Origin of the sequence: Pantoea sp. Taur, assembly GCF_009830025.1 — a bacterium.
GTDB lineage: Bacteria > Pseudomonadota > Gammaproteobacteria > Enterobacterales > Enterobacteriaceae > Pantoea > Pantoea communis.
The window spans coordinates 1-198237 of the sequence record NZ_SZZZ01000009.1; the positions used below are offsets into that span (position 1 = coordinate 1).

The window sequence follows — 198237 nt, forward strand, 5'->3', positions numbered from 1 at the left end:
CAGAGATGGTCAGACTACCGGGACGACGGGAGCGCTCGTTCCCAAGGGTGGTGAAAGAGAGACCCTATAAATATCCGACAGCCAGAAGAAAAAATGCCAGTCAGGCTTAACTGACTGGCATTAGGCCAATTGGCCCGTTTTTTTATGGAAGCATTTCTCAATAACGGCGCGATTGATCGCGCATCTGAACCGCGTTTACATGGTGCGATTCATCGTGCCGCGACAGCAGATGTAAAAAAGGAAGCTCATTAGCTTCCTTTTTTTGGGCCTTAGTAGACGTCACGCAGATAGCGCTTATCTTTCTTCAACTGGTCAATGTAAGCCGCGGCACGTTCGCTAGAGAGTCCACCAAACTGGCGCACCACTTCATACAGCGCTGCATCCACATCTTTCGCCATGCGCGAAGCATCGCCACAAACATAGAAGTACGCGCCATCCTGCAGCCAGGCATACAGCTCAGCGCCTTTTTCCAGCATACGATTCTGCACGTAGATCTTCTCTTCCTGATCGCGTGAGAATGCCAGGTCGAGATGTGTTAACAGACCGCTTTGCTGCCAGCCATTAAGCTCATCTTCATAAATATAGTCGTGTTCCTGATGCTGATCGCCGAAGAACAGCCAGTTCTTACCTTCAGCGCCGGTTGACTGGCGTTCCTGCAGGAAGGCACGGAACGGGGCAATACCGGTGCCAGGTCCAACCATAATCAGCGGAGCATTGCCGTTAGCCGGCACGCGGAACGCTTTGTTTGGCGAAATAAAGATCGCTGGCTTCTCACCACGGCGCACGCGCTCAGCCAGGTAGGTTGAACATACGCCTTTACGCTCACGGCCACCGCTGTGATAGCGCACGGAAGCAATCGTCAGGTGCACCTGATTCGGATGCGTTTTGGAGCTGGAAGAGATGGAGTACGCACGGTGCTGCAACGGACGCAGCATCGCCACCAGTTCTGGAACAGACAGCGTGCGCTTCAACTCAAGTTGCAGCAGGTCCAGCGTGTCTTTGCCCCACAGCCAGTTAGCCAGCGTGTCTTTATCGTCGTGCTGTAATACGTGCAGCAGTTCCTGGTTGGCAGTGTGCTGACCCACCCACTCAATCAGCTTGCGCGATGGCTCAGAGATTTCGAACTGATAGGTCAGCAGGTCGCCGAGGTTACGGTCAAAGCCAGGTACTGGCGTTTCGTAATCCGCTTTCAATTCGCTCAACAGCAGGCTAACCAGCTCAGCATCGTTCACTGGGATGACACCCAACGCATCACCGGCTTCATATTTCAGGCCGCTGTCAGTGAGATCGAATTCAAAGTGGCGAATATCTTTCGCCGATGATTCGCCTGAGAGACGCTTGTTGGTCGCCAATGCAGCAGCATAAGGATTTTGCTTGTTGCTACCAGGAATGACTGGCGCTTCAGGTGCGCTCTCTAATACCGTGCCACTGCTACCCGCACTGGCGGCAAATTGTGGCATCGCATCGCCAATCCATGCACTCGACGGCTCTTCAAAATCGATATCGCAGTCGATGCGGTCAAAGACACGTTTTGCACCCAGCTGTTCCAGACGCATATCGAAGAATTTACCGGCCTGACAGAAGCCATCGTAGCCGGTATCACCGATCGCCAGGATAGCAAAATGCATCTGCTCCAGGCGTGGTGCGGTGCTGGCAGAAAGTGCCTGCCAGAACAGCTGTGCGTTGTCCGGCATTTCGCCTTCACCGTAGGTGGAGGTGACAATCAGAACATGGCGCATGGTGGCGAACACGTCCAGGTCCACTTCGCCCAATGCCTGAACCACCGGCACCAGACCTTTGGCACGCGCGGCTTTTGCGGCAGTTTGCGCCAGCGCTTCAGCATTGCCGGTCTGTGAACCGAACAGAATGTGCAACTGCGTGTTTGTGGCGCCACCGGCCGCAGGTGCCGTCTGCTTATCTTCTAATACCAACAGACGCGAGTGGAGACCGGCGAGAAAACCCGCCAGCCAGTATTTCTGTTCGCCGTTAAACGGCGCATCTTCAGGAATGTAAGGAATCTTCATGGATATCTGTACTCAAACCCGTCTCGTGATGTTCAGTCAATATACACACATTCATTGGTGCTGCTATCAGGAAAGTTTCCCGACAGCAGCGGCGATTTCTGGCAGCGCGGCGCGTGCAAACAGCTCTTCGAAATCAGGCAGATGGCCAAGCACCTCACGGTTGCGGGCATCCTGATAAATGATCCAGCCATAGGTCGCCAGGCTGTCCATGGAGCGAATGTTGCGTTGCGTTAATGCTGCTTTGTAATCGGACATACGTTTTGCTGCAATCAGACTCGCCAGTTCGTCATCGCTGTAGCTCTCAATGGCTGAGCGTGCATGGCGTTGCAGTTTGCTGACCAGCGCAAAATCTTCGGTCATCAGCAGGTTACGAACCGCTTTCTCAACCGCAGCATCTTCAACAGGCGTGCCTTTCGGCAGTTTGCCCAGCGCCAGCTGCTGCGCGAAGCTCAGCACGGTGTAGTTGTTGAGCAACACGAACATTTCCGCTGTATCCGTCGCACCGTAAGCCGGTACGGCGCCATCCGCAATGGTTTTACCCGTGCGCCAGGCCGCTTTGAATTTGGCAACCTGATGTGCGGCCAGTGAGGTTGACAGCTCTTCCAGCAGATCCTTACGTGATTTCGCTTTCAGGATCTCGCCACCATCTTGATACAGCAGCAGTGAACGCGGCATCACGTAGACAAAGTGGTGGCACTCGGTTTCCCAATTCTCCAGCAGCCAGGCTGCGCGCGGCGAGTTGGTGGCTTCCAGATGCCAGTTCAGCATGGTCAGCACGGCTTGCTTGTGCACCTGAGCCAGCTCATCTTCGTCAGCGATAGAACCGAACAGCACGGAGTCTCCTGCTGCATGTCCTGCCAGAGCACCGTACGGGTCGTACTGGTAAGCAAAGCCACCGCTCATGCCGTTGCCGAAACCTTTACCAAAGGTGCCGAGGTTCAGAATTGCACCATTGGTCATGTATTCGCAGCAGAAATCGCCGACGCCTTCGACGACTGCGGTTGCACCGGAGTTACGAACCGCGAAACGATCGCCCGCCTGGCCTTGTACGAACAAACGACCACCGGTCGCACCAAACAGCGCGAAGTTACCGATCAGCACGTTGCCGTCGCTGTCTTGAGCGCCGCCGCCCGGTGACATCACCACCAGCTCGCCACCGCACTGACCTTTACCTACGCCATCGTTACAGGTGCCGTAGTGCTTCATCTGCATACCATCGTTGCAGAAGGCACCGAATGACTGACCGGCAGAACCGCTGGTGTGGATATTCACCGTGCGCGGTGCCAGATAATGACGGCCGCGATCGTCTTTGAACACCGCTGGCAGTGCAGCACGTTGTTCAGCAGACAGTTCGTGGTTGAGCATGCGCTCGATGTCGATGGCCAACTGGCCGCCCACGCTCTTGTTACGGTTGTTCAGGGTAATGCCTGCGCCGAGCGCGATATCGCGGCTCGCCTGGTCGATCAGCTGTGTTTTCAGCTCTTCAACCCAGCCATCATCCAGCTCAAAATCTTTTTCCAGATAGACCGGCTTCGCGATTTTCTGCTCTGGCACCACGGTCAACATCGCACGCAGATCCAGCTTGCCGACTTCCAGTGGATGATCCATCAAGTGCAGCAGGTCAGAACGGCCACGCGCTTCGCGCAGTGAGCGCAAGCCGAGGCGTGCGAGGAACTCACGCACTTCTTGCGCTACGTTAACGAAGTACTGTGCCAGTTGACGCGGATCGCCATCAAAGGCTTCGGCGTTGGTGGTTAAACCGGCCGGGCATTTAACGTTACAGTTTTTCGCCATTACGCATTTCAGCATCATCAGCGCAGTGGTGCCGAACTCGAAGCTGTCGCCACCGAGCAGGGCTGACTTGATCACGTCGCTACCGGTTTGCTGCGCGCCAGAGCAACGCAGCTGCACTTTGTCACGCAGGCCATTCGCGCACAGCGCCTGATGCACTTCCGCGATACCGATTTCGGCAACGCGTCCGGTGTATTTCAGGCTGGTGACCGAGGCCGCACCAGTACCACCGGTATTACCTGCCACGTTAATGACGTCTGCGCCAGCTTTTGCCACGCCCACCGCGATGGTACCGATGCCTTCTGAAGACACCAGTTTCACGATAACGCGCACGCGCGCTGCCTTACAGTCGTGGATCAGCTGCGCCAAATCCTCGATGGAGTAGGTATCGTGGTGCGGTGGGGGTGAAACCAACTCAACACCCGGCGTACCGCCACGCGCGGCGGCGATCTCCACGGTGACTTTCGGTGCAGGCAGCTGTCCGCCTTCACCCGGCTTCGCGCCCTGACCGATTTTGATCTCCAGCTCTTCCAGCATCGGATCGGCCAGATAAGCCGCCCACACGCCGAATCGGCCTGACGCCAACTGCTTAATGCGTGACGCGCGGATGGTGCCGTGACGGGAATAGTGCTCGCCACCTTCACCACAGTTACTCATGCCGCCGACCATATTAGTGCCGTGCGCTACCGCTTCATGTGCAGGTGCCACCAACGCACCGTGGCTCATCGCACCTGAGGCGAAAGTACGGGTAATTTCGTGTGCCGGTTGAATCTCTTCCAGCGGCAGCGAAGGCAGTGCGGTAAAGATCAGTGACAGATAATCTGCCGCTTTACCGTAAGCGGTGATGTGCAAAACACCGCCGGCCACGCTGCTGCTTTCGATGTCGTCGCTAAAGCGGGTTTTCAGTGCACGTGCCAGCGCTTCCAGACGTTCATCTTCTGGCTTCAGGCCCGCGATGGAATCAATCAGGCGCAGCTCGAACTGGTTCAGGCTGCCTTCCACCGCTTCACACTTCAATCCACGGGTGGCAAAACCGTTGTTGACCAGTGAGTAACGGCCGAGTTTACGACCAAACTCCGCTTCGCTGTCAACGTGGGTCAAATCACACGGCAGCGCGAGGATGTCACGCAGCGCAGCAGGGCGACGTTTACGCTCGGCGTGCATCAGGCTGGAGAATTGACGGTAATCCGGCGTGATCGCCAGTGAGTCAATGACCTCGTTCGGGATGCGTTCGAAGCTACTGTCTTTGAATGCGTCAGCTTTAATGCTGAAGGCATTGTCCAGTTTGGCCAGCGTCATCAGACGGATGAAATTGTCCTCTTCGCGTGCTTTGTCCGCGAAGCGAATCGGCTGTTCCGTCATATCAATAAAGGTACGCACGGCGATGGTGCCGTAAGAGTGACCTGCCCCTTCCGCACGCTCTTTGAACAAGCCGAGCAGTGGCACTTCTGCCTCGCCCTGGATTTTCAGCGCACTCTGATGCCAGTCAACCGCCATCTGAGCGATAGCCGGGAAGCCCGCGCCACCCACAGGGGTTTTGATATTCGGGAAGTACTTCTTCAGAACCGGATCGTCGGTATTCAGGAAGTTAGGTTCAAAGAATTCACCACAGCTGTAGCTCTCAACGGTACAGAGACCCACTTTACCCATGGTCTTCATCAAGGCTTTTTCGGCGGCTTTGGCATAGCGTTTGAAGGCTTTGTTACCTTCTTCGCCTTCGCCATATTTCTCTTCCGCGCGCATCTGTACGCCCAGCGGGTAAACCGCTGACGCACCAAAGCCTAAAGTGGCTGCAATGTGGTGAGAGGAGATACTCTGGCCGCTTTCTACCACCAGAGAAACATCCAGACGCAGACCTTCCTGCACCAAACGCTGGTTGATGGCAGAGACCATCAGCAGCATAGGAATCGCCGCGTGAGTTGAAGAGATGTGGCGGTCGGTGATTACCGCAATGCCGCCCTGCTGGCGTGCGAAATCCACCACCTGCTGTGCAAGATTATCAATGGCGTTTTCCAGCGCTTTGGCGTTGGCGGCACGGCTGACGATATCTTTGCCGATGACCGGCTCATACAGCATCTCGAAACGCGCATAAGGTGCGACGGTTTGCTCGCGCAGACGCAGCATATCGAGGTGTGTCAGGATCGGCGTTGGCACGATAACCTGCTGACCTTTGCTGCGGCCAAGGTGCGGTTTTGCACCCAGTGCCACGCGCAGCGTCATGCCGTCCGCTTCGCGGATAGAATCCAGCGGCGGGTTGGTGACCTGAGCAAAGCGTTGTGAGAAGTAGTGCGCCATGCCGCCTTCGTGGTCGGACAGGCCATTGATGGCGTTGCCGTAACCCATCGCCGAGATCTTCTCAGCGCCGGTTTGCAGCATCGGGTCCATCATGAATTTGAAGCTTTCCTGGTTGTAGTAGTACGCCACAAAACGCTGATAGGTTTTGAGGTCGCCACGATAGCGAAGCGGTGAGCCCAGCTGCTCTGCCTGAATCTCCGGCAGATCGTGCAGGTCCACGCGAGCCGCGCTCAGCAGTGAAAGGTAATCTTTCTCTGCCGCCAGTTTTTCCAGCGCTTCCACCGTGGTGTAAGAGCGTTTTTCTTTGTGATCGTAATAGAGCATGCCGCCCGCTTCGATACGGCCACGGCGCAACACGCTTTCCGGTGGGAAAGCGATCTGGCCGGCTTCTGACATCGCACCGATGTATTCAGCGGTTTCAACCGAACGCAATGGACGCAGGCCGAGGCGGTCAAGGCGCGCCCCGATCACTTCGCCGTTACCAAAGATCAGTGCAGCCGGGCCATCGTTCTTCTCTTCATACAGAGAGAAGTACTCCAGCATGGCGCGCACTTCATTTGACAGTGAGGTGTCGTTTTCCCACGCTGGTGGCATCATTGAGACGACGGCGTTGATCAGGTCGAGGTTATCTTCCATCAAACGGCTATGAATGCTTTGGTCCAGACGCGAGCTGTCGGACTGGCCTTTCGGACGCACGATTTTCTTACCGCGCGCCAGCATCAGCGCCGCTTCAGCGATACGGTTCTTACGGTCGGTGTTCAATTCACCATTGTGCGCCATCAGACGGAACGGCTGTGCCATGGTGGTGTGCGGATCGGTGTTGGTTGAGAAGCGGGTATGGAAGAACAGCCCGCGCACCTGATGATCGGCATCGGTCAAATCTTTGAAGTACGGAATCACTTCATTAGAGTTCAGGCGTGCTTTAAATACCTGAGTGCGTGAAGAGAGCGACAGCGGATAGAGACCGCCGAATTCGCTTTCAGTAAAGGCACGCGCTTCGATGTCCAGCAGCGCACGATAGATGTGGCGCTCGAACTCGAGTTGTTCGGTGACTTCCTGCGGAGCCGCAAAGATCCATTGCACAATCGGCAGCTGGAATTGCAGCGCGGCTGGACGCGTCACGCTGCCGTCCAGCGGCATATCACGCTTCATCAGCACAGGGAAGTTATGGGCAGCAAGGGTTTCTTCCACCAGACGCTCAGCGTTCGCGCGCAGCTCGGCATCTTTTGGCACGAAGAAGTTACCGACGCCAAAGCGACCGGCTTCCAGCGGTTGGCCGGTGACTTTACGGAAGAAGTTCAGAGAAAGGTCGACGTTGACACCTGCGCCATCGCCCACGCCCTCAGCAGACATGCCGCCACGGTGCGGTACCGTGCACAGTGCGCTATGCGCCATCTGCAGGATCTCATGGGTCTGCTCGCCGTCCTTACGGGTAATAAACCCAACACCACAGCTATCACTACCGGCTGAGGGATCATACAAACCATAGGGATGAGGTTTTTGAGTGGACATTGAGGGTCTCCTTAAACTGCTTTTGACATTACCTGCATTATTTCAAGCACAGAGCACCGCTGCGTGCTGTATCAAATTCGTTTTCGCCGCTTAAACGCGGACGTCGCAATACCGAGCAAAGGCTCTCAAGAGAGTATGGTCTCGTCCTTGATGAGCTGCTCTTACTTCCGGTCTCTTACGGGAGATAACTTGCATCCAGAGGGAGTTTCTTGCTGCATAGATATGCCGAGACACAGTCCCGACTGGAAAGCATCCAGCGGAATTCCAACTTATCGGGAAAGCGAACTCAGGTCAAATAGCCAGCTTTGTTGCGGTTAATCGGCTGTTTTGCCAATTAACACTATGATTATGAACAATTTATTACGTAAATAACTGTCAATCTGACGATTCTGATTCCCCTATGAAGTGTGAGCCGTCTCACTGTGAGGTACGCCTCAGATATCTAATCAATGCTGAATAACTGCATTCCATCAGCATAAAATTCTGTTGGGGCGGTTTCACACACAGCATGTATCTGTTTTTCTTATGGCGTCATATTTGAATCAAAATAGGGCTGTCATTAGTAAAATTAATCAAGCTGATTGTGAGTAAAATGGCGCTAAAGTTGAATGAATATGCAATAACAAGGCGCAACCATCAGATGAAATGGCTGCCGGGAGGCGGAATAGCACGGGATGTGACAAAAGGGTCGCAAAAGCGCGGCCCTCCAGATTATTCAGTTGGCAGATTTAGTCAAGCGATTTGAGCATAACGACGCGAACATCGGCGAAAAGGCGCTGCGATGCACCATAATGAGGCAAAGTCAGCAGGCAATGACACGCTGAGTCGGCGCAGTGCCGCGATAATTACGCTATCATGAGCCAGATTTCGTTCAGGGAGCTCGTGATGAAACAGATTCGTCTTTTAGCGCAGTACTACGTTGATTTGATGGTCAAGCTGGGGCTGGTGCGTTTCTCGCTACTGTTAGCTTCAGCACTGGTGGTGCTGGCGATGGTGGTGCAGATGGCGGTCACCATGGTACTGCGTGGCCATGTTGAGAGTATCGATGTGGTGCGATCGGTGTTCTTTGGTCTCTTAATCACGCCCTGGGCCGTCTATTTTCTCTCGGTGGTGGTGGATCAGCTGGAAGAGTCTCGCCAGCGCCTGACAAAGCTGGTCGATAAGCTGGAAGAGATGCGCACACGCGATCTTGAACTTAATCAGCAAATGAAAGAGACCATCGCTCAGCTGAATCAGGAAATTAACGATCGTATCAAAGCGGAGCAGGCCCGCGAGCAGGTGATGGATAAACTGCGCGAAGAGATGGCGCGTCGTGAACAGGCGCAAATCGAGCTGGAACAGCAATCCTCTTTCTTACGCTCCTTCCTCGATGCCTCGCCGGATTTGGTATTCTATCGCAACATCGACAAGCAGTTCTCGGGCTGTAACCGTGCGATGGAGTTGCTAACCGGCATGAGCGAGAAGCAACTGATTGGCCTGACGCCGCGCGACATTTACGATGAAGATGCCGCCTCCAAGGTGCTGGAGACGGATGAAAAGGTATTCCGCCATAACGTCTCCCTGACGTACGAACAGTGGCTGCAATATCCTGATGGGCGCAAAGCCTGCTTCGAAATCCGCAAAGTGCCGTATTACGATCGCGTCGGTAAACGCAGCGGCCTGATGGGCTTTGGTCGCGATATTACTGAGCGTAAGCGTTATCAGGACGCGCTGGAGAATGCCAGCCGTGAGAAGACCACTTTTATTTCAACCATCAGCCATGAACTGCGCACGCCGCTGAATGGCATTGTCGGCCTGAGCCGCATTCTGCTGGACACCGATCTCAATCAGGAACAACTGAAGTACCTGAAAACCATCCATGTCTCGGCCATCACGCTTGGCAACATCTTTAATGACGTGATTGAAGTGGACAAAATTGAGCGCCGCAAAGTGCAACTGGATAATCAGCCGCTCGACTTCACCGGCTTCCTTGCCGATCTGGAAAACCTCTCCGGGTTACTGGCGCAGCCGAAAGGGCTGAAGTTCGTGATGGCACCGGAGCTGCCGCTGCCGCACATCATCTCTGCTGACGGCACGCGCCTGCGTCAAATTTTATGGAACCTGATCGGTAACGCGGTGAAATTCACCCAGCAGGGTGAGATTGTGGTGCGGGTCGCCTATCACCAGGACGAAACGCTGCGCTTTGAAGTGCAGGATTCTGGCATGGGAATTCCGCAGGAAGAGCAGGACAAGATCTTCGCCATGTATTACCAGGTTAAAGATCAGCACGGCGGAAAACCCGCCACCGGTACCGGTATTGGTTTGGCGGTTTCTCGTCGTCTGGCACAGGCGATGGGCGGCGATATTAGCGTGAGTAGTGCGCCGGGGCAGGGCTCATGCTTTGTGGTCGAGATAAATGCACCTCGTGTGGCCGATGAGGTGGAAGACGAAGATCTCGACGACAGCATGCCACTGCCGGCGCTGCACGTATTACTGGTTGAAGATATTGAACTGAACGTCATTGTGGCGCGCTCGGTACTGGAGAAACTGGGATGCAGTGTGGAAGTGGCGATGACCGGCACTGAAGCGCTGGCGATGTTTGATCCGCAGGAATTTGATCTGGTGTTGCTGGATATTCAACTGCCGGATATGACCGGACTGGATGTGTCACGCGCTATTCACCAACGCCATGCTGGCATGGCGCTGCCGCCGCTGGTGGCACTGACCGCCAACGTGTTGAAAGACAAGAAAGAGTATCTCGATGCCGGTATGGATGATGTGCTGAGTAAACCGCTGGCGGTGCCGGCCTTAACAGCGATGATTAAAAAGTTCTGGGATTACCAGGGCGAACCGGAAGAAGAGATTCAGACGTCCTCAGACGTACACTCGCGCATGCTGCTCGATGTGGAGATGCTGGAACAGTATATCGAATTGGTCGGCCCAGGATTGATTACACAAAGCCTGACGATGTTTGAACAGATGATGCCGGGCTATCTCGACGTGCTGGATTCCAACATGATGGCGCGCGATCAAAAAGGGATTGCGGAAGAAGGGCATAAAATTAAGGGTGCTGCGGGCTCAGTAGGACTGTTGCATCTGCAGAAACTGGCGAAACAGATACAGTCACCGGAACTGCCAGCATGGTGGGACAACGTGCAGGAGTGGATCGACGAATTAAAACATGAGTGGCTGCATGACGTTAACGTGTTACGCGAGTGGGTAGCTGAAAGGGAAAAATCTTCGGACGCCAGAAAAAAATGACCCCAGTCGAAACTGGGGTGCGCGAATACTGCGCCAACACCAGGGAAATGGGTACTGCTGCTATCGTTAGAAGTCGAATAGATCAGCAACAGTATGGTATTGGTTAACGCTTCGAAATCACCTTAACAAATTCGCCAACGCTTGTGACAAGATTCATTAAATTGTGTGAAGTTGAGCAGCGATTAAATACAGAAAACATTAATTTGCTGACACAGTCAAGCAAGGAATTAATTTCTTTGCCGTATTGCACTATTTTTGACCAATTGTTCTGCTTTTTGCCTGAATTTCCTTCAGCCTGAAGCAGGAAAAGCCTGACAGCTGCACTGAAATTCCTAATCAGTCGAAAAATCAGAGTTGATTGAACTTAACATGCTGATATTAGGTAACAAATAAGGTGATTCTGGTGGGTTATCCAAAACGTTTTGGAAACCCTCTGCTGAAAGTTCCAGTTTAAGGTTTTACGGTGCAATGTAAACCAAACGGAAGGCTAAATCCTTTACCATTGTCAGGGCTAATCATGATGATGTTGACGCGATTTCAGCCACGTTTATTGAAACGGCTGCGCTCATCAGTGCGCTTATTCAAACGCTTTGAAAGTTTATTGTTAAGTATTGTGAAAGTTTAAACGTGATCTTTATCACTTTGTATGAAGTATCCGATTGTAAGGGTTTTGCTGGGTTTTTCACCATGGAACCGATTCCCTCATAATGGAAGTGCTTGATGTGATTGGCTCTAATAGAGGAACGATGATGACGCAGGTAATAACTTCATCTCTAACTTTCACGGGATAAGCGGTAAAGTTTTGCCCAGGATTACAGGTAATCAAAATTGTGACCGGGGTGATTGATTAATGCAGGGAACAGGTAAGAGAAAATTGCATGAGTAAGAGTAAAGGGAAAATGGGGCAACGCCTTAAAGTGCTGATTGCTAAAGTGCTGCTGGCGTGGTTGGGAATTTGGCTGGCAGGCATCGTGATCTTTGCCTTTTTACCTGTGCCGTTTTCTGCGGTGATGGTGGAGCGTCAACTGGGCGCCTGGTTCAGTGGTCGGTTCGACTATGTGGCGCACTCCGATTGGGTCAGCATGGATGAGATTTCTCCGTGGATGGCGCTGGCCGTGATCGCTTCTGAAGATCAAATATTTCCGGAACATTGGGGTTTTGATATTGATTCGATTCAAAAGGTGCTGGATAGCGATGGCTCAAAGCAGATACGCGGTGCTTCTACGCTGTCGCAGCAGACCGCAAAAAACCTGTTTTTATGGGATGGCCGCAGCTGGGTGCGAAAAGGGCTGGAAGCCGGTTTAACCGTGGGGATCGAAACCGTGTGGACCAAACGCCGCATTCTGACGGTATATTTGAATATTGCGGAGTTTGGCAATGGCGTGTTTGGTGTGGAAGAGGCTTCACAGCGCTACTTCCACAAACCAGCCAGTCGTCTGACGATTTCTGAAGCGGCGCTGCTGGCGGCGGTACTACCAAACCCGATTCGCTTCCGCGCTGATGCACCTTCCGGGTATATACGAATGCGCCAGCAGTGGATAATGCGCCAGATGCGTCAGTTAGGTGGGGAAGGTTTCCTCGTTCGCTACAAATTGCATTAACAGCAATTAGTCTTCGTCAAACCCGGCTTCAAACAGCTCAATCACCGCAGCCAGCGCCTCGACTTCCTGCGGGCCGCTGGCTTCAATCTCGATATGGCCGCCTTTCGCGGAGTCGAGCATCAACAGCGCAATCACGCTGCTGGCTTCGGCTTCCGTACCGGCTTCATTGCGCAGGAGTACCTCTGCGTCAAAACTCTGCACCAACTCGAACAGTTTCATTGCCGGGCGCGCATGCATGCCCAGCTTATTGCGAATCTCAACGACTTGCTTCACGGTCATGATTTACGTTTTTCCAGAGTGCGATGACGAGACTGCACATTTTTGCCGCGTGAACGGAAGTAATCTGCCAGCTGTTCGGCGATGTAAACCGAACGGTGTTTACCCCCGGTACAGCCAATCGCGACCGTTAGATAGCTGCGGTTGTTGGTTTCCAGCATCGGCAACCACAGCTCCAGATAGCTGCGCGTCTGGTAAATGAAGTTATGTACTTCAGTGTGGCGGTCGAGGAAAGCCGCAACAGGACGATCAAGCCCGGTCATCGGACGCAGCTTGGGATCCCAGTGCGGGTTTGGCAGGAAACGCACATCGAAGACGTAATCGGCATCAATGGGAATGCCGTGTTTGAAGCCGAAGGACTCAAACACCATGGTCAGCTCACGCTCACGTTTGCCTGACAGGCGCGTACGCAGCATTTCAGCCAACTCATGGACCGACATTTCGGAAGTATCAATGATCAGGTCTGCCCGCGAACGCAAAGGCTCAAGCAGGTCACTCTCTTCATCAATCGCGCTTTCCAGTGACAGGTTTTTACTGGAGAGCGGATGGATGCGGCGAGTATCGCTGTAACGCCGTATCAGCGTGTTGCGATCGGCGTCCAGGAACAGTAACTGTGGTGAAAACGAATCCGGCAGATTGTTGAGCGCCGTTTCAAACACCTCCGGCGATTCAGGCATGTTGCGCACATCAATGCTGACGGCCGCCGAAATATTGCGCTCTGTTAGGGTGTTCGCTAATTCCGGTAGCAGCACCACGGGTAGATTATCGACACAGTAAAATCCCATGTCTTCCAGGGCACGCAGTGCGACCGATTTTCCTGAGCCTGACCGACCGCTAACGATCATCAGCACCATCACATTTCTCCCGTTTTAAACCGACGAATAGGCCGGTAAATGTGTCTGTCGCTTAAGAGTGTTCTTCCTGAGCTTCTGTGATAATGGCATAGAGTTCTTCATCACTCTGTGCCGCACGCAAACGGCGGCAGACGGTTTTGTCTGCCAGACGTTTAGCGACCAGCGACAGCGTATGCAAATGGGTTTTGCACTGGTCTGCAGGCACCAGCAGAGCAAACAGCAGATCAACCGGCTGATTGTCCACGGCGTCAAAGGCGATCGGTTGGTCGAGGCTGATAAATACGCCAACGGCGCGCAGCGTATCCTCCTCCAGCTTGCCATGCGGAATGGCGATACCGTTGCCAATGCCAGTACTGCCCATACGTTCGCGAGTCAGAATGGCTTCAAATAGTGTCTGGTGCGGCAGATTGAGCTGCTTCGCTGCCAGCTCGCTGATAATTTCCAGCGCGCGTTTTTTACTCTGGCAGTGTACGCCGCTACGGGTACAGTCCAGTGAGAGGACCGAGCTCAATTCCAGTGTCAGATCGTTGTTCATCATCGTTTCACTTGCGAGTTCACATAGCCGCAAGGTTAACGCCATTCATAGCACAATGGCGAGTCTCCCGTTGGCGCTTGCGCAGATGACAAAACGGGGCGGTTAACCCGCCCCATTTGCGCTCTGAGTGCTGAATCGGTCAGCACTCTGCAAGCATGAAGGTTAGTGTTTTTTCAGTTTGTCTTTGTGTTTGGTCAGCTGACGGGAAAGCTTGTCGATTAACCCGTCGATGGCCGCGTACATGTCTTCCGCTTCCCCTGTGGCGTGCAGCTCTCCGCCGTTGACGTGCAGTGTTGCTTCCGCAATCTGCGTCACCTTCTCCACTTTCAGAACAATATAAACCTGATTGATACGATCAAAGTAGTGTTCCAGTTTGGCAAATTTGCTATTTACAAATTCGCGCAGCGGTTCAGTGATTTCAACATTCAGTCCGGTCAGGTTTAGCTGCATAGGTCTTCCTTCTTCGTTCGGTCAAACCAACTGCTTACGCTGGTTTGATGGCGGTATAGATAAAGACTCGCGATATTTAGCAACCGTACGTCGCGCCACCATGATGCCCTGATCGGATAACATGGAGGTGAGTTTGCTGTCGCTCAAGGGTTTTGCGGGGTTCTCCGCGGAGATCAATTTCTTCACCAGGGCACGGATCGCCGTGGAAGAGGCTTCGCCACCGCCTTCGGTATTCACATGGCTGGAGAAAAAATATTTTAATTCAAAGATGCCACGCGGGCTGTGCAGGTACTTTTGCGTGGTCACACGGGAAATGGTGGATTCATGCATGTCCACGGCCTGGGCGATATCTGCCAGCACCATCGGCCGCATGTATTCCTCGCCCTGTTCAAAGAACGCCTGCTGCTGCTCGACAATACAACGCGTCACTTTGAGCAGTGTGTCGTTGCGGCTTTCGAGGCTTTTAATCAGCCATTTGGCTTCCTGCAAATTACTGCGAATGAATTGGCTGTCGCTGTCGTTACGTGCGGAACCGCCCATCGCGGCGTAATGTTGATTGATCTTCAGGCGCGGCAAGCTGTCTGAATTCAATTCAACGGTCCAGCGCTTACTGGTTTTACGCACCAGTACATCAGGAATCACATACTCGGGTTCGCTGGTGTTGATCGATTGGCCGGGACGGGGATCGAGTGACTGAATCAGCAGCATCGCGTCTTTCAGCACTTCTTCCTTGAGGCGTGTTACACGCATCAGGCTGCGAAAATCGTGGTTGGCCAGCAGATCCAGATGTTCACTGACGATCAACCGCGCTTCTGCCAGCATTGGCGCATCGGCAGCGTATTGTGAAAGTTGCACCAGCAAGCAGTCACGTAGATCACGTGCACCGACACCGACAGGATCAAAGCGCTGAACACGCTTCAGCACCGCTTCAACCTCTTCCAGCGTCAGCTCTTCATCACCAATGCTGTCGCAGATGTCCTGGACGGAAACGGTGAGATAGCCCGTGTCATCAATGGCGTCGACAATTGAAGTGGCAATCGCGCGGTCGGTATCCGTAAACGGCGTGAGCTCCACTTGCCACATCAGGTAGTCCTGCAGTGACTGGGTGGTTTCGCCTTGATAAACCGGCAGCTCATCATCCTGGTAATCGGTACCCGTGCCAGAAGGCGTTCCCGCGGTGTAGATTTCATCCCAGGTGGCGTCGAGTGGAAGCTCCTCGGGCATCTCTTTCTGTTCGAGGGCTTCACGTGTGTCTAACGAGTCGCTCTCCTGATGCTCACGTGAATCGACTTCTTCATGCAGATCGGTTTGCTCAAGCAGCGGATTGCTTTCCAGCGCCAGTTGCAGTTCCTGCTGGAGTTCAAGCGTAGAGAGTTGCAGCAGACGAATGGCCTGCTGCAACTGTGGGGTCATCGCCAGCTGTTGGCTGAGCCTGAGTTGCAAACCTTGCTTCATAATTCTGCTTGAATTTCCTAAGCAAATGTCGTGAATAACGACACCTTATCAGAGTCTGAACTCTTCGCCCAAATAAACCCGTTTAACCTGCTCATCTGCAAGAATTTCATCCGGCGTGCCATGCGCGATCAGATGTCCCTGGCTCACGATGTAAGCACGTTCGCACACCGCAAGCGTTTCACGCACGTTGTGATCGGTGATCAACACGCCAAGACCGCTATCGCGTAGGTGTTCGATGATTTTTTTGATATCGATGACTGAGATCGGGTCAACACCAGCAAAAGGTTCATCCAGCAGGATAAATTTGGGGTTGGCTGCCAGAGCGCGAGCGATTTCAACACGGCGGCGTTCACCACCGGAAAGCGCCTGCCCCATGCTGTCACGCAGATGCTCAATGTGGAACTCTTCCATCAACTCATTGGCACGATCCTGACGCTGCTCTTCCGTTAAATCATCGCGGATTTGCAACACCGCCATCAGATTGTCGAACACGCTTAGACGGCGGAAGATTGACGCTTCCTGCGGCAGATAGCCAATACCACGGCGCGCTCGCGCATGTAGCGGCAAAATACTGATATCTTCGTCATCGATCACGATGCGGCCTGCATCACGCGGCACAATCCCGACAACCATATAGAATGTGGTGGTCTTGCCGGCACCGTTTGGGCCCAGCAGGCCGACAATCTCGCCAGATTTTACCTGCAGGCTGACATCTTCCACCACGCGGCGGCCTTTATAGGCTTTCGCCAGGTTTTCAGCGACTAATGTGGCCATAGCGATCAGTTACTCTTTTTAGGGCTCGTGGACGAGCCGTTTTTGTCCTGCAGCTGCGACGGCACCAGTACGGTGGTGACGCGTTTGCTTTCGCCCTGGCTAAATGCCTGCATTTTCTGCTCTTTCACCAGGTAAGTGATGCGATCGCCTTTGATGTTGCTGTCCAGCTGCTGAATGAAGGCATTGCCCGTCAGTTCAACGAAATCGTTCGCCAGCTCATAATGCAGTTTTGAGGCGTGGCCCTGCACGGGTTTGCCGTTATCCTGCATCTGGTAGAAAGTGGCGGGAGCGCCGTAGGCATCCACGATAGTTTTTTTACTGTCGCCACCTGGACGTGTTACCACCACTTTGTCAGCGGTGATTTTGATTGAACCCTGGGTCACAATGACATTGCCGGTAAAGGTCGCCACGTTGCCTTGCAGATCCAGCGCCTGATTCACCGAATCAATATTAACGGGTTTGTCAGAGTCTCCCGTCAGGGCCAGCGCGGGCAGGCTGGTCGCCAGTAAGGCGCTCACCAACAACAACTTAAGGCTGTTTTTGTTCATTTTGGATTTCATAGGAAGTTTTGACCTTTTCAAGCAGCTGGGCATTTTTGGTTCGTAAATTGCCGCGCATCTTCATGCCAGTGGAATTAAAACTGCGGCCAAATAGGGTGACTTGATCGTCAGATGTCACATCCTGGGTGACCAGATTAACCTGAGCCGTATCGGTAATAATGCGCTCAAGTTGAGAATCCTGGGTCAGGGTATTCACTTCGACGTGACCATATAGATACAGCATACGATCTTTGGTCAGCTTTGCCTTATCGGCACGTATTGTCCAGGTGGGCACTTTATTTTCATCATACGTGGTTGCAACCGGATTATCGAACCAGCTCACCTCATCTGCCGCAAAGTAAGTCACTTTATCCGAGATCAGTTTGTACGCCAGCGCGCCCGTGGGGTTGTACACCACAGAATGGGACTTCTCGCTGGTATAGGTTGGCTCCTGGCTATTGGTTGCCACCGTCGCTTCGCTATCGTCCTGGTTGGTGAGATTCCAGCCGATCAGCACCAGGGCGATCAAGGCCAAAATCAGCGTTATCCAACGCCTGCTCTTACTCATACTGATTGCCCTTTGGCATCCTCAAATTTGTTCTGCGCCATCAACATCAGATCGCAGAGTTCACGTACCGCACCACGGCCACCGGCAATACGGGTGACGTAGTGTGCACGAGGTAATAACACGGGGTGGGCATCGGCGACGGCCACACTCAAACCGGCCTCCGCCATTACAGGCCAGTCGATCAAATCATCGCCGATGTAAGCCACTTGCTCAGCAGATAATGACAGTTTATCCAGGAGTTCACGCCACGCCAAAAGCTTATCTGATTGTCCCTGATAAAGATGCGTAATGCCGAGCGTCTGGCAACGATCTTCCAGCAGCTTCGCTTTGCGGCCAGTAATAATAGCTACTTCGATATTAGAGGTCAGCAGGCAGCGAATACCATAGCCATCACGGACGTTAAAGGCTTTCAATTCTTCGCCGTTGTTGCCCATGTAAATCACGCCGTCAGACATCACACCGTCGACATCGCAAATCAGCAGGCGAATCCGCGCCGCCCGAGCCATTACATCGGCACTCACCGGGCCATAGCAGGTATCGATCATCGTGGTTTCAACACTCATTATTTGTTCCTGTTCAAACTACGCCAGCGCGCAGCATGTCATGCATATGTACCACACCGAGCAGACGATCGTCATCGGCGACCAACACCGCAGTGATGTTTTTGTTTTGCATCAGATTCAGTGCGTCAACAGCCAGCATATTCGGGCGCACGCGAATCCCGCCGCGCGTCATCACATCCTGAATGCTGGCTGACTGGAAATCGATGCCCATATCGAAGATGCGGCGTAAGTCGCCATCAGTGAAAATGCCTTCGATTTTCATCAGGTCGTCAACAATCACCGTCAGGCCGAGGTTTTTGCGCGTGATTTCCAGCAATGCATCCCGCAGCGACGCATCGCGGCTGACGTGTGGGATCTCGTCACCACTGTGCATAATATCGCTCACGTGTAGCAGCAGTTTGCGGCCCAGTGCGCCACCGGGATGCGAGAGCGCAAAGTCTTCCTGAGTAAAGCCGCGTGCTTCCAGCAGGGCAACTGCCAGTGCATCGCCCATCACCAGCGTGGCGGTAGTACTGGAGGTCGGTGCCAGACCAAGCGGGCACGCTTCCTGTGGAACCTTCACGCATAAATGCACGTCAGCGGCACGCCCCATGGCACTCTCCGGACGGCTGGTGAGGCAAATCAACGGCACTTTCTGTCGCTTGAGGACCGGGATGAGCGCCAGAATTTCGTTCGATTCGCCACTATTAGAGATAGCGATCACCACGTCGTTTGCTGTCACCATGCCGAGGTCACCATGGCTCGCTTCGCCAGGATGAACAAAGAACGAGGACGTGCCGGTACTGGCAAAAGTCGCTGCCATTTTTGCACCAATATGACCGGATTTGCCCATGCCCATCACCACCACTTTTCCACGGCAGGCAATGATCATTTCGCAGGCGCGGCTAAAGTCGGCATTAATATACTGATCGAGCTGCTCCAGCCCTTCGCGTTCGATGCGCAGTACCGCTTTACCTGCCTGTTGGTAATCAAAAACCGGTTGCTGATGTGACATGGTCAGTCCGTCCTTAATAACTTGTGATGAGCGCAGGGCTGAGCCACAGCCACAGAACCCACGCAATAAATCCCGATAACAAAAGAGAGCCCGCTACGCGGCCAATCCGGCGTTTGCGTAACAGGCAAAGTAGGGCGAACAGCACGCTGACACCTAGCATCACCCAGTAATCTCGTGCGAAAGCGTGTGCATCAACGCTGCCGGGGTGCACCAGCGCAGGCAGGCCCAGCACAATGGCCAGATTAAAGATATTAGCGCCAATCAGGTTACCGATAGCGATATCGTCTTCACCTTTCAATGCACCCGCCAATACGGTAGCCAGTTCAGGCAGGCTGGTGCCGACGGCAATCAACGTCAGACCCATGACCAGCTCGCTGACACCAAAATAGTCGGCAAACACGGTGGCATTATCGATCACCATCCGCGTTGACATCGGCAGAATAATCAGCGCCACCGCCAGCCACAGAAAGGCCACGGTATTGCCAGCTTCATCGCGCGGCAGTTCAGCCAATTGTTCGCGCGTTAACGTGTCGTTGTTATCCCGCTCTGCGCGGCGGGCGATGCGAATGGCGATCAGCAGATAACCTAAAGCAATCAGCAGCAGCGCGATTCCATCAAGTCGACTAAGGTGATTATCAAACAACATGATGCCACTCAGCAGTGAGACCAGCAGCATCAGGGGGAGTTCGCGCCGAATCAGATTGGAGTGCACTGTCAATGGATGCAAAAGTGCGGCACCGCCGAGGATCAGCAGAATATTGGTAATGTTTGAGCCCAGCGCCGTCCCTACAGCTAAATCCATTTGCCCATGCTGCGCTGCAGAAAAAGAAACGATCAGTTCGGGTAACGATGTGCCAATGCTTACCACTGTCATGCCGATGATCAGCGGAGGAATGCCGAAGGATCGACACAGGATCGCGGCACTGAAAACCAGACGGTCAGCACCGTAAGCCAGTAAAATCAATCCAATAAACAGCAGGGCAGTGGCTACGAACATGAAAAATCCTTGATGGATAGGTGTGTCGGCAAACCTTGTCCGACAGGTAAATACATTGCGCGCGCGGAAACAGGCGCTGATTTTGACTGTCTGAGAGGCAAAAGTAAATTTTAAGGCCGTTTTCGCCACACCTGACGGGTAAGTTTCTGTAAAACTATCGTGCATTGTGGTCTACCAGGCTACCATCCACGACTTTGATTACGCCCGATCCGCATAAAGAGGTAACGATGATCCAGCAAAAAACGAATCTGGTTGAGGTTCGTGGCGTCAGCTTCACTCGCGGAGACCGCGTCATCTTTGATGACATTTCGCTTACCGTGCCAGCGGGTAAAGTGACCGCTATTATGGGGCCATCCGGGATTGGAAAAACCACGCTGCTGCGCCTGATTGGTGGTCAGTTGCAACCGGATAAAGGGGAAATTTGGTTCCGTGACCAGAATATCCCAGCGCTTTCCCGCACTAAATTGTATGAAGTGCGAAAAAAAATGAGCATGTTGTTCCAGTCGGGTGCACTTTTTACCGATCTTAACGTCTTTGATAACGTTGCCTGGCCGTTGCGTGAGCACACACAATTACCGCCGGAATTGCTGCACAGCACGGTGATGATGAAGCTGGAAGCAGTCGGCCTGCGCGGTGCAGCCAAACTGATGCCGGCCGAGCTTTCTGGTGGCATGGCGCGCCGTGCCGCACTGGCGCGCGCGATTGCACTGGAGCCGGACCTGATCATGTTCGATGAGCCCTTTGTCGGCCAGGATCCGATTACCATGGGCGTGCTGGTGAAATTGATCGATGAATTGAACCACTCGTTAGGTGTGACCTGCATTGTGGTTTCACACGATGTGCCAGAGGTCTTGAGCATTGCTGACCATGCCTATATTGTTGCCGGTCAAAAGATTATTGCCCAGGGCAGTGCGCCGGAGTTGCGGGAAAATCCCGATCCGCGCGTGCGCCAGTTTATTGAGGGTCATGCGGACGGTCCAGTGCCATTCCGCTTCGCTGCCGGGGATTACCTCAGCGATCTGACTCGTGCAGGGAGAACGTAAACTGATGTTGCTAAAGGCGCTGGCGTCACTTGGACGTCAGGGAATTAATACTTGCGCGGCGTTTGGCCGTGCAGGCCTGATGCTGTTTCATGCGCTGGTGGGTAAACCCGCTTTCCGCCGCCACGCGCCACTGCTGGTAAAACAGCTGTACAGCGTGGGTGTGCTTTCGCTGCTGATCATTGTGGTCTCGGGTTTATTCATTGGTATGGTGCTGGGCCTGCAGGGTTATCTGGTGCTGACGACCTACAGCGCTGAAACCAGTCTTGGCATGCTGGTGGCCTTATCGCTGCTGCGCGAACTGGGTCCCGTGGTCACGGCATTGCTGTTTGCAGGACGCGCGGGTTCAGCCCTGACGGCAGAAATTGGTTTGATGAAAGCCACCGAACAGCTCTCCAGCATGGAAATGATGGCCGTTGATCCGCTGCGTCGCGTGGTTTCGCCGCGCTTCTGGGCAGGGTTTATCAGCATGCCGCTGCTAGCCTTGATCTTTACGGCAGTCGGTATTGCCGGTGGGGCGTTGGTGGGCGTGGGCTGGAAAGGCATCGATCCGGGCTTCTTCTGGTCAGCGATGCAAAATGCCGTGGATTTCCGCACCGATGTCATCAACTGCATCATTAAAAGCGCAGTCTTTGCCGTGACGGTAACCTGGATTGCGCTGTTCAATGGCTATGATGCCATCCCGACCTCGGAAGGGATTAGTCGGGCAACAACGCGTACCGTAGTGCATGCTTCACTGGCGGTACTCGGTTTGGACTTTGTGCTGACAGCACTGATGTTTGGGAATTGATGCAATGCAAAGCAAGAAAAACGAAATCTGGGTTGGCGTCTTCATGCTGGCAGCACTGTTGGCACTGTTATTCCTCAGCCTGCGCGTGGCCGATCTCAAGTCACTTGGCACCGAACCGACATGGAAGCTGTATGCCACTTTCGATAATATTGGCGGCCTAAAAGTCAGCTCACCGGTGAAAATTGGTGGTGTGGTGATTGGTCGAGTAACGGATATTTCGCTGGATGATAAAACGCTGTCACCGCGTGTCACCATGGACATCAGCGATCAGTATGCTGACAAAATCCCGGACACCAGCTCGCTGGCCATTCGCACGCAAGGTCTGCTGGGTGAACAGTTCCTCGCACTGAATCTAGGCTTTGACGATCCAGAACTGGGTTCGGCAATGCTGAAAGATGGCGGCACGTTGCGTGACACCAAATCCGCGATGGTGCTGGAAGATTTGATCGGCCAGTTCCTCTACAAGAGCGGCGATAACAAAAACGATAATCAAAAGCAGGGCACCGAGAGTGCGCCTGCTCCGGCAGCACCTGCTACAACGGAATAGAGAGGTAAAACACGATGTTTAAACGTTTCCTGATGATTGCCATGCTGGCGATTGTGCCGCTGGCGGCCAATGCAGCGGATCAGAGCGATCCTTATAAACTGATGAATGAAGCGGCGGCGAAGACCTTTACCCGCTTGAAAAACGAGCAACCTAAAATCAAGCAGGATCCTAACTATCTGCGTGAGGTGGTGCGTCAGGAGTTGCTGCCGTATGTACAGATCAAGTACGCGGGTGCGCTGGTGCTGGGCCGCTATTATCGTGAGGCTACTCCGGCACAGCGTGACGCATACTTTGCGGCATTTGGCGATTATCTGGCTCAGGCTTATGGCCAGGCGCTGGCGCTGTACCACGGCCAAACCTACCAGATTCAGCAACCGCAGCCGATTGGCGATGCTAACATCGTGGCGATTCGCGTGACTATTTTGGATCCGAACGGCCGTCCGCCTGTGCGCCTTGATTTCCAATGGCGCAAGAACAGCCAGACCGGCAACTGGCAGGCCTATGATATGGTGGCTGAAGGCATCAGCATGATCACGACCAAACAAAATGAGTGGAGTGATTTGCTGCGTACTAAGGGCATTGATGGTCTGACCGCGCAGTTGAAAACCTACGCAGCACAGCCTATCACTCTGGATAAACAGTAAGCATGAGCGAACCTTTACGCTGGCAGCGCAATGCCAGCACGCTATCTTTAAGCGGCATGTTGGATCGCGATACCCTGCTGTCATTGTGGCATGAACGTGAAACCGCCATGGTGGATATCGCGACCATTGATGTCGCGGCGCTGGAGCGTGTGGATTCAGCGGGACTGGCTTTGTTAGTCCACCTGCGCGAGATCGCGCGGGCACAAGGTAGCACGCCACTTTTCACCGGTATCAACGACAAACTCCAGTCATTAATTGCGCTGTATAACCTGCAGCAGATTATTGTTTCTGCGGAAAAAATCGCCTGATAACGTTGTCATTGCCAAAAGCCCCTGATTTATTCAGGGGCTTTTGCGTATTTAAGAGTCAGGCGCTTTCCTCTAAGATATCCGCCTTATTATTATTAAGTGAAGCAAAGAGCGATGGAAAATAGTGAAGTTCAGGCCGTGCTGATGCAGGCGCTGCCATTAGATGAAGTACATGTTCTCAGCAACGACGGCAGTCATTTTCAGGTGATCGCGGTGGGTGAGATGTTCGGTGAACTGAGTCGTGTGAAAAAACAGCAGGCTGTTTATGCGCCGCTGATGGAATACATTGCGGATAACCGTATTCATGCGGTTTCCATCAAAACTTATACCCCAACCGAGTGGGCGCGCGACCGTAAACTCAACGGTTTCTAAGCGCCTCACAGGTTGTTTTGTTGATAGATAATTGAGAGCCGTTAATGGACAAATTTCGTGTGCAAGGCCCCACCCGTTTAAGTGGTGAAGTGACCATTTCCGGGGCGAAGAATGCTGCGCTGCCAATTCTGTTTGCTGCGCTGCTGGCAGAAGAGCCGGTAGAGATTCAGAACGTGCCGAAGCTGCGTGATATCGATACCACCATGAAGCTGCTAAATTTGCTGGGTGCGCGCGTTGAGCGTAATGGTTCGGTTCACGTTGATGCTCGCGAAGTTAATGTCTTCAGCGCACCGTATGATCTGGTGAAAACCATGCGTGCCTCGATTTGGGCACTGGGTCCGCTGGTGGCCCGTTTTGGTCAGGGTCAGGTTTCATTGCCAGGCGGCTGTGCTATTGGTGCACGTCCGGTTGATCTGCACATCACTGGCCTTGAGCAACTGGGTGCGGAAATTAAACTGGAAGAAGGTTACGTCAAAGCTTCCGTTAATGGCCGCCTGAAAGGCGCGCATATCGTCATGGACAAAGTCAGCGTTGGCGCGACCGTGACCATCATGAGTGCGGCAACGCTTGCCACTGGCACGACCATTATTGAAAACGCCGCGCGCGAGCCGGAAATTGTCGATACGGCAAACTTCCTCAACACGCTGGGCGCAAAAATCAGCGGTGCAGGCACAGATAAAATTACCATCGAAGGCGTAGAACGTCTGGGTGGCGGTGTGTATCGCGTTCTGCCGGATCGTATCGAAACCGGTACCTTCCTTGTCGCTGCTGCGATTTCCCGCGGTAAAGTGGTGTGCCATAAAGCCCAGCCCGATACGCTGGATGCTGTACTCGCAAAACTACGTGATGCGGGTGCCGAGATTGAAACCGGTGAAGACTGGATCAGCCTCGATATGCACGGTAAGCGCCCTAAGGCGGTTAACGTCCGTACTGCACCACACCCAGGTTTTCCAACCGACATGCAGGCACAGTTCACCTTGCTGAACATGGTGGCGGAAGGTACTGGCGTGATCACCGAAACCATCTTCGAAAACCGTTTCATGCACATCCCTGAGCTGATTCGTATGGGCGGTCACGCGGAAATCGAAAGCAACACTGCGATTTGCCACGGTGTTGAGGCGCTGTCAGGTGCACAAGTGATGGCAACCGACCTGCGCGCTTCTGCGAGCCTGGTACTGGCCGGTTGCATCGCGGAAGGCACCACCATTGTGGACCGTATTTATCATATCGACCGTGGCTATGAGCACATCGAAGATAAACTGAAGGCCATGGGTGCCAATATCGAGCGCGTCAGCGGCGAATAACACCGATCTCGCACGCGAAGAAAACCAGTCACGGCAGCGTGGCTGGTTTTTTTATGTCAAAGATCTCAGCTCTCCTGACGATCCCTGGGGGATCGAATACGTTTTTTGCGATCCAGCAAGCGCGATGTAATGGGATCATAATAGCGAGTTGGCCAGATCTCGGCGGGATGAACACCGATCGCGTCAGCGATCAACCACTCTCCTTTGGGCCAGGGGCGGGAAAGTGCGTTGGAGAGTGTGGACGAGTTCAGTCCCGAATTGCGTGACAATTCAGCCATTGATGTGCCTTTTTTACGCAGTGCTGCAATCACATCTGCGGGATGCCAATCCTGTTTCCTTGCTTTCATAACGTCCTGCTCCTTGTCCATGTTATTGCGTTGTCTCTGCCGCAACGGGCGTATCCAATACAGAGATATTAGGAAAAAACAAAAACCTTATAGCAAATAATTTCCATAAGCTTCCAGTAATTGTTTTGGCCTCGCATTAAACTGAGCTCTCTTTCGCAAAAGCGATGCAAGGAATGTAATGGGCAGTCAGGTGAAGCGCTGGGAAGTAAAGCAGGGGGAGAATACGGGTGAGGCAGGAAAGAAAACGGGGCTATGCCGCCCCGTAATAGCAATCAGAAATCACGCTGCACTGACATGTGGGCCAATGCTTCGAGTGCACTACGCCACGGCGTTTCTGGCAGGGCCTGCAGAGCAGCAATGGCTTTATCCGCCTCTTCTTCAGCGCGTTTGCGCGTCCATTCCAGCGAGCCAGTTTGTTGCATGGCATCCAGTACCGGTTCCAGCAGATGGCGACCGTTGCCTTCTTCGATTGCTTTGCGGATCATCTGAGCTTGCTCTGGTGTACCGTTGTGCATGGCATGGAGCAGCGGCAGTGTCGGCTTGCCTTCGCTCAGGTCATCACCGGTATTTTTACCCAGGGTTTCGCCATCCGCACTGTAATCCAGCAAATCGTCAATTAACTGGAAAGCGGTACCCAGATAGCGACCATAATCCTGCAGCGCTTTTTCCTGCGCCGGCGTGGCTTCAGCCAGAATCGCGGAGGCTTGAGAAGCCGCTTCAAACAGGCGCGCGGTCTTGCTGTAGATGACGCGCATGTAGCTCTCTTCCGTGATATCGGGATCGTTGCAGTTCATCAGCTGCAGCACTTCACCTTCCGCAATCACGTTCACTGCTTCAGACATCAGCGCGAGGATCTTTAAGGATCCCATGCTGGTCATCATCTGAAACGCGCGGGTGTAGATGAAGTCCCCCACCAGCACACTGGCAGCATTACCGAACGCGGCATTGGCAGTGGCTTTGCCACGGCGCATATCGGATTCATCCACCACATCATCGTGCAGCAGAGTCGCCGTGTGGATAAATTCGATCAGCGCCGCATTGGTGACATGTAGCGATCCCTGGTAGTTCAGCGCACGTGCCGAGAGCACCGCGATCATGGGCCGGATACGTTTGCCTCCGCCGCTGATGATGTAGTAACCCAACTGATTAATCAGTGAGACATCTGAATTCAGCTGGTCGAGGATGGTCTGGTTGACGGCCGCCATGTCCTGCGCGGTTAATTCATTAATCTGTTCTAAGTTCATTCGTCTGTTCAGCTTTGACTCGTATTTTGCATGGTAAGCGCTTTTACCCAGCGTGAGTTCAGGTAATCTGTTACTGATTGTACTTGAAAAATCGGGCTGAGAAACGTTTGCATTCGTCCTGCGCTTTTTTTCTGCAAGAGAGTGCAAAGTGCACTTGTCTTCTGCTAGAGATTTGCGTAGAATTCGCGCCCTATTGTGAATATTTATCGCGCCGCCTGATGAATAGAAAGGCATGCGCAGAAGCGGAGTTTTATATGTACGCGGTTTTCCAAAGTGGTGGTAAACAACACCGAGTAAGCGAAGGTCAGACCGTTCGCTTGGAAAAGCTGGACATCGCAACCGGCGAAACCATTGAGTTCGACCAGGTTCTGATGATTGCAAATGGCGAAGACGTGCAAATCGGCGCGCCACTGGTATCAGGCGGTGTGATCAAGGCAGAAGTTGTTGCTCACGGTCGTGGCGAGAAAGTTAAGATTGTTAAGTTTCGTCGTCGTAAACACTACCGTAAGCAAGCTGGTCACCGTCAGTGGTTCACTGATGTGAAAATCACTGTGATCGGCGCGTAAGAGGAGATCTGACAAATGGCACATAAAAAGGCTGGTGGCTCGACTCGTAACGGTCGCGACTCCAATGCAAAACGTCTGGGTGTTAAGCGTTTCGGTGGTGAATCTGTTCTGGCAGGTAGCATCATCGTTCGTCAGCGTGGCACCAAGTTCCACGCAGGTACCAATGTAGGTTGTGGTCGTGACCACACCCTGTTTGCTACCGCAGACGGTAAAGTACAATTCGAAGTTAAAGGTCCTAACAACCGTAAGTACATCAGCATCGTTGCTGAGTAAGGTTGTTGTGACGCAGACGGTTAACGTCTGAACACACGAATTGAAGGCCCCGCAGCTTTGCGGGGCTTTTTACATTCTGCCGCAGGTTGCGGGATTCCCTCTGACCAAAACGCGCAGTTTGCTGTACAATTTATGTACTCCTGGCTTTGCCAGTCTTGTATTATCCGCCGCCGGTCAGCGCAGAAGACCCTGGCGGACCCGTTTGCTGTGCTTTAGTCGCCGCGAACGATAGCGTGACGGAGAAATAAAATGAAGTTTGTAGATGAAGCGACGATCCTTGCGGTCGCAGGCGATGGCGGTAATGGTTGCGTCAGCTTCCGCCGCGAAAAATACATTCCACGCGGTGGCCCGGACGGCGGCGACGGCGGTGACGGCGGTGATGTATACCTGCTGGCGGATGAAAACCTGAATACCCTGATCGACTATCGCTTCGAGAAATCTTTCCGCGCCGAACGTGGTCAAAATGGCCAGAGCCGTGATTGCACCGGTAAACGCGGCAAAGACATCATTATCAAGGTGCCTGTCGGTACCCGCGTGATTGACCAGGGTACTGGCGAAACGCTGGGTGACATGACGCGCCACGAGCAGAAGCTGATGGTCGCGAAAGGCGGCTGGCACGGCTTGGGTAATACGCGTTTTAAATCCTCGGTTAACCGTTCCCCACGTCAGAAGACCATGGGTACGCCGGGCGAGAAGCGTGACCTGCAGCTGGAGCTGATGCTGTTGGCTGATGTCGGTATGCTTGGTCTGCCTAATGCCGGTAAATCGACCTTTATTCGCTCCGTGTCTGCGGCTAAACCAAAAGTGGCGGATTATCCGTTTACCACTCTGGTGCCAAGCCTTGGCGTGGTGCGCATGGACAACGAAAAGAGCTTCGTCGTCGCCGATATCCCGGGCCTGATTGAAGGCGCAGCGGATGGTGCCGGTCTGGGGATTCGCTTCCTGAAGCACCTTGAGCGTTGCCGTGTACTGTTGCACCTGATCGACCTTGCGCCGATCGATGAATCCGATCCGGTCGAAAACGCTCGCATCATCCTGGGTGAGCTGGAAAAATACAGCGAGAAGCTGTTCCAGAAGCCACGCTGGCTGGTGTTTAACAAATGTGACCTGCTGGACCGTGAAGAAGCAGAAAGCCGCGCTAAAGCGGTTGTGGAAGCTTTGGGCTGGGAAGACAAATACTACCTGATTTCTGCGGCCAGCCATGATGGCGTGAAAGATCTCTGCTGGGACGTGATGACCTTCATCATCGAGAACCCGAAAGAAGCGGAAGAAGAAGCGAAAGAGCCGGAGAAAGTGGCCTTCATGTGGGATGATTATCACCGCGAAGCCATGGAAACCGCTCAGGAAGTGGAAGAAGACGACGATTGGGATGACGACTGGGACGAAGAAGACGACGAAGGCGTCGAAATCATTTACCAGCGTTAATCGCAAAACAGAAAGCGGCCAATTGGCCGCTTTTTTTATGGCTGCTGAGTGCCATTTTCACCTCCCGATGAAAAGGCATCGTGTTCAGCAATCCGGCGCGATGATTCTTCCCCCTGGAATAAGGAGGTGAGGGCCGTCGCGGAAAATTACCCCAGCACCGCCACCGTCAATCGCGATGTGCAGCACAGTTGATCGCGTCCATTGCGAATCTCAATTTCCCAGCTCTGGTTGCGTGCGCCAAGGTGCAAAGGACGGCAGATGCCGCGCACTTCACCGCTGCTCACCGCGCGATGGTGGCTGGCACTGACCTCAATCCCCACCACACTTTTTCCCTCTTCCACACTCAGATAACCGGCAATCGATCCCATCGATTCCGCCAGCACCACTGACGCACCGCCGTGCAGCAGGCCAAACGGCTGCTGCGTGCGGGTATCCACTGGCATAGTTGCCTCAAGGTAATCGTCGCCAATCACCGTGAACACGATGCCGACGTGCGACACCAGTGAGTTATCCCCCAGGGTATTTAAGGTTGCCAGATCAACCGATCGTTTCCAGATTGCCATATCAGGATCCCAGCGTTGCGCCACCGTCGACCACAATATCCTGCAGCACCACGTGGCTGGCAAGATCCGAGGCCAGGAACAGGACGTTGTTCACGATCTCTTGCGGTTTCGCGATCTTACGCAGTGGGATCCCCAACTTGTACTGATCCGGGAAGCCGTTGATCATCTCCTGCTCTGCTTCCGGCGTATGCCACAGGCTACGTTGCATATCGGTATCGGTTGAACCCGGTGAAACGATGTTGCAGCGCACGCCAAACGGTGCCATTTCCAGACCGACGGTGAGGCACAGGCTACGTAGTGCGGCTTTGGAAGCGCCATAAGCGGACATGCCGAGACGTGGCGCGTGAGCCGCGTTAGAAGCGATGGTAACAATCGCCCCCGCGCGCTGCTGGCGGAATACCGGCAGCGTTTGCTGGAACATATTGAAGGCGCCACCGGCGTTCACCGCCAGACACGCCTGCCAGTCTTCAAACGAGAGTGCTTCAGTGCTGCCTACGCGCAGGATCCCGGCGCCGTTGACCAGCACATCCAGACGAGGCTGCTCAGCCAGCAGACGCTGGCACACGGCTTTCACCTCCGCCGCATTCGCTACATCCAGAACCTGAGTGGCAAACGGGTAGTCGGGCTGCTCAAAACGCAGATCGAAGCCGATCACCTGTGCGCCGGCCTGATGGAATGCCAGCGCCGTGTGGTAACCAATGCCTTTACCCGCGCCGGTTACCCAGACGATTTTTCCGTTAAAGTCGAAAGAGGCACTCATTTGGCAGGCGTCCGTGACAGCAGTGCCCACCAGCCATCAATGCTCGGATTTTTTGCCAGGCTAACGAAATCGATGTCGTTGTGCACCTGGCGCCAGCGCGCCGCCAGCGCCATCACGCGCACGGAATCCAGGCCGTAGTCGATCAGGTTTTCATCATCTTCTGGCACATCGTCATCTTCCAGCAGCGGCAGAATCAGCGCACGCAGATCGTCTTTGCTCAGCGGCAGCGGCATCAGATCGGCGGTCATCACCACTTTGCCGCTGCGGCCAGCGGTGTAGGTCAGTGCCATCATGTGCTCTTCACGGCTGAAGTCGGCCAGCGCATCCGCCACCATAAACGGCTGGATGTTACGCATAAAGGCGTCAGTGGCGGTGGTCAGGCAGCCGATGTGGGCGTAAACGCCGGTAATGATCAGCTGATCGCGGCCCATCTCCTGCAGGATCGATTCCAGCGGCGAGCGGACAAAGGCGCTGTAACGCCATTTGGTTAACACCTGATCGTCCTGATCTGGCGCCAGTGCATCCACGATCTTCTGTTGATCCGGATGCTTATTCAGGCCCGGTCCCCACATGTCGTTAAGCAGTGCGCGATCGGCATCGCTCTGCTCGTTGGGCTGCGCGGTGTAGAACACCGGAATACCTTGCGCTTTGCAATAGGCGCGCAGGCGGGCAATGTTCTCCACAACCTGATCGATCAGCGGACTGTTCTCGCCCCAGAAATTCAGGAAATAAGCCTGCATATCATGGATCAGCAGGGCAGCACGCTGTGGCTCAACGGTCCATTTCACCTTGTTGGTCGGCAGTTCAGTGGCGGCAGGCAGCGCGTAAGAATTCAGTTTTGGAATAGCCATTACAATCTCCGGAATAGGTTCAGGCTTGCGCTTGTTGGTCAGCAAGCTGTTGGCGTAAACGTTTTTTATCCACCTTGCCAACCGGGGTCAGTGGCAGGGCATCTACGCAGGTAATACGATCGGGTAATTTAAACTCGGCGACACCGAGATCGCGCAGATGACGGCGCAGCGCCACCGCTTTGATCGGCTGGCTGGCAACAATAAAGGCGCAGCTTTTTTCACCCATCAGTTCATCAGTCATCGACACCAGCGCGGCATGAATCACATCCGGATGGCGCTGCAGCAAATTCTCGATCTCTTCTGCGGCGATCTTCTCGCCGCCACGGTTGATCTGATCCTTCTCGCGGCCCTGCACGGTGATGTAACCCTGCGGGTTGATCTCAATCAGATCGCCGGAGCAGTAAAAGCCGTTAGCATCAAAGCTGGCGGCATTGTGTTCCGGGCTTTTGTAGTAGCCACGGAAGGTGTACGGACCGCGTGTCATCAGGCGACCCACCGTGCCGTGCGGCAGCGCATTACCGTGTTCATCCGCCACCCAGACTTCGTCATCTTCAGAAATCGGTCGGCCCTGAGTGGTCAGCACGATTTTCTCGTCATCGCCAAAGCGGGTGTAGTTCACCAGGCCTTCGGCCATGCCAAACACCTGCTGTAATTGGCAGCCAATTTCGCTCTGGATGCGTGCCGCCAGGGTTTCGCCGAGCTTCGCGCCGCCGACCTGAATGCGCTGCAGCGTAGCCAGCTGCTTGTTGCTACCCCATTCCTGAATCGCCTGCAGCCACAGGCTCACTGCGGGTGGCACCAGACCGGTATCGGTGACCTGGTGCTTCTCAATCAGCGGGAAGCAGAGCGTGGCGCTTGGGTCAGCGGCAAGAATCACCTGGCCCCCGGCATAAAACACACCAAGTGAACCCGGTGAGCTCATGGCGAAGTTATGCGGTGCGGGCAGGGCGATCAGATAACGCGTGTCAGCCGTGACTTCACAGATCTCATCGCTGGCGCGAATACTGTAGTAGTAGTCGTTGTGCGTGCGCGGAATCAGCTTCGGCGTACCGGTGCTGCCACCGGAGAGCTGGAAAAACGCCACTTCATCGGCAGCAGTTGGCGTTGGCTGGTAATCGCCTGCCGCTTCCGCCATCAAAGCTTCAAGGGTGTTTTCTTTATCACCGTCATTGCGCAGGATAATCTGCTGCAGTGACGGTTGAGCGGCACAAAGCGCACCAATAAAGGTGTCATCGCCAAACAGCGCGTGACTGCGATCGGCAATTAGCAGTTTAGGCTCAATCTGCGCGGCATAGGCGGTCAGCTCGGTGCGCTGATGGCTATACAGCGCGAAGACGGATGCTACGCCCAGTTTAAACAGCGCAAAGACCGTGACGTAAAACTCCGCCACGTTGCCTAGCTGCACTAACGCAGTATCACCCTGTTGCAGGCCACGGCGCTGCAGGGCTGCCGCGAGGTTATCGGTTAGCTGATTCAGCTCGCGATAGCTGATTTGACGATCGCCGTCGATGACCGCGATTGCATCATTCTCTTGATGACGCGCCAGGATATCGGTCATTGGCACATCGAGCCAATAGCCTTTTTCGCGATAGCGCGCAGCCAAATCTTCAGGCCAGCGGGTATAGGGAATGCTCATGCTCTTTCCTTTATTGCAGTCCAAAAGCGCGCAACATGGTATCCAGCTTCACGCCGGTTTCGCGCCATTCTGATTCAGGTTGGGAATCGGCAACGATGCCTGCGCCCGCAAACAGTCGCACGCGTGCACCGTGCACGGTGCCACAACGAATTGTCACCACCCATTCACCGTTTCCTTCACTGTCACACCATCCCACAATGCCGCCAAACAGCTGACGATCAAAAGGCTCTAATTGCTGAATCAGCTGCTGAGCACGCTGGTGTGGGAAGCCGCTTAATGCGGGGGTCGGATGAAGCAGGCAGGCCAGCGACAAAGCGTTCTCACGATCATCCTGCACCTCACCATCGATTTGCGTCGCGAGGTGCCATAAGGTCGCGGTGGTGATCAATGACGGTACCGTCGGCACCGACAGCAGGCGACTGCGCGGTTGCAGCGTATCGCGCATCGCATCTGTGACCAGCTGGTGTTCATGACGATCTTTGCTGGAGTCCATCAGCGTATTGCCCGCTGCCTGATCCTGTTGGCTATCGTGGTGATCACGACGTGCTGAGCCCGCCAGCGGGCACGAGCTAAAATCGCGGCCCTGCTTACGCAGCATTAGCTCCGGGCTGGCCCCCACCAGTGCACCGCCTTGTGGCAGCGGCAGATGGAAGTGATAGCTATTCGGATTCTGCGCAATGACGCGTTGCATCAGCGCCGCGGTATCCACTGGCTGTTCGGTGACAATATCCATCAGGCGCGACAGCACCACTTTATCGAGGTCACCACGTTGCGTTGCTGTCACCGCATCGGCCACCATTTGGGTAAAGACATCGTGATCCGGCACCGCCACGCGACGACGTACCTGCGGCAGCTCACTGGCAGCCGCAGGCAGCGCATTCTGTAGGTCGGCACGATGAAAAGTTTGATACGTTTCAGGAATAAACAGGGCCGCAGGCTGACTCACGTCAAACGGAATCGCACCCACCAGGATCGGATTCTCAATGCCTTGTTGTTTTGCCGCCGCAAAATGTTGATGCAGCTGAAGTTGAAAATCACCCTGCAATGATGCAGCGTCTGCCACAGAGGTGGTTATCGTGGTATAGCAGCCTTGAGTCGCGAGGCTTCGCCACGGCGAGGTAAAGAGGAACCCACGGCATAACGCAGAAAAATCCTCTAATAAGGCATTTTCAAACATGGATGATTCCACCATAATTTTCACCTATAAATGATAAGATTATTAAGAATGATTATCATTTTTATTATGGGCCTGTAACCTACGTCGATTGGACAAAAGAGTCAATCCATTCGCGGGATTTCCCGCATGATTAGGCGTAATCGGAAGGTGACGTCGAGCCGTGCAATAAGCTAAAAGGTGGACCAAAACTTATGAATAAATGCGGTTTATTGGGCCTGACAGCCCTGTTGTTTATTTTCCAGACTTTCACAGGGCTGGCACAGGCTGAACAGGGATGGCCGCGCACGGTGCAAGGAGCAAAGGGTTCAATTACCTTAAACAAAGCTCCGCAGCGTATTGTTTCAACCAGCGTCACCTTAACCGGATCGTTGCTGGCAATTGATGCACCGGTGGTGGCCTCCGGTGCGACCGCTCCGAACAGCCGTCTGGCCGACGATCAGGGTTTTTTCCGTCAATGGGGTGAGGTGGCAAAACAGCGCCATGTAAAACGTCTCTATATTGGCGAGCCGAGTGCCGAAGCGGTGGCCGCAGAAGCACCAGACCTGATTCTGGTGAGCGCCACAGGTAATGATTCTGCGATTAAACTCGCCAGCCAGCTTTCCGCCATCGCACCGACGCTGGTGGTGAATTACGACGACAAGAGCTGGCAGGATGTGGTGACGCTGCTAGGCCAGGCAACCGGTCACGAAGCGCAGGCTGCACAGCGGGTGAAGGCTTTTGACGATCGTGAAGCAGCGTTGAAAAAAGCCATCACCTTACCGCCGCAGCCCGTGTCTGCCATGGTGTGGAACGGCGATGGGCGTGCCGTCAACGTGTGGACCACGGAGTCAGCGCAGGGCAAACTGCTGGAGCAACTTGGCTTTACCCTCGCCGTTCCACCCGCCAGCGTGCAGCAAGGCCACAGCATGGGCCAGCGTAAAGACATCATTCAGCTGTCGGGTGAGAATGTGGGAAGCGGTTTGACGGGCAAAACCTTCCTGCTGTTTGCGGCTGATGACAAAACCACGCAGTCGGTGATCGGCAATCCGTTTCTCGCGCAAAACGCGGCGGTTAAGGATAAGCAGGTATTCCCGCTTGGCGTCGATTCGTTCCGTCTGGATTACTACAGCGCCAGCAATCTGCTGGCGCGTCTGGAGAAACTGTTCGTTAAATCATGATGCCTGCTCCGCCAGCTCAGGGGCTGGCGGCGCATAACGACGTAAACGGCCCATTACACACCACATCACAACCCCCAACAGCGCTGCCGCAAAACCAAACGCGGCGGCAGCCTGTGGCGGCAATAACCACGATCCCATGGCCCCAATCATCGCCGCACCGATCGCATCTCCGGTGACATTTTGCGCGGTCCACAAGCCGTTAATGCGGCCCAGCAGATGGTCTGGCGTCAGCAGTTGAATCATCGCGTACTGCACCAGACTGTTGATGGCACTGAAATAACCAAACGCCACCAGACACAGCAGCGCCAGCGGCAGATTGGGCATCAGACTGAATAATCCCAGCGCGATAAATCCGGCCACCGCACTGCCCAGCACCAGCTGTCCCGGTCGGGCTGCATGTTTCAGTTTACCGCTGGTGAACGCGCCGATGGCGGCACCCAGCGGCACGGCAGCGTAAAGCATGCCTAGCTGGTTAGCACTCACTGACCAATGTGGTGCGAGAGCGGGGTAGAGCACGCGAATTGCGCTGGCCAGAGTGACCAGAGCACCTATCAGCGCCACCATGCCGACAATCGGGCTGGCAAACAGGAACTGCACCCCGGCGGCCAGCGACTTCAGCGGATGTTCACGCGGCTGAGGTGGCGGCGGGAGTTGCGGTAATTTCAGCAGCGTCAGTACGGTAATCAGTGTGCCAAACGCGGTTAAGCCGTAGTTCCACACCACGCCGCCGTGCGCAATCACCAGTCCGGCAATGGCGGGCGAGAGGATCGAGCCAAAACGCACCGTCAGCATGGTGATGGCGCCGGCCTGCATAATGTTTTCGCGCCCCACCAGCGCCGGTGTGGCCGCCAGCAGCGCGGTGACACCAATCGCGCCAAAGAAGCCATCCCAGAATCCCAGCAGATACACCGCAATCAGTGAAGGCTGCGGCAGCGCAGCGTTGATAGCCAGCGCGATAAAGCCCAAGCCGCAGGTGGATCGGGCAAGCAAAATCAGTTTCTTACGCTCGTAGCGATCGGCTAACACGCCGCCGGTCAGCAGACCAATAAACATACCGGATGCGGCGAGGGTGACGGCCAATCCCACCAAAAGCGGGGAGTGCGTCATCTGCTGAATCTGCACCGGCACCGCCACGGCGAGCATGCCTAATGCGACAATCGAGATGAATCGGGCAATAAATACTGCGCGAAATGCCGCATGGGTTTTCAGCAGGGAGAGATCGATAAAGTGGGAAGATTTGTTCATTTGTTCGCCTTTTTGCACCAATTTTCCTCATCGTCCGCGAGGCGAGTCATGGTAACATAGGCAAACGCGAGTAATAACGATAACCATTATCAAATTGCGTTGCGCATGCGACGACGTTGAACAGTGAAGGTTTAGAACGATGCGCCAGATCCGTGCATTAGCAGGCTCAGGGATTCTGCTCTTGCTCCTCATCGCGCTCAGCTTGATGCTGGGGGCAAAATCGATACCCATTTCCGATGTTTATCATTCTCTTACCTCAAGCTGTAACAACGCTGAGTGCGTGATTGTGCGTGATGCACGCCTGCCGCGCACCCTGGCCGGATTGCTGGCGGGTGTCGCCCTTGGGTTAGCAGGCGCACTGATGCAAAGCCTGACGCGCAATCCGCTGGCCGATCCGGGCATTCTCGGTGTCAATGCGGGCGCCGGATTTGCGGTGGTGATCGGCATTGCGCTGTTTGGCGCGGATTCTCCCCTCGACTGGCTCGGCTTCGCGTTTGCCGGTGCACTGCTGGCGTCATTACTGGTGGCGATGACGGGCGCGATTGGCGGCGGGCGAGTCAATCCGGTACGCCTGACGTTAGCGGGCGTGGCGCTGGGCGCGGTGCTGGATGGCCTGACGTCTGGTCTGTCACTGCTCAATCCCGATATTTATGATCATCTGCGTTTCTGGCACAGCGGCTCGCTGGATATTCGCAATTTCACTGTATTGCGTACGCTCTTCCCGGCCGTGCTAATCGGCAGCGGAGTGGCACTCTATTTGTCGCAGGCGTTGAACAGTTTAAGCATGGGCGGCGATATGGCGACCGCGCTGGGCACGCGGGTGGCGCGCACGCAACTGCTTGGTTTAGTGGCGATTGCGTTGTTGTGTGGTGCGGCGACGGCGGCAGTGGGGCCAATTGCTTTTATCGGACTGATGACGCCGCATTTTGCACGCTGGATGGTCGGCAACGATCACCGCTGGATGCTGCCCGCCACGGCGATCATTACCCCGATTCTGTTGCTGGCAGCGGATATTCTGGGACGACTGCTGGTGGCGGGCGAACTGCGCGTCTCCATCGTCACGGCGATGTTGGGGGCTCCGGTACTGATTGTGCTGGTGCGCCGTAAACTCGGGCGAGGTGCGTTATGACGCGTCGGGTTGCATTACATACCACGTGGTTGTTGCTCGGATGCGCACTGCTGGCGTATCTGGCGATGACGCGAGGCGCATTGCCGATTGGTGCTGAGCAGTTTTGGCAGGTGCTGGCGGGACACAGTGCCAGCAACGTCAAGCTGATCGTTTTAGAGTGGCGACTGCCGCGTGTGCTAATGGCGCTGCTGATTGGTGCGGCACTGGGCGTCAGCGGCGCGATTTTCCAGTCACTGCTGCGCAACCCGCTCGGCAGCCCGGATATTCTCGGTTTCAACACCGGTGCCTACAGCGGCGTGCTGGTTGCACTGGTGCTGTTCAATCAGGGCATCGCCGCCATGACCGGTGCAGCGTTGGTTGGCGGTATCGGTACGGCGGCATTGGTGTATCTGTTTGCCTGGCGCAACGGGGTAGAAACCTTCCGCCTGATTATTGTTGGTATCAGCGTGCGCGCGTTGCTGATGGCACTGAATGCCTGGCTGATTATCAGTGCTTCGCTGGAATCCGCGCTCAGTGCCGGATTGTGGAGTGCCGGTTCACTTAACGGCATCACCTGGGCGAAAACGCCGCCGGTGATTGGCGTGTTGCTGCTGTCGCTGCTGCTGATGGCGTTGCTAACACGACGGATGCGTTTGCTGGAGATGGGCGATGATACCGCCAGTGCGCTCGGCGTGCCGGTGGAGCGCAGTCGGCTGCTGCTGATGCTGATTGGCGTAGTGTTGACGGCGGCGTCCACTGCGCTGGTGGGTCCGATCTCCTTTGTTGCGCTGCTGGCACCACAAATCGCGCGTCGACTCGGCGGCGGCGAGAAAGGCGCGCTGCTGCTGGCGGCGCTGTGTGGCGCACTGTTGCTGATTGCGGCTGATTTTGCTGCGCAGCATTTGTTCTTGCCTTATCAATTACCGGTTGGCGTGATTACCGTCAGCCTCGGTGGACTTTATCTGATTGCGTTACTGGTGCGGGAGGCGCGACGCCAATGATCGATATCCCTTCACGGCTGTATGGCGAAGGCCTGACGCTCGGCTACGACAAGAAAGTGGTGGCAGAAAACCTGTCGGTGGCGATCCCGGAAGGTGAGCTGACAGTGATTATCGGCCCCAACGCCTGCGGTAAATCCACTTTGCTGCGCACCCTGAGCCGCCTTAATACTCCGCTGAAAGGCGAGGTGTATCTGGATGGTGAGGCGATAGCGCGTTATCCGACCAAAGAGGTGGCGCGTCGACTTGGGCTGCTGCCGCAGAGTTCCAACGCACCGGCGGGCATCAGCGTTACCGAACTGGTGGCACGTGGGCGTTACCCGCATCAAGCGCTGTTTGGCCGCTGGCGCAGTGAAGATGAAGAGGCGGTGCAAAGCGCGATGCGGGCAACCGGCGTGGCGGATTTGGCGCAGCAGCCAGTGGATACCTTGTCCGGCGGGCAGCGTCAGCGCGTATGGATTGCCATGGTGCTGGCGCAGCAAACCCCGCTGCTGTTGCTGGATGAGCCGACTACCTGGCTGGATATCACCCATCAGATTGAACTGCTGGAACTGATGCAGGAGTTGAATCAGCAGCATGGCCGCACGCTGGTGGTGGTGTTGCACGATCTTAATCACGCCTGCCGTTATGCCACCCATTTGATCGCCATGCGTCACGGCAAGATTTTGGCCGAAGGCAAGCCCGCAGAGATCGTAACACCCGCGTTGATTGAACAGGTGTACGGTTTACGCTGCGTGATTGTGGAAGATCCGGTGGCGCACACGCCAATGATCGTGCCGCTGGGGAGAGGGAAGTAAGCGGTCTGGCTGCACAAAGCATCTTATCGCGAGAATCTAAATGCTGTGATCGGCACACCACAGTGGAGCATCGTGTCGGGAGGTCTTAACGCAGTGCCCTGCACAGGGCAGGCAGATTGATCGCAGTGAGGCTTCATCCCAGCCCCTGTACAAGGCAGATCAGTTATCGCCGGGAGGCCCTTCGACCTCCCGGAAATCGACCAACTTTAGCCTAATATCCGCTGCAAAAGCGGTCCAATCTGCTCAAACATCTGCGGAGAAATAATCTCCACGTGTGCACAATCCATCGGCCAAACCTCTAACTCACCGACATACGGTGCCCAGGCGCGACGCGCATCCTGATCGGGCTGCTGCGTCTGCTCCGCGAGGAACAGTGTGGCGCGACCGTTGAAACGCGCACTGCGCGCGGTGGCCAGCAGACGCACCGAGCTGGCGTAGTTGGCTTCGATGGTATCGAACATCGCACGCATCTCTTCGCCCGCCTGATGGCGCTGGGCGGCGATAAACTGTTCGCGCTCGCGATTCACCTCTTCCAGCACCGCCGGATCCAGCACATTCTCGCCACGCTTTTCATCCCAGTTCTGCGTTTCCGGCGGCCAGGTATCGAGCAGGCCGAGGAAGGCCACCTCTTCACCTGCCGCTTCCAGTCGTGCCGCAATACCTTGCGCCAGCGTGCCGCCCAGCGAATAACCGAGGAAGAAGTACGGCCCGTGCGGCTGCACTTCACGTAAGGTTTGCAGATGCGCATCACACACCTCGTCGAGATGCGCGCTTTGGTTCAGCGGGCTCTGGGGATTCGGCGACTGAATCCCCACCAGCGACCAGCGCTGATCGAGATAGCGCTGCAGAATACTGAACTGCCAGGCAAAACCCGACGCCGGATGGAAGCAGAACAGTGTCGGACCGTTGCCCTGACGCAGCGGCAGAACGGCTTCAAAACCTGCCTGCTGATGCGATTGAGTATCGCTCAGCAGCCGGGCGAGTTTTTCCACCGTTGAAGCCACCATAATCTGCCCCACCGAAACCGGCTGTTGCAGTTCGCGGCGCAGTTGGGCAGCTAAGCGCATCGCCAGCAACGAGTGGCCACCGAGGGCGAAGAAATCATCCTGGGCGCTGATGGTGTCACGCGCCAGCAACTGGCAGAAAGCCTGCGCCAATTGGGTTTCCAGACCGGGATGCGGTTCACGGCCCACGCTGTCAGCTGCATTTTTTGGCAGCGGTAAAGCTTTGCGATCCAATTTACCGTTGCTGCTCAGCGGGAAGGCATCGAGCTGTACAATTGCCACCGGCACCATATGTGCAGGCAGCCGTTGCGCCAGTGCATCACGCAGCGCGTCGCCATCGACAACGTGCTCTGCGACGACGTAACCCACCAGCTGACGCGCGTCACCGCCTTGTGCAGCGGCACCGCCGAGTACCACCGCGTGCGTGACTGCCTGCTCGATACCGGGCTGTGCGCTCATCACATGATCGATTTCGTTAAGTTCTATACGCTGGCCACGGATCTTCAGCTGATCGTCGCTGCGTCCGAGGTATTCCACCGCGCCGTTATCCAGCCAGCGCGCCACGTCCCCGGTCAGATACATGCGCTCGCCAGCGGCAAAAGGATCGGCGATAAAGCGGCTGGCGGTCAGATCCGGGCGGCCAAGATAGCCGTGTGCCAGCTGTACGCCGGTTAAGTAAAGATCGCCCGCCACACCAGGCGGCACCGGCTGCATACGCGCATCAAGAATGCGAAGTCCGGTATTCCACACCGGGAAACCAATCGGCACGCTGGCCCCTTCAACGGCTGCCAAAGCTTCGCCAAACGCCGGATACCAGCTGACATCCACTGCCGCTTCGGTCGGGCCGTACAGGTTGTGCAGTGGTACCTGCGTCAGTTTTTCCCATTCACGCGACAGATCGGTCGGCAGCGCTTCACCGCTACAGAAGACGTTACGTAAGCTGCCACAGCAGGCAATCGCTGGCGCACTGTCCAGCGCCGCGACAAAGGCGGCCAGCATCGAAGGGACGAAGTGCGTGGTAGTCACTTTGTAACGCGCAAACAACTGCTGAAGAGCTTCAGGATCGCGGTGCGCTTCCGGCGGTGCCATCACTAGTTGCGCGCCTACCAGCAGCGGCCAGAAGAATTCCCATACGGATACATCGAAACTGCTTGGGGTTTTCTGCAATACCACGTCGTCAGCTTGCAGCGGATAGCGATCCTGCATCCACAATAGGCGGTTGACGATCGCCTCATGACCGACCAATACGCCTTTCGGACGCCCGGTAGATCCTGAGGTGTAGATGATGTAAGCGCCATCCTGTGGTGTCGGCTCGCTGGCGGGTGGTGACGCGTCTGGCGCGGTATAGAGCGCATCAAAGTGCAGCTGCTTAACAGAATCGATAGCGCTAAAGCGGGCGCTCAATTCCACTGAGGTGATCAGCGTTTTGGGGGCGGCATCTTCCAGCATTAGCTGCAAACGTTCGTCGGGGTAGCCGGTATCGAGCGGCAGATAGGCCGCGCCGAGCGACACAATCGCCTGCAGTGCCAGTGAGAGCTGCACTGAACGCGGCAATGCCACTGCGACGATATCGCCGCGCTGGACGCCCGCTGCACTAAGATCCGCTGCCAGAGCATACAACTGCTGCTGCATCTCACGGTAGCTTAACTGGTGCGTCGCATCAGCCAGCGCCGGGGCATCAGGCGTACGCGCGGCCTGTTGCGCCAACAGTGAGGCCAGCGTTTCTGCCGGAACAGGGTGCGCGGTCTGGTTGATACCGGCAATTTGTACGTGCTCTTCTGCGGTTAGCAGATCCAGTTCACCCAACGCACGCTTCGGTTGCTCCGCCAGCTGATCCAGCAGCAAAGCAAAACGGCTGGCGTGGCGAATCAGCGTCGATTCGCTATAGCGCTCCGCATTCGCCAGCAACTCCAGCGTCAGTTCACCCTGTTCGCTGATGTAGATAGCGATTTCCAGATCGCGCACCGGGCCTGATGCCAGCTGATGGGTTATGCCTTCAACGCCAGCAAAATCGAGTTGATAGTCAAACATCTTCAGGTTGATCACCGGACCGTACAGCGGGTCACCATCGCCAAGGCGACCGAGATCGCGCTGCACCTGTTCCGCGTCATAACGCTGGTGGCGGCGCATTTTCTTCACTTCACCTGCCAGCTGGGCAGCCAGTGCGCTTAGCGGCTGGGTGGGATCGTAATGCACGGCCATCGGCAGCACGTTGATCACCGGACCGGTGGCACACAGCGCGGCGGATCCGATGCGGCGCATAAAGATGAATCCAGCGGCGAAATCATTTTGTCCGCTGAGTCGCGCCAGCCACAGCGCCACCAGCGCAAAGGCCAGGTCAGCAGCGCTGGATTGTGGATGCTGATTCACCAGGGTCTGGAAGGTGCTGCGATCGAGCGTCACGCTGTGGCGCAGCAGATCGGTGGTCGCGCTTTGTCCAGCCAGCGGCAGCGGTGATAGCGAAGCCGGTGAGGGCAGCGCTGCGCCTTTTTCGCGCCAGAAATCACCATCGCGCGTGAATGAAGAGGATTCCTGATAACGCTGGTACTCTTCGACGACTTCGCTAAACGGGATGAACGGGGTTGGCTCGGCCTCTTGCTGCTGCACGGCGGCAGTGTAAAGGTTAGCAATACGGCGAGTGATGGCGGTAAAGCTGAAACCATCCACCACTAAGTGGTGATAACGCTGATACCAGAACCAGTGCTGATCGCCAATGCGATACAGCGTGTGATGCCATAAAGGTGCACCGCTCAGTACGCGTAGATCACCGTTCATGTCTTCACGCATTAACGCGCGGGCTTTGGTGGCCGCATCGGGTTCAGCGCGCAAATCCACGATTTTTGGCGCACTGAACGTCTGCGGTTGCAGCCACTGCAGTGCTTCGCCCTCGACTTCGGCAAACGCCATATTCAGCGTATCGGCTTCCTGCATGCCAGCCACGATGGCCTGCGCGAGCAGGTCTGTGTCGATGGCGCCGGACAATTCGACAAAGTGCGCTACTGCATATGCATTGTGGTGCTGGGTCAGCTGGTCGGCAATCCAGATGCCGGGCTGGGCTGCCACTAAGGGCAAGGTGTGTTGGTCGGTCATGGTTTTGTTCATCAGAGATTCAGACATCTGTGCTCCGGTTTGCGTCCTGCGTGATGAAGTTAAGTCGGATTGCGCCACAGGGCTTGCAGACCGTCGAGCAGACCACCGCGCCAGCATAGCGCGTCATGGCCGCCCTCCACCGGCAGGTAATTCACCTGATAGCCGGCAGCGGTAAGTTTTTGTTCTAATTGTTGATTGGCTTGCAGAATCAGGCCTTCACGTTTACCCGCCTCCAGCCAGAAACGCAGCGGCTGTTTCGGAGCCAGTCCGCTATCCAGCGCCTGCAAAAGCCAGCCGTATGGGTTGCCACGTTCGGGCCACCAGAATGATCCAGAGAGGCTCAGCGCATTGCCAAACGTCTCCGGGAAATGTAGCGCGGCAAACACCGATGCCAGCCCGCCGAAACTTTGTCCAGCCACCAGCGTGCTATCTGCCTGTTGGCGATAGGGTGCCCATTGCGCCACCTGCGGCAGTAACTCCTGCTGCACGGCTTGCCAGAACTGCGGATTACAGGGCAGTTCACGACTACGGTGTTCACGATCGATGATGTCAATTAACAGATAAACGGCAGGTGGGAGTTTCCCTGCGTCAGTAAGTTGCTGCAATGGCCCGGCAATCGGCATTTGATTCGCCCAGAACTGCCCATCCAGCAGAATGGCCAGTGGACGTTGCGCGTTATCGGATTCGCCGGTGGCATAAATCCACACTTTGCGACTGTTACTTAGTAACGCGCTATCCCACTGATATTGTTGCAAAGAAACAGCCGATGCGCTGCCATCATCCACGGCTTGCCAGATTTGCTGGTCAGGGGCCTGCGGGAGATGCAGCGGCGAAACGCCCATGCCACGCCCACCGGCCCAGCCGCGCAGTGTATTCAGGGGATCGGCCTTCGCCGTGGGGAATTTGTCACGCCACCAGTTTCGCAAGGCATACATGTCCGCTTCACCGCTAAAGTCGGTTGCCTGCTCATCGGGCATCAGGCAGTAGCTGCCACGCCAGTTTGATTGCAGCGCAGTTTGCCAGTACCACACATCGGTACCCGTTACGCGCACCAATGACTGAGGTGGACGTTTCTGGTGGTGATCGGTCACGCCAGTGATGTTGATCCATACACGCTGAGTCGCTGACGTTTTTTCGCTGCCTTGGGGATCGCGCCAGAAGAAGGTCACCAGGCAGGTGCCATCCTGCTGAGGGTCAATTCGCGGAATACCCTGAGTTTGTTGCTCCTGCCACCAGGCTTCGCTACCGGTTACATCATTTCGCCAGGTCATAGGGGCTGCCAGTCACTGTGTAGGGAAAGATTTACATAAGATTAATAATTAATACTATTGATAACTATTTGCATTTGCAATAGGGTGTTTCCGCTCAAAAGAGCACGCTCGTTCCGCCTGACTCTTTCCTTCCTGGAAGGTTACGCAACGGATGGCACTGCCAGGTCTGGAACTGGGCGCGATAAGGACAGGGATATTCTCACCGGCTCGCCAGTTAAGAATCCAACGGCATTTTACTGGCCATCCAGGAATGAAAAACAATGACGCGTTACTCACGATTATCATTAGCTATTTTGATTGAACTGGGGCTGAGCGCCTCACTGCTCTCAGGCAGCGCCTGGGCAGCAGACACTTCCAGCAAGACGACCAGCAGCCAATCCACTACCGACGCCGAATCGATGAACGGCGGCACGTTGATGGTGACCGCCCAGCAGCAAAACCTGCAGGCACCCGGCGTTTCCACCATCACTGCAGATGAAATTAAAAAGCATCCGCCTGCACGTGATGTCTCTGAAATTATTCGCACCATGCCGGGCGTTAACCTGACCGGTAACTCCACCAGTGGCCAGCGCGGTAACAATCGCCAGATCGATATTCGCGGCATGGGCCCGGAAAACACCCTGATTATGGTGGATGGTATGCCAATCACCAGCCGCAACTCCGTACGTCTGGGCTGGCGTGGTGAGCGTGATACGCGCGGTGATACCAACTGGGTGCCGCCAGAAATGATCGAACGCATTGATGTGATTCGTGGCCCGGCCGCGGTGCGTTACGGTAACGGCGCAGCAGGCGGTGTGGTTAACATTATCACCAGGAAATATACCGATCAGCAGTGGCACGGTTCGTGGAATACCTACTTCAATGCGCCGGAACACAAATCGGAAGGCGCGACCAAACGCACTAACTTCAGCCTCGAAGGGCCGCTGGGTGATGACTTCAACTTCCGCTTGTACGGTGGCTTAGCGAAAACCCAGGCCGATGCTTATGACATCAACGAAGGCCATGCGGCAGCGCGTACCGGTACGTATGCGGGCAGTTATCCTTCTGGTCGTGAAGGCTCGGTCAATAAAGATATCAATGCGTTACTGAGCTGGGCATTTGCTCCGATGCAAACCCTGGAGTTGCAAGCGGGTTACAGCCGTCAAGGCAACCTTTACGCAGGCGATACGCAGAACACCAACACCAGTGCGCTGGTGAAAAGCCTCTATGGCGATGAAACTAACCGCCTGTATCGCCAGAATATCTCGTTGAAATGGACCGGTGCCTGGGATAACGGTGTCAGCACCAATACCTATGCGCGCTATGAGAAAACCCGTAATACTCGTATCAATGAAGGTCTGGCGGGCGGTACAGAAGGTATCTTCTCTAACGATGGTTTCAACACCATTCAGTTAGACGATATTTTACTGCACAGCGAAGTTAGCATTCCGTTTGAGTGGCTGATTAATCAGACGGCAACGCTGGGCGCCGAATGGAACCAGCAGAGCATGAAGGATCCCTCTTCAACCACTCAGGCTGCTAACTATGGCTCTGTACCTGGCGTGTCGAATACCGGTCGTAGCCCGTATTCACAGGCAGAAATCTTCTCGCTGTTCGCTGAAGACAATATGGAGCTGACCGACAGCACCATGCTGACGCCAAGCCTGCGTTTCGATCATCACTCGATTGTGGGCAACAACTGGAGCCCGTCGCTGAACCTGTCGCAAGGTTTGGGTGATGACTTCACACTGAAGATGGGGGCGGGCCTGGCTTATAAAGCGCCAAGCCTGTACCAGACTAACCCGAACTACCTGCTGTACAGCAACGGTCAGGGCTGTGCTGCCAGCACCGGTGCCTGTTATCTGCAAGGTAACCCAGACCTGAAAGCCGAAAACAGTTTCAACAAAGAGATTGGACTGGAGTGGAAACACGAAGGCTATCAGGCGGGTCTGACCTGGTTCCGTAACGATTACCGCAACAAGATTGAAGCGGGTTACGCAGCCGTCGGTAAAGCCTCAAACGGCACCACGGATATCTACAAATGGGAAAACGTACCGAAAGCGGTGGTGGAAGGGCTGGAAGGTACGGTGAATGTGCCGTTCTCGGATAGCGTGAGCTGGAACAACAACTTCACCTACATGCTGCAGAGTAAGAACAAGGAAACCGGCGATCGTCTGTCGATCATCCCGGAATACACTCTGAACTCGACGCTGAGCTGGCAGGCAACGCAGGATCTGTCATTGCAGACCACCTTGACCTGGTACGGCACGCAGACACCGAAAAAGTATGACTATAAAGGTCAACCGGTGACGGGTAGCGCGGCCGATAAAGTGAGTCCTTACTCCATCATTGGCCTGAGCGGGACTTACGATGTGAATAAGTACGCCAGCGTGACCCTGGGTATCGACAACCTGTTTGATAAGCGTCACTTCCGCGAAGGTAATGCGCAAACCACCGGTAACGCCACAACAGGTGCCTACCTGTACGGTGCGGGTGCCAATACTTATAACGAATCAGGCCGTACTTACTACATGAGCCTCAACACTCACTTCTAAAGCAGTTGATGCGGTAAATAGCAGCGGGCAATCAGCCCGCTGCTATCTTTACGGTTGACCAGCTCCAGCCTGCCACGGTGCATCTGTACAATGCGCAGCACAATGTTCAGACCTAATCCGCTGCCACCGTAGCGCTGATCGCGACGGCGGAAGGCTTGCGTCAGTTCTTCTGCCGCATCGGCCTCAATGCCCGGCCCCTGATCCCACACCTCGATAATCACCTGCTGCTTGTCCTGCTGCATTTTCACCTTCACATCACTGCCTTCTGGGCTGTAGCGTGAGGCGTTTTCCAGCAGATTACGCAGCATCAGGCGCAGCAACACGGCTTCACCCTGTTGCGGAATATCTTTGCCGTGCGGCCAGTGCAGTGTTTGCTGTCGCTGTGCATAAAGTTCGGCCATTTCCGGCTGCAGCGGCTGCATGATGTCTTTTTGCCACAGCAACTGCTGATAGTGACCGCCTGCCAGCGCCTGGCCGGCTCGCGACAGCATCAGTAGTTGCTCCACGGTGTGCATCAACTGGTCGATACGTTCAATCAGCATCTCACTCTGCGGCACGTTCTGCTGGTGCAGCAGTTCAAGGTGCAGACGTAAACCGGCCAAAGGGGTACGCAATTCATGCGCGGCATCGGCGGTGAAGAGGCGTTCCTGTTGTAGCGTGTGGTCGAGCCGCGAAAATAGCTGATTAATGGAGGTGGTCACGGCAACGATTTCATCCATTTCTGAATAAACCGGCAGCGGGGTGAGATTATCGGCGGAGCGATGGGCGAGGCTATCCTGCAGGGATCGTAATGGACGAATGATCCAGTTAATCGCCCAGAATGACAGCAGCAGCGTCAGAGCGATCATCACCAGTGAAGGCAACAGCAGGGAAGCGATGGCTTCACGGATCTCATTCTCGACGCGGTCGTTACGCGCCTGAGCAGACAGCGTTTCGTTGACCAGGAAACTGATCTGTTCGCGACTCTCATGCCATAACCAGATGGCGCTCATCACCTGGCAGGTGAGGAGAATCAGCGCCAGCATAATCAGTAACCGCTGACGCATGCTATTCATTCGCGCACTTCCAGGCGGTAGCCCACGCCACGCACGGTTTTGATACGATCTTTTCCGAGCTTACGGCGCAGATTGTGGATATGAACTTCTAAGGTGTTAGATCCGGGATCGTCATTCCAGCTATAGAGATCCTGCTGCAGCGTTTCGCGATGGACGTTCTGACCGACACGCATTAACAGGCGCGTCAGCAGTGCGAACTCTTTTGGGGTAATTTCCAGTGGACGCTCTTCCAGCAAAACCTGCTGCGAACTAAGATTGAGGGTGAGATCACCTTGTTGCAGCAAATTATCGCTATGGCCCTGAAAACGACGAATCAGTGCACGCACGCGTGCCTGCAGTTCAACCAGCGCGAAAGGTTTGACCAGATAATCGTCGGCACCGGCATCCAGGCCATCCACGCGATCCTCCAGTGCATCACGTGCCGTCAGGATCAACACCGGTACGTTGATGCCATCGCGCCGCCACTGGCGCAGCAGCGTGGCACCATCGCGATCTGGTAAACCTAGATCCAGAACGATCAGGCTGTACTGCCCACTGCGTAAGAAAGCATTACTCTCTGCAGCAGTACTCGCGCAGTCAACAGCATATCCTTGTGCGCTAAGGGCCTGAGCAAGGCCCGATTGCAACAGCGCGTCATCTTCAACGATCAGCAATTTCATTAGTTGTTTTTGTTGATATCCGAGTAGAGGCGGCTTTCAAAGCGTACCAGAGGAATGCGCCGCGTTTTCTGATCTTCAGGCGGCACCGCATAACCAGAAAGATACTGCACAAAGGCGACACGTGCACCGCTGGAAGTGGTAATAAATCCAGCCAAATTATAAACGCCCTGCAGCGAACCGGTTTTTGCTGACACTTTGCCATCCAGTCCGGCTTCATGCAGGCCACCACGATATTGCAACGTGCCGTCATAACCCGCCAACGGCAGCATCGAAATATAATTCAGCGTTGAGTCGTTTTTCGCAATGTATTGCAGTACCTGCATCATGGTATCTGGCGCAATTAAATCGTGACGCGACAGGCCTGAACCATCGACCTGAATGCTGTTGCCGAGATCGACGCCCGCTTTTTCACGCAGTATGCGGCGTACCGCATCAGAACCGGCGCGGAACGTACCGGGTACGTTGAAATAGTGATGGCCGATGGTGCGGAACACCGTATCCGCAATCATGTTGTCCGATTTCTTCAGCATGGTGTGCAGCAGATTGTGCAGCGGCGCGGATTGCGTCGACGCGAGCACGGTTCCCGGTGAGGTAACCTGCGTCTGACGCACTAAATGGCCGCTGTAATCGATATCCGCGGCACGCAGTTCGGCCTTGAGGATTTCGCCCGCCCAGACGGCACCATCTTGCACCGCAAACGCCAGCGGCAAGGGTTCGGCGCGTTGGCGCATGCAGCCGGTCAGCGTGTAGCGGTTCAGTTCACCTGGCACCACATCCAGTTCGCAATATTGCCCATCACCACTGTTGCGGCCAATGGTACGCACCTGACTGAACATATGTGCCGGATAATAGGACGCAATGCGCACAAAGGCGTTTTCGCCCGGCGTGGTGGCGCTATAGAGCGAGACTGAGAAGCAGTTTTTGTCGACAATGGCCGCCCCAGGTGGGGCGCTGAAGCACTGCGTCAGGTCATTCCACGGCCAGCCGGGTGCCATATCGTGGCTGGCGAACACGGACGTGTCGATCACCAGATTGCCTTTGATATGCGTAATGCCCTGCTTTTTCAGGGCCGCCACCATGTTGCGCAGATCCTGACGGCTCAGTGTCGGATCGCCACCAAAGCGCGCCACTAAGTCGCCATTGAGCCTGCCATCGCTGACTGAACCCTTGGTTTCCATCGTGGTTTGAAAACGGAAGTCCGGACCGAGTTCCAGCAGGGCCGCCAGCGCGGTAATCACCTTCATGGTACTGGCCGGCAATGCCATCTGTTTGCCGTGATAGTCGATTATCGGGGTTGATGCGCCCACTTTTTGTACCATCAGCGCCAGGTTTGCGCCGTCTGGCAAATACTGCATGTATTCTTCAACGGGGGCTGCTTGTGCCTGCAGCATAAACGCACAGGTTAATCCGGTAACAAGTCGTGAAAATCGCATAATCTCGCGGTAACTGACGGGTGAAGGCGTCAATACTACGTCCCGAGGCGGTGCAAAGTAAACGATGACCCACAGGGAACTCTGGGGTAAAATACGTATCAAAATGCAAAACCGAACCTGACCCGGAAAGCTTTCCGGGTCAGGCTTCTTTTGCTTGTGAAAAGAGGTAACGCGCCGCAGAAGCTGTTTTCTGCTGTCACCGGTCAGGATGACGCCGTTAACCAGGATAGATGACGAGGAGCCAAAATGAATCAGATTCCGATGACGTTGAAAGGCGCTGAGAGCCTGCGTGAAGAGCTGAACGAACTGAAAACCGTGAAGCGTCCGCGCATCATCGCCTCTATTGCCGAAGCCCGTGAGCATGGCGATCTAAAAGAAAATGCCGAATACCACGCTGCCCGTGAAGAACAGGGTTTTTGCGAAGGCCGTATTCAGGAGATTGAAGCCAAACTCTCCAACGCTCAGGTGATTGATATCACGACGATGCCCAAAACCGGCCGCGTGATTTTTGGTGCTACCGTGACCATTTTGAATGTGGATACGGACGAAGAATTCACTTACCGCATCGTGGGTGATGATGAAGCTGACTTCAAACAAAACCTGATTTCAGTGAACTCGCCGATGGCGCGTGGTTTGATTGGAAAAGAAGCAGACGACGTTGCGATTGTGAAGACACCGGGCGGCGATGTGGAATATGAAGTGTTAAAGGTGGAATACCTTTAAGATATTGCTACGCTTTGAAATGTGTAGCCGCATATTGTAAAGAAAGGAAAAAGGCCGCATAGCGGCCTTTTATCCCATGCAGGAGCATGGCACTTTCTCTGCCCGTCATGGCAGCCTTTACGGCTTAATTAACGTGGCAGAGTAATTTTGCGCTCTTTTGCAGGGCGATACAGCACCAGCGTGTTGCCGATGACCTGTACGTTACAAGCTTTTGTTTCACGTACGATAGCGTCAACGATCAGCTGCTTGGTTTCACGATCTTCAGAGGCAATTTTCACCTTGATCAATTCGTGATGCTCGAGCGCCAGTTCGATTTCGGCGAGCACGCCTTCGGTCAAGCCATTACCGCCCAGCATAACAACGGGCTTCAGTGGATGGGCAAGGCCTTTCAGGTGCTGTTTTTGTTTGGTACTCAGATTCATCGTATTTTTTACTTACTCAGGGATTGAAAACGGTTCATTCTACCGCCATCTCGGGTATATCGCCAAATCAACGCGACTCATTGCGTACTGATTTATCGCTACGATGAAGATTTAATTGGAAAAATTATGACGGGTAAAAAGCGTTCGGCCAGTTCCAGTCGCTGGCTACAGGAACACTTTAGCGATAAATATGTGTTGCAGGCACAGAAAAAGGGGTTGCGTTCGCGCGCCTGGTTTAAACTGGACGAAATTCAGCAGGGTGACAAGCTTTTCAAACCCGGCATGACAGTGGTAGATCTGGGTGCTGCGCCCGGCGGTTGGTCGCAATATGCGGTACAACAGATTGGATCGAACGGTCGTATTATTGCCTGTGACTTGCTTCCCATGGACCCGATCGTCGGTGTCGATTTTTTACAGGGCGACTTTCGTGAAGAGGCAGTGCTGAACGCATTGCTGGAGCGAGTAGGTGACCAAAAGGTGCAAGTTGTTATGTCTGACATGGCGCCGAACATGAGTGGTACACCTGCGGTTGATATTCCACGATCGATGTATTTGGTAGAGTTGGCGCTGGAAATGTGTCGGGATATCCTGGCGCCTGGCGGCAGTTTTGTAGTGAAAGTGTTTCAGGGAGATGGCTTCGAGGAATACCTGCGGGAAATTCGCTCCCTATTTACGAAAGTGAAAATTCGTAAGCCAGACGCTTCTCGTTTACGTTCGCGTGAAGTGTACATTGTGGCGACAGGGCGCAAACTATAGCTCTCGGTACCGGAATCAAAGCAAGGCGAACTGCGTTTACTCTGATGTGTAATTCTGAGTTTCAGTGAAAAGCAGTAAAATCATCAGCGCCGCGATTCCAGGTCTGAAGGATATATAGTACCCTACGCTGTCTGTTAACACCGTTGTAATATGAGGTTAATCCCTTGAGTGACATGGCGAAAAACCTGATTCTCTGGTTAGTCATCGCGGTCGTGCTGATGTCTGTCTTCCAGAGCTTTGGGCCCAGCGAGTCGAATGGCCGTAGGGTTGATTATTCAACCTTCCTGTCGGAAGTGAACCAGGATCAGGTCCGCGAGGCACGTATTAACGGGCGTGAGATTAACGTTGTCAAAAAAGACAGTAATAAATATACGACTTACATTCCTGTCAACGATCCAAAGTTGCTTGATAACCTCTTGACCAAAAACGTCAAAGTGATTGGCGAACCACCAGAAGAGCCAAGCCTGCTGGCTTCCATCTTCATCTCCTGGTTCCCAATGCTGCTGTTGATTGGCGTTTGGATCTTCTTTATGCGGCAGATGCAGGGCGGCGGTGGCAAAGGCGCGATGTCCTTTGGCAAGAGTAAAGCCCGCATGCTGACCGAAGACCAGATCAAGACCACGTTTGCTGATGTCGCAGGTTGCGATGAAGCGAAAGAAGAAGTGGGTGAACTGGTTGAATATCTGCGCGAGCCAAGTCGCTTCCAGAAACTGGGTGGTAAGATCCCGAAAGGCGTCCTGATGGTCGGCCCTCCGGGTACCGGTAAAACCTTGCTGGCTAAAGCGATTGCTGGCGAAGCAAAAGTGCCGTTCTTCACTATCTCCGGTTCTGACTTTGTTGAAATGTTCGTGGGTGTCGGTGCATCTCGTGTGCGTGACATGTTCGAGCAGGCGAAGAAAGCCGCGCCGTGCATCATCTTTATCGATGAAATCGATGCTGTAGGCCGTCAACGTGGCGCCGGTTTAGGCGGTGGTCATGATGAACGTGAGCAGACGCTGAACCAGATGCTGGTTGAGATGGATGGCTTCGAAGGTAATGAAGGCATCATCGTTATCGCCGCAACTAACCGTCCAGACGTACTTGACCCCGCGCTGCTGCGCCCAGGTCGTTTTGACCGCCAGGTTGTGGTCGGTCTGCCAGATGTCCGCGGTCGTGAACAGATTCTGAAAGTGCATATGCGTCGTGTGCCGCTGGCCACTGACATCGATGCAGCGATCATCGCACGTGGTACGCCGGGCTTCTCGGGTGCTGACCTCGCTAACCTTGTCAACGAAGCGGCACTGTTTGCTGCACGTGGCAACAAGCGTGTGGTCTCGATGGTTGAGTTCGAGAAAGCGAAAGACAAAATCATGATGGGTGCAGAACGTCGCTCCATGGTGATGACGGAAGCGCAGAAAGAATCCACCGCTTACCACGAAGCGGGCCATGCGATTATTGGTCGTCTGGTACCGGAACACGATCCGGTGCATAAAGTGACAATTATCCCGCGTGGACGTGCGCTGGGTGTGACCTTCTTCTTGCCAGAAGGTGACGCGATTAGCGCCAGCCGCCAGAAACTTGAAAGCCAGATCTCAACGCTGTACGGCGGTCGTCTGGCGGAAGAGATCATCTACGGCGCAGAACACGTTTCTACCGGTGCATCTAACGACATTAAAGTCGCCACTAACCTGGCGCGCAACATGGTGACGCAGTGGGGCTTCAACGAGAAGTTAGGTCCGTTGCTGTATGCTGAAGAAGAAGGCGAAGTGTTCCTCGGCCGCTCTGTGGCTAAGGCGAAACACATGTCAGATGAAACAGCACGCATCATCGACCAGGAAGTTAAACACCTGATCGACAGCAACTACCAGCGTGCTCGTGTTCTGCTGGGTGAGAACATGGACATCCTTCACGCGATGAAAGACGCGCTGATGAAGTATGAAACCATTGATGCGCCACAGATTGATGACTTGATGGCTCGCCGTGAAGTTCGCCCACCAGCAGGTTGGGATGATTCAGGCAGCAGCAGTTCATCGGACAACAATGGGACGCCAAAGGCGCCACGTCCGGTTGATGAACCGCGTACGCCAAATCCTGGCAACACCATGTCAGAACAGCTCGACAAATAAGAGGCCATAAACCTCAGCAAAAACCCCGGCCGGTCCGGGGTTTTTTACATTCAGTGATACCGTGATTCCCAAGGAGATTCCCGCCATGAAGTTGTTCGCCCGTGATTCCCATCTCGATCTGTCGTTTCCCCATGTGATGGGTATTTTGAATGTCACGCCGGACTCCTTCTCTGATGGCGGAACACACAACACATTGGTGGATGCGCTGACCCATACCAATGAGATGGTGAATGCGGGCGCAACCATCATCGATGTCGGCGGGGAATCTACGCGGCCAGGTGCCGATGAAGTCAGCGTAGATGAAGAGTTAGCGCGCGTGATTCCGGTGGTGGAAGCCATCGCCCAGCGTTTTGAAGTGTGGATTTCTGTTGATACTTCAAAGCCAGAGGTGATCCGTGAATCGGCGCGAGTGGGTGCTCACATCATTAATGATATTCGTTCACTGTCAGAACCGGGTGCATTGGCAGCGGCAGCGGAGACCGGTCTGCCGGTATGCCTGATGCACATGCAGGGCGAACCGCGCACTATGCAGCAAGCACCTGAATATCAGAATATCGTGGGTGAAGTGGACGCTTACTTCCAGGCACAGATTGCACGTTGCGAAGCGGCAGGCATTAAAAAAGAGAATCTGTTGCTCGACCCTGGCTTCGGTTTCGGTAAGAATCTCAACCACAATTATCAACTGCTGGCTGAACTCAGCCATTTCCACCATTTTGGCTTACCGCTATTGGTCGGAATGTCGCGCAAATCGATGATTGGCCAGCTGTTAAATGTCGGTCCGACGCAGCGTCTGACCGGCAGCCTGAGCTGTGCGGTGATTGCCGCTATGCAGGGCGCACAAATTATTCGCGTGCATGATGTGAAAGAGACTGTCGAAGCGATGCGTATTGTTGAAGCGACACGGAGAGCAAAAGGATAAAGCATGAGTAATCGTAAATATTTCGGTACAGATGGTATTCGTGGCAAGGTCGGTGAAGCACCGATTACCCCTGATTTTGTCCTAAAGCTGGGTTTTGCTGCGGGTAAGGTTCTGGCGCGCTCTGGATCACGTAAGGTATTAATTGGTAAAGATACGCGTATTTCTGGCTACATGCTGGAATCGGCACTGGAAGCGGGCCTGGCTGCTGCTGGTTTGTCGGCGGCCTTTACCGGGCCTATGCCAACCCCCGCGATTGCCTATCTGACACGTACCTTCCGTGCAGAAGCCGGTATCGTGATCTCTGCATCGCATAACCCCTTCGACGATAACGGCATCAAATTTTTCTCTGCGGAAGGCACTAAATTGCCGGATGAAGTGGAAGAGGCCATCGAGCTTGAGTTAGAGAAGCCACTGACCTGCGTTGAGTCCGCTGAGTTGGGGCGCGCCAGCCGTATCGTTGATGCTGCTGGTCGTTATATCGAGTTCTGTAAAGGCACATTCCCGAGCGAGTTAAGTCTTAACGGTCTGAAAATCGTAGTGGATTGCGCCAACGGTGCGACCTATCACATTGCGCCTAATGTGCTGCGTGAATTAGGTGCCAAAGTGATTGCGATTGGCGTGCAGCCCGATGGCATGAACATCAACAAAGAGTGCGGCGCAACCGATCTCCGCATGCTGCAGCAGCGCGTGCTGGAAGAGAAGGCCGATTTGGGCCTTGCTTACGATGGCGATGGCGACCGCATCATGATGGTGGATCATCTGGGCATGAAGGTCGATGGTGACCAGATTCTCTACATCATCGCACGTGAAGCCTTGCGTCAGGGGCAACTGCGCGGCGGCGTGGTGGGTACGTTGATGAGTAATATGGGGCTGGAACTGGCGTTGAAACAGCTGGGTATTCCTTTCACACGTGCCAAAGTGGGTGACCGCTACGTGCTGGAAAAAATGCAGGAGAAGGGCTGGCGCATGGGGGCTGAAAACTCCGGGCATGTCATTCTGTTGGATAAAATCAGCACTGGCGATGGCATTGTGGCAAGTTTGCAAGTACTCACTGCTATCGTGCGTAATCACATGAGTCTGCATGATTTGTGCAGTGGCATGAAAATGCTGCCGCAGATTCTGGTGAATGTGCGCTTCAGCGGCAGTCATGATCCTCTTGAATCCGAGAGCGTTAAGGCTGTCAGCGCTGAAGTGGAGAAAACGCTAGCAGGGCGCGGTCGTGTGCTGCTGCGTAAATCGGGCACTGAGCCGCTGATTCGCGTGATGGTCGAGGGTGAAGATGAAGCGTTAGTCACCGAGCTGGCGCATAAAATTGCTGATGCGGTGAAAGCGGTCTAAGCGTGTTAACAGGCGGCGAGATTTCGACTTTCCGCCTGTTAAATCACCATCCTGGCGCTTTTTTCCGCAATCAATAAGGTTCGTGAAAATTGCGCTTGCAGAGGTATGTCCCATTGGTTAGTATTCACACCCGCTTCTGATGGGTGATGACGATACTCCCCGTCAATATTGGTGAAGCTTTAACTGTGCGGATAACGCGCAAGGAAACAGGTTGATTATGTACGAAGCTCTGTTAGTTGTTTTCCTTATTGTTGCGATTGGCCTCGTGGGTCTGATCATGCTTCAGCAAGGCAAAGGCGCTGATATGGGAGCCTCATTCGGTGCAGGCGCCTCTGGTACACTGTTCGGTTCAAACGGGTCTGGTAATTTCATGACACGTATGACGGCAGTACTGGCGACCCTGTTCTTCATCATCAGCTTGATTCTGGGCAATCTGAACACGAACAAGTCTTCTAAAGGAAGCGAGTGGGAAAACCTCACTGCGCCAGCTCAGTCTGAACAGCAGACTCAGCCAGCTAAACCGGCAACCCCGGGCAATGATATCCCGCAGTAACATCGTCAATGCTTTAGCGGCAACATAACGTCGCAGTCAGTGCAGTACCGAGGTGGTGAAATTGGTAGACACGCTACCTTGAGGTGGTAGTGCTCGAAAGGGCTTACGGGTTCAAGTCCCGTCCTCGGTACCAAATCTCAGTAAAACTTGCTTTTTAAGCAAGGTCGGCGTATTATTCGCCACGTTTTCGGACGCGGGGTGGAGCAGCCTGGTAGCTCGTCGGGCTCATAACCCGAAGGTCGTCGGTTCAAATCCGGCCCCCGCAACCACTTTCCCTTAGAGTTCTTTTTCAAATATACTGTATGCATCGACGGACGCATCCTCAGTGTTTTTTTGAAAAAAATTCTTTTGGATTGTGTGCCGATGCCGCTCTGCGGCGTACAGGGTCCAGTGATAAAAAGCCCCGAATTTTCGGGGTTTTTTGTTATCAGGAATCGCAATACTGGGCTATAGGCCCTTTTTTTATGTCTTGGGGGTGGGCTTGTCCACATTAGAGCAAAAATTGACTGATTTGATCACCGCTCCAGTAGAAGCGCTTGGCTACGAATTGGTCGGTATCGAATTCGTTCGCGGTCGCACATCGACTTTGCGCATCTATATTGATAGTGAGAATGGTATCAATGTTGATGATTGTGCCGATGTTAGCCACCAGGTCAGCGCGGTAATGGATGTGGAAGATCCCATTACGGTGGCTTACAACCTTGAAGTCTCCTCGCCAGGTCTCGAGCGTCCTCTTTTCACTGCTGAACACTATGCACGTTTCGCCGGTGATGAGGTGAGCCTGACACTGCGTATGGCCGTACAGAACCGCCGTAAATGGCAGGGGATCATCAAATCCGTGGAAGGTGAGATGATCACGGTAACCGTTGAGGGTAACGATGAGGTGTTCGCGCTGAGTAATATTCAGAAAGCGAACCTGGTCCCCCACTTTTAAAAGTCCGGATTGAGGCTAACCAGGATGAACAAAGAGATCTTAGCTGTAGTAGAAGCCGTTTCTAACGAAAAAGCCCTGCCACGTGAGAAAATCTTCGAAGCGCTTGAGAGCGCTTTGGCCACTGCGACTAAAAAGAAGTATGAGCAAGAGATCGAAGTGCGCGTCAGCATTGACCGTCGCAGCGGTGATTTCGATACTTTCCGTCGCTGGCAGATTGTGGAAGAAGTAACACAGCCGACTCGTGAAATTACGCTGGATGCGGCCCGCTTTGAAGACGAAGCGTTCAATCTGGGCGAATACGTTGAAGATCAGATCGAATCTGTCACCTTCGACCGTATCACCACCCAAACCGCTAAACAGGTTATCGTGCAGAAAGTCCGTGAGGCTGAGCGCGCGATGGTGGTTGATCAGTTCCGTCAACACGAAGGTGAAATCATCACCGGCGTGGTGAAGAAAGTAAACCGCGACAGCATCTCACTCGATCTGGGCAGCAATGCTGAAGCCGTGATCGGACGCGAAGATATGCTGCCACGTGAAAACTTCCGCCCAGGCGACCGTATTCGCGGCGTGTTATATGCCGTTCGCCCGGAAGCGCGTGGTGCACAGCTGTTTGTCACCCGTTCTAAGCCAGAAATGCTGATCGAACTGTTCCGCATTGAGGTGCCAGAAATCGGTGAAGAAGTTATCGAGATCAAAGCGGCAGCGCGCGATCCAGGTTCACGCGCCAAAATCGCGGTGAAAACCAACGATAAACGTATTGATCCGGTAGGTGCTTGTGTGGGTATGCGCGGTGCGCGCGTCCAGGCTGTATCAAGCGAGCTGGGTGGCGAGCGTATTGATATCGTGCTGTGGGACGATAACCCGGCACAATTCGTCATTAACGCCATGGCGCCAGCCGATGTGGCGTCAATTGTGGTGGATGAAGACAATCACACCATGGATATCGCTGTTGAAGCCGGCAATCTGGCTCAGGCGATCGGCCGTAACGGCCAAAACGTGCGTCTGGCTTCCCAACTGAGTGGTTGGGAACTGAACGTGATGACCGTCGATGATCTGCAGGCTAAGCATCAGGCTGAAGCCCACGCAGCGATCGATATGTTCACCAAACATCTCGACATCGACGAAGAGTTCGCCACCGTACTGGTGGAAGAGGGCTTCTCTTCGCTGGAAGAATTGGCTTATGTGCCAATCAACGAGTTGCTGGAAATCGACGGCCTCGACGAAGAGACCATTGAAGCCCTGCGTGAACGAGCAAAAAATGCGTTGACCACCCTGGCATTAGCGAAAGAAGAGAGCCTTGGTAATCAGGAGCCCGCTGAGGATCTTCTGAATCTTGAGGGCCTGGATCGTGCGCTGGCGTATCGCCTGGCGTCCAAAGGCGTTTGCACGCTGGAAGATCTCGCTGAGCAAGGTGTTGACGATCTGACAGATATTGAAGGGCTGGATGATGAGAAGGCCGGTGCGCTGATTATGGCTGCACGTAATATCTGCTGGTTCGGCGATGACGCGTAATAACAGGAAGGAACAGCATGACAGATGTAACCGTAAAATCGCTGGCCGCCGAAATTCAGACTCCGGTCGATCGCCTGGTACAGCAATTTGCTGACGCAGGGATCCGTAAGTCTGAGAACGATGCAGTGTCCCAGCAAGAGAAAGAAACCTTACTGTCCCACTTGAATCGTGAGCACGGTCAGACCGGTTCAAGTAAACTGACATTACAGCGCAAAACGCGCAGCACCTTGAATATTCCCGTCACCGGGGGTAAAAGTAAGTCGGTGCAAATCGAAGTCCGCAAAAAACGCACATACGTGAAAGGTGATGCTGAGTCTGAGCAAGCTCAGGCAGAAGCTGAAGCCGAGGCGCAGCGTGAAGCGGAAGAGCAGGCGCGTCGCGAGGCGGAAGAACAAGCCCGTCGCGAAGCTGAACAAAAAGCGCAACGTGAAGCCGAAGATAAAGCCAAGCGCGAAGCCGCTGAAAAGGCCAAGCGTGAAGCAGCGGAAAATGAGAAAGTGACTAATCAACCTACCGATGAAGTAACCAAGGCTGCGCAGTCTGATAAGGCGCGTCGTGAAGCCGAAGCGGCTGATCTGAAACGCAAAGCGGAAGAAGAAGCACGCCGTAAGCTGGAAGAAGATGCTCGCCGTGTGGCAGAAGAAGCCCGCCGCCTGGCTGAAGAGAAATCAGCTGAATGGGAAAAACCAGAGGAAGAAGACAAAGGCGACTACCATGTCACCACTTCCACTCATGCCCGTCAGGCTGAAGACGAAAACGACCGCGAAGTTGAAGGCGGACGTGGACGTGCGCGTACCACCAAAGCAGCGCGCCCAGCCAAAAAAGGCAACAAGCATTCTGAAGCGAAAACTGATCGCGAAGAAGCGCGTGCGCAGTTCCGTGGTGGAAAAGGTGGTAAAAACCGTAAGCCAAGCGCATTGCAGCAGGGCTTCAACAAACCCGTTCAGGCTGTTAACCGTGATGTGATCATCGGCGAAACCATTACTGTTGCCGAACTGGCAAACAAAATGGCGGTGAAAGGCTCACTGGTTATCAAAGCGATGATGAAAATGGGCGCAATGGCGACCATTAACCAAGTCATCGACCAGGAAACAGCCCAGTTGGTTGCGGAAGAAATGGGTCACAAAGTGATCCTGCGCCGCGAGAACGAACTGGAAGAAGCGGTGATGGACGATCGTGATACCGATGCAGCGCAGGAGTCACGCGCTCCGGTGGTCACTATCATGGGTCACGTTGACCATGGTAAAACCTCGCTGCTGGACTATATCCGCTCAACCAAAGTCGCCTCAGGCGAGGCTGGCGGTATTACACAGCATATCGGTGCTTACCACGTTGAAACTGACAACGGTATGGTAACCTTCCTGGATACCCCGGGCCACGCCGCGTTTACCGCGATGCGTGCACGTGGTGCGCAGGCAACGGATATCGTTATTCTGGTGGTTGCTGCCGATGACGGCGTGATGCCACAGACTATCGAAGCCATCCAGCACGCCAAAGCGGCCAAAGTGCCGGTTGTGGTTGCGGTGAACAAGATTGATAAGCCAGAAGCAGACCCGGATCGCGTGAAGAATGAACTGACCCAGTACGGAATCATTCCGGAAGAGTGGGGCGGTGAAAACATGTTCGTTAACGTCTCTGCGAAAGCGGGTACCGGTATTGATGACCTGCTGAATGCGATTCTGCTGCAGGCTGAAGTGCTGGAACTGACCGCCATTCGTGAAGGTATGGCGAGCGGCGTGGTTATCGAATCCTTCCTCGACAAAGGTCGTGGCCCGGTTGCGACCGTGCTGGTGCGTGAAGGTACGCTGAACAAAGGCGATATCGTACTGTGCGGCTTCGAATACGGCCGTGTCCGTGCGATGCGTGACGAACTGGGTCGTGAAGTGCTGGAAGCGGGTCCATCCATTCCAGTGGAAATCCTCGGTCTGTCTGGTGTGCCAGCAGCGGGTGATGAAGCGACTGTTGTGCGTGATGAGAAGAAAGCACGTGAAGTTGCACTGTATCGTCAGGGCAAATTCCGCGAAGTGAAACTGGCGCGTCAGCAGAAGTCGAAGTTGGAGAACATGTTCGCCAACATGACCGAAGGCGAAGTGTCCGAGCTGAACATCGTGCTGAAGTCCGACGTACAGGGTTCGGTGGAAGCGATCTCCGACTCGCTGCTGAAACTCTCCACCGACGAAGTGAAGGTGAAGATTATCGGTTCGGGCGTGGGTGGTATCACCGAAACCGACGCGACCCTGGCAGCGGCTTCCAACGCCATCATCCTCGGCTTTAACGTCCGTGCTGACGCTTCTGCGCGTCGCGTGATTGACGCTGAAAACGTGGACCTGCGCTACTACTCCGTTATCTATAATCTGATTGACGAAGTAAAAGCAGCCATGAGCGGCATGCTGGCACCGGAATTCAAACAGCAGATCATTGGTCTGGCCGAAGTGCGTGACGTGTTCAAGTCACCGAAATTTGGCGCCATTGCTGGCTGTATGGTCACCGAAGGCAACATCAAACGTCACAACCCGATTCGCGTACTGCGCGACAACGTGGTGATTTACGAAGGCGAGCTGGAATCTCTGCGTCGCTTTAAAGACGATGTCAACGAAGTGCGTAACGGCATGGAGTGTGGTATCGGCGTGAAGAACTACAACGACGTTCGCGTTGGTGACATGATCGAAGTCTTTGAAGTGATTGAAATTAAACGCACCATCGATTGATCATCACTTGATGTGTTGCAATTTGGGAGGCCTCTGGCCTCCCGAATTATTTGGGAGAAAGAAAAAATGGCAAAAGAATTTGGCCGCCCACAGCGCGTATCTCAGGAACTGCAGAAAGAAATCGCAATTATCCTGCAACGTGAAATTAAAGACCCGCGCCTCGGCATGATGGTAACGGTATCCGGCGTAGAAGTGTCACGCGACCTGGCGTATGCCAAAGTCTTCGTGACCTTTTTGAATGATCAGGATGAAGATGCGGTAAAAAATGGCCTGAAAGCGCTGAAAGAAGCCTCAGGTTATATCCGTATTCTGGTGGGGAAAGCGATGCGTCTGCGTATCGTACCTGAACTGACCTTCTTCTATGACAACTCGCTGATCGAAGGGATGCGCATGTCTAACCTGGTCAGCAACGTGATCAAAAGTGACGTTGAGCGTCGTGGCGAAAGCCCGGCGGAAGATGACAAGGAGGACTAATGAGTCGTCCTCGTCGTCGCGGTCGCGACGTCCACGGTGTTTTTTTGCTGGATAAGCATCAGGGCGCATCCTCGAACGATGTGCTGCAGAAAGTGAAGCGTCTGTTCCATGCTAACAAAGCGGGTCACACGGGTGCGCTTGATCCCCTGGCAACAGGCATGCTGCCGATCTGCCTCGGTGAAGCGACGAAGTTCTCGCAGTTCCTGCTCGATTCCGATAAACGCTATCGCGTTATTGCCCGCCTCGGCGAGCGTACGGATACCTCAGACGCTGATGGCAATATCGTCGAAACGCGCCCGGTGACCTTCAATCAAGCCCAGCTTGATGCGGCGCTGGAGAGCTTCCGTGGTGACACCTTACAAGTACCCACCATGTTCTCTGCGTTGAAGTACCAGGGCCGCAAGCTGTATGAATACGCGCGTGAAGGCATTACCGTACCGCGTGAAGCACGTCCGATCACCGTATTTGAACTGCAGTTTATTCGCTGGGAAGGGGATGAGCTGGAGCTGGAAATTCACGTTTCCAAGGGCACTTATATTCGCACCATCATCGATGACCTCGGCGAGAAGCTCGGCTGCGGCGCACATGTGATTATGTTGCGTCGTTTGCAGGTGGCAAAGTATCCGATTGATCGCATGATCACCTTTGAGCAGTTGCAGGCGATGGCGGCTGAAGCCAACGCAGCAGAAACGCCAGACTACCGTGCACTGGATGCACTGCTGCTGCCAATGGATAGCCCTGCGGAGGAGTACCCCATCGTCAATTTGCTGCCCTCTGTCGCCGCTTATTTCAAGCAGGGGATGCCGGTGCAGGTGGCGAATGCGCCTGAACAGGGATTGGTGCGTGTTACCGAAGGTGAAGAACATAAATTTATCGGCATGGCAGAAATCGCTGAGGATGGGCGCGTGGCGCCGCGTCGTCTGGTGGTCGAGTATCCCGCCTAATCAACACATTCACGTTTGAGCTAACGGCGCATTTGCGTTGCAATCAGGCGAAGAGTAGAATAGCGCGGCTTTTAAAGCGGGCTGCTGAATTAGAGATCGGCACCCAACCATTCATTTATTATTTCGGAGTTTATTATGTCTCTAAGCGTAGAAGCTAAAGCAGAGATCGTTGCTAAATTCGGTCGTGGTGCTAACGACAGCGGTTCAACTGAAGTTCAGGTTGCTCTGCTGACTGCTCAGATTAACCACCTGCAGGGTCACTTCTCTGAGCACAAAAAAGACCACCACAGCCGTCGCGGTCTGCTGCGCATGGTATCTCAGCGTCGTAAGCTGCTGGACTACCTGAAGCGTAAAGACGTTGCACGTTACACCAGCCTGATCGAAACCCTGGGTCTGCGTCGCTAAGTCTGAAGAATCTGATCAACGATGTAGCACATGCACTATGCAGAAAAGCGCATCTGACGATCAGATTTGTGCGAGTTTCGCGAAAAGGGGGCCTTTATGGCCCCTTTTTTCGAGCAATCCGCAGCATTCCGTACCAAACTCATGTATTGTTGCTGAGAGTGATCTTTGCTTGCAGCGTTTCGCGCGGCTAATGAGAGGCTTTACCGCATGAGCGGTTGAAGATTGTCATTAGTCGCGAGGATGCAACTAAAGATCGGTAAACCCCGGCGAGCCAAAGAGCGCTCTGCCCCTCGAATTTAAGGACTTAAATTTTGCTGAACCCGATCGTACGCAAATTCCAATATGGTCAGCATACCGTCACGCTGGAAACCGGCATGATGGCGCGCCAGGCCACTGCAGCAGTTATGGCGAGCATGGACGACACCGCGGTATTCGTGACTGTTGTTGGCCAGAAAAAAACCAAACCAGGTCAGGATTTCTTCCCGCTGACGGTTAACTATCAGGAGCGTACTTACGCTGCTGGTCGTATCCCGGGTAGCTTCTTCCGTCGTGAAGGCCGTCCAAGCGAAGGCGAAACCCTGATTTCTCGTCTGATTGACCGTCCAGTGCGTCCACTGTTCCCGGAAGGTTTCATCAACGAAGTGCAGGTTATTGCGACCGTTGTGTCTGTTAACCCACAGGTTAACCCGGACATTGTTGCGATGATCGGCGCATCTGCCGCGCTGGCGCTGTCAGGCCTGCCATTCAACGGCCCAATCGGTGCAGCACGTGTGGGTTATATCAATGACCAGTACGTTCTGAACCCAACCGCTGATGAAATCAAAACTTCACGTCTGGACCTGGTGGTTGCAGGTACGCAGAACGCGGTTCTGATGGTTGAATCTGAAGCAGAAGTACTGACCGAAGACCAGATGCTGGGCGCGGTGGTGTTCGGCCACGATCAGCAGCAGGTTGTTATCGAAAACATCAACGCACTGGTTGCTGAAGCAGGCAAACCACGTTGGGACTGGCAGCCAGAGCCAGCGAACGATGCACTGATTGCACGTGTTGCTGCACTGGCAGAAGCCGGTATTGCTGATGCTTACCGCATCACTGATAAGCAAGAGCGTTACACTCAGGTTGGCGCAGTTAAAGACGCGACTATCGCTGCCCTTCAGGCTGAAGACGAAACGCTGGATGCTGGCGAAATCGCTGACATCGTTCACGATCTCGAGAAGAGCGTCGTGCGTAGCCGTATCATCCGTGGTGAGCCACGTATCGATGGCCGCGAAAAAGATATGATCCGTGGTCTGGATGTACGTACTGGCGTGCTGCCACGTACTCACGGTTCTTCTCTGTTCACCCGTGGTGAAACGCAGGCACTGGTTACCGCAACACTGGGTACCGCCCGTGATGCGCAGAACCTGGATGAGCTGATGGGCGAGCGTACTGATAGCTTCCTGTTCCACTATAACTTCCCTCCATACTCAGTGGGCGAAACCGGCATGGTTGGCTCACCGAAGCGTCGTGAAATTGGTCACGGTCGTCTGGCGAAGCGTGGCGTGCTGGCAGTGATGCCGAAGCAGGAAGAGTTCCCGTACACCGTCCGTGTGGTGTCAGAAATCACCGAATCTAACGGTTCTTCTTCAATGGCTTCTGTGTGTGGTGCTTCTCTGGCACTGATGGACGCAGGCGTACCGATCAAAGCAGCCGTAGCCGGTATCGCGATGGGTCTGGTCAAAGAAGACGAGAACTTCGTGGTTCTGTCTGACATCCTGGGCGATGAAGATCACCTCGGCGATATGGACTTCAAAGTAGCTGGCAGCCGCGACGGTATCACTGCGTTGCAGATGGATATCAAAATTGAAGGTATCACCCGTGAGATCATGCAGGTTGCACTGAATCAGGCTAAGGGCGCGCGTCTGCACATCCTGAGCGTGATGGAGCAGGCCATCAGCACCCCACGTCAGGAAATTTCTGAGTTCGCACCACGTATCTATACCATCAAGATCAGCTCAGACAAGATCAAAGATGTTATCGGTAAAGGCGGTTCTGTTATCCGTGCGCTGACCGAAGAAACCGGCACCACCATCGAAATTGAAGATGATGGCACTGTGAAGATTGCAGCAACCGACGGCAACAAAGCGAAAGAAGCGATTCGTCGTATTGAAGAGATCACCGCTGAAATCGAAGTGGGTCGTATCTACTCTGGTAAAGTGACGCGTATCGTTGATTTCGGTGCCTTCGTGGCAATCGGCGGCGGTAAAGAGGGTCTGGTCCATATCTCTCAGATCGCTGATAAGCGTGTTGAGAAAGTGACCGACTATCTGCAGATGGGTCAGGAAGTTCCAGTGAAAGTAATGGAAGTGGACCGTCAGGGCCGCGTACGCCTGAGCATCAAAGAAGCGACAGAGCAGAAACCAGCGGAAGAAACCCCTGCTGCAACGAATGCATCTGACGCCGAGTAAGCGTTTACTGATTGGCCTCTCCCTGCTTTTCGGGGAGAGGTATTTGGATCATCGCGAGGGCGGGAATCCTTGTGCACAGCAGGCGGATGACAGGATGGTTATCCCAATGTTTGTATTCGGGAGTGGGAAATGAAGCCTTTTTTGCGCTGGTGTTTTGTTGCGACAGCTATCACGCTGGCAGGATGCAGCAACTCCAATTGGCGTAAGAACGAAGTTCTGGCAGTACCTTTGCAGCCCACACTGCAGCAAGAGGTGATCCTGGCGCGAATGGAACAAATTCTTGCCAGTCGTGCTCTGACCGATGATGAACGCGCACAGCTATTATATGAGCGCGGAGTGTTGTATGATAGTTTGGGTCTGAGGGCATTAGCGCGGAACGATTTCTCGCAAGCGCTGTCTATAAGACCGGATATGCCTGAGGTGTTTAACTACCTCGGTATATACTTAACGCAGGCAGGCAATTTTGATGCTGCCTATGAAGCGTTTGATTCTGTACTTGAGCTTGATCCAACTTACAACTATGCGCATTTAAACCGTGGTATCGCCCTCTATTACGGCGGTCGATACAAGTTAGCGCAAGATGATCTGCTGGCGTTTTATCAAGACGATCCTAACGATCCTTTCCGCAGCCTTTGGCTCTATCTCGTTGAAAGCGATATGGATGCCGACAAGGCCAAAGTCACGCTGAGACAGCGACATGACAAAGCGGTCCGGGACCAATGGGGATGGAATATTGTCGAGTTCTACCTTGGCGACATCAGTGAAAAAACGCTGATGGAACGTCTCAAGGCGGACGCAACGGATAACACCTCGCTCGCTGAACATCTCAGTGAAACCAACTTCTATTTAGGTAAGTACTACCTAAGTCTGGGGGAGAAGGACGACGCGAAAGCGTTGTTCAAACTGGCGGTCGCTAACAATGTTAACAACTTTGTTGAGCACCGATACGCATTGTTGGAACTGGCGCAACTCGGCCAGACACAAGACGATTTATCAGAATCTGACCAGCAATAGCTGACGAACTTTTATTGCCTGAATACTTGTAAAGTCATCATCTTCGAGGTGAGGGCTTTTCTGTTCGTCAAAACTTCTAATTTGAGCCGGTTCACACTTTTTGATGAAAATGACTGAAAATTTTCACGACGAGTTATGTAGACTGGCCGCCGCAATCTAAGAGGCACGTGTACTACATGACTGATATTCAAACCACTTTTTCTGACCTTGGCCTGAACTCTGACATCCTCGAATCACTGAACGGTATGGGCTACGAAAAGCCATCTCCAATCCAGGCTGAGTGTATTCCTCACCTGCTGGCGGGCCGTGATGTGCTGGGTATGGCGCAGACCGGGAGTGGTAAAACAGCGGCATTCTCCCTGCCGTTACTGAACAACATTGATCCATCTGTCCGCGCACCACAGATCCTGGTGCTGGCTCCAACCCGTGAACTGGCTGTTCAGGTTGCTGAAGCCATGACGGAATTCTCTAAACACATGCGTGGCGTGAACGTGGTTGCCCTGTACGGCGGCCAGCGCTATGACGTTCAGCTGCGCGCACTGCGCCAGGGACCACAGGTTGTCGTAGGTACGCCTGGTCGTCTGCTGGATCACCTGAAACGCGGCACGTTAGATCTGTCTAACCTGCGCGGCCTGGTGCTGGACGAAGCTGATGAAATGCTGCGTATGGGCTTCATCGAAGACGTTGAAACCATCATGGCGCAGATCCCAGACGGTCATCAGACCGCGCTGTTCTCAGCGACCATGCCAGAAGCGATTCGTCGTATCACCAAACGCTTCATGAAAGATCCACAGGAAGTGCGCATTCAGTCAAGCCTGACCACGCGTCCTGACATTTCTCAGTCTTACTGGACCGCTTATGGCCGTAAAACTGACGCGCTGGTGCGTTTCCTGGAAGCGGAAGACTTTGATGCTGCCATCATCTTCGTGCGTACCAAAAACGCTACGCTGGAAGTGGCTGAAGCGCTGGAGCGCAGCGGCTATAACAGCGCAGCACTGAACGGTGACATGAACCAGGCTCTGCGTGAGCAGACACTGGAGCGCCTGAAAGATGGTCGTCTGGATATCCTGATCGCGACCGACGTTGCAGCACGTGGTCTGGACGTTGAGCGTATCAGCCTGGTTGTTAACTATGACATCCCAATGGATGCTGAGTCTTACGTTCACCGTATCGGTCGTACCGGTCGTGCGGGTCGTGCTGGCCGTGCGCTGCTGTTCGTTGAGAACCGCGAGCGTCGTCTGCTGCGTAACATCGAACGCACCATGAAGTTGACTATTCCAGAAGTTGAACTGCCAAATGCAGAACTGCTGAGCGAGCGCCGTCTGGCTAAATTCGCCGCCAAAGTACAGCTGCAGCTGGAAAGCAGCGATCTGGATATGTACCGTGCACTGCTGAGCAAAATGCAGCCGGGCGAAGATCTGGATCTCGAAACACTGGCCGCAGCACTGCTGAAAATGGCACAGGGCGAACGTCCACTGATTCTGCCACCAGAAGCACCACGCCCACCACGTCGTGAGTTCCGCGACCGCGATGATCGTCGTGATTCACGTGACTCACGTGGTCCACGCGAAAGCCGCGGTGACCGTGATGGCGCTCCACGTCGCGAACGTCGTGACGTTGGCGAAATGCAGCTGTACCGCATTGAAGTGGGCCGTGATGATGGTGTTGAAGTTCGCCATATCGTGGGCGCGATCGCTAACGAAGGCGACATCAGCAGCCGTTACATCGGTAACATCAAGCTGTTTGGTACGCACTCAACCATCGAGCTGCCTAAAGGTATGCCGGGCGAAGTTCTGCAGCACTTCACTCGCACGCGCATCCTGAACAAGCCGATGAACATGCAGTTGATGGGTGATGCTCCTGCGTTCGAGCGTAGCGAACGTCGTCCAGGCGGTCGTGATGGTGAGCGTCGTGGTAATGGCGCTCCGCGTGGCGAAGGTGCACCACGTCGCTTCTCTGAACGTCGTGAAGGTGGCCGTGAAGGCGGACGCTTCAACCGTGAAGGCGGTCGTGGCCCACGTCCAGAAGGTGCTTCTGCACCACGTCGTCGTGACGCGTAAGCGATAAAACGCTAAATAGTAAAAAGGGACGCCGCTGCGTCCCTTTTTTTATGTTCGTAAATTAAACGTTACACGCCGCCGGCAATTAACACCCGCTCTCCACTGACGTAGGCTGACTCTTCTGATGCCAGAAACAGGGCAACCTGCGCCACATCTTCCGGCAGACCAAACCGTCCCAACGGCGTAGCAGCGATCAGCTTCGCTTTGACATCCGGATTCATCTTCTTCGCTGCCAGTAAACCTTCGGTCAGGATGATTCCTGGTGCCAGCGCATTGACGCGAATATTACGTGGCCCCAATTCACGAGCCAGGCCCTGCGTTAAGGTATCAATTGCCCCTTTGGTTGCTGCCCATAACACCGATCCCGGTGTGCTGCGTTGGCTGTTAAGGGCGCTCAAGTTAATGATGGTGCCCCCGCGAGCCGGGAAATGTTTCGCCGCCTGCTGGCAGACCAGTAACGTGCCCAATACATTTACATTGAGCTGCTGCTGCATTTCACTGAGGCTGAGTTCGGCGAAATCGCCATGATGGAAAATACCGGCATTGTTGACCACGATATCCGGCGCGCCAAACTGCTCGATGCTGCGCGCGAATAAACGCTGCACATCGGCCTCGCGAGAGATATCTGCTTGTACCGCAATGGCATCGCTGCCCAGCTCGCAGATATCCGCAACCACATCTGCCGCACCCGCTTCATCCTGGCGGTAATTAACAATGACGCGAGCGCCGGCCGCTGCGAAAGTCATAGCAATGGCGGCGCCAATGCCTTTCGAGGCGCCCGTCACCAGCGCGATTTTGCCTTCAAGTGCTTTCATTGTGTCTCTCCACCTGAGAATTCGGGGAAGGGTAAGCATGCGCTGTCCATACAATTTTGCGGTAGCGCAATCCTGCAAGCTTTTTGCACAATCCTGCAAATGTGTTGTGCAGGGACTAGGCGTCACGCGAGCGAAAGGCGAGAATGCGGAGACAGTGATCACTCATCACGGAGTGCGCAACGCATGATTCATCAGGAACAGTGGCAGCAGTTGGTGGCGATGATCGCTCGCCATACCCCGGAAGATGGCCGCCACTTCAGCCCCATCGATTTTCTCTCTTTTGGCCGAAGCTCCAAACCCACGAGCCTGTCGCACATTGCCACCTGGGCCAGTTTTGCACTGGTGGCGCAAGGGCAAAAAGCATTGCGCATGGGTGAAGACGTGATGCATTACGGACCGGGCGATCTGCTGCTAGTGACGCTGGATATGCCGGTGCAATCCTGCGTGGTGCAGGCCACGGAGGAGAAACCGAATCTGGGCGTCGGGATCACCATCAATGAAACGCGCCTGATGCACTACCTCGAACATTTCCCGCTGCAGCAGATTGGCGCAACGGTAACCAATGAACGTGGGATTACGGTACACAAAGTGGCGCCGCCCCTGGTCGATGCCGTGATCCGCCTGATTGAGCTGTTGGATCAGCCCCAGGATATTCCGGCGCTGGCACCGTTAATTGAGCAAGAGATTTTCTATCGACTCCTTACCGGGCCGGAAGGACCCCGCATCCTCAACATGGCGTTGACGGAGCGGCCGGGCAACAAAGTGGCGCGCGCGGCACGCTGGCTACGTGAAAACTTTCATCAGCCGCTCAAGATGGATCAGCTGGCCAGTAGCGTGGGCATGAGTATTTCGTCGCTGCACCATCATTTCAAATCGGTCACGGCCATGACACCAATGCAGTATCAAAAGCAGCTGCGCCTTAATGAAGCGCGGCGTTTGATGTTGATTGATAAGTTAGATGCGGGAACCGCAGGGTATCGCGTGGGGTATCAGAGCGCTTCGCAGTTTAGCCGTGAATACAGCCGTTTTTACGGGCAATCGCCGGCTCGTGATGTGCGTATGGTGGCTGTGGGGCCAGAAGGATTGACCCCACAGCAGTAAACGTTACAGCGAGCGTGCCGCTTCCATCGCCAGTGCGAAGGAACGCAGACGGGCTTGCGGGTCGAAAATCTGGCCATTAACCATGATTTCATCGGCCTGCGTTTCGCGCATCAGCGCAGCCAGCCCCTGACGCACTTTATCGCTGTCACCGACAATCGACATGCTCAACGCCTGCTGTACACCGTACTGCTCTGATGGTGACCAGAGGTTATCCATGTTTTCGACAGGAGCTGGCAGCGGGCCCGGTTTGCCCCGGCGCAGATTAATAAACTGCTGCTGCATCGAGGTAAACAGGAAGCGCGCATCGCGCTCGCTATCCGCCGCGACCACGTTGACGCACACCATGGCATAAGGTTTCGCCAGACGCGCAGAAGGCTTGAATTTCTCACGATAGAGATGCAAAGCCTGGAACAACAGGTCCGGTGCAAAGTGGGAAGCAAAGGCGAACGGCAAGCCGAGCTGTGCGGCCAGTTGTGCGCTGTAGAGGCTGGAACCCAATAACCAGACTGGAATTTTTAAGCCTAAACCCGGTACCGGTTGTACCGGAGGATGCTCACCCTCTTCGGCATCAAACCAACGAATCAGTTCTGCTACATCTTCCGGGAAGCTGTCCGCCTGGGCGCTGGAGAGGTGGCGGCGCAGCGCGAGCATGGTGCGCTGGTCGGAGCCTGGCGCACGGCCCAGCCCTAAATCAATACGGCCAGGGTATAAGGATTCGAGCGTACCAAACTGTTCAGCGATCACCAGTGGTGCGTGGTTGGGCAGCATAATACCGCCAGATCCGAGGCGCAGAGTTTCGGTATTCGCGGCCAGATAGCCAATCAACACCGAGGTTGCCGCACTGGCGATACCGGTCATGTTGTGGTGCTCAGCGAGCCAGTAACGATGGAAACCAAGGGCTTCAGATTGACGCGCCAGCGCCAGCGAATTGTGGAAAGCTTCGCGCGCAGCAGAACCTTGCGGGATAGGTGCAAGATCCAGCACGGACAGGCGAACGTTTTTTTTCTCAGACATGGGCACTCCAGATAATGATGGCGCAGGTGTTATCAGACCTGCGCCAGTCAGTATTACGCATCATTACCCATATTAAAACTGCTATTAACAGCAGGAATATAGCCGGAACGTGCCTTTACCGTCCGCCTTCAAGCGCCATACCCGCCAAACGACGCCAGTAACCGTTGCATTCACTGCCGCGCGCCATCATCAGCGGCGCTTCACCGGCCTCGTTCGCACGGAAGCGAGCAACCTCTGTTAGCGTGGTTTCATCCTGCGGCGAGAGGCGTACGATGTCGATCCAGTTATGCATGCCGGCCAAATCGTTACCAAGGTTATAGCAGTAGCCGCTCATGGTCTGGATGCCATTCAACACAAACACCTGTTGGCCCTCCTGCGACAGCACGCGGCGGCCAGTGGGATAGTGAATACAGCAAGTCTGACAGTCATCTTTGGCGCGATTTTCGGAACGGGCGGTAAAGCAGCGTGCCGACAGCGCCAGCGGCAGATGGCCATAGCCCAATACCTCCACTTCAAACTTGTCGCGCAGGCCAGCGGCATCGCACTGCTGCAACAGTTGAATCAGCCAGTCGCGCGACATCTCGACCGGTAAACACCAGCGCGTCATACCCTCTTTGAGCAGCAGCTGTAGCGTTTGCGCGTTGTAGACATTAAGCGTCGGCCCGGCGACAAACGGCAGCTTACGTTCGGCTGCCATGTTAACGGTGCCGATGTCGTTGGCTTCCAGCAAAAACTCACCGTTCTCCACATAGCGCCGCAGCTCTTTGACTTCCGAAGGCGACTGCAACAGCGCCAGCGTGCTGAGCACGACCTGTTTGCCATGTTGTGCCAGTTGGCGTGCTAATTCCATCCATTGCTGGAATGAGGTTGCACGACGTTTACTGCATACCGCTTCGCCGAGGTAGATGATGTCAGCAGAGCTGACGGCAGCCTGCTGATAAAAGTGTTCCAGCGTTTCCGTTGGCCAGTACCACAGCACCGGCCCGATGGCATATTTCATAGCATCTCCTCACTGCCAGCTGCGGTGATAGGCACCGAGCGTGGTCTGGCTACCTTCAGAAAGTTCGCCCAACGCGCGCATCCAGGGTTCCTGCACCGCGAATTCCTCGGGCGAGGCCATACAGCGATCAATCGCCTGGCGCCACACTTTTGCCACCTGTGCCACATAAGCCGGACTGCGCTGGCGACCCTCAATTTTCACCGAGGCGATATTGGCGCGCAGCAGTTCAGGTAACAGCGATAAGGTGTTCAGGCTGGTGGGCTCTTCCAGCACGTGATAGCGCTGATCATCCACTTCATAGCGCCCCTTGCACAGCGTGGGGTAGCCGGCGCTTTCATCAGCGCCGTAACGATCGATCAGCACTTCATTGAGGCGCGATTCCATCCCTTGCGGCGTTTGCTGCCAGCGCACGAATTTTGCCGGTGAGCAGGCTCCTGCACTGTTCGGTGATTCACCCGTTAGCCAGGAGGAGAGATAACAGCGACCTTCGGCCATAATGCACAGGCTGCCAAAGGCAAACACTTCGAGTGGGACCGGCGTTTCACGTGCCAGCTGTTTAACCTGATGCATCGACAGCACGCGCGGCAACACCACGCGGCTGAGATTGAAATGGCGATGGTAAAAGTGGATGGCCTGCAGATTGGTGGCCGAAGCCTGCACCGAAAGGTGGCGTTCTACCTGCGGATAGCGCTGCGCGGCATATTCCAGCGTGGCGATATCGGCGAGAATCAAGGCATCAGCACCGTTTTGTGCCGCCACATCAATCGCGGTTTGCCAGCGATTGATGCCGTCAGGATGGGCAAAGGTGTTGATGGCCACGTGCAGCTTGCGGCGATGCTGGTGCAGGAAGCGCGCCGCTTCTGCCAGCTTCTTGTCAGTAAAATTAAGGCCAGCAAAGTGGCGGGCATTGGTGTCGTCTTTCAGACCGACATACACTGCATCGGCGCCATGCTCCACCGCCGATTTCAGCGCAGGTAAATTCCCCGCTGGACACAGCAGTTCCATACATTTCCTCCCCCGAATTCCGAAGCGTTAAAGTGTAGGGAAGGCGACAGGCGTGAATGTTGATTTAAGGCAGTGAAAGCGTCAGTCAGCATGCAGAGTGAAGATTATTTAATCAATTGTTCCGCAATTTCCTTGATCTCAGTGGAGGCGAGGGCGCCTGGATGTGGCAATATAGGTAAAATTTTCTGAAGGGATTGTTGATGATGTTTTCGCGCTTACGCGGCCTGATGGTGAAAAAAGGCCCAGAATTCCTTGCCTTACCTATTTCATTCACCCCATTCCCTGTAAAAAAAGTGGTTTTGCAACAACTCTTAAACTGGCAATTTCGTCATGCTTTGTCTGAAGGTGAGTTAGACTTTCTGGAAGGGCGCTTTCTTGGGATTGAGATTGCAGATGTGAATCTGCGCTGGATCACCACCTTGCAGAATGGACGCCTGACCGTTTCACGCGACGCCGAGGCAGATGTCTGGTTCCGCGGTGAAGCCAACGACTTGTTGCTGGTGGCAGCACGCAAAGCAGACCCCGATATGTTGTTCTTCCAACGCCGTCTGGTGATTGAGGGCGACACGGAGCTGGGTTTGGAGGTGAAGAATTTGATGGATGCCATTGAACTGGAGGCCATGCCCACGCCTTTGCGCACGGGGTTGCAGCAGCTGGCTGCCTTTGTTGAGGCAGGAATGAAACAGGACGCGGAGGCCGCTGAGGCGCGCGCGGGGATCTCATGTTGATTCGTACTGAAATTGGTGTGGATGCGGCGGGCATCGACAGCTTATTGAAGCGTAGTTTTGCGACCTCCGCCGAGGCTGAACTGGTGCAGCAGCTGCGTGAAGATGGTTTATTAACGCTAGGTGTAGTGGCCACGGATGATGAAGGGCAGGTATTAGGTTATGCCGCCTTTAGCCCGGTGACCTTACAAGGTGAAGACCGCAATTGGGTGGCGCTGGCGCCTCTGGCGGTGGATGAATCCGTGCGCGAGCAGGGCATTGCCAAACAGCTGGTGTATGAAGGGCTCGATTCCCTGAACGAGTTCAGCTACAGCGCGGTGGTGGTCTTGGGCGATCCCGAATTCTACAACCCGTTGGGCTTCGAACCGGCGGCACGTCACGGCTTGCACTGTCGCTGGCTGGGCAGTGAAGCGGCATTTCAGGTCTATAAATTAGCGGATGATGCATTTACGGGCGCAGAAGGATTAATCGCTTTCTCCGAACCTTTTAATCGTTTCGATTAAACCACGCATTCAGGCATGAAGGCTGCTGCGATACCAGCAGCAGCTTTTGCGTGCGACTGAGCTGCTTCACCTGATATTCCAGGCGCGAAGCGGCTGCGCGATCGCCGGCATCACAGTTAAACACCAGCGTCAGCGGACCCTTGCCACGCAATGCGCGCGCACCTTTCCCGGATTGATGCTGCTGCAGGCGGCGATGAACATCTGTGGTAATGCCTGTATAAAGCATCCCGGCGGCGGTTTGCAGCATATAGAGCTGCCAGCCCTGTTGCATATGACTTTTCCTGTTCAATGGCTGTTGGGCAGTGTAGCGCGCTTAGGCTAGCCTCGCTATCTGCCACATGGAGTTGCATTGTGTCTGACCATTCTCATCTTATTCGTTTTCTTAAAAAACAGCGTGCCCTGTCATTGTGCGCCAGTCATGGCGACGATCTGTGGTGTGCCAACTGCTTTTACGTGCTGGATGAAACACGAATGGCGTTTTGGTTGATGACCGAACCCGATACGCGACACGGCACCCTTATGCAAGCTAATCCGCGCGTGGCGGGGACGGTTAACGGCCAGCCGAAAACCGTGTTGCTAATCAAAGGCGTGCAGTACAGTGGCCGTATTCAGCAGCTTACTGGAGAGCGTGAAGCGCAGGCGCGGCATGCCTACCAGAAACGTTATCCGATTGCCCGCAAGGTTCAGGCACCCTTGTGGGAGATTATGTTGGATGAGCTGAAGATGACTGACAACGCGCTGGGCTTCGGCAAAAAAATCCTTTGGCAGCGCGATAAAACCGGCGAAAGTTAATTTTCCGCGCCCGATCAAACTTACGCTAACTTTGCGTAGCAGATTCCAATAACCTGAATAACACTATGGATTAACCGCCTCACTTCCCGGTGCGGCATTCGTTATTCTGTAGAATACGGAATCTGCTATGACCCAACTTGCATCTTCTGCACCAGCGGCGCGCTTCGCATGGTGGAAACCCTTGCTGTTCCTCGCCGTCGTCGTCATTGGCCTGTGGTACGTCAAATGGCAGCCCTATTACGGCAAAGCCTTCACAGCGGCTGAAACCCATTCAATCGGCATATCCATTTTGGCGAATGCCGCGGATTCACCGTGGCGCGCGGCGCTGGATTACGCGATGGTTTACTTCCTCGCCGTCTGGAAAGCCGCAGTGCTGGGTGTGATTTTGGGATCGCTGGTACAGGTGCTGATCCCACGCAACTGGCTGCTGCGCCTGATGGGCAACTCGCGGTTTGGATCGACGCTGATCGGCACCGGTTTAGGCTTGCCGGGGATGATGTGCACCTGTTGTGCCGCGCCGGTGGCGGCGGGTTTGCGTCAGTCGCAGGTATCCAGCGGGGCGGCGATGGCCTTTTGGCTGGCCAATCCGCTATTAAATCCCGCCACGCTAATCTTTATGGGATTTGTGCTGGGTTGGCACTTCGCGGCGATTCGGCTGGTGGCGGGCGTGATCATGGTGCCAGGCATTGCATCGCTGGTGCAGCGTAGCGTGCCAGAACAAACCATTGCCGCGCCCATGGTGATGGCTGCCGACAGCGAGCAGCCGTTTCTGACTCGCTGGCTGCGCGTGATGTGGCGACTGTTCTGGAACACCATCCCGCTGTATATCGTTGCCGTGCTGTTATTGGGTGCTGCGCGAGTCTGGCTGTTCCCGCATGCCGATGGCGCAGTGGGCAACACGCTGTTTTGGGTGATGCTGATGGCGATAGCGGGCTGTTTGTTTGTCATTCCCACCGCTGCAGAAATTCCCATTGTACAGACCATGATGCTGGCGGGCATGGGGATCGCGCCTGCGCTGGCGCTGCTGGTAACCTTACCCGCCGTGAGTGTGCCATCGCTACTGATGCTGCACCGTGCCTTCCCGGCGCGCGCGCTGTGGATCGCGCTGATTGGCGTGGCGCTGAGCGGTATGATCCTCGGTACGATCGCCCTGTGGCTGACGTAAATACCAGATCTTCTGATTGCGGCTGCCGCGCCATAGCAGCCGCGCATCTTTCTCCGCTTCCACAAACCGCCCGTCGATCAGCACATCAATTTCATCCACCACTTCACGCTGTGCCGCGCTCAGTTCCGCCATCTCATAGCCGGTCCACAGCCAGATATCTTTGTCCGGGCATTCACGCCGCACGCGTTTCACCAGACGACGGATGTGCGGCACATTGTGCGGATGCAGGGGATCACCACCGCTGAGCGACAACCCCTGGCGCGGAATGCGCTGATCCTTGAGATCGGCAATCAGCTGCTCCTCCATCTCCAACGTGAACGGTACGCCGGAATCGAGCCGCCAGGTACTTTGGTTGTAGCAGCCGCGACACTGATGCTCGCACCCGGCAACAAACAGCGTGCAGCGCGTGCCCGGCCCGTTGACGATATCGACGGCGTAATAGCGATGAATACGCATCATCCTAACTGTCCGGTATCCAGATGTTTAACGCGACGCTGTACTTCTTCCTGCTTGCCGGCATTAAAGGGGCGCGCATCGGGGCTGCCCAGATAACCACAGACGCGGCGCGTGACGGAGACGCGAGCCGGATCGTGGTTACCACAGCTCGGGCAGGTAAAGCCTTTGCTGGTGCAACTGAATTCACCCGTAAAGCCGCATTCGTAGCACTCATCGATGGGCGTATTGGTGCCGTAATAGGGCACGCGGTGATAGCTGTAATCCCACACATCCTCCAGCGCCTTGAGGTTGTGTTGAATATTGGGGTATTCGCCGTAACAGATGAAGCCGCCATTGGCGATGGCCGGGTAGGGCGCTTCAAAGTCGATCTTGTCGTAGGGATTCACTTTCTTTTCGACGTCGAGATGGAAGCTGTTGGTGTAGTAGCCTTTGTCGGTGACGCCCGGCACCACACCAAATTCGGCGGCATCGAGACGACAGAAGCGATCGCAGAGATTCTCGCTTGGCGTGCTGTACAGGCTAAAACCGTAGCCGGTCTCGTCTTTCCACGCATCCACAGCAGCACGCAGTCGCTTCACAATCGCCACGCCTTTTTCCCGCAGGTGCTGCGCATCATACGGATGGACTTCATTGCCGCTCAGCGCGTTCAGCGTTTCATGCAGGCCGATGTAGCCGAGCGAGATCGAAGCACGGCCGTTGCGGAAAATCGCGCCGACTTCGTCATCAGCGTTCAAACGTACGCCACACGCGCCCTCCATGTAGAGAATCGGCGCTACGCGTGCTTTGGTTTTCTCCAGCCGGGCGATGCGCGTCATCAATGCCCGTTTAGCCAGTTCAAGCCGTTCATCCAGCAGCAGCCAGAAATGAGCTTCATTGCCTTTGGCTTCCAGTGCAATGCGCGGCAGGTTCAGGCTTATCACCCCAATATTGTTTCGCCCTTCGTGAATCTGCTTACCGTTTTCCTCATACACGCCGAGGAAGCTGCGGCAGCCCATCGGGGTTTTGAACGAACCGGTGACTTCTACCACCTTGTCGTAATTGAGAATGTCGGGATACATGCGCTTGCTGGCACACTCCAGCGCCAGCTGCTTGATGTCGTAGTTAAAATCACCGGGACGACGATTCACCCCTTCGCGGATGGCAAATACCAGTTTCGGGAACACCGCAGTTTTATGGTTTTTCCCCAACCCTGCGATGCGATTACGCAGAATCGACTGCTGAATCAGGCGCGCGGCCCAATCGGTGCCAAGACCAAAGCCAAAGGTGACAAACGGCGTCTGCCCGTTGGCGGTGTGCAGCGTGTTGACCTCATATTCCAGAGACTGGAATGCGTCATAGCACTCTTTCTCCGTGCGCACGCGCGCATAGGCTTCCGCATCCGGGATCTGCCATTCCACTGCCACCGCACGATGCTTTTCAAGGCTGAGAGTCACAAACGGCGCCAGCACTTCATCAATGCGGTTGATGGTGGTACCACCGTAAATATGGCTGGCGACCTGCGCAATGATCTGCGCCGTCACCGCCGTCGCGGTGGCAATGGATTTCGGCGGCTCGATTTCGGCATTGCCCATCTTAAAGCCGTTGTTCAACATGCCCTGAAGATCGATCAACATGCAGTTAAACATCGGGAAAAATGGCGAATAGTCGAGATCGTGATAGTGGATCTCACCGCGCTCATGCGCCAGTACCACATCACGCGGCAGCAGCTGCTGTTGGGCATAATGTTTGGCAACGATGCCTGCCAGCAAATCGCGCTGGGTGGGGATCACTTTGCTGTCTTTGTTGGCGTTTTCGTTGAGCAACGCGGCATTGGTCTGTTCAACCAGGCCACGAATCGCGTGATGCAGTTTGCCACGCTGTTCACGGGCTAAATCACGGTCATGGCGATATTCGATATAGGCGCGCGCCAGCTGCGGCCAGCGCCCGGCCATCAGCGTCTCTTCCACCGCACACTGGATGTCACGGATATCGACCTCAATGCGATCGGACAGTCGCTGGCTCACTTGTTCAGCGACCTGAGTACACCAGCTCGCATCCTCTATTTGTGCAGCTCGCGCCGCCGCCTGCACCGCCAGCGCGATACGCCGCGCTTCAAACGGCACTCTGCAGCCGTCACGCTTAATTACCACCGTCGCCATTTCTTCTCCGTGAAACTATATATGGGTATTTGTGGAGAGTGTAATCGCTATATGTGGTGTTTTGGCTGAAATTAATCGCGCTGTTTTTGACCTGCCGCAAAGAAGGCATAACGAAGTTTGAAAGCCGCACAATGGTTAAGCGGACTAAACTTCAAAAGTTTTAAGCCGCCCAAACTTCGACCTCGTGCAACTTGATTTGCGATGCGAAGCAGGTTTAATGGTTTTTTTGCCTATTTTTGGCCCGTCATTATTCACAAGGATGCCTTACATGCCTCTGCAACGAACGCTGCTCGCCTGTTGTTTATCCCTGACTTTTTCCGCTGTTGCCGCCCCCGCCTCTGATCTGCCTTTAATGCCCTGGCCGCAAAAAGTGGTGCAGCCTGCCAGCGGCGGCGCATTGACGCTGACACCGCAATTCACGCTGCATATTACGGGCGATCATCTGGAGGGGGCTGAAGCGCGCTGGCGTGCGCGCATTTCACGTCAAACCGGTTGGCCGCTGCTGCCCGCCAGTGCGCCGAGCGATCAGGCCACCATTCAGGTACAAATTGCCCAGGCAGTGGATCCCTTGCCACAACCGGACAGCGATGAGAGCTATCATCTTGAGGTCAACAGCGGCGGCGTGACGCTAAAAGCCAACACGCGTTTCGGTGCGATGCGCGGCATGGAGACACTGCTGCAGTTGATTGAGAATAATGAGACGGGAACGCAGGTCCCCTACGTCATCATTGACGATAAACCACGCTTCCCGTGGCGCGGGGTGCTGATCGATTCGGCACGCCACTTCCTGCCGATTGAAACGGTGAAGCGGCAGATCGACGGTATCGCCGCAGCGCGAATGAACGTATTCCACTGGCATCTGACCGATGATCAGGGCTGGAGATTTGCCTCCAGCCACTATCCGCAGTTGCAGGAGAAGGCCAGCGACGGCCTTTACTACACGCAGCAACAGATGCGTGATGTGGTGCGTTATGCCACCCAGCGCGGCGTGCGCGTGGTGCCGGAAATTGATGTGCCGGGGCACGCATCGGCGATTGCAGTGGCGATGCCAGAGCTGCTCAGTGCGCCGGGCCCGTACCAGATGGAACGCGGCTGGGGCGTGTTTAAACCGCTGCTCGATCCCAGCAACGAAGCGGTCTTCACCTTCATCGATACGCTAATGGGCGAGGTTACGGCGATCTTCCCCGATCCTTATATCCATATCGGCGGCGATGAAGTGGATCCGACCCAATGGAACGACTCGCCGAAGATTCAGCAGTTTATGCGCGACCATGGCCTGAAGGACACGCACGCATTACAGGCGTGGTTCAATCAGCGAGTGGAGAAGATCCTGGAAGCGCATCAGCGCCGGATGATTGGCTGGGATGAGGTTTACCATCCGGACCTGCCGAACAGCATTTTGATCCAGTCCTGGCAGGGGCAGGATGCGTTAGGTGAGGTGGCGAAGCACGATTTCCGTGGCATTCTCTCAACCGGTTTCTATCTCGATCAACCGCAAACCGCAGCCTACCACTACCGCAACGAGCCCTGGCCGCAGGGACTCCAGGGTCAGGATCAGATTCAAGCCGACGAGCAGGCGCAGAGCTGGCAGTTCACCATGCCGCGTTTGAAGGGCAGCCCGGTCAAAGGCAGTTTCACTCTGGTGGAAGCTAAAAACGGCTGGCGTGGCTTTATTGATTTCAGCGGCAAAGGGCGGCGTATGGTGAGTGATATTCGCTGGCTGTCGCCCACGCAGCTGACCTTTAGCGTGGATACCTGGATGGGGCCGTTTCAGCCAATGGTCACTCTGACGCAGGACAAACTGACCGGTTATATGCTGGTGGGCAATGTGCGCTATCCCGCTGAGGGCAGCAAGCTGGCACAGGTGCCGACTGGTATTCAGCCTTCAGTGCCAACGCCTGAGCAAATGCAAAACAACCTGATTGGCGGTGAAGCAGCGCTGTGGGCGGAAAACGTCAACAGCCGGGTAATTGATACGCGTTTATGGCCGCGTGCCTTTGTGGTGGCTGAGCGTCTGTGGTCGGCGAAGGATGTCACCGACAGCGACAACATGTACCAACGCTTAAACGCGGTGGATCGCTGGGGCACGGTGTCGGTGGGATTACAGCAGCATCAGCAGGCGGAGGTGCAGATGATGCGACTGGCCAACACCAGCGATATCACGCCGCTGCGCGTGCTGGCAGAGGTGCTGGAACCGGCGCAGTATTACACGCGTCAGCACCTGAAATTCCAGGCAGGGCACTATGACTATTTCGAGCCGCTCAATCGTCTGGCGGATGTACTGCCTGCCGAAAGCGAACCGGTGCGGTTACTGGATAAACAAGTCGATGCACTGATCGCCAACCGTGAGGATCGCATGGCGGCCAACGTTATTCGTCAGCAGTTACAGCGCTGGCAGAACAACAGTGACGCGGTGATGCCGCTGATTCTGAGCAGCTATCAGCTCAAGCCGCTGCAGCAGCAGGTTCAGCAGGTGGCGCAACTGAGCCGCATGGGCATCGATTTGGTCAATGCGATGCAGCGTAATCAGGCGTACGGTGCCAGCGAAGTGGCCGAGATGCATGCCAAACTGGATGCCGCTGCCGAGGTGCAGGATGAAACCGTGCTGGCGCTGGTCAGGCCGCTAGAGAAGCTGCTGAGGTCGTCTAAATAAACGGATGCGCGATCAATCACGCCGCTACGAGGGGATGGCACACCATGGAATTACGTCGCTACGGGGGTGAAGAGCACGCCATGCATTGATGTCGCTAAGGTGATGTTCTAGCACACTCATCGCGCCGCTACAGTTGAGCACAAATTTGTAGCGGCGCAATTTATTGCGCATTGCTTTACTTAACGACGTACGGCAATGGCCTCAATCTCGATCTTCACATCTTTCGGCAGACGCGCGACTTCCACACAAGAACGTGCCGGGAAGCTGGCGTTGTGCTCGGTAAAGAAGGCTTCGTAAGTAGCGTTAACGGTGGCGAAGTCGTTCAAATCTTTCACGAACACGGTGGTTTTCACAATGTCGCCCACTTTCAGGCCAGCGGCTTCCACGATCGCCTTCACGTTCTCCAGTGACTGACGCGCCTGCGCAGACACATCATCTGCCACGGCACCGATCGCCGGATCAACAGGAATCTGGCCTGAAGTGATGATCATGCTGCCGAGATCCACGCCCTGCACATAAGGGCCAATTGCTGCGGGTGCTTTTTCTGTGCTGATTTCGCGAGACATTGTTTCTCCTTAAAAGTGCGCAGCCGACCTTTGTCAGCCGCGTATTGGTTCGCCCCATTATAGGGACGATAAGCACGATTACCAGTGACCGAGCACCACGTGGCGCGCGAACTCTTTCTCGCAATATTTGCACTTCAGGTGCACATCATCGTCACGCTGTTTCACCGCGAAGCTGCTGAATACTGGCTCACTGCGGCTAATGCAGTTGCTGTTCGGGCAGGTCAGCACACGCTCGACACGATCCGGTAAGGTTGGGGCGATTTTCGCCACCACTTCGTATTCATCAATGCGGTTAACCGTGGCGTGAGGCGCATACACCGCCAGCTGGTTAATCTGATCATCGGTCAGGAAGGTATTCTCGATCTTAATCAAATCCTTGCGCCCCATCTCACCTGAAGGCAGATTCAGTCCAATGGTGATGCGCTGGTCGGTCTCGGTCAGGCGAAACAGCGACAGTAATTTAAAACCGACCTGCGCAGGAATATGGTCGATTACCGTGCCACGCTTGATGGCTTCAACCTGCAATTTATTATCGTGAGTCATCGATTTCTCCTTACAGGGCCAGTTCGCTATTCAGTACCAGTGCCAGCAAAGCCTGGCGGGCGAAGATGCCGTTGCCCGCCTGCTGGAAATACCAGGCGTGCGGCGTGCTATCTACGTCAGTGGTGATCTCATCAATACGCGGCAACGGATGCAGCACTTTCATGTTGTCGCGTGCGCCGGCTAAATCGGCCGCGCGCAGGATGAACTGTGCTTTGACGTTGGCGTACTCAGACGGATCGAGACGCTCTTTCTGCACACGGGTCATATACAGGATGTCGAGTTCCGGCATCACTTCTTCGATGGTGTCGTGGCGCGTCCAGACTATGTTCTGCTCATCCAGCATATCGGTGATGTAGGCCGGCATCGCCAGCGCATCCGGCGCAATAAAGTAGAAACGGTTGCCGGTGAATTTCGCCAGCGCCTGGGTCAGCGAGTGCACGGTACGGCCATATTTTAGGTCACCGACCATCGCCACATTCAGGTTGTCGAGGCGACTCTGAGTTTCACGAATGGTGAACAGATCCAGCAGGGTTTGCGTCGGGTGCTGGTTGGCACCGTCACCGGCATTGAGAATTGGAATGCCGCTGGAGAATTCAGTCGCCAGGCGCGCGGCGCCTTCCTGCGGATGACGCATCACAATCGCATCGACATAAGTGCTGATCACCGAAATGGTGTCGGCCAGCGTTTCGCCTTTCTTACCCAGCGAGGTATTGCTGCCGTCGGCGAAGCCCACCACTGAAGCACCCAAACGATGCATAGCGGTTTCAAACGACAGGCGGGTGCGCGTCGAGGCTTCAAAGAAGCAGCTGGCGATCACGTTGTGCTTCAGCAGTTCCGGCTGGGGATGAGCCTTGAGCTGGGCAGCGGTGTGTAACACCAGCTCCAGTTCTTCGCGGTTGAGATCGTTAATGGAAATAATGTGCTTGCGATATAGCGGGTTGGCCATAGCGTTCTCCTCTGCGCTGCCGGATTGCGGACAAAAAAAAGCCCCTGCTTAAGGGGCTTTTTTTTACGATCAATGGTTGACGGAAAGAAACAGCGGCATCGCCTGTGGTCAGGCGGGGTAGAGCGGCAAATTGTGCGCTGCGCTGTTGCATGTTTCCTCCGGCAAATTGTGGCGCATTATACGCATTCACTGATTTGCATCAAGCAGAAATCGCCGCAAGGTAAACGTTTGCTTTATGGGTTACCCAGCGTAGCGACCATCACCGCTTTGATGGTATGCATGCGGTTTTCGGCCTGATCGAAAACAATGCTGTGCGCCGATTCAAACACCTCGTTACTCACTTCCATGCCGTCTTTCAGACCATACTGTTCAGCCATCTGACGGCCCAGCGTGGTTTGATCATCATGGAAGGCGGGCAGGCAGTGCAGGAATTTCACCTGTGGATTGCCGGTCAGCGCCAGCATCACGCTGTTTACCTGATACGGACGCAGCAGGGCGATACGCTCTTCCCATACCGATTTCGCTTCACCCATCGACACCCACACATCAGTGTAGATGAAATCCGCACCTTGTACGCCCTCGGCAATCTCTTCGGTCAGGGTGATTTTGCCACCGGTTTTCTGTGCTGCAACGCGACACTGTTCAACCAACTGCTCTTCCGGCCAGCAACCCTTCGGTGCCACCAGGCGCAGGTCCAGCCCTACCAGAGCTGCCGCTTCCAGCATGCTGTTGCCCATGTTGTTACGTGCGTCACCCACATATACCAACGTCATATCGCTCAATGGTTTACCTGGCAGATGTTCTTGCATGGTGAGCAAATCTGCCAGCAACTGCGTCGGGTGGAATTCCGTGGTCAATCCGTTCCACACCGGCACACCGGCAAATTCCGCCAGCGTTTCCACCAATTCCTGGCCGAAGCCACGATACTGAATGCCATCATACATGCGGCCTAATACGCGCGCGGTGTCTTTCATTGACTCTTTATGGCCGATTTGGCTGCCGCTTGGGCCGAGATAAGTCACGTTAGCGCCCTGATCGTATGCGGCAACTTCGAAAGAGCATCGGGTACGGGTCGAGTCTTTTTCGAAGATGAGCGCGATATTCTTGCCTTTCAGGTACTGCGTTTCGGTAGCATTTTTCTTAGCGTGTTTTAATTCACCTGCCAGACTTAACAGGTTGGCGATTTCAGCAGGGGTGAAATCCAGCAATCTCAGGAAGTGTCTCGAATACAGCTGACTCATACAGCGCTCCAGATGGGGACTAATAATGAATTAAAATTCAATCTAACCGTATGAATATGCATTTTCAACCCCGACGTTAAGAAACTTTCCGTTTTGTGTAGTGGCGCGCGAGGCAGTGTGGGAAAATAATTGCATTCACGTCGAACATTTTGAGGACACGCACATGGCATATGAAGCATTGCTGGAAGAACAGCGCGAAGAAACCCGCCTGATCATTGAAGAGTTGCTGGAAGACGGCAGCGATCCGGATGCGCTTTACACTATCGAGCATCACCTCTCTTGCAACAACTTCGACTCACTGGAGAAAGTCGCGGTTGAGGCTTTCAAACTGGGCTTTGAAGTGAGTGAGCCAGAAGAGCTGGAGCTGGAAGAGGGCGGCACGGTGATGTGTGTGGATATCCTGAGCGAAGGCGCATTGAAGCCAGAGCTGATTGATGCACAAGTTGAGCAACTGGTGAATCTGGCCGGTAAGTTCAACGTCGATTACGACGGCTGGGGCACTTACTTCGAAGACCCGGACGCGGAAGATGAAGACGACGATGGTGATTTCATCGACGACGAAGAAGACGACGGTGTGCGTCACTAAGTCTTAAACGGGCGGCGCTCGCCGCCCAGAACCACTTCCCCGCCAGATAAAGAACGCCGATGAATTACGCTCCCCTGTTAGAACCCATTTATGAATTCCTGCACTGCCGCACGCCACAAGCGTGGATTGACGAAGCGCGCAAGCCGGAAAACCTGACGCTGCTGTTAACCGATCACATGGTGTGCGAGTTAAAAGCGGCACAAACCGCAGTATTTATCATTCGTAAGTATGTAGCCGATAAACCCAGTGGCGATGCCATTCTGGCGTGGCTCAAGCCGTACGAAGATTTCATCTACCGTGAAGAGCCAGACAGCAACTTCATTAACGCGCATAAAAATCTGACCAAGAGCATCATTGTGCGTAACGAACTGCCGTGGGCGGATGATTTGGTCGAGATGATGATTCTGCTGATCAAAGAAGAGCTGCATCATTTTTATCAGGTGTGGGAAATCATGCAGTCGCGTGGTTTGCCGTATCGCAAAATCACTGCCAGCCGCTATGCCAAAGGGCTGATTCGTGAAATCCGTACGTTTGAACCTGAAGCGCTGGTGGATAAGCTGATTTGCGGGGCCTATATCGAAGCGCGATCCTGCGAGCGTTTTGCCAGCCTGGCGCCGTATCTGGATGAACAGCTGCAGAAGTTCTATATTTCGCTGCTGCGTTCTGAAGCGCGTCACTATCAGGATTATTTGAAGCTGGCGGAACAGATTTCAGCGAAGGATATTACACCGCGCGTGCAGGCGTTTGGTGTAGCGGAAGCGCGCTTAATCAGCGAGCCGGATGGTGAGTTGCGTTTCCACAGCGGTGTGCCTGCTTACTAAGTTGGGTGCGCAAATCTGCGCACCGCTTTTACATCACAACACTTTCAGCATCCGCACTTCACAATCGCCGTGCCCGGTACAGCCCATCGCGCTGTCGATCAGCTCAAAACCCAATGACTCATACAGCTTAATCGCGCGGGTTAGCGTGCCGGTGGTTTCCAGATAGCAGCGACGGAAACCCTGCTGACGCGCATACTCCATCGCCCGCAACGCCAGCGTACGCGCCAGCCCTAAACCGCGCACTTGGGGCAGGAAGTACATCTTCTGCAATTCGCAGATGTCCGGTGCGCTACACGCCAAAGGTGCCACGCCGCCGCCGCCCACAACACGTCCCTCATGCTCGACGATCCAGTAAGCGCTGTTCGCTTCGCTGTACAACTCGAACAGGCGATCCAGATTCGGATCGGACACGGTGTAGCCTTTGTCGGCGGTCAGGCCAAACTCTGCGGAGACATCACGGATCACTTGCGCAATCAGCGGATTATCGGCCGCAACAATCGGGCGCACCTGTAAATTCAGTGGCGTAGCGGTGGTCATCATTTTCTTCCGGTGTAAAAAAGCCGGGCAGTGCCCGGCTATGATTTAGCAATTGGACTGATGCGCTTACAATGCCGCAATCACGCCCTGCTGTTCAATCAGTTTTGCTTTTGATTGTTCCAGCTCAACGATGCGCTCGCGCTCTTTCGCCACCACCGCTTCCGGTGCACGTGCAACAAAGCCTTCGTTCGCCAGTTTGACCTGGATCTTCTCAATCTCGACATCCAGCTTGGTCAACTCTTTCGCCAGACGCTCCAGCTCGGCTTCTTTGTTGACCAGATCCGCCATTGGGATCAGCAACTCAGCGCCTTCGACGATCTTGGTGACCGAGACCGGACCTTTCTCGCCCGCAGGCAGAATGGTCAGGCTTTCAAGACGCGCAAGACGTGACAGGAAGCTACGGTTCTCATCGACACGACGCTGCGCGGTTGGCGAGCAGTCACGCAGCAACACATCCAGCGGTTTACCCGGTGCGATGTTCATTTCAGCACGGATGTTACGCACGGCCACGATCGCCTGCTTGATCCACTCGATATCCGCTTTGGCTTCCACATCTTCTTTCGCCGCATCAAACTGCGGGAACGGCTGAAGCATGATGGTGTCGTGATCGATATTCTTCAGACCTTTCACACGCTGCCAGATGGTTTCGGTGATGTAAGGAATGATTGGGTGCGCCAGGCGTAAGACCGCTTCCAGCACGGTAACCAGCGTATTACGCGTGCCGCGCAGTTCCGCTTCGCTGCCGTTGCTCATGACTGGCTTGGTCAGCTCCAGATACCAGTCACAGAACTGGTTCCAGGTGAAGTCGTACAGGATGTTGGCAGCGATATCAAAGCGATAGCTGTCCAGCGCTTCACGATAGGCTTTCACGGTGCTGTTGAATTCGGTCAGAATCCAGCGATCCGCCAGTGACAACTTCAGTTCGCCGCCGTTCTGCCCGCAATCATGCTCTTCGGTGTTCATCAGCACGAAACGGCTGGCGTTCCACAGCTTGTTACAGAAGTTGCGATAGCCTTCGAGACGCTTCATGTCCCAGTTGATGTCACGGCCAGTTGAGGCCAGTGCCGCCAGGGTAAAGCGCAGGGCATCGGTGCCTGATGCCACAATGCCGTCCGGGAACTGCTTCTCGGTACGTTTGCGGATCTTCTCAGCCAACTGCGGCTGCATCATGTTGCCGGTGCGTTTCTCCAGCAGATCTTCCAGCGAAATGCCGTCGATCATATCCAGTGGATCGATGACGTTGCCTTTCGACTTGGACATCTTCTGGCCTTCTTCATCACGGATCAAACCGGTCATATACACGGTTTTGAACGGCACCTGTGGCTTGCCGTCTTCATCTTTGATGAAGTGCATGGTCAGCATGATCATGCGCGCAATCCAGAAGAAGATGATGTCGAAGCCGCTCACCAACACGCTGGTTGGGTGGAAGGTACGCAGCGCTTCGGTATTCTCTGGCCAGCCAAGGGTCGAGAAGGTCCACAGGCCTGATGAGAACCAGGTGTCCAGCACGTCGTCGTCCTGGCGCAGCACCACAACGTCAGCCAGGTTATTTTCCTGACGCACTTCGGCTTCAGTACGACCCACATAGACGTTGCCGTCGTTGTCATACCAGGCCGGGATGCGATGTCCCCACCACAGCTGACGCGAGATGCACCAATCCTGAATGTCACGCATCCATGAGAAGTACATGTTTTCATACTGTTTTGGCACAAACTGGATGTCGCCGTTTTCGACCGCTTCTACCGCAACTTTCGCCAGTGGAGCCGTGCGCACATACCATTGGTCAGTCAGCATTGGCTCGATCACCACGCCGCCACGGTCGCCGTAAGGCACGGTCAGATCGTGTGGTTTGATTTCATCCAGCAGGCCGAGTTCATCAACCGCAGCCACCATGGCTTTACGCGCCGCGAAACGCTCCATTTTCTGGAACTGCGCTGGGATCTCATCGGCGCACTCGTCGCTGACTTCGCCATTGGTGTCGAACACTTCCGCACGCTCGCGGATATCGCCATCAAAGGTCAGGATGTTGATCATTGGCAGCTTGTGACGACGACCGACTTCATAGTCGTTGAAGTCATGCGCTGGGGTGATCTTCACGCAGCCGGTGCCTTTTTCCATGTCCGCGTGCTCATCGCCGACGATCGGAATGCGACGGTTCACCAGCGGCAGGATCAGTTCTTTACCGATCAGATCTTTATAGCGCGGATCTTCCGGGTTCACCGCCACGCCGGTATCGCCCAGCAGGGTTTCCGGACGAGTGGTGGCGACCACCAGATAATCTTTGCCTTCTGCGGTTTTCACGCCATCCGCCAGCGGGTAGCGTATATGCCACATTGAGCCTTTGCTCTCGCGGTTTTCCACTTCCAGGTCGGAGATAGCGGTACGCAGTTTTGGATCCCAGTTCACCAGGCGTTTGCCACGGTAAATCAGATTCTCTTTATACAGGCGCACGAAGACTTCACGCACCGCATTCGACAGGCCTTCATCCATGGTGAAGCGTTCGCGCTCCCAATCCACGGAGTTGCCAAGGCGACGCATCTGACGGGTAATAGTGCCGCCAGACTCTGCTTTCCACTGCCAGATTTTGTCGATGAAAGCATCACGGCCGTAATCCTGGCGAGTTTTGCCCTCTTCAGCGGCGATCTTGCGCTCAACCACCATCTGCGTCGCGATACCGGCATGGTCAGTACCTGCCTGCCACAGGGTGTTTTTACCCTGCATACGCTGGTAACGAATCATGGTATCCATGATGGTCTGCTGGAAAGCGTGACCCATATGCAAGCTGCCGGTGACGTTCGGCGGCGGGATCATGATGCAAAAGCTTTCCTGGCTGGTGTCGCCATTCGGTTTAAAGTAGCCCTGCTGTTCCCAGTGCTCGTAGAGCGGCTGCTCGATATCTTGCGGGTTATATGTCTTTTCCATTTCTACACTGTCGTTTGCGGCGGAGGTGGCGTCGCCGTATTCAATTGGAAACCAACGCTGCGATAGGCTTTATAGCGGTCGCGCGCCAGTTGTTTTAGGGATTCTTCGTAAGGTACGAAGTCTATCACTTCATGGAAACCAGTAGCAAAATCTGCGAACTGTGGCAGCAGGCTAATCAGCAGGTCACGCGGGGAACTGCCGCGACGCTGCGGCCAGGCTAATTCCACCGGTGCGCCGTATCGCGGGCCTTCACCGGCCAGATTGTGCGGCACAAAAGCGTTGGCCGGGCGCTGCCAGAGTGCTTCATCCAGGCGATTGGCCTGCTCTTCATTTTCACAGGCAATCAGGATGCGTTTGCCGTCACGCCAGCGTGTTTCGGCCAGATCGCACACCAGTGCTTCGATGGCGCTGAGGCCGTCGCTGGCGCTTTCTGACTCCATCACATAGAAGGTGGCGTTTTTCATGGCAAGCTTATTTCCATTAATGACAGTGGGGCGCATTTTGCGCCCCATGAGTTCATACGTCTATCTTTGAACCGCGATTAATCGTCGCCGTTCAATCCTGCGCGGTTCAACAGGAACTGCGACAGCAGCGGAACCGGGCGGCCGGTGGCGCCTTTGGCCTTGCCAGAACGCCATGCGGTACCCGCGATGTCCAGGTGCGCCCAGTTAAACTTACGCGCAAAACGCGCCAGGAAACAGGCTGCAGTGATGGCACCGCCGGGACGGCCGCCAATGTTTGCCATATCAGCAAAATTGGATTCCAGCTGCTCCTGATACTCATCTGCCATCGGCAGACGCCACGCGCGGTCACCTGCTTGTTCTGAGGCGCTGATCAGCTCGTGCGCCAGCGGATTATGGTTCGACATCAAACCGCTGACGTGATGGCCGAGCGCAATCACGCAGGCACCGGTCAGGGTCGCGACGTCAATCACCACTTCTGGCTCGAAGCGCTCCACGTAAGTCAGCGCGTCGCACAGCACCAGACGGCCTTCCGCATCGGTATTCAGCACTTCAACGGTCTGGCCTGACATGGTGGTCAGCACATCGCCTGGACGCATCGAACGACCATCCGGCATGTTCTCACAACCCACCAGTACGCCGACGACGTTCAGCGGCAGATTGAGTTCCGCCACCATGCGCATCACGCCGTACACGGACGCCGCGCCGCACATGTCGTACTTCATTTCATCCATCGAATCGGCCGGTTTGATCGAGATACCACCGGAATCGAAGGTCAGGCCTTTACCCACCAGCACAATTGGACGCGCTTCCGGATCGGTGCTGCCTTTGTACTCAATTACCGACATCAGCGATTCGTTGTGTGAGCCGGCCCCGACCGCCAGATACGCGTTCATGCCCAGCTCTTTCATCTGCTGTTCGCCGATGACACGGGTAGTGACATTTTTGCTGTAAGCATCTGCCAACTGGCGCGCCTGTGACGCCAGATACGCGGCGTTACAAATATTTGGCGGCATATTGCTGAGGTCTTTGGCGGCTCTGACGCCGGCTGCCACTGCTAAACCATGCTGAATCGCACGTTCACCGCTGGTGAGTTCACGACGGGTTGGCACGTTGAACACCAGCTTGCGCAGTGGACGGCGCGGTTCAACTTTATTGCTTTTCAGCTGATCGAAGTTGTAGAGCGCTTCTTTTGAGGTTTCAACCGCCTGGCGGACTTTCCAGTAAGTGTTACGCCCTTTAACATGCAGTTCGGTCAGGAAGCACACCGCTTCCATCGAACCGGTGTCGTTCAGCGTATTAATGGTCTTCTGAATCACCTGTTTATACTGGCGTTCATCCAGCTCGCGCTCTTTACCGCAGCCGATCAACAGGATGCGTTCAGACAGGATGTTAGGCACATGGTGCAGCAGCAATGTCTGACCGACTTTGCCTTCCAGTTCACCGCGACGCAGCAGGGCGCTGATGTAGCCGTCGCTGATTTTATCCAGCTGTTCAGCAATGGGTGACAAACGGCGCGGTTCGAAAACGCCTACAACAATGCAGGCGCTACGCTGTTTTTCCGGGCTACCGCTTTTTACACTGAACTCCATGCACTCTCCTGAATCTTAAAGACAACGGCCTTAGCTGTCGTTAGAATGTAGCGCGTTCGTAACCCATTATTTTTAGCGGCGCCATGACAATTTAACGCCGACGGTCATAATGAGATGTGGTGGCAATGTGTTGTTTTTTCACCACCCTAACGCGTTCGTCATACTATTTTAGCTACGATGACGGCCATTGATGAAGAAAAATGGCTGATAAGCGTTGAAACTAGCGATTTTCCTGCAAAAAGACAAGTTATCACAGGCGTACTAAGCGTGATCATCATTAGATATCTGGTTCGGGAAACGCTCAAAAGCCAGCTGGCTATCCTGTTCATCCTGCTACTGATCTTCTTTTGCCAGAAGTTAGTCAGGATTTTGGGTGCAGCGGTGGATGGCGAGATCCCAACAAATCTGGTTCTGACATTGTTAGGACTTGGCGTGCCTGAAATGGCACAACTTATCCTGCCCCTAAGCTTGTTTCTGGCGATTTTAATGACTCTTGGGCGGCTGTACACCGAAAGTGAGATCACGGTGATGCATGCCTGCGGCCTGGGGAAAAGCGTGCTGGTCAAGGCCGCGATGATCCTGATGCTGCTGACTTCAGCGGTCGCAGCGGTCAACGTCCTTTGGTTAGGGCCATGGTCATCGCGTTACCAGGATGAAGTCACACAAAATGCCAAAGCCAACCCTGGCGCAGCGGCGCTGGCAGCGGGCCAGTTTCAGACCTCCAGCGACGGTAATACCGTGCTGTTTGTCGAGAACGTCAAAGGCAACACGTTTGGTAACGTGTTCCTGGCGCAGCTGCGTCCAAAAGGTAATGCGCGCCCATCCGTGGTGCTGGCTGACAGCGGTCATATGGAGCAGCGCAAAGACGGCTCACAAGTGGTGACGCTGGATAAAGGCACGCGCTTCGAGGGCACTGCGATGCTGCGCGATTTCCGCATCACCGACTTCACCAACTACCAGGCGCTGGTGGGCTATAAAGAAGCCACGCTCGATCCGAATGATGCCGATCAGGCGAGCATTAGCACGCTGTACCAAAACAAAACGCCGCAGTTCCAGGCCGAGTTCCATTGGCGTTTAACGCTGGTGTTTGCGGTGCTGGTGATGGCGTTGATGGTGGTGCCACTCAGCGTGGTCAACCCTCGTCAGGGGCGTGTGCTGTCAATGCTGCCTGCGATGCTGCTGTATCTGATCTTCTTCCTGCTGCAGAGTTCGTTACGTTCTAACGCAGCGAAAGGCAAGTTCGATCCCGCGATTTGGATGTGGGTAGTGAACCTGGCTTATCTGGCGCTGGCCGTGATGTTGAACCTGTGGGATACGGTACCGATGCGACGCATTCGTGGTCGCTTTAGTCGTGGAGGATCGCAGTAATGTTTAAGGTCCTTGACCGCTATATCGGCAAAACCATCTTCAACACCATCATGCTGACGCTGTTCATGCTGGTGTCGCTATCGGGCATCATCAAATTTGTCGATCAGCTACGTAAAACCGGGCAGGGCGCTTACACCGCGCTCGACGCCGGTTACTACACGCTGCTCAGCGTACCGAAAGATATTGAGATCTTCTTCCCGATGGCCGCACTCTTGGGTGCATTGTTGGGTTTGGGAACGCTAGCGCAGCGCAGCGAGCTGGTGGTGATGCAGGCATCGGGCTTTACCCGTATGCAGGTGGCGCTGGCGGTGATGAAAACCGCGATTCCGCTGGTGCTGTTGACCATGGCTATCGGCGAATTTGTGGCACCGCAGGGCGAGCAGATGGCGCGTAACTACCGTGCGCAGCAGCTGTACGGCGGCTCGCTGATGTCGACGCAGAATGGGCTGTGGGCGAAAGACGGCCATGACTTTATCTACATCGAACGCATCAAAGGCGACAGCGAGATTGATGGCGTCAGCATTTACACCTTCACCGATCAGCGCCGTCTGCTCAGCGTGCGTTATGCCGCCAGTGCGACCTGGAACAAAGACAAGAAGTTGTGGCAGCTGTCGCAGGTGGATGAGTCCAACCTGAGTGATGCGAAGCAGATTACCGGTTCGCAAAGTCTGGGTGGGGAGTGGAAAACCAACCTGACGCCTGACAAACTCGGCGTGGTCGCGCTGGATCCGGATGCGCTGTCCATTAGCGGTCTGTACAACTACAGCAAATACCTTAAGCAGAGTGGCCAGGTGTCAGGGCGTTATCTGCTGAACATGTGGGGTAAAATCTTCCAGCCGCTGTCCGTGGCGGTGATGATGCTGATGGCGCTGTCGTTTATCTTTGGTCCGCTGCGTAGCGTGTCGATGGGCGTGCGCGTGGTGACGGGTATCAGCTTCGGCTTCCTGTTCTACGTGCTGGATCAGATCTTCGGTCCGTTAAGTCTGGTGTATGGCATCCCGCCGATTCTGGGGGCGCTATTGCCGAGCGCCGCGTTCTTTGCCATCAGCTTGTACCTGCTGATGAAGCGCAGTTAATTACTCGTCACAACCACGCCGTTACAGCAATGGATTTACGCTTGTAGCGGCGTGCGGATTCTCTCTATCAAGTCCTGCACTGAACTCTCTATTACGTTCTGAACTCAATTCTCAATGGTGACCAACGCTATCCCAGCTTGCTGCCAGATTTCGGCATCTTCTGGTAACGTATCCATCACCAGCATATCGACCTGATCGCAGCGTGCGAACTGCGCCAGCGAGGTATTTCCCAGCTTACTACTGTCGCATACCACGATAACCTGACTGGCGTGTTCAATGATGGTGCGCTTGCTCTCCGCCAGCATGATGTCTGCAACACACGCTCCTTGCTTGAGCGAAATGCCATTCACCGCCATAAAGGCTTTATCCACGTTGAGATGATCCATCATCTGGCCGCCCGCTGCCGGAATCACACAGTGGTAACCTTTTTTCACCATGCCACCGAGCAGCACCAGTTGCACGCCGCTGGCTTCTTCCAGCACGCGGGCGATGGCAAAATCATTGGTAATAACGGTGAGATTTTTACGATCGCGTAAGTGATGTGCGATATGCAGTGTGGTCGTGCCCGTATCAAGTACGATGATATCGCCGTCTTCGACCAACTGTGCGGCCCGCGCACCGATGCGAGCTTTGGCATCAATATGCAAACTTTCCCGCAGATCCGAGCCCATTTCAAAGCTGGCTCGGGTACGCAGAATCGCGCCACCGTGCGTGCGTGTCAGCTGACCTGACTCTTCCATCAGGCGAAGATCGGTACGAATGGTCGCTCCAGAAACGTTGAAGCGTTCGCTCATTTCGCCAACCGAGATTTTGCGTTTCTCTTTCAGAATGGCGAGGATTTTTTCTTGTCTTTCCTCAAGATACATATTGGCCTCAGACGTGGGAAAACCGCATCACTCTATCGCAGCTTCCGGGCGGCGTGAACTCCGCCCGGATAATTCACTTAACGGTTAAGCGGCTGCAGAAACTCCACGCGTTCACCGTCTGGTCCGGCAATCATAAAATAACGGCTGCCCGCAGGATGATCGCATGGCCCTTCGACTAACGGATAACCCAGCGATCTTACCCATTTTTCCGTAGCTGCGAGGTCCTCAACCTGCCACGCGAGATGATCAACACCACTATCTTCCACTGCACGTGCATCAGTTTGCCACGGCAATTGATAGAGCTCTAATACAATGCCTTTCTGTTGTAAGAATGCGATGGCAATCGTGCCACGCGGTTCCGGAATATCCAGCTGGCGTTGAAACTCAAAGCCCAGCGACTGATAAAAATGACGTGCTGTTACGATGTTCTGCGTACGTAATCCTATGTGCGCTAATGATTTGATCATGTTCAAACTCCCTTACGCTGGCACCAGAAGCCGAAGAAGGCCACATAGGCAAAACACACCAAAGGGATGATAAAGGCGAACTGCATATCGCCACCGTTCATATCTGACATGATGCCCATCACCAGCGGAATCACCGCGCCGCCAATAATGGACATCACCACAATCGATCCTGCCAGTTGAGTTTCTGCGCCCATGCCTTTAATGGTTAAGCCGAAGTTTGTCGGCCAGCACAGCGCCATACAGAAATTCACTCCCATAATGGCGACGACGGCCGCCATGCTTTTCTGGCTGACGGCAAACAGTAACAGCATGACGCACAACGAACAGAACACGCCGAGTAGCAGCGCCGGACTGTAGCGCTTCATTAACGCTGTGGTGACCACTTTGCCTGCTGAGTAGCAAAGCAACGTAGCGATTAACCACCAGGTGGCCGAGTGCTCGGTTGTACCATGCTCAATCAGTTGCACGAAACGGATGGTGAAGCTCCATAGACCCACCTGCGCACCGACGTAGAGGAACTGTGAGAGCACACCCATTCGGAATCGCGGAACCGCCCATAGTTTTTTTAGCGACTGCATCAGCGGCTCTTTTACCGCATCTGCTTTTGCGATGGGTTTGCATGCCGGGAACTTTACCGCGACAAACACCAGCGCCAGCACCACCAGAATCGACCCGATGATCAGGTACGGTGTGACGACTTGAGACACCATTTGCTGACGAATCGCATCCGCTGCTTCAGCCGGCAGCGCCGCCAGTTGATCGTGGGTCAAATCGTCCTTATTAAAGATCAGCTGTTGACCAATCACCACGCCCATAATCACGCCGACCGAGTTAAAGATCTGCGAGAAGTTAATACGTTGAGTAGAGGTTTCTGCGGTCCCGAGCAGGCTCGAATAGGTGTTGGCAGACGTTTCGAGGAACGACAATCCGCTGGCGATCACGCCAAGGCAACCAAGAAATGCGGCGTATGTCATGGCATGGGCTGCCGGAATGAACAGGAAGCAACCCGCAGCGTACAAACAAAGCCCGATGATGATCGCCACTTTGTAGGAGTAGCGCTTAATGACCGCCGCGGCGGGCAACGCTACGAGGAAGTAGCCAAGGAAGAAGATTGACTGCACCAGCGCGGTTTGCGTATCACTCAGGTCAAAGCCCTTTTTAAACTGAGCAATCAGGATGTCATTAAGATTGCCCGCCATGCCCCATAAAGCAAACAGGCAGCATACCATCAAGAGTTGCAGCCACGGCGTGGCTGGCAGATAGGCGCTACGATCCAGGGTTTCACCGTGCGCGCTTGCCACCTGATCCTGCTTCTTAATCACTATTTCGCTCATGATCCCTGCTCCTCAAAACAGGCGGACGCGGCATCGAGACGATCCCAAAGCGGTTGTGCCTGTACATAAAGTTGGTCGAAGATATCGAACTGACGTTGGTAGGCTGCATGCAGGCGGGCATCGGGTAGGATTTCACCGGCAATCTGCACCATGCGTTGTACCCCGTGGCCGAGGTCATTGAAGTGGCCGATGCCTGTGGCAGCGAGAATGGCGCAGCCCAGCGTACCGTTTTCCTGGTTGGCGGTTTGCAAAATAGGGCGGTTATATACCGAGGCTTTGATGCTCAGCCACAATTCGCTGCGCGATCCGCCGCCAGAGGCAATAATGCTATCCGGCATGTTGCAACATTCACTGAGCTGACGCAGATTGCGCCATGAGGCAAACGCTACGCCTTCCAGCACCGCACGATACAGGTGGCCTGCCTCATGCCGGCGCTGTAATCCAAATAGCTGCCCGCGCGAGTTGCATTTCTCTGCCAGGCGTTCGCCCGTGAGATACGGCAGGAATAGCAATCCCTCTGCGCCCGGTTTCTTTTCTGCAGCAAGGCGCAGCATCTCAGGATGCGAATGCTGACCGCCGCCGAACGCTTCACGCGCCCAGCGCATGGCATCGCCACCGGCATCCAGCAAGGTAAAGCCGCCCCACGCCTCGTTGCTGAGGTGCAGATTATTCACTTGCGTATGCAACAGCGGCGCATGGCTCACCACGGTAATTATGGTTGAAGTACCCGTGCTGTCAGATGCCTGGCCAGGTTGGTAAACACCTGAACCGAGCAGGCTGGCAGCCATATCGGCCGTGCCTGCTACGACCGGAATGCCCGGCCTCAAACCCGTTTCCCGTGCAGCTTCCTGACTGATAGCGCCAATCACGTCACTGGCGGCATGGATCTTCGGCAGCAAACTGGCCGGGAGTTGAAAACGGTCGAGCGCAGCACTTGACCACTGGCGTGTGGCGCTATCCATCAGGTAATAGCACGAGGCTTCGCTGTAATCGGTCGCACGAACGCCGGTTAAACGAAAGTTGATAAAATCTTTCGGCATTAACACGCTGGCGACACGCGACCACAAATCAGGATGATGCTCACGGATCCACAGCAACTTAAATGCTGGCCACGCGGGCGTAGGGGGATTATTAAGATGCTCAAGCCAAAACAACGCATCTTCCTGTTCCCGGAAGGCGGCAACCTGCGACCAGGCGCGTTTGTCATTCCACAGCAGCGCACGGTCTTCAACCAGGTGGCCTGCGCTATCCAGTAGCACCGTGCCATGCATTTGCCCACAGACCGCAATCGCCGCCACCTGTGTCATTTCAGCGCCAAAGCGCGTATTCAGTTCCCGGATGCCGTCGCAAACAGATAACCACCACAGCGAGGGGGCTTGCTCTACCCATCCTGGCTGCGGGCTTGTCTGTGCATATTCACGTTGGGCAAAACCGATAATATCGCCATCGGTCGTCACAAGGGCAGCGCGTGCGCTGCCTGTTCCAATATCGAGGGTAAGAAGTAATTTTTTCATTATTCACTCCATATTACGCCGGAGAGTTGCAGCGTTTTGTTCAGTCCTGAGCCAGTTCCGGGAACAGTGATGGATCCTGTTCCAGTTGCGCGAGCACTTTTTCAGTGGCGCTGGCACTCATGCCAAAGCGACGAACGCCGAGGCGGTAAAGCGTGCGGATAGTATCGAGGTCGCGGATGCCGCCCGATCCTTTAATGCGCAGACGTCCTTGCAGCTGATCGGCTATGATCGCCACTTTCTCTTCCGTCGCGCCGCTAGCTGCCCAACCGGTCGAGGTCTTAATCCACTTCATGCCCGCTTCCACCGCAATATCACATACGCGGCGAATCTGCTGTTCGTCGAGGTAATGGGTTTCGAGGATCACTTTGGCTTCAATAGGTGCCGCCGCTTCCACTACGCGTTGGAGATCCTGTTTCACTTCATCAAAACGCCCGGACAACACTTTGCCGATGTTCACCACCATATCGACCTCACGCGCGCCGTCGCAGATCAGATGACGTACTTCCTGCACTTTGGTCTCGGTCGCGTGGCCGCCGCTTGGGAAACCAACCGGGCCGCCGATCATGATGTCTCCACGACCTTGTTCTGGCAGTAAGGTGCTGAGGAATCGCGTCCAGCAAGGCAATACGTGAATGGCAATAATGTTGTAGCGGATCGCCAATTCGGCGCATTGACGGATGTCGGCTTCAGTGTTGGTGGCCTGCACGGCGCTGAGATCGATCATGCGCGCCATTTGTTGAGTGATACGGTTCATTTTCTTTTCCTTTCATGTTAATGCGAAATATGACAATAAATGAAAGTTAAAGTGAAGGTAAATGCAAGTTAAGAGATCTGTGATCCAGCAAGTAAAAATAAGTGAAAGTAAATTCAAACAAGAGGAACAGGGCGATGCGGTAATGCGCAAGACACTGCGCCATTACTGAGTGTGTAGGATATGAAATCTGCGTCTGCATCCCGCAAACTTCGTTGCGATGCTTTCACATGTCGGACATTTTTAAGCTGAGGTCTGCAGGCCGCCCAGAACGGGCGCGCCAGGGTTCGCCTCTACAACATGACCGTAAAGGCGAGATCTATTGTGCGTCTTTGCAAGAGTTAGAGCAGCGGCTGAATCCACGAAGGTAGCTGCGACAACAAGTACAATACTAACCCAATGGTGCCACCCACCAACGTGCCGTTAATGCGGATAAACTGCAGATCGCGGCCAATGTTCAACTCAATCTGTTGTGACATCTCCCGCGCATCCCAGCTCTTCACGGTATCGCTGATGTGGCGCGTCAGGAATTCGGCGAACTCTGGTGCAATGCTGCGGGCGGCATCTTCCAGGTGTTGATTCATCGAGATACGCAGCGATTCATCTGCTGCCAGCGTTTCGCCGAACCATAGCGCGGCAAGACGCACGCGCTCCTGCACGCGGGAATCTTCACTGCTAAGATCGGCCTTCAGCCAGCTACGCAGATCCTGCCATAGCTCGCCGATATAGCGATTCAGTGTTTCATCCTCTTTCAGCCAGTTTTTGATCACCTCGGCACGTTCGGCCATTTCGGGGTCGGTTTTTAGCTTCTCAATTAACCGCTGAACTGCGCGGTCAAATCCCAGACGCAGCTCGTGCCCCTGATTGATCGCCACTTCATCGAGAATCGAATCGACCGCGTTGGCCACGACATCAGCACTGTGCTCACCCAGCCATTCGGTGGGCAGCATTTTGGCTTTGATGGGATGTTCGCGCTTCAGCCAGCGCACAATCTGAGCCGCGATAAATTCACGCGTGCCAGGCTTATGCAGCAGACGCAGCAGCTGTTGTACTGCGGCATCGAGCAGTTCCTGATGGCGATTGTTTTTGGTCAGGCTGTCGAGCAGCAGTGCGCTGGATTGCGTCAGATCGACCTTATCCAGTGCGCGATGCACGGCACGCCGCAGGAAGCGCTGGATGCGTTCATCATCCGTGAGATCAAGGAAGCCGCGCATCACCTGCAACAGATGGCGACCAATGCGATCGGCGTTGCCCGGCGTGTTGAGCCAGTGCGCCAGCATCTGCGAGGGATCGTGGCGGCGAATCAGCGCCAGCAACGAATCGGTATCGAGAAATTTCTCCTGCACAAAGCGGCCAAGATTCTCCCCGATGCGATCCTTATTGCGCGGAATAATCGCCGTGTGCCGCGAGATAAACGGCACCGGCACGCGACGAAACAGCGCGACCACCGCAAACCAGTCGGCCAGCGCACCGACCATGGCCGCTTCAGCAATGGCCTTGAGACCAAGCACCCAAAAATTGGGTGGCAGAAACAGCGTCACGACAAAAGTCGCTGCGGCAACCAGCAGCAATGCGAGCGCCAGACGCTTGCTCCGTTTGAGTTGTTGATATTTATCCATATAACGATCTTAGCAGACCACACCTTAAGGTGGCGGCGCGAATCATTGCACCTATTCAATCAGCGTCATTAATGTCGCGGCGCGCAGGTGTCACTGCAGCGCTGCTGATGCCCGCGCCATACATAGCGCCGCGGAGGAAAATAAATTTTTTCAGTATGTTATCGACGACGGCCGCCCATCAAACTTCCCAGCACGCCACGAATGATTTGGTTGGTGACCTGACGCGCCGCGCTTTTTGCCACGCTCTGCACCACGCCATCGCGCTTGCCGCCGCGCGGGCCGGTGGTGCCGAACAAAATGTCCTTTAGTCCCCCGAGAATGCCGTCATCGACCTCGACATTATTGCCTTTGGCTTCTGGTGCATTGGCCTGCTGCGGGGCGGCCTGCACGCCTTTTTGCAGCATCTCAAACGCGGATTCGCGATCCACTTCGGTGTCGTATTTGCCGTACAGCGGGGAGTTATTGATTAAGCCATTACGTTCATCCTGCGTCACCGGCCCCATGCGTGAACCGGGTGCAATCACCATCGCACGTTGCACCATCGACGGGCTGCCTTTTTCATCGAGGAAGGAGATCAATGCTTCGCCGGTGCCCAGCGCCTGAATGGCTTCCACGGTATCGAACGCCGGATTGGCGCGCATGGTTTCGGCGGCGCTTTTCACCGCTTTTTGATCTTTCGGCGTGAAGGCGCGCAGGGCGTGTTGCACGCGATTGCCTAGCTGACCGAGCACGTTATCAGGGATATCCGACGGATTCTGCGTGACGAAATAGACGCCGATGCCTTTGGATCGAATCAGACGGATCACTTGCTCCACTTTCTCCAGCAGTACCGGCGGCGCATCGGTAAACAACAGGTGTGCCTCATCAAAGAAGAACACCATTTTCGGTTTATCAAGGTCGCCCGCTTCGGGCAACTGCTCGTACAGCTCCGCCAGCAGCCACAACAAGCTGGTGGCATAGAGTTTCGGCATTTGATACAGCTTCTCGGCGGAAAGGATGTTGATGAAACCTTTGCCTTCGTTGTCACAGCGCATCCAGTCACGGATATCCAGCATCGGCTCGCCGAAGAAGTGTTCAGCGCCTTGCTGTTCCAGCGCCAGTAAGCCACGCTGAATCGCTCCCACGGAAGCGCTGTTGATGTTGCCGTACTGCGTCTGGAAAGATTTAGCGTTATCGCCGATGTATTGCGTCATGGCGCGCAGATCTTTGAAATCCAGCAGCAACAACCCTTGATCGTCGGCGATGCGGAAGATGATTTGCAGCACGCCCGATTGCACCTCATTGAGGTTGAGCAAGCGCGCCAGCAACAGCGGGCCAAGGTCGGAAACTGTGGCACGCACCGGATGGCCTTTCTCGGCAAAAATATCCCACACCATCACCGGATTTTTCTGTGCCTGCCAGTCGGTCACGCCAATCTTTTCCAACCGCGCCAGTAACTTTTCCGAGCCTTCACCGGCGGTCGCCACGCCAGTGAGATCGCCCTTGACGTCGGCCATAAACACCGGCACGCCGATATTGGAGAAGGACTCGGCGATTTTTTGCAGCGTCACGGTTTTACCGGTGCCGGTGGCACCAGTGATTAAGCCGTGGCGGTTCGCCATATTGGAAAGCAGGGATAACTGGATGTCAGGCGTTTGAGCAATCAGCAACGGGGTGGTCATATTTTTTCACTCGCAGGCAACAGGTTATGCCAGAAAGAATAGCAAGCGATGCGAGGGGAAGGATGAAGATTGTACTGAAAGTGTTGATGGGGGGAAGCCATTCCCCCCATCAACAGGATCTACTGCTTCTGCACCACATCAAAGAACAGCAAGCTCACCCCAATTCCTTGCTGCACATGATTGACGTTGTTACGCACCGCGACCTGCTGCGCGCCCTGCAGCATCACCACAAACGGAGAGTTCTGCTGCACGGTGTTTTGCAGGTCGGTGTAAAGCGCACGGCGTTTGGCGGCATCACTTTCGCCTGCTGCGGCACGTGTTTTGGCGCTGAGTTCCGGAATCTCCCAGCCGACACGCCACGCCAATGTTTTCGAGCCGCCCGGCACGTTGTAAGCAAAGGCGCTGGCATTGGTATTCGGGTCAACGTAATCCGCGCCCCAGTAGATAAAGATCGACTGGAAATCGCGGCCGCGCATCTTGCTCCACAACTCGGATTCCGCCACCGGCTGCAGCTCAATCTGTACATCCGCTTTGGCAAAGCTGGCCTGCAGCGCCTGGGCAACATCAATGTACGGCGGCTGATTGATCACCGTCAGCGCAAACTTGCTGCCCGGTTTAATCCCGCCCTTGGCTAAAATCGTTTTGGCTTTAGCCACATCATAATGGAACGGTTGTTCCTCCAGCGCGCCGTCAAAGCCCTGCGGCAGGAAGCTTTGATGAATGCGGTACTGACCTTTCAGCAAATCTTGTGAGATGGACTGGTAATCCACCAACCAGCGCGCCGCTTCCCATAGGGCCGGATTACCCAGTGCGGGCTGCGCCTGGTTCTGCGTATTGAAGCCCAGGTAATACACCAGGCTCGAAGGGAATGCCGCAATGTGCAGGTGCTTATCGCTCTTCAGTGCATCAATCTGGTCTGGGCCGAGTTGATAAGCGACATCGACATCGCCTTGCTGAATCAACAGGCGACGGGCACCCGCATCGGCGACGCCTTTCAGCAAAATACGCTTCAGGTGTGGCTGCGGATTGGCTTGTGGGTTGGCGCTCAGCACCAGCGCCTGCTGTGGCACATACTGCTGAATCGTAAACGCGCCGCTGCCTGCGGTGTTAGTGTGCAGCCAGCCATTGCCAAGATCGTTATTCACCGCATGCTGCTGCACAGTTTTACTGTCCACTACGGATGCGACCGGCGCAGTCAGTAGGCGCAGCGCCAAATCCTGACCTATCTGCGCGGGCCATTGAATCTCCAGCTGGTGATCATTCAGCACCTTAAACTGGCTGGCGATGTTCTCGTTGGTCCAGCCAAACTCGGCGAGAATAAAAGAGGGCGCTTTGTTCAACTGCACAGCCCGCGTCAGTGAGAAAATCACATCCTGCGGCGTCACCGCATTGCCGCTGGAGAAGCGGGCACCTGGTTTAAGGTTAAATACCAGGCTGTGCGGCGTACTGCCACTTTGCCAGGAAGTCGCCAGCAGCGGTGCCAGTTTCTGTGGCGTATTGCGGTCGGCTTGCACCAGCGTCTGATAAATGTTGCGTTGTACGCTGTTGCTGACCGTTTCAAAGCTTTCAGCGGGGTCGAAGCTGATGATGCCATCCAGCGGTACGGCAACCACCAGCGTGTCTTTCGGTGTCGCAGCCTGCAAGGCGAATGCACTACTCCATAAAGTGACCAACAAAATCAATGCACGCATTTATTGTTTTCCTGAGTGATAGATAAATTGACTCTATCGCTGCTGCCGCTCAGGCAAAATGCCGGTTTGTTCTGAGCTGTGCCGGAAATTAACAAATGATAACATTCGGCGATTATTTCACTTATTTTGTGCGCCGCCTGTCATTTCCAGGAAATAGATCGTTCATGTACTGGTCAATTAAGTAAATAAGATGTTATTAATGAGAATAATTCTCTTGTATGGAAGTATGATTTATTTTTATCGATTGAATTGAGCGATTATTTCCTTGCGCGATCAATTTTGGTCATTTGCCCATCCAGACTTGCTAAAAACACAGCAATTGTACGGTTAAAAGTCCAATTCACCTTCCGAAAGCCCTTTACCTGCCCTTAACCTAAATTCAACATCATGATGGTTTCTCATCAAAACATATCTGAACATTGATTCTTACATTCAGAAATATCTATATCCCTAAGATTGCCAGGTTATTTACCGATTTATAAAGCCATTAACAAAAATAATTATCTTTCTTAGCAAGTGAGAGTCGTCGCGCCATGCTTCTAAATAAACCGACCACCAGACGTAAGTTTTTGCTTGGGTCGTTATTGGCTTTGCCATTAAGCGACCTGGTATTTAAGGGATTAACTGCGGCGCAAGCTGCGGAAATGGCAGCACCGGAACTCGCCGATTACAAACCGATCTTTTTCAGCGCTCAGGAGTGGCAGTTTATTTTGGCCGCGACCGATCGTCTGATTCCGGCCGGTGGTAAAGGCAAAGCGCCAGGTGCACTGGAAACTAACGTGCCGATCTTTATCGATCAGCAACTCCATAGCCCTGAGTTCGGCGGCGAAATTTACATGCAGGGTCCGTTCGACGTGCACGCGCCAGCCACCATGGGTTATCAGATCCCTTACACCCCGCAAGAGCTGTATCGCACAGGCATCAAGCTAGTGGAACAGTGGACGCAGAGCACCTACAAAAAATCCTTCCATGAACTGACGCTGGAAGAGAAAGACGCGGTGCTGACCAAGGTCAATAAAAATGACGGTATCGATTTCCCGGCAATGGGTGAACCGAACCTGAAAGCCTCGCAGTTCTTTGGTCAGTTACTGGCAGATACCAAACACGGCTACCTCGCCGATCCGATGTATGGCGGCAATAAGGGCATGAAAGCCTGGATTGCGATTGGCTTCCCAGGCGCACGCGCCAGCTTCACCGAATGGGTGAAGCAGCACAACGTGCCGTACCCGCTGGGACCGGTCAGCCTCTTGGGTGAGCGCGCGTAAGCCGACACCCCCGTATTTGGTATGTGAGACAGGATTAACATGGCACAGATTACAAAGAAAGAAGTCGACGTCGTCGTTTGCGGCCTCGGCTGGGCCGGCTCGTTGATGAGTATCGAACTGGCATTGGCCGGGCTGGAAGTGCGCGCGTTAGAGCGCGGCGGCGAGCGTGACTACCCGGATTTTGCTTACCCGAAACCGGCTGATGAATACGCCTATAACGTGCGTAACAAAGTGTTCGCCACCCCAAAAGAAGTGGCGGTGACCGTGCGTTACAACATGAGCCAGACCGCACTGCCAACCCGTAAGTGGGGCGCATTCGCTCCGGGTACTGGTGTGGGCGGCGCAGGTATGCACTGGACGGCGGTACTGATTCGCCCAACCCCAACCGATATCAAACTGAAGACTTACGTCGATCAGGCTTACAAGCCGGGCGTGCTGCAGGATGATATGCGCGTGATGGACTTCCCGTTCACCTGGGAAGAGATCGAGCCGTATTACTATAAGTTTGAGCTGATTTGCGGTCAGTCGGGTAATACCGGCAACCTGCGTGGTCAGATTCTGGAAGGCGGTGACCCGTTCGAAGGCCCACGCTCAGAGCCGTATCCGCTGCCTGCGCTGGAAGACACGCTGAACAACGTGATGTTTAAAGAAGCGGCGACCAAGCTGGGTTATCACCCGTTCCCGAACCCGTCGGCTTGTGTGTCTCGCGCGTGGAAAAACCCGTACGGCAACCAGATCGCGCCGTGTAACTATTGCGGTTACTGCTCGAAATACCCGTGCCTGAACTACTCCAAAGCCTCACCGCAAACCGCCGTGATGGATGCACTGAAGCGTATGCCTAACTTCTCTTACGAAGTGCATGCGGAAGTGTACAAAGTGGTGCTGCACGACGATGGTAAAACCGCGAAGGGCGTTCTCTACTTCGATGCAGACGGCAACGAAGTGTTCCAGCCAGCCAAAATCGTCGTGCTGTCCAGCTTCCAGCTGTACAACGTGCGTCTGATGCTGCTGTCCGGTATCGGCAAGCCGTACAACCCAATCACCGAAGAAGGTGTGGTGGGCCGTAACTATGCGTTCCTGTCCAACGGCGGCGCAACCCTGTTCTTCAAAGATAAGAACTTCAACTCCTACGCCACCGCAGGCGCCACCGGCCAGATGTTCAACGACATCTCACCAGGCAACTTCGATGGTCCAGGCCTCGGCTTCCTCGGCGGTGCGAAGATCCACAGCTCGCAAGCCACCGGTACCCCAATGGCCGCTGCGCTGCCAAAAGGCACGCCAGCCTGGGGCATGGGTTACAAAGAGGGTCTGGAAGAGTGGTACAACCATTCCATGAAGATCAGCATCACGACAACTTGCCAGTCGTATCGCGATATCTATCTGGATCTGGATCCGCACTACACCGACCATCGCGGTCAGCCGCTGCTGCGTATGACGTTCAACTGGAAAGAGAACGAACTTAAGCTGCAGCAGCATCTGAAAGGCATCGTTGGCGATATCGCCAAAGAGCTGAACCCAGACAGCATGAGCATGAGCTTCCTGCCGATGGGCGCGGACTTTGACCTCACCAAATACGTCTCTACGCACAACGTGGGCGGCGCGGTGATGGGCGATAACCCAAGAACTTCTGCGCTGAACAAGTACCTGCAGAGCTGGGATGTGCATAACGTGTTTGTACCGGGCGGTAACGCCTTCCCGCAAAACTTCCAGGCGAACCCGACCGATACCATCGGTGCGATTACCCTGATGGCGGCGCAGGCGATCAAAGAACACTATCTGAAAAACCCAGGTCCATTGGTACAGGCATAAGCACATGAAATTAAAATCATTGTTAATCGCTAACGCCGTGCTGCTGGGAAGCTTTGCGGTACAGGCTCATGCGGAAGATGAAGCCGCGCTGATCAAGCAGGGTGAATATCTGTCTCGTCTTGGCGACTGTATGGCGTGCCATACCGTGTCGGGCAAAGCGGATTATGCGGGTGGTCTGGCGATTGAGTCGAATCTCGGCACCATCTTCTCCACCAACATCACGCCGGACAAAGAGCACGGCATCGGCAACTACAGCGAGCAGCAGTTCTCTGATGCGGTGCGCAAAGGCGTGCTGCCGGATGGTTCGCGCCTCTATCCGGCCATGCCGTACCCGGACTACGCCAAAATCAGTGATGAAGACATGCACGCGCTGTATGTCTACTTCATGAAAGGCGTGAAGCCGAGCAGCGAGCAGCCGGAAGAGACCAAACTGAGCTTCCCGTTCAGCCAGCGCTGGGGCATGCGCTTCTGGAACTGGGCATTCACTTCTGACAAGCCGTTCCAGCCGATTGGCGGCGCATCTGAAGAAGTGAATCGCGGTGCTTACATCGTGGAAAGCCTCGGTCACTGTGGCTCGTGCCATACGCCACGCGGTCTCGGTATGAACGAGAAAGCGCTGGACAGCGGTGACGACAAGTTCCTCGCCGGTGGTAGCCTGAACAACTGGGATGTGCCGTCGCTGCGTGGCTTACCGCGCTGGAGCGAGCAGGAGATCGTCGATTACCTGCAAACCGGTCGTAACGATAAAGCGGCGGTAGGCGGTGAGATGAAGTCAGTGATTGAGCATTCCAGCTCGCACATGACCGATGCCGATCTGAAAGCCATTGCGTCGTACCTGAAGTTTATCGGGGGCAACCCGCCGCTGCAGGCGTACAACGTGCAGAAGCAGCAGGCGACAGAAGCCAAACTGACCGCAGCGAAAAACCTGACGGAAGGTGAGCGTCTGTACATCGATAACTGCGGTGCCTGTCACTTCGTGACCGGTAAAGGCGCGCCAGGTATCTTCCCGGAGCTGGATCAGGCCACCATTGTGAATGCCAACGATCCTACCGGCTTGATCCATACCATTCTTGCCGGTGCGCAGCAGCCATCGACCGAGAAGGCGCCGTCAACCCTCGCGATGCCGGGCTTTGGCAAGCGTTTGACGGATGATGAAGTGGCGCAGCTGGCGACCTTTATCCGTCAGGGCTGGAGTAACAATGCCCCAGCCGTGACCAAAGATCAGGTTGCGGATGTGCGCAAGACGTTGAAAGCAGAGTAAATCGGGTGCGGCCTTCGGGCCGCACTCTCTTTAATGAAAAGTCCGTACCACTTCTAACACGCCGTTAATCAAAAACTGTACGCCCATACACACCAGCAAAAAGCCCATCAACCGCGAAATTGCCTCAATCCCGCCTTTACCCACCAGCTTCATGATGGCACCCGAACTGCGCAGCGAAATCCACAAAATCACAGCGACCGACAAGAAGGTCAGCACCGGCGCCACGTTCACCACCCAGTTAGGAAAATCGACACCCGCTTTTACGGTGGAAGCCGAACTGATGATCATCGCAATAGTGCCCGGGCCTGCCGTACTGGGCATCGCCAGCGGCACGAAGGCGATATTTACCGATTCACGATTCGCATCGGTGGCGTCGATTTCATCCTGTTTATGCCGGGCTTCAACGGAGTGGCCGACGGGTTTCGCCGGAAACAGCATGCGAAAACCGATAAAGGCGACGATCAATCCCCCTGCCATACGCAGACCAGGGATCGAGATGCCGAAGGTGTGCAGCACCGCATTCCCGGCGTACCACGCCACCATCATAATCAGGAACACGTAAATCGAAGCCTGCATGGCCTGGCGATTGCGTTCCTGGAAATTCATGTCTCCCGCAAGACCGAGAAACAGCGCCACCGTGGTCAGCGGGTTGGCCAGCGGCAACAGCACCACCAATCCCAGCCCGATGGCTTTAAACAGTTCCAGCATGGTTTTCCCCGAGTTTCAATGACACCGCGACACACCGTTGAGGCGCGTCGCGGCACAATTTAGCGCGCGTATGCAAAATGCATCAATGTTTTGGCGTTTCTAACGCTTCCAGCAACTCCGGGAAGAAATCTTCCAGCAGTTCGGGCGTCATCAGCTCAGGGTAGCTTATCAGGTGTTCGCGAATGCGTTCATTGACGTCGGGCAGCAAACGCTCTGCGGCTTGGTTGGCGGTGATTTTCTTCTGCTTCATCAAACGCAGTACGTCATCCGGCAGGTTGTCTTCATCTTCGACTTCATCCACGCCTTCCAGATCGTCCAACTCATCCAGCATATCCATTAAGGCTTCGATCTGCGGGGTGCGAGACTGATATTCAGACGGGTTTTCGTTTTCCAGATAGCGCAGCAGGGCACGCACTGGCGAACCATCGGGTTCTGCAGGAGGCTCGCTGGCAAACCAGTTCAGGAGATCGTGCTGCGTCACCTGATGGACGTGATAGCCGTTATCGACCAGCTCATCGGCGAGGATGTCGGCAGTATCGTGCTCAATCAGGCAAATGTGAGTGCGATTAGGCGTGAACTGCTCCAGCCATTGGTAGATCTCTTCAATGACGCTGTCATCGTAGCTGAAGTGGTGGCTGAGATAGCTGTCATCCTGCTGATGAACGCTGATGTGAATCAGGTCGGGATCGAAGTAAATCGCAATATTGATGCCTTTCATGCGCGCTGTCCTGTGTGGTGCAAAATCTCACTATAGCGTCAGGCAGCGCAGATGAACATGACAACGCCAGCAGCACAGGCTACTGGCGGTAAAAATTAACGCAAATCAGCACGATCCAGCCCGTAAGCGCTGTCGAGTGCACCCGGTGCCATCTGTGACAAAATCATCAGGCGGTTCCAGGTGTTGATGGCGGCGATCTTAAAGGTCAGCTCACTAATTTCGCCTTCAGAGAAATGTTCACGTACTTCACCGTACAGCGCTTCATCCACGCCGTGTTCACCAATGCGGGTCAGCGCTTCGGTCAGGGCAAAAGCCACTTTCTCGCGAGCGCTGAACAGTGGAGATTCACGCCAGATAGAAACGTGATGCAGACGCAGTTCACGCTCGCCATCAATTTTCGCCTGCTTCACATGCATATCGAGGCAGAAGGCACAGTGATTGAGCTGCGAAGCACGGATATCGATCAAGTGTTTCAGTGACTTCTCCAGCGCGGTATTCGCCACGGTGTTAGAGAAATCAGACATGGATTTGGCCAGTGCTGGCGCGGTTTTAAAATGGTTAACGCGTGAAGTCATGATATTTTCCTCATTCAAAATAAGCGGTCAATAGCTTGCAGAGCCTGGGGTAATGCGGTGTCGCGGCTGACGGGATCGTGCGTACCGTCCACGCGGATAAATTCCACATCGGTGATGCCGATGTATTCGAGTGCCACGCGGATGTAAGGCGTGAACTGGTCATCCTGCACAAACGGGCCGTGGGCAAACACGCTGCCGCTGGCGACCACGCTGTACACCTTCTTGCCGCTCACCAGACCGACTTTGGTGCCTTCCGGCGTAAAGGCGAAGGTGCGCCCGGCGCGGGTGATATGGTCGAACCAGGCTTTCAGCACCGATGGTAGCCCGAGGTTCCACATCGGCGACGAGATAACCAGGGTGTCGCAGGCGAACAGCTGATCCACCATTTTTTCGGAAGTCTGAATGGCGGCACGCTGCTCATCGCTACGATCCTCGGGACGAGTAAAGAACGCGCCAATGGTGAAGGCATCCAGATGTGGCAACGGATGCTGCGCCAGATCCAGTACCGTCTCTTCGAGATCGCTATGCTGGGCGCGAAGCTTCTCCACCAAACGCGCCGAGGCGTTACGTGAGGTCGATCCGGCCAGATCCGGGCTGACCTGAATATGCAGCAATTTCATGAATTTTCTCCCTCAGCGAGATCGCGATAAAAGTGCAGTCCCAACGCGTGGTAACCGACGCGTTGATAAAATTGTTGTGCCCGTTGATTGCTCAGCGCGGTGTCGAGCACGATGCGGCCACAGCCTTGTTCCCGTGCTTGCTGCGCCAGACCGTGCAGTAGCGCGGCTCCCAAACCCAGGCTGCGAGTGCTGGTGCAGGTCACCAAATCATCGATGTAGCAAAAACGGCCATGAATAAAGTTTTCCAGCAGTCGATAGCCTGCCAGCGCCACCGGTTTACCACCCTGTTCGATACCCGCCAGTCGATAGCCCTGTAATTGCTGACGCTGTGCCTGCGCCACAAACGCAGCTTCATCCTTCAGTTTGAAACGCAGTTCGCGCATCAATGCATAGCAGCAGGCCAGCTCCGTGGGCGTTTGGTAGTGAACAATTTTCATAGCAGCCTGCAAGCGTTTGTCGGGTTGATGGGGACATCTTAAACTTCTATGTCGAAGGGAAAAGGGTCAATATGATGGAAAACAGGTAGGACATGGTTATGCTGCTGTGACGTGCGCTCATTCTTCAGGGGCGCATTCATGTGCACCTCATCGTGATGAAGGAAGACAGATGGGTTACAAAGAAATTTACGCTCGCTATCGCCAGCAGATACTGGAAGGGCGCTTAAAGCCGGGCGATCGGGTGCCCGCGATCCGCGTGTTAGCCGGTGAACTGCAGGTTGCGCGCAAAACAGTGGAGGCGGCCTACGAGATCCTGATCGGAGAAGGGTACTTTGTCAGCCAGGGCGCGAAGGGTACGCGCGTAAACCCTGCGCTCAATCTCGGCGAAGCGGCTGTTATCTCCACTGCGCCACCTTCCACGCGGCTGGAACATCCGGTGATTGAAAGCAAAGGCGAGCTGCGACTGGGCATTCCCGCGCTGGATGAATTTCCGCATAAGAAATGGCTGCTGATCTCAGGGAAGGCGGCCCGCACGCTGCGACCCGATGAGATGATCATGCCCGCCATCATGGGCTACCAGCCACTGCGCGAGGCGATTGCCAGCTACCTCAATATTTCGCGCGGGCTCAACTGCCAACCGGAGCAGATTTTTATCACCACCGGTTATCGCGCCAACCTGCGCCTCATCCTGGCCGTGCTGGCCCATCCTCACGACAAAGTACTGTTTGAAGATCCGGGCTATTTCTTTGGGCAGAAACTGTTAAAGCGCATCACACCGAATCTGCACTATGTGCCGGTGGATCGTGAAGGTCTCGACGTGGATTTCCTCCTGCGTTATCACTCAGACGCACGCTTCGCGGTCGTCACGCCAACCCATCAGAGCCCGCTGGCGGTGACGCTATCGCTGCCCCGTAAGCATCAATTGCTGGAGTGGGCACAGCAAAATAGCAGCTGGATTATTGAGGATGATTATGACGGCGAGTTTCATTACACGCGCAAAGTGATTCCCGCGCTGAAGAGCCTGGATGCGCACGATCGGGTGATCTACACCGGCACCTTCAGTAAAACCATGATGCCTGCGATGCGCGTGGGTTATCTGGTGATGCCGCAACAGACCATCGAACGCTTCCGCGAGCTGGGTGAAATCCTCGAAACCGGTATGCCGTTGTTACCGCAGAAAATCCTCGCGCAGTTTCTTAATGAAGGGCACTTCTATCGGCATATCAAGAAGATGCGGATTCTCTACCAGCAGCGCCGCCGCATGATGCTGGATGCGCTACAACACTGTTTTCCGCAGCTGTTTGACTTTGAACTCACTGACGGCGGCATGCATATCGTCGCCTTCCTGCGGCGGGGTATTCAGGATGTGGCGCTGGCGGAGATCTGGCAGCGTCATCAGCTGCGCGTGTTACCGCTTTCTGGCTGGTATACGCAAACCCAGAAACGCTACGGGCTGGTGATTGGTTACACCAATATTCGATCGTTTGAGCAGGCGGTGGATGTGCTGGGCAGGGTGGTAGAAGAAACTAACGGGTTGATGAGCTGATGGATTAATGGCCCTAGCGGCGCAATTTATTGCGCTCCCTATCAATAGTAAATAAGACGCGAGGGACAGCTCGCGCCTTATTCATGGTTACTTCACCCACTATCATTCCGGATGCAGAACGGCGGCTATCGAGAGACGCCCGATGCACTTACTCACTAAGCGATGCGGGGGAACGAAAGCCGCCAACGCACCTGCAACCCGAAGTAGGGCCTGAATTACATGCCGATATATTTCTTGCCTTGCTTCAGCACTACGTCACAGGCCTTAGTCTTCACTTTCTCACCCATCGGCGAGTTACTCAGGCTCTGTAAATTCAGCTGCTGGCCGTTGCCGGTGTTCAGCAACCCTTGCAGACCCTGCTGATAATCGGTTTTCTGCTCTTGCGCGGCTGGGCTGCTCAGACCGAGCTTGCTCAGTACCTGATCCTTGACCGATGAGACGTTGTTATCCACCACGTTGTGCTGCACGCAGTAGGACATCACGCCAGCGGCGTTGGTCATGCTGTTGGAGCTAACTGCTTTGTCACCGCCATTCAGTAAACCGCTCAGCGAAGAGAGCGACAGACCGCCGTTCTGCGTGTTGCTGGCGGTAGAGCCGCTGTTTTGCTGAGACAGCTGCGATGCCGCGCTGCTCAACTGATCCTGCCAACTCGCCGCCGATGCACTGCCTGCTGTCAGTGCTGCCGCGATACCCAATCCCAAAATGATGCGTTGTGTTGCTTTGTTCATCTCAACCTCTTTGTTTTATACATCTGACGCTGTCAGTTTTGGTTAAGAGAGGCGTAAGCACGGAAAGTTCCGAAGTGGCGGGAGTTTGGGAATGTTCTGGAATCTGCACAGGAAAGCGCCGAAAGGGCACTCGTGCTGCCGGGTTTGCGCCTGATAAGCGGCGAAGTGCTGGTTTTTTCAACGCTTAGCGCAAAGCGCTGTCGATTAGTGTTGCGCACTCCGCGCGTAACGGTATAATCGCCAACGTTTTCCGCATCCTCTTCAGTGCCGAAGTGGCGAAATCGGTAGACGCAGTTGATTCAAAATCAACCGTAGAGATACATGTCGGTTCGAGTCCGACCTTCGGCACCATTCACTTTAATTTCTTATAAAACAGTGAGTTAGACGTAAAATTCTATCTCTCTTGCATGTAAGAAATGATCTAAAGTTTCACCAGAAATTGCCGCTTAGTTTAGTAGTGGCAGATCTTCGGGAATACTAACTCATAGCGGCGTGTCGTTCCAAGCTTCAAACACGTACAGTTTCTCAACTTGAACAGCTATGACGTTGCCCACGTCTCTAAACCATCCCAAAACTTTCATTCGTTCCACACTTTGCGCGGTGTTCCGTAATGCCATGTCGTGAGACAGCACAGGGAATAAACAGGCGATAGATGGGAATCCTAACCAGATCGGGAAAGTATCTGGCTCTGCCACGGTTTCAGCCACCGGACTATAACGGCTACCTGATAAGAGAATGAGTGAAAGCAGAACACAGATGACGCCTACGGCGCTGATCGGTTAATACCCCATCACGGCGCTTATTGTCTTCTATTGCTTTTTACTTTTCAGGCGGTATAGTCAGCTTAGGCACCCGCCTAAGTTTTGGACAGCTTAAAACAGGTACTAGCAACCCAAATCACTTTTAAACCTTCTTCATAGTGTCGGATCTGGCAAATGGTTGAGGGTAACAAAATGTCCAATACCAAACCTTAAATGATGCCAAAAGATCTGATACGCCGGAGTGGTTTATCATGAATACTGCTATTCAATCTATCTGCTACAACATTTCTAAATATCCTGAGGTACAGAATACATCTTTGAAGCGGTCACAGCTTCATGAGGTAATTGCGGCTCTATTGGGCTATGCCAGCCATGCAGCTTTGGTTACGGAAAGTAAATCTGAAGAGTATCAGTATGAGTTCTCTGATGCTGAATTTATTGTTTTAAATGTTCCATTCGGTAGATTAAGAGCGCAAAAGTTTAGCATGCCTGATGACGTGTTTAATGGCTGCATCACTGAAATCAAAGCCGGATTAACAATTCCAGTTTTTGATTCAGTGGAAGATTTTTATGACGCTCATCTGCGAGAGCTACTCGCGAAGTTAATCTACGATGATGCAGAAGAATCTGGTGTTATGGCTGACAGCAATGCTTCTTACCCAGAATACCCTTACATGGATGATAAAATCGTTACAAGTGGCGCGGTTTGGTCCTCAGTTGATGAATGGACTGTTGAAGATACAGGAACACTTGAGGGTGAATACGATCCAGAAGGTGATCGAATGTATAACGGCCATAAGCTGGAAGTCAAAGGGGTATTAAAATTTGCAAAGGCAGGTAGACCCGGACTAATTTTGTTAATAGATGATTGTGATTTCTTTGTTTCATCAGATGATTCATGGAGAGACTATGACTTTGACTATGATTTCGAAGAAGTAACAAAATCTGATACTAACGCTAATTCTGCCATGAAATAACCATCAGTAGCTTGTTAAAGTTTTTGTGCTTTGTGGCAAGGTGCAGGTCTTGCCACATTTCTCAGGAGAAAATAATGAAAGGGATTTGTAAGTTATGTCTTCAAGATAGCGAGTTGCAGCAATCACATATAATTCCAAGGAGCTATTTCAAGAGGTTAAAGAAAGAAGATGGAAAAATTATAGTTATCCAAGAGGGGAATAAATCTATTACCGGAAATTTTGATCCTAAAGAGCCGATGCTTTGCAGAAAATGCGAGCAGTTTTTATCAATAAATTATGAACATTACGGAATAAGGGTTCTACGAGACCATAAAAATTTTAGAAAGAATTCCAATCATATAATTATCGCATCATTTCAGTATGAAAAGTTTTATCTCTATCTTATAAGTATTCTTTGGCGAGCCTCAATAGCTAAGCATGTACATTATGATTCTGTGCAGGGTACTGAGGGGCTTGATGACCTTTTACGCTATTGTGTTGCGGAAAGAACGGTGAGAATAAATAAAAAGAGTGGTTTGCGTTTAGATCATTTCATTAGAATTTCAATTTTTAGAATGGTAGATAGTACTGGAAATATCTCTGATGAAGTAATCAAGGTCTTGCTATCAAATTTTGTGCAGACAAGAGATGACACTACCAATGGCATTAAGTGGTATTTCATCGTTGAAGGATTTATTGTTTTTTATCATTTTTTTGTGGGAAGGGATTTGCATGAAATTAGAAGTTTCAAACTTATTTCCCAACTAACTAAAGGAAGCCATCAAAAAATAATGAAGGCTGAAATTAATCAAAGTAAGATTCTTACTGAGCTTTTTAACAGTATGATAGAAGCATCTAAGCAGGAGGATTAATCGTCTACCTCAAAAATTTTGGTATGATGGCAGGGCGCAGATTTTTCCACCTTCACCAGAGAGTATTAACTTAATCGATATGGCTGAAGCCTTAGCAGCAACCAGTCGCACTCACTAAAGGGTGCACGGTTATCGTGATAGGGTTTGATCACTCTGGACAAAAGATGAAGTTGCTATACTCCGCTTGTTGGTAGTACCACCAACGGGGCTTTATGGCTTCTATTGTGTTTAGGAAGGATTTAGAAGAGAAAAAGCGCGAGTATTTATCCCGCGCCCTAAATTTACTACGGCAAGAATTTCACAATTTCGGCTTGCCATGAATTTTTATGAATGATTCTTCCTTTGTGCAGGTTCGCATCTAAAATTTCTGCCTTACTGAGTTGAGATAACTGTTGCCAGTCACTATCAAAAATGTAGGTAGCATTGTTGCATTGAGAGCTTTCCAAAACGAAAACATTGCTTTTGGTAAAACCAAATACTACGTAGCCTTGAAATCCTGCATGACCAACTGCTACAAAATCAGGCTTCCTGCCATTGATTAGTTCGAGTCTGCCTTCAACTACGGCAGCATTAGACTTGCTTCGAATGTTAATGGCCGAAATAATTTGAGATCCGATCTCATCCCAAGGATGCTGACCTGGCGGTAACAGGTTCCAGTTGAGTTTTATCGACTCACTTTTGATGATTGTGTTGAGTTGGTCATCAACAGGCTCACATAAACCAAAAACTTCCAGAAAAAGATTTACGCAGTGTGTAACCAGCTCTTTATTGTTATCTAATAACGTTAGCTTTGGAGAGATCACTAACTTCTCTCCTTGCAAATTTTCTACAATCTTTAGCTCTATGCTTGGGGGAGGGGTGAAAATCCTTTTATATCGCTTATATTCAATTTCGCGAGTATCAGTTACCTCTTGGGTATCACCGCCCCCGACCCATTGTTTCCGCGTCCATGATATTTGCCGATAAGCTGTTTCTTTGGGAGCTTTTTTATCGGGAACCGATTTACCAATTGAATTGAATCTTGTAATTGGCCCCATAAGTTTGGGTAGAACTTCTTCACCTAACCCTCTCTTACTTGAGAAGCCTATCGAGTCAGTTTTCTTGGTATCAGGTAATGGATGAGCAATGTAGATTTCTCGTCCATCAAAGTTGGCTATGTAGTTATCAATATTACGAATACGCTTTTTCTGAATAAGCATTGAACGTTCCTTTTGACTACTTCTATCGGTTTACATAACCAAGCAAGCCAGGCACAATCACACTGTTGAAATGTAGGAAAGGGTGACTGACGTTTGAGTCTGCAAACTCATGTTGGTTATGCCCAGAGAGCCGGGTCACAATCGTGTTCCCGGTTTTTTTATGCCCTGTTAACAGCACGGGCACTACATGTAGTGTCTTTTTAATATCTCAAGCACTACATGGTGAGTATATTAGCCAGCATTTTAATCAACACAAGCATTGATTTTCGCGAAAAAATACGTCCTAGGGGGTGGCGAAATTACTAGACCCCCATTCCGTAAGGGCTGCCACTGTTGTCAACTGACAGCGACTTTTTTTTCACCTTTTGATCGAGCGCGTGTTTATTGCTTAAAGGCTCGTATCACGGAAAAATCTGAAGTAAAAAAAGCCCTGAGAAGGCCGCCATGAGCAAACTTATCTAAAATTACTGATGAATTTTTTTTGGGTTTCGCCAGGCTAGAAGTGAGTGACGTTTAATGTTTACTTTTAGGCTGATGCCTTGACGAGTTTTTTAGATTGCTGCTTGTTAAGTTTGGCATTTACAAACAAACAACACATCCTCAAATTCCTACTTTTACCTTATGAATTATGTGGTATTAAGGGCCTGTTTAAATCGATTAAACGTCTTTATTTACTGTCATTAAACGCCTGTTTAATTGGTTAAATCTGTGCATTTTTCAACCAATACTTTCCCTTTTACATTTTACCTACTCTCAAGCCCTGATATGACTGACATCATTGCATGTAGCTAAACTTTTATCGGATACGCAGAGCGACAACTTAGCAGACCAAAAAAATTATTAACAGCCTGTACAGGATAAATTTTAATCCCTCATAAGGCCGTCTGATGAAGCTTCACAACAGCACAAATGATCCCTTGTCCTATGTCCGTAGTGCTCAGAATTACAGCCAGGCCGCTGAGCATATTCGGAATCCGGTCTCAGAAAATCGGCTGTTTCTCCAAAATATCGTACAGATGAAAATGATTATCATTCACTCTGAAAGGTAGGTAATTGCATTATGAACACCTCTGAAAGCCGCTCCAGGTGGGCTTTTTAACATAATAGTCATATTGCGCCCTGCTCCTGTTAACTAGTACAGTTGGTTTTAACGGTTTCAGCTAGCAAACAGGGGTTAGCTGTTACTTTCCTTTCTCTTCTCTCTCCTAAAGCCTCAAGTATGCATTGAATATTGAGTGCATCGTTATGCATCGATAACTCAAATTATTGTGCATTTTTCACTTTCAAGACTTTCACCTCAAATCTGCTCGAAAAGGCTGTTTCTAAAGATTCGACATAAATTACTTAGTATGAAAATCATTTTAATTACAACTAATTTCATAATGGTACTGTATTAATACACAGGTATTCTGTTGCCTTTCAGAATTGAACAGATTCCTGATCACTCGTTTCATTCGTGTGAAGATTAGTGAAGAGGAGAGGGGAAGAATTTGTTAGACAAATTGAGGTGTGCCTGGGCTACCCTTCAGATTTACATTGGCACAAATAGAACAACAATAGAGGTATTGAGTGCTTCAGTACTTGAGCTTTAGCTCATTCCCTCCGGGAACAGGGGTCAAAAGCAGCGCTTGTTACCGCTTACACTTTCAGAACTGCGAAAGGCTTTGAGCATGTGATGATTAGTGTAAGTTAGAGAATGAGCATGATTAGGAATGTAATGAGTAATTGTGTTCAGTCTATTACTTATGTCTGTGAGTTATTCAGTGGTTAATCTGTAATGTAATGGAAGGTTAATCATCTGGATTATTCACAGTTATAGGGTATGCATAATCAGGTTTATCGATTGTGCTTAGCCTGTTACTCATAGAGCTGGCATCAGGTTTAGGATAATCGGGTTTATGATTATTATAAATCTGTTATGACAGTTAGAGAGTCTGGATAATCAGGTGAGTGTAACGGAGATTGTCCTGAGTCTCTTATAGAGATGATTGCTATACGTTTCCCTCGCTTGCGAGTGGCACAGAGTGCCAGCCTGTTAAGGCGGTCTTCCTACCTACGCCCAGACTTGGGCATCTGCAATCATATTCCTAATCCCCAAAGTTTACTTTTATTATAGGGGATTGATACACAGGAGGAGAGATATTATAAGAGGTATAAAATAAAACTAAACTTTTACTCCTCCTAAAGGATGAATCCTCATCCTATAAACTTGTCCCTAAAGCGCTGCTTTTACACTAAGGGCTAAAGTAATGAGGCGTAAGGAATCCTCTGGATTGCCTCATGGGTCCAAAATTCCTGTAAAAGCTCTTCTTTCTACAGGAAAAATGGACCCTTAAAAGAAATGCTGAGTTTGAACCCACTCAGCTAAGGTCAACTAATGCTGCCTTTGGCACCAAGATAATTATAGAAAAATAAATAACAACAAACATAAGGCTTCACAGAATCAATTCTAAGAGCCTGTAAGAGCGCAGCTAATACATTCTTATGGATAATACAGAAAACCTCTTAGAATGGCTTACACGAAGGATTTACTATTATTATGCAATAACTGAATGTATAATAACCAGAAAGTGACACCTAAACCATATTTTAACAAAAGTAAATAGGATAATTGTAAGCTCTGTGTAAAGATTCTAGGTAAATAATAAATACCCATGATACATTAACTCATGTAGAAGATAATTAAGTTTTAATAACAAGTACCTTCTAAACCAACTTCAGAATAAACAACCTATTCAATCCTAATAAACCTATGCTAGCTCTGATTTTATCAAGTCTCAGGGGCTGTAGGTTAATTGAATAAACCTAAGAGGAGGAATAAACAATGGGACGACCTATTAAATGGAACAATTGCTATCAGGTATTTCATGCTTGGTGCATGGGTGACTTAACCCGAACACAAATCCTGTGCAACAAACATGCTTCATTAAAACGAAATAACCCGCTAAGAGCTGAAATGTTAGATCATGCTCTGGAGCTTATTAATGAATATGAAAAGCACCTGGACATCATTAACTCTGGAATCTTGCTTAAAGCAGCTGCAAGGGTGAAAGCGGATGCACGAAGCCTGAGAGCTAACAAAAACAAACAAGAGGAAACCACAAACTAAAAGGAGGAACATTGCAACAGAACAAAACACAAGACAGCACAAAACCGATCCACTATGTAAACTCAATCTGTGGTGCAGGCAAGACATATACTCTTCTTAATAACTTAAAGGCGGGAGTGTTTCAGGGTAAAACCTTAATCGTACTTCCTACAAACAAGCTTATTGAACAATATGAAGATGATTTAAAGGCCAGAGCGATTATATACTCAAAGGTCGTTAGCGGTGAAAATGGTCACATTAAGATTGTTCAACTAATCAAATCAGCCTTAGCCCCTGATTACCACATTCAATTGATACTTTGCACACATAAAGGATTTGCACTCTATTGCAAAGAAGCTGCATTAGATGAATCTATGCAAGAAGCACTATCAAATGTGAATGTCATTGTTGATGAAAGCCCCACTGATGATTTTTTTAGCTTTGCTAAAGTTACATATGCCGATGCCAGAGAAGAAAACTTTCCGTTTACAAAGTGGTTAACACCTTCAGAAGATGATCCCACGATTTTATTTTTAAATGAACAGTACCGGGATGAGGTAACCAGATACTATAACGAGCCTCACGCATCCTCTCAGCATATTAAAAATGTTCTATGGTCTGCCCTACAAGGTGCAGCGGTTATCACAGAAGATAGACCAGTAAAACAACCTGAAGATGATAATGGGGAAGAGGATGAAATGGGAGAATGTTTAGATTCTGTTTTCTTTGCAACGACTTTTCCTAATCCATTATTACTGGCTTCGCAATGGTCTAAAAAATTTTTATTGTTAGGTTCAAATGTACATAAAGCTGAATCTATTATTCAGGCAGGATTTCAGCTAGGAATTCAATGTAAACGTGCTGATGATATCCATTGGCCTCCGGTAGAAAGAAATCGTTATACAGAGACTACCAGAGTTAATATCACCGTTGTATTCAAGAATCCGGCATCAAAGCAAAAGCTGTATAAACAATTTACAGAATCCATCCTGCCAATGACTGTAAGGAAGATGGGGCAAGGCTTTATCTATGCCACTAATAACGATTCAGAAGGCTTTACCAACTATCCATTCTCAACTATTGCCGATGAGTGGTTTAAGCCGCATAGAGGCCAGAGAGTTTCAATGAGTTCATATGGATTAAATATTTATGCAGGGCATAACTGCCACGGATTAACAAAGGAGGAATTAATGGTGAAAGGTATTGAGACAGATAACGCAGATGACGCTTACATGGGCTATACAAAGGCTGTGTATCTTGCCAGCGTCAGAGACAGCGGAACTAGGGCTAGGTGTATGCATCGACTCTGCAAAGCTATGGGATTTGATTATAAAGAGATTGCAGAAGCGCGCTTCCACGAACAAAACTCAGAGAAGGCTATGCAATTCTTTGCACGTAGTGCCTTGCGTGATAAGAGCTATACAGGTGATCTGAATTTTGTAGTCACAGATCTGGCAATGGCTGAATATCTACAAGAAAACTATTTCCCGGATTGCACTATTGAAATGCTGGGGGTTAAAGAGATTGAGCGCAAACCACGTACAAGCGATAAAGGCAATGAAACAAAAGATAACGTTATCAACCTGTTTAATCAGGGGATGAAACAAAAAGATATTGCCGAACAACTTAACTTGAGCAAAGGCCGTGTATCTCAACTACTTAAAGAAATCAAAGCAGCTTAAACAAATAGGGGATAAAACATCCCCTCTATCAAATCTAATCAAACTCTAATGGAGGTTATATTTCATACTATACAAAATCAGGTTTATCAGACGTAGAACTTTATTACGACAAGAGCAAGCCTAAACCTAAGCGCTCTAGGAAGCCTAAGAAACAAGATAAGACCGATACAGTCCCTTCTCAATACCAAACAATCATCACATACGAAGATTCTGGAGCACTCTCTGAAGAGGAATCACAGACCATTTCCGAGATTGTTACCAGTTCCCCCGGCGTATATTTCAAACCCAGAAAAGTGATGAAAGTGACATTTGAATGTCCTGAAAAGTGGCAATTACTTTGGGAATCTAAAGAGGAATACCTAGGCTGGCTCTTTGCTAACCGTGTAGAGAATGACTATAACCGCACGGGCAATGAAATTGGAATTAATTTAGTAAGCACAGAAACGCAAATAAGCGGGGCAACATATTAATGGATAACCCAACTCTTTTGCATAGTCTCCGCAAGCATAGACAGTACAGACAGATTATAGATTGTTGGTTTGAAGACAGAAGTATCAGGATTCTGTCAGGACGTTTTAAAATCTCCATCGAACAGGCCACACTGATTAGCAGGATAATTGATGAACTATCTAATGCAAACTCCGCGCGCGGCAGCTACTTGACGACAGCCTATAAGACATATACAGGAACAGGAGAATAACGATGACAATGAACAGTACAAATGAACACTTTTTTAACAAAATGGCTGAGATCCGAAAAGATTTAGGGTTAGTGATCTGTCGTAACATTAATAAGCATCATGAAGTTATGCATAGTTCAATGGATAACCTGATTGAAGATTTAAAAGATCTCACAGATGAAGCCCTATCAAGTCCTATGCTTGACCAGACAGCAAAGAATGAATATATAAGACGGCTTTATAATCTCCTGGAGGATTTCAAAAACTCTAGGGAGGCAATCAATCGTGTTAAATGCTTGCAGGCAGAAATCAAAACAAAATGATCTGCAAAAGGTAATATAAATGCTTAATAATTGCATTTATATTCACAATTGCACGTATATACTTGCATTTTAATTCATTTCAGGCTATAATAGGATTAGAGGCTGATTATCTAAAAACGTTCCTCTAATAATTCAATAGGTGAGTGCCATCACCTTTGTTTATTCCTTACAAATTATTACCTAGTGTAATAACGGGGTATGCTTAGGCCCCATTTATTTTAAATGTTGATTAAGTCTGTTTATGGGCTAATCGGCATTGTAACTAAATACAATGACTCTACTCTCTGTATAATGGGATTCCTCATCCCGTTCTGTGTTTTTTTTGTTGCATATTAAATTCTCCAAATTTAATGATTAAAATCGGCTCGCTTAGGCGGGCCTTTTTTTTAGGGAATACCCAATTGAAAGATTACATTATTAAGAAGGCACTTCCAGATGGAAAGGTCTCTATTACTTTATTTGCAGATATTGAAACTGCTAATGAAATTGCCCGCATCGCAAAAGAAAACGCAATTGACGTGATTGATGCAGGTGAACAACTAAATATCAATGAACCTACAAAGGTTAAAAAAAGTCTCGCTGAAGTCCTCCAGACTATTAACGCTCTAGGAGAATCAGCACAAATCAAATTAGACAAGAAGGCAAAAGAAGAGTCAGAACTAAATACTGATCCTATTGCTAAGATTGTTAAACTTTTTAAGGAAAATCAATAAATGGCGCTTCAAAGCTATACAAATGACCTACGCACAATCCGCGATATTCTGGCACTGGAAAACACTCCTTGGAGTCGAAAGACTGTGAAGATCACCCCCCTTGTAGACGTATCGCCCGGCTCAGTGCTGGACGCTTCAGGTGCATTGGTCTCTAGTGATTCTACAGAGGCCTTTTTATCCCTGGAGTATGCCAGCGCTAACACTGAAACCAATCTGCTTGTAGCAGCCTCCCACGTTTACATTAAAGACTTCAATCTAATTGCTGACGATGTCTCCAAGGCTAAAGAGCTATTGGCTATTAATGACACCGTGCGCTTTGCTGGCGCTCCAGATCTTATTGTTACCTAATTTATAGAAAAGGAATTCAACTAATGGCTTTCAATTACTCAATGTACAACTATGTGGATCTCGTTCCTGCATTCTCTGAGGTTGTCCAACGCAATCGTCTGTTGCAGACATTAGGCATCTTCAAGAAGGTTCCAAGTGACCACGTCAAGATCGCAGTGGATAGATTGATCGAAGATACTCGTAGTTTGATTAACGCCCCTACTTCCCGGTACGGCTCTGATTACAATACTACTGCCCGAGGCTCTTACAGTTCATACCTGATTGAACTTCCTAGCTTCTCCCGAGTAGATTCTATCTCTGCTCAGGATTTCCAGGCCGGAATCCGTAAATTCGGAACTGATTCAGAAGAGACTTACACCTCACTGCTTGCAGATACAATCCAAAAGCATGCCGATGCCCATGCCGCAACGGTCGAGCAATATTACAGTGCTGCCCTCTTTAAAGGCACCTTGAACACTCCATACACACAGGACAAGCTGATTGACTATAACGATTCATTTGATCGTGACTTCCTGACAGGCACAATTGACCTGACTGATCAGTCTCTGGATGTTCTGGAATCTATCAACGGCTTTGTTGATCAGATTAACGCTGCTGCTGGCGGTCTGTTCTCTAAGATCAACCGCATTGTGGTGTTCTGTGGGGCTCAGGCATATAACAAATTACGTTTCTCTCCATCTATGAAGAGTTATTTCCAGTACGTCTCTCCGCTTGATTCAGGGAACGTGGTCGTGCAACGCCGTGAAATTCTCGGAAACGTGAGCACGTTCAGCGCCCCTGGCATGTCCGTGGACTTTGTCAAATGCGAGGACGTGGAACTGACTGATAACATTGCAGCTAATGAAATGGTATTCGTACCCCTGTTCGATCAGTCTGTAGGTGCTTATCAGCATATCTATGGCCCATCAAGCCGTAATACCTACCTTGCCCGTGATGCAGGCCCGGCAGAGGTGTTCAATTACACCACTGAATCGGATCTGGGTGAAATGACTATTCATTTTGAATCTTCATTGCTTCCTGTAGTGCATGCAACAGGCTGCATTATGAAAGTTACGGTAACGGTCTAAGACTTCATAACATTTATGCATAGGTTATTTGTAGGGCTTCTCTTAATGATGCAAGCCCTGCATTTCTATCTCATCTATAAGGGTGCTTAAATTGAAAATTACCTTTGAAAAAGATGATGGTCAAACAGTGATTTGGACAGGAATTAACGATGAAGATTTATCTAACTTCCTCAATATTACTGCGGTTGCTAAACACTTTAACATTAATATCAACACTGCATCAGCTCGCGTTAGTCGCGGGTGGTGTGTTTTGAAAGCGTTGGCAACCGAATAACAATGACCGTTTACGGTTTATCCCTGTGGGATAAGTCGGTGTAACCTGGGGACAGGTGTGCCGAAAGCACATACTCCGACCATAATAACATCTATTTTTATAGCCCTTCCCTTTAATAGAGGGTGGGGCTTTTTTATTTAATGTGAAATAAAAAACGGCCAGGAAAATTAACCCCGAATAAACCGATAATCGAGTTGAGTCATCTAATAGTCAATAATACATAAAAAAGGCGGGTTTCCCCGCCTATAAATTACTTACGGCCTTTGTTCGATTGAGATAGAACTGAAGCAGCAAGAGCTTTAGTTAACGCCGCTGAGTTTGGATTATTTAATGCAGCAGATGCTTTATGTTCCATAGCGCCGCCAGTCTGATTACTTGAACCAGTCTGTGACAGCGCAGAACCAGCAAGAGCTTTTTGAATTGCTGAAGCGTTAGGATTGTTGAGAGTTTTGGCAGCCAATGAAGCCACGCTACCACCAGTTTGCTTTGTATTACTTGCCATTGGTGTAACTCCTAAGCAGAGGTATTAAAGATAATGCATATAGTGTCGATAAGTAATGCATGGCACTATATGTGGTGTTTATGTTATGGCGAAGCGTGAGAAATACAAGACCATAGATTAGTGAAAACTGTATAAATCCACAGTTGGTTATTTGGATGGTTTTTTGAACTCTGTTAACTCAACTGGATAGCAGGAAATCATAATTAATTTTCTCGACATAACCCGATAACTCCAAAGATGAGGCCGAATTCTTGGAGTATGTTTTGAAACTTTCGGTATTGCCTCGCTCATGTCCCATAAGAAGCGCGATCCTGTCTTCTGGCACTTGGCATCGGTCAAGCTGTTGAGCAAACTCATGGCGCAGGCTATGGAACACTTTTCGCTCTGTTCCTGCTTCACCCAATGCCTTACGTTTAGCCCTTGTGAATCGCTGTGTATGCCACGTAGAGCGCTTACCGTCTGCACGGTCTGTGATTGATGCATGGTAGAACAAGAAGCCCTCATAGGGGCGCTGGAGAAGCTTAGTAACCAGTTCAATTAAATTACTGTGGACAGGGATGATTCTGGCCGCCGATTTTGTCTTACCTACCATCACTTCAAAGCACAGCACACCCTCAATCGTCTTAACGTTTGCTGTCTTCAGTGAGCAGATCTCGTTAAGTCGCATCCCGCTATACATTCCGATAAGCGTTACTGCTTTCATTTCATCATCAAGCAGGTTGTAGACCTTCGCTAACTCACCAGGCGCAAATACTTCATAGCTAACTTTGCTGCTTTTCGCTTCCAGCGCATGACCGCGCCAGGGGTTATCCTGTGGTGCATCGTGATACCGGTTCTTAGCCAGATCCCAAATCTGAGCAAGGGCGCTGATATAATTTTGTATCGTCTGCGGTGCCTTTTCTTTCTTCAGCTTATCCAGCCAGCCCGTTACCGTAGTTCTGTTCACGTCTTTGAGCTGCACATCTTTCTTCTTCAAATGTCCGAGTAACACCTCTACGGATTTGCTTGTCTTGGAAAGGGTAGTTAGCTTTCGTTTCTCACTGAACTGGAGCAAGTACAGATCCAGGAGCTTTAGCAAGGATGGACAAGTTAGGGCAACTTCGCCCAATGGGATCGGATTCTCTTTAGCGTAAGCGCCCACCTGACGTAATTCATTAATGATCCGTTCCATCTTTGTGCCGCTGGGTTTTGGCTGAAGCTGTTCCCTCAACCTTGAGAACTCAACCGCGATGGCGTCACGGACTAAACGCGCTTGTCTAATGTCGCGTGTGCCAGTGGATTTAATAAAGTTCTTCTTGCCGCTGAAATACCCTTGCATGTATTCGGGTAAAGCAATGCGAACCATGTAGTTTCCGCATGGATCAAGAATCAGATAACGATCTCTCTTGTAAATCATGAATACCCCGGTTATTTTGTCGGGGCAATCTCATGGCGAAATTGGTATGGTAAGCCGTAGGCTCATTCTAAATTGTTGATGAAATCAATGATTTAGGAGCGCGTTGATTCAAAATCAACCGTAGAGATACATGTCGGTTCGAGTCCGACCTTCGGCACCATCGATTGATGCAAAATTAAGTCGCTTACGAGCGGCTTTTTTTGTGTCTGAAATTCAGTAATCCACACTCCCTCTAAAAGAAAAAATCTTCAATAATCCTGTAACGAAAACATATAACTCAATGTTTTTATTGTTAATTTATGATGGAAGGCATGAGCCTTAAACAGTAATATCTGACACTACGTTGCCGTGTTGTGGGGGTAGCGAGCCTATTTACCAGCAAACGGGTAATGAACAGTGGCAAAGTATCAGATTGAATCAATTCAGAGCTGGCCAGCTTTTGAATATGACGGAAAATTGCATTCTCTTGCGCATCTCAACGCACATGAAATGACCTTTCAAGGCATTAATCACACCTATACCTTTGTGGTGACGTATGGCCTACATTGTTTTGCAAAAGAGGTACGCCCTACAATATCCCAGTCTCTTACGAAGATGGGCGAGAAAAAATCACCGTATGTTTGGAGCGCTATCTGGCCTCAAAACATATCAGGCACATATTGACCAACCTGCCTTCCATGCGTGTGTATCACACCGTGGCTGAAAAATTTTTCACACTAGATATGATGAATAGCGCGACTGGCCTTATAGAGCCTTACAAGATATGCATCGCCTTCTACAAAGAAAAACGGTTGTTACGCATGCACATTCTCTCCGCTTTTTTTGCCCGCACCGGCCCCGGTTCGTCTGGCGAATCAATTCCAAACAAATCATTAAGCATCTTTAAAATTGCGATGGATACGGCCAAAAGTCCACGAAGTAAAACGGGACCGAAAGAGGCGAGAAATAGATTTTAAAACTGAATTTTTCTGGACTGAGAAAGCAGCGACCCCCTTACGGGGGTCTCAGCTACCTTGAGGCAGGTCAGGACACTTTATCGTCATGGACGAACCTGTTACCAGGAAGTGGGATGCGATTTTGTTGCCAAAATCCCTGTAACCATCCGAAGTTCAAATAATACCCGGCAAGCCTTAGATTTGCAATTGCAGGGCAGATACAACAGTGCTTTGACCTCACACTTATGGATGAAGAGACCACGAGAATCTCATCCCACCTTCTCAGATGATTTTACTCAGACAGTTAGCATCGATTTCACCGCACCCAATACCCCACCGTCACCTGATTACTCAACACCGTAACCGCTGGCGCTATCGTGCCGCGCACCGCTGAAAAATACTCAAACCATAACGGTCCGCCAGCCGGAAAGCCGTGCGGCAGTGCCATCTCTCCGCGCAATCCCGGCAGCTTCACGCAGCGACCGCCACCGCAGACCTGTACCTGAAACCCCATTGGTACGGGCCCATCGACGGCGATGCGCCATGCCAGATGCCTGGCCATCGCGCCCGCAGGAGGTGGTACGGCGGGTTGTACCGGACGGCCTTTAAACACTTGTTTACCCTGAGTCATCACGCCGCCAAAGCTCTGGCTGCTCCATGAACCTTCCGCAGCCAGCGCCAGCGGCGAGAATAATAGCAGCCCAAACCACATCCAGCATCGCATCAGATTTTACCTCCATTGATCCAGAACCGACGCGACTCCGATTTTTTGCAATTATCACATCGCATCAGCTTTTCCCCCCAATCAGCCACGTCATCCGCACGTTGCGCTGGCTACTGATCTCCTGACTGGAGAGCACCGCCATCTGCGGGAACATGCGGCGCAGATAGCGCGACAGCATCAGGCGCAGCGCCGGATTCACCAACAGCACCGGCGGCGCACCTAATCCTTCCTGATGCATCAGCGCCTGCTCTGTCTGTTTCATCAGGCTCTCGGCAATGCCCGGCTCGATGGCGCTGCCGCTTTGCGTGGCCTGTACCAGCAGCTGTTCCAGTGACACATCCAGCCCAATGACCTGAATGTCCTCTTCGCCGGGGAACCACTGCTGTGTAATGGCGCGCGCCAGACGTGCTCGCACGCGGGCAGTAAGTTCATCGGCATCGCTGCTGGCCGTGGCAAACTCCGCCAGCGTATCGATAATGGTGCGCATATCGCGGATCGGCACGCGCTCTGCCAACAGGTTCTGCAACACCTTGTGCAGCAAGGTCAGGCTGATGACCGCGGGAATCAGATCCTCCACCAGTTTCGGGGCATGTTTGCTGAGCTGATCCAGCAACTGCTGTGCTTCCTGACGGCCAAACAGCTCTTCGGTATGGGTCGAGATTAGATGATTAAGATGGGTGGCGACCACGGAACTCGGATCGACCACGGTATAGCCCAGCGTTTGCGCCAGTTCGCGCTGCACCTCGTCGATCCATAACGCGGGCAATCCAAAGGTGGGCTCGATGCACGGCGTGCCGGGAATCTCACCTTCAGCACAGCCGGGATCGATCGCCATCCAGCGGTCGGGCTGGATCTCGCCGTGGCCGATCTCAACGCCTTTGAGCAGAATGCGATAGCGAGTCGGCGGCAAATCAAGGTTGTCACGGATATGCACTGCAGGGGGTAAGAAGCCCATCTGCTGGGCGAATTTTTTGCGGATACCGCGCACGCGCGTCAGCAACTGGCCTTGCTGCTCGTGATCGACCATCGGGATCAGGCGATAACCGACTTCCAGTCCAAGCTCATCTTCCAGCTGAACATCAGCCCAGCTTGCTTCGTTGACCTGCGCAGCCTCGCTTTCTGCCCGCGTCACGGGCGAAGCACCCGCTGCCGGTTGCTGCAGGGCGCGGCCGCGCAGCCACCAGGCTAAACCGAGCAATAGGGCAGTAAACAGCAGGAAAACGATGTTCGGCATGCCGGGAATCAGCCCCAGCAAGCCAATCACCACAGCAGCCAGCGTCAGCACGCGTGGAGAGGTAAACAGCTGGCCCACCATCTGCTCGCCCACATCCTGATCGTTGACCACGCGCGTCACCACCACGCCCGCTGCGGTGGAGATCACCAGCCCTGGAATCTGTGCCACCAGGCCATCGCCAATGGTCAACAGCGTATAAGTCTCACCCGCCACGCCCATGGTCATGTCATGCTGCATTACGCCGATGATCAGGCCACCGATGATGTTGATCGCCATGATCATCAGTCCGGCAATCGCATCGCCGCGCACAAATTTACTGGCACCGTCCATTGAGCCGTAAAAGTCCGCTTCCTGCGTCACCTCTTTGCGACGGCGCTTGGCTTCGTCTTCGCCGATCAAACCGGCGTTGAGATCGGCGTCGATCGCCATCTGCTTGCCGGGCATGCCATCCAGCGTGAAACGCGCGCCGACTTCAGCGATACGTCCGGCACCTTTGGTAATTACCATAAAGTTGAAAAATTTCGTGCTGGATTATTTCCGCCTGATGATCGCCGGCAGCATGAATGCGCATGAAATTGAAGCGCTGATGGACGAAGAAATTGAAACCTGCGAAGAGGAGCTGGAAGTGCCGGCCAACAGCATGAATACGCTGGGTGATGGCTTTCCTGCTTTCGGTATTGTGGCAGCGGTGATGGGGGTGGTGAATGCGCTGGCCGCCGCCGATCGCCCGGCCTCCGAGCTGGGCGTACTGATCGCCCACGCCATGGTGGGCACCTTCCTCGGCATCCTGCTGGCGTACGGTTTTGTATTGCCGCTCGCCACGTTGTTACGGCAGAAGAGCAGCGATCAGGTCAAAATTTTGCAGTGCATCAAAGTCACGCTGCTCTCCAGCCTGAATGGCTATGCGCCGCAGATTGCGGTGGAATTTGGTCGCAAAACTATCTTCACCAGCGAACGTCCCTCCTTTGAAGAGCTGGAAGAACACGTGCGCAGTGTGAAATCGAATGCCAGCAAAATGAAACCGTCGGACGCCAGCGCATGAAGGACGGCAGCCCGGTCATCATTGTTCGTCGCCGCAAAAAGCATAAGCATGCCCATCACAGCGGCACGTGGAAAATCGCCTATGCCGATTTCATCACCGCGATGATGGCGTTCTTTTTGGTGATGTGGCTGCTGTCGCAGTCCACCGCGCAGCAACGCGAAATGATTGCCGATTACTTTCGCACCCCGTTAAAGACCACGCTGGCGCAGGGCAACAAAGCCAGTCTCAGCGACAGCGTCATTCCCGGCGGCGGTGATGACCTGATTAAACAGCAGGGCGAGGTCTATAAAAGCAGGCTGGATGCGTTAAAGCGCCAGATGGAGAGCCTGAAGCGGGCAAAACAGAAACTGCAGCAGATGATTGCCACCGATCCCCGACTGAATAATTTCCAGTCAAATCTGCTGCTGACGCTCACGCAAGATGGTCTGCTGATTCAGATTACCGATTCGCAACAGCGCCCGATGTTTAAGCTGGGCAGCGAGCAGCCCGAACCCTACATGTTGGGCATTCTGGAGGCGTTGGTGCCGCTGCTCAACGAGTTGCCGAATGCGATCAGTTTGACCGGCCACACCGATTCGCTGCCCTACGCGGGCGGTGTCAGTGGATACAGCAACTGGGAACTGTCAGCGGGACGTTCCAACGCCACGCGACGCGTGCTGACCCATGGCGGATTGGCGGATGAACGTTTTCTGCGGGTGATTGGCACCGCCAGCCGTATGCCGCTGGAAGAGAGCACGGCAGACGATCCACGTAATCGCCGCATCAGCATTCTTGTCCTCAGCCACATGAAAGAGCAGGAGATCCAGATGGAAAATACCCTCGCGCAGCACCCTGATGCCCTATTGCAGGATGCTTCCATTCAGCCTGTTGAAGGACACTCCGATGGAATTGAATGATTTTTCTCAGATATTTTTCAGTGAAGCTGAAGAGTTGCTGGCAGAGATGGAACTGCACCTGTTGCAGCTGGATATTACCGCGCCCGATATCGAGCAGCTCAATGCCATCTTTCGCGCCGCGCACTCGCTGAAGGGCGGGGCGGGCACCTTTGGTTTTGATGCGCTGCAGAAAACCACCCATCTGCTGGAAAACCTGCTGGATGAGGCGCGCAGCGGTGAACGCAGGCTTAACCGGGCAACGGTTCAGCTGTTGCTGGAGAGCAAAGACATCATGCAAAACCAGCTTGCCGCGTACCGCGCGTCTCAGCCGCCCGATGAGGCGCGCTTTCAATACATCTGCGAAGCCCTGCGGCAGATTGCGCTTGAGGCTGCCGAGCCAGCTGCGGTAGCAGGTGATGCCGCTGAAGCTGAATTATGCATTACGCTGAGTGATATCGAAGAAGGCGAACAAACGCTGCTCAGACAAGAGCTGGAAAACCTCGGATCGCTGCGCCACCAGGAGCAGACGTCGAAAAGCCTGAAAGTGGTGCTCGCCACCGCTACGCCAGCCGACGATATTCGTGCGGTGCTTGGTTTTGTGCTGAATGACACGCAGATCGCTATTGAACCGGTGGTCGCCATACCTGCCGCCCCCACATTGACTGCGGAACCCGAGCCCACGGCTTCCGTATTGGCTGCACCTTCTGCGCCGACATCTACGGTGCCGCTTACTGCTCCGGCGCCAACCGCGTCCCCGGGCACTTCTACAGCTCCGGTGCCAGCCACTTCTACGGCCACGTCTATACCCCCGGCACCCACGCCTTCTACCGCGCCGCGTGCGGCCAGCCAGGAATCCAGCAGCATTCGTGTTGCCGTTAGCAAAGTCGATCAAATCATTAATCAGGTCGGCGAGCTGATCATCACTCAGGCGATGCTGTCTCAGCTTACCCAAACGTTGGATAACGCCAATCATGACGCGCTGCTCAACTGCGTAGCGCAAATGGAGCGCAATACGCGTGAACTGCAAGAGTCGGTGATGTCGATTCGTATGATGCCGATGGACTACGTTTTTAGCCGTTTTCCTCGTCTGGTGCACGATCTCGGTTCGCGTCTCGACAAAGAGATTGAGCTGACGCTGAAAGGCGGTTCCGCCGAGCTGGATAAAAGCCTGATTGAACGCATTATCGATCCGCTGACTCATCTGGTGCGCAATAGTCTCGACCACGGTATTGAAGCCAAAGCGCAGCGCATTGCCCAGGGCAAACCGGGCACCGGCAATCTGACGCTCTCCGCTGAACATCACGGCGGCAATATCGTGATCGAAGTGACCGATGATGGCGCGGGCTTGAACCGGGAAAAAATTCTCGCCAAAGCGCGATCTCAGGGCATGAGCATTAGCGACACGCTCAGCGATGACGAAGTGTGGATGCTCATCTTCGCCGCCGGATTCTCCACCGCAGAAAGTGTCACCGATGTCTCCGGGCGCGGCGTGGGTATGGATGTGGTGCGGCGAAATATTCTGTCGATGGGCGGCCATGTGGAAGTGCAATCGCGGCAGGGAAAGGGCACCACAGTCCGCATCCTGTTGCCGCTGACGCTGGCGATCCTCGACGGCATGTTGGTCAGGGTAGCCGAGGAGATTTATGTGTTGCCGCTGGGTGCGGTGATGGAATCGCTGATGCCGCAGGAGGAGATGCTGTACCGCTATGTGGGTGATGAACGTTTGCTGCAGGTGCGTGGCGAGTATTTACCGCTGGTGATGCTGCGTCAGCGTTTTTCGGTAAGCGGGCAAGCCCCGAGTGATAACGGCATCGTGGTGATTGTGCAGAGCGCCGGCTGCCGCTACGCGCTGTGGGTCGATCAGCTGATTGGCCAGCAGCAGGTGGTAGTGAAAAACCTCGAACAAAACTATCGCAAAGTGACCGGCGTATCTGCTGCCACCATTCTCGGTGATGGCAGCGTGGCGCTGATTCTGGATGTGGTTGAGCTGGCAACCTTAGCGCATCCACAGGAAAACGCTGACCGTCTGCGTGTCAGCCAACAGGAGGTAGCAGCATGACATTATCGAAAGCGCTTCAGAGTGATACGGCAGCGCAGGAGTATCTGATTTTTCGTCTCGGCGATGAAGAGTACGGCATCGATATTCTCAAAGTGCAGGAGATCCGTGGCTGCGACCGGGCGACGCGCGTGCCCAATGCGCCGGACTTTCTCACCGGTGTGACCAACCTGCGCGGTGTCATCGTGCCGATTGTAGATTTGCGCGTGCGGTTCAGCCTCCAGGTGGTTCACCAGAATGAGAACACCGTCGTGATTGTGCTGAATCTCAGCGACCGCATTGTCGGTATTGTCGTGGATGGCGTGGTGGACGTGCTGTCACTGGATCACGAGCAGATCAAACCCACGCCAGATGTCTCGGCAGCGCTTTCCAGTCGTTATTTGTTGGGTCTGGGTGTGGTGGATAATCGTATGATGATTTTGGTGAATATTGAGAAACTGCTAAGCCGTGAAGAGTTGGATGCCATGGATGCTGTGACCGATGCGTTTGCGTAGCGGCACCGCGCTATCTTTTACGCTACCAGGCGGATGAGATTGCATGGCAGAATAGCCGCTCGTTAAACAGGAGGTGGATCATGACCGACGAAATCGACCAGCGTATCTACGAATTAGTGCGTCGCTACGACGGCGTCTATCTGTTTAAACAAAAAACGCTGACGCCACAGATCGATATCGATACCGATCTTAACTTCGAGCGCGAAGAAGCGCAGGCATTAATGGACGAGTTCTTCAGCGAATTCGAGGTGGATCGCGGCGGATTTATGATTGATACCTACTATCCGGACGAACCGTCACTGGCGCAGATCCTGAATCCCTTCAATAAGCGAGAAGTCCCGGTGGTGCCGGACTTTACCCTGGGTATGCTGATTGAATCCGCCAAAGCAGGGCGTTGGCTGTATGAGTAATACCAACGCCGCGCGATCACTTCACGTGCAGTTGCGGTTATTAATCGTGCCGTTCCAGCACGAAACGCGCGTTGAGCTTTCTTAAAAACTCAAATGTGGTCATGCAAGGAACACCAAATTGGCGGCAGATATTGGGCACTTTCACTTTGCGTGCGTTTGCAGGCAGAGGAAGTTCATGCGTGATAACGGTAGCCCCGATGCTTTTACTTTTTGCGATAATCCATGGGTCAGCTTTTGCCAGAAATAAATCGCGTGACCCTGGATTGAAATCGGCTTTCATTACACCTTCCACTATTTGCTGAAAAATCAGCTGGGTATCATGATCATCATTAGCAATGAAATGTGCAGGCCTCGCTTTTACCCAGTCTGATAGCTCATCATTTCCGTCTCGTAATTCGCGGGCGATCATGTCTACGCTGCCGACAATGTTGAATGCAAACTGTTTATCCAGCCATTCCCAATAGCCGGGGCAAATATCCATTCCGTAATAAAAGTTTTTCGCCATGATATAAGTATTTGCATCCAGCAAATATTTCAAAGCCCCATCTCCTCTGCAAATTTTGATAGCCTGGAAGGCTGCATACCATCCAGCAAATCGCTGGCTTCACGTAATAACATTTGACCACTCAGTGCCTGGCTTAAGACAGCACGAGAAAAAGAGGGGCTTATTTGTGCCTTCTTCGTTCTGAAATAACTGGGACCGCCGCTATCATTTTTACTGCGCTGTTGATGGGCAAGTTTCTGCTCTTGGATAAATTGCTGATAATCCTCATGGGAAATCAACTGAAGTGTCAAAGCTCTGCGGGCGATGACCCAACAACTGACATGAAAATGCCCTTCCAGCGGGGCAAGATTTTCGCGCCAGTTTTCCTTATAGGTATTCCATAAAGAGAGGAATTCACTCGCCGGAACCAGGAATTCGGCAGCAACGGCATTGCACAGGATTTCTTCCTGTCTGTGAGTTGATGTGCCTCCATCAGAAACACCGGATTGTCCAATCCAGATATGACCAAGCTCATGAATTAACGTAAATAGTCGAGCGCCGGGTGTATCTGCATGATTTATGAAAATAATGGGAGCAAAATCATCCGCAATGGCGAATCCTCTAAACTCATCCACGTTGAAAGGACGCGTATGATGATTGAGATAAGGCGCTCGCATTACCAGAATACCGAGATCTTCGATACGCTTTATCAATTCATTGTAATAGCTCTCCCAGGTACCGCGTGTTGGGTGCGCCGGTAGATTAAGCTTGTGGCGCATATCCTCAACTATCGCGTTAGCTGAACTGCCGACGGTAAAACGCCCACTAATATTGGGTGCCGCAATTAACTGTTGCTGTAAGTACTCTCTGTACCATTCCTGGCGCATCAGCATAACTTTCAGCAGGTCGATCAATTCAGCACTTGGGCGCAGTGGCCCTTTGCTGCCAATTGTGCGCAAGTCTGGGATGGGCAGTTGTTCTTCGGGAGGATGGGGCAGGAAAAGGTAGCCAAAGGGAACATGTACTTTGCCAGCAAACGCCATTGCCTGATTGAATGTTAAGGGTTGCTGGCCACTTTCCCATTCCTGTAGACGTTCCAGGCTGATGCCGCACTTTTGTGCCAATTTATCCAGGGTAAAACCTGCCCGTTCGCGGGACCAACTGAGCATGGCAGGATTAATATTGGCAATTGTCATAAGGCATCGGGCGTTCAATGAATGTGATGAGAGTATGTGCGCAAGCTTTGAGTCGTTCAATACCTGACCAAATAACGCGTTCCACTCAAGCCAATGTGGCTCATTACGTGAAACGTTAACGCCGATGTTTCCATCAACCCAGCGGTCATGCCACTTCAGACTCCTTTTCTGCTCTAATATCAGCGCGCCAGTTGCCGTTCACTTATTAAAAAAATCTATTCAAAAAAGAGGAAATAGTGAGTTTTATTTTCTTGCGGGGCATCCGATTCACTGGTGTGGCGTCATTATCACGCAGGATCATGGAAAATCTATCAGCGCAAAAAATTCACTTCTCCCGCGCACTAAAAATCATCACACTAGCCACCTTTACCGTTATGGAGTGATGGCATGAAAACCCGATTGCTGCTGGCGTTCGCGCTGCTCACCAGTTTGAGCGTGCCATTGCTGGCAGATGAAGATGGCGTCTCCTTCAGCCATAAAGACTGGGAACTCGCCTGCGACAATACCTTAACCTGCCGCGCTGCGGGTTACAGCGCTGAAGAGGGCGCGGGTGGTTCAGTCCTGCTCACACGTGAGGGCGGGCCCAATGCACCGACCCATGGACGCGTGGTGCTGGCCGATACTGGCGATGATGACTCCAGGCAAGTGGATGCACTGGCGCTGTGGATTGATGATCACGCGCAGGGCGAGGTCACCAAAGCCGAGAACGATGAGTGGACGCTGACCGATGCGCAAACGCTGGCGCTGATTAATGCCATCAAAGGCAGTAGCAAAGTGGAGTTTCGCGGCGGCGAAGAGCCGTTCGAGCTTTCCAGCAATGGTGCCTTTGCCACGCTGCTGAAGATGGACGATGCACAGGGTCGTCTGAGTACGCCTGGCGCGCTGGTGCGCAAGGGCAATAAGCCTGAAAACAGTGTTCCAGCGGCGGTCGCAATGCCGGTGATTCAGCAGGTCAAAGTTGAGAAAGCCGCGCCTCGTCCGTTGAGTGCGGATGAACTGGCGTTGCTCAAGCCGAAGCTGATTGCTTCGCTGACCGATGACGACAGCTGCGATAATCTGGACCCTACGGATGATCAACCTGAAGAGGGCGCTGAGCCGCTCACGTTAACGCCAGTGGATGATACGCATGTGCTGATTGCCGCGCTGTGCTGGCGCGGTGCCTATAACGAAGGCTATGGCTATTGGCTAATGGATCGTGCGTTGCAGGGTAAACCTCAACTGATCACCGATTCCGGTTCAGATTACAGCGAAGGCATGATTTCCGAGGCACAGAAAGGGCGCGGCATTGGCGACTGCTGGAGTACAGCGGCCTGGGTATGGGATGGCAAGGATTTCGTGCAGAGCAGTGATGCTACCACCGGCATGTGTCGTGCGATTCGCGCTGGCGGTGCATGGCAATTGCCGACCCTGGTCACTGCGGTGAAGCCCGCCTCTTAATGCGTTGGGAGATTTTGCGAAAAGCCAGCACGTGGGCCTCATGGCCGTACACGACTTAAGTTGGGTTCAGTGAAGTTGCAGCATAGAAAGTAGATTGAGGAGAGGGCGCGACCTGGCGCCCTCTTACGGTGATGTGGCGTTATTTACCGCAACACTGTTTGTACTTTTTGCCGCTGCCGCACGGGCAGGGATCGTTACGACCGGTTTTCTCGCCCGCGAAGTGTGGCAATTGGGGTTCCGGATCGGGCTGTGCCATGCGCTGTTCCTGCCAGTATTCATGCAACTCCAGCGCCGCCGGGCGAATAGCGTCAATGCTGGCCTCAAACTCCTCTGGCGAGAACGCTTCACGCTTTGCCAATTCAGCTTCACTGCCGTGCAGCGTGATGGCGGCCATTGCCGGGTGCAGGCTCTCTGGCAGTTGATCCCAATCTTGATCTAACGCTACGCCGCGCAGATAGCCATAACACCAGTCTTCCACTACAGTGAACTCCTGACCTTCCATCTCCTGCATGCCAAACAAGGGATCAAACTGATCCGGAAAATCAGCCAGACGCTCAGCAATGTCGTTGAAGTGCTGGAAAATCAGCGCCATAAAGCGATCCATTTCACGCTCGTTGGCCCATTTGGGAATGTGTTTCTTGTCGCCCCACAGCGCCACCAGCCACTCACTCGGTTCGATATCGTTCGGGCCAGAGAGCAATGCTGTCAGCATGCCGTCCAGCTCGGAGGTATCCACCACCGACTGTTCATTGCCGTATTTCTCCAGCATATCTTCCAGCCAGTTCAGTTCTTTCTCGGTTAACGGGCCTTGGTTCATACGGCATCTCCTGTGCGGTGCGGGTAGGCAAAATTTTGACGGCGCGATTATAGCGGTAAGCGGCACGGATTTACCGCTTTTTGCATATAGATTGCTGAAGCTTTCCTAAAAATCATTCGCCATAACATATTGCGCAACAGTATTGGCTGGAATGGAACGCCAGTGGCAGCGTAAACGCAGAACTTTACTGCGTTAAGGACCAAATTGTATGGCAGAAACATTGCCGGTGCTGGATTTGGCACTGCTGGAACTCCCGGATGCTGATCAGTCGCCTTATCTCGCCGAACTGCGCACCACGGCGCGCGATGTCGGTTTTTTCTACCTGATCAATCATGGCATCAATCCACAGTTGCTGCAGAACGTGCAAAGCATCACGCAGGCATTTTTTGCCCTGCCGGATGAGGAGAAGCAGCGCGTTTCGATGATCCACTCACCGCATTTCCGCGGCTACAACCGGGCTGGCGTGGAATATACCCGCGAGCAACGCGACCAGCGCGAGCAGTTTGATATTGGCGCGGAACGTGTGGCGTTAGCGTTACAAGCGGGCGATCCCGCATGGAAGCGACTGCAGGGTCCAAATTTATGGCCAGAGGCGCTGCCGCAACTCAGGCCGGTAATCCACGCCTGGCAGCAGGCGATGACCGGTATTGCACTGCGCCTGCTGCGTGCGTTTGCCAAGTCGTTGTCGCTGCCGCCAGATGCATTTGATGCACTGTATGGCACGCATCCCAACGAACATGTGAAACTGATTCGTTATCCCGGCCAGGCCAGCGATGCCAGCCAGCAGGGCGTCGGCGCGCACAAAGATTCAGGCTTCCTGACGTTTCTGCTACAGGATGAACAGCCCGGCTTACAGGTCGAAGTGACGCCGGGTCACTGGGTGGATGCCCTGCCTAAACCGGGCGCCTTTGTGGTGAACATCGGCGAATTGCTGGAGATTGCGACCAATGGTTATCTGCGTGCCACGGTTCACCGTGTGGTATCACCACCTGCACGCAAAGAGCGTGTTTCCGTCGCCTTTTTCCTCGGTGCACAGCTGGATGCCGAAGTGCCGATTTATCAATTACCGCCGCAGCTGGCGGCAGAAGCGCACGGGCCGACCAGCGATCCCACCAATCCCTTGCTGCGTGAAGTGGGCTTGAACTATCTCAAAGGGCGTTTGCGATCGCATCGCGACGTGGCAGCGCGTTACTACGCCGACGCCCAGAACACTGTTCAATCATAATAAAAGTAAGGAAAGCACATGACTAAAAAGGTGATAGCAACCCTGGCTCTGCTCTCAGTATTCAGCACTTATGCTTCGGCAGCTGCCTTACGTGTGGCGGCCGATCCGGTGCCGCACAGCGAAATCCTCAACCACATCAAACAAACCGATAAAAAGCTCGATCTGAAGGTGATTGAGCTCAACGGCAATCTCAACGCCAATGAACTGTTAGCGCGCGGCGATGTGGATGCAAACTACTTCCAGCATGTGCCTTATTTGCGCGATCAGGAAAAAGCGTTGGGGGAGAAATTTGCAGTGGTGGCGACGGTGCATATTGAGCCGTTGGGCATTTACTCGCATAAAGTTAAATCCCTGAAAGATCTGCCTGATGGCGCGCAGGTTGCCGTGCCCAATAATGTCACGAACCTCAGCCGTGCGCTGTATCTGCTGCAGGATAGCGGTCTGATTAAGCTCAAGGGCAGCAATGCCAGTTCGCTGGTGACAACGGCGGATATCAGTGACAATCCGCATCACCTCAAGATCATTGAAATCGAAGCGCCACAGCTGCCGCGTGCACTGGATGATGCGCAACTGGCGATCATTAACGGTAACTACGCGTTGCAGGCGGGGTTAGTGCCATCGAAAGATGCGCTGGCGCTGGAGCAGGCAAAAGATAATCCGTATGCGAACGTGCTGGTGACGACGCCAAAACTGGCCCACGATCCGCGTATTCTCGAATTAGCCAAAGATCTGGAGTCAAAGCAAACTGCTGAATTTATCAACCAGCACTATCAAGGTTCGGTGATTCCGGTCAACCCATAATCCCCCCTCGCCACCTGTTTCTGGCAGGTGGCGATTCTCATCTTCTGTGTTATATTTCGCCACAAACACCCATCGCACGTTTTGCTAAAAATAAAAAATATCTTATAAATCAATTGCTATGAAAACTTTCACCAGGAATAATCGGTGATGCGCTGCATCATTCCGCGATCGCTGCTGTTGTGCTTCAGTTTGCTATTGAGCGCCTGTGGCACGCTGTCACAAACTTCTGCGCCGGTCGGCGATAAAGTCTATCTCTCCCATGCGACCTTCAATGAAAACGTCGATGACATCGTGCGGCACTACATGCAGCAGAAGCAGGTGTCGGGCATCAGCATTGCGATTATCCATCAGCGCCAGCCTGCGCAGTTTTATAGTTTTGGCGTAACTGATGCGGTACAGCGTTATCCGATCACACCCGATACGTTGTTTGCGCTTGGATCGCTCAGCAAAGGCATAACGGCGGAGGTGATCATTGAGCTGGTAGATCGCGGCGAGCTGCGCTGGAACGATACGCTTGCTACGCTGCTGCCGCCGGAAGTGCCGCTCAGTGAAGATGCAAAACGCATTACGCTGCTGCAACTGGTCACGCACACCTCTGGCCTGCCGCGTCAGGATATGGATTTGCCGATGTTTATGAAATTCATGGCGTATCTGCGCAGCGGTGAGAATTTTTACGGCAACCTCGATAGCGATGCAGTGCTGAGCTATCTGGCTGATTTTGACGCACCAGCAAAACCCGCGGCGCAGTATTCCAATCTGGGATATGCGCTGCTCGGCTATATTCTGAAGCATCGTCTGCATCAGGGCATCGAAAGCCTGGCGCAACACAATCTGTTCCAACCCCTGGGCATGACCAGCAGCAGCTTCAAACCACAAAGCCTGCGTGGCTATCCGATGCGTGCGCTGGGCCATGCGGGCGACCAGCCAAAGCTGATTCCGCGTGGTGAGTTGACGCCGGATTGGGTATTCAGCAATAACATGGTGGCCGCCGCCAGTTTGTATAGCAACGCACGTGATTTAATCCGCTATCTGGATGCGCATCTGCACAATGACGCCAGCGCACCCATCAACGCCGCTTTTGCGCAGGTCAATCACGGTTACGAGCAACATGGCAATCAGTCGCAGAATATTGCCTGGGTAACAGACACCTATGGTGATCAGAAAATCACTTACCAGGTGGGTTACATTGGCGGTTACTCCAGCTTTATCGGATTTGATAAGCAAAATGGCAATGCGATTGTGGTACTGCAAAATGCCTTTAACTGGAGCAACTATCTGGGCATTGCTCTGTTGATGGACCTGGCACAGAAGAATCAGGCAGAGTAACGAACATGGTTGCTTGCAATTTTACTGCGCCAAAAGTCGCTTTTGCTGAGGTATGCTGTGCAGCGAAATTTGACGCGCAAAACGCGCCGGGGGAACCTTGTGCGTGCTGCACTTGTCAGTAAATTGGACAGTTAATAATTAACCAGAGTGGAAATCACCAATGCGCAGGACACACGTCACCCTTCTTTCTGCAGGAATTTTTCTGGGCGCTTTGAGCCTGACTCCAGCCGCACTGGCTGAAGGCGAGCAAACGGATAACGTACCACCGCCACCTCAGGTGCAGCAGACCGCACCCGACGCACAAACTCAGGCTCCGGCAGTGGATGCCCCGGCCAGCAATGAACCAGCCGAATCCAGCGGTGATGTGGCACCTATTCGCCCATCGCAGAACGGGATGCAAGATGCCCCTGCCGGGCAAAATAATTACGATCTGAATACCATCATTATCGACTACAAAGAGTACAAAGTCGGTGATGTGGTACCCGATGAGTATCGTAAAAAGCAGTACACCATTGTGGAGTGGCAGCCACGCCACCTGCCAGCACCGCAGCCTGGTACACACTGGGCTTATATCAATGCCAACTACATCCTGATCACCGACGACAGCGGCAAGATTGTGATGGGTAAATCAGGCGATATCTTCTTCAAAGGTTAATCCTTTGTCGCGGCGGCTATCAGGCCGCCGCTACTTCACGTCCAGGCATTGCGCGATGCGCGCGACGCCGGCAATGATTTGACTGGTACTGCTGTTGCCATACCCGAGCACCAACCCTTGTTGCTTTTCCTCTCCCAGATAAAACCCCGACAGTGCACCGGGCGCATAGCCGCTGGCCATCAGCCTCTCCACCACTTCTACATCTTGTTGTGTATCAGCCAGGCGCAATACCAGATGCATGCCGCACTCGCCGCCCAGCAACGACGTCTGCGTCCCCAGGGTTAGCAACAGTGCTTCGCGCAAGCTGGTTTGACGCTGCCGATAGAGGCGACGCATTTTGCTCAGATGACGGCTGTAGTCCCCGCTGTGAATAAACTGGGCCAGCGCTTGCTGTTCGGGGCGATTTCCCCCGCGCAGTAGCTCATGCAAGGCCGGACGTAACAGGGCCAATAGCTGGGGCGGCAGCACCATAAATCCAATGCGAAGTGCCGGAAACAGCGTTTTACTGAACGATCCCACATAAATCACCGATGATGGCTGCATCATGCCTTGCATCGCAGCGATCGGTTCGCCGCTGTAACGGAAATCACTGTCGTAGTCGTCTTCTATAATCCATGACTGATGTTGGCGCGCTGTGGCGAGAAGAGCCATACGACGAGGCGCGCTCATCACCACGCCTGTAGGATATTGATGAGTTGGGGTGTTGTAGATCAGCCGCGGCGGGCGCTGTTGCCAGTCACGGGTTTGCGGAGCCAGGCCTTGTGCATCCACCTGAATAGGCTCAACGCGCATATCCCCAAGGCGCATGGCGGCTTTTGCTCCGCGATAGCCCGGCTCTTCCACCCAACCTATGTCGCCGCGCTGGCTTAGAAGAGACACGCACAACGTCAGCGCCTGCTGCGCGCCTTCGGTAATGACGATTTGCTCCGGTGTGCAGCGGACGCCGCGCGCCAGTGCCAGATGTTGGGCCAGTGCGGCACGCAGAGCAGGCTCGCCGAGCGGATCACCGTAGCCGAGGAGCTGCTGTGGCTGATGCTGCATCACGCGATTAAGCGTTCGTCGCCACTGGGCCAGCGGGAAGTGTGCCAGCGCGGGAACACCGGGCCGCAGCGCCATCTCCTGGCTTAGGGGGCGGTGGTTGGAGCGAAGCTGCGCCACTCTTGGCGGTAACAGAAGGTCACTGGCGCTGACGTCGTGATTAGGGGAGGATGGCGGTTGCGCGAAAGGACTGATGCGGCTGCCCTGACGATCGCTAATCAAAAAGCCTTCGGCCTGAAGCTGTGCCCAGACGCCGGTTACGGTATTGCGTGACACCTTAAGGTCGGCAGCCAGTTGACGTGTTGAGGGCAAAGGCGTTCCTGCGGAGAGTGCGCCTGTCAGAATGGCTTGTTTAATGCGTTGTAACAGCTGCTGCTGTAGCGTAAGTGCGCCCTCGGGAAGTAACGGTGCCAGTAGCAGGCTGTGCAATTCACTCTCATTCATTATGATTCTTCGTGGATCCATAAATTTCACTGAATGTGGTGCTTTTTAACATGCCAGCGAACTGGCACGCTGTGCAACAGGTATTCTCTGACAAAGGAATTGAGCGATGACGCAACACACTAACCAGTACGGACAACCGGTAGGCGCACCTTTGCCAGAGTGGCAATCGCGCAGTTGGCCCGCTTATGAGACCTTTACCGGCCACTACTGCCGACTGGAACCACTCAGTGCTGAACGCCATGGGCGCGAACTCTATGCTGCCTATGCGCAGGCCAGCGACGGGCGTGACTGGACCTATATGTTTGCTGAGCCTTTCACCGATGAGGATGCTTATCTGGCCTATGCCAGCAAGATCGAGCAGGGTCGCGATCCGATGCATTTCGCGGTGATTGACCTGCAGACTCAGCGTGCCGTCGGAACGTTGGCGCTGATGCGCATCGATACCACGCACGGTTCAATCGAAATCGGGCATGTGGCTTTTTCGCCGCTGCTCAAGCAAACCCGTATGGCAACGGAAGCGCACTATTTGTTGATGCGCTACGCACTGGAGCAATTGGGTTATCGTCGCTACGAATGGAAGTGCGATAGCTGCAACCAGCCCTCACGCCAGGCAGCATTGCGGTTAGGTTTCCAATTTGAAGGCACTTTTCGTCAGGCAATCGTGTACAAAGGCCGCAGCCGTGACACCTGCTGGTTCTCCATTATTGATGGAGAGTGGCCGCAGTTGAAACAGGCCTTTGAGCGCTGGCTGGCAGCAGACAATTTCAATGAGGATGGAACGCAGCGCGCAAAGTTGCAGGCGCAGCGTTAATAGCATGTTGACAGCCGGGCGGGATACCCGGCTCAGTTGCTTAACAGATATTTGGTGGTAAACGCGATCATTGTGGTGGCGATAGTGAACATTATGCGTCTCATCCAGACATTGTCTTGTTTTAGCTCGGTAAAACCAATTTGCATGCGTTGATCTAATTCGTTAAATTTAGCATCGTGCTGGCTGAGTTTTTCATCGATTTTCTCAAACCGCTGGTCGATCTTTTCAAACTTTTCATCTATTTTTTCAAATTTTGCATCGATCTTTTCAAATCTTTCATCGATCTTTTCAAATTTCATATCGATTTTGTCGAATCTTTCATCGATCTTTTCAAATCTTTCATCGATCTTTTCAAATTTCATATCGATTTTGTCAAATCTTTCATCGATCTTTTCAAATTTCACATCGATTTTGTCGAATCTTTCATCGATCTTTTCAAATTTCACATCGATTTTGTCAAACCTTGCATCGATTTTGTCAAATCGCTGATTGACCTCCGTTTCGAACTTGTCAACACGCCCTTCAAGAGAATCAATGCGCTGATTAGTCGCTCTTTGTTCTCGTACTAAGATTTCCGTTGCTTGCGACAAGTCGAATTTGGTTAAGGCATTTTCTTGCTGCATGTCAGCAAAAATATCCACCATGACTTCGGCCTGCTTGTCCGCAACGCCCGCGTCCTGCAAGGCTTTATAGGCTTTATGAGTGTTAAGCATTGTCAATATCATCCTTATTTCCTCTGGTGTCGTTCCATGAAGAAGCAAGCGTATCCAGAGGGTGATAGTTTCTCAATGTGACAATATGGATTTTGCGCGCTACCTCGGAAAAAATCAATGCTTACAATGAGTAACGTGAATGGCTAATAAAAAGGCCTGCGCACAGGCAGGCCTTGGTTTGTGAAAGAAATAGTTCGCGTTACGGATGTGGAATAATTTTTATCTCCACCATACCAATGCCCAATTTGCGCGGATCCTGCCCGGTAATATTGCCGACGTTAGAGAGTTGCGGCTCCGGTGGCGCAATAATCAGGTTGTGACTTCCGTTGGGATTGCTGAAGTGCAGTGTGGTGGTTGAGAAATCATCGCCCAGATTCAGCATCTGCTCTTCATTGCCTACGCGGACTGGAATCAGTCGATGCGCATTGGGTCCAAAAGCGCGCGCGGTGATCTGCACATCAAAGCGAGACGGTAAAGGTTCGACATATTCGATGTTCACTTCAGGTGCCAGATTCGCATTTGACCAACGTCCCCAGCTTTCGGGCCGTGAAATCCCGGTGAAACCTTTCACGCCAGTGGGGGCGCCAGGCACGGTCAGCAGGAAGCTGTCGGCGTTATAGCGAATCGCATTATCTTCCACACGAATCTGCTGCTCATTGAGTTGATAAGTCGCGGCACTCACCTCGACTTTCGGGAATTGCGCTTTGCCCTTCCACTGCGGTTTATCGATGCGCGTTACCGACGGTTTTGCGCCCATCTGGCCCATGGCGACACAGAGATCGGTAGAGAGGGCCAAATCAGGCTGCCATAAGCGGCCCATCTTGAAGCAGCGATCGACCCAGACGAATTTATCCGAGGCGGTAAAGTCCGCGAGCTGGTAGCGCAGTGGAGCAGAATATTCGCCTTCTGGCAGTGGCTCGACGCGATCCTGCCCGACGCGGAACAGAATCGGCAATTTGAAGGTTGATCCCGAGAAGCTGAAGGTGTTTTTGGGCTGATCTATGGTGAAGACATCCATCTTACTGGGGAATTTCCACAGCTGAATGATATCGGCTTTCCATGCCGTCACCTTCTGCGCCATGTCTTCAAACTGAGCCGATAAAGATGTTGAAGAGAGGCCGCTGCGGCCGAGTCCAATTGCCTTATCACCACCCAGAATATCCAGCACCGTGGCACCGTTATCCAGGGTGCTGCGTTTGCCATCCAGCACTTCCGCCTGTGGCTCGTCACCACGAATCACCATAAACAGATCGCGGCGCGGCTGCTTAATCAGATACTGATGCGCAGTGTTATTCATGGCCAGATGATCCGAACTGACCACGATGATGGTGTTTTTAAACCAGGGCGACGCTTTGATACGCGCAATCAAACGCGCGACATGCTCTTGTGAGCATGCCACAGCGCTGAAGGATTGATTGGGTTTTCCATCGTAGCTGTAACTTTTACGCTGACAGCTGCGCGAGATAAAGCCGTCAGGATGATGGGTGTCCACCGTCAGGGTAAATAAGGCAAACCGCTTTTGCTGACGTGAAAGTTCTTCATACTTCTCAAACACTTCGTCCATCACCGTGTCATCGTAAAAACCCCAGTTGTTGCGGTAGCCAGGATCGGCAACCCGGCTCTTTAACTCTTCTGAACCATACATATGTGCGGGCGAAAAGCCGTGTGACAGCAGGAAGGTGTCCTTGCCCGCAAAGCGTAAATCCGCGCCCTGAATAAACCAGTTTTCATAACCGGAGTTCTTCAGGATATCGCCGAGGCAAATATTCTGTGGGTAGAAGCTGGAAAGCGAGGCCGAGGCGTTTCCATCAAAAGGCGCAAACAGGGGAATACCGCATTGCGAAGCCACCATCCCCGCGATGGTGTAATCGGTGCCTGGCAACTGTTCGGTTTCACTGAAATCGATGCTCTGGTCTTTTTCGCGACTCAGTTCCGGCGCGAGTCCGGGGAAAGCATCTTGATCAAAATAGGTGCGTTCAAGGCTCTCCCCGTAGATGTACACCAGGTTAAGTTTGGGTTCGGGAATGGTTTTATTGGGCGTCTTATAATAGTTATCGAAATCAGAGTCGGCCAGACGTGAGTGCGAGGCAATAAGATCTTTCACCTGACGAAAAGCAGGTGTGGTTTGCACCGAACCTGCAGCGCAGGCGATAGCCAGTAAACTCCAGCCTAAATGATGCGGCCGTCTACGGCGGCGTAGCAGCCAGGAAAGCAGGCAAAACAGCAAAAACAGACCAATGATTAATCCAATGGCGGGCACCACATATTTACTGACGCCGGCACCTGTCAGGCTGTTGGTCAGGGTATACAGCACCGCATCGGTGATGCCATCGCCGGTAAAATAGTTGCTGGCAAACAGCGTGGCATTGAGCACGATAAACAGCGTGAGCAGCACTAAGATCAGGATAAACCAGAATTTATTTCGCCCGGCTTTACAGGAGTAAACGGCGATTGCCGCTAAAAAGAGTACAACCGAAACCAACTCGGACAAGGTTTGATCCTCACATAAATTAGTGACGCCATCCCTGCGCCCTCGGCCCTCTTTGGGGGTTATGCGTCAATTTATATGGGCTGTCACAGTGCTGCAACATAACCACACAGAATTGTGCGGCGGGTTCCGATCCGTTTAAGGCAGGTTTAGATTGACTATGGTTTGACCTGGCAGCAACGCACGCGTCGCTGCCAGCGAGGGGCGAGGAGGGATTAGAGCTTGCCAGTCAGATACTGCGCTTCGCCGTCGGCAAAGCTCCAGTCGCCTTTGCTGTTAGTGATAAAACTGATCATCAGATCGTTGCCCTGCACGCCACAATTTTCCTGCAACTCGCGCGCTAGCTCTGCCATGAAGAGCGTTTTCTGTTCTTCGCTTCTTGGGCTGGTGTACACGCGCACCATCACCAGGTTATCGGTCCGCTCGAAACCCAGCCCGGTATCCTGAAACACCATTTGATAGCGTTTATTCTCATGAACAATCTGATAGCGATCCCGCGCGGGTACTTTGAACGCGGTTAATACCGCGCGGTGCGCGGCGTCCAGCAAGGTACGAATTTCTGATTCAGAACGGCCCTGAATCACATCAAAAGTCAGTAACGGCATAAATAAACCCTCGTTTTTGCTCACAAGATAAGAGTAGGATGTGGCTTTATGCTGCCGCTTGCTGCAGGAAAGAAAAAGCGCGCTGGTTGAAATGATTATTTATTATTTTGAACAATCCATATGAAAGAAATCAAAACTGATGCGCTCTGGGTGCATTTGCACTGGCTAACGGTGCTGGCTGAACTGGGCAGTTTTACTCGTGCAGCTGAACGATTAGATGTCAGCAAAGCGGCCATGAGCCAAAAGATTAAAGAGTTGGAAGAGATGGCGGGGGTGTCACTGGTGCAGCGCACCACGCGCAGCGTGCGTCTGACCTCGGCGGGCGAGAAGCTGGTGGATGAGTTGCGCGATCCTTTCGCGCGCATCGCCCAAAGCTTTTTCAGCGTGCGTGATGAGGCCGGGCCAGTTCGCGGCCTGGTGCGTGTCAGCGCGCCGGTGGCGTTTGCACGTCAGCAGCTGGTGCCGATTATCGGTGATTTTTTGCGAGAGTATCCGCAGGTGCGGCTGCAGTTGGATGTTACCGATCGCTTAGTGTCGTTAGGCAGTGAAGGATTTGATCTCGCCATCCGCCACAGCCAGACATTGCCCGAAACCCATGTGGCGTTGCCGCTGTGTGAGACGCGCGCGCTGTTAGTGGCCTCGCCGGCTTATCTGGCGCAAAACGGTGTGCCTCAGGTGCCAGAATCGTTGCAGCAACATAACTGCCTCTACTACCCGCGTGGTCTGGAATCGCCACAATGGCGTTTCCGCCCGGTGAGTGGCGGCAGTGAATCCGTGCAAGTGAAAATTCAGGGTAATTTTGCCACCAATAACAGCGAATCAATCCGCGATGCCGCGTTGCAAGGGCTGGGCATTGCCATGCTGCCCGATTTCAGCGCCGCGGCGGCGCTGGCAGCAGGCACGTTGCAACAGGTTCTGCCGCAGTGGCAAACCGTGGATGCTTTTGCCGATCGGCTGTGGGTGGTGCGCCCGTATGCGGCACAGGTGCCACGGGCGGTGACCACCTTTATCCACTGGCTACGCGCGCGCTTTGTTGATGGGTGAAGCCAACGCCATCGCCGCATGCGGCTGCATCATCTCACCCAGCAGGCTACTGCGGTTGTAATTGCCTAAACGCAGGTTGAAGTCGAGGTGCATCTGTTCGTTACCGCTGAGCTTAATCACCGGTGGTGGCGTCATAGGACGCTGGTTGAACAGGATGGCATGTGCAAACGCCTCGCTTTTCCAGCCGCTCAAACGCTGATAATAGTAAGCGTTGGCTTCACATTTGCGCAGATAGAGATTCACCCGACGATATTCCCGCATCGCCGCCTGTTGTGCCAATGAACCCAACTGCTGCTGCGGTTGATCAATTTTCTGGGTCAGGAGTGAAAAGTCATCGCGCTTGTTGAGCTCGTTGAAATAATTCTGCTCACCCAGATGTTTGATGGGGGCGTATTGCTTCTGCCATTCACGAATAAACGGGTTATTCGGAGCCGCCGCCAGAAACCAGTTTTCAATCACTGGCGCCAGATAATTGACGGTGGAGTTTTCACGATAATAACCAATCACATCCATGCAGCGCTCTTGATGAGCACGATGTACCCATGAGAGATCTTCAAATAACAGCGTGCTGCAATCAATGGCAATACCGCCGTAGCGCAACAGCAGTTCCAGACGAATGACTTCGCTTTTTTGCTGTTCGCTTAATAATGTTGAGGTGAAAATAAAATCAGGTAAAACTTCTTTTACCGTTAATCGATTGAGCAAATAGATATCGTGATCAGGATTATCTTTGCGCAGCTTTTGAATATTTAACATCATGGATTTCGGTAAATATTCATTATCCCAATACATCCACACTTTTTTCGGTATTTCTGGCAGCGACTTTTCGCCAGAAAACAACACGATATTGTCCTCTTCGCTAGGATCGTACTCCGGCGCGCAGAGCGCAGTATGCTGTTTTTTCTGCAGTAATGTCTGGCTGGTAAAAGCGATTCTTTTCCAGTTCTGCCAGAGCGCGAGCGCTGGCTGGAGACGTTTTTTATTCATGGTGCACCTGATTATTGTGATTATGGTGGCAAGGATTCCCTGATGCTGGCAGCTTATGCGCTCTTATGTTTCCTCACGGCTGTGTGTAAAAAGTACTCACATCAGCTTAATAAAGCATTCTGGCCTTAGAGGCTATGACTTTTTTTTTCTTTCAGATAAAACGGAAAATGAAGGATCCGTTAAGGGTAAAATTTCCCGGAAATAATTGAATGGCCGACTGATTTTATAATTAATCATCATTAGGACTATTCCTAATAAAATAACTTGGTCTTGGTGCTGGCTGCGGCTTAGATAAAAAATTCCCGCATTCAAATGGTTTAAAGCGGCTACATTTTTCGCTGGCCTGGCAGGGATTTTCCCCTTCCTGATGCAGGTTAACTACGCTTAGACGAGGTGGTTAACACAAAGGAGGCACTATGCAGCCACACAACCGTGGATTACTGGCGGTCGATAAGCAGGGGAATCGGGTTCTGTTTCTCGATCCCGACACCTTTGCCGTGCAACAGGAGCTGAATGCGTTTCCGCCGCGTCCGCATGAGCTACTGATGTTGCCTGAGCAAGAGAAAGCCTATGTGCCGATCTATGGTGATGGCATTCATGGAGACAATCCCCACCCCGGTCACAAAGTGGCGGTGATCGATCTACGCAAACGCCAGATCAGCGGTTTTATCGACTTATCTCCGTTGCAGTCGCCCCACAGTGGCCAATTGGGCCGCGATGGAAAAGTCTACCTCTGCTGTGAAAACAGTGCGGCCGTGGCAGTCATCGATCCCGTTACCGATAGGGTGGAGAAAATGATAAAGCTGCCATCGCACAATGCGCATCGTCTGACGCTCTCACCCAGCGGGCGTAAATTGTTCACAGAGAACGAAGAAGACGCCAGCATCACGGTGGTGGATTTGTGCGAGGCAGAAGGGCGCATCATTGACAACATTCTTCTGCCGGGGCCGATCTCCGGTATCGCGGCCTCGCCGAAGCATCCTTATCTGGTCGCTAGCGCGGCCGACGCGCCGTTACTGTATGTGGTCGATCGCCAAAGCCATCGTATTCGCCAGCGCATTAAACTCACGGCCCATCAACAGCCCTGCCAGGTGGTACGTTTTAGCGCCAACGGTGAGCGATTGGTAGCAATTGGCGATCAGGAGCCGCTCATCACACTGTTTGATGATTTACTCAATCCGTTGGGGGATGTTCCGGTCGGCAACAAACCGATGGATGGCTGTTTTAGTGCTGATAATCGAACGCTGCTGATTGCCAATGAAGGCGATGGAACATTGAGTGTGATTGATTTGCTGCAAATGAAAGTGGTAGCGACCCCGAACGCCGGAAAAGGCTGTGAGGTGCTGAGTTACTTCCAGTTGAACTGACGGCGGGGCATCTCCTTGTGGCAACGTTCGTCAGGCACCTGATCGCGACGTTTGATTGGACGTAACAGGGTTAAATAAACGGGCGGTGGTAAATCGCGCTGCTCCAGTGGCGGCTGCTGGCATGTTTTTCCGCCTGCCAGCCGCGTTTACGCAATTCCCGGGCGATCATTTTGTTCATGATGCCGTGCCCCACCAGTAATACCGTTCCCTGTTTTGATAACGTGACCAACTTATCTGCCGCCTGACGCGCCCGAGCTCGGGCATGGGGCAAGGATTCCACATGCCCGGCGTAACCGCATAACCATAACAGGCGCAAAAGCGCGAGCCAAACGGTCAGCGGCAGGTGCAGGCGTTCGAACGGCAGCAGCGGCATGGCCACTTCACTGAAAACCTCATCCACCTCATGCGGTTGCAGGCCGAGACGCGTGAGCGATGAACGCGCGCGGGGCAGCGGGCTGGAGGCGATCACGCGGGCCATTCGAGCGATGGCCATACTGCGTGGCGGCGGCGAGTCGCAAATGTCAGCCAGGTCATAGCCTTCACACCAGTCGGCCAGCGCTCGCGCAGTAAAGCGCCCGCTGACCGGATGGTCAGGTTTACCGTGTCGCATGAGGATGATGGTCATAGGCGCCCTGTGTGATTTTTACCCAGTGTAATGCAGGTGATAGCTGAAGCGCACTGGCGAAAGGGTTTTAAGATTAATTCGCAATTGTCATTAAAGCTTAACTGATTTGTGCGAAAAAAAGCGCGATGAAGGATCAGCCACAACTCAGCTAATGATAAGCAACGCTCGTTAATTACATTGAGGTTAATGCGCTGCTGTTGGTTTGAATGAGCTGTAATGTTATGAATTAACGCCATTTTTGCTTTCTAATCCCGAGCTATAGTGAAGATAAATTAATTATTTTCACTTTTATCACTTGATTTATCTACGCGCGTAGATAGACTGTGTCCACAGTGATAACTCACGGTGCCAGAGACAAAGTTGGCCTTGAGATGACGTGGTTACATTTGCCTTACTAATGCGATCGATGAAAAAAACATCGACGAGAACAGGCGAATGAGTGAATTCCAACACCAGGGAGTTCTTTTGACTTTCATCCAGGTTTGCCTACTGAACGTCTTCACCGGGGAGTTCCGCTTGTTGCAAGGGAACCGTCCCACGGAAGGGCGTTTGCTGTTTTCACCTATTTCAGGGAAAAGGTCATGACGGTACATCAGTCCGTTTCGCAACAAACTTCACTGAGCACCTCTTCAGCTGCTGACATGCGGCTGGAAACCTCTTCTGGCCGCAAAGATTTCTGGCGCGCCACCTTCTCTTGCTGGCTCGGCACGGCAATGGAGTATGCGGATTTCGCACTCTATGGCCTGGCAGCAGGCATCATCTTTGGCGATGTGTTTTTCCCCAATGCCACACCCGCTATGGCGCTGCTCTCCAGTTTTGCCACCTGGTCCGTCGGGTTTATTGCACGTCCAATTGGTGCGCTGCTGTTTGGCTGGATCGGTGACCGCAAAGGTCGCAAGACCGTGATGATCGCCACCATCATCCTGATGGGCGCATCGACAACCTTGATTGGTCTCATCCCTTCTTACGCCACGATCGGCGTCTGGGCACCCGCTTGTCTGGTGCTGTTGCGCTTTACCCAAGGGTTGGGCGCCGGTGCGGAACTGTCTGGTGGCACCGTGATGCTGGGCGAATATGCCCCGGTTGCGCGTCGCGGTCTGGTCTCTTCCGTGATTGCCCTCGGCTCGAATAGTGGCACGCTGATCGCTTCGCTGGTATGGCTGGCGGTGATTCAGATGGATAAACAAACTCTGCTGGATTGGGGCTGGCGTATTCCGTTCCTCAGTAGCGTGCTGATTGCCGTGGTCGCGTTGTGGCTGCGTCGCCATCTTCGTGAAACCCCGGTGTTTGAACGTCAGCAGGCACTTTTGCAGGCGGAACGCAGTGCCACGTTGCAGCATGCAGCCGTTGATACCCGTAGTTTCTGGCAACGCAGCCGTGCGTTCTGGACCATGGTCGGCTTACGTATCGGCGAAAACGGTCCTTCCTATCTGGCGCAGGGCTTTATCGTCGGCTACGTCGCGAAAGTACTGATGCTTGATAAATCGGTGCCAACCACGGCGGTGTTTATCGCCTCGGTACTCGGTTTCCTGATTATCCCGTTCGCCGGTTGGATGTCTGATCGCTTTGGCCGCCGTATCACCTACCGTGGTTTCTGTCTGCTGCTGATGATTTACGCCTGGCCGGCATTCAGCCTGATGGACAGCCGTGACCCGGCGATTGTGATCCCGGTGATGGTCGTAGGCATGGCGCTGGCCTCGCTCGGTATTTTTGGGGTGCAGGCCGCGTGGGGTGTGGAAATGTTTGGTGTCAAACACCGTTACACCAAGATGGCGGTGGCAAAAGAGCTGGGGTCTATCCTTTCTGGAGGGACAGCACCTTTGGTGGCTGCGGCGCTGTTATCGTTCACCGGACACTGGTGGGCGATTGCCGTGTACTTCTCGGCGATGGCGACCATCGGTTTTCTGACCACGTTTGTGGCACCGGAAACGCGTGGGCGCGATCTGAATCTACCGGAAGATGCGATCTGACGCGCAACACGCTGTAAGTGAAACATTGCCATTGGCCGGTTATTCCGGCCAATGGCATTCATGCAGAGGCAAGAGCATTGGCGAAATCCCCAGGCGGAAATGTAACACGTAGCGATGTGGCGAAAGCCGCCGGCACCTCAGTGGCGGTAGTGAGCTATGTGATTAACAACGGACCGCGCCCGGTGGCGGAAGCCACGCGGCTGCGCGTGCTGGAAGCGATTAAACAGACGGGCTATCGACCGAATGCGGTGGCGCGAGCATTGGCATCCGGCAGCACCAAAACCTTTGGCCTGGTAGTGCCAAATATCAGCAACCCCTTCGTGGCTTCGATGGCGCATATGCTGCTGCAGGAGTCGCTGGATCACGGCCACGTGATGCTGCTGGGGGATGCCGGAGATGATCGCAAGCGTGAGCTGGAACTGATTCAGGGCTTGCTGAATCGTCAGGTGGATGGCCTGTTTTATACCAGTGTCGATCGCCACCCATACATTGATGTGATTCAGGCCAGTGGTACACCGCTGGTGATGCTGGATCGCGTTGCCCCCCGTCCTGGCGTGAGCATGTTGCGGGTCAATGAGCGCGAGGCCTCGCGTCAGGTGACTGAACATCTGCTCAGCCACGGTTATCAACAGGTTGGCATGATCAGCGGTCCGCTGGAGATGTTGAATGCCCAGGATCGTATTCAGGGCTGGCGCGATGCCATGGCAGAGAAAGGCCTGCAGGCAGATGAAGCCCTGATTTTCCCTGCCAGCTACTCGCGACAAGGCGGTTATGACGCCACAAAACGTATGATTGCCAGCGGACAGGTGCCGCGCGCGCTGTTTACCAGCAATGAGGGCCAGGCGATTGGCTGTATCCGTGCGCTATCTGAACACGGTTTGCGCGTGCCGCAGGATGTCGCCCTGGTGTGCTTTAACGGCACCGATCAATCCGCGTTCCATGTCCCGACATTGACGACCGTACGTCAACCGCTGCGGGAAATGGCACGCAGCGCTATCGCCATGCTGAAAAATGGGGATGGCGAAGCCCAACTGGCAGAGTTCCCTCACTATCTTGAAATCGGTGAGTCCTGTGGCTGCCTGCTTACTCAACAAAAATAAACCTATAACATTATGAAAAGACTGATTATTGATTGTGATCCGGGAAATGGAATTGCAGGGGCGAACACCGATGACGGCCTGGCGCTGGCACTGGCGTTGGCATCACCTTCGCTGTCGGTTGAACTGATTACCACCGTTACTGGCAACACGCCGAGTGCGGTAGGGGCGCAGGTTGCCAAAGATTTACTCCAGCGATTAGGGCTGAATATTCCCGTAGTGCAGGGCGCGTTGCAGGCACTCCGCGAAGACCCCGCCCCCTGGCGCGCACGCCTCGATGGCGTCAAGGATGCGAACCTCGCTGAACTGTGGCGGGGCGTGCGTAAGCCGCAGTTGCTCGCGGCAGATGGAAATGATGCCGCAGGCGTAATGGGCCAGCTGATTTGCGATAATCCCGGCGAATTTACTCTGGTGGCGATCGGTCCTCTGACTAACGTGGCGCAGGCGTTGCAGCGTTATCCACAGATGGCTGAATCCGTGGCAGAAATTGTGATTATGGGCGGTGTGTTCGCTTTAGATGATTACATTAAAGACACCAACTTTGGTCTGGATCCCGAAGCGGCGCATCAGGTGCTGCACAGCGGTGCAGCCATCACGCTGGTGCCGATGGACGCCACGACACAAACATTGATGACCCATCAGGATCTTAATCGTCTGACGACCAACGATCATCCGTTACCGCAGTTTGTCCGTGAAACGTTGCGCCCGTGGATTGATTACTCGATTCGCACCCGCCATCTGCCAGGCTGCTGGATCCACGATGCGCTGGTAATTGCCTGGCTATTGAATCAGCGCGTGGCGGATGGGGTGGATTACTTTGTCGATATTGAGTTACGCGCTGGCGCAACGCGCGGCAAGAGCTGGCGGTATCGGTCGCCACTGCGCCTGGACATTGGCGTGCCGGAACAGACCGGGGCATTGGTGCATGTGATGCAGAACGTCAACAATCCGTTGCTGCTGGAGATGATTGAGAAGGCGTTTAATCAACTGCAGCGCTGAATGCCCATCAATGCGTGCGGCACACTGAGCCGCACCCGTCTTCCTGCCATACCGCCAGGAATTTGCCCTTTCAGATGGCACTGCTGTACGGCGGTGCAATGTTTCACTCGATGACACGCTTCCTTACACCGCGAATCACTCCCTGACAATTCCCCGCCGCAGCCCCCCTTTCTGACATGCTATATACAAATAGTTAACACAATAATAACCAGCGAAATCATTCGCCGGATAACGTTCCAATAAATTCTGGTCAATGAACCGGAAGCTAATCAGACAGGATACCCCCTATGTTCAACTGGACTGCGACCCAGCGAAACGTGGCGTTTGCCAGTTTCGCCAGCTGGACGCTGGATGCGTTCGACTTCTTTATCCTGGTGTTTGTACTCAGCGATCTTGCCCAGTATTTCAACACCAGCGTCTCCGATGTTTCTGTTGCCATTATGCTCACGCTGGCGGTTCGACCAATTGGCGCGCTGATTTTTGGCCGTCTGGCGGAGAAGTATGGCCGCCGCCCGATTCTGATGCTCAATATCGTGATGTTCTCACTGTTTGAGCTGCTCTCTGCATGGTCACCGAACTTCACCGCCTTCCTCGCCTTCCGCGTGATTTACGGCGTGGCGATGGGCGGCATCTGGGGCGTGGCATCGTCACTGGCAATGGAAACCATTCCGGATCGCTCGCGTGGGCTGATGTCCGGCATCTTCCAGGCGGGCTACCCTTGTGGCTACTTGCTGGCCTCGATCATTTTTGGGCTGTTTTTCGAGTCGGTAGGCTGGCGCGGCATGTTCCTGATTGGCGCATTGCCGATTCTGCTGCTGCCATTTATCTATTTTAAAGTGCCGGAATCCCCGGTCTGGCTGGCTGCACGCGAGCGTAAAGAGAGCACGGCGCTGCTGCCGATTATTCGTCAGCACTGGAAAATCTGCATCTACATGGTGCTGCTGATGGCGTGCTTTAACTTCTTTAGCCATGGCACCCAGGATCTCTATCCGACTTTCCTGAAAGTGCAGCATCAGTTTGATCCGCACACCGTGAGCATCATCGCCATCAGCTACAACATTGCGGCGATGCTGGGCGGGATTACCTTTGGTGCGTTGTCAGAACGCATTGGCCGTAAGAAAGCGATTATCCTTGCCTCCTTCCTTGCGCTGCCGGTGTTGCCGCTGTGGGCGTTCTCCAGCGGATCCTGGATGATTGGCATCGGCGCGTTCCTGATGCAGTTTATGGTGCAGGGCGCGTGGGGCGTGGTGCCGACCTATCTTACCGAACTGGTGCCTGCGAATGCACGTGCGGTACTGCCGGGCTTTGTTTATCAGTTGGGTAATCTGATTGCCTCGGTCAATGCGACCTTGCAGTCACGCATTGCCGAGGCTCACGGCGGCAACTACGGCCTGGGGATGGCAATCGTTGCCGGTACGGTGGCGGTGCTGATTTGCGTGTTTGTCGCCTTCGGGCGAGAGACGCGGGGTATTGAAATATCCGGTGCCGTGGCGCGCGAACAGCGTTAAAGCGCCTCGCAGACGTCGACCCATTTCGCCGCAGTCAGCTCAGCCATGCGCTGCGGCGAAATGCGCACTGCACTGTGAATCGAACCTGCCGCGGGCAGTACTTCATCAAAACCGCGCAGGGTCACATCACAATAAACGGTCAGCGGATTTTCCAGTCCAAAGGGGCAGACGCCGCCCACCGGATGTCCGGTCCAGTTCACCACCTCATCCACACTCAACATGCGGGCCTTAGCGCCGAGTGCGGCTTTCAGCTTGCGGTTGTCGAGGCGGGCATCACCGCGCGTGACGATCAGCACAATGGCATCCTTCACTTTCAACGACAGGGTTTTGGCGATTTGCCCCGGCATCACGCCATGGACGCGTGCGGCCAGTTCTACCGTGGCGGTGCTTTCCGGCATCTCGATGATGTCGATATCCGGTGCATGTTCGGCAAAGAAGTGCCGTACCGACTCCAGGCTCATTTTTTTCTCCGGTAAAAACAGAGCCTAAAAGCTGCCATAAGGGGGGAAAAGTGTAAACGGGATAAAAAGAGAATCTGTAACAGAATGCGCGCAGGTTAAACCACTTTTAACGTGCAGTTACCACAGCGTTCCACGTCCGGAATGCGATAGCGCTGGCAGCAACTGCGACGTTCCATCTCGCCATGACGCGGGATCATGGTGCGATAAAGCGGATTGTCGCTGCCATCCAGCAGCGTCTGGGTGAAGAACAATGCCTGTTCCAGCTGAGTGATGACGGGCGCGGATAACTGGCCTTTCAGTTCACCGAGGAACCAGTAAAACGAATAACCCATGTTGTTCCAGATGAGTTTGGCGTTGATATCACCGTGCTGCGTCATGCCGTTGACAGCCGGGATCAGGCATTGCTGAATCAGGCGGTCAATGCGCTGCTGTGCACTCAGGTAACGCGCCTCTTCATCTTCCTGCACATCAATCCAGAAAGCACAGGGATGGCCGTTTTCATGAAATTCCACATGAATCAGATGGGGGGCGCACTTCAATGCCCGCGGCTCCTGCAGCAACATTAGCATCAGCGGGGCTAACAGCAAGCCAAAATACCATTGTGCCCAAAGTGACTGCAGCGGTTTGGCTTCCTGTTGCACATCAGGGTGATTGCGATAGAGATAATCGCTATAGCGCTGTGTCAGACGACGATAGTGCAGCGGAGTGGACCACTCGGCCAGCGTCAAGGTCCCTGCGGGAGCGGCCTGGCCGAGTTTGACGTTATCCAGCATGTAGCTTCGTTGATCACGCATCAGATCTTCCAGTGCGCTCGCTAAGCTGCGGTCGCTCTGCATAAAGATCAGAGGATGGTCGCTAAAGCGATGATCCTGACGCGTGATGATGGTCATGCCGGTCCTGAGTGATAACGGGAATCGTGAGACAAATGATAATCGTTACTGTCAATGCGAACAAGATGTCATCAAGCGAAGAAGGGGGATGGCACCACTTATCAGGATCCGATGCCGCTCCGTGATAAATGGCTTCGCTCATCTACCGGTTACATCAGGTCATTACTGACTTGCGTCAGCCTCGGCAAATCTTCCCAGGCGAGTATGGTGTTACGCCCCTGATTTTTCGCGACGTATAATGCGCGGTCAGCATTTGCCACCGCCTGGTCAAACTCATCGCCAAAAATAGGCGCGATCCCGGCACTGATGGTGACATGAGTGGAGACCTTTTCATTAAAGCGATGCGGGATTTCGAGGTCCACTACGTACTGACGAATGCGCTCCGCCAGCTTCATCGCAATCGATGCGTTAACGTTGGTCATCAGCACCAGAAACTCTTCACCGCCATACCGTGTTACCACATCGCGTGAACGCACGGCATCACGAATGGCAACCGACACCCGCGCCAGCGCCTGATCGCCCATCGCATGACCGTAGTTGTCGTTGTAGGCTTTGAAGTGGTCAATATCCAGCAGCAGTACGTAATGACTGCCCGCGTGGTTTTCCAGGATGGTGTCGAGGCGATTTTTCAGGCCACGGCGGTTATACAAACCAGTGAGCGGATCCAGCATACTCAAATCGCTAAAACTCTCTTTTTCCTCATACAGCTGGCTAACCAGTCGTCGGGTAAAAGTATCAAAACGGCGGCGCATTAAATGATGCAGCGAGAAACCAATCAACGGCAGCGTGATCGTAAAAATGATCATCATTAAATGCTGACCATCATCTAATAACAATACGGTTAATACGGGGGGCGTAATGTGTAAACAAAATGCGATCAAATAATCACTGAGCGCAATGGCACTGACAAAAAATACGCTTAACAAGCTGATTATTAAAAAGCTGCCATCAAAATAAAAAACCTGATGATACCTGTGGTTAATGTGCCACGCCCACAGTGCACCTAATATCATGGCAACAGGATTTAATAGCGGTAATTTCCGTTTTGGCATCATCAGACAAACGGTCAGTAATGTCAGGCTGAAAGCCGCGACAATGCCTACTGGCAGCGAGCTTACCGGGCTATCTGTGCCTAAAAAAGGTAACAGGCAAAAAAGCGAAACGGCGACATTTAAAAACAAAAAGAGCATCAGCGAAAGCCGATATTTGCTGTGTTTCAACTCATCATAAGATTGTAATTTCATTATTATTACTCTTCACAGCCCTGAAATATCAAAGCGCTACCCGTGGGAAATACTCCCGCAAATCGGATAGTGAGCACGTTATTGACGTGTTATCGAAATAGTTATCGGCGGCAATTTAGCATTTTCCAGTAAATCTGTCATCCAACGCATCCCTCGATAAAAAATTCGCTGCAAGATGAGAAATATTGTCATATGATAATACGAATATTTATCATTTGAGGGTTGCGCGATGATCATGGCGATGATGGCTGCCTGCGGCTTATGGGGCGTGAGCTGGATGATGGGTAAGCGGCTAGACAGCGGTTGGGGAGTCTTGTTGCCCTGTGCGGCTTTACCGATTTTTGCGCTGTGGGAGCCAAGTTTCAGCCAGTGGCGCGTGGTGATGATTGTGGCACTGTTGCTGACGGTAGTGATGTTGTTCCATCATCGTCTGCGTCACTATCTGCTGCTGCCTTCTTGCCTGGCATTGGCGGGCGGGGCGGCGGCGGTCACCGTGAATTTCCATATCATCTGATCCTGCTTTCAGGATGACAGAAACGACAACATCACGCTCAGTGCGTGATATTTTTTTTTGATTCAAATGGGGATTTTACTACCAGAAGGGGCAGGCAATTCAGACAACGTGGTGCGAAGGGAGGGACTTGAACCCTCACGTCCGTAAGAACACTAACACCTGAAGCTAGCGCGTCTACCAATTCCGCCACCATCGCATTGTGTTGTCTTTACTTGTCTTGTTTATACCATCGCATTGGTGCGAAGGGAGGGACTTGAACCCTCACGTCCGTAAGAACACTAACACCTGAAGCTAGCGCGTCTACCAATTCCGCCACCATCGCTCAGTGCTATGATATAAACTTTGTGATTATTGGTGCGAGGGGAGGGACTTGAACCCTCACGTCCGTAAGGACACTAACACCTGAAGCTAGCGCGTCTACCAATTCCGCCACCGTCGCGTACACTGCAACACTCTAAAGTATTGCTAACCACGGAGGCGCATTCTAGAGATTTTACTCTTTGCGTCAATACATATTTCACGACGATGAAACGATTGCTGCAAAAAACAACATTTTCACCGTCGGGAAGCGCAAAATGCGTTATTTACGCGCTTTGGCGCCGCGTCCGTAGACGGCACGGTACACCTTAAAGCGTCCAGTCTGCGCCAGCACTTCGTGGTTGCCGAAGGTCTCATCCAGAATCTGCGGATAAGGCAGGAAGGCGTTGGCGACAATACGCAGTTCACCACCGCTGTTCAGATGCTTCAGCGCACCACGAATCAGCGTGTTGGCCGCATCAAGGCTGGTTTGCAGGCCATCATGGAACGGTGGGTTGGAGATGATCATATCGAAGCGGCCGGTGACATCCGAGAAAACGTTACTGGCGAACACTTCACCTTCCAGTTCGTTGGCGGCCAGCGTCAGTTTACTGGCTTCAATCGCTGCGGCGTGTACATCACACAGCCACAAACGGATGCGCGGGGAGATTTGTGCCATCACGGTGGCCAGCACGCCGCTGCCACAGCCGATATCCAGCACTTTGCCACGGAAGTGCGGCTCCAGCGTGGAGAGCAGCAGATCGCTACCGATATCCAGACCATCGCGGCTGAATACACCCGGCAGCGTGTGGATGGTGAGGTGCTCGATCATGTAACTATTGCCGTAGCTGCTGGCATCAAAGGTTGGCTGTGTATCCAGACGACCATGATAGAGACCGCAACGACGCGCGCTGTCGACTTTTTCCAGTTTCGCCCACTCTTCCAGCATACCTTCTGCACTACGCACGCCGCTGCGGTTTTCACCGACCACAAAGATATCGCAGCCGACCGGCATCAGTGACAGCAGATTTTGCAGCTGAAACTGCGCTTCCGGTTTGTTCTTCGTCCAGAAGTAAACCAGCGTATCGCAGCCTTCAACATCGGCGGCAGTGGCCACCATGCTGTAAACCGCACGTTCACCGAGGCGACGGCTCAGGTTCTGCCTGTGATGGTACTGCTGGGTGTGCACGCGCGTTGATGCGGTTTCCAGCTGGGCGGGCAGGTCATCCTGCAGGTCGCCAGCAAACAAAACATGGCGGGCGGTAAATTCATCACTGTGGCGCAGAATGACTTCGCTGGCCGGGGTAAAAGCAGACATGGAACGCTCCTGTTAAATCAGAGCGGGGATTATAGTGCTTTGTTGGCGCATGTTCGATGGGTTTGCTAGCATAGCGTCGCATTCTGGCAGCATAACGGGTAATAGCATGAGCACAAGGCGCGACTGGCTTCTACAGCAAATGGGGATTACGCAGTATCAATTGCGGCGTCCGCGCGTGCTGCAGGGCGAAATTGCCGTGACGCTGGCCCCGGATACCCGCCTGGTGATGGTAGCGGAACATGCTCCCGCGCTGCAGGAACCCTTAATTCGCGATGTCCTGCATGCCCTGAATATTCAGCCTTCGCAGGTGATGACGCTGACGCCGGAACAGCTGCCGATGCTGCCTGAGCAGGTGGATTGTGCCGGTTGGTTGCTGGGCGTCGAGAGCGAATACACCTTTAACGGCATCATCTTTTCCACCGCCGTTTTCAACGAATTAATCAGCAGCGGCGCGGCAAAACGCGCCCTGTGGCAACAGATGTGTAACCATGACAGTCATCTCTTTAGTCACCCCTGAAGACCAGCCGCAGCTGCTGGCTATTGAACGTCGCAGCCACGCTTTTCCGTGGAGCGAGCAGACGTTTGCCAGCAATCAGGGCGAACGTTTTGTGAATTATCGTCTGGAAGCCGAGGGTAAACTGGCAGGGTTCGCCTTTACGCAAGTGGTGCTGGATGAAGCCTCGCTGTTCAACATTGCGGTCGATCCCGATTTTCAGCGTCGTGGCTATGCGCGCCAGCTGCTGCAACATTTGATTGCTGAGCTGGAAAAGCGCGATGTGATGACGCTGTGGCTAGAGGTGCGAGCCTCGAATCACCCGGCGATTGCCCTGTATGAGCAACTGGATTTCCATCAGGTCAGCGTACGCCCCAACTACTATCCCACCGCCAACGGCCGTGAAGATGCCATTATCATGGCGCTCACTCTCTAAAAAGGGACACTATGTTAAACGACTGGGACTGCATCCTGTTTGATGCGGATGACACACTTTTTCATTTTGACGCTTACGCCGGTTTACAGCGCATGTTTGCCAGCTATGACGTGCACTTCAGCGATCAGGATTACGCCGATTATCAGGCGATCAACAAACCGCTGTGGGTCGATTATCAAAACGGCACTATTTCAGCCTTGCAGCTGCAAACACGTCGTTTCACCTTGTGGGGTGAGAAACTCAGCGTCGCGCCTGAAGTGCTGAACAGCGATTTCCTCAGTGCGATGGCAGATATTTGCCTGCCTCTCGACGGTGCTGCTGAGTTGCTCAATGCGCTGAAGGGAAAGGTGAAGATCGCCATCATTACCAACGGCTTCACCGCTTTGCAGCAGGCACGTCTGGAACGTACCGGATTCCGCGAGTTCTTTGATGAGCTGGTGATTTCTGAGCAGGTCGGCGTACCGAAGCCGGATGTGGCGATTTTCGACCACACGCTGGCGTTGCTTGGCAACCCGGATCGCAGCCGGGTGTTGATGGTCGGTGATACACCTGAGTCTGACATTCTGGGCGGGATGAATGCCGGGCTAAAAACCTGCTGGATCGATCACGGCACGCGTCCGCTGCCGGAACATATCAAACCGACCTGGCAGGTGAAGACGCTGGCTGAGCTGCAGGCATTGCTGACACAACGCTAAAAGTATCTATTCACCGTTAACGTTGTGATGATTCGAAGAAGCCCGCTGTGCGGGCTTTTTTTATGATAAAATCTATGCATAAATCTATTCACGAATCTATTCATCAGACGCTGATAGGGTGAACGACAATGGCCGATCTGCAAAGTTTGCTGCTAGCGGGACCGCTCAGTGCAGCCGATTTACTGCAACGCTCTGGCATTAGTCAGGCGACGTTGTCGCGGCAATTACGACAACAGCCACAAATCGTGAAATGGGGCAGAGCCCGTGCGACGCGTTATGCTTTGCTCCGTCCGATTCGCGGCGAAGATCGCTTCCCACTGCATCGCATTTCTGCACAAGGCCAGGCGCAGCCCGCGGGTGCTTTGTTACCCACCTGGCCGCAGGGCAGTTGCCTGCATCAGGATGAGCAGGGCCGAGGCCACTTTTTCGAAGGGCTGCCGTGGTTTTTACAGGATATGCGCCCGCAAGGCTTTATCGGTCGTCAGTGGGGGAGAGAGAATGCCAACCCATTGGGATTGAATGATGACATTCGCCTGTGGAGCGATGATCAGTGCTTAATGGCGTTGGCAAGCGGTGGTGTCGATATGCCGGGCGCGTTCATCATCGGTGAACGCACCTATCAGCGTTGGTTAGAGCAGGAAGCACCGCACGCCATCAGCGAAAAAGAGAAAACGTTAACGTATCCGCAGCGAGCACATCATGCGCTGAGTGGGGATGAGCCCGGGTCATCAGCGGGGGGCGAGCAACCTAAATTCCTCTGTTATGCCGCGACAGCCAATGGCGATCGTCACTGTCTGGTGAAATTCACTGTGGCGCGCCACAGTGATAATGCGCAGCGCTGGCGCGATTTGCTACGTGCGGAACATCTGGCATTAAAGCATTTGCATGCGACAGGCGTGGCCGCGGCGCAGAGCCAGTTGATTGAAGGTGCAGAGCAGTTATTTCTCGAAGTGCAGCGTTTTGATCGCATCGGTGAGCGTGGTCGACGTGAGATGAGTTCACTTGAGGCCGTCAGCGCAGAGTTTGTTGGTCATCAACAACACTGGCCTGCCGCGCTGCGTGAACTGCACCATCAGCAGCGCATTGATGATGTCACCCTACAGCGTGGCACCTTGCAATGGGCATTTGGTCGCCTGATTGGTAACAGTGATATGCACGCAGGGAATTTGTCTTTCTTCACCGACCAGGAAAAATTCAGTCTGACGCCAGCCTACGACATGCTGCCTATGGCACTGGCACCGAACGCGCAGGGGCATATGCGTGATGAACTGTCATTAACGCTGGATTTTTCATTACCAGGTGAGGTGTGGCGTGCTGCCAGCACTATGGCGAAAACCTACTGGCAGGCGATTGCGGATGACGAAACGTTCAGCGCCAACTTCCAGCGTATCGCCACGCAAGCATGGCAGCAGTTGGATACGCTGGATGAGACCATCCGCAAAATGGCTTAAAGGCTTTTTTCATTCTCTGAGTTGGTGGCCGCTTCTTCTTCCTCTCGTTCCTTATCCTCTTTTACCGCGCGACTGGCGGTAAGCAGGAATGGTGATTGCTGCCAGCGGGTGCGGCGGTCGCGCAGCAGGGTGCGGGTCAGGATGATGCCAATCGCCAGCGCCAGCAGCATCATCAAGCGCAAGATGTTGGTGGTGTTGTCCACCTGGCGCGATTCAGTGACCAGCACGTGGGTGTCCAGCGTCACGCGCAAGAAACCTTGCGGCCCCTCTTTGCCTTCCAGCGGCTGCACGATTTGGTGGTTGAAGTAGCTGCCGGCACGTTTACCATCCAGCGCCAGACGATCGCGCACGTTAATGCTTTCGCCGCTGTGCGCCACCAGACTGCCGTCGTCGGCATACACCGAGGCATCCAGAATGCGGCTGTTGTCGGTCATCTGATTAAGAATGGCTTCGATTTGCGTGCGGTTATCGTCGCTGTTGTCCATCAGCGGTTTGAGGCTAAATGCCACCTGGCGCGTCAGCGTATGCGCGAGTTCTTCCACCTGCTCAGAGCGTGCCATTTGGTGGCCGAGACTGAACCAGGATGCCCCTTGCATCAGCACCACTAACAGGGCCAGCGAGATAAGAACAATCACCGTGCGATGCAGGCGAAATTTCAGTGCGGTTTTAACCATCAGAAACCCGTGTGACGTAACAGCAGAAAGGCTGGCAATTATGTTGCCAGAACCCGCGCAGACAAGGTAGCCTCTTGCGTGGTTTTGTTGTCCCTACAGGAGCTGTAATGCCAAATCGTCTTACCTGGTGCGATCTGCCCGCCGATGTTTCACTCTGGCCGGGTCTACCCCTCTCTCTCAGCGGTGATGAAGTGATGCCGCTGGATTACCGTGCCGGTCGAACTGGCTGGTTGCTGTATGGGCGCGGACTCGATAAACAAAAACTGACCGATTATCAGCATCTGCTGGGTGCGGCGATGGTGATCGTTAGTGCCTGGAATGTCGATGAGTATCAGGTGGTTCGTCTGGCCGGTTCGCTGACGCCCCGTGCGACCAAACTGGCGCACGATGTGGGATTTGATGTGGCGCCGCTTGGCAAGATCCCGCATCTGAAAACCCCAGGATTGCTGGTGATGGATATGGATTCCACCGCGATTCAGATCGAATGCATCGATGAGATCGCCAAACTGGCGGGCTGCGGCGAGCAGGTGTCAGAAGTCACCGAACGCGCGATGCGCGGTGAGCTGGACTTCAAAGCCAGTCTGCGTGAGCGCGTGGCAAAACTGGCAGGCGCTGATGCCAACATCCTTAAGCAGGTGCGTGATACGCTGCCTCTGATGCCTGGCCTGACCACGCTGGTACATAAACTGCAGGCGCTGGGCTGGCAGGTGGCGATTGCCTCCGGTGGCTTCACTTACTACGCCGACCATCTGCGTCAGACATTGCATCTGGCTGCGGCTGTCGCCAATGAGCTAGAAATGCGCGATGGCAAGCTGACGGGCGAAGTGCTGGGGCAGATTGTTGATGCCCAATTTAAAGCCGATACCCTAAAGAATCTCGCTGAACGTCATGAAATCGCGCCAGAACAAACGGTTGCGATTGGCGATGGCGCCAACGATCTGCCGATGATCAAGGCGGCGGGATTGGGTATCGCTTACCATGCTAAACCAAAAGTGAATGAGCAGGCGTCGATCATTATCCGTCATGCCGATCTGATGGGGGTGTTCTGCATCCTGACCGGCAGCCTGATTCACGAAGAGCGTTAACTGAGGATTTGATTTGGCCAAAGCGGCAAAACGCGCCTTCGTTTGTAACGAGTGTGGCGCAGATTATCCACGCTGGCAGGGGCAATGCAGTGCCTGCAACGCGTGGAACACCATCACCGAGGTGCGTATTGCCGCCTCGCCTGCGGCAGCGCGTAATGAGCGCCTGAGTGGCTATGCCGGCAGCGCAGGACCCAGTCGGGTGCAGAAGCTGTCCGAGATCAGCCTCGAAGCCGTGCCGCGTTTCTCCACCAGCTTCAAAGAGTTTGATCGCGTGTTGGGGGGCGGCGTAGTGCCAGGCAGTGCGATTTTGATCGGGGGTAATCCGGGAGCCGGTAAATCGACGCTGCTGTTGCAGGTGATGTGCAAGCTGTCCGAAGGGATGAAAACCCTGTACGTCACTGGCGAAGAGTCACTGCAACAGGTCGCGATGCGCGCCCATCGTCTGGGATTGCCCACTGAAAATCTGAATATGTTGTCGGAAACCAGCATCGAGCAGATCTGTCTGATCGCCGAGCAGGAGCAGCCGAAACTGATGGTTATCGACTCCATCCAGGTGATGCACATGGCGGATATCCAGTCTTCGCCCGGGAGCGTAGCGCAGGTGCGTGAAACTGCCGCTTACCTGACGCGCTTCGCTAAAACACGCGGCGTCGCGATTGTGATGGTCGGCCACGTGACCAAAGATGGCTCGCTGGCCGGGCCAAAAGTGCTGGAGCACTGCATCGACTGTTCAGTGATGCTGGATGGCGATGCCGATTCCCGTTTCCGCACGCTGCGCAGTCATAAAAACCGCTTCGGTGCGGTGAACGAATTGGGCGTGTTCGCCATGACCGAGCAGGGCATGCGTGAAATCAGCAATCCATCCGCCATTTTCCTGTCACGTGGAGATGAAGTCACCTCTGGCAGTTCGGTGATGGTGGTGTGGGAAGGCTCGCGTCCGCTGCTGGTGGAGATTCAGGCGCTGGTAGATCACTCGATGATGGGCAACCCGCGTCGTGTCGCTGTTGGCCTGGAGCAAAACCGTCTGGCGATTTTGCTGGCAGTGCTGCATCGCCACGGTGGTTTGCAGATGGCGGATCAGGATGTGTTCGTCAACGTGGTCGGCGGTGTGAAAGTCACCGAAACCAGTGCTGACCTTGCGCTGCTGCTGGCAATGGTATCAAGCTTGCGCGATCGTCCGCTGCCGCAGGATCTGGTGATCTTCGGCGAAGTGGGGCTGGCGGGCGAGATACGTCCGGTGCCAAGTGGTCAGGAGCGCATATCCGAAGCGGCCAAGCACGGTTTCAAACGCGCGATTGTGCCGGCGGGCAATGCACCGAAGAAAGCGATTGAAGGCATGAAGGTGTATAGCGCGAAGAAGCTGGCGGATGCGCTGGCGATATTAGACGAGCTGTAATTTCGCCGGGTGGCATACCTGCCGCCCCTGCCTTTCACCGTCACTGTAGCGTGCGCATTCATGCGCATCTTGATAAACGTACCGCACAGACTTTTCCCTCTCACGTAAACTGGAGAGGGCCGGGGTGAGGGCCAGCGCATACCCCATCCCATTCTTTCCCATGCAGGAGGCACCAAATGTCATCGTTCGACTACCTGAAAACCGCCATACGCCAGCAGGGCCATACGCTGCAGCAGGTTGCAGATGCCAGCGGGATGACCAAAGGCTACTTGAGCCAGTTGCTGAATGCCAAAATCAAAAGCCCCAGCGCGCAAAAGCTGGAAGCACTGCATAGATTTCTTGGGCTGGAATTCCCCCGTCGTGACAAAACCGTTGGCGTGGTGTTCGGTAAGTTCTACCCGCTGCACACCGGCCACATCTATCTGATCCAGCGCGCCTGCAGCCAGGTGGATGAGCTGCACATCATCATGGGCCATGACGATCCGCGCGATCGCGAGCTGTTTGAAAACAGCGCCATGTCGCAGCAGCCGACCGTCAGCGATCGCCTGCGCTGGTTGTTACAGACCTTCAAGTACCAGAAGAACATCCGCATCCACTCGTTTGATGAAGAGGGGATCGAACCCTATCCGCACGGCTGGGATGTGTGGAGCGAAGGGGTGAAAAAATTCCTCTCCGAGCAGGGTATTGAGCCGGATTGCATTTACACCAGCGAAGAGCCGGATGCGGCGATGTATCAACAGCATCTCGGTATTTCGACGGTGGTGATCGATCCCAATCGATCCTTTATGAACATTAGCGGTGGGCAGATTCGCCAGGACCCGTTCCGCTACTGGGAATATATTCCCACTGAAGTGAAGCCGTTCTTTGTGCGCACCGTGGCGATCCTTGGCGGTGAATCCAGCGGCAAATCAACGCTGGTCAACAAGCTGGCAAATATCTTCAACACCACCAGCGCGTGGGAATATGGCCGCGATTATGTCTTCTCGCACCTCGGTGGCGATGAGATGGCGCTGCAGTATTCAGACTATGACAAGATTGCCTTAGGGCAGGCGCAGTACATTGATTTCGCGGTGAAATACGCTAGCAAAGTGGCGTTTATCGACACCGATTTTGTCACCACGCAGGCGTTTTGCCTCAAGTATGAAGGGCGCGAGCATCCGTTTGTGCAGGCGCTGATCGATGAGTACCGTTTCGATCTGGTGATCTTGCTGGAGAACAATGTGCCGTGGGTGGCTGACGGTTTGCGCAGCCTGGGCAGCTCAATGGATCGTCGCGAGTTTCAGTCGATGCTGGTGACCATGTTGCGTGAAAACAATATCGACTTCGTCCATGTCAAAGAGGATGACTACGACACGCGCTTCCTGCGCTGCGTTGAACTGGTGAAGCAGATGCTGGGGGCCTAACCCTCCAGCAATAAAAAAGGCGCCAATCGGCGCCTTTTTCACATCATAACAATTACTTCGCCATACGCTTGTACTTGATACGCTTCGGCTCCAGCGCGTCAGCGCCGAGGGTGCGTTTCTTGTACTCTTCGTACTCGGTAAAGTTACCTTCGAAGAACTCCACCTTGCCCTCATCCTGATAATCGATGATGTGGGTGGCGATACGGTCGAGGAACCAACGGTCATGCGAGATCACCATGGCACAGCCTGGGAACTCCAGCAGGGCGTTTTCCAGCGCGCGCAGGGTTTCGATGTCCAGGTCGTTGGTCGGTTCATCGAGCAGCAACAGGTTGCCGCCAACCTGCAGCAGTTTCGCGAGGTGCAGACGACCACGCTCACCACCGGACAGTTCGCCAACGCGTTTGCCCTGATCGGTGCCTTTGAAGTTGAAGCGGCCGACATAGGCACGGCTTGGCATCTCAACGTTGCCAACGCGCATAATGTCCTGACCACCTGACACTTCTTCAAACACGGTTTTCGAATTGTCCATCGCGTCACGGAACTGGTCCACAGACGCCAGCTTGACGGTTTCGCCCAGCTCGATGGTGCCAGAATCGGGCTGTTCCTGACCGGACATCATGCGGAACAGGGTCGATTTACCGGCACCGTTCGGGCCGATGATGCCGACAATCGCGCCTTTCGGCACCGAGAAGGTCAGATCGTCGATCAGTACGCGATCGCCATACGATTTGCTCAGGTTGGTCACTTCCAGTACTTTGTCGCCGAGGCGCGCACCTGGTGGAATGAACAATTCGTTGGTTTCGTTACGTTTCTGGTATTCGGTGTTGTTCAGCTCTTCGAAACGCGCCAGACGGGCTTTGCCCTTAGACTGACGGCCTTTCGCGCCCTGACGTACCCACTCCAGCTCTTTTTCAATCGACTTACGACGCGCCGCTTCAGAAGAAGCTTCCTGCGCCAGGCGCTGATCTTTCTGCTCCAGCCAGGAAGAGTAGTTACCTTCCCACGGAATACCTTCACCGCGGTCCAGCTCCAGAATCCAGCCTGCAACGTTATCGAGGAAGTAACGGTCGTGCGTGATCGCCACCACGGTGCCTTCAAAGTCGTGCAGGAAACGTTCCAGCCAGGCCACGGATTCTGCATCCAGGTGGTTGGTCGGTTCGTCGAGCAGCAGCATGTCTGGCTTTTCCAGCAGCAGGCGGCACAGCGCGACGCGGCGGCGCTCACCACCGGACAGGTTGCCAATTTTGGCATCCCAGTCTGGCAGACGCATCGCATCAGCAGCACGGTTCAGCTGGGTGTCGAGGTTATGGCCATCGTGCGCCTGAATCACTTCTTCCAGACGACCTTGTTCGGCAGCCAGTTTATCGAAATCGGCATCAGGATCGGCATACAGTGCGTACACTTCGTCGAGACGCTTCAGCGCACCAACCACTTCAGAAACCGCCTCTTCCACAGATTCACGCACGGTGTGCTCTGGATTGAGTTTGGGTTCCTGCGGCAGATAGCCGACTTTAATGCCCGGTTGTGGGCGTGCTTCCCCTTCGATATCGGTATCAATACCGGCCATGATGCGCAGCAGGGTGGATTTACCCGCGCCGTTCAGGCCGAGTACACCGATTTTGGCGCCAGGGAAGAAGCTAAGAGAGATGTTCTTCAGAATGTGACGCTTCGGCGGAACCACTTTGCCGACGCGATGCATGCTATAGACGAATTGAGCCACGTTGTAATGAGCCTCTGGTCTGTGAATGGTGGAACCTCAGATGCTGAAGTTTAGCCGTTTTCACCTGGCAATCACAGCCGCATGGCGTTGAATCTTCTGGAGTGGGGTTGAACAGGGGATAACTGATTGATTCTCACTCAACAGTCGCTATGCTGCTTTTTTGCCTGGAAAACGGAGGGGGTTCGATGAAAGTGCTGATTGCTGCAGATGAACATGCCTGGGGCGGATTAATTCCGGCCATTCGTCAGACGTTACCGGATATGGAGTTTATTGCCTCGGCGGGCCATGCGGCGGAGAGTCTGGCCGGTTTTGATGCGCTAATTCCTGGTATGTGCCGGGTGGATGCCCGACTGATCGCCACGGCCGATCGCCTGAAGCTGGTGCAGCAGGCGGGGGTCGGGCTGGAAGGTGTCGATCTTGAAGCGGCCAAAAAGGCCGGCATTATGGTGGCGAATGTTCCCTCCGACCATTCCGGTAATGCCGATTCGGTGGCGGAATTGGGGATCTGGATGATGATTGGCCTGGCACGTCGCCAGCATGAGATCGCCGATTGCCTGGCGCAGCAGAGACTGGGTCAACCCATTGGCTTAGGCCTGATGGGCAAAACCGTGGGACTGGTGGGGCTGGGCGGCATCGGCAAAGCTTTGGCGAAGCGACTTGCTCCGTTTGGTATGCGCATGATCGGGGTAAAACGTGAAGCGGATGAAGCTTTTGCGCGTCAACATCAACTCGACTGGGTCGGCAATATGGCGCAGCTGCCGGAACTGTTGCAGCAAGCCGATTTTGTCGTGCTCAGTCTGCCTGACAATGTGGCGACGCATAACATCATTAATGCCGATGCGCTGGCGCAGATGAAACCAGACAGCTTCCTGATCAACCTGGGACGCGGTGGACTGATCGAGAAACAGGCCTTTTTGGCAGCGCTGGAGACAAAAAAATTGGCTGGAGCCGGGCTGGATGTGTTCTGGCAGGAACCACCCGATCCACAAGATCCGGTGTTCCGCTATAACGTGATCGCGACGCCACACATTGGCGGCGTCACCGATGTCTCAATGAAGGGAATTATCAAAGGGATCTGCGATAACTTGCGCCGTCTGCGCGACGGCGACGCGGTGATCGATCGCAAGGCATAAATTTAAGGCAGGCGCAGCGGGATGTTCTGTTGCGCCAGCCAGCTCTTCAGCGCCGGTTCTGGCGCGCTGTCACTCACCAGTAAATCAAAACGGCGTAGCTCGCCAATGCGCGCGGGCAGCACTTTGCCAAATTTGCTGCTGTCCGCCACTAACACGCGCGTGCGCGAACGCAGCATGGCGTGATGTTTCATCGCTAGCTCATTGATGTTGTAGCAGGTTGCGCCCTGTTCCGGATCGATCCCCGCGGCTGAGATAAAGGCCAGCGTCGGGCAGAGATCGTCGAGGATCGAGTGCGCGCCAATCGGCGTAAACAGCGCGTTATCGGCATGAAACTCGCCGCCACTCAATATCACATTACAGGCGGGTTTCTCTTTCAGCGCGAGGAAGGTATTCATGGCGCAGCAAATCGCGGTGAACGCCAGCGTGTCCGGAATTGCATCCACGATATAAGGCAGAGTGGTGCCACAGTCGAAAAACACCGTGTCATTTTCGCTGATCAAACTGGCTGCGGCCTGCGCCAGGCGCTGTTTGCGTGCGGCGTTTTGCCCGTGCTGGTCGGAGACGAAATAGTGCCCGACATGGCTTTTCGGATCGCTGACAATGTAGCCCCCGAGCAGGACCACCGTCGAAGCTGGCTCAGTCAGATCGCGACGAATAGTCATCTCTGAGACGCCCAACAGTTGCGCCGCATCTTTCAGGTGCAGCTTATCGGTGCGCTTCAGTGCTTGCGCCAGCTTGTGAATACGTTCTTCGCGCCGGGTTTCCATGAGCATCTCTGTGTTATGGCTATCCTGAGGGGAAAAGTTTTACCCGTCGGCGCGAGAGAAGCGCCACCGACAAACCAAGGTAAATCTCTCATATTTTAATGATTTGCGACTTATCTAGCCGGCAGTTTTTCAATCTTACCTGTAATGAAATCGCCCCGCAAACTTCCCACACCGCGCTGAAAGCGTCAACAGCGCTGATGTTGTTTTGTTAAAATAATAACATTGGTGCTGGCCTTTTTGTCAGATAAATCGTTTTCATACGCTGCTCAGGATGTGAATTTTGTCACATCGATCACTTTGTATACCTGCTAGTGTGATTTAAATAACATTTAAATGCTAAAAATTCACCGGGGAGTAAACAATGGATATCGCGGTTATTGGGTCAAATATGGTGGACCTCATTACCTACACCAATCAGATGCCGAAAGCGGGCGAAACGCTGGAAGCGCCTGATTTCGCCATCGGCTGTGGTGGCAAAGGCGCAAACCAGGCGGTGGCCGCGGCGAAAATGGGCGGCAGCGTGATGATGGTGAGCAAAGTGGGTGACGATCTGTTTGCGCCCAACACGGTGGCGAACCTGAAACAGCAGGGCGTCGATACCCAATTTGTCACCACCGCGCCGGGCACTTCCAGCGGCGTGGCGCCGATCTTTGTTGATGATCAATCGCAGAACCGCATTCTGATCATCAAAGGCGCCAACCAGCAGCTCAAACCGGCCGATATTGATGCGGCGGCCGAGGGGCTGAAAGCGTGCCAACTGATTATCCTGCAACTCGAAATCCCGCTGGAAACCGTCTATTACACGATTGATTTTGCCCGTCAGCACGACATCAAAGTGATCCTCAACCCGGCGCCGGCAGTGGCGAATCTCGATATCGATTACGCCTGCAAGTGCGACTTTTTTATGCCTAACGAAACCGAACTGGAGATCCTCACCGGCATGCCGGTCGGCACCGATGATGAAGTGATCCGTGCAGGCCAGACGCTGCTCAAGCGCGGCCTCAAAAACCTGATTATCACCTTGGGGGCGCGCGGTTCACTGTGGATGGCGGGCGACACGCTGCATCAGGTCGCGCCAACGTCAGTGAAGGCGGTGGACACCAGCGGTGCCGGTGATGCCTTTATCGGCTGCTTTGCGCACACGCTGGTGAAGACCGGCGATATTCCCACGGCGATGGCGCAAGCCTCGGCCTATGCCGCCTGCAGCGTCACTGGACGCGGCACGCAACGTTCCTACCCGGACGCGGAAACCTTCCAGCGTTTTCTCAACCTAAACTGAGGTCGAGTCATGCAACAGAACATTGTTCAGCAATCTGACGGCTATCTGAATAAGACGCCACTGTTTCAGTTTATTTTGCTCTCGTGCCTGTTCCCATTGTGGGGTTGTGCCGCGAGCTTAAACGATATCCTGATTACGCAATTCAAAAGCGTATTTGCGTTGAGCGATTTTGCCAGTGCGCTGGTGCAGAGTGCCTTTTACGGTGGCTACTTCCTGATCGCGATTCCCGCCTCGTTGGTGATCCGCAAAGCCACTTACAAGCTGGCGATATTGATGGGATTGGTGCTGTATATCGTCGGTTGCGTGCTGTTCTATCCGGCGTCACATATGGCGACTTACACCATGTTCCTCGCGGCGATCTTCGCCATCGCCATTGGCCTCAGCTTCCTCGAAACCGCTGCCAACACCTATAGCTCGATGATTGGTCACCGCGATCACGCCACGCTCCGTCTTAACATCAGCCAGACGTTCTATCCGATTGGTGCGCTGATGGGCATCGTGTTGGGTAAATATCTGGTGTTTCAGGATGGGGAAAGCCTGCATGCGCAGATGGCGGGCATGAACGCTGAGCAGGCCCACGCTTTCCGTCTTAGCATGCTGGAGCACACGCTGGAACCCTACAAATATCTGGTGATGGTGTTAGTGGTGGTGATGTTGCTGTTTCTGTTCACCCGCTATCCACGTTGCAAGCCGGAATCCAGTGAGAAGTCATTGCCCTCGCTGGGTGAAACCTTCCGCTATCTGGCGGGTAATCGTCACTTCAAACGTGGCATCGTAGCGCAATTCCTCTATGTCGGGATGCAGGTGGCGGTGTGGTCCTTCACCATCCGTCTGGCATTGACGCTGGGGGCAACGAACGAACGTCACGCCTCTAACTTTATGATTTACAGCTTTATCTGTTTCTTTATCGGCAAGTTTGTCGCCAACTTCCTGATGACGCGCTTCCGTGCGGAAAAAGTGCTGATTGCCTACTCGGTACTCGGCGTGATCACCCTCGCGTGGGTGATGTTTGTGCCAAACTTTACCGCTGTTTACGCGGCAGTGTTTGTCAGCGTGCTGTTTGGGCCCTGCTGGGCCACTATCTATGCAGGCACGTTAGCCACAGTGGATAACAAGTACACCGAAGTGGCAGGCGCGTTTATTGTGATGTCGATTGTGGGTGCGGCGTTTATCCCGGCTATACAGGGATTCGCCTCTGATCATCTCGGATCGATGCAACTGGCGTTTGGTGTGTCGCTGCTGTGCTTTGCGTGGGTGGGTTTCTATTTCTGGGGCGAACTGCGCCATAAAAATCAGGCGATGCAGGCAGGTCGTCTGGTTGAGGAGATGCCATGAAAACCCGTTTACCGCTGCGTCGTGAGCAGTTTCATGAAACGCCCAGCACGCTGTTGCACAATGACTATTTCCACGTCGAGTTGTTTCGCTATCCGGCGGGTGTCGAAGCTGTGCGTATCAGCAACCAGCGCGGCAAGGTAATTGTGCTGCCGTTTTACGGTCAAATGGTGTGGGATGCGACCTTCGATGGCCATTCCCTCACCATGGGGCACAGCTTTAAGCAGCCGCTGCCAGGCAGTTCGATAATCGATACTTACGGCTGTTTTGCCTTCCACTCTGGATTGCTGGCGAACGGCTGTCCGGCTCCGGATGATGACCATCCGCTGCACGGTGAGATGGCCTGCGCGCGTATGGACAGCGCGTGGATGGTGCTGGAGCAAGATCGCGTTTCTCTGGAAGGGGAAACCGAATATGTGAAAGGTTTTGGTCATCACTATCTGGCTTCTCCAGCGGTGCGGTTGCACGCTAACGCGCCGCGCTTGCAGATTGAGATGAACGTCACCAATCTGGCGGGCGCGCCGATGCCGCTGCAGTACATGTGCCATCTGAACAGTGCCTGGCTGGCCAATGGTCGCTTTAAGCAGTCGATCCCTCAGGATGCTTTCAAGCTGCGCACCTCGATCCCGGCGCATGTGAAACCGACGCCGCAGTGGACCACCTATACCGATCAGCTGGCGCGCGATCCACAGGCATTGCAGCAGTTGGATCAGCCGGAGATGTGCGATCCGGAAATCGTGTTTTTTGCCGATAATCTGCCGCAATACGGCAACGAGGTGCAGTTCGAACTGCATGCCCCGGAAGGTTATGCCTTGATGACGCGCTTCGATAGCCGACAGTTCCCACACGCCACACGCTGGCTGCTGCACAATCACGATCAGCAGGTGGCGGCTTACGTGCTGCCTTCCACCTGTCGGCCGGAGGGATTTAACGCTGCGCAGTGCGCTGGCACGCTGATTGAGCTGGTTCCCGGCGAGAAGCGACATTTCAGCGTCGAGACCGGCATTCTGTAATCACTGGCGGCCCTTGTGCCGCCTCAATTTTTACCGCTTCGCTATTCACGAAACTGTCACGCAATATCCTTGCCAATCCTATAAAGCCAACTGCCCTGTATGACGATAACCCCTGCGACATTCGTCACATTGGTTCTCCTCTCTCTTTACCAGGGTTCAGATTTATGAAGCTCAATCAGTTTAAAATTGGCCAGCGGCTGGGTTTTCTCGCCACGCTGCTGTTGCTCGCCACATTGTTGATGGGACTGCACGGACTGCAAGTCAATATGCAGGCGCTGGAAAACAATCAGGACGTGATGGCACGTGAAGTCCTGATTGCCGACAGCATCGACACCGCGCGCAGTGCGCAGGTGCAGTTCAAGATACAGGTACAGGAGTGGAAAAATACCCTGTTGCGCGGCACCCAAGGGCAGGAGACCTTCGATAAGTACAAAAAGGCGTTTTTGAAAGAGAGCCAGCAAACGCAGGCGCTGCTGAGTAAGCTGAGCCAGATTCAGACGTCGCTGGGGTTACCTGACGCTCCCGTGGAGCAGGCGCGCGCGGTGCATGCCGGGCTGGAGAGCAAATATCTGGCGGCGCTGGAAAACTACAGTATCAGCGATATTAACAGTGCGGCACGCGTTGACCATCTGGTCACCGGTATCGACCGCGCACCGACACAGCAAATCGACGATCTGGTGGCTGCCACGCTGAAACGCGCGCAGCAGATGCATCAGGAGATAGAAGCCAACAACCTCGCCCATTACCAGAAAACCCGCATGCTGCTGCTGATCGCGATGGGCTGTATCTTGCTGGTTGGTGTGTGCATTACGGCCTGGCTGGTGCAGAGCATCACGCGTCCGCTGAAGCAGGCAATTAACGTCGCGAAGACCGTGGCGGCAGGTGATCTGCGAGCCCGGATTGCGGTCTCAGGACGTGATGAAACCGCACAGCTGATGGCGGCGCTGCGTGATATGAACCATAACCTGACGCGTATTGTGACCGGCGTGCGTTCGGGGACTGAGGCAATAGCCGATACCACCGATCAGGTCGCACACGGCAGCCGCGAGTTGTCGGCGCGCAACGAAGCGCAGGCCAGTGCGTTGGAAGAGACCGCAGCTTCAATGGAGCAGCTGACTTCCGTGGTGAAAAACAATGCCGAGAACGCACGCCATGCCAGCGATATCGCGCGTGATACCCGCCAGCGCGCCGGCGAGGGCGGCGAGGTGGTGGAAAAAGTGGTGGTAGCAATGGGCGAGATCCACCAGTTCTCGCGTGAGATCAACGAGATCGTGACGGTGATTGATGGCATCGCGTTCCAGACCAATATTCTGGCACTCAATGCCGCAGTCGAAGCGGCACGCGCTGGGAATGATGGGCGTGGCTTTGCGGTGGTAGCGTCGGAAGTGCGTGCGCTGGCACAGCGCTCCGCTTCCGCAGCGCGTGATATTCGTGGTCTGACCGATCGTTCAGTGAGTTTGATTGCGCAGGGCAACACGCTGGTGAAAGGCGCGGGATCGTCGATGCATGAGATTGTCGAGAGCGTGAAGCAGCTGTGCGAGCTGATGGAGAACATCTCATCCGCTAGCGCGGAGCAGAGCGTGGGTATTGAGCAGGTGAACCTGGCGGTGACGCATATGGATGCCGCCACCCAGCAGAACGCCACGCTGTCGCAGCAGTCCGCCCAATCGGCACGCGCGCTGAATCAGCAGGTCGGCTCGCTGGTGGAGAATATCAGCGTATTCCAGTTGGAGTCGAAGCCGGTTTAGTAAGGTCTCGCAACAAACTACGCCGTTACACCAATAGGTATTGAGTCGTAGGGCGCCATCAATGGCGCCCTTTTCGTGCACTCTGCAGTTAAAAGTTAAATCGCCACTAATCCGCGCACGCCTTCTGCTTCCATATTGGATCCCGCGCCGCGTTGCACGATCTCACCGCGCGACATCACCAGATACTGATCGGCCAGCTCGGCGGCGAAATCGTAAAACTGCTCCACCAGCAGGATCGCCATATCACCACGCTGGGCCAACTGACGGATCACTGCACCAATCTCCTTGATCACCGACGGCTGGATCCCTTCGGTCGGCTCATCAAGGATCAACAGCTGTGGCTTGCAAGCCAGCGCACGACCGATCGCCAGTTGCTGCTGTTGCCCACCGGACAGATCGCCGCCGCGTCGGGCCTTCATTTCGCGCAGCACCGGGAACAGCTGGTAAATCTCCTCGGGCACGGATTTGGACTGCGATCCCGAGAAGCGTGCCAGCCCCATCAGCAGATTCTCCTCCACCGTCAGGCGCGGGAAAATTTCGCGGCCCTGCGGCACATAAGCAATACCCGCTTGCACACGCTGATGCGGCTCACGGCTGTTGATCACCTTATCCTGCCAGCGAATCTCACCGGATTTCGCCGGGATCAGCCCCATCAGGCATTTCAGCAGCGTGGTTTTACCCACGCCGTTGCGGCCCAGCAGGCAGGTAATTTCGCCCGGTTTCGTCTCAAACGAAAGACCGCGCAGAATATGGCTGCCGCCATAATATTGATTCAGTTCGGATACTTGCAGCATCTTAGCGCCCCAGATAAACGTCGATGACCCGATCATTCGCCTGCACTTCGCGTAACGATCCCTCTGCCAGCACCTGGCCCTGATGCAGTACCGTGACGTGATCGGCAATCGTCTCGACAAAACCCATGTCGTGTTCCACCACCATCAGCGAATGCTTGCCTGCCAGACTGCGGAACAGCTCGGCGGTGTACTCGGTTTCCGCGTCGGTCATACCTGCCGCGGGTTCGTCGAGCAGTAGCAGATGCGGGTCCTGCACTAACAACATGCCGATTTCAAGAAACTGCTTCTGACCGTGCGACAACAAGCCCGCTTTGCGCTGGCGCTCACCGCTCAGCCGCAGCAGTTTTAGCACCTCATCGATGCGATCCTGCTGTTCGCCGTTAAGCCGTGCACGCAAACTAGCCCACACCGACTTATCGTTTTTCAGCGCGATTTCCAGATTTTCGAATACGGTGAGCGCTTCAAAAACCGTGGGTTTCTGGAACTTGCGGCCAATGCCGGCCCGGGCGATCTCCACCGACGACATGCGGGTGAGATCGGTATCCTGGTCATAGATCACCTGCCCGTTATCGGGACGCGTTTTGCCGGTGATCACGTCCATCAGCGTGGTTTTGCCCGCGCCGTTGGGGCCGATCACACAGCGCAGTTCACCGACGCCGATCTTCAGCGACAGATCGGTGAGCGCGCGGAAGCCATCAAATGAGACGTTGATCTTCTCCAGTTGCAGCACCGGATCGCTCTGATCGCGATGGCGATCGGCGGGATGGGGTTGGGTAAACAGTTGCTCAGTCATCACGCCTCCGGCGCAGCAGGCCAATCACACCACGCGGCAGGAACAGCGTGACGAGGATAAACATCAGGCCGAGGAAGAACAGCCAATATTCCGGGAAGGCCACGGTAAACCAGCTCTTGGCCCCGTTCACAATCGCGGCCCCTAACAGCGGGCCAATTAAGGTGCCGCGCCCGCCGAGTGCCACCCAGATAGCCGCCTCAATCGAGTTGGTCGGCGACATTTCACTGGGATTGATAATGCCGACCTGCGGCACATACAGCGCGCCCGCAAGACCACACAACACCGCCGACAGCGTCCAGACAAACAGCTTGAAGCCTTTAGGGTCGTAACCGACGAACATCAGGCGGTTTTCGGCATCGCGTACCGCCGTCAACACCCGCCCAAACTTACTGCGCGCCAGTGCGAAGCCAATGCCAAGGCTGATTAACAACAGCAGCACGGTGGCGACGAACAATCCAATGCGCGTGCCGGTGGCGGTGACGTTAAAGCCGAGCAGGGTGGTGAAGCCGGTAAAACCGTTGTTACCGCCAAAGCCAGTTTCATTACGGAAGAACAGCAGCATGCCGGCATAGGTCAGCGCCTGCGTCATGATCGAGAAGTAAACGCCTTTGATTTTTGAGCGGAAGGCGAAGTAGCCGAACACCAGCGCCAGCAAACCCGGCACCAGCATGATCAGACACAGCGCCCAGGCAAAATGTTGCGTGCCGGCCCAGAACCACGGCAGCTCGTTCCACGACAGGAACGACATAAACGCCGGTAAGCCCTCGCCCGATGCCTGGCGCATCAGGTACATGCCCATCGCATAGCCGCCTAATGCGAAGAACAGACCGTGTCCAAGAGACAGCAATCCGGCATAGCCCCATACCAGATCCAGCGCTACCGCGACGATGGCGTAGCAGAGGATTTTGCCGATCAAGGTCAGCGTGTAAGTGGAGATCGCCAGCGGATGCGTGGCGGGTAATAGGGCGCAGAACGGCAGCACCAGCAGCAGCAAGGAGATCACGATGCCGAGGCTGATACTGAGGCGCGGCGCTTTGCGCGTCAGCGTTAACGTCAGGGGTTGGCTCATCAGTCTATTACCCTCCCTTTGAAGGCAAACAGGCCCTGTGGACGTTTCTGAATGAACAGTACGATCAGCACGAGGATGAGGATTTTACCCAGCACCGCACCAATCTGCGGTTCCAGCACTTTGTTAAGGATGCCCAGGCCGAAGGCCGCTACCACGGTGCCCGCCAGCTGCCCCACGCCGCCAAGCACCACCACCAGGAAAGAGTCGATGATGTAACCCTGTCCCAGTTCCGGGCCGACGTTGCCGAGCTGCGACAGCGCCACGCCACCCAGTCCAGCAATGCCAGAGCCCAGACCAAACGCCAGCATATCGATGCGTCCGGTTGGCACGCCGCAGCAATCGGCCATCGCGCGATTTTGCGTCACGGCGCGCACGCTCAGGCCCAGACGCGTTTTATTGAGCAGCAGCCAGGTCAGGCCGAGTACCGCAAACACAAACAGGATCACCGCAATACGGTTGTACGGCAGCACCAGGTTAGGCAACACTTGCCAGCCGCCAGACAGCCAGCCTGGGTTAGCCACTTCCAGGTTCTGTGCGCCAAACAGCATACGCACCAGTTGGATCAGCATCAGACTGATGCCCCAGGTGGCGAGCAGGGTTTCCAGCGGGCGGCCGTATAAATGACGAATGATGGTGCGCTCCAGCAGCATGCCAATGCTCGCGGTGATCAGGAATGCCACAGGCAGCGCCAGCAGCGGATACCACGCCAGCCACTGCGGTGCGAACTGTTGGAACAGGTTTTGTACAAACCAGGTGGCGTACGCACCGAGCATCAGCATCTCACCGTGCGCCATGTTGATCACGCCAAGCAGGCCGTAAGTGATCGCCAGACCCAGCGCGGCTAGCAGCAGGATCGAGCCGAGTGACAGGCCGGTAAACGCCTGACCGAAGAGATCGCCCCACATCAGGCGATGTTTGATTTGTTGCAGGCTCTCCGTGGCCGCGGCGCGCACCTGCGCATCGGGTTCGTTGCTGGCCTGCGTTAAGCGATTGAGGCTGGCCTGCATATTTGGGTCGCTGGACTCACCGAGCAGCGTGACGGCTTTGAGGCGCACGCGGGCATCCGGGCTGGCAAGTTGCAGATTGGCGGCGGCCATGACGAGCACGGCGTGAACCTGAGTGTCTTTTTCCACGGCGAGACGCTGTTCGATCAGCGGCAACTGATCGGCGGCACCGTCGTTTTGCAACTGTTGGGCGGCACGCAGGCGAATCGCGGGATCCTCGCTCACCAGCTGGTGGGCGGCGAGGGCGCTGGCGATTAACACGCGCAGCCGGTTGTTCATAAACAGCTTTTTGGTGTCACCCGTCGGCTGTTGTGCGCTGTCCAGCGGGATGAGTTTGTCATCCTGCTTGCTGAACGGCTGTTTGTTCTGGTCGATGACCATGCTTTCGTTGCGCAGTGCCTGTAGCAGCGGCAAGCGGCTGGCCTGCGGTGCGGCCGCCCACTGTTGCAGCAGGTTGGCCTGATCAGTGCGGCTGGCAGCGGCGAAATCAGCGCCATCGCCCGCCTGGGCGAGCCACGGCAGGAGCAGCAGCAGACAGCAAAGATAACGGCGGATTGTCATGATGATGATCCTGTATGTCGTTGGGCTTGGGGGCGGTTGATGACCTCACCCTAACCCTCTCCCGTAAGCGAGAGAGGGGACCGATCCAGCAAAGAACGCTGTTAATCACATTCGGCATCCTCTCCCATACTTTGCCAGAGAAGATCCGCAGGCGGCTGATGCCTTTGCCCTGGCTCCATTACAGAGCCAGATCGGGCATCAGCGCGCATTTTGCGTATTACTTCGTCGATTTCACCGGATAATCCGGCTTCTTATCATTACCGGCGATGTACGGGCTCCAGGGCTGAGCGCGGATTGGCTTATCGGTCTGCCACACCACGTTGAACTGACCGTTCTCTTCCACTTCGCCGATCATCACGGGCTTGTGCAGATGGTGGTTGGTTTTATCCATGGTCAGCGTGAAGCCGTCCGGCGCTTTAAAGGTCTGTCCGGCCATCGCCGCACGCACTTTGTCCACATCGGTGGTACCCGCTTTTTCTACCGCCTGCGCCCACATATGGATGCCGACATAAGTCGCTTCCATCGGGTCATTGGTGACCACGGTGCCTGCGTTCGGCAGGTTGTGCGCTTTGGCATAAGCACGGTAATCCGCCACGAATTTCGCGTTAGTTGGGTTATCAACCGATTCGAAGTAGTTCCACGCGGCTAACTGACCGACCAGCGGTTTGGTATCAATGCCGCGCAACTCTTCCTCCCCGACAGAGAAGGCGATCACCGGAATATCCGTGGCTTTAATGCCCTGGTTAGCCAGCTCTTTGTAGAACGGCACGTTGGAGTCACCGTTGATGGTGGAGATCACGGCCGTTTCGCCACCGGCAGAGAACTTCTTGATGTTAGAAACGATGGTCTGATAGTCGCTGTAGCCAAACGGCGTATAGACCTCTTCGATGTCTTTATCCTGAATGCCTTTGGTGTGCAGGAAGGCGCGCAGAATCTTGTTAGTGGTACGCGGGTAGACGTAATCGGTACCCAGCAGGAAGAAGCGTTTGGCGCTGCCGCCGTCTTCGCTCATCAGGTATTCCACCGCCGGAATCGCCTGCTGGTTGGGTGCCGCACCGGTGTAGAACACGTTTGGCGACATCTCTTCGCCTTCGTACTGCACCGGATAGAACAGCAGGCCGTTTAGCTCTTCAAACACCGGCAGCACTGACTTACGTGAGACCGAGGTCCAGCATCCGAACACCGCCGCGACTTTGTCTTGCGTCAACAGCTGGCGCGCTTTCTCCGCGAACAGCGGCCAGTTAGACGCCGGATCGACCACCACCGGTTCCAGCTTTTTGCCCAGCACGCCGCCTTTGGCGTTGATTTCATCAATGGTCATCAGGGCCACGTCTTTCAGCGGCGTCTCGGAGATCGCCATGGTGCCGGAAAGCGACGACATGATGCCGACTTTGATGGTATCAGCGGCCTGGGCACCAAAGGTAAAGCCCAAACTGGCCACGGTGGCGGAGAGCGCAAAAGCTTTTAGCAACGAACGTCTTTTCATCGTTAACCCTCTAAATGTGTTAGTGTTTTTATTCAATGGGTTGAAGCCGGGCCTGCTGTAACATATGCAATGTGATCTTTCTGACCTCTGCCTTACTGACGGCAATGTGGTCGGTTAAAATGCGTTGTGCCTCCTCGGTTTGTTGCTGGAAAATCGCCCGTAAAATCTGAGCGTGTTCGCGGTATGTCGCATCTACCCGGTCGTCACGGGTAAAGTCGAGACGACGGATGATGCGGATCTTTTCGGTCAGTTCGGCGTGGATGCGTGCCATCTCCTGATTGCCCGCGGCGGCTACCAGCGCCATATGAAAGGCTTCGTCGTGCGCCGACACCGCTTTGCCATCCTCCAGGCGTGGCGCATCGATCCAGAAACCTTTCAGTTCGTTCAGGATTTCCGCACAGGCCAGCGGCGGCAGCGCGCACAGGCGGCGCACTGCCTCGCGCTCCAGCACGGTGCGGAAGTCGTACAGCTCTTCGAAGTATTCGAAGTCGAACGGCTTCACCTGCCAGCCGCTGCGGAACCACACTTCGACATAGCCCTCGCGCTCCAGCCAAAACAGCGCCTGACGTACCGGCGTGCGGCTCACGTCGAGCCGATCGGCGATTTCGTTTTCGCTAAAGCGGTCACCGGGCATTAAACGAAACTCAAAAATGTCCTGTTTCAATGCCTGATAAACCTTCTCCGCCAGCGCTTCCGGGCGGCCTTTGCTGCGTGGGCTTTGATGCATACGAGTTCCTTATTCCAGCCACAGCAGAGTGTCGCCCGGACTCACCGGACGTCCTGCCTGACAGGCAATGCGTTTCACCGTGCCGGCCTGCGGCGCGACAATCGCCAGTTCCATTTTCATGGCTTCGACGATGATCAGCGTCTGACCGGCTTCCACCGCGTCACCTGGCTGCACCAGCACTTTCCAGATGTTGCCGTTCATATCGGCACAGACCGCTAGCGCATCTTCGTCGGCTTCCGGGGCCATCAGCGTCTCTTCACTGGTCAGCGGCGCGTTCTGCTCTTCCTGTGCCCACAGCGTCACTTCCTGTTCGAAGGCAGCTGACTGGCGCTGACGGAAGTCGGCAATCGAGTCGGCGTGTTCAGCGAGGAATTGCTGGTGGGCAGCGAAATCAAACAGCGTCTCTTCGATGCGTACCGTGGCGCGGCCTTCGCGGAAGTCATCGCGCAGTTGCGTGAGTTCATCTTCGGTCACCGGATAGAAGCGCACCTGATCGAAGAAGTGCAGCAGCCATGGCTCATCCGCCGCGAACTGGTCGTTTTTGAGGAATTTGTTCCAGATTGGCAGCGTGCGGCCCACCAGCTGATAGCCACCGGGTGAATCCATGCCGTAGATGCACATGTACATGCCGCCAATACCGACCGTGCCTTCGGCGGTAAAGGTACGTGCCGGGCTGTATTTGGAACTGAGCAGGCGATGGCGCGGATCGATCGGTACTGCACACGGCGCGCCCAGATAGACATCGCCCAGGCCGAGGATCAAATAGCTGGCATCGAAAATGGTGTCGCGTACCGCTTCACGACTCTCCAGCCCGTTGATGCGCTGAATAAAATCAACGTTGTTCGGCAGCCATGGCGCAGTAGCGCGCACGGTTTCCTGATAACGCTCAACCGCACCGAGCGTGGCGCTGTCTTCAAATGCCATTGGCATCCAGACGATGCGCGAAGGCACTTTCAGCTGGCTGACATCACCGAGTCCGGCTTCCAGTTCCAGCAGCAGATTCATCAGCTGTTTCTGGCTGAGGATCAGGCTGTCATAGCGCACCTGCAGTGAGCGAACGCCGGGTGATAGCTCTTCGACGCCGGGCACTGCACGTTCATGCAGCGCATTCATCAGCAGGTGCACACGCAGACGCAGCGCCAGATCCAGCACGTTGTCGCCGTACTCAATCAGCACATATTTATCCCCGGCCTGGCGATACACGGCAGCAGGCGTGGTGTCTGTGGCGGGCAGTGCGGCCAGCAAGGTCGCAGAGCCGATGTTACTGGCCGCCAGTGAGGGAACCTCAAAGGCTGGCGCATGAGTGCTGCGCAGAGTTTCCACGCTGTGCGCCTGGGCTTTCTCCAGCGCCACCGCTTCATCAGCGCTGATCGGGTGGAAGCGAATGCGGTCGCCCGGTTTTACCTGACCGACTTTCCACAGCTCCGCTTTGGCAATCGTCACCGGACAGACGAAGCCGCCGAGGCTCGGGCCGTCATGGGTCAGGATCACCGGGAAGTCACCGGTAAAGTTCACCGCGCCAATTGCGTATTCGCAGTCGTGCACGTTGGACGGGTGCAGCCCGGCTTCGCCGCCGTTGGCGCGCGTCCAGGTCGGTTTCGGTCCGACTAAACGCACACCGAGGCGGTTGGAGTTGTAGTGCACCTGCCAGTCGCTGGCGAAGAACTCGTCGATAGCCGCCTGAGTGAAGAAATCCGGTGCGCCGTGTGGGCCGTACAGCACGCCGATGCGCCACTCGGTGCCGTAATGCGGCACCAGCGCGTGGTCCAGTGCTTGCGGCTCACTGACTGGCGCGGGCGTGGTACAGGCGGCCAGCAGCGGCTGGGAGATCGGCAGCATATCGGCGATGCGCAGGGTTCGTCCGGCATGACCGCCAAACTGGCCGAGTGAGAAGGTAGAACGGCTGCCCAGATATTCCGGCACATCGAAGCCGTTGCGCACCGCTAAATAGGTGCGGCAACCGCTTTGCGCACGGCCTAACGTCAGCGTCTGGCCTGCTTTTACACTGATTGGTTGCCAGTAATCGAGGCTTGCGCCATCCAGTTCTGCCGGGCAATCTGCGCCGGTCAGGGCAATGACTGCGTCGCTGTGGAAACGCAGTGTCGGGCCTTGCAAAGTAAACTCCAGCCCGGCGGCGCTGTCGTGGTTGCCGACAATGCGGTTTGCGAGGCGGAAAGCGAAGTCATCCATCGGGCCTGAAGGTGGCACGCCAATATCCCAATAGCCGAGGCGGCCAGGGAAATCCTGAATGCTGCTGAAGGTGCCGGGTTGCAGCACTTCAATCACGCTGGCAGACGGCGTAAAACTGTCGAGGAAACGCGTCCAGACTTTGCCGCTGCTGAACGCTTCGGTGGCCACAATCTGGCGCAGATAATCGAGGTTGGTGGCGATGCCGTGCAGCTGCGTGGCATCCAGCGCCTGCTGCATTTTTGCCAGCGCCGCTTCACGCGTGTCGGCGTGAACAATCAGTTTGGCAATCATCGGATCGTAAAATGCTGAGACTTCGGTGCCGGTATCGATCCAGCCATCGACGCGCACGCCATCCGGGAAACTGACGCCGGTCAGGGTGCCGGGACTTGGCTGGAAGTTTTTCAGTGGATCTTCAGCATAGATACGCACTTCAATCGATGCGCCTTTGGGGGCCTGCTGCAGTCGCGCCCAGTCGATGGCATCACCGGCGGCGACTTGCAGCATGCACTCCACCAGATCGAGCCCGGTCACACACTCCGTCACCGGATGCTCCACCTGCAAGCGGGTGTTCACTTCGAGGAAATAGAACGCATCCTGTGCGGCGTCGTAGATGTATTCCACGGTACCGGCGCTGCGATAGCTCACTAACTCGCCCAGACGCACGGCCGATGAGAGCAGCGCCTCACGCGTCGCCTGCGGCAGGTTCGGTGCCGGGGTCTCTTCCACCACTTTCTGGTTACGACGCTGTAATGAGCAGTCACGCTCACCGAGGGCAATCACTTTGCCGCTGCCGTCACCAAAAATCTGCACTTCAACGTGGCGCGCGCGGTCGATAAAGCGCTCCAGGAACACGCCCGCATCACTGAAGAATTGTTCGCCGAGACGACGCACACTTTCCCACGCATTGCGCAGCGCATCGGCGTCGTCACAGCGGGTTAAGCCAATACCGCCGCCGCCCGCCGTGCTTTTTAGCATCACCGGATAACCGATGTTTTCTGCCGCGCTGAGCGCCTCTTCCAGCGAGTTGAGCAGCGGTGTGCCAGGCGTCATCGGCACACCTGCGCTAGCCGCCAGTTCACGCGCGCGGTGCTTCAGGCCAAACTCGCCAATCTGCTGCGCCGTCGGACCAACAAATGCAATCCCCGCCTCTTCACAGGCGGCGGCAAACGGCAGGCTTTCGGAGAGGAAACCATAGCCCGGCCAGATGGCTTCTGCGCCGGTCTCTTTAGCAGCAGCCAGAATTTTATCGATGCGCAAATAGCTGTCGCTGGCTTTGTCACCGCCGAGGGCAATCGCCACATCGGCTTCTTTGACATGGCGCGCGTTACGGTCGGCATCGGAGTAAACGGCGACGCTTTTCACGCCGAGGCGCTTGAGGGTGCGAATCGCACGGCAGGCGATTTCGCCACGGTTAGCGATCAGGACGGTGCTGAACATGGTTATTTACTCCCCTGAGAGGCCAGCCAGTTGCGCCAGCCGCCAAATTCGGTAATTTCCAGCGCCTGCGACAGCACCGCCGGTTCACAGATAAAGCCTTTCACCACGCGACCATCAGCCAGCGTCAGAGATCCAATGCCGAGCGGTGCCGGGATTTCCGCCACGAATTCGCCAAAGCGCGCGAGTGGGATATCCCACAGTTCCACCGTGATCGCCGCACCGATGTCGCCACGTAGCAGACCGGGCTTCTTGATCGGGCCATCGAGCAGGGCAAACAGACGGTAGTTGCTGGCGGTTTGCGTCTCTTCCACCAACACCGCATCGCGGGTGGTGAGCTGGAAATTCAGCGGCATGCCGGTGAGGTGCGCACCAACCACTGCCACGCGTACGTGATCGGCAGAAACCGGGAAGGCGGTGTATTGAGCGGGCTGAGCTTTGCCGGTGGCGCCTAACGTCAGCGCCATCTGCTGCTGCCACTGAATGCCGAAGCCTGCCAGCGCGCGATCCTGCCACGCAGACGCAATCAGTGTGATGCCCGCAGGCAGGCCATCGGCGCGGAACGGGCCAGGCAGTGCCAGCGCACTGAGGTCAGCAAGATTGGTGAAGTTGGTGTAAGTGCCGAACTGCGAGTTGTAGCGCACCGGCTCCTGTTTCATCTCTTCCAGCGTGTGAATGGTCGGCGAAGTCGGCACCACGAGCGCATCGAACTGCGCCAGGGTTTGCTGGATTTGACGCGTCAGTTCGGCACGCAGGTATTCCGCCTGATAAGCTTCAACGGCGCTGTATTTCAGGCCGCTGCTGACAATGCCGTACACCACCGGATCCATCTCTTCCGGGCGGTTGATCATTTCGCCGACAGCGACCGTGCGCTCGGCGACCCACGGGCCGTAATAGAGTTGTTCCGCCAGTTGGTGGAACACGCTGAAGTCGATAGGATGCAGCGTAGCACCGCCCCCTTGCAGTTGTTCCAGCGCACTCAACCACGCGGCTTCCGCCTGCTTATCACCAAAGAATTCTGGCGAGGCGGGAATGGCGAAATCAGGCTGAGCCTTAAAGCTGGCAGGTGCAGTGCACGGGTTGCTGCGCGAGTAAGCATCTCCCGCATCGTAACCGCCTGCGGCGGTGGCAACGGTGAAGGCATCTTCCACCGTCAGAGCGAAGACGGAGATGGTGTCATTCAAACGGCAAGCAGGCACTACGCCGCTGGCCGAGAACCAGCCTTTGGTGGGTTTCAGGCCGACGATGTTGTTAAAACCTGCCGGGACGCGACCGGAACCGGCGGTATCGGTGCCCAGCGAGAAGCCCACCAAGCCGCGCGCCAGCACCGAAGCAGAACCGGAGCTGGAACCACCGCTAACATACTCGGGGTTAAAGGTGTTGCTTACCGCACCGAACGGAGAACGCGTGCCGACTAACCCAGTGGCGTATTGGTCGAGGTTGGTTTTGCCGATCACCACCGCACCGGCCGCTTTAAGCTGTGCGACCACAAAGGCATCAGTTTCAGCCGTATAGGTTAAGGCCGGACAGGCGGCACTGGTCGGCCAGCCTGCCACATCGATATTGTCTTTCACCGCAAACGGCACGCCAAACAGCGGCAGTGCAGCGGGATTGCGCAAGTAACTGGCCAGCAAGGGTTCAATTTGCGCCTGCAGTTGTGCGGGCGAAGCGACATACAGCCAGGCGTTATCCTGCTGGTCGATGGCGTCGAGGTGTGCTGCCAACAAGGTGCTGATGCACTGTGGGTCCTGCTGATAGCGGTGTTGCCAATCCTGAAGCGTGTATCCGAAGGTTGCTGCCATGAGTGAATTCCAACTGGTATACAAGATGGAATTCAACAGAGCAAAGCGCGTGCCATTTTTGTAAGTAAATGAATAGCTGTAGCTAATTGATATGACATAAGATTTTGTGATGGTAATTTGCACAGTCACAGCGCAGACGGTGTGCAATCACGGTGCGCCTGCGTAAATTTTGTGAAGAACATGGCAAGAGACCGTTGGCCTGGTTAGCATGAGTTAAGTCTGGCATGAGCTGGATCGCAGCAGAGAGGAGAGCAGAGTGGAGAAGTGGCGTAACTGGATGATAGGGATCTGTCTGGTCAGCACGGCCAGCAGCGTGTGGGCCGACTCGCTGGATCAACAAAGACAGCGCTATGCGCAAATCAAACAAGCCTGGGATAACAATCAAATGGACCAGGTCTCGCAGCTGATGCCAACGCTGCAGGATTATCCGCTCTATCCGTATCTGCAATACCGTTTGCTGGCGCAGGATCTCGATCAAGAGACGCCGCTGGCGGTGAAGAATTTCATTCAGCAATATCCAACGCTGCCACCGGCGCGTTCACTCTCGACACGCTTCGTCAACGTGCTGGCACATCGTCAGGACTGGCAGGGTGTGCTGAGCTTTAGCCCGGATGAGCCCAAACCGGTGCAGGCGCGCTGTAACTGGTATTACGCCAAGTGGGCTACCGGCCAGCAGCAGGTGGCGTTTGATGGCGCGAAATCGATCTGGCTGCGCGGTTCCGCGTTACCGAATGACTGCGATCAGCTGTTCTCGGTGTGGCAAGCCTCCGGACAGATGTCGCCGATCACCATTCTCGAACGTATTCGCCTGGCGATGAAAGCCGGCAACGACAGTCTGGTGAATTATCTGGCCAAAATGCTTCCGGCGGATTATCAAACCACTTCCAGCGCGCTGATTGCGTTGCAGCAAAATCCGCAGACCGTGACCACGTTTGCCAGCAGCCTCGGTCCGACCGATTTCACCCGCATGGCCACCAGCTATGCCTTTGCCCGCGTGGCGCGTGAAGACATGGATAATGCGCGCATGATGATCCCGCAGCTGGTGCAGGCGCAGAAAATGAGCCAGGCGGAAGAGCAGGATCTGAAGGAAACTGTTGTGTGGCGTATGATGGGCGCGGATCTGACCTCCGAGCAGGCGCGCTGGCGTGATGCAGTGGTGATGAACAGTGAATCCACCGCGCTGGTGGAGCGTCGCGTGCGTCTGGCGCTCAGTCAGAACGATCGTCGTGGACTGAACACCTGGATCGCGCGTTTACCGGTTGAAGCCAAAGAGAAAGATGAGTGGCAATACTGGCAAGCCGATCTGCTGATTTCTCAGGGGCGCAAAGAAGAAGCCGATGAGATTCTGCGTAAGCTGATGCAGGCTCGTGGTTTCTACCCAATGGTGGCGGCGCAACGTCTCGGCGTGGAATATCCGTTGCAGATCGATCAGGCTCCGGCGGCAGACAGCTCGGTGGTGCAGGGGCCTGAACTGGCGCGCGTGCGTGAGCTGATGTATTGGGGGCTGGATAACCTGGCGCGCAGTGAGTGGGCCAATCTGATCTCCAGCAAGACCCATTCGCAGCAACAGATGCTGGCGCGTTACGCCAACGAGCAGGACTGGTGGGATCTCAGTGTGCAGGCCACTATCACCGCGAAAATGTGGGATAGCCTGAAAGAGCGCTTCCCGCTGGCATGGCGCAATCTGTATCAGCAATACACCAGCGATAAAGGTATTCCGCAGAGCTATGCCATGGCGATCTCCCGCCAGGAGAGTGCGTGGAATCCGAAAGCGCGTTCGCCGGTCGGTGCCAGTGGTTTGATGCAGGTGATGCCAGCCACGGCCAGCCATACCGTGAAGATGTACAACATCCCCGGCTATGTGAACAGCAGCCAGTTGCTCGACCCACAGACCAATATTCAGATTGGTACGCAGTATCTGGAATACGTCTATCAGCAGTTCGATCAGAACCGCATCTTCTCCTCGGCGGCCTATAATGCCGGGCCGGGCAGGGTACGCAGCTGGTTGAATAACAGCGGTGGCAAACTGGATGCAGTGGCGTTTATCGAAACCATTCCGTTCTCAGAAACACGCGGCTACGTGAAAAACGTGCTGGCGTATGACGCCTACTACCGTTACTTCATGGGCAAGCCGGATAAGATTCTCGCCGATGGCGAGTGGAATCGCCGTTACTAGCTGTGCTATGCTTCCGTACTCGCTAATGAGTACGGAAGCCCTTCATGAGCCAACCTCTTTCTTCCCAGCCGGATGCGGCTCAGCCTGTTGAAGATAACTGGCTGCGTTTTATCGATTTGATGCAGAACGCTTTCGCGGACGGTGTGTCGTTGCCGTTGCTGCAACTGATGATGACGCCCGATGAACGTGAAGCGTTTGGCACGCGCCTGCGCATTATTGAAGAGCTGATGAACGGCGACATGAGCCAGCGCGAGCTGAAGAATGAGCTGGGCGTCGGTATCGCCACCATCACGCGTGGATCTAACAGTCTGAAAGAAGCGCCTCCCGAGCTGAAACGCTGGCTGGAAGCGCGCTTAGGCCGCCATTAATTACTGCTGATACAGCGGATGGGTGAACGGGCAGAGCGCCAGTATCAGCGCCTGGTGGTAAACGCTGGAGCGGCTCAACAGACCGTTGGTAAACGCACCGATAGCGCCGCCTTTCTGCTTAATATTATCAACGCCAGTTAAGCGCGCCATTTCGTGACCGAGTTCGTGTCCGGCGGCTAAGCCCGCCATGACAATCGGCGGCAAGGTGAAGCTGGCAGAGCGCGATTCGCCGCGCTGCTGGGCGTTTTCAATCACCATCCATGCAAAGGCACAATCGCCTTCGATACCGGCCTCAATCGCGACCCAGTAGTCAGATTCAGGACGCTGCAAACGCGCATTTGCCACGCGGGTACGTGCGCCAGTTCGCGTTTCGACATCGCTTAACGGCTGTGCGGCAACGCCGCTCTCGACCTCGACCCCTTCAATATGGCAGGATCCTTCACCAAAGACGTCGTTGAACGCCTGAGCAATCGCGCGGATTTTTGCCGGGTTGATGGTGGCTGCGACAACGTGGTACATAATTGTTTGAACCCTCAAGGCAAATTTGTCGCAGTATAACGGAAATTAAGCATGCTACAGGTCTATCTTGTTCGTCACGGCGAAACGGTATGGAATGCGGCCCGACGCATTCAAGGTCAATCCGACAGTCCGCTGACGGAAAAAGGTGAGCAACAGGCCCAACAAGTGGGCGAACGGATGAAATCGCAGGGCATCACCCATGTGATTGCCAGCGATTTAGGCCGCACGCGCCGCACCGCCGAGATCATCGCGGATGCCTGCGGTTGTACGGTCACGGTTGATGCACGTTTGCGTGAGCTGAATATGGGCTGTCTCGAACAGCGCCCCCTTGATGGCTTAACGCCGGAAGAGGAGAGCTGGCGTAAAACGCTGGTGGATGGCACCCAAGACGGCCGCATCCCTGGCGGTGAATCGATGCTGGAGATGGCGACACGCATGCACGAAGCACTGAACGCGTTGCTCGAACTGCCAGCGGGCAGCCGTCCGTTGATTGTCAGTCACGGTATGGCGTTAGGCGTGTTAGTGAGTACGCTATTGGGATTGCCGGCGCACGCTGAGCGCCGTTTGCGCCTGCGCAACTGCTCGATTTCACGCGTGGATCATCAACATAGCGCGTGGCTGGCTGCAGGTTGGGTGGTCGAGACGGCAGGCGATGTGTCGCATCTGGATGCGCCTGCGCTGGACGAATTGCAGCGTTAAGCGTCATTCGGTTTCGGTGCGCATCAATGCGCAGCCTGTAAAGGGTGGGGATAATGATTGCCTGCCCAGCAAAAGGGTCAGCTCGCCATTTATGGCGATCTGCCGTTATTGAAGCCAAAAAAATGCCGTCATCATGACGTAATGCTTGTCAGTTAAGATCTTAATGGAGGCCGCAGCGGATAACGTTGCGGCTTCTTTTTTACCGCCCTTGGGTAATGCCGCACTCTTCTTTCCGGCAGCACCAGCCCTGGCGCCATCGCCATTATCTCTTCCATTATCCGCGGTATTTTTCCCCCTGAGATGCCCGGTAGCAGGCTCAGATGACTTCTCAGATACAGTGCGGACTGCTTAAAACTCATCTGATAAGGTTCCACGCCTTTCAGGCTGTACGCCATCTGCGCCATCATGAACCTCAGAAGGTTT

At 53.9% G+C, this 198237-nt stretch carries 175 protein-coding genes, 6 tRNA genes and 4 pseudogenes; 95 read left to right on the forward strand and 90 right to left on the reverse strand.

Annotated elements, in window-relative coordinates; all coding sequences use genetic code 11:
- A partial coding sequence (locus tag FD744_RS25605) for a hypothetical protein (protein ID WP_237449393.1) occupies positions 1-110 on the forward strand: 110 nt, incomplete at its 5' end.
- Positions 111-269: 159 nt separating this feature from the next.
- On the opposite strand, the gene FD744_RS13565 is transcribed toward FD744_RS25605, so the two are convergent.
- Together FD744_RS13565 and FD744_RS13570 are read right to left on the reverse strand one after the other, a co-directional pair.
- Positions 270-2024, reverse strand: coding sequence for a sulfite reductase subunit alpha (locus tag FD744_RS13565; RefSeq protein ID WP_034826640.1), 1755 nt, complete (start codon positions 2022-2024; stop codon positions 270-272).
- A gap of 66 nt (positions 2025-2090) precedes the next feature.
- Positions 2091-7622 carry a glutamate synthase-related protein gene (locus FD744_RS13570; RefSeq protein WP_097118190.1) on the reverse strand — a complete coding sequence of 1844 codons (5532 nt, stop codon included), beginning with the start codon at positions 7620-7622 and terminating at the stop codon, positions 2091-2093.
- Between the two features lie 885 nt (positions 7623-8507).
- On the opposite strand from FD744_RS13570, the gene arcB reads away from it, so the two are divergent.
- Entirely contained in the window at positions 8508-10862 is a 2355-nt protein-coding gene (gene arcB / locus FD744_RS13575; protein ID WP_058962133.1) for an aerobic respiration two-component sensor histidine kinase ArcB, read from the forward strand.
- A gap of 878 nt (positions 10863-11740) precedes the next feature.
- Positions 11741-12463 (forward strand): monofunctional biosynthetic peptidoglycan transglycosylase, encoded by a 723-nt coding sequence (gene mtgA / locus FD744_RS13580; RefSeq protein ID WP_160868477.1) that lies wholly within the window; start codon positions 11741-11743, stop codon positions 12461-12463.
- 6 nt (positions 12464-12469) lie between these two features.
- Here mtgA and npr read toward each other — a convergent pair whose 3' ends face one another.
- From npr to FD744_RS13635, 11 genes are all read right to left on the reverse strand, one after another.
- Positions 12470-12742: a PTS phosphocarrier protein NPr gene (npr, locus tag FD744_RS13585; RefSeq protein ID WP_034826632.1), complete on the reverse strand. Its 273-nt coding sequence runs from the start codon at positions 12740-12742 to the stop codon at positions 12470-12472.
- Positions 12739-13593 carry an RNase adapter RapZ gene (gene rapZ / locus FD744_RS13590; RefSeq protein WP_038649498.1) on the reverse strand — a complete coding sequence of 285 codons (855 nt, stop codon included), beginning with the start codon at positions 13591-13593 and terminating at the stop codon, positions 12739-12741. Before rapZ ends, npr begins: the two co-directional genes overlap by 4 nt.
- Before the next feature lie 52 nt (positions 13594-13645).
- Complete coding sequence (gene ptsN, locus FD744_RS13595; protein ID WP_176505766.1) at positions 13646-14128, reverse strand: PTS IIA-like nitrogen regulatory protein PtsN; 483 nt, start codon at positions 14126-14128, stop codon at positions 13646-13648.
- 162 nt (positions 14129-14290) lie between these two features.
- Entirely contained in the window at positions 14291-14578 is a 288-nt protein-coding gene (hpf, locus tag FD744_RS13600; protein WP_034826627.1) for a ribosome hibernation promoting factor, read from the reverse strand.
- A 21-nt stretch (positions 14579-14599) separates the two neighbouring features.
- The gene (gene rpoN / locus FD744_RS13605; RefSeq protein WP_034826625.1) at positions 14600-16033 is read right to left on the reverse strand and encodes an RNA polymerase factor sigma-54; all 1434 of its coding nucleotides are present in this window, start codon (positions 16031-16033) and stop codon (positions 14600-14602) included.
- Between the two features lie 48 nt (positions 16034-16081).
- A complete protein-coding gene (gene lptB / locus FD744_RS13610) occupies positions 16082-16807 on the reverse strand; it encodes an LPS export ABC transporter ATP-binding protein (protein ID WP_034826621.1) in 726 nt (241 codons plus the stop codon).
- A 5-nt stretch (positions 16808-16812) separates the two neighbouring features.
- Positions 16813-17367, reverse strand: coding sequence for a lipopolysaccharide ABC transporter substrate-binding protein LptA (gene lptA, locus FD744_RS13615; RefSeq protein ID WP_034826619.1), 555 nt, complete (start codon positions 17365-17367; stop codon positions 16813-16815).
- Positions 17336-17914, reverse strand: coding sequence for an LPS export ABC transporter periplasmic protein LptC (gene lptC, locus FD744_RS13620; protein WP_160868478.1), 579 nt, complete (start codon positions 17912-17914; stop codon positions 17336-17338). Before lptC ends, lptA begins: the two co-directional genes overlap by 32 nt.
- On the reverse strand, positions 17911-18477 hold the full coding sequence (gene kdsC, locus FD744_RS13625) for a 3-deoxy-manno-octulosonate-8-phosphatase KdsC (protein ID WP_160868479.1): 567 nt from the start codon (positions 18475-18477) through the stop codon (positions 17911-17913). The genes lptC and kdsC overlap by 4 nt, the downstream gene beginning before the upstream one ends.
- A 13-nt stretch (positions 18478-18490) precedes the next feature.
- On the reverse strand, positions 18491-19471 hold the full coding sequence (gene kdsD, locus FD744_RS13630) for an arabinose-5-phosphate isomerase KdsD (RefSeq protein WP_034826612.1): 981 nt from the start codon (positions 19469-19471) through the stop codon (positions 18491-18493).
- A gap of 13 nt (positions 19472-19484) precedes the next feature.
- The gene (locus tag FD744_RS13635; protein WP_034826610.1) at positions 19485-20468 is read right to left on the reverse strand and encodes a calcium/sodium antiporter; all 984 of its coding nucleotides are present in this window, start codon (positions 20466-20468) and stop codon (positions 19485-19487) included.
- A gap of 227 nt (positions 20469-20695) precedes the next feature.
- On the opposite strand from FD744_RS13635, the gene mlaF reads away from it, so the two are divergent.
- From mlaF to murA, 7 genes are all read left to right on the forward strand, one after another.
- The gene (mlaF, locus tag FD744_RS13640) at positions 20696-21511 is read left to right on the forward strand and encodes a phospholipid ABC transporter ATP-binding protein MlaF (RefSeq protein WP_034826608.1); all 816 of its coding nucleotides are present in this window, start codon (positions 20696-20698) and stop codon (positions 21509-21511) included.
- Between the two features lie 4 nt (positions 21512-21515).
- Complete coding sequence (gene mlaE, locus FD744_RS13645; RefSeq protein ID WP_034826606.1) at positions 21516-22298, forward strand: lipid asymmetry maintenance ABC transporter permease subunit MlaE; 783 nt, start codon at positions 21516-21518, stop codon at positions 22296-22298.
- Positions 22299-22302: 4 nt separating this feature from the next.
- Entirely contained in the window at positions 22303-22845 is a 543-nt protein-coding gene (mlaD, locus tag FD744_RS13650) for an outer membrane lipid asymmetry maintenance protein MlaD (RefSeq protein ID WP_034826604.1), read from the forward strand.
- Between the two features lie 14 nt (positions 22846-22859).
- Positions 22860-23489 (forward strand): phospholipid-binding protein MlaC, encoded by a 630-nt coding sequence (mlaC, locus tag FD744_RS13655; RefSeq protein WP_034826602.1) that lies wholly within the window; start codon positions 22860-22862, stop codon positions 23487-23489.
- Between the two features lie 2 nt (positions 23490-23491).
- Positions 23492-23797: a lipid asymmetry maintenance protein MlaB gene (gene mlaB / locus FD744_RS13660; RefSeq protein WP_034826600.1), complete on the forward strand. Its 306-nt coding sequence runs from the start codon at positions 23492-23494 to the stop codon at positions 23795-23797.
- Between the two features lie 114 nt (positions 23798-23911).
- Positions 23912-24169, forward strand: a complete 258-nt coding sequence (ibaG, locus tag FD744_RS13665) for a BolA family iron metabolism protein IbaG (RefSeq protein WP_034826599.1) — start codon at positions 23912-23914, stop codon at positions 24167-24169.
- A gap of 44 nt (positions 24170-24213) precedes the next feature.
- Entirely contained in the window at positions 24214-25473 is a 1260-nt protein-coding gene (murA, locus tag FD744_RS13670) for a UDP-N-acetylglucosamine 1-carboxyvinyltransferase (RefSeq protein WP_034826598.1), read from the forward strand.
- A 65-nt stretch (positions 25474-25538) separates the two neighbouring features.
- On the opposite strand, the gene FD744_RS13675 is transcribed toward murA, so the two are convergent.
- Together FD744_RS13675 and ispB are read right to left on the reverse strand one after the other, a co-directional pair.
- Complete coding sequence (locus FD744_RS13675; RefSeq protein WP_034827170.1) at positions 25539-25820, reverse strand: helix-turn-helix transcriptional regulator; 282 nt, start codon at positions 25818-25820, stop codon at positions 25539-25541.
- A 272-nt stretch (positions 25821-26092) separates the two neighbouring features.
- Complete coding sequence (gene ispB, locus FD744_RS13680) at positions 26093-27064, reverse strand: octaprenyl diphosphate synthase (protein WP_038649473.1); 972 nt, start codon at positions 27062-27064, stop codon at positions 26093-26095.
- A gap of 254 nt (positions 27065-27318) precedes the next feature.
- Here ispB and rplU point away from each other — a divergent pair, with 254 nt between their 5' ends.
- From rplU to cgtA, 3 genes are all read left to right on the forward strand, one after another.
- A complete protein-coding gene (rplU, locus tag FD744_RS13685) occupies positions 27319-27630 on the forward strand; it encodes a 50S ribosomal protein L21 (RefSeq protein ID WP_034826596.1) in 312 nt (103 codons plus the stop codon).
- 15 nt (positions 27631-27645) lie between these two features.
- Positions 27646-27903 carry a 50S ribosomal protein L27 gene (gene rpmA, locus FD744_RS13690; protein WP_003851093.1) on the forward strand — a complete coding sequence of 86 codons (258 nt, stop codon included), beginning with the start codon at positions 27646-27648 and terminating at the stop codon, positions 27901-27903.
- 249 nt (positions 27904-28152) lie between these two features.
- Positions 28153-29328 (forward strand): Obg family GTPase CgtA, encoded by a 1176-nt coding sequence (gene cgtA / locus FD744_RS13695; RefSeq protein ID WP_034826592.1) that lies wholly within the window; start codon positions 28153-28155, stop codon positions 29326-29328.
- A gap of 146 nt (positions 29329-29474) precedes the next feature.
- Here the strand turns inward: cgtA and FD744_RS13700 are convergent, their stop codons facing one another.
- The 5 genes from FD744_RS13700 to FD744_RS13720 are packed head-to-tail and all read right to left on the reverse strand — an operon-like array spanning position 29475 to position 34330.
- Positions 29475-29891 (reverse strand): hotdog fold thioesterase, encoded by a 417-nt coding sequence (locus FD744_RS13700; protein WP_058962126.1) that lies wholly within the window; start codon positions 29889-29891, stop codon positions 29475-29477.
- 1 nt (position 29892) lies between these two features.
- Complete coding sequence (dhbA, locus tag FD744_RS13705; protein WP_160868480.1) at positions 29893-30651, reverse strand: 2,3-dihydro-2,3-dihydroxybenzoate dehydrogenase; 759 nt, start codon at positions 30649-30651, stop codon at positions 29893-29895.
- Positions 30648-31502, reverse strand: a complete 855-nt coding sequence (locus tag FD744_RS13710; RefSeq protein WP_034826585.1) for an isochorismatase family protein — start codon at positions 31500-31502, stop codon at positions 30648-30650. Before FD744_RS13710 ends, dhbA begins: the two co-directional genes overlap by 4 nt.
- A gap of 19 nt (positions 31503-31521) precedes the next feature.
- Positions 31522-33138, reverse strand: coding sequence for a (2,3-dihydroxybenzoyl)adenylate synthase (locus FD744_RS13715; RefSeq protein ID WP_097118196.1), 1617 nt, complete (start codon positions 33136-33138; stop codon positions 31522-31524).
- Between the two features lie 10 nt (positions 33139-33148).
- Positions 33149-34330, reverse strand: a complete 1182-nt coding sequence (locus tag FD744_RS13720; RefSeq protein WP_045833015.1) for an isochorismate synthase — start codon at positions 34328-34330, stop codon at positions 33149-33151.
- Between the two features lie 176 nt (positions 34331-34506).
- On the opposite strand from FD744_RS13720, the gene fepB reads away from it, so the two are divergent.
- On the forward strand, positions 34507-35472 hold the full coding sequence (gene fepB / locus FD744_RS13725) for a Fe2+-enterobactin ABC transporter substrate-binding protein (protein ID WP_160868481.1): 966 nt from the start codon (positions 34507-34509) through the stop codon (positions 35470-35472).
- Here fepB and entS read toward each other — a convergent pair.
- Positions 35467-36717, reverse strand: coding sequence for an enterobactin transporter EntS (entS, locus tag FD744_RS13730; RefSeq protein WP_160868482.1), 1251 nt, complete (start codon positions 36715-36717; stop codon positions 35467-35469). The two genes, fepB and entS, sit on opposite strands and share 6 nt — an antisense overlap.
- 139 nt (positions 36718-36856) lie before the next feature.
- On the opposite strand from entS, the gene fepD reads away from it, so the two are divergent.
- The 3 genes from fepD to FD744_RS13745 are packed head-to-tail and all read left to right on the forward strand — an operon-like array spanning position 36857 to position 39620.
- Positions 36857-37846: a Fe(3+)-siderophore ABC transporter permease gene (fepD, locus tag FD744_RS13735; RefSeq protein ID WP_160868483.1), complete on the forward strand. Its 990-nt coding sequence runs from the start codon at positions 36857-36859 to the stop codon at positions 37844-37846.
- Positions 37843-38826, forward strand: a complete 984-nt coding sequence (gene fepG, locus FD744_RS13740; protein ID WP_160868484.1) for an iron-enterobactin ABC transporter permease — start codon at positions 37843-37845, stop codon at positions 38824-38826. Before fepD ends, fepG begins: the two co-directional genes overlap by 4 nt.
- A complete protein-coding gene (locus tag FD744_RS13745) occupies positions 38823-39620 on the forward strand; it encodes an ATP-binding cassette domain-containing protein (protein WP_058959455.1) in 798 nt (265 codons plus the stop codon). Before fepG ends, FD744_RS13745 begins: the two co-directional genes overlap by 4 nt.
- 206 nt (positions 39621-39826) lie before the next feature.
- Here the strand turns inward: FD744_RS13745 and FD744_RS13750 are convergent, their stop codons facing one another.
- Positions 39827-43741: an enterobactin synthase subunit F gene (locus FD744_RS13750; RefSeq protein ID WP_160868485.1), complete on the reverse strand. Its 3915-nt coding sequence runs from the start codon at positions 43739-43741 to the stop codon at positions 39827-39829.
- Between the two features lie 32 nt (positions 43742-43773).
- Positions 43774-44985: an enterochelin esterase gene (gene fes / locus FD744_RS13755; protein ID WP_160868486.1), complete on the reverse strand. Its 1212-nt coding sequence runs from the start codon at positions 44983-44985 to the stop codon at positions 43774-43776.
- A gap of 260 nt (positions 44986-45245) precedes the next feature.
- Here fes and FD744_RS13760 point away from each other — a divergent pair, with 260 nt between their 5' ends.
- Positions 45246-47519: a TonB-dependent siderophore receptor gene (locus FD744_RS13760; protein WP_160868487.1), complete on the forward strand. Its 2274-nt coding sequence runs from the start codon at positions 45246-45248 to the stop codon at positions 47517-47519.
- Here the strand turns inward: FD744_RS13760 and pmrB are convergent.
- From pmrB to dacB, 3 genes are read right to left on the reverse strand one after another with little or no spacing between them, the layout of a single operon-like run.
- On the reverse strand, positions 47516-48574 hold the full coding sequence (pmrB, locus tag FD744_RS13765; protein WP_160868488.1) for a two-component system sensor histidine kinase PmrB: 1059 nt from the start codon (positions 48572-48574) through the stop codon (positions 47516-47518). The genes FD744_RS13760 and pmrB overlap by 4 nt on opposite strands.
- Positions 48571-49233: a two-component system response regulator PmrA gene (gene pmrA, locus FD744_RS13770; RefSeq protein ID WP_034826547.1), complete on the reverse strand. Its 663-nt coding sequence runs from the start codon at positions 49231-49233 to the stop codon at positions 48571-48573. The genes pmrB and pmrA overlap by 4 nt, the downstream gene beginning before the upstream one ends.
- On the reverse strand, positions 49233-50666 hold the full coding sequence (gene dacB, locus FD744_RS13775) for a serine-type D-Ala-D-Ala carboxypeptidase (RefSeq protein WP_160868563.1): 1434 nt from the start codon (positions 50664-50666) through the stop codon (positions 49233-49235). The genes pmrA and dacB overlap by 1 nt, the downstream gene beginning before the upstream one ends.
- Before the next feature lie 246 nt (positions 50667-50912).
- Between dacB and greA the strand changes: the two genes are divergently transcribed.
- Complete coding sequence (gene greA / locus FD744_RS13780; RefSeq protein ID WP_034826545.1) at positions 50913-51389, forward strand: transcription elongation factor GreA; 477 nt, start codon at positions 50913-50915, stop codon at positions 51387-51389.
- Between the two features lie 128 nt (positions 51390-51517).
- On the opposite strand, the gene yhbY is transcribed toward greA, so the two are convergent.
- Positions 51518-51811: a ribosome assembly RNA-binding protein YhbY gene (gene yhbY, locus FD744_RS13785; protein WP_034826542.1), complete on the reverse strand. Its 294-nt coding sequence runs from the start codon at positions 51809-51811 to the stop codon at positions 51518-51520.
- Positions 51812-51937: 126 nt separating this feature from the next.
- On the opposite strand from yhbY, the gene rlmE reads away from it, so the two are divergent.
- From rlmE to FD744_RS13870, 17 genes are all read left to right on the forward strand, one after another.
- Positions 51938-52567, forward strand: a complete 630-nt coding sequence (gene rlmE, locus FD744_RS13790) for a 23S rRNA (uridine(2552)-2'-O)-methyltransferase RlmE (RefSeq protein WP_034826540.1) — start codon at positions 51938-51940, stop codon at positions 52565-52567.
- A 173-nt stretch (positions 52568-52740) separates the two neighbouring features.
- A complete protein-coding gene (gene ftsH, locus FD744_RS13795; RefSeq protein WP_034826538.1) occupies positions 52741-54672 on the forward strand; it encodes an ATP-dependent zinc metalloprotease FtsH in 1932 nt (643 codons plus the stop codon).
- Positions 54673-54757: 85 nt separating this feature from the next.
- Positions 54758-55591 carry a dihydropteroate synthase gene (gene folP, locus FD744_RS13800; protein ID WP_097118206.1) on the forward strand — a complete coding sequence of 278 codons (834 nt, stop codon included), beginning with the start codon at positions 54758-54760 and terminating at the stop codon, positions 55589-55591.
- Positions 55592-55594: 3 nt separating this feature from the next.
- Entirely contained in the window at positions 55595-56929 is a 1335-nt protein-coding gene (gene glmM, locus FD744_RS13805) for a phosphoglucosamine mutase (RefSeq protein ID WP_034826534.1), read from the forward strand.
- 217 nt (positions 56930-57146) lie between these two features.
- Positions 57147-57482, forward strand: coding sequence for a preprotein translocase subunit SecG (gene secG / locus FD744_RS13810; RefSeq protein ID WP_034826531.1), 336 nt, complete (start codon positions 57147-57149; stop codon positions 57480-57482).
- A 46-nt stretch (positions 57483-57528) separates the two neighbouring features.
- Positions 57529-57615, forward strand: a tRNA-Leu gene (locus FD744_RS13815).
- Positions 57616-57674: 59 nt separating this feature from the next.
- Positions 57675-57751: transfer RNA gene (locus FD744_RS13820), tRNA-Met, on the forward strand.
- A gap of 212 nt (positions 57752-57963) precedes the next feature.
- Complete coding sequence (gene rimP, locus FD744_RS13825; protein ID WP_034826528.1) at positions 57964-58416, forward strand: ribosome maturation factor RimP; 453 nt, start codon at positions 57964-57966, stop codon at positions 58414-58416.
- Between the two features lie 24 nt (positions 58417-58440).
- Positions 58441-59928 carry a transcription termination factor NusA gene (gene nusA / locus FD744_RS13830; RefSeq protein ID WP_034826526.1) on the forward strand — a complete coding sequence of 496 codons (1488 nt, stop codon included), beginning with the start codon at positions 58441-58443 and terminating at the stop codon, positions 59926-59928.
- A 17-nt stretch (positions 59929-59945) separates the two neighbouring features.
- Complete coding sequence (infB, locus tag FD744_RS13835) at positions 59946-62636, forward strand: translation initiation factor IF-2 (protein ID WP_034826524.1); 2691 nt, start codon at positions 59946-59948, stop codon at positions 62634-62636.
- A gap of 66 nt (positions 62637-62702) precedes the next feature.
- Entirely contained in the window at positions 62703-63110 is a 408-nt protein-coding gene (gene rbfA, locus FD744_RS13840) for a 30S ribosome-binding factor RbfA (protein WP_034826517.1), read from the forward strand.
- A complete protein-coding gene (gene truB, locus FD744_RS13845; RefSeq protein WP_160868489.1) occupies positions 63110-64054 on the forward strand; it encodes a tRNA pseudouridine(55) synthase TruB in 945 nt (314 codons plus the stop codon). Before rbfA ends, truB begins: the two co-directional genes overlap by 1 nt.
- A gap of 135 nt (positions 64055-64189) precedes the next feature.
- A complete protein-coding gene (gene rpsO, locus FD744_RS13850) occupies positions 64190-64459 on the forward strand; it encodes a 30S ribosomal protein S15 (protein WP_034826514.1) in 270 nt (89 codons plus the stop codon).
- 311 nt (positions 64460-64770) lie between these two features.
- A complete protein-coding gene (gene pnp / locus FD744_RS13855; RefSeq protein ID WP_097118208.1) occupies positions 64771-66906 on the forward strand; it encodes a polyribonucleotide nucleotidyltransferase in 2136 nt (711 codons plus the stop codon).
- A 129-nt stretch (positions 66907-67035) separates the two neighbouring features.
- Positions 67036-67920 carry a lipoprotein NlpI gene (gene nlpI, locus FD744_RS13860; protein WP_008104288.1) on the forward strand — a complete coding sequence of 295 codons (885 nt, stop codon included), beginning with the start codon at positions 67036-67038 and terminating at the stop codon, positions 67918-67920.
- 103 nt (positions 67921-68023) lie between these two features.
- Positions 68024-68080 (forward strand): protein YrbN, encoded by a 57-nt coding sequence (gene yrbN / locus FD744_RS25975; protein ID WP_100229640.1) that lies wholly within the window; start codon positions 68024-68026, stop codon positions 68078-68080.
- 16 nt (positions 68081-68096) lie between these two features.
- On the forward strand, positions 68097-69980 hold the full coding sequence (locus FD744_RS13870) for a DEAD/DEAH family ATP-dependent RNA helicase (protein ID WP_160868490.1): 1884 nt from the start codon (positions 68097-68099) through the stop codon (positions 69978-69980).
- Positions 69981-70048: 68 nt separating this feature from the next.
- Here the strand turns inward: FD744_RS13870 and FD744_RS13875 are convergent, their stop codons facing one another.
- Entirely contained in the window at positions 70049-70795 is a 747-nt protein-coding gene (locus tag FD744_RS13875; protein WP_034826502.1) for an SDR family NAD(P)-dependent oxidoreductase, read from the reverse strand.
- A 183-nt stretch (positions 70796-70978) separates the two neighbouring features.
- Here FD744_RS13875 and FD744_RS13880 point away from each other — a divergent pair, with 183 nt between their 5' ends.
- Positions 70979-71896 (forward strand): AraC family transcriptional regulator, encoded by a 918-nt coding sequence (locus FD744_RS13880; RefSeq protein ID WP_160868491.1) that lies wholly within the window; start codon positions 70979-70981, stop codon positions 71894-71896.
- 3 nt (positions 71897-71899) lie between these two features.
- Here the strand turns inward: FD744_RS13880 and FD744_RS13885 are convergent, their stop codons facing one another.
- The 3 genes from FD744_RS13885 to FD744_RS13895 form a co-directional block, all read right to left on the reverse strand.
- Positions 71900-72910 carry a luciferase-like monooxygenase gene (locus FD744_RS13885; protein WP_034826498.1) on the reverse strand — a complete coding sequence of 337 codons (1011 nt, stop codon included), beginning with the start codon at positions 72908-72910 and terminating at the stop codon, positions 71900-71902.
- A gap of 115 nt (positions 72911-73025) precedes the next feature.
- Complete coding sequence (locus FD744_RS13890) at positions 73026-73910, reverse strand: U32 family peptidase (protein ID WP_160868492.1); 885 nt, start codon at positions 73908-73910, stop codon at positions 73026-73028.
- Between the two features lie 9 nt (positions 73911-73919).
- On the reverse strand, positions 73920-74915 hold the full coding sequence (locus tag FD744_RS13895; protein WP_160868493.1) for a peptidase U32 family protein: 996 nt from the start codon (positions 74913-74915) through the stop codon (positions 73920-73922).
- A 203-nt stretch (positions 74916-75118) separates the two neighbouring features.
- Here FD744_RS13895 and FD744_RS13900 point away from each other — a divergent pair, with 203 nt between their 5' ends.
- Positions 75119-75643 carry an SCP2 domain-containing protein gene (locus tag FD744_RS13900; RefSeq protein ID WP_160868564.1) on the forward strand — a complete coding sequence of 175 codons (525 nt, stop codon included), beginning with the start codon at positions 75119-75121 and terminating at the stop codon, positions 75641-75643.
- Complete coding sequence (locus FD744_RS13905; RefSeq protein WP_160868494.1) at positions 75637-76143, forward strand: GNAT family N-acetyltransferase; 507 nt, start codon at positions 75637-75639, stop codon at positions 76141-76143. The genes FD744_RS13900 and FD744_RS13905 overlap by 7 nt, the downstream gene beginning before the upstream one ends.
- On the opposite strand, the gene FD744_RS13910 is transcribed toward FD744_RS13905, so the two are convergent.
- The gene (locus FD744_RS13910; protein WP_034826490.1) at positions 76127-76414 is read right to left on the reverse strand and encodes a GIY-YIG nuclease family protein; all 288 of its coding nucleotides are present in this window, start codon (positions 76412-76414) and stop codon (positions 76127-76129) included. The genes FD744_RS13905 and FD744_RS13910 overlap by 17 nt on opposite strands.
- Before the next feature lie 80 nt (positions 76415-76494).
- Here FD744_RS13910 and FD744_RS13915 point away from each other — a divergent pair, with 80 nt between their 5' ends.
- Together FD744_RS13915 and FD744_RS13920 are read left to right on the forward strand one after the other, a co-directional pair.
- Positions 76495-76935, forward strand: a complete 441-nt coding sequence (locus FD744_RS13915) for a YhbP family protein (protein ID WP_058959439.1) — start codon at positions 76495-76497, stop codon at positions 76933-76935.
- A gap of 127 nt (positions 76936-77062) precedes the next feature.
- The gene (locus tag FD744_RS13920; protein ID WP_160833912.1) at positions 77063-78100 is read left to right on the forward strand and encodes a permease; all 1038 of its coding nucleotides are present in this window, start codon (positions 77063-77065) and stop codon (positions 78098-78100) included.
- Here the strand turns inward: FD744_RS13920 and nrdG are convergent.
- Both nrdG and nrdD read right to left on the reverse strand, forming a co-directional pair.
- Positions 78095-78559: pseudogene (gene nrdG / locus FD744_RS13925) on the reverse strand (anaerobic ribonucleoside-triphosphate reductase-activating protein); the annotation flags it as partial. The gene FD744_RS13920 and the pseudogene nrdG overlap by 6 nt on opposite strands.
- Positions 78556-80694 carry an anaerobic ribonucleoside-triphosphate reductase gene (gene nrdD / locus FD744_RS13930; protein WP_160868496.1) on the reverse strand — a complete coding sequence of 713 codons (2139 nt, stop codon included), beginning with the start codon at positions 80692-80694 and terminating at the stop codon, positions 78556-78558. The gene nrdD and the pseudogene nrdG, both read right to left, overlap by 4 nt.
- A gap of 268 nt (positions 80695-80962) precedes the next feature.
- Between nrdD and FD744_RS13935 the strand changes: the two genes are divergently transcribed.
- Positions 80963-83347 (forward strand): beta-N-acetylhexosaminidase, encoded by a 2385-nt coding sequence (locus FD744_RS13935; RefSeq protein ID WP_160868497.1) that lies wholly within the window; start codon positions 80963-80965, stop codon positions 83345-83347.
- A gap of 179 nt (positions 83348-83526) precedes the next feature.
- Here the strand turns inward: FD744_RS13935 and ridA are convergent, their stop codons facing one another.
- The 4 genes from ridA to argF all read right to left on the reverse strand — a co-directional run bounded on the left by ridA (position 83527) and on the right by argF (position 86643).
- On the reverse strand, positions 83527-83913 hold the full coding sequence (ridA, locus tag FD744_RS13940; protein ID WP_160868498.1) for a 2-iminobutanoate/2-iminopropanoate deaminase: 387 nt from the start codon (positions 83911-83913) through the stop codon (positions 83527-83529).
- Between the two features lie 78 nt (positions 83914-83991).
- Complete coding sequence (gene pyrI, locus FD744_RS13945; protein WP_034826475.1) at positions 83992-84456, reverse strand: aspartate carbamoyltransferase regulatory subunit; 465 nt, start codon at positions 84454-84456, stop codon at positions 83992-83994.
- Positions 84457-84466: 10 nt separating this feature from the next.
- On the reverse strand, positions 84467-85402 hold the full coding sequence (pyrB, locus tag FD744_RS13950) for an aspartate carbamoyltransferase (RefSeq protein ID WP_034826472.1): 936 nt from the start codon (positions 85400-85402) through the stop codon (positions 84467-84469).
- 233 nt (positions 85403-85635) lie between these two features.
- Positions 85636-86643: an ornithine carbamoyltransferase gene (gene argF / locus FD744_RS13955; RefSeq protein ID WP_160868499.1), complete on the reverse strand. Its 1008-nt coding sequence runs from the start codon at positions 86641-86643 to the stop codon at positions 85636-85638.
- A 163-nt stretch (positions 86644-86806) separates the two neighbouring features.
- Between argF and rraB the strand changes: the two genes are divergently transcribed.
- Entirely contained in the window at positions 86807-87229 is a 423-nt protein-coding gene (gene rraB, locus FD744_RS13960; RefSeq protein WP_034826466.1) for a ribonuclease E inhibitor RraB, read from the forward strand.
- Positions 87230-87288: 59 nt separating this feature from the next.
- Positions 87289-88050: a tRNA-(ms[2]io[6]A)-hydroxylase gene (locus FD744_RS13965; RefSeq protein ID WP_160868500.1), complete on the forward strand. Its 762-nt coding sequence runs from the start codon at positions 87289-87291 to the stop codon at positions 88048-88050.
- A 33-nt stretch (positions 88051-88083) separates the two neighbouring features.
- On the opposite strand, the gene FD744_RS13970 is transcribed toward FD744_RS13965, so the two are convergent.
- The 4 genes from FD744_RS13970 to pepA form a co-directional block, all read right to left on the reverse strand.
- A complete protein-coding gene (locus FD744_RS13970; protein ID WP_373424402.1) occupies positions 88084-88590 on the reverse strand; it encodes a GNAT family N-acetyltransferase in 507 nt (168 codons plus the stop codon).
- A 63-nt stretch (positions 88591-88653) separates the two neighbouring features.
- Positions 88654-91509, reverse strand: a complete 2856-nt coding sequence (locus FD744_RS13975) for a valine--tRNA ligase (RefSeq protein ID WP_160868501.1) — start codon at positions 91507-91509, stop codon at positions 88654-88656.
- A 2-nt stretch (positions 91510-91511) separates the two neighbouring features.
- Positions 91512-91973, reverse strand: a complete 462-nt coding sequence (locus FD744_RS13980) for a DNA polymerase III subunit chi (protein WP_058971041.1) — start codon at positions 91971-91973, stop codon at positions 91512-91514.
- Positions 91974-92050: 77 nt separating this feature from the next.
- The gene (pepA, locus tag FD744_RS13985) at positions 92051-93562 is read right to left on the reverse strand and encodes a leucyl aminopeptidase (protein WP_034826455.1); all 1512 of its coding nucleotides are present in this window, start codon (positions 93560-93562) and stop codon (positions 92051-92053) included.
- 267 nt (positions 93563-93829) lie between these two features.
- Between pepA and lptF the strand changes: the two genes are divergently transcribed.
- Entirely contained in the window at positions 93830-94930 is a 1101-nt protein-coding gene (gene lptF / locus FD744_RS13990; protein WP_034826453.1) for an LPS export ABC transporter permease LptF, read from the forward strand.
- Positions 94930-96006: an LPS export ABC transporter permease LptG gene (gene lptG, locus FD744_RS13995; RefSeq protein ID WP_160868502.1), complete on the forward strand. Its 1077-nt coding sequence runs from the start codon at positions 94930-94932 to the stop codon at positions 96004-96006. Before lptF ends, lptG begins: the two co-directional genes overlap by 1 nt.
- A 104-nt stretch (positions 96007-96110) precedes the next feature.
- On the opposite strand, the gene FD744_RS14000 is transcribed toward lptG, so the two are convergent.
- From FD744_RS14000 to FD744_RS14035, 8 genes are all read right to left on the reverse strand, one after another.
- Positions 96111-96872, reverse strand: coding sequence for a DeoR/GlpR family DNA-binding transcription regulator (locus tag FD744_RS14000; RefSeq protein ID WP_160868503.1), 762 nt, complete (start codon positions 96870-96872; stop codon positions 96111-96113).
- A gap of 77 nt (positions 96873-96949) precedes the next feature.
- Positions 96950-97339 carry a VOC family protein gene (locus FD744_RS14005; protein ID WP_160868504.1) on the reverse strand — a complete coding sequence of 130 codons (390 nt, stop codon included), beginning with the start codon at positions 97337-97339 and terminating at the stop codon, positions 96950-96952.
- 2 nt (positions 97340-97341) lie between these two features.
- Positions 97342-98673: an L-fucose:H+ symporter permease gene (fucP, locus tag FD744_RS14010; protein ID WP_160868505.1), complete on the reverse strand. Its 1332-nt coding sequence runs from the start codon at positions 98671-98673 to the stop codon at positions 97342-97344.
- Positions 98670-100187, reverse strand: coding sequence for an FGGY-family carbohydrate kinase (locus tag FD744_RS14015; RefSeq protein WP_160868506.1), 1518 nt, complete (start codon positions 100185-100187; stop codon positions 98670-98672). The genes fucP (FD744_RS14010) and FD744_RS14015 overlap by 4 nt, the downstream gene beginning before the upstream one ends.
- Before the next feature lie 40 nt (positions 100188-100227).
- Positions 100228-100941, reverse strand: a complete 714-nt coding sequence (gene deoC / locus FD744_RS14020) for a deoxyribose-phosphate aldolase (protein ID WP_160868507.1) — start codon at positions 100939-100941, stop codon at positions 100228-100230.
- A gap of 338 nt (positions 100942-101279) precedes the next feature.
- Entirely contained in the window at positions 101280-102557 is a 1278-nt protein-coding gene (locus FD744_RS14025) for a DUF445 domain-containing protein (RefSeq protein ID WP_160868508.1), read from the reverse strand.
- Between the two features lie 158 nt (positions 102558-102715).
- A complete protein-coding gene (locus FD744_RS14030; RefSeq protein WP_160868509.1) occupies positions 102716-104218 on the reverse strand; it encodes a helicase HerA-like C-terminal domain-containing protein in 1503 nt (500 codons plus the stop codon).
- A 119-nt stretch (positions 104219-104337) separates the two neighbouring features.
- On the reverse strand, positions 104338-105909 hold the full coding sequence (locus FD744_RS14035) for an ABC transporter substrate-binding protein (protein WP_160868510.1): 1572 nt from the start codon (positions 105907-105909) through the stop codon (positions 104338-104340).
- Between the two features lie 533 nt (positions 105910-106442).
- Between FD744_RS14035 and FD744_RS14040 the strand changes: the two genes are divergently transcribed.
- From FD744_RS14040 to FD744_RS14050, 3 genes are read left to right on the forward strand one after another with little or no spacing between them, the layout of a single operon-like run.
- Complete coding sequence (locus FD744_RS14040; protein WP_038649342.1) at positions 106443-107174, forward strand: gluconate 2-dehydrogenase subunit 3 family protein; 732 nt, start codon at positions 106443-106445, stop codon at positions 107172-107174.
- 39 nt (positions 107175-107213) lie between these two features.
- Complete coding sequence (locus tag FD744_RS14045; RefSeq protein ID WP_160868511.1) at positions 107214-108983, forward strand: GMC family oxidoreductase; 1770 nt, start codon at positions 107214-107216, stop codon at positions 108981-108983.
- Between the two features lie 4 nt (positions 108984-108987).
- A complete protein-coding gene (locus tag FD744_RS14050; RefSeq protein ID WP_058959422.1) occupies positions 108988-110244 on the forward strand; it encodes a cytochrome c in 1257 nt (418 codons plus the stop codon).
- A 30-nt stretch (positions 110245-110274) separates the two neighbouring features.
- Here FD744_RS14050 and FD744_RS14055 read toward each other — a convergent pair whose 3' ends face one another.
- The 5 genes from FD744_RS14055 to FD744_RS14075 form a co-directional block, all read right to left on the reverse strand.
- Positions 110275-110952 carry a MarC family NAAT transporter gene (locus FD744_RS14055; protein ID WP_034826427.1) on the reverse strand — a complete coding sequence of 226 codons (678 nt, stop codon included), beginning with the start codon at positions 110950-110952 and terminating at the stop codon, positions 110275-110277.
- A gap of 82 nt (positions 110953-111034) precedes the next feature.
- On the reverse strand, positions 111035-111670 hold the full coding sequence (locus FD744_RS14060; protein WP_034826425.1) for a hypothetical protein: 636 nt from the start codon (positions 111668-111670) through the stop codon (positions 111035-111037).
- A gap of 95 nt (positions 111671-111765) precedes the next feature.
- A complete protein-coding gene (locus FD744_RS14065; protein WP_034826422.1) occupies positions 111766-112245 on the reverse strand; it encodes a carboxymuconolactone decarboxylase family protein in 480 nt (159 codons plus the stop codon).
- A 14-nt stretch (positions 112246-112259) separates the two neighbouring features.
- A complete protein-coding gene (locus FD744_RS14070) occupies positions 112260-112865 on the reverse strand; it encodes an FMN-dependent NADH-azoreductase (RefSeq protein WP_160868512.1) in 606 nt (201 codons plus the stop codon).
- Positions 112862-113302 carry a GNAT family N-acetyltransferase gene (locus FD744_RS14075; RefSeq protein WP_160868513.1) on the reverse strand — a complete coding sequence of 147 codons (441 nt, stop codon included), beginning with the start codon at positions 113300-113302 and terminating at the stop codon, positions 112862-112864. The genes FD744_RS14070 and FD744_RS14075 overlap by 4 nt, the downstream gene beginning before the upstream one ends.
- Positions 113303-113471: 169 nt before the next feature.
- Here FD744_RS14075 and FD744_RS14080 point away from each other — a divergent pair, with 169 nt between their 5' ends.
- A complete protein-coding gene (locus tag FD744_RS14080; protein WP_160868514.1) occupies positions 113472-114848 on the forward strand; it encodes a PLP-dependent aminotransferase family protein in 1377 nt (458 codons plus the stop codon).
- A 215-nt stretch (positions 114849-115063) separates the two neighbouring features.
- Here FD744_RS14080 and FD744_RS14085 read toward each other — a convergent pair whose 3' ends face one another.
- Entirely contained in the window at positions 115064-115576 is a 513-nt protein-coding gene (locus tag FD744_RS14085) for a DUF2501 domain-containing protein (RefSeq protein WP_160868515.1), read from the reverse strand.
- A 266-nt stretch (positions 115577-115842) separates the two neighbouring features.
- Here FD744_RS14085 and FD744_RS14090 point away from each other — a divergent pair.
- The 3 genes from FD744_RS14090 to FD744_RS14100 all read left to right on the forward strand — a co-directional run bounded on the left by FD744_RS14090 (position 115843) and on the right by FD744_RS14100 (position 118165).
- Positions 115843-115927: transfer RNA gene (locus FD744_RS14090), tRNA-Leu, on the forward strand.
- 661 nt (positions 115928-116588) lie between these two features.
- Positions 116589-117314: a hypothetical protein gene (locus FD744_RS14095; protein WP_160868516.1), complete on the forward strand. Its 726-nt coding sequence runs from the start codon at positions 116589-116591 to the stop codon at positions 117312-117314.
- Between the two features lie 74 nt (positions 117315-117388).
- On the forward strand, positions 117389-118165 hold the full coding sequence (locus FD744_RS14100; RefSeq protein WP_202403517.1) for a hypothetical protein: 777 nt from the start codon (positions 117389-117391) through the stop codon (positions 118163-118165).
- A gap of 284 nt (positions 118166-118449) precedes the next feature.
- Here the strand turns inward: FD744_RS14100 and FD744_RS14105 are convergent, their stop codons facing one another.
- Positions 118450-119364, reverse strand: a complete 915-nt coding sequence (locus FD744_RS14105; RefSeq protein WP_160868517.1) for a hypothetical protein — start codon at positions 119362-119364, stop codon at positions 118450-118452.
- 2824 nt (positions 119365-122188) lie between these two features.
- Here FD744_RS14105 and FD744_RS14110 point away from each other — a divergent pair.
- From FD744_RS14110 to FD744_RS14145, 8 genes are all read left to right on the forward strand, one after another.
- Entirely contained in the window at positions 122189-122473 is a 285-nt protein-coding gene (locus tag FD744_RS14110; RefSeq protein ID WP_160868518.1) for a hypothetical protein, read from the forward strand.
- An 11-nt stretch (positions 122474-122484) separates the two neighbouring features.
- Positions 122485-124134: a hypothetical protein gene (locus FD744_RS14115; RefSeq protein ID WP_160868519.1), complete on the forward strand. Its 1650-nt coding sequence runs from the start codon at positions 122485-122487 to the stop codon at positions 124132-124134.
- Positions 124135-124430: 296 nt separating this feature from the next.
- Complete coding sequence (locus FD744_RS14120) at positions 124431-124604, forward strand: hypothetical protein (protein ID WP_160868520.1); 174 nt, start codon at positions 124431-124433, stop codon at positions 124602-124604.
- A gap of 232 nt (positions 124605-124836) precedes the next feature.
- Positions 124837-125136 carry a hypothetical protein gene (locus FD744_RS14125; RefSeq protein ID WP_160868521.1) on the forward strand — a complete coding sequence of 100 codons (300 nt, stop codon included), beginning with the start codon at positions 124837-124839 and terminating at the stop codon, positions 125134-125136.
- A 401-nt stretch (positions 125137-125537) separates the two neighbouring features.
- Positions 125538-125849: a hypothetical protein gene (locus FD744_RS14130; protein WP_160868522.1), complete on the forward strand. Its 312-nt coding sequence runs from the start codon at positions 125538-125540 to the stop codon at positions 125847-125849.
- Positions 125850-126197: a hypothetical protein gene (locus FD744_RS14135; protein ID WP_160868523.1), complete on the forward strand. Its 348-nt coding sequence runs from the start codon at positions 125850-125852 to the stop codon at positions 126195-126197. It abuts the gene before it with no gap.
- Positions 126198-126220: 23 nt separating this feature from the next.
- On the forward strand, positions 126221-127264 hold the full coding sequence (locus FD744_RS14140; RefSeq protein ID WP_160868524.1) for a major capsid protein: 1044 nt from the start codon (positions 126221-126223) through the stop codon (positions 127262-127264).
- Between the two features lie 91 nt (positions 127265-127355).
- Positions 127356-127538, forward strand: a complete 183-nt coding sequence (locus FD744_RS14145) for a hypothetical protein (RefSeq protein ID WP_160868525.1) — start codon at positions 127356-127358, stop codon at positions 127536-127538.
- A 250-nt stretch (positions 127539-127788) separates the two neighbouring features.
- Here the strand turns inward: FD744_RS14145 and FD744_RS14150 are convergent, their stop codons facing one another.
- Positions 127789-128040, reverse strand: coding sequence for a hypothetical protein (locus tag FD744_RS14150; protein ID WP_160868526.1), 252 nt, complete (start codon positions 128038-128040; stop codon positions 127789-127791).
- 178 nt (positions 128041-128218) lie between these two features.
- Positions 128219-129436 carry a site-specific integrase gene (locus FD744_RS14155; RefSeq protein WP_160868527.1) on the reverse strand — a complete coding sequence of 406 codons (1218 nt, stop codon included), beginning with the start codon at positions 129434-129436 and terminating at the stop codon, positions 128219-128221.
- A gap of 659 nt (positions 129437-130095) precedes the next feature.
- On the opposite strand from FD744_RS14155, the gene FD744_RS25365 reads away from it, so the two are divergent.
- Positions 130096-130392 (forward strand): hypothetical protein, encoded by a 297-nt coding sequence (locus FD744_RS25365; RefSeq protein ID WP_202403518.1) that lies wholly within the window; start codon positions 130096-130098, stop codon positions 130390-130392.
- 295 nt (positions 130393-130687) lie between these two features.
- Here the strand turns inward: FD744_RS25365 and FD744_RS14165 are convergent, their stop codons facing one another.
- Both FD744_RS14165 and FD744_RS14170 read right to left on the reverse strand, forming a co-directional pair.
- Entirely contained in the window at positions 130688-131095 is a 408-nt protein-coding gene (locus FD744_RS14165; protein ID WP_237449392.1) for a flagellar protein FlhE, read from the reverse strand.
- Between the two features lie 64 nt (positions 131096-131159).
- Positions 131160-132842, reverse strand: a pseudogene (locus FD744_RS14170) (flagellar biosynthesis protein FlhA); the annotation flags it as partial.
- Between FD744_RS14170 and FD744_RS14175 the strand changes: the two are divergent.
- The 5 genes and pseudogenes from FD744_RS14175 to FD744_RS14195 form a co-directional block, all read left to right on the forward strand.
- Positions 132841-133371 (forward strand): annotated as a pseudogene (locus FD744_RS14175) (MotA/TolQ/ExbB proton channel family protein); the annotation flags it as partial. The pseudogenes FD744_RS14170 and FD744_RS14175 overlap by 2 nt on opposite strands.
- Positions 133368-134267, forward strand: a complete 900-nt coding sequence (gene motB / locus FD744_RS14180; RefSeq protein WP_160868528.1) for a flagellar motor protein MotB — start codon at positions 133368-133370, stop codon at positions 134265-134267. The pseudogene FD744_RS14175 and the gene motB, both read left to right, overlap by 4 nt.
- Positions 134254-136305 carry a chemotaxis protein CheA gene (gene cheA / locus FD744_RS14185; RefSeq protein ID WP_160868529.1) on the forward strand — a complete coding sequence of 684 codons (2052 nt, stop codon included), beginning with the start codon at positions 134254-134256 and terminating at the stop codon, positions 136303-136305. The genes motB and cheA overlap by 14 nt, the downstream gene beginning before the upstream one ends.
- Complete coding sequence (locus FD744_RS14190) at positions 136302-136796, forward strand: chemotaxis protein CheW (RefSeq protein ID WP_160868530.1); 495 nt, start codon at positions 136302-136304, stop codon at positions 136794-136796. Before cheA ends, FD744_RS14190 begins: the two co-directional genes overlap by 4 nt.
- 80 nt (positions 136797-136876) lie before the next feature.
- Positions 136877-137206: a DUF1493 family protein gene (locus FD744_RS14195; protein ID WP_160868531.1), complete on the forward strand. Its 330-nt coding sequence runs from the start codon at positions 136877-136879 to the stop codon at positions 137204-137206.
- Between the two features lie 40 nt (positions 137207-137246).
- Here the strand turns inward: FD744_RS14195 and FD744_RS14200 are convergent, their stop codons facing one another.
- Positions 137247-137744: a DUF4411 family protein gene (locus FD744_RS14200; protein WP_160868532.1), complete on the reverse strand. Its 498-nt coding sequence runs from the start codon at positions 137742-137744 to the stop codon at positions 137247-137249.
- Positions 137741-138886 carry an ImmA/IrrE family metallo-endopeptidase gene (locus FD744_RS14205; RefSeq protein WP_160833957.1) on the reverse strand — a complete coding sequence of 382 codons (1146 nt, stop codon included), beginning with the start codon at positions 138884-138886 and terminating at the stop codon, positions 137741-137743. The genes FD744_RS14200 and FD744_RS14205 overlap by 4 nt, the downstream gene beginning before the upstream one ends.
- A gap of 387 nt (positions 138887-139273) precedes the next feature.
- Between FD744_RS14205 and FD744_RS14210 the strand changes: the two genes are divergently transcribed.
- Positions 139274-140323, forward strand: coding sequence for a DUF1176 domain-containing protein (locus FD744_RS14210; protein WP_160868533.1), 1050 nt, complete (start codon positions 139274-139276; stop codon positions 140321-140323).
- 139 nt (positions 140324-140462) lie between these two features.
- On the opposite strand, the gene FD744_RS14215 is transcribed toward FD744_RS14210, so the two are convergent.
- Entirely contained in the window at positions 140463-141140 is a 678-nt protein-coding gene (locus tag FD744_RS14215) for a YecA family protein (RefSeq protein ID WP_160868534.1), read from the reverse strand.
- Between the two features lie 208 nt (positions 141141-141348).
- Here FD744_RS14215 and FD744_RS14220 point away from each other — a divergent pair, with 208 nt between their 5' ends.
- The 4 genes from FD744_RS14220 (at position 141349) to FD744_RS14235 (ending at position 145147) form a co-directional block, all read left to right on the forward strand.
- The gene (locus FD744_RS14220) at positions 141349-142365 is read left to right on the forward strand and encodes an isopenicillin N synthase family oxygenase (protein WP_160868535.1); all 1017 of its coding nucleotides are present in this window, start codon (positions 141349-141351) and stop codon (positions 142363-142365) included.
- An 18-nt stretch (positions 142366-142383) separates the two neighbouring features.
- Positions 142384-143166 carry a MetQ/NlpA family ABC transporter substrate-binding protein gene (locus FD744_RS14225; protein WP_058959406.1) on the forward strand — a complete coding sequence of 261 codons (783 nt, stop codon included), beginning with the start codon at positions 142384-142386 and terminating at the stop codon, positions 143164-143166.
- Between the two features lie 147 nt (positions 143167-143313).
- Positions 143314-144492 (forward strand): serine hydrolase, encoded by a 1179-nt coding sequence (locus tag FD744_RS14230; protein ID WP_202403519.1) that lies wholly within the window; start codon positions 143314-143316, stop codon positions 144490-144492.
- Positions 144493-144652: 160 nt separating this feature from the next.
- The gene (locus FD744_RS14235) at positions 144653-145147 is read left to right on the forward strand and encodes an RcnB family protein (RefSeq protein ID WP_034826295.1); all 495 of its coding nucleotides are present in this window, start codon (positions 144653-144655) and stop codon (positions 145145-145147) included.
- A gap of 30 nt (positions 145148-145177) precedes the next feature.
- Here the strand turns inward: FD744_RS14235 and FD744_RS14240 are convergent, their stop codons facing one another.
- Positions 145178-146629, reverse strand: a complete 1452-nt coding sequence (locus FD744_RS14240; RefSeq protein ID WP_160868536.1) for a PLP-dependent aminotransferase family protein — start codon at positions 146627-146629, stop codon at positions 145178-145180.
- Between the two features lie 106 nt (positions 146630-146735).
- Between FD744_RS14240 and FD744_RS14245 the strand changes: the two genes are divergently transcribed.
- Complete coding sequence (locus FD744_RS14245; RefSeq protein ID WP_160833963.1) at positions 146736-147440, forward strand: GNAT family N-acetyltransferase; 705 nt, start codon at positions 146736-146738, stop codon at positions 147438-147440.
- A 32-nt stretch (positions 147441-147472) separates the two neighbouring features.
- Here the strand turns inward: FD744_RS14245 and FD744_RS14250 are convergent, their stop codons facing one another.
- From FD744_RS14250 to FD744_RS14260, 3 genes are all read right to left on the reverse strand, one after another.
- Positions 147473-148153, reverse strand: coding sequence for a hypothetical protein (locus FD744_RS14250; RefSeq protein ID WP_160868537.1), 681 nt, complete (start codon positions 148151-148153; stop codon positions 147473-147475).
- 199 nt (positions 148154-148352) lie between these two features.
- Positions 148353-150644 (reverse strand): phosphatidylglycerol--membrane-oligosaccharide glycerophosphotransferase, encoded by a 2292-nt coding sequence (gene opgB, locus FD744_RS14255; protein ID WP_160868538.1) that lies wholly within the window; start codon positions 150642-150644, stop codon positions 148353-148355.
- Positions 150645-150856: 212 nt separating this feature from the next.
- Positions 150857-151246 (reverse strand): tautomerase family protein, encoded by a 390-nt coding sequence (locus FD744_RS14260; protein ID WP_034826287.1) that lies wholly within the window; start codon positions 151244-151246, stop codon positions 150857-150859.
- Between the two features lie 120 nt (positions 151247-151366).
- Here FD744_RS14260 and FD744_RS14265 point away from each other — a divergent pair, with 120 nt between their 5' ends.
- Entirely contained in the window at positions 151367-152290 is a 924-nt protein-coding gene (locus FD744_RS14265) for a LysR family transcriptional regulator (protein ID WP_045832974.1), read from the forward strand.
- On the opposite strand, the gene FD744_RS14270 is transcribed toward FD744_RS14265, so the two are convergent.
- Positions 152264-153277, reverse strand: a complete 1014-nt coding sequence (locus FD744_RS14270; RefSeq protein ID WP_034826283.1) for a glycosyltransferase family 32 protein — start codon at positions 153275-153277, stop codon at positions 152264-152266. The two genes, FD744_RS14265 and FD744_RS14270, sit on opposite strands and share 27 nt — an antisense overlap.
- 416 nt (positions 153278-153693) lie before the next feature.
- Here FD744_RS14270 and FD744_RS14275 point away from each other — a divergent pair, with 416 nt between their 5' ends.
- Entirely contained in the window at positions 153694-154644 is a 951-nt protein-coding gene (locus FD744_RS14275; protein ID WP_160868539.1) for a YncE family protein, read from the forward strand.
- A 70-nt stretch (positions 154645-154714) separates the two neighbouring features.
- Here FD744_RS14275 and FD744_RS14280 read toward each other — a convergent pair whose 3' ends face one another.
- A complete protein-coding gene (locus FD744_RS14280) occupies positions 154715-155269 on the reverse strand; it encodes a histidine phosphatase family protein (protein WP_160868540.1) in 555 nt (184 codons plus the stop codon).
- A 581-nt stretch (positions 155270-155850) separates the two neighbouring features.
- On the opposite strand from FD744_RS14280, the gene FD744_RS14285 reads away from it, so the two are divergent.
- From FD744_RS14285 to FD744_RS14300, 4 genes are all read left to right on the forward strand, one after another.
- Complete coding sequence (locus FD744_RS14285) at positions 155851-157239, forward strand: MFS transporter (protein ID WP_160868541.1); 1389 nt, start codon at positions 155851-155853, stop codon at positions 157237-157239.
- A 77-nt stretch (positions 157240-157316) separates the two neighbouring features.
- Positions 157317-158339, forward strand: a complete 1023-nt coding sequence (locus FD744_RS14290; protein ID WP_058959396.1) for a LacI family DNA-binding transcriptional regulator — start codon at positions 157317-157319, stop codon at positions 158337-158339.
- A 12-nt stretch (positions 158340-158351) separates the two neighbouring features.
- On the forward strand, positions 158352-159335 hold the full coding sequence (locus FD744_RS14295; protein WP_160868542.1) for a nucleoside hydrolase: 984 nt from the start codon (positions 158352-158354) through the stop codon (positions 159333-159335).
- Between the two features lie 287 nt (positions 159336-159622).
- The gene (locus tag FD744_RS14300) at positions 159623-160843 is read left to right on the forward strand and encodes an MFS transporter (protein WP_034826271.1); all 1221 of its coding nucleotides are present in this window, start codon (positions 159623-159625) and stop codon (positions 160841-160843) included.
- Here FD744_RS14300 and FD744_RS14305 read toward each other — a convergent pair.
- From FD744_RS14305 to FD744_RS14315, 3 genes are all read right to left on the reverse strand, one after another.
- Positions 160840-161304, reverse strand: a complete 465-nt coding sequence (locus tag FD744_RS14305; RefSeq protein ID WP_034826269.1) for a YbaK/EbsC family protein — start codon at positions 161302-161304, stop codon at positions 160840-160842. The genes FD744_RS14300 and FD744_RS14305 overlap by 4 nt on opposite strands.
- 95 nt (positions 161305-161399) lie before the next feature.
- Positions 161400-162194, reverse strand: coding sequence for a siderophore-iron reductase FhuF (gene fhuF, locus FD744_RS14310; RefSeq protein ID WP_160868543.1), 795 nt, complete (start codon positions 162192-162194; stop codon positions 161400-161402).
- Positions 162195-162343: 149 nt separating this feature from the next.
- Positions 162344-163438, reverse strand: coding sequence for a diguanylate cyclase (locus tag FD744_RS14315; RefSeq protein WP_034826268.1), 1095 nt, complete (start codon positions 163436-163438; stop codon positions 162344-162346).
- A gap of 229 nt (positions 163439-163667) precedes the next feature.
- On the opposite strand from FD744_RS14315, the gene FD744_RS14320 reads away from it, so the two are divergent.
- The gene (locus FD744_RS14320) at positions 163668-163952 is read left to right on the forward strand and encodes a DUF1435 domain-containing protein (RefSeq protein ID WP_034826266.1); all 285 of its coding nucleotides are present in this window, start codon (positions 163668-163670) and stop codon (positions 163950-163952) included.
- 109 nt (positions 163953-164061) lie between these two features.
- Here the strand turns inward: FD744_RS14320 and FD744_RS14325 are convergent.
- The 4 genes from FD744_RS14325 to rsmC form a co-directional block, all read right to left on the reverse strand.
- Positions 164062-164148 (reverse strand) — tRNA-Leu (locus FD744_RS14325).
- A gap of 39 nt (positions 164149-164187) precedes the next feature.
- Positions 164188-164274 (reverse strand) — tRNA-Leu (locus tag FD744_RS14330).
- Positions 164275-164304: 30 nt separating this feature from the next.
- Positions 164305-164391 (reverse strand) — tRNA-Leu (locus tag FD744_RS14335).
- Between the two features lie 141 nt (positions 164392-164532).
- Positions 164533-165567 (reverse strand): 16S rRNA (guanine(1207)-N(2))-methyltransferase RsmC, encoded by a 1035-nt coding sequence (gene rsmC / locus FD744_RS14340; RefSeq protein WP_160868544.1) that lies wholly within the window; start codon positions 165565-165567, stop codon positions 164533-164535.
- Between the two features lie 106 nt (positions 165568-165673).
- On the opposite strand from rsmC, the gene FD744_RS14345 reads away from it, so the two are divergent.
- From FD744_RS14345 to yjjJ, 4 genes are all read left to right on the forward strand, one after another.
- Positions 165674-166084 (forward strand): DNA polymerase III subunit psi, encoded by a 411-nt coding sequence (locus FD744_RS14345; protein WP_160868545.1) that lies wholly within the window; start codon positions 165674-165676, stop codon positions 166082-166084.
- Positions 166056-166496 (forward strand): ribosomal protein S18-alanine N-acetyltransferase, encoded by a 441-nt coding sequence (rimI, locus tag FD744_RS14350; protein WP_160868546.1) that lies wholly within the window; start codon positions 166056-166058, stop codon positions 166494-166496. The genes FD744_RS14345 and rimI overlap by 29 nt, the downstream gene beginning before the upstream one ends.
- An 11-nt stretch (positions 166497-166507) precedes the next feature.
- Positions 166508-167191 (forward strand): pyrimidine 5'-nucleotidase, encoded by a 684-nt coding sequence (gene yjjG, locus FD744_RS14355; RefSeq protein WP_045832842.1) that lies wholly within the window; start codon positions 166508-166510, stop codon positions 167189-167191.
- 128 nt (positions 167192-167319) lie between these two features.
- Positions 167320-168642: a type II toxin-antitoxin system HipA family toxin YjjJ gene (gene yjjJ / locus FD744_RS14360; protein WP_160868547.1), complete on the forward strand. Its 1323-nt coding sequence runs from the start codon at positions 167320-167322 to the stop codon at positions 168640-168642.
- On the opposite strand, the gene FD744_RS14365 is transcribed toward yjjJ, so the two are convergent.
- Complete coding sequence (locus tag FD744_RS14365; protein WP_097118295.1) at positions 168639-169316, reverse strand: YtjB family periplasmic protein; 678 nt, start codon at positions 169314-169316, stop codon at positions 168639-168641. The genes yjjJ and FD744_RS14365 overlap by 4 nt on opposite strands.
- Positions 169317-169423: 107 nt before the next feature.
- Here FD744_RS14365 and serB point away from each other — a divergent pair, with 107 nt between their 5' ends.
- From serB to nadR, 3 genes are all read left to right on the forward strand, one after another.
- Complete coding sequence (serB, locus tag FD744_RS14370; RefSeq protein ID WP_034826251.1) at positions 169424-170401, forward strand: phosphoserine phosphatase; 978 nt, start codon at positions 169424-169426, stop codon at positions 170399-170401.
- Between the two features lie 13 nt (positions 170402-170414).
- Positions 170415-171797, forward strand: coding sequence for a DNA repair protein RadA (gene radA, locus FD744_RS14375; RefSeq protein WP_160868548.1), 1383 nt, complete (start codon positions 170415-170417; stop codon positions 171795-171797).
- 176 nt (positions 171798-171973) lie between these two features.
- Positions 171974-173200: a multifunctional transcriptional regulator/nicotinamide-nucleotide adenylyltransferase/ribosylnicotinamide kinase NadR gene (gene nadR, locus FD744_RS14380; RefSeq protein WP_034826244.1), complete on the forward strand. Its 1227-nt coding sequence runs from the start codon at positions 171974-171976 to the stop codon at positions 173198-173200.
- Positions 173201-173252: 52 nt separating this feature from the next.
- On the opposite strand, the gene ettA is transcribed toward nadR, so the two are convergent.
- Positions 173253-174920 (reverse strand): energy-dependent translational throttle protein EttA, encoded by a 1668-nt coding sequence (ettA, locus tag FD744_RS14385; RefSeq protein ID WP_072017012.1) that lies wholly within the window; start codon positions 174918-174920, stop codon positions 173253-173255.
- Between the two features lie 185 nt (positions 174921-175105).
- Here ettA and FD744_RS14390 point away from each other — a divergent pair, with 185 nt between their 5' ends.
- Complete coding sequence (locus FD744_RS14390) at positions 175106-176053, forward strand: 2-hydroxyacid dehydrogenase (RefSeq protein ID WP_160868549.1); 948 nt, start codon at positions 175106-175108, stop codon at positions 176051-176053.
- Positions 176054-176055: 2 nt separating this feature from the next.
- On the opposite strand, the gene deoR is transcribed toward FD744_RS14390, so the two are convergent.
- Positions 176056-176820, reverse strand: a complete 765-nt coding sequence (gene deoR / locus FD744_RS14395; RefSeq protein WP_160868550.1) for a DNA-binding transcriptional repressor DeoR — start codon at positions 176818-176820, stop codon at positions 176056-176058.
- A gap of 361 nt (positions 176821-177181) precedes the next feature.
- On the opposite strand from deoR, the gene rbsK reads away from it, so the two are divergent.
- The 4 genes from rbsK to FD744_RS14415 all read left to right on the forward strand — a co-directional run bounded on the left by rbsK (position 177182) and on the right by FD744_RS14415 (position 182192).
- Positions 177182-178099, forward strand: coding sequence for a ribokinase (gene rbsK / locus FD744_RS14400; RefSeq protein WP_160868551.1), 918 nt, complete (start codon positions 177182-177184; stop codon positions 178097-178099).
- A gap of 9 nt (positions 178100-178108) precedes the next feature.
- Complete coding sequence (fucP, locus tag FD744_RS14405; RefSeq protein ID WP_160868552.1) at positions 178109-179434, forward strand: L-fucose:H+ symporter permease; 1326 nt, start codon at positions 178109-178111, stop codon at positions 179432-179434.
- Positions 179431-180444 (forward strand): aldose 1-epimerase family protein, encoded by a 1014-nt coding sequence (locus FD744_RS14410; RefSeq protein WP_160868553.1) that lies wholly within the window; start codon positions 179431-179433, stop codon positions 180442-180444. Before fucP (FD744_RS14405) ends, FD744_RS14410 begins: the two co-directional genes overlap by 4 nt.
- 164 nt (positions 180445-180608) lie before the next feature.
- Positions 180609-182192 (forward strand): methyl-accepting chemotaxis protein, encoded by a 1584-nt coding sequence (locus FD744_RS14415; RefSeq protein ID WP_160868554.1) that lies wholly within the window; start codon positions 180609-180611, stop codon positions 182190-182192.
- Between the two features lie 95 nt (positions 182193-182287).
- Here the strand turns inward: FD744_RS14415 and urtE are convergent, their stop codons facing one another.
- The 8 genes from urtE to atzF form a co-directional block, all read right to left on the reverse strand.
- Positions 182288-182986 carry an urea ABC transporter ATP-binding subunit UrtE gene (urtE, locus tag FD744_RS14420; protein WP_160868555.1) on the reverse strand — a complete coding sequence of 233 codons (699 nt, stop codon included), beginning with the start codon at positions 182984-182986 and terminating at the stop codon, positions 182288-182290.
- 1 nt (position 182987) lies between these two features.
- A complete protein-coding gene (gene urtD / locus FD744_RS14425) occupies positions 182988-183779 on the reverse strand; it encodes an urea ABC transporter ATP-binding protein UrtD (protein ID WP_034826215.1) in 792 nt (263 codons plus the stop codon).
- On the reverse strand, positions 183772-184848 hold the full coding sequence (gene urtC, locus FD744_RS14430) for an urea ABC transporter permease subunit UrtC (RefSeq protein ID WP_160868556.1): 1077 nt from the start codon (positions 184846-184848) through the stop codon (positions 183772-183774). Before urtC ends, urtD begins: the two co-directional genes overlap by 8 nt.
- Positions 184848-186413 carry an urea ABC transporter permease subunit UrtB gene (urtB, locus tag FD744_RS14435; protein ID WP_160868557.1) on the reverse strand — a complete coding sequence of 522 codons (1566 nt, stop codon included), beginning with the start codon at positions 186411-186413 and terminating at the stop codon, positions 184848-184850. Before urtB ends, urtC begins: the two co-directional genes overlap by 1 nt.
- 217 nt (positions 186414-186630) lie before the next feature.
- Complete coding sequence (gene urtA, locus FD744_RS14440; protein ID WP_160868558.1) at positions 186631-187899, reverse strand: urea ABC transporter substrate-binding protein; 1269 nt, start codon at positions 187897-187899, stop codon at positions 186631-186633.
- 28 nt (positions 187900-187927) lie between these two features.
- Positions 187928-188626: a GntR family transcriptional regulator gene (locus tag FD744_RS14445; protein WP_034826206.1), complete on the reverse strand. Its 699-nt coding sequence runs from the start codon at positions 188624-188626 to the stop codon at positions 187928-187930.
- A 9-nt stretch (positions 188627-188635) separates the two neighbouring features.
- The gene (gene uca / locus FD744_RS14450) at positions 188636-192253 is read right to left on the reverse strand and encodes an urea carboxylase (protein ID WP_160868559.1); all 3618 of its coding nucleotides are present in this window, start codon (positions 192251-192253) and stop codon (positions 188636-188638) included.
- 2 nt (positions 192254-192255) lie between these two features.
- Positions 192256-194052 (reverse strand): allophanate hydrolase, encoded by a 1797-nt coding sequence (atzF, locus tag FD744_RS14455; protein WP_160868560.1) that lies wholly within the window; start codon positions 194050-194052, stop codon positions 192256-192258.
- 256 nt (positions 194053-194308) lie between these two features.
- Between atzF and sltY the strand changes: the two genes are divergently transcribed.
- Positions 194309-196228, forward strand: coding sequence for a murein transglycosylase (sltY, locus tag FD744_RS14460; RefSeq protein WP_160868561.1), 1920 nt, complete (start codon positions 194309-194311; stop codon positions 196226-196228).
- Positions 196229-196272: 44 nt separating this feature from the next.
- Complete coding sequence (gene trpR, locus FD744_RS14465) at positions 196273-196596, forward strand: trp operon repressor (protein WP_038649187.1); 324 nt, start codon at positions 196273-196275, stop codon at positions 196594-196596.
- On the opposite strand, the gene yjjX is transcribed toward trpR, so the two are convergent.
- A complete protein-coding gene (gene yjjX, locus FD744_RS14470) occupies positions 196597-197115 on the reverse strand; it encodes an inosine/xanthosine triphosphatase (RefSeq protein ID WP_160833988.1) in 519 nt (172 codons plus the stop codon).
- 51 nt (positions 197116-197166) lie between these two features.
- Here yjjX and gpmB point away from each other — a divergent pair, with 51 nt between their 5' ends.
- Positions 197167-197814: a 2,3-diphosphoglycerate-dependent phosphoglycerate mutase GpmB gene (gpmB, locus tag FD744_RS14475; RefSeq protein ID WP_160868562.1), complete on the forward strand. Its 648-nt coding sequence runs from the start codon at positions 197167-197169 to the stop codon at positions 197812-197814.
- A gap of 152 nt (positions 197815-197966) precedes the next feature.
- Here the strand turns inward: gpmB and FD744_RS25610 are convergent.
- Positions 197967-198237 (reverse strand): annotated as a pseudogene (locus FD744_RS25610) (IS4 family transposase); the annotation flags it as partial.

Bases quoted from the DNA above. Each gene is read 5' to 3' on its own strand.
- fepG (WP_160868484.1), top strand. From the start codon at position 37,843: ATGACGCGTCGGGTTGCATTACATACCACGTGGTTGTTGCTCGGATGC.
- FD744_RS14045 (WP_160868511.1), top strand. From the start codon at position 107,214: ATGGCACAGATTACAAAGAAAGAAGTCGACGTCGTCGTTTGCGGCCTC.
- FD744_RS13565 (WP_034826640.1), bottom strand. From the start codon at position 2,024: ATGAAGATTCCTTACATTCCTGAAGATGCGCCGTTTAACGGCGAACAG.
- FD744_RS13900 (WP_160868564.1), top strand. From the start codon at position 75,119: ATGTTTTCGCGCTTACGCGGCCTGATGGTGAAAAAAGGCCCAGAATTC.
- rsmC (WP_160868544.1), bottom strand. From the start codon at position 165,567: ATGTCTGCTTTTACCCCGGCCAGCGAAGTCATTCTGCGCCACAGTGAT.
- rpoN (WP_034826625.1), bottom strand. From the start codon at position 16,033: ATGAAGCAAGGTTTGCAACTCAGGCTCAGCCAACAGCTGGCGATGACC.
- gpmB (WP_160868562.1), top strand. From the start codon at position 197,167: ATGCTACAGGTCTATCTTGTTCGTCACGGCGAAACGGTATGGAATGCG.
- ridA (WP_160868498.1), bottom strand. From the start codon at position 83,913: ATGTCTCGCGAAATCAGCACAGAAAAAGCACCCGCAGCAATTGGCCCT.
- FD744_RS14005 (WP_160868504.1), bottom strand. From the start codon at position 97,339: ATGATCAAATCATTAGCGCACATAGGATTACGTACGCAGAACATCGTA.
- rraB (WP_034826466.1), top strand. From the start codon at position 86,807: ATGGCATATGAAGCATTGCTGGAAGAACAGCGCGAAGAAACCCGCCTG.
- glmM (WP_034826534.1), top strand. From the start codon at position 55,595: ATGAGTAATCGTAAATATTTCGGTACAGATGGTATTCGTGGCAAGGTC.
- dacB (WP_160868563.1), bottom strand. From the start codon at position 50,666: ATGCGATTTTCACGACTTGTTACCGGATTAACCTGTGCGTTTATGCTG.
- FD744_RS14225 (WP_058959406.1), top strand. From the start codon at position 142,384: ATGACTAAAAAGGTGATAGCAACCCTGGCTCTGCTCTCAGTATTCAGC.
- argF (WP_160868499.1), bottom strand. From the start codon at position 86,643: ATGAGTCAGCTGTATTCGAGACACTTCCTGAGATTGCTGGATTTCACC.
- FD744_RS13935 (WP_160868497.1), top strand. From the start codon at position 80,963: ATGCCTCTGCAACGAACGCTGCTCGCCTGTTGTTTATCCCTGACTTTT.
- FD744_RS14025 (WP_160868508.1), bottom strand. From the start codon at position 102,557: ATGGATAAATATCAACAACTCAAACGGAGCAAGCGTCTGGCGCTCGCA.
- FD744_RS14155 (WP_160868527.1), bottom strand. From the start codon at position 129,436: ATGATTTACAAGAGAGATCGTTATCTGATTCTTGATCCATGCGGAAAC.
- FD744_RS14165 (WP_237449392.1), bottom strand. From the start codon at position 131,095: ATGCGATGCTGGATGTGGTTTGGGCTGCTATTATTCTCGCCGCTGGCG.
- FD744_RS13895 (WP_160868493.1), bottom strand. From the start codon at position 74,915: ATGGAACTGCTGTGTCCAGCGGGGAATTTACCTGCGCTGAAATCGGCG.
- pyrI (WP_034826475.1), bottom strand. From the start codon at position 84,456: ATGACTCACGATAATAAATTGCAGGTTGAAGCCATCAAGCGTGGCACG.
- mtgA (WP_160868477.1), top strand. From the start codon at position 11,741: ATGAGTAAGAGTAAAGGGAAAATGGGGCAACGCCTTAAAGTGCTGATT.
- FD744_RS13970 (WP_373424402.1), bottom strand. From the start codon at position 88,590: ATGATGACCACCGCTACGCCACTGAATTTACAGGTGCGCCCGATTGTT.
- FD744_RS14105 (WP_160868517.1), bottom strand. From the start codon at position 119,364: ATGCTTATTCAGAAAAAGCGTATTCGTAATATTGATAACTACATAGCC.
- FD744_RS14150 (WP_160868526.1), bottom strand. From the start codon at position 128,040: ATGGCAAGTAATACAAAGCAAACTGGTGGTAGCGTGGCTTCATTGGCT.
- FD744_RS13700 (WP_058962126.1), bottom strand. From the start codon at position 29,891: ATGGCAATCTGGAAACGATCGGTTGATCTGGCAACCTTAAATACCCTG.
- FD744_RS14110 (WP_160868518.1), top strand. From the start codon at position 122,189: ATGGGACGACCTATTAAATGGAACAATTGCTATCAGGTATTTCATGCT.
- npr (WP_034826632.1), bottom strand. From the start codon at position 12,742: ATGACCGTGAAGCAAGTCGTTGAGATTCGCAATAAGCTGGGCATGCAT.
- fepB (WP_160868481.1), top strand. From the start codon at position 34,507: ATGAATAAATGCGGTTTATTGGGCCTGACAGCCCTGTTGTTTATTTTC.
- kdsC (WP_160868479.1), bottom strand. From the start codon at position 18,477: ATGAGTGTTGAAACCACGATGATCGATACCTGCTATGGCCCGGTGAGT.
- FD744_RS14050 (WP_058959422.1), top strand. From the start codon at position 108,988: ATGAAATTAAAATCATTGTTAATCGCTAACGCCGTGCTGCTGGGAAGC.
- FD744_RS14060 (WP_034826425.1), bottom strand. From the start codon at position 111,670: ATGAAAGGCATCAATATTGCGATTTACTTCGATCCCGACCTGATTCAC.
- FD744_RS13875 (WP_034826502.1), bottom strand. From the start codon at position 70,795: ATGAAAGCACTTGAAGGCAAAATCGCGCTGGTGACGGGCGCCTCGAAA.
- kdsD (WP_034826612.1), bottom strand. From the start codon at position 19,471: ATGTCACATCAGCAACCGGTTTTTGATTACCAACAGGCAGGTAAAGCG.
- FD744_RS13745 (WP_058959455.1), top strand. From the start codon at position 38,823: ATGATCGATATCCCTTCACGGCTGTATGGCGAAGGCCTGACGCTCGGC.
- FD744_RS13905 (WP_160868494.1), top strand. From the start codon at position 75,637: ATGTTGATTCGTACTGAAATTGGTGTGGATGCGGCGGGCATCGACAGC.
- FD744_RS14305 (WP_034826269.1), bottom strand. From the start codon at position 161,304: ATGAGCCTGGAGTCGGTACGGCACTTCTTTGCCGAACATGCACCGGAT.
- rimI (WP_160868546.1), top strand. From the start codon at position 166,056: ATGACAGTCATCTCTTTAGTCACCCCTGAAGACCAGCCGCAGCTGCTG.
- FD744_RS13710 (WP_034826585.1), bottom strand. From the start codon at position 31,502: ATGGCTATTCCAAAACTGAATTCTTACGCGCTGCCTGCCGCCACTGAA.
- FD744_RS14215 (WP_160868534.1), bottom strand. From the start codon at position 141,140: ATGAACCAAGGCCCGTTAACCGAGAAAGAACTGAACTGGCTGGAAGAT.
- rapZ (WP_038649498.1), bottom strand. From the start codon at position 13,593: ATGGTGCTGATGATCGTTAGCGGTCGGTCAGGCTCAGGAAAATCGGTC.
- FD744_RS14035 (WP_160868510.1), bottom strand. From the start codon at position 105,909: ATGCGTGCATTGATTTTGTTGGTCACTTTATGGAGTAGTGCATTCGCC.
- folP (WP_097118206.1), top strand. From the start codon at position 54,758: ATGAAGTTGTTCGCCCGTGATTCCCATCTCGATCTGTCGTTTCCCCAT.
- FD744_RS13980 (WP_058971041.1), bottom strand. From the start codon at position 91,973: ATGAAAAACGCCACCTTCTATGTGATGGAGTCAGAAAGCGCCAGCGAC.
- FD744_RS14275 (WP_160868539.1), top strand. From the start codon at position 153,694: ATGCAGCCACACAACCGTGGATTACTGGCGGTCGATAAGCAGGGGAAT.
- FD744_RS14390 (WP_160868549.1), top strand. From the start codon at position 175,106: ATGAAAGTGCTGATTGCTGCAGATGAACATGCCTGGGGCGGATTAATT.
- mlaF (WP_034826608.1), top strand. From the start codon at position 20,696: ATGATCCAGCAAAAAACGAATCTGGTTGAGGTTCGTGGCGTCAGCTTC.
- nusA (WP_034826526.1), top strand. From the start codon at position 58,441: ATGAACAAAGAGATCTTAGCTGTAGTAGAAGCCGTTTCTAACGAAAAA.
- FD744_RS14075 (WP_160868513.1), bottom strand. From the start codon at position 113,302: ATGAAAATTGTTCACTACCAAACGCCCACGGAGCTGGCCTGCTGCTAT.
- dhbA (WP_160868480.1), bottom strand. From the start codon at position 30,651: ATGAGTGCCTCTTTCGACTTTAACGGAAAAATCGTCTGGGTAACCGGC.
- nrdD (WP_160868496.1), bottom strand. From the start codon at position 80,694: ATGGCGACGGTGGTAATTAAGCGTGACGGCTGCAGAGTGCCGTTTGAA.
- FD744_RS13760 (WP_160868487.1), top strand. From the start codon at position 45,246: ATGACGCGTTACTCACGATTATCATTAGCTATTTTGATTGAACTGGGG.
- FD744_RS14040 (WP_038649342.1), top strand. From the start codon at position 106,443: ATGCTTCTAAATAAACCGACCACCAGACGTAAGTTTTTGCTTGGGTCG.
- lptA (WP_034826619.1), bottom strand. From the start codon at position 17,367: ATGAAATCCAAAATGAACAAAAACAGCCTTAAGTTGTTGTTGGTGAGC.
- FD744_RS14120 (WP_160868520.1), top strand. From the start codon at position 124,431: ATGAAAGTGACATTTGAATGTCCTGAAAAGTGGCAATTACTTTGGGAA.
- yjjJ (WP_160868547.1), top strand. From the start codon at position 167,320: ATGGCCGATCTGCAAAGTTTGCTGCTAGCGGGACCGCTCAGTGCAGCC.
- fucP (WP_160868505.1), bottom strand. From the start codon at position 98,673: ATGAGCGAAATAGTGATTAAGAAGCAGGATCAGGTGGCAAGCGCGCAC.
- hpf (WP_034826627.1), bottom strand. From the start codon at position 14,578: ATGCAGCTAAACCTGACCGGACTGAATGTTGAAATCACTGAACCGCTG.
- pyrB (WP_034826472.1), bottom strand. From the start codon at position 85,402: ATGGCCAACCCGCTATATCGCAAGCACATTATTTCCATTAACGATCTC.
- FD744_RS14205 (WP_160833957.1), bottom strand. From the start codon at position 138,886: ATGACAATTGCCAATATTAATCCTGCCATGCTCAGTTGGTCCCGCGAA.
- atzF (WP_160868560.1), bottom strand. From the start codon at position 194,052: ATGGCAGCAACCTTCGGATACACGCTTCAGGATTGGCAACACCGCTAT.
- truB (WP_160868489.1), top strand. From the start codon at position 63,110: ATGAGTCGTCCTCGTCGTCGCGGTCGCGACGTCCACGGTGTTTTTTTG.
- rplU (WP_034826596.1), top strand. From the start codon at position 27,319: ATGTACGCGGTTTTCCAAAGTGGTGGTAAACAACACCGAGTAAGCGAA.
- trpR (WP_038649187.1), top strand. From the start codon at position 196,273: ATGAGCCAACCTCTTTCTTCCCAGCCGGATGCGGCTCAGCCTGTTGAA.
- FD744_RS13890 (WP_160868492.1), bottom strand. From the start codon at position 73,910: ATGAAATATGCCATCGGGCCGGTGCTGTGGTACTGGCCAACGGAAACG.
- greA (WP_034826545.1), top strand. From the start codon at position 50,913: ATGAATCAGATTCCGATGACGTTGAAAGGCGCTGAGAGCCTGCGTGAA.
- FD744_RS14260 (WP_034826287.1), bottom strand. From the start codon at position 151,246: ATGCCGTTACTGACTTTTGATGTGATTCAGGGCCGTTCTGAATCAGAA.
- FD744_RS14345 (WP_160868545.1), top strand. From the start codon at position 165,674: ATGAGCACAAGGCGCGACTGGCTTCTACAGCAAATGGGGATTACGCAG.
- deoC (WP_160868507.1), bottom strand. From the start codon at position 100,941: ATGAACCGTATCACTCAACAAATGGCGCGCATGATCGATCTCAGCGCC.
- FD744_RS14220 (WP_160868535.1), top strand. From the start codon at position 141,349: ATGGCAGAAACATTGCCGGTGCTGGATTTGGCACTGCTGGAACTCCCG.
- yjjG (WP_045832842.1), top strand. From the start codon at position 166,508: ATGTTAAACGACTGGGACTGCATCCTGTTTGATGCGGATGACACACTT.
- yjjX (WP_160833988.1), bottom strand. From the start codon at position 197,115: ATGTACCACGTTGTCGCAGCCACCATCAACCCGGCAAAAATCCGCGCG.
- FD744_RS14065 (WP_034826422.1), bottom strand. From the start codon at position 112,245: ATGACTTCACGCGTTAACCATTTTAAAACCGCGCCAGCACTGGCCAAA.
- fucP (WP_160868552.1), top strand. From the start codon at position 178,109: ATGCAACAGAACATTGTTCAGCAATCTGACGGCTATCTGAATAAGACG.
- FD744_RS13870 (WP_160868490.1), top strand. From the start codon at position 68,097: ATGACTGATATTCAAACCACTTTTTCTGACCTTGGCCTGAACTCTGAC.
- fepD (WP_160868483.1), top strand. From the start codon at position 36,857: ATGCGCCAGATCCGTGCATTAGCAGGCTCAGGGATTCTGCTCTTGCTC.
- FD744_RS14245 (WP_160833963.1), top strand. From the start codon at position 146,736: ATGACGCAACACACTAACCAGTACGGACAACCGGTAGGCGCACCTTTG.
- urtE (WP_160868555.1), bottom strand. From the start codon at position 182,986: ATGCTGCAAGTATCCGAACTGAATCAATATTATGGCGGCAGCCATATT.
- FD744_RS14320 (WP_034826266.1), top strand. From the start codon at position 163,668: ATGATCATGGCGATGATGGCTGCCTGCGGCTTATGGGGCGTGAGCTGG.
- FD744_RS14070 (WP_160868512.1), bottom strand. From the start codon at position 112,865: ATGAAATTGCTGCATATTCAGGTCAGCCCGGATCTGGCCGGATCGACC.
- FD744_RS14365 (WP_097118295.1), bottom strand. From the start codon at position 169,316: ATGGTTAAAACCGCACTGAAATTTCGCCTGCATCGCACGGTGATTGTT.
- FD744_RS13920 (WP_160833912.1), top strand. From the start codon at position 77,063: ATGACCCAACTTGCATCTTCTGCACCAGCGGCGCGCTTCGCATGGTGG.
- FD744_RS13975 (WP_160868501.1), bottom strand. From the start codon at position 91,509: ATGGAAAAGACATATAACCCGCAAGATATCGAGCAGCCGCTCTACGAG.
- pepA (WP_034826455.1), bottom strand. From the start codon at position 93,562: ATGGAGTTCAGTGTAAAAAGCGGTAGCCCGGAAAAACAGCGTAGCGCC.
- FD744_RS14415 (WP_160868554.1), top strand. From the start codon at position 180,609: ATGAAGCTCAATCAGTTTAAAATTGGCCAGCGGCTGGGTTTTCTCGCC.
- ispB (WP_038649473.1), bottom strand. From the start codon at position 27,064: ATGAACTTAGAACAGATTAATGAATTAACCGCGCAGGACATGGCGGCC.
- fhuF (WP_160868543.1), bottom strand. From the start codon at position 162,194: ATGACCATCATCACGCGTCAGGATCATCGCTTTAGCGACCATCCTCTG.
- FD744_RS13570 (WP_097118190.1), bottom strand. From the start codon at position 7,622: ATGTCCACTCAAAAACCTCATCCCTATGGTTTGTATGATCCCTCAGCC.
- FD744_RS14265 (WP_045832974.1), top strand. From the start codon at position 151,367: ATGAAAGAAATCAAAACTGATGCGCTCTGGGTGCATTTGCACTGGCTA.
- uca (WP_160868559.1), bottom strand. From the start codon at position 192,253: ATGTTCAGCACCGTCCTGATCGCTAACCGTGGCGAAATCGCCTGCCGT.
- FD744_RS14210 (WP_160868533.1), top strand. From the start codon at position 139,274: ATGAAAACCCGATTGCTGCTGGCGTTCGCGCTGCTCACCAGTTTGAGC.
- urtB (WP_160868557.1), bottom strand. From the start codon at position 186,413: ATGACAATCCGCCGTTATCTTTGCTGTCTGCTGCTGCTCCTGCCGTGG.
- FD744_RS14080 (WP_160868514.1), top strand. From the start codon at position 113,472: ATGGGTTACAAAGAAATTTACGCTCGCTATCGCCAGCAGATACTGGAA.
- motB (WP_160868528.1), top strand. From the start codon at position 133,368: ATGAAGGACGGCAGCCCGGTCATCATTGTTCGTCGCCGCAAAAAGCAT.
- FD744_RS13885 (WP_034826498.1), bottom strand. From the start codon at position 72,910: ATGTCTGAGAAAAAAAACGTTCGCCTGTCCGTGCTGGATCTTGCACCT.
- FD744_RS14030 (WP_160868509.1), bottom strand. From the start codon at position 104,218: ATGACCACCCCGTTGCTGATTGCTCAAACGCCTGACATCCAGTTATCC.
- rpsO (WP_034826514.1), top strand. From the start codon at position 64,190: ATGTCTCTAAGCGTAGAAGCTAAAGCAGAGATCGTTGCTAAATTCGGT.
- FD744_RS14300 (WP_034826271.1), top strand. From the start codon at position 159,623: ATGTTCAACTGGACTGCGACCCAGCGAAACGTGGCGTTTGCCAGTTTC.
- FD744_RS14445 (WP_034826206.1), bottom strand. From the start codon at position 188,626: ATGCATCAAAGCCCACGCAGCAAAGGCCGCCCGGAAGCGCTGGCGGAG.
- FD744_RS13750 (WP_160868485.1), bottom strand. From the start codon at position 43,741: ATGTCTGAATCTCTGATGAACAAAACCATGACCGACCAACACACCTTG.
- mlaD (WP_034826604.1), top strand. From the start codon at position 22,303: ATGCAAAGCAAGAAAAACGAAATCTGGGTTGGCGTCTTCATGCTGGCA.
- lptG (WP_160868502.1), top strand. From the start codon at position 94,930: ATGTTTAAGGTCCTTGACCGCTATATCGGCAAAACCATCTTCAACACC.
- murA (WP_034826598.1), top strand. From the start codon at position 24,214: ATGGACAAATTTCGTGTGCAAGGCCCCACCCGTTTAAGTGGTGAAGTG.
- nlpI (WP_008104288.1), top strand. From the start codon at position 67,036: ATGAAGCCTTTTTTGCGCTGGTGTTTTGTTGCGACAGCTATCACGCTG.
- lptB (WP_034826621.1), bottom strand. From the start codon at position 16,807: ATGGCCACATTAGTCGCTGAAAACCTGGCGAAAGCCTATAAAGGCCGC.
- FD744_RS13635 (WP_034826610.1), bottom strand. From the start codon at position 20,468: ATGTTCGTAGCCACTGCCCTGCTGTTTATTGGATTGATTTTACTGGCT.
- FD744_RS14250 (WP_160868537.1), bottom strand. From the start codon at position 148,153: ATGCTTAACACTCATAAAGCCTATAAAGCCTTGCAGGACGCGGGCGTT.
- FD744_RS14410 (WP_160868553.1), top strand. From the start codon at position 179,431: ATGAAAACCCGTTTACCGCTGCGTCGTGAGCAGTTTCATGAAACGCCC.
- FD744_RS14100 (WP_202403517.1), top strand. From the start codon at position 117,389: ATGAAAGGGATTTGTAAGTTATGTCTTCAAGATAGCGAGTTGCAGCAA.
- FD744_RS14285 (WP_160868541.1), top strand. From the start codon at position 155,851: ATGACGGTACATCAGTCCGTTTCGCAACAAACTTCACTGAGCACCTCT.
- mlaB (WP_034826600.1), top strand. From the start codon at position 23,492: ATGAGCGAACCTTTACGCTGGCAGCGCAATGCCAGCACGCTATCTTTA.
- ptsN (WP_176505766.1), bottom strand. From the start codon at position 14,128: ATGAACAACGATCTGACACTGGAATTGAGCTCGGTCCTCTCACTGGAC.
- FD744_RS13715 (WP_097118196.1), bottom strand. From the start codon at position 33,138: ATGAGCATTCCCTATACCCGCTGGCCTGAAGATTTGGCTGCGCGCTAT.
- FD744_RS14270 (WP_034826283.1), bottom strand. From the start codon at position 153,277: ATGAATAAAAAACGTCTCCAGCCAGCGCTCGCGCTCTGGCAGAACTGG.
- FD744_RS14055 (WP_034826427.1), bottom strand. From the start codon at position 110,952: ATGCTGGAACTGTTTAAAGCCATCGGGCTGGGATTGGTGGTGCTGTTG.
- FD744_RS13720 (WP_045833015.1), bottom strand. From the start codon at position 34,330: ATGGTGGAATCATCCATGTTTGAAAATGCCTTATTAGAGGATTTTTCT.
- urtD (WP_034826215.1), bottom strand. From the start codon at position 183,779: ATGACTGAGCAACTGTTTACCCAACCCCATCCCGCCGATCGCCATCGC.
- FD744_RS14190 (WP_160868530.1), top strand. From the start codon at position 136,302: ATGACATTATCGAAAGCGCTTCAGAGTGATACGGCAGCGCAGGAGTAT.
- cheA (WP_160868529.1), top strand. From the start codon at position 134,254: ATGGAATTGAATGATTTTTCTCAGATATTTTTCAGTGAAGCTGAAGAG.
- FD744_RS14295 (WP_160868542.1), top strand. From the start codon at position 158,352: ATGAAAAGACTGATTATTGATTGTGATCCGGGAAATGGAATTGCAGGG.
- FD744_RS13965 (WP_160868500.1), top strand. From the start codon at position 87,289: ATGAATTACGCTCCCCTGTTAGAACCCATTTATGAATTCCTGCACTGC.
- FD744_RS14085 (WP_160868515.1), bottom strand. From the start codon at position 115,576: ATGAACAAAGCAACACAACGCATCATTTTGGGATTGGGTATCGCGGCA.
- FD744_RS14280 (WP_160868540.1), bottom strand. From the start codon at position 155,269: ATGACCATCATCCTCATGCGACACGGTAAACCTGACCATCCGGTCAGC.
- FD744_RS14015 (WP_160868506.1), bottom strand. From the start codon at position 100,187: ATGAAAAAATTACTTCTTACCCTCGATATTGGAACAGGCAGCGCACGC.
- pmrA (WP_034826547.1), bottom strand. From the start codon at position 49,233: ATGAAATTGCTGATCGTTGAAGATGACGCGCTGTTGCAATCGGGCCTT.
- secG (WP_034826531.1), top strand. From the start codon at position 57,147: ATGTACGAAGCTCTGTTAGTTGTTTTCCTTATTGTTGCGATTGGCCTC.
- yhbY (WP_034826542.1), bottom strand. From the start codon at position 51,811: ATGAATCTGAGTACCAAACAAAAACAGCACCTGAAAGGCCTTGCCCAT.
- FD744_RS13910 (WP_034826490.1), bottom strand. From the start codon at position 76,414: ATGCAACAGGGCTGGCAGCTCTATATGCTGCAAACCGCCGCCGGGATG.
- pmrB (WP_160868488.1), bottom strand. From the start codon at position 48,574: ATGAATAGCATGCGTCAGCGGTTACTGATTATGCTGGCGCTGATTCTC.
- FD744_RS14230 (WP_202403519.1), top strand. From the start codon at position 143,314: ATGCGCTGCATCATTCCGCGATCGCTGCTGTTGTGCTTCAGTTTGCTA.
- FD744_RS14135 (WP_160868523.1), top strand. From the start codon at position 125,850: ATGGCGCTTCAAAGCTATACAAATGACCTACGCACAATCCGCGATATT.
- mlaC (WP_034826602.1), top strand. From the start codon at position 22,860: ATGTTTAAACGTTTCCTGATGATTGCCATGCTGGCGATTGTGCCGCTG.
- urtC (WP_160868556.1), bottom strand. From the start codon at position 184,848: ATGAGCCAACCCCTGACGTTAACGCTGACGCGCAAAGCGCCGCGCCTC.
- urtA (WP_160868558.1), bottom strand. From the start codon at position 187,899: ATGAAAAGACGTTCGTTGCTAAAAGCTTTTGCGCTCTCCGCCACCGTG.
- FD744_RS14125 (WP_160868521.1), top strand. From the start codon at position 124,837: ATGACAATGAACAGTACAAATGAACACTTTTTTAACAAAATGGCTGAG.
- rbfA (WP_034826517.1), top strand. From the start codon at position 62,703: ATGGCAAAAGAATTTGGCCGCCCACAGCGCGTATCTCAGGAACTGCAG.
- serB (WP_034826251.1), top strand. From the start codon at position 169,424: ATGCCAAATCGTCTTACCTGGTGCGATCTGCCCGCCGATGTTTCACTC.
- infB (WP_034826524.1), top strand. From the start codon at position 59,946: ATGACAGATGTAACCGTAAAATCGCTGGCCGCCGAAATTCAGACTCCG.
- FD744_RS14095 (WP_160868516.1), top strand. From the start codon at position 116,589: ATGAATACTGCTATTCAATCTATCTGCTACAACATTTCTAAATATCCT.
- nadR (WP_034826244.1), top strand. From the start codon at position 171,974: ATGTCATCGTTCGACTACCTGAAAACCGCCATACGCCAGCAGGGCCAT.
- lptC (WP_160868478.1), bottom strand. From the start codon at position 17,914: ATGAGTAAGAGCAGGCGTTGGATAACGCTGATTTTGGCCTTGATCGCC.
- cgtA (WP_034826592.1), top strand. From the start codon at position 28,153: ATGAAGTTTGTAGATGAAGCGACGATCCTTGCGGTCGCAGGCGATGGC.
- FD744_RS14235 (WP_034826295.1), top strand. From the start codon at position 144,653: ATGCGCAGGACACACGTCACCCTTCTTTCTGCAGGAATTTTTCTGGGC.
- entS (WP_160868482.1), bottom strand. From the start codon at position 36,717: ATGAACAAATCTTCCCACTTTATCGATCTCTCCCTGCTGAAAACCCAT.
- mlaE (WP_034826606.1), top strand. From the start codon at position 21,516: ATGTTGCTAAAGGCGCTGGCGTCACTTGGACGTCAGGGAATTAATACT.
- rpmA (WP_003851093.1), top strand. From the start codon at position 27,646: ATGGCACATAAAAAGGCTGGTGGCTCGACTCGTAACGGTCGCGACTCC.
- FD744_RS14315 (WP_034826268.1), bottom strand. From the start codon at position 163,438: ATGAAATTACAATCTTATGATGAGTTGAAACACAGCAAATATCGGCTT.
- FD744_RS13675 (WP_034827170.1), bottom strand. From the start codon at position 25,820: ATGAAAGCAAGGAAACAGGATTGGCATCCCGCAGATGTGATTGCAGCA.
- FD744_RS14140 (WP_160868524.1), top strand. From the start codon at position 126,221: ATGGCTTTCAATTACTCAATGTACAACTATGTGGATCTCGTTCCTGCA.
- rlmE (WP_034826540.1), top strand. From the start codon at position 51,938: ATGACGGGTAAAAAGCGTTCGGCCAGTTCCAGTCGCTGGCTACAGGAA.
- FD744_RS13880 (WP_160868491.1), top strand. From the start codon at position 70,979: ATGATTCATCAGGAACAGTGGCAGCAGTTGGTGGCGATGATCGCTCGC.
- FD744_RS14240 (WP_160868536.1), bottom strand. From the start codon at position 146,629: ATGAATGAGAGTGAATTGCACAGCCTGCTACTGGCACCGTTACTTCCC.
- fes (WP_160868486.1), bottom strand. From the start codon at position 44,985: ATGACCTGGCGAAATGATGTAACCGGTAGCGAAGCCTGGTGGCAGGAG.
- arcB (WP_058962133.1), top strand. From the start codon at position 8,508: ATGAAACAGATTCGTCTTTTAGCGCAGTACTACGTTGATTTGATGGTC.
- deoR (WP_160868550.1), bottom strand. From the start codon at position 176,820: ATGGAAACCCGGCGCGAAGAACGTATTCACAAGCTGGCGCAAGCACTG.
- ftsH (WP_034826538.1), top strand. From the start codon at position 52,741: ATGGCGAAAAACCTGATTCTCTGGTTAGTCATCGCGGTCGTGCTGATG.
- rbsK (WP_160868551.1), top strand. From the start codon at position 177,182: ATGGATATCGCGGTTATTGGGTCAAATATGGTGGACCTCATTACCTAC.
- FD744_RS14000 (WP_160868503.1), bottom strand. From the start codon at position 96,872: ATGTATCTTGAGGAAAGACAAGAAAAAATCCTCGCCATTCTGAAAGAG.
- FD744_RS14195 (WP_160868531.1), top strand. From the start codon at position 136,877: ATGACCGACGAAATCGACCAGCGTATCTACGAATTAGTGCGTCGCTAC.
- ibaG (WP_034826599.1), top strand. From the start codon at position 23,912: ATGGAAAATAGTGAAGTTCAGGCCGTGCTGATGCAGGCGCTGCCATTA.